General features: G+C 69.9%; 187 protein-coding genes, 3 tRNA genes and 4 pseudogenes (1 of these 194 running past the window's edge). 105 read left to right on the forward strand and 89 right to left on the reverse strand.

Annotated features, from left to right (window positions below):
* Nucleotides 1–770, forward strand: partial view of a DNA polymerase III subunit delta gene (gene holA, locus ACP2AD_RS05280; RefSeq protein ID WP_425229036.1) — the 3' portion only. It extends 232 nt beyond the left edge of the window; 770 of the gene's 1,002 nt are visible here — the last part of the coding sequence; its start codon lies beyond the left edge, outside the window; it ends in the stop codon at nucleotides 768–770.
* On the opposite strand, the gene ACP2AD_RS05285 is transcribed toward holA, so the two are convergent.
* The 10 genes from ACP2AD_RS05285 to hemE all read right to left on the reverse strand — a co-directional run bounded on the left by ACP2AD_RS05285 (nucleotide 767) and on the right by hemE (nucleotide 10,213).
* Nucleotides 767–1,645, reverse strand: a complete 879-nt coding sequence (locus ACP2AD_RS05285; protein ID WP_425229037.1) for a ParB/RepB/Spo0J family partition protein — start codon at nucleotides 1,643–1,645, stop codon at nucleotides 767–769. The two genes, holA and ACP2AD_RS05285, sit on opposite strands and share 4 nt — an antisense overlap.
* Nucleotides 1,642–2,424, reverse strand: coding sequence for a ParA family protein (locus ACP2AD_RS05290; protein WP_425229038.1), 783 nt, complete (start codon nucleotides 2,422–2,424; stop codon nucleotides 1,642–1,644). Before ACP2AD_RS05290 ends, ACP2AD_RS05285 begins: the two co-directional genes overlap by 4 nt.
* Nucleotides 2,421–3,047, reverse strand: a complete 627-nt coding sequence (locus ACP2AD_RS05295) for a 16S rRNA (guanine(527)-N(7))-methyltransferase RsmG (protein ID WP_425229039.1) — start codon at nucleotides 3,045–3,047, stop codon at nucleotides 2,421–2,423. The genes ACP2AD_RS05290 and ACP2AD_RS05295 overlap by 4 nt, the downstream gene beginning before the upstream one ends.
* Entirely contained in the window at nucleotides 3,044–4,876 is a 1,833-nt protein-coding gene (mnmG, locus tag ACP2AD_RS05300; RefSeq protein WP_425229040.1) for a tRNA uridine-5-carboxymethylaminomethyl(34) synthesis enzyme MnmG, read from the reverse strand. Before mnmG ends, ACP2AD_RS05295 begins: the two co-directional genes overlap by 4 nt.
* A 56-nt stretch (nucleotides 4,877–4,932) precedes the next feature.
* The gene (gene mnmE / locus ACP2AD_RS05305) at nucleotides 4,933–6,207 is read right to left on the reverse strand and encodes a tRNA uridine-5-carboxymethylaminomethyl(34) synthesis GTPase MnmE (RefSeq protein ID WP_425229041.1); all 1,275 of its coding nucleotides are present in this window, start codon (nucleotides 6,205–6,207) and stop codon (nucleotides 4,933–4,935) included.
* On the reverse strand, nucleotides 6,207–6,446 hold the full coding sequence (locus ACP2AD_RS05310; protein WP_425229042.1) for a DUF6489 family protein: 240 nt from the start codon (nucleotides 6,444–6,446) through the stop codon (nucleotides 6,207–6,209). Before ACP2AD_RS05310 ends, mnmE begins: the two co-directional genes overlap by 1 nt.
* An 86-nt stretch (nucleotides 6,447–6,532) precedes the next feature.
* On the reverse strand, nucleotides 6,533–7,183 hold the full coding sequence (locus tag ACP2AD_RS05315; protein WP_425229043.1) for a YjbE family putative metal transport protein: 651 nt from the start codon (nucleotides 7,181–7,183) through the stop codon (nucleotides 6,533–6,535).
* A 146-nt stretch (nucleotides 7,184–7,329) separates the two neighbouring features.
* Complete coding sequence (gene rho / locus ACP2AD_RS05320; RefSeq protein ID WP_425229044.1) at nucleotides 7,330–8,586, reverse strand: transcription termination factor Rho; 1,257 nt, start codon at nucleotides 8,584–8,586, stop codon at nucleotides 7,330–7,332.
* A gap of 140 nt (nucleotides 8,587–8,726) precedes the next feature.
* Nucleotides 8,727–9,179 carry a CopD family protein gene (locus ACP2AD_RS05325; RefSeq protein WP_425229045.1) on the reverse strand — a complete coding sequence of 151 codons (453 nt, stop codon included), beginning with the start codon at nucleotides 9,177–9,179 and terminating at the stop codon, nucleotides 8,727–8,729.
* Complete coding sequence (gene hemE, locus ACP2AD_RS05330; RefSeq protein WP_425229221.1) at nucleotides 9,176–10,213, reverse strand: uroporphyrinogen decarboxylase; 1,038 nt, start codon at nucleotides 10,211–10,213, stop codon at nucleotides 9,176–9,178. The genes ACP2AD_RS05325 and hemE overlap by 4 nt, the downstream gene beginning before the upstream one ends.
* A 296-nt stretch (nucleotides 10,214–10,509) precedes the next feature.
* Between hemE and ACP2AD_RS05335 the strand changes: the two genes are divergently transcribed.
* The 11 genes from ACP2AD_RS05335 (at nucleotide 10,510) to ACP2AD_RS05385 (ending at nucleotide 17,423) form a co-directional block, all read left to right on the forward strand.
* The gene (locus ACP2AD_RS05335) at nucleotides 10,510–11,337 is read left to right on the forward strand and encodes a pyruvate, water dikinase regulatory protein (protein ID WP_425229046.1); all 828 of its coding nucleotides are present in this window, start codon (nucleotides 10,510–10,512) and stop codon (nucleotides 11,335–11,337) included.
* A gap of 97 nt (nucleotides 11,338–11,434) precedes the next feature.
* On the forward strand, nucleotides 11,435–12,028 hold the full coding sequence (locus ACP2AD_RS05340; protein ID WP_425229047.1) for a Maf family protein: 594 nt from the start codon (nucleotides 11,435–11,437) through the stop codon (nucleotides 12,026–12,028).
* Nucleotides 12,029–12,082: 54 nt separating this feature from the next.
* The gene (locus ACP2AD_RS05345; protein ID WP_425229222.1) at nucleotides 12,083–12,910 is read left to right on the forward strand and encodes a shikimate dehydrogenase family protein; all 828 of its coding nucleotides are present in this window, start codon (nucleotides 12,083–12,085) and stop codon (nucleotides 12,908–12,910) included.
* Between the two features lie 35 nt (nucleotides 12,911–12,945).
* Complete coding sequence (gene coaE, locus ACP2AD_RS05350; protein WP_425229223.1) at nucleotides 12,946–13,506, forward strand: dephospho-CoA kinase; 561 nt, start codon at nucleotides 12,946–12,948, stop codon at nucleotides 13,504–13,506.
* A 7-nt stretch (nucleotides 13,507–13,513) separates the two neighbouring features.
* A complete protein-coding gene (gene dnaQ, locus ACP2AD_RS05355) occupies nucleotides 13,514–14,200 on the forward strand; it encodes a DNA polymerase III subunit epsilon (protein ID WP_425229048.1) in 687 nt (228 codons plus the stop codon).
* 75 nt (nucleotides 14,201–14,275) lie between these two features.
* Nucleotides 14,276–14,866, forward strand: a complete 591-nt coding sequence (hpf, locus tag ACP2AD_RS05360) for a ribosome hibernation-promoting factor, HPF/YfiA family (protein ID WP_425229224.1) — start codon at nucleotides 14,276–14,278, stop codon at nucleotides 14,864–14,866.
* Between the two features lie 81 nt (nucleotides 14,867–14,947).
* Nucleotides 14,948–15,415, forward strand: a complete 468-nt coding sequence (locus tag ACP2AD_RS05365) for a PTS sugar transporter subunit IIA (RefSeq protein WP_425229049.1) — start codon at nucleotides 14,948–14,950, stop codon at nucleotides 15,413–15,415.
* On the forward strand, nucleotides 15,405–15,854 hold the full coding sequence (locus ACP2AD_RS05370) for a PaaI family thioesterase (protein ID WP_425229050.1): 450 nt from the start codon (nucleotides 15,405–15,407) through the stop codon (nucleotides 15,852–15,854). The genes ACP2AD_RS05365 and ACP2AD_RS05370 overlap by 11 nt, the downstream gene beginning before the upstream one ends.
* Nucleotides 15,851–16,174, forward strand: coding sequence for a DUF1491 family protein (locus ACP2AD_RS05375; RefSeq protein WP_425229051.1), 324 nt, complete (start codon nucleotides 15,851–15,853; stop codon nucleotides 16,172–16,174). The genes ACP2AD_RS05370 and ACP2AD_RS05375 overlap by 4 nt, the downstream gene beginning before the upstream one ends.
* Nucleotides 16,175–16,326: 152 nt before the next feature.
* Nucleotides 16,327–16,893 (forward strand): cell wall hydrolase, encoded by a 567-nt coding sequence (locus ACP2AD_RS05380; RefSeq protein WP_425229052.1) that lies wholly within the window; start codon nucleotides 16,327–16,329, stop codon nucleotides 16,891–16,893.
* Between the two features lie 38 nt (nucleotides 16,894–16,931).
* On the forward strand, nucleotides 16,932–17,423 hold the full coding sequence (locus tag ACP2AD_RS05385) for an MmcB family DNA repair protein (RefSeq protein WP_425229053.1): 492 nt from the start codon (nucleotides 16,932–16,934) through the stop codon (nucleotides 17,421–17,423).
* 1 nt (nucleotide 17,424) lies between these two features.
* On the opposite strand, the gene ACP2AD_RS05390 is transcribed toward ACP2AD_RS05385, so the two are convergent.
* The gene (locus ACP2AD_RS05390; protein WP_425229054.1) at nucleotides 17,425–18,018 is read right to left on the reverse strand and encodes an ankyrin repeat domain-containing protein; all 594 of its coding nucleotides are present in this window, start codon (nucleotides 18,016–18,018) and stop codon (nucleotides 17,425–17,427) included.
* A gap of 70 nt (nucleotides 18,019–18,088) precedes the next feature.
* On the opposite strand from ACP2AD_RS05390, the gene ACP2AD_RS05395 reads away from it, so the two are divergent.
* The 3 genes from ACP2AD_RS05395 to ACP2AD_RS05405 are packed head-to-tail and all read left to right on the forward strand — an operon-like array spanning nucleotide 18,089 to nucleotide 19,771.
* The gene (locus ACP2AD_RS05395) at nucleotides 18,089–18,670 is read left to right on the forward strand and encodes an SCO family protein (RefSeq protein WP_425229055.1); all 582 of its coding nucleotides are present in this window, start codon (nucleotides 18,089–18,091) and stop codon (nucleotides 18,668–18,670) included.
* Nucleotides 18,667–19,092: a YcgN family cysteine cluster protein gene (locus ACP2AD_RS05400; protein ID WP_425229056.1), complete on the forward strand. Its 426-nt coding sequence runs from the start codon at nucleotides 18,667–18,669 to the stop codon at nucleotides 19,090–19,092. Before ACP2AD_RS05395 ends, ACP2AD_RS05400 begins: the two co-directional genes overlap by 4 nt.
* Nucleotides 19,082–19,771 (forward strand): M48 family metallopeptidase, encoded by a 690-nt coding sequence (locus tag ACP2AD_RS05405; protein WP_425229057.1) that lies wholly within the window; start codon nucleotides 19,082–19,084, stop codon nucleotides 19,769–19,771. The genes ACP2AD_RS05400 and ACP2AD_RS05405 overlap by 11 nt, the downstream gene beginning before the upstream one ends.
* On the opposite strand, the gene ACP2AD_RS05410 is transcribed toward ACP2AD_RS05405, so the two are convergent.
* The 8 genes from ACP2AD_RS05410 to ACP2AD_RS05445 all read right to left on the reverse strand — a co-directional run bounded on the left by ACP2AD_RS05410 (nucleotide 19,744) and on the right by ACP2AD_RS05445 (nucleotide 29,670).
* Nucleotides 19,744–21,837 (reverse strand): transglycosylase domain-containing protein, encoded by a 2,094-nt coding sequence (locus tag ACP2AD_RS05410; protein ID WP_425229058.1) that lies wholly within the window; start codon nucleotides 21,835–21,837, stop codon nucleotides 19,744–19,746. The genes ACP2AD_RS05405 and ACP2AD_RS05410 overlap by 28 nt on opposite strands.
* Before the next feature lie 41 nt (nucleotides 21,838–21,878).
* The gene (gene msrB / locus ACP2AD_RS05415; protein WP_425229059.1) at nucleotides 21,879–22,316 is read right to left on the reverse strand and encodes a peptide-methionine (R)-S-oxide reductase MsrB; all 438 of its coding nucleotides are present in this window, start codon (nucleotides 22,314–22,316) and stop codon (nucleotides 21,879–21,881) included.
* Between the two features lie 40 nt (nucleotides 22,317–22,356).
* Complete coding sequence (locus tag ACP2AD_RS05420; protein WP_425229060.1) at nucleotides 22,357–23,442, reverse strand: NAD(P)/FAD-dependent oxidoreductase; 1,086 nt, start codon at nucleotides 23,440–23,442, stop codon at nucleotides 22,357–22,359.
* Nucleotides 23,430–24,125 (reverse strand): methyltransferase domain-containing protein, encoded by a 696-nt coding sequence (locus tag ACP2AD_RS05425; protein ID WP_425229061.1) that lies wholly within the window; start codon nucleotides 24,123–24,125, stop codon nucleotides 23,430–23,432. The genes ACP2AD_RS05420 and ACP2AD_RS05425 overlap by 13 nt, the downstream gene beginning before the upstream one ends.
* On the reverse strand, nucleotides 24,122–25,183 hold the full coding sequence (locus tag ACP2AD_RS05430) for a type III polyketide synthase (RefSeq protein WP_425229062.1): 1,062 nt from the start codon (nucleotides 25,181–25,183) through the stop codon (nucleotides 24,122–24,124). Before ACP2AD_RS05430 ends, ACP2AD_RS05425 begins: the two co-directional genes overlap by 4 nt.
* 87 nt (nucleotides 25,184–25,270) lie before the next feature.
* On the reverse strand, nucleotides 25,271–25,810 hold the full coding sequence (locus tag ACP2AD_RS05435; RefSeq protein ID WP_425229063.1) for a SixA phosphatase family protein: 540 nt from the start codon (nucleotides 25,808–25,810) through the stop codon (nucleotides 25,271–25,273).
* A complete protein-coding gene (locus ACP2AD_RS05440) occupies nucleotides 25,807–28,530 on the reverse strand; it encodes an ATP-dependent DNA helicase (RefSeq protein ID WP_425229064.1) in 2,724 nt (907 codons plus the stop codon). The genes ACP2AD_RS05435 and ACP2AD_RS05440 overlap by 4 nt, the downstream gene beginning before the upstream one ends.
* A gap of 126 nt (nucleotides 28,531–28,656) precedes the next feature.
* Nucleotides 28,657–29,670, reverse strand: a complete 1,014-nt coding sequence (locus ACP2AD_RS05445; protein ID WP_425229065.1) for a hypothetical protein — start codon at nucleotides 29,668–29,670, stop codon at nucleotides 28,657–28,659.
* 117 nt (nucleotides 29,671–29,787) lie between these two features.
* Between ACP2AD_RS05445 and ACP2AD_RS05450 the strand changes: the two genes are divergently transcribed.
* The 5 genes from ACP2AD_RS05450 (at nucleotide 29,788) to ACP2AD_RS05470 (ending at nucleotide 35,661) form a co-directional block, all read left to right on the forward strand.
* The gene (locus ACP2AD_RS05450; protein ID WP_425229066.1) at nucleotides 29,788–31,470 is read left to right on the forward strand and encodes a DEAD/DEAH box helicase; all 1,683 of its coding nucleotides are present in this window, start codon (nucleotides 29,788–29,790) and stop codon (nucleotides 31,468–31,470) included.
* Nucleotides 31,467–31,928 carry a YaiI/YqxD family protein gene (locus ACP2AD_RS05455; RefSeq protein ID WP_425229067.1) on the forward strand — a complete coding sequence of 154 codons (462 nt, stop codon included), beginning with the start codon at nucleotides 31,467–31,469 and terminating at the stop codon, nucleotides 31,926–31,928. Before ACP2AD_RS05450 ends, ACP2AD_RS05455 begins: the two co-directional genes overlap by 4 nt.
* Nucleotides 31,929–32,008: 80 nt before the next feature.
* A complete protein-coding gene (locus ACP2AD_RS05460; protein WP_425229068.1) occupies nucleotides 32,009–33,319 on the forward strand; it encodes a tetratricopeptide repeat protein in 1,311 nt (436 codons plus the stop codon).
* 100 nt (nucleotides 33,320–33,419) lie between these two features.
* A complete protein-coding gene (locus ACP2AD_RS05465; RefSeq protein WP_425229069.1) occupies nucleotides 33,420–33,992 on the forward strand; it encodes a hypothetical protein in 573 nt (190 codons plus the stop codon).
* Nucleotides 33,993–34,074: 82 nt separating this feature from the next.
* Nucleotides 34,075–35,661, forward strand: a complete 1,587-nt coding sequence (locus ACP2AD_RS05470) for a lysine--tRNA ligase (RefSeq protein WP_425229070.1) — start codon at nucleotides 34,075–34,077, stop codon at nucleotides 35,659–35,661.
* Between the two features lie 38 nt (nucleotides 35,662–35,699).
* Here the strand turns inward: ACP2AD_RS05470 and ACP2AD_RS05475 are convergent, their stop codons facing one another.
* Nucleotides 35,700–36,359, reverse strand: coding sequence for an HAD family hydrolase (locus ACP2AD_RS05475; protein WP_425229071.1), 660 nt, complete (start codon nucleotides 36,357–36,359; stop codon nucleotides 35,700–35,702).
* Nucleotides 36,356–37,030 (reverse strand): YggS family pyridoxal phosphate-dependent enzyme, encoded by a 675-nt coding sequence (locus ACP2AD_RS05480; protein WP_425229072.1) that lies wholly within the window; start codon nucleotides 37,028–37,030, stop codon nucleotides 36,356–36,358. The genes ACP2AD_RS05475 and ACP2AD_RS05480 overlap by 4 nt, the downstream gene beginning before the upstream one ends.
* Nucleotides 37,031–37,051: 21 nt before the next feature.
* Here ACP2AD_RS05480 and ACP2AD_RS05485 point away from each other — a divergent pair, with 21 nt between their 5' ends.
* Nucleotides 37,052–37,600 carry a thiamine phosphate synthase gene (locus tag ACP2AD_RS05485; protein ID WP_425229073.1) on the forward strand — a complete coding sequence of 183 codons (549 nt, stop codon included), beginning with the start codon at nucleotides 37,052–37,054 and terminating at the stop codon, nucleotides 37,598–37,600.
* A 111-nt stretch (nucleotides 37,601–37,711) separates the two neighbouring features.
* On the opposite strand, the gene ACP2AD_RS05490 is transcribed toward ACP2AD_RS05485, so the two are convergent.
* A tRNA-Gly gene (locus ACP2AD_RS05490) sits at nucleotides 37,712–37,786 on the reverse strand.
* A 145-nt stretch (nucleotides 37,787–37,931) separates the two neighbouring features.
* On the opposite strand from ACP2AD_RS05490, the gene ACP2AD_RS05495 reads away from it, so the two are divergent.
* The 7 genes from ACP2AD_RS05495 (at nucleotide 37,932) to ACP2AD_RS05525 (ending at nucleotide 45,890) form a co-directional block, all read left to right on the forward strand.
* The gene (locus ACP2AD_RS05495; RefSeq protein WP_425229074.1) at nucleotides 37,932–38,690 is read left to right on the forward strand and encodes an ImuA family protein; all 759 of its coding nucleotides are present in this window, start codon (nucleotides 37,932–37,934) and stop codon (nucleotides 38,688–38,690) included.
* Complete coding sequence (locus ACP2AD_RS05500) at nucleotides 38,581–40,143, forward strand: Y-family DNA polymerase (protein WP_425229075.1); 1,563 nt, start codon at nucleotides 38,581–38,583, stop codon at nucleotides 40,141–40,143. Before ACP2AD_RS05495 ends, ACP2AD_RS05500 begins: the two co-directional genes overlap by 110 nt.
* Nucleotides 40,140–43,682: an error-prone DNA polymerase gene (locus ACP2AD_RS05505; RefSeq protein ID WP_425229076.1), complete on the forward strand. Its 3,543-nt coding sequence runs from the start codon at nucleotides 40,140–40,142 to the stop codon at nucleotides 43,680–43,682. Before ACP2AD_RS05500 ends, ACP2AD_RS05505 begins: the two co-directional genes overlap by 4 nt.
* An 84-nt stretch (nucleotides 43,683–43,766) precedes the next feature.
* Complete coding sequence (locus ACP2AD_RS05510) at nucleotides 43,767–44,663, forward strand: tetratricopeptide repeat protein (protein WP_425229225.1); 897 nt, start codon at nucleotides 43,767–43,769, stop codon at nucleotides 44,661–44,663.
* On the forward strand, nucleotides 44,660–45,319 hold the full coding sequence (locus ACP2AD_RS05515) for an LON peptidase substrate-binding domain-containing protein (protein WP_425229077.1): 660 nt from the start codon (nucleotides 44,660–44,662) through the stop codon (nucleotides 45,317–45,319). Before ACP2AD_RS05510 ends, ACP2AD_RS05515 begins: the two co-directional genes overlap by 4 nt.
* Nucleotides 45,316–45,498 carry a Trm112 family protein gene (locus ACP2AD_RS05520; RefSeq protein WP_425229078.1) on the forward strand — a complete coding sequence of 61 codons (183 nt, stop codon included), beginning with the start codon at nucleotides 45,316–45,318 and terminating at the stop codon, nucleotides 45,496–45,498. The genes ACP2AD_RS05515 and ACP2AD_RS05520 overlap by 4 nt, the downstream gene beginning before the upstream one ends.
* On the forward strand, nucleotides 45,495–45,890 hold the full coding sequence (locus ACP2AD_RS05525) for a hypothetical protein (RefSeq protein WP_425229079.1): 396 nt from the start codon (nucleotides 45,495–45,497) through the stop codon (nucleotides 45,888–45,890). Before ACP2AD_RS05520 ends, ACP2AD_RS05525 begins: the two co-directional genes overlap by 4 nt.
* A gap of 138 nt (nucleotides 45,891–46,028) precedes the next feature.
* Here ACP2AD_RS05525 and ACP2AD_RS05530 read toward each other — a convergent pair whose 3' ends face one another.
* Entirely contained in the window at nucleotides 46,029–47,243 is a 1,215-nt protein-coding gene (locus ACP2AD_RS05530) for a UbiH/UbiF/VisC/COQ6 family ubiquinone biosynthesis hydroxylase (protein ID WP_425229080.1), read from the reverse strand.
* 188 nt (nucleotides 47,244–47,431) lie between these two features.
* On the opposite strand from ACP2AD_RS05530, the gene ACP2AD_RS05535 reads away from it, so the two are divergent.
* Together ACP2AD_RS05535 and ACP2AD_RS05540 are read left to right on the forward strand one after the other, a co-directional pair.
* Nucleotides 47,432–49,714, forward strand: coding sequence for a DNA translocase FtsK 4TM domain-containing protein (locus tag ACP2AD_RS05535; protein WP_425229081.1), 2,283 nt, complete (start codon nucleotides 47,432–47,434; stop codon nucleotides 49,712–49,714).
* Nucleotides 49,711–50,502 (forward strand): DUF72 domain-containing protein, encoded by a 792-nt coding sequence (locus tag ACP2AD_RS05540; protein ID WP_425229082.1) that lies wholly within the window; start codon nucleotides 49,711–49,713, stop codon nucleotides 50,500–50,502. Before ACP2AD_RS05535 ends, ACP2AD_RS05540 begins: the two co-directional genes overlap by 4 nt.
* Here ACP2AD_RS05540 and ACP2AD_RS05545 read toward each other — a convergent pair.
* From ACP2AD_RS05545 to hemC, 3 genes are read right to left on the reverse strand one after another with little or no spacing between them, the layout of a single operon-like run.
* Entirely contained in the window at nucleotides 50,480–51,340 is an 861-nt protein-coding gene (locus tag ACP2AD_RS05545; RefSeq protein ID WP_425229083.1) for a hypothetical protein, read from the reverse strand. The genes ACP2AD_RS05540 and ACP2AD_RS05545 overlap by 23 nt on opposite strands.
* Nucleotides 51,337–52,032, reverse strand: coding sequence for a uroporphyrinogen-III synthase (locus ACP2AD_RS05550; protein WP_425229084.1), 696 nt, complete (start codon nucleotides 52,030–52,032; stop codon nucleotides 51,337–51,339). The genes ACP2AD_RS05545 and ACP2AD_RS05550 overlap by 4 nt, the downstream gene beginning before the upstream one ends.
* The gene (gene hemC, locus ACP2AD_RS05555; RefSeq protein WP_425229085.1) at nucleotides 52,029–52,961 is read right to left on the reverse strand and encodes a hydroxymethylbilane synthase; all 933 of its coding nucleotides are present in this window, start codon (nucleotides 52,959–52,961) and stop codon (nucleotides 52,029–52,031) included. The genes ACP2AD_RS05550 and hemC overlap by 4 nt, the downstream gene beginning before the upstream one ends.
* A gap of 193 nt (nucleotides 52,962–53,154) precedes the next feature.
* On the opposite strand from hemC, the gene tsaD reads away from it, so the two are divergent.
* From tsaD to ACP2AD_RS05570, 3 genes are read left to right on the forward strand one after another with little or no spacing between them, the layout of a single operon-like run.
* A complete protein-coding gene (gene tsaD, locus ACP2AD_RS05560; RefSeq protein WP_425229086.1) occupies nucleotides 53,155–54,180 on the forward strand; it encodes a tRNA (adenosine(37)-N6)-threonylcarbamoyltransferase complex transferase subunit TsaD in 1,026 nt (341 codons plus the stop codon).
* Nucleotides 54,177–54,836 (forward strand): transglycosylase domain-containing protein, encoded by a 660-nt coding sequence (locus ACP2AD_RS05565; RefSeq protein ID WP_425229087.1) that lies wholly within the window; start codon nucleotides 54,177–54,179, stop codon nucleotides 54,834–54,836. Before tsaD ends, ACP2AD_RS05565 begins: the two co-directional genes overlap by 4 nt.
* Nucleotides 54,833–55,807 (forward strand): NAD(P)H-dependent glycerol-3-phosphate dehydrogenase, encoded by a 975-nt coding sequence (locus ACP2AD_RS05570; RefSeq protein WP_425229088.1) that lies wholly within the window; start codon nucleotides 54,833–54,835, stop codon nucleotides 55,805–55,807. Before ACP2AD_RS05565 ends, ACP2AD_RS05570 begins: the two co-directional genes overlap by 4 nt.
* Before the next feature lie 7 nt (nucleotides 55,808–55,814).
* Here ACP2AD_RS05570 and ACP2AD_RS05575 read toward each other — a convergent pair whose 3' ends face one another.
* Entirely contained in the window at nucleotides 55,815–55,976 is a 162-nt protein-coding gene (locus tag ACP2AD_RS05575) for a DUF1674 domain-containing protein (protein WP_425229089.1), read from the reverse strand.
* A 43-nt stretch (nucleotides 55,977–56,019) separates the two neighbouring features.
* Between ACP2AD_RS05575 and ACP2AD_RS05580 the strand changes: the two genes are divergently transcribed.
* From ACP2AD_RS05580 to purH, 4 genes are all read left to right on the forward strand, one after another.
* On the forward strand, nucleotides 56,020–57,291 hold the full coding sequence (locus ACP2AD_RS05580; protein WP_425229090.1) for an RsmB/NOP family class I SAM-dependent RNA methyltransferase: 1,272 nt from the start codon (nucleotides 56,020–56,022) through the stop codon (nucleotides 57,289–57,291).
* A 31-nt stretch (nucleotides 57,292–57,322) separates the two neighbouring features.
* Complete coding sequence (gene rpe / locus ACP2AD_RS05585; protein ID WP_425229091.1) at nucleotides 57,323–57,985, forward strand: ribulose-phosphate 3-epimerase; 663 nt, start codon at nucleotides 57,323–57,325, stop codon at nucleotides 57,983–57,985.
* Nucleotides 57,982–59,766, forward strand: coding sequence for a heparinase II/III family protein (locus ACP2AD_RS05590; protein WP_425229092.1), 1,785 nt, complete (start codon nucleotides 57,982–57,984; stop codon nucleotides 59,764–59,766). Before rpe ends, ACP2AD_RS05590 begins: the two co-directional genes overlap by 4 nt.
* Nucleotides 59,767–59,886: 120 nt before the next feature.
* The gene (purH, locus tag ACP2AD_RS05595; RefSeq protein WP_425229093.1) at nucleotides 59,887–61,467 is read left to right on the forward strand and encodes a bifunctional phosphoribosylaminoimidazolecarboxamide formyltransferase/IMP cyclohydrolase; all 1,581 of its coding nucleotides are present in this window, start codon (nucleotides 59,887–59,889) and stop codon (nucleotides 61,465–61,467) included.
* 20 nt (nucleotides 61,468–61,487) lie between these two features.
* On the opposite strand, the gene ACP2AD_RS05600 is transcribed toward purH, so the two are convergent.
* From ACP2AD_RS05600 to ACP2AD_RS05610, 3 genes are all read right to left on the reverse strand, one after another.
* Nucleotides 61,488–63,044, reverse strand: coding sequence for a lipopolysaccharide biosynthesis protein (locus tag ACP2AD_RS05600; RefSeq protein WP_425229094.1), 1,557 nt, complete (start codon nucleotides 63,042–63,044; stop codon nucleotides 61,488–61,490).
* A gap of 130 nt (nucleotides 63,045–63,174) precedes the next feature.
* Nucleotides 63,175–65,928 (reverse strand): DNA polymerase I, encoded by a 2,754-nt coding sequence (polA, locus tag ACP2AD_RS05605; protein ID WP_425229095.1) that lies wholly within the window; start codon nucleotides 65,926–65,928, stop codon nucleotides 63,175–63,177.
* Nucleotides 65,929–65,974: 46 nt separating this feature from the next.
* A complete protein-coding gene (locus ACP2AD_RS05610; protein ID WP_425229096.1) occupies nucleotides 65,975–67,111 on the reverse strand; it encodes a serine hydrolase in 1,137 nt (378 codons plus the stop codon).
* A gap of 113 nt (nucleotides 67,112–67,224) precedes the next feature.
* Here ACP2AD_RS05610 and ACP2AD_RS05615 point away from each other — a divergent pair, with 113 nt between their 5' ends.
* Nucleotides 67,225–68,478, forward strand: a complete 1,254-nt coding sequence (locus tag ACP2AD_RS05615; RefSeq protein WP_425229097.1) for a cation:proton antiporter — start codon at nucleotides 67,225–67,227, stop codon at nucleotides 68,476–68,478.
* Here ACP2AD_RS05615 and nadB read toward each other — a convergent pair.
* On the reverse strand, nucleotides 68,430–70,034 hold the full coding sequence (nadB, locus tag ACP2AD_RS05620; RefSeq protein ID WP_425229098.1) for an L-aspartate oxidase: 1,605 nt from the start codon (nucleotides 70,032–70,034) through the stop codon (nucleotides 68,430–68,432). The two genes, ACP2AD_RS05615 and nadB, sit on opposite strands and share 49 nt — an antisense overlap.
* Before the next feature lie 162 nt (nucleotides 70,035–70,196).
* Here nadB and ACP2AD_RS05625 point away from each other — a divergent pair, with 162 nt between their 5' ends.
* Both ACP2AD_RS05625 and ACP2AD_RS05630 read left to right on the forward strand, forming a co-directional pair.
* On the forward strand, nucleotides 70,197–71,126 hold the full coding sequence (locus tag ACP2AD_RS05625) for an iron-containing redox enzyme family protein (RefSeq protein ID WP_425229099.1): 930 nt from the start codon (nucleotides 70,197–70,199) through the stop codon (nucleotides 71,124–71,126).
* Between the two features lie 81 nt (nucleotides 71,127–71,207).
* Nucleotides 71,208–71,693 (forward strand): TM2 domain-containing protein, encoded by a 486-nt coding sequence (locus ACP2AD_RS05630; RefSeq protein ID WP_425229100.1) that lies wholly within the window; start codon nucleotides 71,208–71,210, stop codon nucleotides 71,691–71,693.
* Here ACP2AD_RS05630 and ACP2AD_RS05635 read toward each other — a convergent pair.
* On the reverse strand, nucleotides 71,681–72,613 hold the full coding sequence (locus ACP2AD_RS05635) for an ABC transporter ATP-binding protein (protein ID WP_425229101.1): 933 nt from the start codon (nucleotides 72,611–72,613) through the stop codon (nucleotides 71,681–71,683). The genes ACP2AD_RS05630 and ACP2AD_RS05635 overlap by 13 nt on opposite strands.
* Before the next feature lie 62 nt (nucleotides 72,614–72,675).
* Here ACP2AD_RS05635 and ACP2AD_RS05640 point away from each other — a divergent pair, with 62 nt between their 5' ends.
* Genes ACP2AD_RS05640 through tldD form a run of 3 tightly spaced genes read left to right on the forward strand, consistent with a single transcriptional unit; the run spans nucleotide 72,676 to nucleotide 74,827 of the window.
* A complete protein-coding gene (locus ACP2AD_RS05640; protein WP_425229102.1) occupies nucleotides 72,676–72,906 on the forward strand; it encodes a zinc-finger domain-containing protein in 231 nt (76 codons plus the stop codon).
* Nucleotides 72,903–73,370, forward strand: a complete 468-nt coding sequence (locus tag ACP2AD_RS05645) for a DUF3224 domain-containing protein (RefSeq protein WP_425229103.1) — start codon at nucleotides 72,903–72,905, stop codon at nucleotides 73,368–73,370. The genes ACP2AD_RS05640 and ACP2AD_RS05645 overlap by 4 nt, the downstream gene beginning before the upstream one ends.
* 32 nt (nucleotides 73,371–73,402) lie before the next feature.
* Nucleotides 73,403–74,827 (forward strand): metalloprotease TldD, encoded by a 1,425-nt coding sequence (tldD, locus tag ACP2AD_RS05650; protein ID WP_425229104.1) that lies wholly within the window; start codon nucleotides 73,403–73,405, stop codon nucleotides 74,825–74,827.
* A gap of 4 nt (nucleotides 74,828–74,831) precedes the next feature.
* Here the strand turns inward: tldD and ACP2AD_RS05655 are convergent, their stop codons facing one another.
* Nucleotides 74,832–76,226: an ABC1 kinase family protein gene (locus ACP2AD_RS05655; RefSeq protein ID WP_425229105.1), complete on the reverse strand. Its 1,395-nt coding sequence runs from the start codon at nucleotides 76,224–76,226 to the stop codon at nucleotides 74,832–74,834.
* A 72-nt stretch (nucleotides 76,227–76,298) separates the two neighbouring features.
* Here ACP2AD_RS05655 and ACP2AD_RS05660 point away from each other — a divergent pair, with 72 nt between their 5' ends.
* The 4 genes from ACP2AD_RS05660 to ACP2AD_RS05675 are packed head-to-tail and all read left to right on the forward strand — an operon-like array spanning nucleotide 76,299 to nucleotide 79,153.
* Nucleotides 76,299–76,634: a hypothetical protein gene (locus ACP2AD_RS05660; protein ID WP_425229106.1), complete on the forward strand. Its 336-nt coding sequence runs from the start codon at nucleotides 76,299–76,301 to the stop codon at nucleotides 76,632–76,634.
* Between the two features lie 19 nt (nucleotides 76,635–76,653).
* Nucleotides 76,654–77,742, forward strand: coding sequence for a hypothetical protein (locus ACP2AD_RS05665; protein ID WP_425229107.1), 1,089 nt, complete (start codon nucleotides 76,654–76,656; stop codon nucleotides 77,740–77,742).
* Complete coding sequence (locus ACP2AD_RS05670) at nucleotides 77,739–78,743, forward strand: phosphotransferase family protein (protein ID WP_425229108.1); 1,005 nt, start codon at nucleotides 77,739–77,741, stop codon at nucleotides 78,741–78,743. Before ACP2AD_RS05665 ends, ACP2AD_RS05670 begins: the two co-directional genes overlap by 4 nt.
* Nucleotides 78,740–79,153: a hypothetical protein gene (locus ACP2AD_RS05675; RefSeq protein WP_425229109.1), complete on the forward strand. Its 414-nt coding sequence runs from the start codon at nucleotides 78,740–78,742 to the stop codon at nucleotides 79,151–79,153. The genes ACP2AD_RS05670 and ACP2AD_RS05675 overlap by 4 nt, the downstream gene beginning before the upstream one ends.
* Nucleotides 79,154–79,368: 215 nt before the next feature.
* Here ACP2AD_RS05675 and ACP2AD_RS05680 read toward each other — a convergent pair whose 3' ends face one another.
* Nucleotides 79,369–80,187, reverse strand: a complete 819-nt coding sequence (locus ACP2AD_RS05680; protein WP_425229110.1) for a flagellin — start codon at nucleotides 80,185–80,187, stop codon at nucleotides 79,369–79,371.
* A 247-nt stretch (nucleotides 80,188–80,434) separates the two neighbouring features.
* Between ACP2AD_RS05680 and ACP2AD_RS05685 the strand changes: the two genes are divergently transcribed.
* The 18 genes from ACP2AD_RS05685 to ACP2AD_RS05770 all read left to right on the forward strand — a co-directional run bounded on the left by ACP2AD_RS05685 (nucleotide 80,435) and on the right by ACP2AD_RS05770 (nucleotide 96,263).
* Nucleotides 80,435–81,757, forward strand: coding sequence for a sigma-54 interaction domain-containing protein (locus ACP2AD_RS05685; RefSeq protein WP_425229111.1), 1,323 nt, complete (start codon nucleotides 80,435–80,437; stop codon nucleotides 81,755–81,757).
* The gene (gene fliE, locus ACP2AD_RS05690) at nucleotides 81,754–82,122 is read left to right on the forward strand and encodes a flagellar hook-basal body complex protein FliE (RefSeq protein ID WP_425229112.1); all 369 of its coding nucleotides are present in this window, start codon (nucleotides 81,754–81,756) and stop codon (nucleotides 82,120–82,122) included. The genes ACP2AD_RS05685 and fliE overlap by 4 nt, the downstream gene beginning before the upstream one ends.
* Before the next feature lies 1 nt (nucleotide 82,123).
* Nucleotides 82,124–83,830 (forward strand): flagellar basal-body MS-ring/collar protein FliF, encoded by a 1,707-nt coding sequence (gene fliF, locus ACP2AD_RS05695; RefSeq protein ID WP_425229113.1) that lies wholly within the window; start codon nucleotides 82,124–82,126, stop codon nucleotides 83,828–83,830.
* Nucleotides 83,827–84,840: a flagellar motor switch protein FliG gene (gene fliG, locus ACP2AD_RS05700; protein WP_425229114.1), complete on the forward strand. Its 1,014-nt coding sequence runs from the start codon at nucleotides 83,827–83,829 to the stop codon at nucleotides 84,838–84,840. Before fliF ends, fliG begins: the two co-directional genes overlap by 4 nt.
* Nucleotides 84,833–85,552, forward strand: coding sequence for a FliH/SctL family protein (locus tag ACP2AD_RS05705; protein WP_425229115.1), 720 nt, complete (start codon nucleotides 84,833–84,835; stop codon nucleotides 85,550–85,552). The genes fliG and ACP2AD_RS05705 overlap by 8 nt, the downstream gene beginning before the upstream one ends.
* A complete protein-coding gene (locus ACP2AD_RS05710; RefSeq protein ID WP_425229116.1) occupies nucleotides 85,546–86,877 on the forward strand; it encodes a FliI/YscN family ATPase in 1,332 nt (443 codons plus the stop codon). Before ACP2AD_RS05705 ends, ACP2AD_RS05710 begins: the two co-directional genes overlap by 7 nt.
* Nucleotides 86,877–87,311: a hypothetical protein gene (locus ACP2AD_RS05715; protein ID WP_425229117.1), complete on the forward strand. Its 435-nt coding sequence runs from the start codon at nucleotides 86,877–86,879 to the stop codon at nucleotides 87,309–87,311. Before ACP2AD_RS05710 ends, ACP2AD_RS05715 begins: the two co-directional genes overlap by 1 nt.
* A complete protein-coding gene (locus ACP2AD_RS05720; protein WP_425229118.1) occupies nucleotides 87,298–89,043 on the forward strand; it encodes a flagellar hook-length control protein FliK in 1,746 nt (581 codons plus the stop codon). The genes ACP2AD_RS05715 and ACP2AD_RS05720 overlap by 14 nt, the downstream gene beginning before the upstream one ends.
* 15 nt (nucleotides 89,044–89,058) lie before the next feature.
* Entirely contained in the window at nucleotides 89,059–89,679 is a 621-nt protein-coding gene (locus tag ACP2AD_RS05725) for a flagellar basal body-associated FliL family protein (protein WP_425229119.1), read from the forward strand.
* A 3-nt stretch (nucleotides 89,680–89,682) separates the two neighbouring features.
* Nucleotides 89,683–90,642: a flagellar motor switch protein FliM gene (locus ACP2AD_RS05730; protein WP_425229120.1), complete on the forward strand. Its 960-nt coding sequence runs from the start codon at nucleotides 89,683–89,685 to the stop codon at nucleotides 90,640–90,642.
* A complete protein-coding gene (fliN, locus tag ACP2AD_RS05735; RefSeq protein WP_425229121.1) occupies nucleotides 90,639–90,956 on the forward strand; it encodes a flagellar motor switch protein FliN in 318 nt (105 codons plus the stop codon). The genes ACP2AD_RS05730 and fliN overlap by 4 nt, the downstream gene beginning before the upstream one ends.
* 6 nt (nucleotides 90,957–90,962) lie before the next feature.
* Nucleotides 90,963–91,226, forward strand: a complete 264-nt coding sequence (locus ACP2AD_RS05740; RefSeq protein WP_425229122.1) for a flagellar biosynthetic protein FliO — start codon at nucleotides 90,963–90,965, stop codon at nucleotides 91,224–91,226.
* 80 nt (nucleotides 91,227–91,306) lie between these two features.
* On the forward strand, nucleotides 91,307–92,104 hold the full coding sequence (fliP, locus tag ACP2AD_RS05745) for a flagellar type III secretion system pore protein FliP (RefSeq protein WP_425229226.1): 798 nt from the start codon (nucleotides 91,307–91,309) through the stop codon (nucleotides 92,102–92,104).
* A 42-nt stretch (nucleotides 92,105–92,146) separates the two neighbouring features.
* Entirely contained in the window at nucleotides 92,147–92,416 is a 270-nt protein-coding gene (gene fliQ, locus ACP2AD_RS05750) for a flagellar biosynthesis protein FliQ (RefSeq protein ID WP_425229123.1), read from the forward strand.
* Nucleotides 92,417–92,531: 115 nt separating this feature from the next.
* Complete coding sequence (fliR, locus tag ACP2AD_RS05755) at nucleotides 92,532–93,308, forward strand: flagellar biosynthetic protein FliR (protein WP_425229124.1); 777 nt, start codon at nucleotides 92,532–92,534, stop codon at nucleotides 93,306–93,308.
* A complete protein-coding gene (locus ACP2AD_RS05760) occupies nucleotides 93,305–94,426 on the forward strand; it encodes an EscU/YscU/HrcU family type III secretion system export apparatus switch protein (protein ID WP_425229125.1) in 1,122 nt (373 codons plus the stop codon). Before fliR ends, ACP2AD_RS05760 begins: the two co-directional genes overlap by 4 nt.
* A gap of 35 nt (nucleotides 94,427–94,461) precedes the next feature.
* Nucleotides 94,462–95,868: a flagellar filament capping protein FliD gene (gene fliD, locus ACP2AD_RS05765; protein WP_425229126.1), complete on the forward strand. Its 1,407-nt coding sequence runs from the start codon at nucleotides 94,462–94,464 to the stop codon at nucleotides 95,866–95,868.
* Nucleotides 95,868–96,263, forward strand: a complete 396-nt coding sequence (locus ACP2AD_RS05770) for a flagellar protein FliS (protein ID WP_425229127.1) — start codon at nucleotides 95,868–95,870, stop codon at nucleotides 96,261–96,263. The genes fliD and ACP2AD_RS05770 overlap by 1 nt, the downstream gene beginning before the upstream one ends.
* Here ACP2AD_RS05770 and ACP2AD_RS05775 read toward each other — a convergent pair.
* From ACP2AD_RS05775 to argH, 5 genes are read right to left on the reverse strand one after another with little or no spacing between them, the layout of a single operon-like run.
* Entirely contained in the window at nucleotides 96,260–97,213 is a 954-nt protein-coding gene (locus ACP2AD_RS05775; protein WP_425229128.1) for a zinc transporter ZntB, read from the reverse strand. The genes ACP2AD_RS05770 and ACP2AD_RS05775 overlap by 4 nt on opposite strands.
* Entirely contained in the window at nucleotides 97,210–98,037 is an 828-nt protein-coding gene (locus ACP2AD_RS05780) for an NAD(P)-dependent oxidoreductase (RefSeq protein ID WP_425229129.1), read from the reverse strand. The genes ACP2AD_RS05775 and ACP2AD_RS05780 overlap by 4 nt, the downstream gene beginning before the upstream one ends.
* A 13-nt stretch (nucleotides 98,038–98,050) precedes the next feature.
* Nucleotides 98,051–99,319, reverse strand: a complete 1,269-nt coding sequence (lysA, locus tag ACP2AD_RS05785; RefSeq protein ID WP_425229130.1) for a diaminopimelate decarboxylase — start codon at nucleotides 99,317–99,319, stop codon at nucleotides 98,051–98,053.
* A gap of 1 nt (nucleotide 99,320) precedes the next feature.
* Entirely contained in the window at nucleotides 99,321–99,608 is a 288-nt protein-coding gene (locus ACP2AD_RS05790; RefSeq protein ID WP_425229131.1) for a hypothetical protein, read from the reverse strand.
* Complete coding sequence (gene argH / locus ACP2AD_RS05795; protein WP_425229227.1) at nucleotides 99,605–100,972, reverse strand: argininosuccinate lyase; 1,368 nt, start codon at nucleotides 100,970–100,972, stop codon at nucleotides 99,605–99,607. The genes ACP2AD_RS05790 and argH overlap by 4 nt, the downstream gene beginning before the upstream one ends.
* A 172-nt stretch (nucleotides 100,973–101,144) precedes the next feature.
* On the opposite strand from argH, the gene ACP2AD_RS05800 reads away from it, so the two are divergent.
* Complete coding sequence (locus ACP2AD_RS05800) at nucleotides 101,145–101,573, forward strand: TlpA family protein disulfide reductase (protein WP_425229132.1); 429 nt, start codon at nucleotides 101,145–101,147, stop codon at nucleotides 101,571–101,573.
* A 37-nt stretch (nucleotides 101,574–101,610) separates the two neighbouring features.
* Here ACP2AD_RS05800 and ACP2AD_RS05805 read toward each other — a convergent pair whose 3' ends face one another.
* The gene (locus ACP2AD_RS05805) at nucleotides 101,611–102,696 is read right to left on the reverse strand and encodes an OmpA family protein (RefSeq protein ID WP_425229133.1); all 1,086 of its coding nucleotides are present in this window, start codon (nucleotides 102,694–102,696) and stop codon (nucleotides 101,611–101,613) included.
* Between the two features lie 138 nt (nucleotides 102,697–102,834).
* On the opposite strand from ACP2AD_RS05805, the gene ACP2AD_RS05810 reads away from it, so the two are divergent.
* A complete protein-coding gene (locus tag ACP2AD_RS05810; RefSeq protein ID WP_425229134.1) occupies nucleotides 102,835–106,224 on the forward strand; it encodes a glycosyltransferase in 3,390 nt (1,129 codons plus the stop codon).
* Nucleotides 106,225–106,264: 40 nt separating this feature from the next.
* Complete coding sequence (locus ACP2AD_RS05815) at nucleotides 106,265–107,251, forward strand: agmatine deiminase family protein (protein ID WP_425229135.1); 987 nt, start codon at nucleotides 106,265–106,267, stop codon at nucleotides 107,249–107,251.
* Here the strand turns inward: ACP2AD_RS05815 and ACP2AD_RS05820 are convergent.
* Entirely contained in the window at nucleotides 107,233–107,634 is a 402-nt protein-coding gene (locus ACP2AD_RS05820; protein ID WP_425229136.1) for a glyoxalase superfamily protein, read from the reverse strand. The two genes, ACP2AD_RS05815 and ACP2AD_RS05820, sit on opposite strands and share 19 nt — an antisense overlap.
* Nucleotides 107,635–107,696: 62 nt before the next feature.
* On the opposite strand from ACP2AD_RS05820, the gene aguB reads away from it, so the two are divergent.
* Nucleotides 107,697–108,542 carry an N-carbamoylputrescine amidase gene (gene aguB / locus ACP2AD_RS05825; protein ID WP_425229137.1) on the forward strand — a complete coding sequence of 282 codons (846 nt, stop codon included), beginning with the start codon at nucleotides 107,697–107,699 and terminating at the stop codon, nucleotides 108,540–108,542.
* A 6-nt stretch (nucleotides 108,543–108,548) separates the two neighbouring features.
* Here aguB and ACP2AD_RS05830 read toward each other — a convergent pair whose 3' ends face one another.
* Together ACP2AD_RS05830 and ACP2AD_RS05835 are read right to left on the reverse strand one after the other, a co-directional pair.
* The gene (locus tag ACP2AD_RS05830) at nucleotides 108,549–109,487 is read right to left on the reverse strand and encodes an alpha/beta fold hydrolase (protein WP_425229138.1); all 939 of its coding nucleotides are present in this window, start codon (nucleotides 109,485–109,487) and stop codon (nucleotides 108,549–108,551) included.
* Nucleotides 109,477–110,151, reverse strand: a complete 675-nt coding sequence (locus tag ACP2AD_RS05835) for a uracil-DNA glycosylase (RefSeq protein WP_425229139.1) — start codon at nucleotides 110,149–110,151, stop codon at nucleotides 109,477–109,479. Before ACP2AD_RS05835 ends, ACP2AD_RS05830 begins: the two co-directional genes overlap by 11 nt.
* Nucleotides 110,152–110,174: 23 nt before the next feature.
* Between ACP2AD_RS05835 and folK the strand changes: the two genes are divergently transcribed.
* The 3 genes and pseudogenes from folK to ACP2AD_RS05850 all read left to right on the forward strand — a co-directional run.
* Nucleotides 110,175–110,675 carry a 2-amino-4-hydroxy-6-hydroxymethyldihydropteridine diphosphokinase gene (folK, locus tag ACP2AD_RS05840; RefSeq protein ID WP_425229140.1) on the forward strand — a complete coding sequence of 167 codons (501 nt, stop codon included), beginning with the start codon at nucleotides 110,175–110,177 and terminating at the stop codon, nucleotides 110,673–110,675.
* Nucleotides 110,666–110,741, forward strand: a tRNA-Lys gene (locus ACP2AD_RS05845). Before folK ends, ACP2AD_RS05845 begins: the two co-directional genes overlap by 10 nt.
* 148 nt (nucleotides 110,742–110,889) lie before the next feature.
* A pseudogene (locus ACP2AD_RS05850) lies at nucleotides 110,890–111,096 on the forward strand (DUF1223 domain-containing protein); the annotation flags it as partial.
* 213 nt (nucleotides 111,097–111,309) lie between these two features.
* On the opposite strand, the gene ACP2AD_RS05855 reads toward ACP2AD_RS05850, so the two are convergent.
* From ACP2AD_RS05855 to ACP2AD_RS05880, 6 genes are all read right to left on the reverse strand, one after another.
* A complete protein-coding gene (locus tag ACP2AD_RS05855; protein WP_425229141.1) occupies nucleotides 111,310–111,555 on the reverse strand; it encodes a winged helix-turn-helix domain-containing protein in 246 nt (81 codons plus the stop codon).
* Entirely contained in the window at nucleotides 111,552–111,758 is a 207-nt protein-coding gene (locus ACP2AD_RS05860; protein WP_425229142.1) for a TOBE domain-containing protein, read from the reverse strand. Before ACP2AD_RS05860 ends, ACP2AD_RS05855 begins: the two co-directional genes overlap by 4 nt.
* Before the next feature lie 59 nt (nucleotides 111,759–111,817).
* Nucleotides 111,818–112,582: a molybdopterin-dependent oxidoreductase gene (locus ACP2AD_RS05865; protein WP_425229143.1), complete on the reverse strand. Its 765-nt coding sequence runs from the start codon at nucleotides 112,580–112,582 to the stop codon at nucleotides 111,818–111,820.
* Nucleotides 112,579–113,409, reverse strand: coding sequence for a cytochrome b/b6 domain-containing protein (locus tag ACP2AD_RS05870; protein WP_425229144.1), 831 nt, complete (start codon nucleotides 113,407–113,409; stop codon nucleotides 112,579–112,581). The genes ACP2AD_RS05865 and ACP2AD_RS05870 overlap by 4 nt, the downstream gene beginning before the upstream one ends.
* Nucleotides 113,410–113,430: 21 nt before the next feature.
* Nucleotides 113,431–113,952 (reverse strand): DUF4142 domain-containing protein, encoded by a 522-nt coding sequence (locus ACP2AD_RS05875; RefSeq protein WP_425229145.1) that lies wholly within the window; start codon nucleotides 113,950–113,952, stop codon nucleotides 113,431–113,433.
* Nucleotides 113,953–114,050: 98 nt separating this feature from the next.
* On the reverse strand, nucleotides 114,051–114,377 hold the full coding sequence (locus tag ACP2AD_RS05880; RefSeq protein WP_425229146.1) for a hypothetical protein: 327 nt from the start codon (nucleotides 114,375–114,377) through the stop codon (nucleotides 114,051–114,053).
* Between the two features lie 141 nt (nucleotides 114,378–114,518).
* On the opposite strand from ACP2AD_RS05880, the gene ACP2AD_RS05885 reads away from it, so the two are divergent.
* The 5 genes from ACP2AD_RS05885 (at nucleotide 114,519) to ACP2AD_RS05905 (ending at nucleotide 121,519) form a co-directional block, all read left to right on the forward strand.
* A complete protein-coding gene (locus tag ACP2AD_RS05885; protein ID WP_425229147.1) occupies nucleotides 114,519–116,144 on the forward strand; it encodes an FAD-dependent oxidoreductase in 1,626 nt (541 codons plus the stop codon).
* Between the two features lie 262 nt (nucleotides 116,145–116,406).
* Entirely contained in the window at nucleotides 116,407–117,156 is a 750-nt protein-coding gene (locus ACP2AD_RS05890) for a sulfite exporter TauE/SafE family protein (RefSeq protein WP_425229148.1), read from the forward strand.
* A gap of 49 nt (nucleotides 117,157–117,205) precedes the next feature.
* Nucleotides 117,206–118,447 (forward strand): class I SAM-dependent methyltransferase, encoded by a 1,242-nt coding sequence (locus ACP2AD_RS05895; protein WP_425229149.1) that lies wholly within the window; start codon nucleotides 117,206–117,208, stop codon nucleotides 118,445–118,447.
* Between the two features lie 11 nt (nucleotides 118,448–118,458).
* Nucleotides 118,459–119,676 (forward strand): argininosuccinate synthase, encoded by a 1,218-nt coding sequence (locus ACP2AD_RS05900; RefSeq protein WP_425229150.1) that lies wholly within the window; start codon nucleotides 118,459–118,461, stop codon nucleotides 119,674–119,676.
* Nucleotides 119,677–119,896: 220 nt separating this feature from the next.
* Nucleotides 119,897–121,519, forward strand: a complete 1,623-nt coding sequence (locus tag ACP2AD_RS05905; protein ID WP_425229151.1) for a hypothetical protein — start codon at nucleotides 119,897–119,899, stop codon at nucleotides 121,517–121,519.
* Here the strand turns inward: ACP2AD_RS05905 and ACP2AD_RS05910 are convergent.
* The 4 genes from ACP2AD_RS05910 to ACP2AD_RS05925 form a co-directional block, all read right to left on the reverse strand.
* Nucleotides 121,491–122,636 (reverse strand): GNAT family N-acetyltransferase, encoded by a 1,146-nt coding sequence (locus tag ACP2AD_RS05910; protein WP_425229152.1) that lies wholly within the window; start codon nucleotides 122,634–122,636, stop codon nucleotides 121,491–121,493. The two genes, ACP2AD_RS05905 and ACP2AD_RS05910, sit on opposite strands and share 29 nt — an antisense overlap.
* Before the next feature lie 113 nt (nucleotides 122,637–122,749).
* The gene (locus ACP2AD_RS05915; RefSeq protein WP_425229153.1) at nucleotides 122,750–123,223 is read right to left on the reverse strand and encodes a RidA family protein; all 474 of its coding nucleotides are present in this window, start codon (nucleotides 123,221–123,223) and stop codon (nucleotides 122,750–122,752) included.
* Nucleotides 123,220–123,861 carry an HAD family hydrolase gene (locus ACP2AD_RS05920; RefSeq protein ID WP_425229154.1) on the reverse strand — a complete coding sequence of 214 codons (642 nt, stop codon included), beginning with the start codon at nucleotides 123,859–123,861 and terminating at the stop codon, nucleotides 123,220–123,222. Before ACP2AD_RS05920 ends, ACP2AD_RS05915 begins: the two co-directional genes overlap by 4 nt.
* Nucleotides 123,858–124,130: a DUF3572 family protein gene (locus ACP2AD_RS05925; protein WP_425229155.1), complete on the reverse strand. Its 273-nt coding sequence runs from the start codon at nucleotides 124,128–124,130 to the stop codon at nucleotides 123,858–123,860. Before ACP2AD_RS05925 ends, ACP2AD_RS05920 begins: the two co-directional genes overlap by 4 nt.
* Before the next feature lie 45 nt (nucleotides 124,131–124,175).
* Here ACP2AD_RS05925 and ACP2AD_RS05930 point away from each other — a divergent pair, with 45 nt between their 5' ends.
* Nucleotides 124,176–124,538, forward strand: a complete 363-nt coding sequence (locus ACP2AD_RS05930; RefSeq protein ID WP_425229156.1) for a response regulator — start codon at nucleotides 124,176–124,178, stop codon at nucleotides 124,536–124,538.
* A 172-nt stretch (nucleotides 124,539–124,710) separates the two neighbouring features.
* Here ACP2AD_RS05930 and rpmG read toward each other — a convergent pair whose 3' ends face one another.
* Nucleotides 124,711–124,878: a 50S ribosomal protein L33 gene (rpmG, locus tag ACP2AD_RS05935; protein WP_425229157.1), complete on the reverse strand. Its 168-nt coding sequence runs from the start codon at nucleotides 124,876–124,878 to the stop codon at nucleotides 124,711–124,713.
* A gap of 169 nt (nucleotides 124,879–125,047) precedes the next feature.
* On the opposite strand from rpmG, the gene ACP2AD_RS05940 reads away from it, so the two are divergent.
* Together ACP2AD_RS05940 and ACP2AD_RS05945 are read left to right on the forward strand one after the other, a co-directional pair.
* Entirely contained in the window at nucleotides 125,048–125,359 is a 312-nt protein-coding gene (locus tag ACP2AD_RS05940) for a hypothetical protein (RefSeq protein ID WP_425229158.1), read from the forward strand.
* A gap of 12 nt (nucleotides 125,360–125,371) precedes the next feature.
* Nucleotides 125,372–125,926, forward strand: coding sequence for a TMEM165/GDT1 family protein (locus ACP2AD_RS05945; RefSeq protein WP_425229159.1), 555 nt, complete (start codon nucleotides 125,372–125,374; stop codon nucleotides 125,924–125,926).
* A 3-nt stretch (nucleotides 125,927–125,929) separates the two neighbouring features.
* On the opposite strand, the gene ACP2AD_RS05950 is transcribed toward ACP2AD_RS05945, so the two are convergent.
* The 3 genes from ACP2AD_RS05950 to ACP2AD_RS05960 form a co-directional block, all read right to left on the reverse strand.
* Nucleotides 125,930–127,171, reverse strand: a complete 1,242-nt coding sequence (locus ACP2AD_RS05950) for a dipeptidase (protein WP_425229160.1) — start codon at nucleotides 127,169–127,171, stop codon at nucleotides 125,930–125,932.
* A 119-nt stretch (nucleotides 127,172–127,290) separates the two neighbouring features.
* Nucleotides 127,291–127,878 carry an AAA family ATPase gene (locus ACP2AD_RS05955; protein WP_425229161.1) on the reverse strand — a complete coding sequence of 196 codons (588 nt, stop codon included), beginning with the start codon at nucleotides 127,876–127,878 and terminating at the stop codon, nucleotides 127,291–127,293.
* A 20-nt stretch (nucleotides 127,879–127,898) separates the two neighbouring features.
* The gene (locus tag ACP2AD_RS05960; protein WP_425229162.1) at nucleotides 127,899–129,827 is read right to left on the reverse strand and encodes an alpha/beta hydrolase family protein; all 1,929 of its coding nucleotides are present in this window, start codon (nucleotides 129,825–129,827) and stop codon (nucleotides 127,899–127,901) included.
* A gap of 134 nt (nucleotides 129,828–129,961) precedes the next feature.
* Here ACP2AD_RS05960 and ACP2AD_RS05965 point away from each other — a divergent pair, with 134 nt between their 5' ends.
* Entirely contained in the window at nucleotides 129,962–131,614 is a 1,653-nt protein-coding gene (locus tag ACP2AD_RS05965; protein WP_425229163.1) for a M28 family peptidase, read from the forward strand.
* Between the two features lie 12 nt (nucleotides 131,615–131,626).
* Here ACP2AD_RS05965 and ACP2AD_RS05970 read toward each other — a convergent pair.
* Nucleotides 131,627–131,700: transfer RNA gene (locus ACP2AD_RS05970), tRNA-Gln, on the reverse strand.
* Nucleotides 131,701–131,862: 162 nt separating this feature from the next.
* Between ACP2AD_RS05970 and ACP2AD_RS05975 the strand changes: the two genes are divergently transcribed.
* Both ACP2AD_RS05975 and ACP2AD_RS05980 read left to right on the forward strand, forming a co-directional pair.
* Complete coding sequence (locus tag ACP2AD_RS05975) at nucleotides 131,863–132,933, forward strand: Ppx/GppA phosphatase family protein (RefSeq protein ID WP_425229164.1); 1,071 nt, start codon at nucleotides 131,863–131,865, stop codon at nucleotides 132,931–132,933.
* Nucleotides 132,934–132,943: 10 nt separating this feature from the next.
* Nucleotides 132,944–133,648: an RlmE family RNA methyltransferase gene (locus tag ACP2AD_RS05980; RefSeq protein WP_425229165.1), complete on the forward strand. Its 705-nt coding sequence runs from the start codon at nucleotides 132,944–132,946 to the stop codon at nucleotides 133,646–133,648.
* Nucleotides 133,649–133,933: 285 nt separating this feature from the next.
* Here ACP2AD_RS05980 and rpoZ read toward each other — a convergent pair whose 3' ends face one another.
* Nucleotides 133,934–134,275 (reverse strand): DNA-directed RNA polymerase subunit omega, encoded by a 342-nt coding sequence (gene rpoZ / locus ACP2AD_RS05985; protein ID WP_425229166.1) that lies wholly within the window; start codon nucleotides 134,273–134,275, stop codon nucleotides 133,934–133,936.
* A 362-nt stretch (nucleotides 134,276–134,637) separates the two neighbouring features.
* Between rpoZ and ACP2AD_RS05990 the strand changes: the two are divergent.
* The 4 genes and pseudogenes from ACP2AD_RS05990 (at nucleotide 134,638) to ACP2AD_RS06005 (ending at nucleotide 138,047) form a co-directional block, all read left to right on the forward strand.
* Nucleotides 134,638–135,412, forward strand: a pseudogene (locus ACP2AD_RS05990) (IS5 family transposase).
* The gene (locus ACP2AD_RS05995; protein ID WP_425229167.1) at nucleotides 135,397–135,711 is read left to right on the forward strand and encodes a DUF6678 family protein; all 315 of its coding nucleotides are present in this window, start codon (nucleotides 135,397–135,399) and stop codon (nucleotides 135,709–135,711) included. Before ACP2AD_RS05990 ends, ACP2AD_RS05995 begins: the two are co-directional and overlap by 16 nt.
* 137 nt (nucleotides 135,712–135,848) lie before the next feature.
* The gene (locus tag ACP2AD_RS06000; RefSeq protein WP_425229168.1) at nucleotides 135,849–136,640 is read left to right on the forward strand and encodes a hypothetical protein; all 792 of its coding nucleotides are present in this window, start codon (nucleotides 135,849–135,851) and stop codon (nucleotides 136,638–136,640) included.
* Nucleotides 136,641–136,883: 243 nt separating this feature from the next.
* Complete coding sequence (locus tag ACP2AD_RS06005) at nucleotides 136,884–138,047, forward strand: phospholipase D-like domain-containing protein (protein ID WP_425229169.1); 1,164 nt, start codon at nucleotides 136,884–136,886, stop codon at nucleotides 138,045–138,047.
* A gap of 122 nt (nucleotides 138,048–138,169) precedes the next feature.
* On the opposite strand, the gene ACP2AD_RS06010 is transcribed toward ACP2AD_RS06005, so the two are convergent.
* Entirely contained in the window at nucleotides 138,170–138,784 is a 615-nt protein-coding gene (locus ACP2AD_RS06010) for a class I SAM-dependent methyltransferase (RefSeq protein WP_425229170.1), read from the reverse strand.
* A 224-nt stretch (nucleotides 138,785–139,008) separates the two neighbouring features.
* Between ACP2AD_RS06010 and ACP2AD_RS06015 the strand changes: the two genes are divergently transcribed.
* Both ACP2AD_RS06015 and ACP2AD_RS06020 read left to right on the forward strand, forming a co-directional pair.
* On the forward strand, nucleotides 139,009–140,283 hold the full coding sequence (locus ACP2AD_RS06015; RefSeq protein ID WP_425229228.1) for an MFS transporter: 1,275 nt from the start codon (nucleotides 139,009–139,011) through the stop codon (nucleotides 140,281–140,283).
* Nucleotides 140,283–140,987, forward strand: coding sequence for a TMEM175 family protein (locus ACP2AD_RS06020; RefSeq protein ID WP_425229171.1), 705 nt, complete (start codon nucleotides 140,283–140,285; stop codon nucleotides 140,985–140,987). Before ACP2AD_RS06015 ends, ACP2AD_RS06020 begins: the two co-directional genes overlap by 1 nt.
* Here ACP2AD_RS06020 and ACP2AD_RS06025 read toward each other — a convergent pair.
* Nucleotides 140,941–143,232, reverse strand: coding sequence for a CDC48 family AAA ATPase (locus tag ACP2AD_RS06025; RefSeq protein WP_425229172.1), 2,292 nt, complete (start codon nucleotides 143,230–143,232; stop codon nucleotides 140,941–140,943). The genes ACP2AD_RS06020 and ACP2AD_RS06025 overlap by 47 nt on opposite strands.
* A 325-nt stretch (nucleotides 143,233–143,557) precedes the next feature.
* Between ACP2AD_RS06025 and ACP2AD_RS06030 the strand changes: the two genes are divergently transcribed.
* On the forward strand, nucleotides 143,558–144,445 hold the full coding sequence (locus ACP2AD_RS06030; RefSeq protein ID WP_425229173.1) for a LysR substrate-binding domain-containing protein: 888 nt from the start codon (nucleotides 143,558–143,560) through the stop codon (nucleotides 144,443–144,445).
* A gap of 196 nt (nucleotides 144,446–144,641) precedes the next feature.
* Here the strand turns inward: ACP2AD_RS06030 and ACP2AD_RS06035 are convergent, their stop codons facing one another.
* Nucleotides 144,642–145,100, reverse strand: coding sequence for a peptidylprolyl isomerase (locus ACP2AD_RS06035; RefSeq protein WP_425229174.1), 459 nt, complete (start codon nucleotides 145,098–145,100; stop codon nucleotides 144,642–144,644).
* A gap of 180 nt (nucleotides 145,101–145,280) precedes the next feature.
* Between ACP2AD_RS06035 and mgtE the strand changes: the two genes are divergently transcribed.
* Both mgtE and ACP2AD_RS06045 read left to right on the forward strand, forming a co-directional pair.
* Nucleotides 145,281–146,687 carry a magnesium transporter gene (mgtE, locus tag ACP2AD_RS06040; protein ID WP_425229175.1) on the forward strand — a complete coding sequence of 469 codons (1,407 nt, stop codon included), beginning with the start codon at nucleotides 145,281–145,283 and terminating at the stop codon, nucleotides 146,685–146,687.
* Between the two features lie 43 nt (nucleotides 146,688–146,730).
* A complete protein-coding gene (locus ACP2AD_RS06045) occupies nucleotides 146,731–147,147 on the forward strand; it encodes a DUF1489 family protein (protein ID WP_425229176.1) in 417 nt (138 codons plus the stop codon).
* Nucleotides 147,148–147,154: 7 nt separating this feature from the next.
* On the opposite strand, the gene ACP2AD_RS06050 is transcribed toward ACP2AD_RS06045, so the two are convergent.
* The 6 genes from ACP2AD_RS06050 to ACP2AD_RS06075 form a co-directional block, all read right to left on the reverse strand.
* Nucleotides 147,155–147,877 carry a GIN domain-containing protein gene (locus tag ACP2AD_RS06050; protein WP_425229177.1) on the reverse strand — a complete coding sequence of 241 codons (723 nt, stop codon included), beginning with the start codon at nucleotides 147,875–147,877 and terminating at the stop codon, nucleotides 147,155–147,157.
* A 17-nt stretch (nucleotides 147,878–147,894) separates the two neighbouring features.
* Nucleotides 147,895–148,632 carry a head GIN domain-containing protein gene (locus tag ACP2AD_RS06055; protein ID WP_425229178.1) on the reverse strand — a complete coding sequence of 246 codons (738 nt, stop codon included), beginning with the start codon at nucleotides 148,630–148,632 and terminating at the stop codon, nucleotides 147,895–147,897.
* A gap of 282 nt (nucleotides 148,633–148,914) precedes the next feature.
* Entirely contained in the window at nucleotides 148,915–149,448 is a 534-nt protein-coding gene (locus ACP2AD_RS06060) for a CarD family transcriptional regulator (RefSeq protein ID WP_425229179.1), read from the reverse strand.
* A gap of 192 nt (nucleotides 149,449–149,640) precedes the next feature.
* Entirely contained in the window at nucleotides 149,641–149,982 is a 342-nt protein-coding gene (gene fdxA / locus ACP2AD_RS06065; RefSeq protein WP_425229180.1) for a ferredoxin FdxA, read from the reverse strand.
* 57 nt (nucleotides 149,983–150,039) lie between these two features.
* Nucleotides 150,040–150,381 (reverse strand): RNA-binding S4 domain-containing protein, encoded by a 342-nt coding sequence (locus tag ACP2AD_RS06070; protein ID WP_425229181.1) that lies wholly within the window; start codon nucleotides 150,379–150,381, stop codon nucleotides 150,040–150,042.
* Nucleotides 150,374–152,857 (reverse strand): helicase-related protein, encoded by a 2,484-nt coding sequence (locus tag ACP2AD_RS06075; protein WP_425229182.1) that lies wholly within the window; start codon nucleotides 152,855–152,857, stop codon nucleotides 150,374–150,376. Before ACP2AD_RS06075 ends, ACP2AD_RS06070 begins: the two co-directional genes overlap by 8 nt.
* 199 nt (nucleotides 152,858–153,056) lie before the next feature.
* Between ACP2AD_RS06075 and ACP2AD_RS06080 the strand changes: the two genes are divergently transcribed.
* The 4 genes from ACP2AD_RS06080 to era are packed head-to-tail and all read left to right on the forward strand — an operon-like array spanning nucleotide 153,057 to nucleotide 157,031.
* Nucleotides 153,057–154,547 carry a M23 family metallopeptidase gene (locus ACP2AD_RS06080; RefSeq protein WP_425229183.1) on the forward strand — a complete coding sequence of 497 codons (1,491 nt, stop codon included), beginning with the start codon at nucleotides 153,057–153,059 and terminating at the stop codon, nucleotides 154,545–154,547.
* Nucleotides 154,548–154,591: 44 nt separating this feature from the next.
* Entirely contained in the window at nucleotides 154,592–155,404 is an 813-nt protein-coding gene (gene lepB / locus ACP2AD_RS06085) for a signal peptidase I (protein WP_425229184.1), read from the forward strand.
* Entirely contained in the window at nucleotides 155,359–156,144 is a 786-nt protein-coding gene (gene rnc, locus ACP2AD_RS06090; RefSeq protein WP_425229229.1) for a ribonuclease III, read from the forward strand. Before lepB ends, rnc begins: the two co-directional genes overlap by 46 nt.
* Nucleotides 156,141–157,031: a GTPase Era gene (gene era / locus ACP2AD_RS06095; RefSeq protein WP_425229185.1), complete on the forward strand. Its 891-nt coding sequence runs from the start codon at nucleotides 156,141–156,143 to the stop codon at nucleotides 157,029–157,031. Before rnc ends, era begins: the two co-directional genes overlap by 4 nt.
* Nucleotides 157,032–157,037: 6 nt before the next feature.
* On the opposite strand, the gene ACP2AD_RS06100 is transcribed toward era, so the two are convergent.
* A complete protein-coding gene (locus ACP2AD_RS06100) occupies nucleotides 157,038–157,739 on the reverse strand; it encodes an NAD-dependent deacylase (RefSeq protein ID WP_425229186.1) in 702 nt (233 codons plus the stop codon).
* Between the two features lie 218 nt (nucleotides 157,740–157,957).
* Between ACP2AD_RS06100 and ACP2AD_RS06105 the strand changes: the two genes are divergently transcribed.
* Nucleotides 157,958–158,470: a MucR family transcriptional regulator gene (locus tag ACP2AD_RS06105; protein WP_425229187.1), complete on the forward strand. Its 513-nt coding sequence runs from the start codon at nucleotides 157,958–157,960 to the stop codon at nucleotides 158,468–158,470.
* A 33-nt stretch (nucleotides 158,471–158,503) separates the two neighbouring features.
* Here ACP2AD_RS06105 and ACP2AD_RS06110 read toward each other — a convergent pair whose 3' ends face one another.
* The 13 genes from ACP2AD_RS06110 to ACP2AD_RS06170 form a co-directional block, all read right to left on the reverse strand.
* A complete protein-coding gene (locus ACP2AD_RS06110; protein WP_425229188.1) occupies nucleotides 158,504–159,394 on the reverse strand; it encodes a flagellar motor protein MotB in 891 nt (296 codons plus the stop codon).
* Nucleotides 159,395–159,541: 147 nt separating this feature from the next.
* Nucleotides 159,542–160,405, reverse strand: coding sequence for a flagellar motor stator protein MotA (gene motA / locus ACP2AD_RS06115; protein ID WP_425229189.1), 864 nt, complete (start codon nucleotides 160,403–160,405; stop codon nucleotides 159,542–159,544).
* A 110-nt stretch (nucleotides 160,406–160,515) separates the two neighbouring features.
* Nucleotides 160,516–161,400 (reverse strand): flagellin, encoded by an 885-nt coding sequence (locus ACP2AD_RS06120; RefSeq protein ID WP_425229190.1) that lies wholly within the window; start codon nucleotides 161,398–161,400, stop codon nucleotides 160,516–160,518.
* A 12-nt stretch (nucleotides 161,401–161,412) separates the two neighbouring features.
* Entirely contained in the window at nucleotides 161,413–162,747 is a 1,335-nt protein-coding gene (flgK, locus tag ACP2AD_RS06125; RefSeq protein WP_425229191.1) for a flagellar hook-associated protein FlgK, read from the reverse strand.
* The gene (locus ACP2AD_RS06130) at nucleotides 162,744–163,085 is read right to left on the reverse strand and encodes a rod-binding protein (protein WP_425229192.1); all 342 of its coding nucleotides are present in this window, start codon (nucleotides 163,083–163,085) and stop codon (nucleotides 162,744–162,746) included. The genes flgK and ACP2AD_RS06130 overlap by 4 nt, the downstream gene beginning before the upstream one ends.
* Nucleotides 163,082–164,176, reverse strand: a complete 1,095-nt coding sequence (locus ACP2AD_RS06135) for a flagellar basal body P-ring protein FlgI (protein WP_425229193.1) — start codon at nucleotides 164,174–164,176, stop codon at nucleotides 163,082–163,084. Before ACP2AD_RS06135 ends, ACP2AD_RS06130 begins: the two co-directional genes overlap by 4 nt.
* A gap of 98 nt (nucleotides 164,177–164,274) precedes the next feature.
* Entirely contained in the window at nucleotides 164,275–164,991 is a 717-nt protein-coding gene (locus ACP2AD_RS06140; RefSeq protein ID WP_425229194.1) for a flagellar basal body L-ring protein FlgH, read from the reverse strand.
* Nucleotides 164,992–165,002: 11 nt separating this feature from the next.
* On the reverse strand, nucleotides 165,003–165,791 hold the full coding sequence (gene flgG, locus ACP2AD_RS06145; RefSeq protein WP_425229195.1) for a flagellar basal-body rod protein FlgG: 789 nt from the start codon (nucleotides 165,789–165,791) through the stop codon (nucleotides 165,003–165,005).
* 13 nt (nucleotides 165,792–165,804) lie between these two features.
* Nucleotides 165,805–166,551, reverse strand: a complete 747-nt coding sequence (gene flgF / locus ACP2AD_RS06150) for a flagellar basal-body rod protein FlgF (protein ID WP_425229196.1) — start codon at nucleotides 166,549–166,551, stop codon at nucleotides 165,805–165,807.
* A 26-nt stretch (nucleotides 166,552–166,577) separates the two neighbouring features.
* On the reverse strand, nucleotides 166,578–167,837 hold the full coding sequence (locus ACP2AD_RS06155) for a flagellar hook protein FlgE (protein WP_425229197.1): 1,260 nt from the start codon (nucleotides 167,835–167,837) through the stop codon (nucleotides 166,578–166,580).
* 23 nt (nucleotides 167,838–167,860) lie between these two features.
* On the reverse strand, nucleotides 167,861–168,547 hold the full coding sequence (locus tag ACP2AD_RS06160; protein WP_425229198.1) for a flagellar hook assembly protein FlgD: 687 nt from the start codon (nucleotides 168,545–168,547) through the stop codon (nucleotides 167,861–167,863).
* A 2-nt stretch (nucleotides 168,548–168,549) separates the two neighbouring features.
* Entirely contained in the window at nucleotides 168,550–168,963 is a 414-nt protein-coding gene (gene flgC / locus ACP2AD_RS06165) for a flagellar basal body rod protein FlgC (protein ID WP_425229199.1), read from the reverse strand.
* Nucleotides 168,964–168,966: 3 nt separating this feature from the next.
* Complete coding sequence (locus ACP2AD_RS06170) at nucleotides 168,967–169,308, reverse strand: flagellar basal body rod protein FlgB (protein WP_425229200.1); 342 nt, start codon at nucleotides 169,306–169,308, stop codon at nucleotides 168,967–168,969.
* 248 nt (nucleotides 169,309–169,556) lie between these two features.
* Between ACP2AD_RS06170 and ACP2AD_RS06175 the strand changes: the two genes are divergently transcribed.
* The 8 genes from ACP2AD_RS06175 (at nucleotide 169,557) to ACP2AD_RS06210 (ending at nucleotide 175,616) form a co-directional block, all read left to right on the forward strand.
* On the forward strand, nucleotides 169,557–170,210 hold the full coding sequence (locus ACP2AD_RS06175) for a MotA/TolQ/ExbB proton channel family protein (protein ID WP_425229201.1): 654 nt from the start codon (nucleotides 169,557–169,559) through the stop codon (nucleotides 170,208–170,210).
* Nucleotides 170,207–170,695: a hypothetical protein gene (locus ACP2AD_RS06180; protein ID WP_425229202.1), complete on the forward strand. Its 489-nt coding sequence runs from the start codon at nucleotides 170,207–170,209 to the stop codon at nucleotides 170,693–170,695. Before ACP2AD_RS06175 ends, ACP2AD_RS06180 begins: the two co-directional genes overlap by 4 nt.
* Nucleotides 170,692–171,216: a flagella basal body P-ring formation protein FlgA gene (locus ACP2AD_RS06185; protein WP_425229203.1), complete on the forward strand. Its 525-nt coding sequence runs from the start codon at nucleotides 170,692–170,694 to the stop codon at nucleotides 171,214–171,216. The genes ACP2AD_RS06180 and ACP2AD_RS06185 overlap by 4 nt, the downstream gene beginning before the upstream one ends.
* A 57-nt stretch (nucleotides 171,217–171,273) precedes the next feature.
* A complete protein-coding gene (flgM, locus tag ACP2AD_RS06190; RefSeq protein WP_425229204.1) occupies nucleotides 171,274–171,585 on the forward strand; it encodes a flagellar biosynthesis anti-sigma factor FlgM in 312 nt (103 codons plus the stop codon).
* The gene (locus ACP2AD_RS06195; protein ID WP_425229230.1) at nucleotides 171,575–171,901 is read left to right on the forward strand and encodes a flagellar protein FlgN; all 327 of its coding nucleotides are present in this window, start codon (nucleotides 171,575–171,577) and stop codon (nucleotides 171,899–171,901) included. The genes flgM and ACP2AD_RS06195 overlap by 11 nt, the downstream gene beginning before the upstream one ends.
* 62 nt (nucleotides 171,902–171,963) lie before the next feature.
* Nucleotides 171,964–172,821: a lytic transglycosylase domain-containing protein gene (locus tag ACP2AD_RS06200; RefSeq protein ID WP_425229205.1), complete on the forward strand. Its 858-nt coding sequence runs from the start codon at nucleotides 171,964–171,966 to the stop codon at nucleotides 172,819–172,821.
* Entirely contained in the window at nucleotides 172,822–174,885 is a 2,064-nt protein-coding gene (gene flhA / locus ACP2AD_RS06205) for a flagellar biosynthesis protein FlhA (RefSeq protein WP_425229206.1), read from the forward strand. It abuts the gene before it with no gap.
* Nucleotides 174,882–175,616 (forward strand): FliA/WhiG family RNA polymerase sigma factor, encoded by a 735-nt coding sequence (locus tag ACP2AD_RS06210; protein WP_425229207.1) that lies wholly within the window; start codon nucleotides 174,882–174,884, stop codon nucleotides 175,614–175,616. The genes flhA and ACP2AD_RS06210 overlap by 4 nt, the downstream gene beginning before the upstream one ends.
* Before the next feature lie 9 nt (nucleotides 175,617–175,625).
* Here the strand turns inward: ACP2AD_RS06210 and ACP2AD_RS06215 are convergent, their stop codons facing one another.
* The 7 genes and pseudogenes from ACP2AD_RS06215 to ACP2AD_RS06245 all read right to left on the reverse strand — a co-directional run.
* Complete coding sequence (locus ACP2AD_RS06215) at nucleotides 175,626–176,150, reverse strand: hypothetical protein (RefSeq protein ID WP_425229208.1); 525 nt, start codon at nucleotides 176,148–176,150, stop codon at nucleotides 175,626–175,628.
* A 68-nt stretch (nucleotides 176,151–176,218) separates the two neighbouring features.
* On the reverse strand, nucleotides 176,219–177,040 hold the full coding sequence (locus ACP2AD_RS06220) for an oxygenase MpaB family protein (protein WP_425229209.1): 822 nt from the start codon (nucleotides 177,038–177,040) through the stop codon (nucleotides 176,219–176,221).
* Nucleotides 177,041–177,064: 24 nt separating this feature from the next.
* Nucleotides 177,065–178,408: a pectate lyase family protein gene (locus ACP2AD_RS06225; protein ID WP_425229210.1), complete on the reverse strand. Its 1,344-nt coding sequence runs from the start codon at nucleotides 178,406–178,408 to the stop codon at nucleotides 177,065–177,067.
* Nucleotides 178,383–181,979, reverse strand: a complete 3,597-nt coding sequence (locus ACP2AD_RS06230; protein WP_425229211.1) for a TonB-dependent receptor domain-containing protein — start codon at nucleotides 181,977–181,979, stop codon at nucleotides 178,383–178,385. The genes ACP2AD_RS06225 and ACP2AD_RS06230 overlap by 26 nt, the downstream gene beginning before the upstream one ends.
* 96 nt (nucleotides 181,980–182,075) lie before the next feature.
* Entirely contained in the window at nucleotides 182,076–183,662 is a 1,587-nt protein-coding gene (locus tag ACP2AD_RS06235; protein ID WP_425229212.1) for a family 43 glycosylhydrolase, read from the reverse strand.
* Nucleotides 183,659–184,876: pseudogene (locus ACP2AD_RS06240) on the reverse strand (DUF885 family protein); the annotation flags it as partial. The pseudogene ACP2AD_RS06240 and the gene ACP2AD_RS06235, both read right to left, overlap by 4 nt.
* A pseudogene (locus ACP2AD_RS06245) lies at nucleotides 184,870–185,700 on the reverse strand (LamG-like jellyroll fold domain-containing protein); the annotation flags it as partial. The pseudogenes ACP2AD_RS06245 and ACP2AD_RS06240, both read right to left, overlap by 7 nt.

Below are 185,700 nucleotides of genomic sequence, written 5' to 3' on the forward strand. Positions count from 1 at the left end.
CACCGATCGGCGAAGAGAGCCTGGAAGCGCTACAGCTGCTTCTCGCCGCAGATCGCGGCGGCAGCCCGGTGATTGCGTTGGCTCCGTCCGTCAAGGCGACCGCCAAGGTGGTCAAACTCTCTCTCGATAGCCCGCGGGCGGTGGCCGTCGCCTGCTACCCACCTGGCGCCGCCGATGCGGAGAAGCTTGCCGCCGCCATGCTGGCCGCCGCCGGACTGCGGCCGGCGCCTCACGTCGCCCACCGGATCGCCGAGAGCGCGGGCATGGACCGCGCGGTGATGGCACGCGAAGTCGACAAGCTGGCGATTTATCTCGACGCGGCGCCCGACCGACCGCGCGACGCGGCGGGGGCGGACCTCGATGCGGTGGGCGCCAATCTGGGCGAAGGCGAACTGATGGCGGCGGTCGATGCGCTCGCCGACGGCAAGGCGGCCGATCTCGGCGCGGTGTTGGCCCGGCTGGATGAGGGCGGCGGCTCGCCGGTCCCCTGGCTCCGTGCGATGCAGCGCAAGCTGGTCACGCTTGCCGACATGCGGCTCGCGATTGATCGCGGTGAGCCGGTCGACGCGGTGATGAAGCGGAACCGAATATACCGGAGCGAGGTCGACCGCACCACGCGCCAGCTCCGCCGCTGGACGCCGCCGATGATCTCTCATGCACTTGGCCGCGTTCGACACGCCGAACTGGCGGCGATGAGCGCACATAATGCCGGCGCGGTTGCCGCCGAGCACGAACTCGTCGCACTCAGCCGTCGTCTGCAACGTCGCTAGATAGTCTCGCCGGTCAGCCGCTGACAGAGCATGTCGAGCTGGTCGAGCGTGGAATAGCTGAGCGTCAGGGTTCCTCCCGCCGGGCCATGCTGAACGCGCACCGCGACGCCCAGCAGGTCGGCAAGCTGCCGCTCCAGCGCGACGCTGTCCGCATCAGGTGTTGCGTCCGCGCGTTCACGCCGAGTCCGAGACGCGTCACCTTTGCCTTTTGCGGTACGCGCCAACGCCTCCGTCTCGCGCACAGACAGCCCGCGGGCGACGACATCCGCCGCCAGATCTTCGACGTTCGCCGCGCCGAGTAAGGCCCGAGCATGTCCCATCTGTAAACCGCCGGACACGACGAGCGTTTGCACCGTGGGGGGCAAATCAAGCAGCCGCAGCAGGTTGGCGATGTGGCTGCGCGATTTGTGGACGATCTGCGCCAGCGCTTCCTGCGTGTGGCCATAGTCCTGCGCGAGGCGCTGATAGGCTTGCGCTTCCTCAATCGCGTTAAGGTCCTGACGCTGGATATTCTCGACCAGCGCGATCTCCAGCGTCTCCGCTTCGTCGAAGTCGCGCACGACGACCGGTACTTCGTGAAGCTGCGCGCGTTGCGCCGCCCGCCACCGCCGTTCGCCCGCGACGATCTGATATCCGCGCCCATGCGGCCGAACGACGATCGGCTGGATGACGCCACGCGACCTGATCGAGGCTGCAAGCTCGTCGAGCAAGCCGTCGTCAAAATGACGCCGCGGCTGATGCGGATGGGGCTGGAGCGAGCCGGTCGGCAAAGTGCGGACACCGTGCGCGCCGCTGCCTTCCCCCACAGGCGTTTCGCGCGCGATCTCACCGAGCAGCGCGTTGAGCCCACGCCCCAGTCCGCGTTTCTCGATCATGCCGCTTTTGCTCCAACGGCCTGGGGCAAACGCCCGATCAACTCGCGCGCCAAGGCGATATACGCTTCGGACCCACTACACCGGTGGTCGTAGATCAGCGCAGGCAAGCCGTGGCTTGGCGCCTCCGACAGGCGCACGTTGCGTGGAATGACCGTGTCGAACACGACCTTACCCAGAACCGCCCGGACATCCGCGGCGACCTGATCGGTCAAGCGATTGCGGCGATCGTACATCGTCAGCGCCACGCCGATGATCGACAGCCCAGGGTTGAACCGCGCGCGAATACGTTCAACGGTCGAGAGGAGCTGCGACAAGCCTTCCAGCGCAAAGAACTCGCATTGCAGCGGCACCAGCAAGCGGTCGGCCGCAACCATTGCGTTGATCGTCAGCAGGCCGAGCGACGGCGGACAGTCGATCAGCACCACGTCCCACCTCGCCGAAGCGGTCTGCAGCGCCATATCGAGACGGTGGGTGCGCTGATCAAAGTCGACCAGCTCGATCTCCGCGCCGGAAAGGTCGACCGTCGCCGGCACGATGTCGAGCCGCGGAACCTTTGTTGCAACCACGGCAACGTCAACGCTCGCCGTTCCGATGAGTACCTCATAAGATGACCGCAGGCGGCTTGCCTGAGTGATACCCAGCCCCGTGGAGGCATTGCCTTGCGGATCAAGGTCGATCAGCAGCACGTGCTTCCCGGTGGCGGCTAGGGCGGTGGCGACGTTGATAGCGCTGGTGGTTTTGCCCACGCCCCCTTTCTGATTGGCGACAGCGATGATCATGACGGTTCGACGCTATGCCTGAAGCTCACCCCGTCAAGAATTAGAATCGAACTAAGTTCGTCGGTTATGCTTTGTTTCACGTGGAACTCTCCCGACCAGCGTCGGCCCAACGACCTCAGCTCGGCCGCACCTTGCCGCCCGCGAGGTAATAGCCATCGCGTTTCCATAGTGGCGCAGGCCGACGCTGCACACAAAAGCCTTTCAACCGGCGCAACGGCACGCGCGGATACGACTTTGGAGGGGTGTTGTAGATGCTCGATCTTGGATGTGACGATCTGCACATTTGTAATGCCCAGCACGCTGACCGCATGGCTCAGAAATGCGGCCCTAAGCCGCCGCGGTTCCACCAGCACGGTCGGCTCGGGTCGCAGAGCAGCGACGATCAGGCCCGGAAAGCCGGCTCCGGTGCCGACGTCCAGCCAGGTTCCATCTCGTGGCGCAAGCGACACCAGCTGCGCCGAGTCGACGATGTGACGAGCCCAGATTGATCCTATAGTCGAGGCCGCGATGAGATTCTGTTGTGCCGTTTCCCGCTGCACCAAAGTCGCAAATCTGCGCAGCCGGTCTCGCGATGCTGCGCCGAATCGCATCGCCACCCAATCCTGTGCTTCCTCCTCGTTCACGCTGCCAGGCGGCGCGCGTGGAGCAAGAGCGCAGCCAAAGCCGCGGGCGTCACACCGCGAATACGCGACGCGGCGCCCAACGTCCTGGGGCCCGCCAACGACAGGCGATCGACCATCTCCGTCGACAGCCCGGGTACTTCCGCAAAGCGGAGCGTTGACGGGAGCGCCACCTCTTCCTCGCTGCGCAACCGCTTCACCTCCGCCGCCTGACGTTCGATATACGGGGCGTAGCGGGCATCCTCGACGATCTCATCACGAACGTCGGCGGGAAATGCCATTGCGCCGTCAACCACATCCTCAAGATTCGCCCCGTCAACGCTCAACCATGTGAAAGCACTTCGCCTAGCTCTGTCCTGCGCGACCGACCCGCCCCGTGCGGTTATCTCGCCGGCAGTCAACTGCCGCTCCAGCGCTCCCTGCAGTAATTGGCGTTGCCGCGCGCGCTCTTCCTGGTGTTTCAGTCGCGTCGTTGACAAGCAACCTGCCCGCGCCGCCACCTCACCCAGCCGCGTCTCGGCATTGTCCGGACGCAGCGAAAGCCGGAATTCCGCACGGGCGGTGAGCATCCGGTACGGCTCCGTCACGCCCTGCAACGTAAGGTCGTCGATCATCACGCCGAGATAGCTTGAAGCACGATCCAGCCGCACTGGCGCGTTACCGAGCGCCTGCGCGGCGGCGTTGAGGCCGGCGATAAGGCCCTGCCCCGCGGCTTCTTCATAACCGGTCGTGCCATTGATCTGCCCGGCGCAGAACACGCCATGGATGGCGCGCAGCGCCAAAGCATCATCGAGGGAACGTGGATCCAGATAATCATACTCGACAGCGTAGCCCGACATCGTAATCCGCGCTCGTTCCAGCCCGGATATGGTTGCAAGGATCGCCTGCTGCACGTCCGTCGGCAATGAGGTGGACAGACCGTTAGGATAGACGGTCGGTTCACTCAGCCCCTCAGGTTCCAGGAATAGCTGATGCCCATCGCGGTCGCCAAATCGCTGTACCTTATCCTCGATCGACGGGCAGTAACGTGGCCCATTGGCTTCGATCGCGCCGGTGAACAGCGGCGATCGCGCGAAACTGTCGCGGATGATCGCGTGCGTGGCGTCGTTGGTCCGGGCGATCGAACAGGCAATCTGAGGTAGTCGACGCCGCGTCGCCATTGCGGACATATGCCAGACATCGCTATCACTGGGCTGCTCTTCGAGCTTGGCCCAATCGATACTGCGGCCGTCGAGCCTCGGCGGGGTGCCGGTCTTCAGCCGTCCCATTGGAAGCCCGGCGGCACGCAACTGTTCCGCCAGCGCAGTTGCCGGCCGCTCGTCGATCCTTCCGCCCCCTAGTCGCTCGTTGCCCCGAAAGAGCCTCGCTGCGAGAAACGTTCCAGTCGCAAGGACCACGGTCGTGGCATACACGACAGATGCATCGGCCAAAACGACCCCGGCGCACCGGTCGCCGTATAGGTGCAGGGCGGTTACCTCACCTTCGATCACGGTGAGTAATGGCTCACTTTTGAGCATCGTCTGGATCGCCATCGCGTAAAGTTCACGATCGGCTTGGATACGCGGCCCACGAACGGCCGCGCCTTTGCTTCGGTTGAGCATGCGATGGTGAATAGCCGCAGCATCGGCCGCGCGTGCGATCAGGCCGTCGAAGGCGTCGACCTCGCGAACGATATGGCCTTTGCCGACGCCACCAATTGAGGGATTGCAGCTCATCGCGCCGATACGCCGAGTGTCGAACGTCAGCAGCGCCACCTTTGCGCCGGCGCGAGCGGCAACGGCCGCAGCTTCGCAGCCGGCATGACCACCACCAACGACCGCGACGTCGAACATTTGCAAGCTCTAGAGCTGTCACCGCGGCTCGTCAAAACTGTTCCACGTGGAACAAGCTATTTGCCCAGGCAGAAGCGGCCGAAAAGGTTGTCGAGCATCGACTCTGTCGCGTCGAGCCCGACGATCCGAGCAAGAGAACGATGAGCGATCCGTAGCTGCTCGGCCGCAATGAGAAGGTCGTCCTCCAGATCTAGCGCGACAGCTGCAGCCTTACAGCTGACGCGTTGCGCAGCCTTGAGCGGCAGATCGTCGGCTTTGGGCAGGAGCGTCTCGCTGCAAATCAGCAAAGCACGCCAGACATGCTCGATCGCTTCCGGCATGTCATGACGGACCGCAAGATCGCGGCTAGCGGGTACTATCCGCCGCTCGGGAAGATCGGCGCGAGCATGCAGCCAGATTGCGTCAGCCCGGGGCGGGGGTTCATCACCCAGCCAAAGCACGACATCTGCCGTCTCGATCGCTTCCCAGGCACGGGCGACACCGATCTGCTCCACGACGTCGATCGCATCGTTCAGGCCGGCGCTGTCGATCAACAGCCATGCTCGCCCGCCATGGACGACCGGCGCCTCGATGCGGTCGCGCGTCGTACCCGCCTGCGGCGAGACGATCGCCGCATCTCGCGCGCTCAGCAGGTTGAACAAGGTCGACTTGCCGGCATTGGGGGGACCGGCGATGACAACGCGAATGCCGTCGCGCAGCCGCTCTACCGGCGGGGCAGCAAGCACCGCTTCTATTCGAGCGCGCAGCGCCGCCGCATCCGCCAGCGCGCTGTCTAACAGCCCCGCCTCGACCCCGGCATCCCCCTCTTCAGCATAATCAAGCAGCACTTCGATCTGTGCCGAAAGCCGCGCGCACTCGTTCATCCAACCGTGGATAACGCTGCTCAAACGTCCCTCGCTGGCGTATAGCGCCGCCCGACGCTGATCCTCCGTTTCTGCTTGGAGCAGGTCTGCCAGCCCTTCCGCTTGGGCGAGGTCGATGCGTCCATTGGTCAGCGCCCGTCGTGTGAACTCCCCCGGCTGTGCAAACCGCAAACCGGGGCGCTCAACCAGCGCAGCCATCACCGCCGCGACGACGGCACGTCCGCCGTGACAATGAAACTCGACAAGATCCTCTCCCGTGGCGCTGTCAGGCCCTGGAAAGACGAGCACCAGCGCGCGGTCTAGCAGGCCGCCATGGCTCCGGCGCAACGCACGCAGTGCTGCACGGCGCGGTGGCGGCAGCGCGCCTGCGAGCGCTCCGGCCGCGGCTACGGCCTCCGGTCCACTCACCCGCACGATCGCAATCGCGGCGGGCGGGCGGCCGCTAGACACTGCGACGATCGTATCCATCAGCCCTTCGGCTTCGCGGTCCCGCCCTCGAGCAACCGCCGCCACATCGCCAGCCCCGCCTCGCCCATTGGCGCCCAGCTCTTCATCAGCCCCTCCAGAACCTCCGGCTTCAGGGCATTGCCGGACATCGCATCGAGCAACAACTGGACATAGCGCTCATGGACGGGCGAGAGGTCCGGCAAGCCAATCGCGCGGCGCGCCTCTTCGGGGGTGAGGTCGATATCGACAGTGACCTTCATGCGCTTCTCCTTGGCCAAAGAGCGGAGCAGGATGCTGGCGACAAGGTGCCGTCGACTGCGCGCTGCTCACCACGAGGTAAGCTGACTCAGCCGAGCAGGCGCCCGATACCGACCTCCGGATCGACATAGCCGTCATAGATCATGTGCCCTGCCACATAGAGGATGACCACCAGTCCGATATAGGCGATCCAGCGGTGTCGCTCGATGAACCGCGCAATGATGTTCGCCGCCACCGCCATCAGCGTCACCGACAGGGCCAGCCCAAAGAACAGTACCGTCGGGTGATCGCGCGCCGCGCCTGCCACGGCGAGAACGTTGTCGAGGCTCATCGACAGGTCGGCCAGCGCGACCTGAATCGCCGCCTTGGCGAAACTCTTGGTCGGCGCGACACCTTCGATCTGCGGGGTAGCCGGATCGTCAACCGGCTTAGCATGTTGACCGCGAAGCTCGCGGAACAGCTTCCAAGCCACCCACAGCAGCAACAGCCCACCCGCGAAAAGCAGACCGATGACATGAAGTAGCTGCGTCGCAAAAAACGCGAACAGGACCAGGCAGGCGAGCGCGATGCCGACCCCCAGCCCCAGGACCCGCTTGCGATCCTTGGGCTCCAGCCCCGCCGCCAGCGTGCCCAGAACCACAACATTGTCACCCGCCAGCATCAGATCGATCATCAGCACCTGACCGAGCGCGGTCAGCCCGGCAGGAGAGAGGGCGTCGGCTAGGCTCAGCGTGGGCATCGGGTGCAGCCTAGCGCTTCAACGCAGCGAATGCGAGGCGCGGGGTGCGCCATGGCGTGTCCGCTGCGTCATCTGATGCCTGGAGCGGTGCTGCCGGTCTGGCCGGCAAGCGTGCCGTGTCCGACGCAGCTACGCTGCACGCCGCACTATTGATTCATGCTCTCGAAGAATGCCTCGTTGGACTTCGAATCCTTCATCTTGTCTAGCAGGAACTCCATCGCATCGGTGGTGCCCATCTGCATCAGGATACGGCGGAGCACCCACATCTTGGATAGCTTCGCCTTGTCGACCAGCAGCTCGTCCTTGCGCGTGCCGCTCTTGCCGACATCCAGCGCCGGGAAAATGCGCTTGTCCGCAACCTTGCGGTCGAGCACGATCTCCGAATTGCCGGTGCCCTTGAACTCCTCGAAGATGACCTCGTCCATCCGGCTGCCGGTGTCGATCAGCGCGGTGGCGATGATCGACAAGCTGCCGCCCTCCTCGATATTGCGCGCCGCGCCGAAGAAGCGCTTTGGCCGCTGCAGCGCGTTAGCATCGACGCCGCCGGTCAGCACCTTGCCCGAACTCGGCACGACGGTGTTGTAGGCGCGCCCCAGCCGCGTGATCGAGTCGAGCAGGATCACGACATCCTTCTTGTGCTCGACCAGCCGCTTGGCCTTTTCAATCACCATTTCAGCAACTTGCACGTGCCGGGTCGCCGGCTCGTCGAAGGTGGAGGAGACGACCTCACCCTTCACCGAGCGCTGCATGTCGGTGACCTCCTCCGGCCGCTCGTCGATCAGCAGCACGATCAGGAAAACCTCCGGATGATTCTCCGAAATCGCACGCGCGATGTTCTGGAGCATCACGGTCTTGCCGACCCGCGGCGGCGCGACAATAAGCGTACGCTGCCCCTTGCCCTGCGGGCTGACGATGTCGATCACCCGCGCCGACTTGTCCTTGATCGTCGGATCGAAGGTGTCGAGCGTCAGCTTTGCTTCGGGATAGAGCGGCGTCAGATTGTCGAAATTCACGCGGTGGCGCACGGCATCAGGATCGTCGAAATTGACCTGGGTCAGCCGGGTCAGCGCGAAATAGCGCTCGCCGTCCTTGGGCCCGCGAATCTCGCCCTCGACTGTATCGCCGGTGCGGAGACCATGCTTGCGGACCTGGTTGGGCGAGACATAGATGTCGTCGGGTCCGGCAAGATAATTGGCCTGCGGGCTGCGCAGGAAGCCGAAGCCGTCCTGCAACACCTCGATCGTGCCCTCGCCCATGATCTGGTCGCCATTGTCGGCCTGGACCTTGAGGATCGCGAACAGCAGGTCCTGCTTGCGGAGCGTCGATGCGCCCTCGACGCCGAGTTCCTCGGCCATGCTCACCAGATCGGCGGGCGTCTTCTTCTTCAAATCTTTGAGATGCATAGGTAATTCCGGTAGGCAAGCGGGCGCAGAAAAGGCGCGATGGACAGCAGGCTGACGCTGTGAAGAGCGGTCTCGGCAGGACGCCGGCCACTACGCTTGGGTTCGTGAGGTAAGAGCCGCGCCCATTCCCGTCAAGCGCGTTAGAAGGGGCGAACGATCACCAGCACGACGATCAGGACCGTGAACAGCGCCGGTACTTCGTTGACGAGCCGCAGCTGCCGCGCGGTCAGCCGAGCCTCGCCACGCCCCAGCCGCCGGGCATAGCCGACCGCCCAGCCATGGTAGCCGGACAGGATGACCACCAGCGCCAGCTTGGCCTGCAGCCAGCCCAGCCCCGCCTGCCCGTCGAACAGCCCCAGATTGGCCGCTAGCGCGATCCCTAGCAGCCATACCGCGATCATCGCCGGCGTGACGATGACGCGCCGCAGCCTGTTCTCGCGCTCGACCCAGCACGCTGCCTCGGGCGTACCGAGCGCGTCCTGATGATGAACCAGATAGCGAGGTAGGATGAACAGCCCCGCCATCCAGAAGATAACGAACACGACGTGCGCGGCTTTGACCCACAGATAGGCGCTGCCAAGCCAGCCGGTCATGATGTTGCTCCAACCCGCGCCAGCAGGGCCTCGACATGCGCTATCGGGGTATGCTGCCCGATGCCATGGCCAAGATTGAACACGTGCGGCCGCTCCGGAAAGGCGGCGAGCACCCGGTCGATCCCGCGCGCCAGCGTCTCGCCGCCGGTCAGCAGCGCCAGCGGATCCAGATTGCCCTGCACTGGCAGCCCGGCTGGCAAGGCTGCATCGGCCCAGACCGGATCGACCGTCTCGTCCAGACCGATCGCGTCGGGACGCACCCCGGAAACATAGGCGGTCAGCTTGGCGCCCGCCCCCTTGGGAAAGCCGATGATCGGCACCCCGGGACATCGGTCCCGCAGCGCCGCGACGATGCGGGCATTGGGCGCAATGACCCAGCGCTCGAACTGCTCCGGCGACAGGCTGCCGGCCCAGCTGTCGAACAGTTGCACCGCCTCTACTCCCGCCGCGATCTGCGCCGCCAGATAGTCGACGGTGAGCGCCGTGACGGCGTCGATGATCGCGTCGAACGCTTGGGGGTCGCGATAGGCGAATTGTCGCGTCTCGCCCTGGTCCTTGGACCCTTGCCCGGCAACCATGTAGGTCGCGACCGTCCAGGGCGAGCCTGCAAAGCCAAGGAAGGTCGTGGCCGGCGGCAGCGCTGCTGCGACGCGGCGCACGGTCTCATAGATCGGCTGCAGCCGCTCAGGTGCGGCGATCAGCATATCAAGCGCGGCGTCGACCAGCGCCGGCATCAGCCGCGGGCCCTCGCCTGCGCCGAAGGTCAGCTCCTGCCCGAGCGACCACGGCACCATCAGGATGTCGGAGAACAGGATCGCGCCATCGAAGCCGAACCGGCGGATCGGCTGCAGCGTCACCTCGGCAGCCGCTACCGGATCGGTCGCAAGCGCCAGGAAACCTCCCTTCTGCTCCCGCAGCGCACGGTATTCAGGCAGATACCGCCCCGCCTGACGCATCAGCCAGACCGGAGGCACCGCCTGCCGCTCACCCTTCAGCGTTGCAAGCAGTGGCTTGTGGACGGGACGATCGGGCAGGGCAATTCTACCTAAGAAGAAGAATCTTAAAGAGGATGTTGATGCTGTTGGCGCGTTGATCGCCGCCATGAACGGCCGTCCAGCTTTTGCCAACAGGTTGACCCAGCAAAGCCCCTCGCATGTACGTCGATTCAAGCGCTCATGCCCATTATTCACAGGTTGGGGATGGAACGCTGCGCCGTGCGTCGAATTGTGGATGGAACCGAACTCATCCACGCCGGCGGGCTCGCTTGGCGGGCAGGACCGGTTGCGCTAGCGATCGTCCGCATGTTGTCCACAGAGTCATACGGCGGCGGATGAAGCTTCATCTCCACCTCCTCTCGGACTCCACCGGCGAGACGCTGGAGAACATCGCCAAGGCGGCGCTTGCCCAATATGACGACGTCGACACCGTGCGCCATTTCTGGCCGATGGTGCGCACGGAAGCTCATCTCGAACGCATCCTGCAGGAGATCGCGCAGAACCCTGGACTGGTGATCTTCACCCTCGTCAATCCGGCCACGCGCCGCATCTTGGAGAGCCGCTGCCGCGAGCTTGGGCTGCCATCAGTGGCACCGCTCGATCCGGTCAACGACGCGCTGTCGGCGCTGCTCGGGCAGACTGCCAAGGCCCGCCCCGGCCGCCAGCACGCACTCGACGCCGCCTATTTTGCCCGGGTCGACGCGATCCAGTTCACCATCGCGCATGATGACGGCGTCGGCGCGGAGAACTGGGAAGCGGCCGACATCGTGCTCGCGGGCGTGTCGCGATCGTCCAAGACGCCGACGTCGATCTATCTCGCCAATCGCGGCTTCAAGACCGCCAACATCCCGATTGTGGTCGAAAGTCCGCCACCGCGCTCGCTATTTGCCTTGGAGCATCCCCTCGTCGTCGGGCTCACCACCAGCGCCGACCGGCTGATCGCGGTGCGCCGCAACCGCTTGCTGTCGCTCAATCAGGCGCCCGACACGAGCTATGTCGATGAGGAGGCGGTGACGCGCGAACTCGCCTATGCGCGGCGGATGTTCGCGGACAATGGCTGGCCCGTGATCGACGTCACGCGCCGCAGCATCGAGGAGACCGCGGCAGCGATCATTGCGCTGTGTCAGGAGCGTAGGGAAGGCGAAGCGCAAGAGACGAGATAGCTGCGCTATCTCGCACGCGAGCGAGATCGGCGGGCGGCCTGCGCCGTCCGACGAAGCACCTTTGCCGTGGCGGGCCGTGGAGGTAGGCTGCGATTGGATGATATCGCTGATCCTCGCCTCTCAATCGGCATCCCGCCGCGCGATGCTAGCCGCCGCCGGCGTTCCGTTCGTCGCGCAGGCAGCGGGGGTCGACGAGACTGCCGTCAAGGCGTCACTCGCGGATCTGGCCCCGCGCGACCTTGCCGATGCGCTCGCGGAACTGAAGGCGCTCAAGGTGTCGGCGTGCGCCCCCGCCGCGCTGGTGCTCGGTAGCGACTCGATCGTAGCGCTCGCCGACGGTTCGCTCCTCGACAAGCCCGAGAGCCGGGAAGAGGCCGCCGCGCACCTCGCCCGAATGAGCGGCGGCGTCCACGCGCTATGGAGCGCCGTGGTGGTCGCCGAGGGCGGCCGCGCGGTGTGGCGCCAGGTCGATCGCGCGACGCTGCACGTCAGGACGCTGTCCTACAGCTTCATCGAACGCTATCTTGACGCGGAATGGCCGGCGGTCGGTGGTTGCGTCGGGGTGTTCCGGATCGAGGGGATCGGCGTGCAGCTGTTCGACCGCATCGAGGGCAGTCACTTCACCGTGCTTGGCCTGCCGCTGCTACCGGTGCTCGGCTATCTGCGGACGCGCGGGCTGCTGGATGCGTGAGCAGCCGCTTTCACCGCACCAGTGTGACCCTGGTGTGACCTTTCACCCGTGATCGTGCCCTATGCCGAGGTGATCGGCGACCCGATCGCCCAGTCCAAGTCTCCGCGGATCCATCGCTTCTGGCTCGACGCGCTTGGGCTAGACGGCGAGTACGGCCGCACGCCCGTGACCACGGCCGACCTCCCCGCTTACATCGCCGAGCGTCGCGACGACCCTGCATGGCGGGGCTGCAACGTCACCATCCCGCACAAGATTGCGGTGATGGACCTGGTCGACGATCCGGGCGGGGTACGCAATTCGATCGGCGCGATGAACACGGTGCTGCGCCAGCCCGACGGGCCGGAAGGAGCAGGCAACCGCCTGATCGGCACCAACACCGACGCCGCCGGGTTCGCGGCGCCGATCGCCGATCTCGATCTGGCAGGGCAGCACGCGACCGTCGTCGGGGCGGGCGGTGCGGCGCGGGCGGTGCTGTGGGCACTGGCCAGACTCGGGGTGGAGCGGGTGACGCTGATGAACCGCTCGCCGCTCAAGGCCGCGGGCCTCATGTCACGGTTCGGGCTGAAGGGCGATGTGGTGCCGCTCGACGCGCCGCTCGCGCCGACCGTGGCGCTGCTCGTCAACGCCAGCCCGCTCGGGATGAGCGGCCAACCCCCGCTCGTGCTCGACCTGTCCCCCCTGTCCGAGGACGCGGTCGTCTACGACATCGTTTACGCGCCGCTGGAGACGCCGGTGCTGGCCGCCGCCCGTGCCCGCCATCTCGCCACCGTCGACGGGCTGGAGATGCTGATCGGCCAGGCCGCGCTCGCCTTCGAGCTGTTCTTCGGCAAGCCCCCGCCCCGCGACCAGGACGCGGCGTTGCGAGAGCATCTGAACGCGTGAGCCAGATCACGCTCGGCCTCACCGGCTCGATCGGCATGGGCAAGTCGACCGTCGCCGCAATGTTCGCCGACGCCGGTATCCCCGTGTTCGACGCCGACGCCGCGGTCCACCGGCTGCAGGGGCCTGGGGGACGCGTCGTCGCCGCGATCGAGGCGGCGTTCCCGGGGACGACCGGCGCGCAAGGCGTCGACCGGACCGCGTTGGCAGAGGCCGTGCTCGGCAATGCGGCGGCGATGAAACTGCTTGAAGCGATCGTCCATCCCGCCGTCGGCGAGGAACGCGCCGCCTTTCTGCGCGATCACGCGGATGCAGCGCTGATCGTGTTCGACGTGCCGTTGCTGTTCGAGACTGGCGGCGACCGAGCAGTCGACCAGGTTGCGGTGGTCAGCGCCGCTGCGGACGTGCAGCGCCCCCGTGTCCTGCAGCGGCCCGGCATGACCGAGCGCAAGCTCGACGCCATCCTCGCGCGCCAGCTCCCCGATGCCGAAAAGCGTGCGCTCGCGGACTTTGTGATCCCGACCGACATCCCGCTCGACCAGACGGGCGCGGCGGTCGCGCAGGTCATCGCTTGCCTGTCCGCGCCCACGGATTCATAGCGGCGCGATGCGCGAGATCGTCTTTGATACCGAAACCACCGGACTGAGCTTCCCGGGCGGCGACCGGCTGGTTGAGATCGGCTGTGTCGAGCTGTTCAACCGGGTCGAGACGGGGCAGGTCTACCATGCCTATTTCAACCCGGAGCGCGACATGCCCGAAGAGGCGGCGCGCATCCACGGCCTGCGCAACGATTTCCTTCGCGCCAAGCCGCGGTTCGCCGCCTTGGTGCACGAACTCATCGCTTTTATCGCCGACGCGCCGCTGGTCGCGCACAACGCCACCTTCGACTTCGGGTTCTTGAACGGCGAGCTGAGCCGTTGCGGCCATCCCGCGGTTTGCATGACGCGAATGGTCGACACGCTGCCGATCGCGCAGAAGCGGCATCCGGGCGCCAAGCACAACCTCGATGCGCTGTGCACCCGGTTCGGGATCGACCGCTCGCATCGCGTCCACCACGGCGCGCTGCTCGACGCGCAGCTGCTGGCGCAGGTCTATGTCGAGCTGATGGGCGGCCGTCAGATCGGCCTCGGCTTGCTGGCCGACACCAAGCCTGCCGCCGTCGCACCGCTCGCCGCCCGCGAACGGCCGGTCCGCTCTCCGCGCCTTTTCGCCGTTTCCGAGGGAGAAAGGGCCCGCCATCGCGCGTTTCTCCAAACCGTCACCGCACCGCTCTGGGGAGAGGCTGCCGGTTGACCCTGTCGCGGGCCGGTGAGGCTCGCCAACATCAGAGCGGGCCGTCCGTGTCCGCCGCAAAGGAGCGTGAGACGCATGGATATCCGGATCGCTGGTCATCAGGTCGCCACCGGCGACGCCCTCAACACTCATGTCCAGACCCGGCTCCAGGCCATCACCGACAAGTATTTCAGTCGAGCCATCGCCGCCCAGGTGACGTTCGGCAAAGGGCCGCACGACAACGGCTTCACCTGCGACATCGTCGTCAACGTCATGCGCGGGCTGGTGCTGAAGGGGCATCATGACGCCAACGGCGCGCACCCGGCTTTTGATGGTGCGGCGGAGAAGATCGACAAGCAGCTTCGCCGTTACATGCGTCGCCTGAAGGATCGTCATGCCGGCGAAACCGCGGCTGCGGCAGAGGCCGGCGGCTATGACAATGGTGCGGACAACGCGGGCTATACGCTGTTCCAGGAACAGCAGGGCGAGGACGTCAGCGAGGCGCCGCTGATCATCGCGGAAACGCGCGTCGACGTGCCGGATGCCAGCGTGTCGGACGCGGTGATGATGCTCGACCTTCGCAACACGGCGGCGCTGCTGTTCAGGAACGCAGGCACCGGCGCCTACAACATGGTATATCGCCGTGGCGACGGCACGATTGGTTGGGTCGAGCCTCAACGGGCCTGACCTCCGGCCTGCCTGGCGTGGCCCTTCCCTTGGCTCCGGCGCACGCCTATGGCGCACCGCCGGAGGAATTTGGCCAGCAGCATGACCGATCTGAGTGACCTGTTGCGGCCCGATGCGGTCCAGCTTGGCCTGCCTGTAACCGCCAAGAAGCCGCTGCTGGGACAGCTTGCCCACGCCTTGGCGCGGCAGAGCGGCGCGGACGCTTCGGTCATTGCCGACGCGCTTGGCGAGCGGGAAAAGCTCGGCTCGACCGGCTTTGGCGGCGGTGTCGCCATCCCGCACGCCAAGCTCGCCGGCCTGCCGCAGGTGATCGGCGTCTTCGCCCGGCTGGCGCACCCGATCGACTTCGACGCGGTCGACGGGCAGCCGGTCGACTTGGTGCTGGCGCTGCTCTCGCCCGCCAGCGCCGGGGCCGACCACCTCAAGGCACTGGCCCGCGTTTCGCGCCGCCTGCGCGACCGCGCCTTCCTCGCCAAGCTGCGCGGGGCGGCGTCGCCCGACGCGGTGTACGCGCTCTTCACCGCGGACAGGGCGCGTGATGCGGCCTGACGGCGAGGCGGCGCATTACCGCGCGCTTGAATCGCTCTATGAGCATGCCCCGATCAACCGCTTCTTCGACAGCCGACTAGCGATCGAAGCAGGCGGGGTTGCGCGCATCCACTTCACGATCGACGAGCGGCATTTCCACGCCGGGGGCGCGGCGCACGGGACCAGCTATTTCAAGATGCTGGACGACGCGGCCTTTTATGCGTGCAACAGCCTGGTCACCGATCGCTTCCTGTTGACGACCCAGTTCAATATCCTCCTCACCCGTCCACTGCGCGCCGGGCCGGTGACGGCGGAAGGCCGCTGGATCAGCGGCCGCCGCCGCGTGCTGGTCGCCGACGCCCGACTAATCGATGGGGCGGGCGAGGAGGCGGCGCGCGGCACCGGCACGTTCATGCGCTCGCGCATCCCGCTCGCCGATCTGCCGGGCTATCGGCGGTGACCGATCGCCTGCCGACGCGGCTGCTGGTCAGCGCCATGTTGCGCCGGGCAAATGATGCGGGCGGGTTCGGCGCGGTGCTCGCACGGGGCGATGCGCAGGCCGGTGCGGTGCTGGTCGTTGCGGTCGAGGCCGGCGTGTCGCGGCTGCTGGAGCGCGGGATCGGGCCGGACGGGCGGGTGACGCTGATCGACTCGACGCCGGCCGAGGACCTGGCGGCGTATTGGCAGCGCCGCCGTCAGCGTGACCCCGATCTGTGGGTCGTCGAGCTGGACATCGCAGACGCCGAACGCCTCGCCGCGGAAGCGCTCGCCGCCGATTGACCGCCGCGGCGCGCGTCATCAGGCCGACATGCGACAGCAAGCGCTGGGCCGGTGGCGGACAGGGACCGCTGCGGCGGCGCAGTCGGGGGGTAGCTCCGGGCGTCGGCGGGGGCCGGCCGCTCCGCGGTCCCACCGCATGACCGGGCGTTCTAATGACCTTCCTGCCGCGCGCCGCCGCCCTTCTCGCCATGCTGCTTGGCCTGAGCAGCCCCGCCTGGGCGAGCGACGTGCCCGCGACCGCCGTCCCTGCCTTTACCGTCACACTGCCGCAGCCCGCCTTGCCCGTGACCGCAGCGCCCGCTGCGCATGCCTTCGCCTCGCTCGCCGAAGCGGTCGCCGCGCAGGACGGCCTAGCGGAGGATGAGCATCTCCGCTGCCTTGCCGGCGCCGTCTATTTCGAATCGCAGGGTCAGCCGCTTGCCGGTCAGCTGGCGGTGGCACAGGTCATCCTCAACCGCATCCGGTCCGGCCGCTTCGCGTCCACCATCTGTGGCGTCGTCCTTCAGCCGCATCAGTTCGGCTTCGTCCGCAGCGGCGCGATCCCGCCCATTCCCGCCGGACGTGCCGCCTACCGCGTCGCGGTCGCGGTGGCCAAACTGGCGATGAGCGGCGGCTGGGCGCCCGTGATCGGTAACGCCCTTTCGTTTAACGGCATTCACGGCCCGCACGTCGGTGGGCGGCGCATTGCGGTGATCGGCGGGCAGGCCTTTTACCAATAAGCTTGCGCATCGTTCGCATGATGTTCTAGTCCGTAGGTGTGCTTGAGCTCGCGCCTCAGCCCTGCGTCGACGATCCCGGTTCGCCGTTATGCGCAGCGGAAGTGTGCCGGGGCGTCACCCGGCTGCTCTTCCGCCATGACCTGATGGCGATGGCGGAGGTGCCGCTGGACGGCGGCCGCCGCGCCGACCTGATGGCGGTTGATGCGCATGGGCGGCTCACCATCGTCGAGATCAAGGTATCGCGCGCCGACCTGCTGGGCGACGGCAAGTGGCCGGACTATCTCGACCACTGCGATCGCTTCTTCTGGGCGGTGCCCGCCGGCTTCGATCTGCAGCCGCTCGACACGCCTGCGTTTCTGCCCGCGCGGACGGGGGTAATCGTGGCCGATCGATACGATGCCGCGATCGTGCGGGAGGCGCACACCCAATCGCTGCCGCCGCACGTCCGCAAGCGTTGCACGCTCGCCTTTGCGCGCCGCGCCGCGCGCCGCCTGATCGGCCATCACGACCCGGAGCTGGCGGGCTATTGAGCTACAGCCGCGGTCCCGCCACCGGCGCGTGCGTCACCTGCGGCGCATCGGCGAACAGCCGGGCGATCGCCGACGCGCGCGGATCGCGCGTCGCATAGTCGCGTGCCGACATGCCGTTATAGTCGCGCTGATCGGGGTTGGCGTTGGCGGCGATCAGCGACCGCACCGTCTCGACCTGGCGGAGCTGGGTCGCAAGGATGATCGGCGTCACGCCCGACGAGCTGCCCAGATTGGGATTGGCGTGGCCCGCGACCAGCAGCGGCACCAGGTCGCCATGCCCCTCCTGGATCGCCGCCAGCATCGGCGTGATGCCGTGGCCGTCGCGGACATTGGCGTCCGCTCCCTTGGCGAGCAGAAAGCTGGTATAAGGCAGGTCGCCACGCCGGACGGTGATGTGCAGCGCCGTCTCGCCGGTCGAGCGATCGCGGGTGTTGACGATCACACTGCCCGGGCGGCTCAAGGCGGCGATGACGTCGTTGCTCTTCGCCTCGCGCACGGCCTGGAGAAACTTGTAGCCTTCCGACTGGAACTGCGCACCGGCAGGCGCGGCGAGCAGGAGGGCTGCGGCAAGGGCGAAAGAGCGGCGAAGCGGCATGGGCTGGTGATCCGGTGGCTTGGGGCAGAGCTTGCGCGTGCCGCTGATACCGATCAAGGCTGGCGTCAAGATGAACAGGCTGTCCGCCGCCCTTCTCCTCGCTGTTGTCGCGCCGGCCTGCACCCCGGCCGCTCCGCCCACGGCACCGCTTGCCGGCGCGCGGATCGGCGGGCCGTTCAGCCTGACGGATCAGGACGGCCGCCCCTTCACCGACCGCGACCTCGGCAGGCGCTACGCAATCGTCTATTTCGGTTACACCTTCTGCCCCGATGCGTGCCCCACCGACATGGGTGCGCTTGCCGCCGGTCTGAAGCAGGTCGAGCGCAGCGATCCGGCGACGGCGGCGAAGGTTCGGCTGGTGTTCGTCACCGTCGACCCGGCGCGCGACACGCCGCCGGTCCTCAAGACCTTCGTCCGCGCCTTTCACCCGCAGGCGATCGGGCTGACCGGCAGTCAGGCGGCGATCGACGCAACGGCACGGGCCTATGGCGTCGCGCACGGGATCGGCCCCAAGAGCCCGGGCGGCGGCTATCTGGTGGATCACAGCCGCGCCGCTTATCTGATGGGACCGGACGGCAGGCCGATCGCGCTCGCCGGGCAGGACGGCGGGCCGGCGGCGGTCGCGGCGACGATCAGGCAGTGGGTGAAATGACGTTCTGGGAGCAGCCGATCGAGACGCTCGACCGCGCGCAGTGGGAGGCGCTGTGCGACGGCTGCGGCAAATGCTGTCTTCACAAGCTGGAGGATGAGGAGACGGGCGATCTCCACGCCACCAATGTCGCCTGCCGCCTGCTGGATCGCCGCACCGGCTGGTGCAAGGATTACCGCAATCGCCGCGCCTACGTCCCAGAATGCGTTCGCCTGACCGCGCGCAATGTCCGCGGCATCGAGTGGCTGCCCTCCACCTGCGCCTATAAGCTGCGCGCGGCAGGGGCGCCGTTGCCCGCTTGGCATTATCTGATCAGCGGCGATCGTGAGGCTGTCCACCGCGCCGGTCAGTCGGTTAGCGGCTGGACGGTGAGCGAGGACGAGGTCGGCGACCTGGAACACCATCTGGTCGACCGTGACCTGTGACGTCCATGCCGAGTGGGACATCGTCCGCCACCCGCGTGCACGCTCGCTCAAGCTGTCGCTCGACCCGGTCACCGGCCGCGCCCGGCTGACGCTGCCACGGCGCGCGGCACTCGGTCCGGCGCTGACCTGGGCGGGAGGCAAGGCGGAATGGCTGGCGGCGCAGCGGGCGCAGCTGCCCGCGGCACGGCCGTTCGCCGACAGCGCGGTGCTGCCGGTTGCCGATGAGAGCCTGACGATCAGCTGGTCACCCGGCACCCGCCGCACGGTGATGCGCGACGGTGCGGTGCTGCGGGTGGAGGGGCCGCAGGAGACGGTTGCCCGCCGCGTCGAACGTTGGCTACGCGCTGCGGCGCTCGACCTGCTCAGCCGTGAAACAGGCGAGACCGCCACCAAGGCGGGCGTGAAGGTCACACAGGTAGCGGTCGGCGACCCGCGTGGCCGCTGGGGCAGTTGCGCGTCCAGCGGCGTGATCCGCTATAGCTGGCGGCTGATCCTCGCGCCCGGCTTCGTCCGTCGGGCCACCGTCGCCCATGAGGTCGCTCACCTGGTCCACATGCATCACGGTCCGGCCTTCCACACGCTGGCGGCCCGGCTGCTCGGCGAAGACCATTCTCCGGCACGGGCGTGGCTACGCCGCCACGGTGCCGGGCTTCACTGGTTCGGGCGATCGTCGTCCTGAGGATCGCGCTTGCCGTCGCGCGGCGGCGGGGCACGGCGATCCGCCCCGGGCTTCGGCCGGTCGTCGCGCCCATTCTGGTCGATCAGATCCTGGACCGTCGGCACATTGTCGTCGGGAGAGGCCGCGCCGCCGTCGTCGGAGCGTGACGGCGGTGCGGCCTGGAGCGGATTGCCGTCGGCATCGACCCCCGCGCTGTTGTCCGGCTGACCGAAATAGGCGTCCTCCTCGTTGCCGAGCGCCGCGTCGGGCAAGGTCACCGCGGTCTGGAACGCCTCGATCGGACGTCCACGCACCGCCGGGCCCATGAACGCCGCAAAGGCGCGGGCGGGGGCGGTGCCGCCGTGCAGGCCCGGGATCGTCCGGGCGTCGTCGCGTCCCATCCACACGCCCGTCGTCAGCCCGCTGGAAAAGCCCAGGAACCAGCCGTCCTTGTTCGACGTCGTCGTCCCCGTCTTGCCCGCCACCGGCCGCCCGATCTGGGCCGCGCGGCCGGTGCCGGTGTTGACCGCGGTCTGGAGCAGGTCGATCATCTCGGCGGCGACATTGGGCGCGATCAGCACATGGCTGCGGTCGATCTGATGAGTGTAGATGACCTGCCCGTCGGCTTCGACGCGGGTGATGCCGTAGGGTGTCACCGCCACGCCGTTCTGGCCGACGCTGGCAAAGGCGCGCGTCATGTCGATCAGGCGCACGTCTGACGTGCCCAGCACCATCGAGGGGTAGGTGCTGACCGGCGTGGTGATGCCGAAGCGCCGCGCCATGTCGGCCACGGTGGTGAATCCCACCTGCTGCCCCAGCTTCGCCGCGACGGTGTTGAGCGAGTAGGCGAAGGCGGTCCGCAGCGACACCGGCCCGGAATTGTGGCGGCTGTCGTTGCGCGGGCTCCAGCCGTTGATCGTCACCGGCTCATCGACCTCGATATCCTCGGGGCGCTTGCCGCTCTCCAGCGCCGCAAGGTAGACGAACAGCTTGAACGACGATCCCGGCTGCCGCACCGCCTGGGTCGCGCGATTGTAGATCGAGGTCACATAGTCCTTGCCGCCGACCATCGCGCGCACCGCGCCGTCGCGGTCGAGGCTGATCAGCGCGCCCTGCGCACCGTCGGGGGTGTTGAGCCGGATCGCCTCGTCGGCGCCGCGCTGCATCCCGAGATCGAGGGTGGTGAAGACATCGAGCGGCCGATCGCGTTCGTCGATCAGGGTGTCGAGCTGCGGCAGCGCCCAGTCGGTGAAATACCGCACCGAGTTCTGCTTGGGCGGCGGCTTCAGCTGCAACGCCTGCGGGTTCGCCGATGCGGCCTGCGCCGCGGTGATGACGCCCGCCTCCTGCATCGACTGAATCACCACGCCCGCGCGCCCGACCGCGGCCTCGGCGTCGGCGGTCGGCGAATAGTTGGACGGCGCCTTGACCAAGCCCGCGATCACCGCCGCCTCCGCCAGCGTCAGGTGGTCGGCACTATGCCCGAAGAACAGCCGGCTGGCGGCGTCGATGCCGTAGGCGCCGCCGCCATAATAGACCTTGTTCAGGTAGAGTTCGAGGATCTGGTCCTTGGTGAACTTGCGCTCCAGCGCCAGCGCCAGAATCCATTCGCGGAACTTGCGGCCGAATTTGCGCTCGTTGTTGAGGAAGACGTTGCGCGCGAGCTGCTGGGTGATGGTCGACCCACCCTGCGTCCAATGCCCCTCCTTCAGCCGCACCTCGACCGAGCGGGCGATGCCGATCGGATCGACGCCGATATGGCTGTGGAAGCGGCGGTCCTCGACCGAGACGGTGGCGTCGCGCATGATGCCCGGGATCTGATCGTAGGGCAGCCAGGTGCCGTTGTTCGGACCGAGGCGGAAGATGACGGCACCGTCCGCAGCATGGACGCGGATCATCTGCTGCCCGGAATGCGACGATTTCAGATCGTCGAAGCTCGGCAGCTCCGACTTGGTAACATAGACCGCGATCACCAGCGCGATCAGCGCTAGCAGGCCAAGCCCGGAAACGACCTGCAGCGTCCGGACGATCCGCCGCCGCCACGGCGAGCGCGGCTTGGGCGAGAGGGAACGGGTACGCGCGGCCATCCGGCCAAGGACCTACGCGGTCAGCGGCGCGGCAACAAGAGTCAGGCGGCGTCAGCCTTGCCGCCGTCTGCCTTGCCGTCGTCCTGACGCCGTGGGCGGAAGTCGAGCGCGACCGAGTTAATGCAATAGCGCAGGCCGGTCGGCGGCGGACCGTCGGGGAAGACATGGCCCTGATGACTGTCGCAACGGGCGCAGCGCGTCTCGGTGCGGTTCATGCCATGGCTGCGATCGCTGTGATCGGTCACCGCCGTCGGCACGATCGGCTGTGTAAAGGACGGCCAGCCCGACCCCGAATCGAACTTGTCCGCCGCATCGAACAGCTCGGTCTGGCAGGCGGCGCAGCGGTACACGCCCGCCGCCTTGTTGTCGGTCAGGGCACCCGCAAAGGCGCGTTCGGTCCCCGCCTCACGCAGCACGTGATATTGCTCGGGGGTCAGCCGCTTGCGCCACTCGGCTTCGGAAAGGTTGAGCTGGTCCATGGCAATTCCTGTCGGGCCGCCGAACGGGGGCGTCAACCCGTCATGCCGCGAGCCGGGTGAGGCGGGCGATAACCTCGATCAACGCCGCCGGGGCGGCCTGCACCGCGGCCGGGGCAAGCGGTCCTTCGCCCAGCCAGCGCGCCAGCCCGGCGACGGCGAGCGGCCGCCGCAACGTGCGGGCGAAGCGGCCCTGCCAGGCACCCATCGCCGTTGGGCCGCCTCGCGCATAGGTGGCCGCGGCGGCGATGCCGCTGGCGAGCGCGATACCCATGCCTTCGCCGGCCAGCGACGGGATGACCCCCGCCTGATCGCCCAGCCGCACGACCCCGGGCTCGGCCCGACGCGCACGCCAGCCATAGGGCACATTGGCGACCGCCTCGATCGGCGTGGCGGCGTCGGCGAAGGCCAGCCGCTCGCCCAGTGCTGGCAGCTCGCGCCCGAGCGCCGCGATCAGCGCCGCCGGGTCGCCCGCCGCCGTCAGCCGTGAGCGGTGGACTGCCAGGCAGAGATTGGCGCCGCCGTCCTCCTGCAGCGCCAGCCCGGCATAGCCGCCGGGAAACAAATGCAGCTCGATCGCGCCTGCGAGCAGCCGGGTCAGCCCCGGCCCCGGGGGCAGCCGCTGCCGCAGGCCCAGTGTCGGGTCGTCGCCTCGCGCGATCGCGGGGCGCGCCAGCCCCCTGACGTCATGTTTGCCGCTCGCCAGGAACAGCGTGCCGGCGGCCAGCATCGTACCATCGCCTAGCCGCGCCCGCGCACCGTCGACCGACCGCACCGTCATGCCGCGCTCGACCGCCGCGCCCGCTTCGACCGCGCGCGCGAGCAGCAGGGTGTCGAGCCGCCGCCGCGACACCGCCAGTGCCGGCCGCGGCAGGGCGGCGATGCGCACCCGCCCGCCCGCGAACAGCCGCACCTCGGTCAGCCGGTCGCGGTTGAGCGCATCGGCGTCGATTCCCAGCGCGGCCAGGCGGTCCAGCGTCCGCCAGCTGAGGAAGCCGCCGCACAGCGCATCGCCGGTCTCGGCCGTTCGCTCGATCAGCAGATGTGGCAGCCCCGCCCGCGCCAGCGTCAGCACGCACGCCGCCCCCGCCGGACCGCCCCCAACGATCAGCGCGCCTACCCCGCGCACAGCCGCTCGACGCACAGCCTGAACGGAAAAGCGCGCAACACCCGCGCGCCGCTCACCCCTGCTTCGGTCAGGAGCGGCGGCCACTCCGCCGGGCGATAGCTGCGCGCGACCGAGAGCTGCCCGTCATGCCGCACGATCGGATGCCAGCGGACGAGCGCGGCAAGCAGCGGGAAGCCGCGATAGGCGAAGCCGTGGCGATGCAGGTCGTTGACCAGCCAGCCGACGCCCGCGTTCGCCTCCATCCAGCGGAGAAAGGCGATCAGCTGCGCGTGCGTCATGTGATGCGCGACCAGGCTAGAGATGACGCAATCCCATGGTTCGTCCGCCAGGTCGGCATAGTCGCCCGTGACCCAGCGGATCGGCAGGTCCGGCGGGGTATGCGCCCGCGCCGCCGCCTTGCTGCGCGGATTGAGGTCGACGCCGGTCAGCGCGACCGCCAGCCCGCGCCGCGCCGCCCAGCGCGCGATCCGGCGCAGCATGTCGCCATCGCCGAACCCGACATCGAGGATGCGCAGCCGGTCATGGCCCTTTGCCGCGCGCGCAAGGAAGTTCAGTGTGGGCCGCGCGGCGAGCGTGACGACATTCACCCGGGCAAGGTCGCCGACCACCGCCGCATAATCCTGGGCCGACAGCTCAGGCGCGTCCATCAGCTCCTCGGCTTGTGCCCGTTCGGAGAGGTTCATGCCGACGTGAACCCGAAGCCTTCGGCCGCCAATCCGGGGCCGAACGCCAAAGCGACGCCATGACGCACCGGCGGTCCCGCCAGCAGCCCCGCCAGCACGAACATCAGCGTCGCCGACGACATGTTGCCAAAGTCGGCCAGTACCGCGCGCGAAGCGGCCAACGCCTCGGGCGGAAGCGCGAGCGCATGCTCGACCGCGTCGAGGATCGACCGCCCGCCGGCATGGACGGCCCAGCCGTCGACCTCGCCCGGCGCGAGGCCGCCCGTCACTATCGCGGCCAACGCCTTGTCCGCCAGCGCGCTCGCGATCCGACCCGGCACCTCGCCCGACAGCTGCATCGCGAAGCCGCGGTCGGTGATGTCCCAGCGGATCAACGCGTCCGAATCGGCCAGCGCGGCGGCGAACGGTCGCTCCAGCCTCAGGCCGCCGGGCGCCGCGGTCACCAGCGCCGCCGCGGCGCCGTCGCCGAACTGGAGCATCGCCAGCAGCGGCTCGATCGCGGTCGCGGGCTGCAGGTGGAGCGTCGACAGCTCGACGGTGACGACCAGCACCCGCGCCTGGGGCTGCGAGCGAACGATGTGGTAGGCCTGCCGCAGCGCTGCGACGGCCGCGTAGCAGCCCATGAAGCCGACCAGCAGCCGCTCGACCGACGCGCTCAGCCCCATCTGTGTGGCGATGATCTGATCGACCCCCGGCGCGACGAAGCCGGTGCAGCTCGCCACCACCAGATGGGTAATGCCGTCGAGCGACGCCTGGTCGCGTAGCCGTTCGATCGCGGTCGATGCAAGCGCTGGGGCGGCCTCGGCATAGACCTGCATCCGCGCGCCCGTGCCGGGATGCGGATCGCCATCGTAGAAGCCGCCCGCCGCTACCGGCGAACCGCCGCCCGGCGCCGCGGGGAGTACCGACCAACGGTGGCGGATGCCGCTCCGCGCCGCCATCCGCGCGAACAGCTTGGCCGACTGCGGCTCCACCTGCGCCTGCGCCCAGTCGATAAAGGCGCGGTGCACGTCATGACCGGGAACGGCCGTGCCTATCGCGTGGAGGTAAGCGGACAAGAGGAGCTTTCGTGGGCGGGAGCCCGATCAACGCGCGGACTCTGGAAATGGGGACAGGGTTGAAGAGAAGAACGTTCCCAGAGAGGCTTAGTCGAGGTCGGGTCCGAGCGTCGGATCAAGATCGCGGGGCCGCACGAAGCGCGCCAGCGTCGCGCCGCCCTCCCTCGCGTCGCGCCATCGCTGCACCGGGAAGCGCAGCTCGGCGACACTGGCGGTCGGGTATTTCTCCTCGACCGAATCACGCAAGCCTGCCTCGGCGTCGGGCACCAGCAGCAGCACGAGATCCTCCAGCCCCGGATTGTGTCCTGCCAGCAGCAGGGTCGTGCACCCCTCATCGGCTTCGCGGATCACGTCGAGCAGCGTCGCCGCGGAGGCGAGGTAGATCCGCCGGTCCCATTGGGGGTTCAGGTCACCGCCATAGCCGCTGCGCACCTCGTCCAGTGTCTGTTTCACCCGCACCGCGGGCGACGCGACGACCTGGTCGAACCGGAGCTCTTCGGCACGCAGATGGCGGCCGACGGCCTGCGCCGCGCGGCGGCCCTTGCCGTTCAGCGGCCGGTCGAAATCGCGCTGCACCGTGTCGTCCCAGCCCGACTTGGCATGGCGCAGCAGCGTCAGCGTCTTCATCCGGCCCTCTCCCCCCAGGCGAGCGCGTCATGCCCCAAGCGCTCGCCCGTGGAAAGCCGGGACGCGACGCGTGCGATCGCTTCGTCGAGGGTCACCCGCGCGACCCGGGTGCCGTGCGGGAAGGCGGTGAGGAGCCGCGACGGCATCGCGGCGGAGAGGAGGACAAAGGCGCCACAGTCGGCGCTGGTGCGGATCAGCCGCCCGAACGCCTGCGCCAGCCGCGCGCGCACCAGCCGGTCGTCGAAGGCGGTGCCACCCCCTGCGAGCTTGCGCGCGGCGTGGAGTACGGTCGGCTTGGGCCAGGGCACGCCCTCCATCACCACCAGTCGGAGCGAGTGTCCGGGCACATCGACTCCGTCGCGCAGCGCGTCGGTGCCGAGCAGGCTGGCGTTGGGATCGTCGCGGAAGATGTCGACCAGCGTGCCGGTGTCGATCGGGTCGACATGCTGGGCGTGGAGGGGCAGCCCGTCGCGGGCCAGCCGGTCGGCGATGCGGCCATGAACGGCGCGCAGCCGGCGGATCGCGGTGAACAGTCCTAATGTCCCGCCGCCCGCCGCCGCGATCAGCCGGGCGTAGGCGTTGGCGAGGCTGCCGATGTCACCACGCGGCACATCGGTGACGATCAGAACCTCCGCCTGCGTCGCATAGTCGAACGGGCTCGGCGCCTCGAACACCGTGGCAGGGCGGCCGAGATGCGGCACACCGGCCCGTGCTTCCGCAACCGGCCAATCGCCGCCCGCGGTCAGCGTCGCCGAGGTGATGAGCGCGCCGTGCGCGGGCTTGAGCACGATCTCGGCAAAAGGCCGCGTCGGGTCGAGCCAGCGGCGGTGGAGGCCGACATCATATTCACGCCCCTCCGCGCGGTCGACCGCCAGCCAGTCGACGAAGTCGGGGTCGGCGGGCCCGCCGATCCGCGCCAGCAGCGCCAGCCACGCTGCGACCGTCTCCGCGCGCCAGCCGATCGACGCGATCGCGCCCTCGATCCGCGCCCTCGCGGGCGCGTCCATCCAGTCGGGCGTTTCGGCCAGCACCGCCTCCAGCCGCCGCCCGAGCGCGGTAAGCGGCCTGACCAGCGCGTCGAGCGCCGCTGCGGCGGGGGCCGCCGCCTCGATCAGCGCGGGGGCCGGCTCGGCCAGTTCGGTCTCCAGCCCATAGCCCGCATCGCCGGGTTGCTCCGCCCGCGCGTAGGTCAGCCCGCGCACGGCGGCGAGCAGCGCCTCCAGCGGCCCGAACGGTGCGCCCTCCCCCAGTCGCGCGAGCCAGCCGTCGCTGGGCAGCGCCCGCGCGGCGTCCGCCGCGTCGCCGATCGCGCGGTTGCCCTCCGCATCGTAGCTGGCGACGTCCAGCAGCCGCGCCTGCAACCCGCGCCGCCGCCCGCGACCGCTCGCCTCCGGCCCCATGATCCAGCGGCGCAGCTCGATCATCTCAGCGCCCGTCAGCGCCACCCCGAACATCGCGTCGGCGGCGTCGAACAGGTGGTGGCCTTCGTCGAACACATAGCGGGTCGGCCGCGTCTGCAGCTCCCTGCCGCGGGCGGCGTTGACCATCACCAGCGCGTGGTTGGCGATGACGATGTCCGCCGCGGCCGAGCTGCGGGCGGCGCGCTCGATGAAGCATTTCCGGTAATGCGGGCAACCGGCATAGATGCACTCGCCGCGGCGGTCGGTGAGTGCGGTCGAGCCGTTGCGGCGGAACAGCGTCGGCAGCCAGCCGGGCAGGTCACCGCCGACCATGTCGCCGTCCGCCGAATAGGCCGCCCAGCGCGCGACCAGCTGCGCCAGTACCGCCGCACGGCCCGCGAACCCGCCCTGCAATGCGTCCTCCAGGTTGAGGAGGCAGAGATAGTTCTCGCGCCCCTTGCGCGTCGTCACCCGCGCGCGGCGTTCGGCGGGATCGGGGTGGAGGCGCGCGGTCTCGTGCGCGAGCTGGCGTTGCAGCGCCTTGGTGAAGGTCGACACCCATACCGCCCCGCCCGCCGCCTCCGCCCACTCCGCGGCGGGAGCGAGATAGCCGAGCGTCTTGCCGATGCCGGTGCCCGCCTGCGCCAGCACCAGATTGGGGGCGTCGCGGACGCTGCGCGGCTGGAACGCGGCGGTCGCGGCGGCGGCATAGGCGCGCTGGCCGGGGCGCTCCTCCGCGCCGTCGCCGGTCAGCATCGACAGGCGATCGGCGACCGCCGTCGCGGCCAGAGCAACGGTGCGCGGGGCGGGGCGGGGCGGCGCCTCCTCCCATTCGGGCAGACGGGCGAACAGCCAGCGTTCGGCGCGCGCGGGCTTGGCCAGCCGTTCCAGCACCGCGGGCGCCCAGGGCCAGCGCAGCCGCTGCAGCGACGCCGCTGCCAGCCACGCGCCCTCGCGCTCGGGCCAGTCGTCCGCCGCCCCGGCGAGCAACGCCGCCGCCGCCTCCAGCAGGAAGCTCGCCACCTCCTCGTCACGGTCAGGCGGCGACAGGTCGACCGCACGCGCCAGCCCGCCCGGCGTCGGGACCGCGAACCGAGCCGGGTGCAAGAAGGCGAACAGCTCCAGCAGATCGAGCCCCGACAGCTCCGCATAGCCCAGCCGCTGCCCGATCAGCGGCGCGTTGAGGACGACGACCGGCGTCTCCGCCGCGACCCGGATCGCCTCCGCCCGCCCGATCGCGCGGGTCTCCGCCCCTCCCGCGCTGGCGGTCGCCAGCCAGATGCCGGCATGGCTGGCGTGAAGCGCGGGGTGGGGCAGCACATCCCACCCTACCGCGGAACAGACGGGCAACGCCAGCGGAAGTAGAGGCTAAGTAGAGGCTCGTGCGTCGCGTTACTGCCTGCCGCCCCCCGGGCCGCGGGCTGCCGCGATCAGCGGAAGTAGAGGCTAAGTAGAGGCTGAAGCATCGCCAGCCGGCGCGTCCCCATCCTCCTCCTCGCCGTCCTTTGCGTCGCCCTCTTCCTCATCACCGAACAGGTCGCCGTCGTCCAGCAGAGCGTCCTCATCCTCCTCCGCCGCGGCCGCTTCCAGCCGGGCGCGCTCCTTTTCCGCCTGGACCCGACAGCTATAGCCGCTGTGCGGGTCACCTGGCGGGGGCACGGGCACATCGGCATCGAGGCCGAGCATGTAATCCTGCCGGTCTTCGCGTTGCTGGCGCAACGTCCGCTTGCGCGTGGCGCGCCGGCTGACGGCAGGGTGGGTGTCGGCCACCCGGCGGTGCTTGTAAGGCTGGCGGTCGCTCGGCTGGAACGACTCGTCATAGTCCTGCAGGATACGGGCGTTCTCGATCATGTCGTCGAGCCGTTCTGGCGTCGCCATCAGCTGCGGCGCCGGGGGCGTCACCGGTGCAAGCGACGTGACGACGACGGGCAACGGCACGGGCGGCGGCGGCGGCGGCTCGTCGGCGCGGCGCACATCCTGATGGGCATGGCGAAAGCGTTCGGGAAAATAGGCGCGCAGGATGAACATCGCCATGCGCGTGTTGTAGCGGCGCTTCGCGCCGGTACGGATGCCGTCACAGTCGAACACCGGCACCTCCTCGCCCTCGATCGCGTGTTCGAAGGCAATGTCGAGGACGCGCTCGGCGGCGTGGATCAGCACCTCGCGCCAGGCACGAGCAAATCCTTCGCCGCCGGGCGCGGTACGCAGCGCATAGGCGCTGCCGACCGACATACCCACCGCCTCGCAGGCGCGTTCGACGACGCCGGTGCGGGCGAGTTCCTCGATGAAGCGCTGCTGCACCTCCGGTGTCCAGCCGTCGCGGCGCGCGCGTCGCGGCACGGGACGCCATTCGAACTCGGCCGGATCGAAGCCGTTGGCGTCGAGGGTGCCGCCGAGGGTGGCAGGGGCGCGGCCGTCCATCGGGACGGGCGCGCGGTTGCGGTGATCATGGTTCGCCATCGGACAGCGTAGGGCACAGACGGACGCTTGTAGGACAGCGAAAAGCGCGAGCGCCGGAACGAGCCGCGCCGCGTTCGCCTTGCCCCGGACGCCGGGCGCGCCCATCTAAACCGCTTCATGTCCCTTCCCGATCTTCCGCCGCCGCTCGCCGAGGCGCTCGCCGCGCGTGGCTATGACACGCTCACCCCCGTCCAGACCGCGGTGCTCACGCCCGAGGCCGCGGGGCGCGACCTGATCGTCTCCGCGCGCACCGGGTCGGGCAAGACAGTGGCGTTCGGGCTAGGTTTCGCCGCGCAGCTGCTGGACGGCGACGCGCTGCCGCCGGCCGCGACGCCGCTCGCGCTGATCGTCGCGCCGACGCGCGAGCTGGCGCTGCAGGTCAGCCGCGAGCTGCATTGGCTCTACGCCCCGGCGCGGGCGCGAATCGCGACCTGTGTCGGTGGCATGGACGCGGCCAAGGAGCGGCGTGCGCTGGGCGGCGGCGCGCATATCGTCGTCGGCACGCCGGGGCGGCTGCGCGACCATCTGGAGCGTGGCAGCCTGGACCTGTCGGGCTTGCGCGTCGTCGTGCTCGACGAGGCGGACGAGATGCTCGATATGGGCTTCCGCGAGGATCTGGAAGAGATCCTGGACGCGACGCCCGCCCAACGGCGGACGCTGCTGTTCTCCGCCACCATGCCGCGGCCGATCGTGGCGTTGGCGAAGCGCTATCAACGCGACGGGCTGCGGCTGTCGACGTTGGATGAGGAGCGCGGGCATGGCGACATCACCTATCAGGCGGCCGCGGTCTCGCCTGCGGACATCGAGCATGCCGCGATCAACCTGCTGCGCCTGCACGAGGCGGAGACGGCGATGCTGTTCTGCGCGACCCGCGACAATGTCCGCCACCTCCATGCCAGCCTGATCGAGCGCGGCTTTGCGGCGGTGGCGCTGTCGGGCGAGCACAGTCAGAGCGAGCGCAACGCCGCGTTGCAGGCGTTGCGCGACGGCCGCGCCCGTGTCTGCGTCGCGACCGACGTCGCGGCGCGGGGCATCGACCTGCCGTCGCTCAGCCTCGTCGTCCATGTCGAGCTGCCGCGCGACGCGGAGACGCTGCAGCACCGGTCGGGACGGACGGGGCGCGCGGGCAACAAGGGCACGGCGGTGCTGATCGTCCCCTATCCGCGGCGGCGGCGGGTAGAGATGATGCTGAAGTCGGCGCGGATCGCCGCCGAATGGGTGGGCGTGCCGACCCCCGACGACATCCGCGCGCGCGACCGCGAGCGGCTGCTGGAGCGCCTCCTCGCGCCGGTCGAGATCGACGAGGAGGACCGCGCGCTGGGCGAGCGGCTGTTGGCCGAGAAGTCCCCGGCGGAGTTGGCGGCGCTGCTGATCCGCGCGCATCGCGGCGCGCTGCCCGATCCCGAGGAGCTGATCGAGGCTACGCCACGGGGCGGCCGGGCCGCAGGCGGGGCGGGCACGGATGGTGAGGCGCACCACCGGCCCGGTTTCGACGACACCGTCTGGTTCCGCATGGACATCGGCCGGCGGCAGCGCGCCGAGGCGCGCTGGGTTCTGCCGCTGCTCTGCCGCCGCGGTCACGTCACCCGCAACGAGGTCGGCGCGATCCGCGTCGGCGCGGGCGAGACCTGGTTCCAGGTGCCCCAGGGCGTCGCGGGCAAGTTCGCCGCCGCCGTGGCGCGCACCGCCAAGGCGGGCGGCGAGGACGAGAGCGGCATCCGCATCGAGCGCGCGCCGGCCGGGATGAGCCCGCCAGCGCCCCCGCGTGGCGGCATGTCACGACGTCCCCAGGATCGGTGAGCAGCGTCCATATCCTCGTCGACGCCGACGCCTGTCCGGTCAAGGATGAGATTTACCGCGTCGCGCTGCGCCGGTCGGTGGCGGTGACGATCGTCAGCAACAGCCGTCTGCACGTCCCCGACCACGCGCTGATCGCCCGGACCGTGGTCGGCGATGCGTTCGACGCCGCCGACGACTGGATCGCCGAACGGACCGATGCCGGGACGCTGGTCGTCACCGCCGACATCCTGCTCGCCGACCGCTGCCTCAAAGCGGGCGGGACGGTGCTGTCGCCGACCGGCAAGCCCTTCACCACCAGCTCGATCGGCGCCGCGATCGCGACCCGCGCGATCATGGCCGACCTGCGGGCGGGCGGGGACCAGTTGGGCGGCCCCGCGCCTTTCGCGAAGCAGGATCGCTCGCGCTTCCTGCAGGCGCTGGACACCGCGCTCGTCCGGCTGGCGCGGGAAGGCCGATAGCCGCTGACGGCGCGCCTTTCGATTTGTCTGGCCTGCCGCGTCGGGCTAGGCCGGATCGAACGAGCGCGGATGGCCTGCCTTTGACCGCTGACCGCATCGACGGCTGGAAGGAGATCGGCCGCCATTTCGGCCGCGACCGCTCGACGGTGATCCGCTGGGCGGCCGAGCGCGGGCTGCCGGTCCATGCCATTCCGGGCGGCAAGACGCGCACCGTCTATGCGTTCCGCGGCGAGCTGGACCACTGGGCGCAGCGGCTGGACGAGGCCATCGCGCCCTTGGCGCTGCCCGAAACCGTGGCCGTTCCGGACGGGCGGCAGGCCCGGCGGCGGCGCGGCGCGATCGTCGCCGCAGCGGCGGTGATGGCGGCGCTGGCCGGCGCGGCGGCCTGGCTGGCGCTGTTCCGCGCGCCCGCGGACGCCCGCGACGCGCTGCCGCAAGACCCCCGGGTAGCGGCGATTTTCGTCGCCGGGCGCGACGATTGGGCGCGCCGTACGCCCGCCAGCCTCGCCGCGTCGGTCACCCTCCTGCAGCGGGTCACGACGCTCGACCCCGGCTTCGCGCCGGCGTTCGCCGATCTCGCCGACGCGTATCTGCTTCAGCGGGAAGTGGGGTCGCTCGCCGATGCAGACGGCTTTTCGCGTGCCGGGCGTGCGGCGGCACGCGCCGAGGCGCTGGCGCCCGGGCTGCCCGCCGCCGACCGGGCGCTCGGCTTCATCGCCTATTGGCGCGACAGCGACCGCGTGCGGGCAGGGCGGATGTTCGCGGGCGCGCTGGCGCGCGACCCGGCGGATGCGCAGACGCATTTCTGGTTCGCGAACATTCTGGCCGACAATGGCCAGGACGCCGCCGCGATGCAGGCCTTCGACCGGGCGAGGCTGCTCGACCCGGGGTCGCGCGATATCGCGGCGGACCTTGCCTGGGCGAACTGGTCGGCAGGCCGGGACCAGACCGCCCTTGCTCAGCTGGACGCGGTGGTGGCCGCCGACCCGGCCAATGTCGAGGCGCGCGACTGCCGCAGCATCGTGCGGCTGGCGGGCGGAGACTATACCGGCTATCTCGCCGACCGCGAGGCCTGGGCGGCGCTGCGCGCGACCCCGGCGCTGGCGGCAGATGTCGCGCAGCAGCGCGCGGCCTGGGCACGCGGGGGCGCGCCGGCGCTGCTTGCGGCCTTGATCACGCATGCGCGCACCACGCCGGATCAGGCGCAGCTTGCCTTCGTCGCGGGGCTGGCGGCGGACCGGGAGACCGTAGCCACGACGCTGAGCGCGGCGGCGCGGCGGGGCGAGCAGTGGGGCGAGGCCGGCTACTTCCGCCGGATCGCCCTGCGGTGGAGAACCGATCCGGTCATTACGGCTGCCCTGCGCACGCTCCGGCCGCCCCCGCTGGGCTGAGGCATCGCCGCTTTAGCGCATTGCGACGCTTTGCGACGGATTGCGACTAGCACTGTCAGCCCCGGTCCGGTCACATCCGGCTGACCGCAGGAGTGAGACGATGGCAATCTGCCCCTATGCACAATTTGCGCAACACCGCGGCGGCGCCGCCGCCGCCTTTCCCGAAGGCGCGCCGTTCGGGATCACGCTGCATCGCACCCGGACGGGGTGGGGCCAAGCGCAGAAGTTCGTCACCTCGGGCAAATACCCGCACTTCATGGTCGGCACGGAGCCGTCGAGCGGGGTCCGCACCGCCGGCGGCACCACACCCTGGGGCGGGCTGATCCAATATGAGGACACCGCCTATCAGACCGCGCACCATCGCGGCGAGAATGCCAAATATATCGGCATCGAGTTCCAGTCCGCCGATGCCGAGGATTACAATGCGGTGCCGCTGTCGAACTATCAGCTTGCGATCGGCAACCTCTTGGTCGGCTGGATCTGCGACACGCATGGGATCGCGCGCAAGGGGCCGCCCTCGGTCAAGCAGGTCAACAAGATGGAGCGCAACGTCCACGGCATCATCAGTCATGCCGATATCCAGAAGGGCTGGAACCCGGGCGCGAAATCGAACCATGGCGACCGGCTGTCGGCGAGCGACTTCGCCGCGCTCGGGATCGCGCCCTGGAGCTGAGCTCTCCCCGGCGGGGGGCAGGGGAGCGGAGCGGGCGCGGCCGGGGTGACGCGCCCGCTCCTTGACGGTACGTGACGCGGCCATGTCCGACGATCGCCGCGCCGCCGCCCTTTCCTCCAAGGCCTGGCCGTTCGAGGAGGCGCGCAAGCTGCTGGCGCGGTATCCCGACGGCAAGCCCGCCCAGGACGGCAAGCCCGCGCCGATCCTGTTCGAGACCGGTTACGGCCCGTCGGGGCTGCCGCATATCGGCACGTTTCAGGAGGTGCTGCGCACGACGATGGTGCGCCATGCCTTTGCCGCACTGAGCGACCAGCCGACGCAACTGCTGGCGTTCAGCGACGACATGGACGGGCTGCGCAAGGTGCCTGACAATGTGCCCAACCAGGCGATGCTTGCCGCGCATCTGGGCAAGCCGCTGACCGCCATTCCCGATCCGTTCGGCACGCACGACAGCTTCGCCGCGCACAACAACGCGCGGCTGCGGGCGTTCCTCGACCAGTTCGGATTCGACTACCAGTTCGCCTCTTCGACCGACTATTATGCGAGCGGCCGGTTCGACGGCGCGCTGAAGGGCGTGCTGCGCCACTATGATGCGATCATGGCGGTGATGCTGCCGACGCTGGGGGTGGAGCGGCGCGCGACCTATTCGCCGGTGCTGCCGATCAGCCCGGCGACCGGGGCCGTGCTGCAGGTGCCGGTCGCGGTGGTCGACGCCGAGGCGGGGACGATCGCCTTTACCGACAGCGACGGCGCGCGGGTCGAACAGTCGGTGCTGGGCGGCCGCGCCAAACTGCAGTGGAAGCCCGATTGGGGGATGCGCTGGGCGGCACTGGGCGTCGATTACGAGATGCACGGCAAGGACCTGATCGATTCCGCGCAGCTGGGCGGGCGCATCTGCCAAATCCTGGGCGGGCGGAAGCCCGAGACGCTGGTCTATGAGCTGTTTCTCGATGAGCGCGGCGAGAAGATTTCCAAGTCGAAGGGCAACGGCCTGTCGATCGAGCAATGGCTGGCGATGGGGCCGGAAGAGAGCCTGGCCTATTACATCTATCGCGAGCCCAAGCGCGCCAAGCAGCTCCACCTGGGCGTGATCCCGCGCGCGGTCGACGATTACTGGAAGTCGGTTGCCGACTATGCCGCGCAACCGGTCGAGCAGCGGCTCGGCAACCCCGTCCACCACGTCCATGACGGCGCACCCCCGGCGCAGGTGCCGCCGGTCAGCTTCGGGTTGCTCCTCAACCTGGTCGGCGTGCTGGGCGCCGACGCCAGCGAAGAGCAGGTGCGCGGCTATCTTCGGCGATACCTGCCCGCCGGGCAGGCGGACGATCCGGCGCTGCTGGCGCTGGTCCCGTTTGCGATACGCTATCATGCGGCGGCGGTCGCGCCGACCCTGCACAAGCGCGCGCCCGAGCCGGGTGAGGCGGACGCGCTGCGGTTGCTCGACAAGGGGCTAGCGGCACTCCCCGCCGATGCGGCGGCGGACGATATCCAGACACTAGTCTATGAGACCGGCAAGACGGCATTCGGCAAGGAGGCGCTGCGCGACTGGTTCCGCACCCTCTACGAAACACTGCTCGGATCGAGCCAGGGGCCGCGGATGGGCAGCTTCGTCGCGTTGTACGGCATCGCGAACACCCGCGCGCTGATCGCGGACGCGCTTGCGCGCTGACGCCGCATCGCGACCGCGCTCGCGCGTTAAAACCGGGCTCAGGCGAGCAGCGCCGCGACCTCGTCGAAGCTCGTCGCCACCGCCGCCACGCCGATCGCGCGCAGCCGCTCGCCATGACCGGCGGCGCAGTGGCGGCCCGCGCACAGACCGACGACATAGCCGCCCGACGCCACCGCACCGGTCGCGCCGACCGGCGAGTCCTCGATGATGGCGCACCGTTCGATTGGCACGCCCAGCGCCCGCGCCGCGTACAAATACAGATCGGGCGCAGGCTTGCCGCGGACGACATGCTCCTTGCCACTGAAGATATGGGCAAAGGCGTCGCGCAGCCCGAGGTGCGACAGATGCGCCTCGATCCAGCTGGTCGAACTGGACGACACGATCGCGCGCGGCAGGGCGGCGGGCAGCCCACGCACAAAGGCGGCCGCGCCGGCGACCTCTGCAACGCCCTCGCGCAGCACGCGCTCGTCCTCCTCCAGGCGCGCCGCGGCGAAGGCATCGGGCAACGGCCCGCCGATATGCCGCTCCAGCGCGGCGACAAAGCTCGCGCCGCTCAGCCCCATGAACAGGTCCATCGACTGCTGCGTCGTCGTCGGGTGGCCGTTGGCTGACAGCCAGCCGGCGATCTGTTGGTTGCCCGCCCACTCGCTCTCGATGAGCACGCCGTCGAAATCGAACAGCAGTGCGTCGACCTTCATGCCGTTGGCTCCTCGCGCACACCGAACAGCGCTGAGCCGATGCGGACATGGGTCGCGCCCAGCATGACGGCGGTGTCGTAATCGTCCGACATGCCCATCGACAGCCCGGTCAGGCCGTGATCGCGCGCCAGCTTCGCGAGCAGCGCAAAATAGGGCGCGGGCTTCAGCCCGGCGGGCGGCAGGCACATCAGCCCGGCCAGCGGCAGGCTGGCGGCGCGCGCCTGTGCGATAAGTGCGGGCAGGTCGGCCAACGCGCAGCCGCCCTTCTGCGCCTCCTCGCCGATATTGACCTGCACGAAGCAGGCGGGACGTCGCCCGGCGCGGTCCATCGCCCGCGCCAGCGCCGCGACCAGCGACGGCCGGTCGACGCTGTGAATCGCATCCGCCAGCGCCACCGCCTCATCGGCCTTGTTCGACTGCAGCTGCCCGATCAGGTGCAGCGCCACATCGGGATAGCGGTCGCGCAGCGCGGGCCATTTGGCGGTCGCCTCCTGAACGCGGTTCTCGCCGAACGCGCGCTGGCCGGCGGCGAGCAACGGCTCGATCGCGCCGGCCGGTTGGGTTTTCGAGACGGCGATCAGCGTCACGGCGCCGGGCCTGCGCCCGGCCAGCGCCGCCGCGCGCGCGAGGCGGGTCCGGACGTCGGCGAGCGCGGGAGGGACGGGAGCCATGCGCGCCGCTATAGCCTCGGCGTGTCCGGCGGCTACCCTCTGCACTGGCCGTCGCGGTGGCTGATGACCGACGAGCGGATGGGCGACGGACTGTGGCGAGCGCTGCGGCTGCTGCCGCCGGGAGGCGGGGTGGTGTTCCGCCATTACGCAACGCCGGCGGCCGGGCGGCTGCGGGTGTTCGTGCAGGTACGGCGGCGGGCACGGGCGCGGCGCCAGCTGGTGCTGAGCGCAGGCGGGCTGCTGCCGGGGGCGGATGGGGTGCATGGACCAGTGCAGGGACCAGTGCGGGGACCGGTGTGGCGAGGGCGGCCGGTGAGCTGGGCGGCGCATGACCGGCGGCGGGCGCGGGCCGGGGTGCGAGCGCGCGCGCGGGTGCTGTTCATATCGCCGCTGTTCGCGACGCGGTCGCATCCGGGCGGCAGAGTGTTGACGGCGCGAGAGGCGGCGCGGATCGGGCGCGGGTTGCCGGTGGTGCGGATCGCGCTGGGCGGCATGGACGCGCGGCGGTGGCGACAGGTGCGTCGGCTGGGGTTCGACGGGTGGGCAGGGATCGATGCCTGGTTGAAATAGGGCCGCCGCGGCGGACCACGCCGTGACGTCGAACGGATTCGGCTGCCGCCGCCCCGCCGGCCGTGCTTGCGCATCTGCGATTGGCGGCCGCTAATCACATGCGCGCTGCGCTGGAGCGGGCGAAGGGATTCGAACCCTCGACCCCAACCTTGGCAAGGTTGTGCTCTACCCCTGAGCTACGCCCGCTCTGGCGCCGGGCCCGAGCGACGATGCGCTGCGGGCGGGTGAGGCGCGGCGTCTAGCAGCGACCCTTGTGCCCCGCAAGCCTGTTCGGACCGATGTTGAGTCGCAGGGTTGCCGACTCGATCAAAGGAACATTACAAGAACAGAAATGGCCGACTCAGCGCCCGCTCTCATCGCTCACCTGCGCGGTATCGCCGCCGGACAGGGCAATGCGCCACCCGCGGCGGCGACGGCGTGGATCGCCGACGGGCTGGCGCGGGCGCAGGTACATGAGCTGTTCGCGGCCGACAGCGACGATGCTGCGTCGGTTGCCGGCTTTGCGACCGCGCTGACGCTGGCGGCCAAGGCGATGCCGCTGCTGTGGATCAGGACGGAGGAAGCGCAACGGCGCGGCGGGAGGCTGCATGCGACCGGGCTGCGCGAGCTAGGGCTGGAGCCCGACATGCTGGTGCAGGTGCTGGCGCCCGACGAGGGCGCGCTGCTCCGCGCCGCCGCCGACGCCGCGCGCTGCGGGGGGCTGGGCGCGGTCATGGTGGAGAGCTGGGGCCGGGCACCGGGGCTGGACCTCACCGCCACAAGGCGGCTGCAGCTCGCCGCCGAGGCGTCGGGCGTCACCGTGCTGCTGCTGCGCGTCAACGGGCAGCCGGCGCCGAGCGCGGCGGCGACCCGCTGGGGCGTGGCGGGGCACCCGTCGACGGCGCTGGCGGCCGATGCGCCCGGCCGCCCCGCCTTTCTGATCGAATTGCAACGCCGGCGCGGCGGCCCATCCGGGCAGCGCTGGCGCGTGGAGTGGGACCGTGACACATTATCGTTCGACGCCGAGGCGCTATCTGGCACTGGTCTTTCCGTGGCTGCCGATCGAGCGCCTGCGCGCGACGCGCCCGCACCTCTTCGTGCATGGGGCTGACGCGCCGATCGCCTTTACGGAGACGGCCGGCAACGCGGTGCGGCTGACGGCGGTCGACCTTGCCGCCGCACAGGCCGGGCTGGAGGCCGGGCTGACGCTCGCCGATGCGCAGGCGCGCGTGCCGGCGCTGGCCATCTTCGCGCACGACCAGCATGCCGATCTGGCGTGGCTGGAACGGCTCGCGGACGGGTGCGTGCGCTACACGCCGACGGTGGCGATCGAACCGCCCGACGCCTTGGTGCTCGACATCGCCGGCTGTGTCCATGCCTTTGAAGGCGAACGCTTTCTTGCCGCCGATGTCGAGCGGCGCATGGCGCGGCGCGGCGTGCTGGCGCGGCAGGCGTTCGGCGACACCCCGGCCATCGCGCTGGCGCTCGCGCGGTTCGCCGGTGCGCCCGCGCCCGACGAAAAGGGCGCGGTGCGGCGTCTGCCGGTCGCTGCCCTCGGGCTCGACGAGGAGGCGAGCGCCGCGCTGGCCCGCGCCGGGCTGAAGACGGTCGGCGAGGTCATGGCCCGGCCGCTGTCGGGCATCGCGGCGCGGTTCGGCGAAGCGGCGGTGACCGCGATCCGCAGGCTGGCAGGCGAGGAGGCGGCCCCGGTCAGGGTCCGGGCGGCGGCGCCGCCGGTGTCGGTCGAGCGGCGCTTTGCCGAGCCGATCGCCCGCACCGATTATGCGCTGGAGGTGCTGGCCGAGCTGGCCGCCGATGCAGCGGCCACACTGGCAGAGCGGCATCAGGGCGGCCGCCGCTGGGAGGCGAGGCTGTTCCGGGCCGACGGCCAGATCCAGCGCCTGCGCGTCGAGACCGGCCGGCCCATCCGCGACGTGCCAATGCTGATGCGGCTGTTCCGCGAGCGCATCGACACGCTCGCCGATCCGCTCGATCCGGGGTTCGGTTACGACATGCTGCGCCTGGACGTCGCGCTGGCCGAGCGGCTGGACGCGGCGCAGCTGCGGCTGGAGGGCGGGCGCGTCCGCGGCGATGAGGTCCTGCAGCTGGTCGACCAGCTTTCCACGCGGCTCGGCCGCGCCCGGGTCCGTCGCTTTGCGCCGCGCGACAGTCATCAGCCCGAACAGGCCGAACTGACCCTGCCAGCCGGCGCCGTCGCGCCGCCCGCGGCGTGGCCGGCGCTCGAGTCCGGCGAACCGCCGCTCCGCCCCATCCACCTGTTCGATCCGCCGCAGCCGATCGAGGCGGTGATGGCCGAAGTGCCCGACGGCCCGCCGCACCGCTTCCGCTGGCGGCGGACGCTGTACGAGATCGCGCGTGCCGAAGGCCCGGAGCGGATCGCCGGCGAATGGTGGCGGCATGACGCCGCCGCTGCCGACCGCATGCGCGCCCGCGACTATTACCGCGTCGAGGACCGCCGCGGCCGCCGCTTCTGGATCTTCCGCCACGGCCTGTTCGGCGCGGCCGAAGCGCCGCGCTGGTTCGTCCACGGATTGTTCGCGTGAGCGTTGTCGCCTTTCCGGCTCAGCCGTCCGGCGGAGGAAAGACATACCCGTTACAGACAGCCTTCGCGGAACTGGCGACTGCAACCAGCTACTCGTTTCTGGACGGGACCAGCCAGCCCAAGGCAATGGTCGCGCGCGCCGTCGAGATCGGATTGGCGGGAATCGGGATTGCCGACCGGAACACGGTCGCGGGTGTTGTGCGTGCCTGGATCGCGTTGCGGGAAGCGAAACAAGGGCTGCTCGGCGCAAAACTGCCGCCGCTTGATTTCAAGCTGGCGGTCGGTGCGCGGCTGGTTTTCGCCGACGGCACGCCCGACATCATCGCCTATCCCGCTACCCGGCATGGCTGGGGCAGGCTCACCCGCCTGCTGACGGTTGGCAATCGCCGTGCCAAAAAAGGCGGCTGCCTGCTCGGGTTCGACGATCTGCTCGACCATCTGGACGAACTGCTGCTGATCGTGATGCCGGTCAGCAGCGCACGGCCTGCGACGGCCATGCCGGGTGTCGATGTTCCGCCGCCGCGTGAGGATGCCGGCCTGAATGCGACGCTGCGTCTGCTAGCGCGTCGTGCCCCTGGCGCGGTGTGGCTGGGCGTCGATATGCCGCGCCATGGTTGCGACCGCCGCCGCCTCGTTCGCCTCGCTGCGGTGGCCGATGCCGCAGGCGTTCCGCTGCTCGCCACCAACGACGCGCTGTATGCGACGGCGGACGTGCGCGACCTGCACGATGTCGTCACCTGCATCCGCGAGGGCGTGACCGTGCAGCAGGCAGGACGCCTGCTAGCGGCGAACGGTGACCGCCATCTGAAGGATGCCGCCGAGATGCGGCGTCTGTTCGATCGATGCCCGGACGCGGTAGCGCAAAGTCTGCAGCTGCTGGCGCGCATTCGGTTCGACCTAGCCGAGCTGCGCTATGAATATCCCAATGAGCCGGTGCCGACCGGGTGGGATGCGCACGACTGGCTAGAGTTGCTCGTCAATACAGCGGCACGCGATCGATACGGGCCGGTCATACCAAATCGCGTTGCGCGATCGCTTGAGGAAGAGTTCAGGCTCATTCGCGAGCGTCGCTACGCCAACTATTTCCTAACCGTCCACGATGTCGTCCGCTTTGCCCGTTCGCGCGGCATCTTGTGCCAGGGGCGCGGCTCGGCGGCCAATTCGGTGGTGTGCTACCTGCTCGGCGTCACCTCGGTCGATCCGATGCGCTACGACCTGCTGTTCTCCCGCTTCGTGTCGAGTGAGCGCGACGAGCCGCCCGACATTGACGTCGATTTCGAGCATGAACGCCGCGAAGAGGTGATGCAGTATATCTATGCCCGCTACGGCCGCGATCGCGCGGCGATCGCGGCCACCGTCATCCACTATCGCCCGCGCTCGACGGTGCGCGAGGTTGGCAAGGCGCTGGGCTTCACGGAGGATGTGACGCAGCGGTTGACGAGTACGGTCTGGGGAAGTTTTTCCGACCGGTTCGAGGATCGGCGTTTCGCCGAAACAGGGTTCGATCCTGCCCAGCCGGGACTGGCTCGGCTGGGTGATCTGGTGGGTCGCCTGCTTCAATATCCCCGTCATTTGTCGCAGCATGTCGGCGGCTTCGTGCTGACCCAGAACCGGCTCGACGAGACGGTGCCGATCCACAATGCGGCAATGCCCGACCGCACGTTCATCGAATGGGACAAGGACGATATCGACGCGCTCGGGCTGATGAAGGTCGATATTCTCGCGCTCGGGATGCTGACCTGCATCCGCAAGGCGTTCGATCTGCTGCGCGACGCCGGGCTCGCCGATCCGCAGCTCGACACCATCGCGACCGAGGAGGACGCACAGGTCTATCACATGCTGCAGGACGGCGATTCGATCGGTGTGTTCCAAGTCGAGAGCCGGGCGCAGATCAACATGCTGCCGCGCCTCAAGCCACGCGAGTTCTACGACCTGGTCGTGCAGGTCGCGATCGTCCGCCCCGGGCCGATCGAGGGCGACATGGTGCATCCCTATCTGCGGCGTCGCGCCGGCAAGGAGGTGGCAGAGTTTCCGTCGCCTTCGCCCCCGCACGATCCCAACGAGCTGCGCGATCTGCTCCGCTTCACCTATGGCGTGCCGCTGTTTCAGGAGCAGGCGATGAAGCTCGCCATCGTCGCGGCCGAGTTCACGCCGGACGAGGCCAACCAGCTGCGCAAGGCGATGGCGACCTTTCGCCATGTCGGCGGCATGGAGGATTTCAAGGCGAAGCTGGTCGGCGGGATGGTGCGACGCGGGTACGAAACGGCGTTCGCCGAGCGCTGCTACAGCCAGATCGAGGGCTTCGGGTCCTACGGCTTTCCCGAAAGCCATGCGCTCAGTTTCGCACGGCTGGTCTATGTCTCGTCCTGGCTGAAATGTTTCTACCCGGCGCTGTTCGGCTGCGCGATCCTCAATTCGCAGCCGATGGGCTTCTACGCGCCCGCGCAGCTGGTCGGCGACGCGCGTGAGCATGGCGTCGAGATCAAGCCGATCGACGTCAACGCCAGCGGCTGGGACAATGCGCTGGCGACGGTGACGCCTGGCTGGGCGAACAGGTCGACGCGGCCGCCCAATCCGGTGCGGGGCGGCAAGCAATGGGACCCCGGCGTGCGCCGAGATGGCGCTTTCGGGATTCGGCTCGGCCTGCGCCAGATCGACGGCTTTCGCGAAGAATGGGCCAGGGTGATCGCCGCGCACGCGCCGTTCGCCACGATCGAGGACATCGCGCGCCGCGTGGCGCCGCGGGCGCTGCGGCTGCTGGCCGACGCCGATGCGCTGGGCTCGCTCGGGCACAACCGGCGCGACGGCGGCTGGGAGGTGCGGCGGACGCCGCCCAGCCAGCTGCCGCTATTCGCCGCGACCGATGCCGTCGAGCTTGGCGCGGAGCCCGATGCGCAGCTGCCGGCGATGCCGTTGTCGGAGGAGGTGGTCGCCGATTATCAGACCACGCGGCTGTCGCTAAAGGACCATCCGATGCGCTTCCTGCGCCCGCTGTTCGCGCGCGAAGGCGTGCTGTCGGCCCGTCAGCTGCGCGACGCCCGCGACGGCCGCCGCGCCAAGGTCGCCGGCGTCGTGCTGGTCAGGCAGAGGCCGGGCAAGGGCAATGCCGTCTTCATCACGATCGAGGACGAAACGGGGGTCGCCAACGCGCTGATGTGGGCGCGCGATTTTGAGGCGAACCGACGCGCCGTGATGGCGTCGCGGCTGATCGTGCTGGAGGGCGTGATCCAGCGCAGCGAGGAAGGCGTCATACACCTGATGACGACCGGGGCCTATGACCGCACCGCCGAGCTGCGCCGCCTGTCCGAGGAGTCGCTCGCGCCCGAACTGGCGCGCGCCGACGTGGTGAAGTCGCCGCATTATGCCGCGCGCGATGCCGCCATTTGCCGCGCGCGCGACCTGCCGGTCTCCAGCCAGGCGGTGCCGCTCGCGCCGACCCGCGACCATGATCGCCGCGCCTCCAGGGAATCCGACCAGGCGCCGCGCCCGCACCACCCGCGCGACGTCCGCATCCTGCCCAAATCGCGCGACTTCCACTGATCCGCTACGGCCTTGGCGAGCGCGTCCCGCTGCCCCACATAGGGGCGACACCGACAGGAGCCCGTCTTGGCCAGCACGCTTGGAATGACCGCCGATCAGAAGACCGCCGTGGAAGCGTTCCGCCGCGACGTCGTCGAGCCGTCGATGACCAGCCTCGTCATTATCGACTTCTGGGCGGAATGGTGCGGACCGTGCAAGGCGCTGACGCCGGTGCTGGAGAAGGTCGCCGCCGCCTATGCCGACAAGGGCGTGGTGCTGGCCAAGGTCGATACCGACAAGAACCAGTTCATCGCTCAGCAATTCCAGATCAAGTCGATCCCGACCGTCTATGCGATGTTTCAGGGGCAGCTCGCCGCCGATTTGACCCCCTATCGCACCGAATCGCAGCTGCGCGCGGCGCTGGACCAGCTGCTTAAGCAGCTGCCGATCGAAAGCGACGCGACTGCGGCCGAAGCCGAACTGGCGCCGTTGATCGCGATGGGCGAGCAGGTGTTGGCCGAGGGCGATGCCGAGCGCGCCGCCGGTATCTTCCACCAGCTTGTCGAGATCGCCCCCGATCACCCGGAGGTCGCTTCCGGCATGGCGCGCGCGCTGTTGGCGACAGGTGACGCCGCAGGCGCACAGGCCGTGCTTGATGCGCTCCCCGAGGAGGCGGCCAAGACGCCGGAGGTGGAACGCGCCCGCGCCGCGCTGGCCCTGGCGCAGTCCGCACCCCCGGTCGACGACCTCGCGCCGCTGGTCGCCGCCGTCAACGCCGCGCCCGACGACCTGCAGGCGCGCTTCGATCTCGCCAATGCGCAGATGGCAGCGGGCGACCGCGACGCGGCGGCGGACGGCTTCCTCCACATTGTCCAGGCGGACAAGGCGTGGAACGAGGGCGCCGCGCGTGCACAGCTGGTGAAGCTGTTCGAGGTGGTCGGGCTAATGGACCCATGGGTCGCGCAGCAGCGGCGGCGGCTGTCGGCGGCGCTGTTCGGATGACCGAGGCGCCCCGGACGGTCGGCGCGACGACGCGGCTGTCGATCTTCCCCCTGCCCGGCGCGCTGCTGTTCCCCGGCATGCACCTGCCGCTGCACGTCTTCGAGCCGCGCTACCGGGCGCTGGTCGGCGACGCGATGGTGCGCGACCGGCGGATCGGGATGATCCAGCCGCGTCCGGTGTCGGTCAGGGACACGGGCCAGGACAACCGAGGGCCGCCGCTGTTCGACCTCGGCTGCGTCGGCAAGATCGCCGAGGTCGAAGCGCTCGACGACGGGCGCTACAATTTGATCCTGCAGGGCGTGGCGCTGTTCCGCCTGGTCCGCGAGCTGGATGTCGCGACCGCGTTCCGCCAGGTAGAAGCCGAGCTGCTGCCGGTCGCGGCCGACGAGGCGCTGTCGCTCGGCCGCCGGGCGTCGCTGGAGCAGGAATCGCGCCGCTTCGCCGAGGCGCAGGGCTATGCGGTCGACTGGGATCAGGTCGGGCGGCTCGACGACGAGAATCTGGTCAACGGCATCGCCCAGATCGCCCCGTTCGACGCCGCTGCCAAACAGGCGCTGCTGGAAGCGCCCGATCTGGAAGCGCGCGCCGAACTCATCATCCAGCTCCTCCATTTCTTCGGTCGCCATGATGGGGACGACCGGGTGACGTTGCAGTGATCGCGGGAGCAGGGGGGCTCGATCCTTGGCTGCTCGCCAAGCTCGTCTGCCCCATCACCCGTCAGCCGCTCCGCTATGATCCGGCGGCGGCGGAGCTGATCTCCGACGCCGCCGGGCTCGCCTATCCGGTTTGCGACGGGACGCCGGTGATGCTGGTAGAAGCTGCGCGCCGATTGTGAGCGGCCGCGATCTGACCGGGCGGTGGGACGGGATCTTCAGCTATCCGCGGCTGCTGCCGCCCAACGGCTTCGCAGCGACGCTGGCAGAGTGTGACGGCACGCTGACGGGTGAGGTCGAGGAGCGGAGCGATGACGCCGGCGACCCTGGCGCGGCCATCGCCGCGCTGATCGACGGCGAACGGATCGGGAGCACCGTCCGCTTCACCAAGCGGTATGACGCCGCCAACCGCGCCCACTATGCCGTCGGTTATGCCGGCACGCTTGCCGATGACGGTGACGAGATCACCGGCGAATGGACGATTCCCGGCCTGTGGTCCGGCAGCTTCATCATGATCCGCACGCCCGGTCCCTATGCCGTGGTCGAGCGCGAGGCGGCTGAAACGGTGCGTTAGCACTGGCAGGCGCCAAAGCGCTCGATCGCCGCGCGACCGAAGGTTTCGGCTTCCCGCCGTTCGGGGCGGACCGCGGGCAGGCCCACCCACCGGGTCCGCGCCGCCCCGAAAACCTCGTCGATATGCGCAGCCGCTCGGTCAGACCGGAACACCTTGCAGCAGCTTGGGCAGCGCGCCCGATTCGCCGCGGGCTTCGGCCATGAAGCGATTTTTGAGCGGCGGGATCGCGTTCACCGCGGCGATGCCGAAGCGGCGGACGGCGCTCGCGGTGCGGCCGGGAATGCCGAACAGGCGGGTCAGGCTGTCGGTCGCAAAGGCGACGGCGAAGGTGTCGAGCCCGCGCCAGCGCTCATAGCGGACAAGCAACTGTGCGTCGCCAAGGTCGAGACCCAGCCGCTTGCCCTCGACCAGCACCTCCGTCAGCGCAGCGACGTCGCGAAAGCCGAGATTGAGCCCCTGCCCCGCGATCGGGTGGATACCGTGGGCCGCATCGCCGACCAGCGCCAGCCGCTCGGCGGTGACGCGCGCGGCGTGATGGAAGCCGAGCGGATAGGTCGCGCGAGACGACGCGCCCGACAGGCGGCCGAGCAGCCCGCCCATCCGCTTCTCCGCCTCGTGCAGAAAGGCGCGGTCGGAGAGCTTGAGCATCGCCGGGCCGGCGTCCGCATCGACCGTCCAGACGATCGCCGAGCGGTGCCCGTCAGCATCGTCGAGCAGCGGCAGCAGCGCAAACGGACCGGCGGGGTAGAAGATCTCGAACGCCACCTGGCCGTGCGGGCGTTCGTGATGGAACGCGCCGACGATCGCGGCGTGGTCGTAGCGCCAGCGTGCGACGCGGATGCCCGCCGCCTCGCGTGTGGGCGAGTTGCGCCCCTCGGCGGCGATCAGCAGCGGGGCGCGGACGGTGGTGCCGTCGGTCAGCGTGGCGGTGACGCCGCCGGCCGTGCGCGCGACCGCCGTGGCGCGGGTCTTCATCCTGAGCGTCAATCCGGGCGCAGCACTCGCCGCCTCATGGAACGAGCGGCGGAGCACGCAGTTCTCGTACATCGTTCCCAGTGCGCCGTCGCTGGCATCGGGGACGAAGTCGAGCGCACCGGCGCGCAGCCCGTCGCTGACCCGGATTGCGTTGATCGGGCAGCCCAGCCCCTGCAGCCGGTCGCCCAGCCCGATCGCGTCGAGCATGCGGCCGCTGGCGCTCGCCACGGCGGAGGCGCGGCCGTCGAACCCGGGCGCGAGCGTCACCGCCGGGTCCGCCGGATCGACGACGCAGGCGGTCAGGCCATGTCTGACCAGCGCCAACGCGAGGGTCGCCCCGACCAGGCCGCCGCCCAGGATGATGACGTCGCTGTCCATGTCGACCGCTCTACCCGGCGGCGGCGGATGCGCCAACCCGGCCGTCTTGACGTCACGATCGCCACGCGCGATGGTTGCCGCCGTGCCCGCTTTCGGGTGGGCCGGCTGGACAGGGGTTGATCGCCGGGGGGCGGTCCTTCCCAGCTCTACTGAAACGTCAACGCGCCGTCGGTGCGGGGAGTAGGGCAATGGCGAGCCGGGCTGATCCGGGAATTTGGCGCGAGTCGGTGCGCGCCGGGGCGGTGCGATCGGGCGCGCTGACGGGCGCGGCGGTGCTGTTGACGCTGACGCTGGCGATGACGCTCGCGCTGATCAGCTTCGACGGGCGCGATGCCGCGATCGACACCGCCGCGGGTGCGGTGACGCACAATCTGATCGGCGCGCCGGGCGCGTGGTTTGCGGACCTGATGCTGCTGATGTTCGGGCCGGCGGTGGCGCTGTTGCTGCCGGTGCCCGCGACAGTTGGGCTGCGGCTGTGGCGAGACCTGCCGGCGGGCCCGCGGGTGCGGACGCTGCGCAATGCGGCGATCGGGGTCGTGCTGATGGGCGCGGCGCTGGCGCTGGTGTCGGGCGACGCGGTGTCGAAGCTGCCCGGCGGCTGGGGCGGGGCGATCGGCTTGCTCGCCGCGAACGGCGCGCGCGCGTTGCTGGCGCTGCCCGACAACCCGGCGCTGGCGCTGTGGGGCGCGCGGGGCGCGGCGCTGGCCGCGGGCGTGGCGGGCGCGGTGGTCTGGGCCAAGGCGCTGGAGATCGAGTGGGCGGACTGGCGCTGGCGCCGCGCGCCGCGGGAGGCGCTGTCCGCACCGGTGGTGGAGGACGACGAGCCGCTGACCCTGGTCCGCCGCCCGGTCGAACCGCGCGCGGTTGCTGAGCCTGATCGCCGCCCCGCGCCGCTGGTCGCCGAACGGCCCGCAGCGCCCTCGGCGGCGCGCCCCAAGCCGACCCAGGCACAACTCGACCTGGGGCACAGCTACAAGCTGCCGCAGCTCGCGCTGCTCACCCCCGCCCCGCCGGCGCCCAAGGGGCAGATCGACAAGAGCGCGCTGCAGCGCAATGCCCGCCTGCTCGAATCGGTGCTCGCCGAGTTCCGGGTCGAGGGCAAGATCCTGGAGGTCCGGCCCGGCCCGGTCGTCACCATGTACGAGCTGGAGCCCGGACCTGGCATCAAGGCGAGCCGCGTCGTCGCGCTGGCCGACGACATCGCGCGCAAGATGTCGGCGCTGTCGGCGCGCATCGCGGTGATCCCGGGCCGCAATGTCATCGGCATCGAGCTGCCCAACGCCAAGCGCGAGGCGGTCAGCCTGCACGAGCTGATCGGCAGCCAAGCCTATGAGGATCAGGCGCAGCAGCTGCCGCTGGTGCTGGGCAAGAACATCGCCGGCGATCCCGTCATCACCGACCTCGCGCCGATGCCGCACCTGCTGGTCGCGGGCACGACCGGGTCGGGCAAGTCGGTGGGGCTGAACTCGATGATCCTGTCGCTGCTCTACCGGCTGACGCCCGAACAGTGCCGGATGATCATGATCGACCCGAAGATGCTCGAACTGAGCATGTACGACGACATCCCGCACCTTCTTTCTCCGGTGGTGACCGATCCCGCCAAGGCGGTGCGCGCGCTGAAATGGGCGGTCGAGCAGATGGAGGACCGTTACCGCCAGATGTCGTCGGTCGGCGTCCGCAGCCTGGCCGGCTTCAACGACAAGGTCCGGGCGTCGCTGGCCAAGGGCCAGCCGCTCGGGCGGCGCGTGCAGATCGGTTACGAAGACGGCCGCCCGCTCTACGAGGAGGAACAGCTCAACTACGCGCCGCTGCCGCAGATCGTCGTCATCGTCGACGAACTCGCCGACCTGATGATGACCGCGGGCAAGGAGGTCGAGTTCCTGATCCAGCGGCTCGCGCAAAAGGCGCGCGCGGCGGGCATCCACCTGATCATGGCGACGCAGCGGCCATCGGTCGACGTCATCACCGGCGTCATCAAGGCCAATTTGCCGACGCGGATCAGTTTCCACGTCACGTCGAAGATCGACAGCCGCACGATCCTGGGCGAGCAGGGGGCCGAGCAGCTGCTGGGCAAGGGCGACATGCTCTACATGCCCGGCGGCAAGGGCATCGTCCGTGTCCACGGTCCCTTCGTGAGCGACGACGAGGTGCGCGGCGTCGCCGATCACTGGCGCGCGCAGGGGCAGCCCGACTACGTCTCTTCCGTCACGGAGGAGCCGGAGGACGGCTTCACGCTGGAGGGCGCGCCGACCGGCGAGGATTCGGCGGAGGATCAGCAGTATCGCGCCGCGATCCAGCTCGTCTGCGAATCGCGCAAGGCCTCGACCAGCTGGCTCCAGCGCCAGCTGCGGGTCGGCTACAATTCGGCGGCGCGGCTGATCGAGCGGATGGAGAAGGACGGCATCGTCGGGCGGCCCGACCATGTCGGCCGCCGCGAGGTCCTCCGCGATGCGGAGGGACATGCGGTGTGACGATCCGCGTCGGCATCGGCGGGTGGACGTATGAGCCGTGGCGGGACAATTTCTATCCCGCCAAATGGCCGCACAAGCGCGAGCTGGAGTTCGCCAGCCGCCAGGTGACGGCGATCGAGATCAACGGCACCTATTATTCGACCTTCAAGCCCGCGAGCTGGGCCGGGTGGCGCGACACCGTGCCCGACGACTTCGTCTTCGCGGTCAAGGCGTCGCGATTCTGCACGAATCGCAAGGTGCTGGCGGATGCGGGCGAATCGATCGCACGCTTTGTCGGGCAGGGTCTGACCGAACTCGGTCCCAAGCTTGGCCCGATCCTGTGGCAGTTCATGGCGACCAAGCGGTTCGATCCGGACGACATGCGCGCGTTCCTGGCGCTGCTGCCCGGCGCGGAGGCGGGCATCACGCTGCGTCATGCGATCCAGGTGCGACACGAGAGCTTCGCCGACGCCGCCTTTATCAAGATGGCGCGCGCGGCCGGGGTAGCGATCGTTTATGCGGATGCCGCGGATTACCCCGCCATTGCCGACCTGACCGGGCCGTACGTCTATGCCCGGCTGGAGCAGGCGGAGGAAGTCAATCCGCACGGCTATACCGACGCGGCGCTCGACGGCTGGGCGGCGACGGCGCGGACCTGGGCGGGGGGCGGGCGGCCCGACGGTCTGCCCTATGTTACCGACACGCCCCCGCCGGCGCAGGCGCGCGAGACGTTCGTGTTCTTCATCAACGGCGCGAAGGTGCGGGCGCCGGCAGGAGCGCAGGCGCTCATCGCGCGGCTGCGGGCATAGGTGCAGTTGTGGGGGGCGGCATCGTCAGTGCGGCGCTCTCCAGCGTATCGAGCGCGAGACGCGCGACGGTGTAGCGCCTTGCCGCGGCGAGCCACCCCGCCGCCTCATCAGCACCGGGCAGCTGCGCCACCTCCGCCCGCGCAGCCTCGACCTGCCCCGCGTCGAGCAGGCGACGCGCGCGCGCCAGGTGATCGGCAGGGCGCGGGCTGGGCGTGTCGACGCGACGGATGACCACCAATGTGCGGAGCTCGCGGCGCGCCGTCGCCCACCAGCCGTCGCCCAGGCTCGACGCCGCGGCGGGGCCGATCGACTCCAGCGCCTGACGCAGGTCCTCCAACGTGACCGGCTGCCGCGCCGCCTGCTCCAGCGCGCGAACGGCATTGGGCCGGACGGTGCCGAAGCGCGTCTGCAGCTGCGGCTCGAGCGCGCCGAGCGGCTGGCCGCGGTCGATCGCACGGCGTGCGGCGAGCGCGGTCAGCAGCGCCTCGGCGCGGGTCGCCTGGCCGCCCGCGGCATCGGCGCTGGCGGCCAGCGACGCGGTGCGCGCCTCCAGCGCCGCGAGCTGGCCCGACAGCACGGCCTCGCGGGCCGACAGCGAGCCGGGATCGGTGGCGACGGGCGTGGCGACTGGCACGGGCATGGGCGACGCCGCGGCGGGCACGGGCGCGGCAAGCGCGAGCGGCGGCGCCTGCGCGTCCTGCGCCATCCGCTTGCGCACCATCGCCCAGGCGACGAGCAGCCCGAGCAGAAAGGCGAGCAGTACCAGCACCGACACCAGCCCGACCCGCAGGCCCCGCGGGGTCGCCGTCGAAAAGGCGGGCAGGCGGACGTCGGTCATGCCCGCTTATCCGTCGCTCCCTGCGCCCGGTCAATCAGCGCGGCGGCGGCGGCAACCAGGGCGGCGTCGGTCGGGGTGGCCGCGCGCGTCACGGCTGACCACCCATCGCCCGCGGCCTCGGCGACCGCGGCGCTGAGCGCCGCGACCGCAATGGCGGCGCGGTCGACGCCGGCGCCCGCAACCAAGGCCGCGAAGCGACGCGCGGCGCGCGGCGAATGGAGCAGCGCAATCCGGCCGGTCCAGCTCGCCGCGACGCCTGCCGGATAGGCGATCGGCTCCGCCGCGTAGACAGTGCGCTGGTCGACGCCGGGCAGGGTCAGCCGGTTGCGGCCGGCGAGATGGAGCAGCCGGGTAAACCCTCGCGCAGCCGCGGCCGCGACCAGCGTCGCCGCGTCGCGGTCGCCGGTCAGCACGATGGTCAGCCCTGCGGCCTTGGCCGCCGCGGCGGTGGCGGAACCGACCGCGAGGACGGGCAGGCGGGCCAAGGTGCGCAGCCCCTCCCCGGCATGACGCGGCGCGTTGACGCTGGTCAGCAACAGCGCGTCGAACCGCCGTGGGTCCGGCGTCATCCAGGGGACAGCCGTCACGGCGAAGAGCGGGCAGCGGCGCACGTCGATACCCCGCGCGGTAAGCAGCGCCGCGGTGCGGGCGCTGCCCGGCTCGGGCCGCAGAACGACCGCGCCGCCGATCACCGCGCGGGCGGCGAGAACAGCCGCGCCACCGAGGGCGGCGCGCGGGCGAGCAGGTCCGCGGCCAACGTCGCGCCGAGCACCGCGTCGATCGCGCCCACCGCGGACCCGGTGACGTGCGCCGTCCCGTCCTCGTCGAGCAGTTCGGCGTCGAGCCGCAGCCCGCCCTGCTCGTCCTCGACCGCCAGCGCCGCGACGGGCGAGTGGCAGTTCGCCCCGAGCGCGGCGAGCAGGCCGCGTTCGGCGTGGACGCAGAAGTTGGTAATGACATCAGAGATCGCGTTCACCGCCAGGAACGCCTCGCGGTCGTCCGCGCGCACCTCGACGCCCACAGCACCCTGCGCCGGGGCCGGCAGCATGACGTCGAGGGCGATCGGCGCGCCGATCTCCGGGCGTTTCAACCGGTCCAGCCCAGCCGCCGCCAGCAGTGTCGCGTCCGCTTCCCCCGCTGCCAGCTTCGCCAGCCGGGTGTCGACATTGCCGCGGAACAGCACGATCCGGAGATCAGGCCGCAGGCGGAGCAGCTGCGCACGGCGGCGCGGCGAGCTGGTTCCGACCGTCGCGCCGGGCGGCAGCGCCGCGATCGAGGGCGCGCCGATCAGCCGGTCGCGGACGTCGGCGCGGGGCAGCATTGCGGCGATCGCGATGGCGGCGGGGCGCAGCGTTTCGACGTCCTTCATCGAATGGACGCAGGCGTCGACCTCTCCCACCAGCAGCGCGCGGTCGAGTTCCTTGGTCCACAGCGCCTTGCCACCGATCTCGGCCAGCGCGCGATCCTGCACCCGGTCGCCGGTGGTGCGCACGACGACCAGCGCGACGCGATCCAGCGGCCAGCCATGCCAGGCGCACAGCGCATCGCGCACCATCCCCGCCTGGACGAGCGCGAGCGGCGAGCCGCGCGTGCCGAGGCGGAAGCGTCCCGCCTCAGCCATCGCGGAAGTTGTCGAAGTTCACGCAACAATGGCAAATCTTCCGGGCGGTCGCCGACGGGCGTCGATCAGGCCAACGATCGGGGCGGCGGAGCGCGATCATGCCGCGCCCTATGGCACGGTCCGCGGCGTGTAGGACAGTCTTCCGTCGCGGCCGCGCTTCGCAAGCGCCGCACGCGCGCCTATGACCGGCCGCATGCTGATCCTCGGCCTCGAATCCTCGTGCGACGAGACCGCGGCGGCGCTGGTCACCGGAGACCGGCGGGTGCTGGCGCATCGGCTGCTCGGGCAGGAGGCGGCGCATGCGCCGTTCGGCGGCGTGGTGCCGGAGATCGCGGCGCGAGCGCATGTCGAGGCGCTGGAGCCGTTGGTGCGCGCGGCGCTGGACGAGTCAGGGGTCACGCTGGCGCAGGTCGACGCGATCGCCGCCACCGCCGGGCCGGGGCTGATCGGCGGCGTCATGGTCGGGCTCGTCACCGGCAAGGCGCTGGCGCATGCGGCGGGCAAGCCGCTGATCGCGGTCAACCATCTGGAGGGCCATGCGTTGAGCCCGCGGCTGAGCGACCCGGACCTGACCTTCCCCTATCTGCTCCTGCTGGTCTCGGGCGGGCATTGCCAGCTGCTGCTGGTCGAGGGGGTCGGCCGCTACCGGCGGCTGGCGACAACGATCGACGATGCGGCGGGGGAGGCGTTCGACAAGACCGCGAAGCTGCTGGGGCTGGGCTTTCCCGGCGGCCCGGCGGTGGAACGGGCGGCGGCGGCGGGCAACGCCGGGGCGGTGCCGTTGCCGCGGCCGTTGAAGGGGTCGGCCGAGCCGCATTTCTCCTTCGCGGGGCTGAAGGCGGCGGTCGCGCGCGTAGCGGGGCAGCACCCGCCCGAAGACATCGCGGCATCATTCCAGCAGGCGGTGGTCGACTGTCTGGTCGACCGCACCGCACAGGCGTTGACCCGGGCCGGCGAAGTGACCGCGCTGGTCGTTGCGGGCGGGGTCGCGGCCAACCGGGCGGTGCGGACGGCGATTGAGGCGCTGGCGGCGGCGCACGGGCTGCGCTGCGTGGCGCCGCCGCTATGGCTGTGTACCGACAATGCGGCGATGATCGCCTGGGCCGGCGCGGAGCGGTTCGCGGCCGGGCTGACCGACCCGCTCGACATGGCGGCGCGGGCGCGCTGGCCGCTCGATCCGGCGGCGGAAGCGGTGCGCGGGGCGGGGGTGAAGGCGTGAAGTACGCACTCCGGGGCGGGTCGGTGATCCTGGCCGCGATATTGTTGCTGATCGCGTATGAGGCGGTGCAGGTGCTCCGCGCGCGGGCGAACACGCCCGCGATCCTCGCCGCCCATGCGGACCGGTCAGTCCGGATCGCCGACCTGCCGCCGCGTCGGATCGCGATGTTGTTGCGGGTCGAGGATCCGGCGTTTCTGCATCATCACGGCATCGACTGGTCGACGCCCGGTGCAGGCGCAACGACGATCACGCAGGGATTGGTCAAACGGCTGTACTTCGATCGTTTCGACCCTGGCTTCGCCAAGATCGAGCAGAGCCTGATCGCATGGCTGGTCCTCGATCCCGCCGTCGGCAAGCGCGAGCAGGTCGACCTGCTGCTCAACTATGCGTGGATGGGTAATCAGGGGCGCCGCCCGGTCATCGGCTTTCCGGCGGCGGCGCTCGTTTATTTCGGCAAACCGCTCGCTCGGCTGGACGATCGGCAATTCCTCGGACTCGTGGCGATGCTGATGGCGCCGCGCGATCTCGATCCGCTGCGCCATACCGCCGCCAATGCCGAGCGGGTCCGGCGCATCGAGGCTCTGCTCGCCGGACGTTGTACGCCGCGCGATCACGGCGACGTGAAGCTCGTCGGCTGTGCGGGAATAAGCATATGATCGGGGTGATCGGTGGGGGCGCCTGGGGCACGGCGCTGGCGCAAGTGATGGCGGCGGGCGGTGCGCCGGTGCGGCTGTGGGCGCGCGAGCCGGAGGTGGTGAGCGGCATCAACGAAGCGGGAGAGAATGCGGTTTTCCTGCCGGGCGTGACGCTGTCGCCGTCGATCGCGGCGACGGGCGATCTGGCCGTGCTGGCGGACTGTACGCTGGTGCTGGTGGTCGCGCCCGCCCAGCATCTGGGCGCGGTGCTCGCCGGGCTGCCGCGAACCGACCGGCCGCTGCTGCTCTGCGCCAAGGGGATCGAGGCGGGAACGCACCGGCTGATGAGCGAGGTCGCGACCGCCGCGCATCCCGACGCGCCGATCGCGGTGCTGTCGGGACCGACTTTTGCAGCCGAGGTGGCGCGCGGGCTGCCGACGGCGGTGACGCTGGCGTGTGCGGACGAGGGCTGCGCGCCCGACCTCGCGCGCCAGATCGCGCGGCCGAGCTTTCGGCCCTACACCTCCACCGATGTCGTCGGCGCGGAGATCGGCGGCGCGGTCAAGAACGTCCTCGCCATCGCTTGCGGGGTCGCGGAGGGGGCGGGGCTGGGTCAGAATGCGCGCGCGGCGTTGATCGCGCGGGGCTTCGCGGAGATGACGCGCTTCGGGCTGGCGCGCGGCGCGCGGGCGGAGACGCTGGCGGGACTGTCGGGACTAGGTGATCTGGTGCTGACCTGCTCGTCGACCGCCAGCCGCAACTATTCGCTCGGCGTCGGGCTGGGGCGCGGCGAGGCCGCGGCGGCGCTGCTGGGCGACCGGCGGACGGTGGCGGAGGGGGCGTTCACCGCACCCGTGCTCGCCGAGGCGGCGGCGGCGGCCCGGGTCGACATGCCGGTGACGGCGGCGGTGTGCCGGCTGCTGGAGGGCGCGGGCGCGCGCGCGGTGATCGGTGAGCTGCTGGCGCGGCCGTTGCGGGCGGAGGGGGTCTAGCCGCGCCTCAGAAGTCGACAGCGACTCCCTTCAGCTCCCAGTCGCCATAGCGCGTGGGATCGCGGCCGAGCGGATCGTCGCCGCGCACCTTGACCGGCTGCGGCGCGGGGACCGGCGGATTGGGGGGCAGGTCGGCGGGCGGCTGCAGGTGAGCGGGGCGCTGGCCCATGCGTGGTTTCCCTTTGCGCGGTGGCAGCCCACATGGGGCAGCGATGCCGATTCGCCAACCGTCCGCCACTACCGTCGATCCGCCGGGCGTGCCCGCCCGCCGCGCGGCGCTGAAGCTGCTCGACGCGGTGCTGCGGCGGGGCGAGGCGCTGGAGGCGGCGCTGGCGGGCGCGACGCGCGGCGTGGCGGGCGCTGATCGCGGGCTGGCGCATGCGGTCGCGGCGGAGGCGCTGCGGCGGCTGCCCGACCTCGACGCGCTGATCGACGCACAGACCCGCCAGCGTTTGCCCGACGACGCGAAGGCGCGGTTCGCGCTCAGGATCGCGCTGGTGCAGGCGCTGGCGCTGGGCACGCCGCCGCACGCCGCGATCGCCACCGTGCTGCCGCTGGTCGACGGCGGACCCCGCAAGCTGGTGCACGGCGTGTTCGGGTCGGTGCTGCGTGCAGGCGCGCAGCTGCCGGCGATACCGACGCTGCCGCCCGAGACCGCGACGCGGTGGCGGGCGGCGTGGGGCGACGCGGCGGTCGCGGCGGCGGCACGAGCGCTGGCTGCGCCGCCACCGCTCGACCTGTCGCTGAAGGACGAAGGCGGGGCGGCAATGCTGGGCGGGCGGTCGCTTGCCCCGCTGCACCGGCGGCTCGATGATGCCGGTCCGGTGACGGCGCTGCCGGGCTTTGGCGAGGGCGGCTGGTGGGTGCAGGACCTGGCGGCGTCGCTGCCGGCACGGTTGATCGGCGCGGGGGCGGGCACTGTGCTCGATCTGTGCGCGGCACCTGGCGGCAAGACCTGCCAGCTCGCTGCGGCCGGGTGGCGGGTGACGGCGGTCGACGCGAGCGAAAGTCGTCTGGCGCGACTTCGCGACAATCTCATGCGGACCAGGCTCGTGGCGGACGTGGTCCGCGCCGACCTGCTCGATTGGGCGCCCCCCGCAGCCGCCGATGCGGTACTGCTCGATGCGCCGTGCAGCGCTTCGGGCATCTTCCGCCGCCATCCCGATGTGCTCCACCGCGTCCGTCCGGCGCAGATCGCGGAGATGGCGGACCTGCAGACCCGGCTGCTGGCGCGCGCGGCGGATTGGGTGCGGCCGGGCGGCACATTGGTCTATGCGACCTGCTCGCTGGAACCCGAGGAAGGGGAGGAACAGGCCGGGCGATTCATGGCCGCGCGGCTGGATTTCTCGCTGGCGCCGCCCGCGCAGGGTGAGCTGCCCGTCGCGGCCGCCGCGCAGGGGTGGGTGAGGACGCTGCCGGGGACGCTGGAAGCCGATGGCGGGTGTGACGGCTTCTTTATCGCACGGTTCAGACGAGACAGATGACGGCACGGTTACGCTAAGTTAGGGTCGGTCAATGCCCAACCCCGTCCGCATCGCGCCCTCCATCCTGTCGGCCGATTTCGCGCGGCTGGGCGAGGAGGTGCGCGCGGTCGATGCGGCGGGCGCGGACTGGATCCACCTCGACATCATGGACGGGCATTTCGTGCCCAACATCTCGATGGGGCCCGGCGTGGTGAAGGCGCTCAGGCCGCATACCGCCAAGCCGTTCGACGTCCACCTGATGATTTCGCCGGTCGACGCCTATCTCGACGCATTCGCCGACGCCGGCGCGGACACGCTGACCGTGCATGCCGAGGCCGGGCCGCACATCCACCGTTCGCTCCAGCACATCAAGACGCTAGGCAAGCGCGCGGGCGTGGTGATCAACCCGGGGACGCCGGCCAAGATGCTGGATTACCTGCTCGACCTGGTCGATCTGGTGCTGGTGATGAGCGTCAACCCGGGATTCGGCGGCCAGCATTTCATCGACGGGCAGCTCAAGAAGATCGCGGCGGTCCGCAAGATGATCGACGCGACCGGCCGCGCGATCGACCTGGAGGTCGACGGCGGCGTCGATGCGGCGCAGGCGCGGCGCTGCGTCGAGGCGGGCGCGGACGCGCTGGTAGCGGGAACGGCGGTGTTCCAGGGCGGGCCGGACCGCTACGCGGCCAATATCGCGGCGCTTAGAGGCGGGTGAGCACCGCCCCGCTCGATACGCTGCCCGATCCCGTTCCGGACATCACCCCGGACACGATCGACGAGGGCAAGCGGCTGGTGCGCCTGGGCGGCGACACCGGGCTGAGCCTTGCCGAGCGGTTGTCCGAGCGGTTCCAACGGCTGACCTGGCGGACGCCGCTCCACACGCTGCGGCTGCGCGGCCGCTATCCGCTCAAGCTGATCGCCGTGCCCGACGATCCGATTGCGGGCGATGTCGCGCGCGGGCGGGCGTTGCTCGACGGGCGGATGAGTTTTCGTGGCGAGACCCACGCGCTCGACGCGCTCGATTTCCGCCACCGCGACTGGGGTGCGCCGTTTGCAACCCATGTCCACAGCTTCGCCTGGCTGCGCGACCTGTCGACGGTGGCGACGCGGGCGGGCGGCGCGCCGATCGCGGAGGTGATCACCGCGCGCTGGCTTCATGCCTATGCCGAGACGGTCGACGCGCTCGCCTGGGCGCCGGACCTGTGGGGGCGGCGTGTCCTCTACTGGACCGCCCACGCGCCGCTGATCCTGTCGTCGACCGATCTCGTCTATCGTTCGTCGGTGCTGAACACGCTGGCGCGCGGCGCGCGTCACCTGGATCGCGGGGCGGACAAGGCACCGGCAGGGGTGAAGCGGATCGCCGCGTGGTGTGGCGTGGTCGCGGCGGGGCTGCTGATCCCCGGCGGCGACGGGCGGCGGGCGTTCGGCGAGGCGGGACTGGCGCGCGCGGTGGCGGGCGGGCTGCACGACGATGGCGGGGCGGTGTCGCGCTCGCCGGCGCAGCTGCTCGACACGGTCGACCTGCTGGCGATGCTGCGCGAGACCTATGCGGCGCGGCGGCTGGCGTTGCCGGGCCCGATAGCGGCCGCACTGGCGCGGGCGGTGCCGGCGCTGCTCGGGACGACGCACGCCGACCGCGGGCTGGCGAGCTGGCAGGGCGGCGGGCCGATCACGGCGGCGGCGGTCGCGGCAGTGGTCGATGCGACCGGCATCCGCACCCGCCCGCTCCGCCAGGCGCGCGACTGGGGTTACCAGCGGCTGGCGGCGGGCAGCGCGGTGCTGATCGTCGACGCCGCGCCGCCGCCGGTCGCGCGTGCGGTGGCGGCGGGCTGCGCCTCGACCCTCGCCTTTGAATTGTCGGACGGCCCGGCGCGGCTGGTGGTGAATTGCGGCGGCGCCCAGGCCGGCTCGGCGACGTTGCCGGGGGCGCTGACGGCGGCGCTGCGCACGACAGCGGCGCATTCGACGCTGGTGGTGGCGGACTCCAACTCGACCGCGATCAATGCGGACGGCACGCTGGGGCGCGGCGTCGGCGAGGTCGAGCTGAGCCGGCAGGAAAGCGAGGTCGCGAGCCGGCTGGAGGCGAGCCATGACGGCTATGCGCGGCGTTTTGGCTTCGTCCATCGCCGCCAGGTGCAGCTGGCGGGCGATGGGCGCGAACTGCGCGGCGAGGACGCGCTGTTGCCAGCCAGCCGTCTCCGAGGAGGCCGGCGGCGGCGGGGCTCGACGGCGTTCGTCGTGCGATTTCACCTTGGCCAAGGCGTGCAGGCGTCGCCGACCGCCGATGGGCAGGCGGCGCTGTTGCGGCTGCCTGGCCATGACCCGAGAGGAGGCGCGCTGTGGCAGTTCCGCTGCCGCGGCGGCGCCCTGGCGATCGACAGCAGCCTGTGGATCGATGCCGACGGCCGCGCCGTGCCGACCCAGCAGCTGGTCGTTACGGGCGAGGCGGCGGCGGGCGGGGCGAGCGTGAGCTGGGCGTTCAAGCGGGCGATCTGATCGCCGCCGCCTGCTTGCAGGAAGGGGGCGGGGGTGGGTAAGCGCGCGCAACCTGATCGGCCTTGATGCATCGAGGCACGCACCACCCCAAGCCCTCCCTCGCAGGGAGGGGGAGTCGCCATGACCACCCTTGCCATCAAACGCGCGCTGCTGTCCGTTTCGGACAAGGCGGGCATCGTCGATTTCGCGCAGGCGCTGCATGTGCGCGGCGTCGAGCTGGTGTCGACGGGTGGCACCGCCGGGGCGTTGCGCGACGCTGGGTTGCCGGTGCGCGATGTCGCCGACCTGACCGGCTTTCCCGAGATGATGGACGGGCGGGTCAAGACGCTCCACCCGGCGGTGCATGGCGGGCTGCTGGCGGTGCGCGACGACCCGGCCCACGCGGCGGCGATGGCGGCGCATGGCATCGGCGCGGTCGATCTGCTGGTCATCAATCTCTACCCGTTCGAGGCGAAGGTCGCCGCCGGCGCCGAGCGCGACGAGGTGATCGAGAACATCGACATCGGCGGCCCGGCGATGGTGCGTTCGGCGGCGAAGAACCATGCCCATGTCGTGGTGCTGACCGACCCCCTCGATTATGAAGCGGTGCTCTCAGCGCTCGACGTGGACGGCGGCACCGGAAGGGAGCTGCGCATGCGGCTGGCGGCGAAGGCGTTCGCGCTCACGGCCACGTATGACGCGATGATCGCGCGCTGGTTCGGCACGGTCGATCAGGGTGAGCGGTTCCCCGCGACGCTGCCGCTGATTCTAGAAGCGCCGCAGCTGCTCCGTTACGGCGAGAACCCGCATCAGCGGGCGGCGTTCTACGCGCATCGTGGCCCCGGCGCGCGCGGCATCGGTCAGGCGCGGCAGGTGCAGGGCAAGGCGCTGTCCTACAACAATCTCAACGACGCCGACGCGGCGCTGGAGCTGGCCGCCGAGTTCCGCGACGCCGCGCCGACCGTGGTGATCGTCAAGCACGCCAACCCCTGCGGCGTGGCGAGCGCGACGACACTGGCGGCGGCCTACGAAGGGGCGTTCGCATGTGACAGCGTGTCGGCGTTCGGCGGGATCATCGCGCTCAACCGGCCCATCGACGAGGCGACCGCGCGGGCGATCACCGCGATCTTCACCGAGGTGGTGATCGCGCCCGATGCCGACGAGGGCGCTCTGGCGGTATTCGCGGCCAAGAAGAACCTGCGGCTGCTGCTGACCGGCGACCTGCCCGATCCGGCGCGGGACGGGCTGATGGTCAAGTCGATCGCAGGCGGCTGGCTGGTGCAGGGGCGCGACAACGGGGCGTTGGGCGTGCTGAACGTGGTCACGCAGCGCCAGCCGACGGCGCAGGAACTGGCCGATTGCCGCTTCGCCTGGACGGTGGCGAAGCACGTCAAGTCGAACGCGATCGTCTATGCCAGGGACGGCGCGACCGCCGGCATCGGCGCGGGGCAGATGAACCGGCTGGAATCGGCGCGCATCGCGGCGTGGAAGGCGCGCGACGCGGCCGGCAAGGCGGGCTGGACCGAGCCGCGCACGGCCGGTTCCGCCGTGGCGTCGGACGCCTTCTTTCCCTTTGCCGACGGGCTGCTGGCGGCGGTCGAGGCGGGGGCGACCGCGGTCATCCAGCCGGGCGGCTCGATCCGCGACGACGAGGTGATTGCGGCGGCGGACCGGGCTGGGCTGGCGATGGTATTTACCGGGATCCGGCATTTCCGGCACTGATCGCGCGCGCGGCCCGCTGCCTAGGACGCAGTCGCCCCGACGTTGGGCAGCGTCGCTTCCTCGACGTTCGGTATCCTGCCGAACAGTGCCCGGTCCGACGGCGCAAAGGCGAAGCGCCACAGGATGCCCAGATAGGTCACGGCGATCGCCGGTATCCCCACCATCAGCTCGACCCATTCCAGGCGGCGCGGCAGCCAGACGAACGCGGCGCCGACCACGATCGCCGCCAGCGCCGCCCACACCAGCGGCCAGCGCCACGGCGAGACCGGCGCGCCGAGGAGGCGGCCGAGCAGGCGCGCCTTGACGATCGAGGTGAGCCCGAGGCTGATCATCAGCGCCACCGCCGGCCCCGCCGCCTGATAGTTGACCGGCCACGGATCGGCCCAGCCGGCGGGCCAGTGTCGTGCCCGCGCCCAGCGCATCAGCACCACCAGCCCGAAGCTCAGCAGCACCTGCACCGTCAGCATCGTCGCCGAGATCGCCAGATTGCGGTGCCGGGCCGTATAGACCAGCGCGGATTCGCACACCGCGCCGGTCGAGGCGAGCACCTCTGCGGTCAACAGGAAGGCGAGCGCCGCCGTCCCCGCGACGAATTGCGGCCCCAGCACGCCCATGATCGCCTCGCCGGGGATCGACCCGATCAGCGCGAGCCCGCCTTGCGCGGCCATGATCCAGAACGCGACCTGCCGGACCTGCGCGGCGATCGCCGCATAGTCCCGGTTGGCCAGGCTGCGGGTGATCACCGGCCCCAGCACGGGGTCGAAACTCGACTTCAGCTTGAGCGGCAGCGAGGAGACCTGCTGCGCCATATAGTAGATGCCGACGATCTTGGGGGCGAACAGCAGCCCCAAGATGAAGCGGTCGACGTTGCGCGTACCCCATTCCAGTGCGTCGGCGCCCGCCAGCGGGGCGTTGACACGGGCGAGGTGGACGAGCTTGTTCGGCTGCGGTGACCAGCCGTGCGGGAGGCCGTAGCTGCGCAGGAACGGCACCAGGCTGGCGATCAGCGCCGCGACCATCGAGGCGACGTAGGACAGGACGAGGCCGTCACGGGTGGTGACGAAGGAAAAGGCCCAGGCGGCGAGGCTGATCGTCCAGGGTTCGACGACGGCGCGCGCGGTCACCGCGGCCTTGACGTTAAGGCGATAGGCGAGCGCCGCGAGGCTGACGTCCGACAGCGCCGGGCCGAGCACGATCAGGCCGAGATAGCGGTCGAGGCCATGCACCGGCGAGTTCGGGTACATGATCTGCGGGAAACACCACAGCAATGCGCTGGCGAACAGCGACGCGATCAGCGCCACCGCCATCGCGTCCCAGACGACACAGACGTGCGGGCGATCAGCCGAGGCGAGCGCCTGCGCCAGCCCACGCTTGAGCCCCAGCGTCGCGATCAGCGCCGCCAGCTCGACCACGACTACGGCGATGGCGAAGCGGCCGACCAGCTCCGGCCCGTAGAGCCGCCCGGCGATAAACAGGAACGGGATGCGCGCCGCGAGGCGGAGGATGAACCCCGCGATGTTGGTGCGGCCGCCCTTGGCGAGGGTGTCGATGTCGGTGGGGGTGTAAGATGCCGTCATGCTGGACGTGTTTCAGCATCCAGCGGCGCGCGCCGCGGCAAAGCCGCGTCGCCGAACGGGTTCGGCTGCACCGGCCCGCCGGCCGCGCTGATGCGGGTCATCCGGTCGTGGCCGGCCACCGCGCTGCGCGTCAATGCGCGCTGCCCCAGCTGTCGCCGACGCCGATCTCGATGCCGAGCGGCACCGTCAGTTCCACGGCGGGCGCAGCGGCGTCGGCCATAACGCGTTCGATGACGGGCTTGGCGGCATCGACATCACCGGCCGGCAGCTCGAACACCAGTTCGTCATGGACCTGGAGCAGCATGCGGACGTCGCCCAGCCCCGCCGCCGCCAGTGCGGGCTCCATCCGGATCATCGCGCGCTTGATGATATCGGCGCTGGTCCCCTGGATCGGCGCGTTGATCGCGGCGCGCTCGGCGCCCTGGCGTTCGTGCTGCACCTTTGACTTGATCCGGGTGAACCACGTCTTTCGACCGAACAGCGTCTGCGTATAGCCGCGCTCGCGGACGCTGGTCAGCGTCTCCGCCATGTAGCGGTTGATGCCGGGGAACCGTTCGAAATAACGATCGATCATCCCCTGCGCCTCATCGGCCGTCACCTCCAGCCGGCCGGCCAGCCCCCAGCGGCTGATGCCGTAGAGGATCGCGAAGTTGATCGTCTTCGCGCGCGCCCGCGTGTCGCGGTTCACTTCCCCGAACAATTCGGTGGCAGTCAGGGAATGGATGTCGTCGCCGTTGGCGAAGGCTGCGCGCAGCTGCGGCACGTCGGCGATGTGCGCGGCGAGGCGCAGCTCGATCTGTGAGTAATCCGCCGCCAAGATGACGTTGCCCGGTTCGGCCACGAACGCGTCCCGGATCTGACGGCCTGTCTCGGTGCGGATCGGGATGTTCTGCAGGTTGGGTTCGGTAGAAGACAGCCGCCCGGTCTGCGCGCCGGTCAGGCTGTAGCTGGTGTGGACACGGCCCGTCGCCGGGTTGATCTCCTGCTGCAGCGCGTCGGTATAGGTGTTCTTCAGCTTGGTCAGCTGGCGCCATTCCAGCACCTTGTGCACCACCTCACTGCCCGGCCCCTTCTCACGCGCGAGCCGTTCCAGCTCGGTCACGTCCGTGGAATAGACGCCGGACTTGCCCTTGCGCCCGCCCTTCAGCCCCATCCGCTCGAACAGCACGTCGCCCAGCTGCTTGGGCGAACCGATCGTGAAGGGCCCGCCCGCCAGCGCGTGGACCTCCTGCTCGGCGACGGCGATCTGCTCCGAGAACTCGGCCGAGAGCGCCGCCAGCCGCTCGCGATCGACCTTGACGCCATGCCGCTCCATTCGCGCGATGACCGGGATCAACGGCCGGTCGACCATCTCATAGACCCGCGTCGCCGCCTCGCCGGGCAGCCGCGCGCGGAAGCGTCTCCACAGCCTCATCGTCACGTCCGCGTCTTCGGCGGCGTAGCGCGTGGCGCTCTTCAGATCGATTTCGGCAAAGCCGCGCTGAGACTTGCCGACGCCGACCACGTCCTTGAACGCGATGCAGCTGTGCGACAGGTGCGTCGCGGCGAGTTCGTCCATGCCGTGCCCGTGCCGCCCGGCGTCCAAGTCGAAGCTCATGACGATCGTGTCGTCATGCGGGCGCACATGAATGCCGCGCTCGCCGAGCACGATCATGTCGAACTTGATGTTGTGCCCGATCTTGAGGACGAACTCGTCCTCGAACAGCTCCTTCAACCTGGCGAGGCAGGGTTCGCAGTCGATCTGTTCGGGGTTCTCGGCGAGCAGATCGGTGCCGCCGTGCCTGAGCGGGACGTAACAGGCGCGATTGGGGGCGAGCGCCAGGCTGATCCCGATCAGCTCGGCGCGGGTGGCGTCGGTGCCGCTCGTCTCCGTGTCGATCGCGACATAGCCCTGCGCGCGCGCGTCCGCGATCCAGCGGTCGAGCGCGTCGAGGTCGATCACCGTCTCGTAGCCGTCATGGTCGCACGGCGGATCGTCCCGGATCGGCGCGGTCGGTATCACGACCGGCGCATCGGCGACCTGCTCCAGCTTGTTCAGCAGGGTGCGAAAGCCGTGATGTTCCAGAAACGCGCGCAGCGGCGCGTCGGGAATGCCCTTCAGCTCCAGCTCGTCGAGCGGATGTTCCAGCGGCACGTCGCATTTCAGCTTGACCAGCTCGCGGCTCATCCGCGCGGCGGCGGCATGCTCGCGCAGATTGTCGCGCAGCTTGCCCTTCTTGAACCCGTCGTCCGCCGCCGCGGCGAGCACGCCCTCGACATCGCCATGCGCCTGGATCAGCTGCGCCGCGGTCTTCGGCCCGACCCCCGGCACGCCCGGCACATTGTCGACGCTGTCGCCCATGAGCGCCAGCACCTCGCCCAGCTTGCCGGGTTCGACGCCGAACTTCTCGACGACATGCTCCGCGCCGAGCCGGCGGTTGTTCATCGTGTCGTAGAGGTCGAGGCCGGGCTCGATCAGCTGCATCAGGTCCTTGTCGGAGCTGACGATCGTCACCGACCAGCCCTGCGCCAGCGCCGCCTTGGCGTAGGAGGCGATCAGGTCGTCCGCCTCCAGCCCCTCCTCCTCGATGCACGGCATCGAAAAGGCGCGGGTCGCGTCGCGGATCATCGGGAACTGGGGGACCAGGTCTTCGGGCGGCGGCGGCCGATGCCCCTTGTACTGGTCGTACATCTCGTTGCGGAAGGTGTGGCTGCCCTTGTCGAAGATCACCGCCATGTGGGTGGGGCCCTCGGCCGCATGGACCTCGTCCGCCAGTTTCCACAACATGGTGGTGTAGCCATAGACGGCGCCGACCGGCTCGCCATGCCTGTTGGTGAGCGGCGGCAGGCGATGATAGGCGCGGAAGATATAGCCCGAGCCGTCGACGAGGTAGAGATGCGGCATACGCGGGGCTTAGCGGATGCGCCCGGTGGCGGCAAAGCCCCGCAGCTTACTCTCGCGTCGGCTGCTCCATCGGCGGCGCAGCACCGCCGCCGACATACCCTGCCACGGCCGCCGCTACCGACTGGATCAGGTGCTGGCGTTCCTGGATCGGCCGGGTGGTGTCGCCGATCATCACCGCCAGCGCGTAACGGTGGCCGTCGGGGGCGGTCAGCAGGCCGACATCGTTGAACCCGGCGTTGCGCCCGGCCAGATCCTGCCCCGTGCCGGTCTTGTGCGCGATCTGCCAGCCGCCGGGGACCGCCGCACGCAGCCGGGCGCGGCCGGTGACCGACTGGCCCATCGTCGACAGCAGCACGCTGGTCGAGGTTTCGCTCAGGAGTTCCCCGCGCGCGAGACGCGCAAGCGCATCGGCGATGGCGAGCGGCTGCGCGCCGTCGGGCGGGTTGGCGACATAGGCGTCGAGCGCCCGATCGCGCGCCTCGCGCGTCAGCCGCGCCCGCGCGATCTCAAAGCCGTTGTTGCCTGCCCAGTGCTGATCCCAGATCAGCCCCGCGGTCTGCGCCTGCAACTGCCGCTCGCCGGGGCCGAAGCGGATCGGGCCCAGCCGCTTCGCCTCGATCATCGCGCGCACCGCCGGCGGGCCGCCGCACAGCCACAGCAGCTTGTCGTTGGCGGTGTTGTCCGAGTGGGTCAGCGCGCGGGTCAGCAGGTCGCCGACGGTGGTCTGGAACCCGCCCGGCCGCACCGCGAGTGCTGCGATCGGCTCGTGGAACAGCGTCAGGTCGTCGGCGGTCACGGTGACGGGATCGTCCAGCCGCAGCCGTCCCTGATCGCGCAGATCGAGCACGGTGAGCGCGACCCACAGCTTCGACACCGACTGCTGAGGCAGATACTGCCGCCCGCCCGCTTCGACCGTCCAGCCGTCATCGACCGCGCGGACCGCGACTCCGGCGCGCCCGGCGAAGCTGCGTTGGATGCGGGTGATCTGATCGATCAGCGGAAAGGGTGCGGTGCGGCTGACCCGGGGCTGCGCGGACGGGATCGGGATCGAGACGAGCACCGGCGGCAGCGGTCGCGGGGCGCGTGCCGTGTGGCCGGGCCGCGCGGTCGAGCCGCATGCCGCCAGCACGCCCGCGGTCAGCGCCGCGATCGCCACCCATCGATACGCTTTACCCAGACTCATGCGATACCCGTCAGTGCGTTTGCTCTTGTTGTGCGGAGGCGTGGGGGGCAGAAACAAGGCGGACGATTCGGCCGTGCGACGAGCACCCCCTCCAGCACGACGAACGGAAGAGAATGCTGGCGCAAGGCTTTGATTTCCGGGTACTTGGCGCGCTGCTGATGATCGCGGCGCTGGTTGCGATCGTGTCACAACGCCTGCGCCTGCCCTACAGTGCCGGGCTAGTCGTCGCGGGCGGTGCGCTGTCGCTGGCGGCGCAAGGATTCACTCCGCCGCTGACGCGCGATCTGATCTTTCTCGGCTTCCTGCCACCCTTGGTGTTTGAGGCGGCGATCCAGATCCCCTGGCGGCGGCTGCGGCGCGAGCTGCCGCTGCTTGCCGCCCTGGTGACGCTGGGGATGGCGCTGGGGGTCGCGGTGGTGGCGGGGGGGATGCACTGGCTGGTCGGCTGGAGCTGGCTGGGCGCCGGGCTGTTCGGAGTGCTGATCGCGGCGACCGACCCGGTGTCGGTAATCGCGGCCTTCAAGCAGCTTCATGTCGCGCCGCGGCTGCACCTGCTGGTCGAGGCGGAGAGCCTGTTGAACGACGGCGTGGCGGCGGTCGGCTTCGCGATCCTGGCCGGGGTCGCGGCGGGCGGGGTGGCGACACCGGCCGGTGTGGCGCTCAACCTGGTCGCGACCGTGCTGGGCGGGATCGGCTGCGGCGTCGCGGTGACGGTGCCGCTGGTGCTGCTCGCCGGGCGGACGCAGGACCGCCTGGTCGAGATCGCGCTGTCGGCGATCATCGCCTATGGCTCGTTCCTGCTGGCCGAGGCGCTGGGGTGCTCGGGGGTGCTGGCGACGCTGACCGCGGGGCTGGTGGTCGGCAACTGGGGCTTCTCCTACGCGATCAGCGACAACGGGCATGAGGGGGTGCGCGGCTTTTGGGAAGTCGCGGCGTTCGCGATCAACTCGATGATCTTCCTGCTGATCGGCGGCCAAGGGGTGACGGTGCCGCTCGGGCTGGTGGTGGAGGCGGCGGCGGTCGCGGTGGCGCTGTCGCTGCTCGGCCGCGCGGCGACCGTATATCCCGTTGCCTTTGCCTTCGCGCGGACCCGGCTGAGGGTCGAGTGGCGCTATAAGCATGTGCTGTTCTGGGGCGGTCTGCGCGGGGCGCTCGCCCTGGCGCTGGCGCTGGCGCTGCCGGTTCAGGTGGCGGAGCGGCGGACGATCGTCGCGGTGGCGTTCGCCGTCGTCGCGTTCTCGATCCTGGTCCAAGGGCTGACGATGCCGTGGCTGGTGGGCAGCCTGGGCCTGCGCCGCGGGAACGGCCGGGCCGCGGGTCAGGGCACCAGCACCGTGTCGACCGCGACCGGCAGCGTCTCGGGATAGTCCAGTGTGTAGTGGAGGCCCCGGCTCTCATGGCGGTGCAGCGCGCTGCGGACGATCAGGTCGGCGGTCTGGAGCAGGTTGCGCAGCTCGATCAGGTCGGGGGTGACGCGGAACTGGCCGTAATAGTCGGCGACCTCCTCCGTCATCATGCGGATGCGGGTGCGCGCGCGTTCCAGCCGCTTGGTGGTGCGGACGATGCCGACGTAATTCCACATGAAGCGGCGGATCTCGGTCCAGTTCTGCTTGATGACGACCTCTTCGTCGGAGTCGGCGACGCGGCTTTCGTCCCACCCCCGGATCGCGGGCACAGGCGGCAGCGCGTCCCACTGCGCGGCGATGTGCGCGGCGGCGGCGTCGCCGAAGACGAAGCATTCGAGCAAGCTGTTGGACGCCAGCCGATTCGCCCCGTGCAGCCCCGACTGCGTGCACTCGCCCGCCGCGTACAGCCCGGGCAGGTCGGTGCGGCCGTCGCGGTCGACGACAATGCCGCCGCATGTGTAGTGCTGGGCGGGCACCACCGGGATCGGCTGGCGCGTGATGTCGATGCCCAGCCCGAGCAGCTTTTCGTAGATCGTCGGAAAGTGGCCGCGGACAAACTCGGGCGGCTGATGGCTGATGTCGAGATGGACATAGTCGAGCCCGTCGCGCTTGATCTCCGCATCGTTCGCCCGCGCGACGATGTCGCGCGGCGCCAGCTCGGCGCGCGGATCGAGGTCGGGCATGTAGCGGTGCCCGGTCCTGGGATTTAGCAGCCACCCGCCCTCGCCGCGCACCGCCTCCGTGATGAGGAAGTTCTTGACGTCGAGATTGTAGAGGCAGGTCGGGTGGAACTGCATGAACTCCATGTTGGAGACCCTGCACCCCGCCCGCCAGGCCATCGCGATGCCGTCGCCGGTCGCGCCGCGCGGCGCGGTGGAGAAGAGGTAGGTCCGCCCCGCCCCGCCGGTCGCCAGGATCGTCGCGCGGGCGGTGAAGAGGCCGACGTGGCCGCTGGTGCGATCGACGGCGTAGACACCCCACACGTTGCCCGCGCCCGAATAGCGCTCCTCGTGGCGTGAGGTGGCGAGGTCGATCGCGACCTGATCGGGAACGAGCCTAATGTTGGGGTGCGCGGCAGCGGCGCGGAGCAGCGCTTCCTGCACCGCCCAGCCGGTCGCGTCGGCGACATGGACGATACGGCGGTGCGAATGGCCGCCTTCGCGGGTGAGATGGAGGGCGCTCCCCTCGGTTGCGAAGGGAACGCCCAGCGCTTCGAGCCGATGGATCGCGGCGGGCGCACGCTCGACCACCATCTCGACGACGCCGCGGTCGTTGAGCCCCGCGCCCGCGATCATCGTGTCCTCGATATGCTGTTCGAAGGTGTCGCCCTCTTCCAGCACCGCGGCGATACCGCCCTGCGCCCAGGCGGTAGCACCCTCGTCGAGCCCGCCCTTGGCGAGCACCGTGACACGGAAACGCCCGGCGAGGTTGAGTGCGGCGGTCAGTCCGGCGGCGCCGGAACCGACGATGAGGACATCGCTGAGATGCGGGTCTGAGCTTTTGTGCAGGTCGGGCAAAAGCTTCTCCGTGGGCGCCGTCGTCGCGCACTATCGGGCCGCAGGCTGGCTGGACGCAAGCGGCGCGGCCAAGTTGATCTTTCGCAAGCACAATTCCGGGCCGGGCAGTGAACCGTCGCGGCGGTTCGGGGGTTTGCTGCGCACACCAACCCGGGATCATCCATGCTTCAGCTCGTTCACCCCGCCGCCGCCCCGGCGACGGATGACCTTCTATCCGACGACACGCAGCGACGATTGGCGCGGTGGAACCGCACCCGTCTGGCACCCGGCTTCCCGGCCGACGACTGGCGCGCGCAGCTCGATCGCGATGCCCGGATGCAGCGGCTGGAGGGCGAGTTCCTGGAGACGCTTCGGGCCGAGGTGGCCGGCGCAGCGTCGGCGGCCCCCACCGATGTCGACGGTTTCGTCGCCTGGTTCGAGGCCCTGGAGCCGCATGGCCCGGGGCAGCACGACGCGCTGTTCCCCTGGCTGGCGGAGGAAGCGACGCTGGACGAGTTCCGCTGGTTCTTCGAACAGGAAGCGGCGGGCGAGGCCGGGTTCGACGATCTGGTCGCGATGACGCAGGTCAAGCTGCCAGTCGCGCCCAAGCTGGAGCTGGCGCGCAACTATTGGGACGAGATGGGGCGCGGCAACCCCAATGGGATGCACGGGCCGATGCTCGATGCACTGGTCGAGACGCTGCAGGTCGACCCGGCGATCGACCGGACGGTGGCCGAAAGCCTGACGCTGGCAAACGCGATGACGGCGATGGCGGCGAACCGGCGCTATGCCTGGCATTCGGTCGGTGCGCTGGGCGTCATCGAGCTGACCGCGCCGGCGCGTGCGGCGCTGGTCGAACAAGGGCTGCGGCGGCTGGGCTTTTCGGGCAAGGAGCGGAAGTACTTCGCGCTCCATTCGGTGCTCGATATCAAGCATGCGGCCGACTGGATCCGCGAGGCGCTGCGCCCGGCGATGGCTGAGGACCCGAGCCGCGGCCGTGCGATGGCGGAGGGCGCGCTGATCCGGCTGAAATGCGGCGAGCGCTGCTTCGCACGCTATCGCGCCAACCTGTGGAACGCGCCGAAAGAAGAGAAACGAGCGTTCGCCTTCTGAAGCAGAGTGCCTGACCCCGGCAATACACCGTTGCGTCCGCCCGCCTCTTCGTGACAGAATGCGCCGGTCGGAGGGAAGGGCGTGCGCGGACAGATTCTCGGCGTGGATATGCGGACCGGCGAGGGCCAGCTCGCCGGCGAGGACGGGCGGCGGTACAGTTTCCGCCCCGATGACTGGGCGCATCGCGGCGAGCCGCAGATCGGCCTGCCGGTCGATTTCAACCCTGAAGCGGACCGTGCCCACAGCATCTTTCCCGTCCCCGTCGCACCGGCGGCGGCGGCCGTGCCCGCGACGGCCGCCCCGCCCGTCTATGCCGTCGCCTATCCCCCGGGCCGCTACGAGCCGACGACCGACCGCAACAAGATCGTTGCGGCGCTGCTCGCCTTTTTCCTGGGCGTGCTCGGCATCCACCGCTTCTATCTGGGGCGGACGGGGTCGGGGATCGTGATGCTGGTGCTGACGATCACGGTGGTCGGCATGCTGATCACCGGGCCCTGGGCGATCATCGACTGCATCCGCTACCTGGTGATGACCGACCGCGACTTCGCGCGGCGCTATGGGAGTTGAGCGGCGGAGCCGCGCACCAGGCTGAGGAACACATCCTCGAGGTCCGCCTCGCGGGTCGAGACGTCGACGATCCCCAGTCCGTCCGCCTGCACCGCGGCCAGCACTTCGCCCGCATTCACCCGGCTCTTGTCGTAGGTGATCTCCAGCACGCGGGCGGGCTTCAGCACGATCTTCTCGAAGCAGGGCGCCTGCGGGGCGGCGGCCAGGTCACGGTCGACGGTCACCGCCACCACCTTCTCCTGCGCGCGCGCGACCAGCGTGCGGGTCGGCTCGTTCGCCACCAGCCGGCCGTGGTTGATGATCGCGATGCGGTCGCAGAGCTGTTCGGCCTCCTCAAGATAATGGGTGGTCAGCACGACGGTGACGCCGCCAGCGTTGAGCGCGCGGACATAGGCCCAAAGCTGTTGTCTGAGCTCGATGTCGACACCCGCGGTCGGCTCGTCCAGCACCAGCACGGGGGGCGAGTGAACCATGGCCTTGGCGACCATCAGCCGCCGCTTCATGCCGCCCGACAGCGTGCGGGCATAGGCGTTGGCCTTGTCCTCCAGATGTACCGCGCGGAGCAGCTCGAGGCTGCGGCGCTGCGCCTTGGGCACGCCGTACAGCCCGGCCTGGATTTCCAGCGTCTCGACCGGCGTGAAGAAGGGGTCGAACAGGATCTCCTGATTGACGATGCCGATCGACGCCTTCGCGTTGCGCGGGTGCGCGTCGATGTCGAAGCCCCAGATCGACGCGGTCCCGCTCGTCTTGTTGACCAGCCCCGCTAGGATGTTGATGAGCGTCGACTTGCCCGCACCATTGGGCCCGAGCAGCCCGAAGATGCTGCCGCGCGGCACGTCGAAGCTGACCCCGTCGAGCGCCTGCTTGCCGCCCTGATAGGTCTTGCACAGCCGGTCGATGCTGATGGCGGCTTCGTTCATGGCGGCGGGGGATAGGCGCACGAGGATTGAAGGGCAACGTGACGCTTGCTACCGCGAGACCCATGACCCCGCCGCTCGAGATCACCCGTGTCAGCCAGCGCCGTGTCGCCTGTGACGGCGCATCCGACATTCCCGGCGGCGCGGCGTTGGGCCATCCGCGTGTATGGCTGCAGATCGACGAGCATGGCTATGTTGATTGTGGGTATTGCGACCGCCGCTTCGTCCTGATCGGCGGCGCAGCGGACGGCGCTGACCAAGCGGCGCTGCCGGACATCAGCGAAGGCGCAAGGTGAGGGCGCTCGCCCTGCTGCTGGCGGTCGCCACGCCCGCCGCAGCACAGGAAGCCCAGATGCACCACGCCACCGGCACGTTCCAGGTCACGATCACGACGGAGGCACAGGCCCCCGCGCCCGCCGGCGGGATGCCGACCGCACGGATGGCGATCGCCAAGACGTTCGGCGGCGATTTGGTCGCGACCGCGATCGGCACGATGCTGAGCGCGGGCGTCCCGCAGCCGGGCCACGCCGCCGCCTATGTTGCGATCGATCAGATCAACGGCACGCTTGCCGGGCGCAGCGGCGGCTTTCTGCTGCTGCATCAGGGAACGATGTCGCAGGCGGGCAGCGTGCTGACGGTGGTGATCGCGCCGGGCAGCGGCACGGGCGGGCTGACCGGGATCGCGGGCAGCCTGTCGATCGAGGTCCGCGACGGCGTGCACCATTACGACCTCGCCTATTCGCTGCCCGCCAGCCACTAGGCGGGAGCGCGCAGGCAGCTTATCTGCTGGGCATGACGTATCAGGACCCCCGCTCCTTTCTCTACCGTGACGACCTGTCGCCCGAAGCGGCGCTGGCGCTGACCGCGCAGGCGCTGGGCAAGGCCGACGACGGTGAGCTGTACCTGCAATATCGCCGCGCCGAGGCGTTCGGGTTTGATGACGGGCGTTTGAAGACCGCGAGCTATGACACGCATGCCGGGTTCGGGCTGCGCGCGGTGTCAGGCGAGATGACCGCCTTTGCGCATGCCAACGAACTCTCGGCGGCGGCGATCAAGCGCGCCGCGGCGACGATGGCGCTGATCGAGCCGGCGACCGGCCAGCGCCCGGGTCCGCCCAACGGCACCAACCGGCGGCTATATACCGACACCGACCCGCTCGACCTGGTGCCCTTCGCCGACAAGGTGAGCCTGTGCCAGGCGATCGACGCTGCGGCGCGCGCGCGTGATCCGCGGGTGGCGCAGGTCTCGGTCGGGCTTTCGGGCACGTGGACCGTGGTCGAGATCGTGCGGCCGGACGGCTTCGTCGCGACCGACGTGCGGCCGCTGGTGCGCTTGAACGTCCAGATTGTGGTCGAGCAGAACGGGCGGCGGGAGACGGGGACGTTCGGGATCGGCGGGCGCTATCTGTACGACCGGCTGCTTGCCGAGCCGGTCTGGACGCGCGCGATCGACGAGGCGCTGGCGCAGGCGCTGATCAATCTGGAGGCGGTGGATGCACCGGCGGGCGATATGACGGTGCTGCTCGGGCCGGGCTGGCCCGGCGTGCTGCTCCACGAAGCGGTCGGGCACGGGCTGGAAGGCGACTTCAACCGCAAGGGCACCAGCGCTTTTTCCGGGCGGATCGGCGAGCGCGTCGCCGCGCCGGGCGTGACGGTGGTCGACGACGGCACGATCGCCGACCGGCGCGGGTCGCTGTCGGTCGACGACGAGGGCACACCGACCGCCGAGACGGTGCTGATCGAGGACGGCATCCTGAAAGGCTATATGCAGGACCGGCTGAACGCGCGGCTGACTGGGGTCGCGCCCACGGGCAACGGCCGCCGCGAGAGCTTCGCGCATGCGCCGATGCCACGGATGACCAACACCTTCATGCTGGGCGGCCGCGACGATCCGGGCGAGCTGTTGTCGCGGGTCAAGCGCGGCATCTTTGCCAAGAGCTTCGGCGGCGGCTCGGTCGATATCACTTCGGGCAAGTTCGTCTTCTCGTGCACCGAGGCGTATCTGATCGAGGACGGCCGGATCGGCGCGCCGATCAAGGGCGCGACGCTGATTGGCGACGGCCCCACGGTGCTGACGCGAGTGACCGGCATCGGCAATGACTGGGCGCTGGACGAGGGCGTCGGCGTCTGCGGCAAGGCCGGGCAGAGCGTGCCGGCGGGGGTCGGGCAGCCGACGGTGCTGGTCGACGGGCTGACGGTCGGCGGAACGGCGGTTTAGGCCGTCACCCGCTGCCGGTCAGCACGTCCAGGGCGCCGATTGTTCGTCGGAAGTTGGGGTCAGCGTCAGCTCCATCCAGATCGGCGTCGATTGCCCCCGCCGCCAGCCCGCGCACGTTCACCTTCGCCTTCAACCGTGCCGCCAACAGCGCGGTGCCGCTGACCTTGCGCTGCACGAACAGCGTCTCCACCGGCGGCACGTGCCAGCTGTCGCGGTCGGCGAGCAGCGCCTTTGCTTCCTCGCGGACGACCGGCACGAAGGCGCGGTCGCCGAAGTCGAACGGGCCGTCGCGGTTGAGCGCTTCGTCGACCGCGGAAATGATGCGGTCGATCGCCGGGCTGTGCCGCGCCGCCGCGGCCGCACCCAGGAAGCCGGCGGCGACGGCTGTATCGCGGATACGGTCTCGATCGCGCGACAGACCCGCCTCGATCAGCGCCCGATAGGCGGCGGCGGTCGCGGGCGGCACCGGGCGCGTGGCGCCGAAATCCAGCAGCACCAGCCTGCGCGTCTCCGGCTGCCAGCGATAATTGGCGAAGTTGGGATCGGTCTGCATCTCGCCGAAGCGGAACAGCTCGGCGAGCACCAGCTCGATCAGCGCAGTCGCGGCCGCGTCGCGTTCGTCCGCCGGCGCGTCGCCCAGCGTCTCGATCGGGCGACCCTCGACGAAGCTCATCACGAGCACGCGTCCGGTGGTCAGCGCCGGCTCGGGCTCGGGCACGGCATAGCGCGGATCGCCCGCCAGCCGCTCGACGTAGCGCGCCATCGCCGCGCTTTCGCGCGCATAATCGGCTTCCTCCGCCAGCTGCCGCTTGGCCGCGTCGAGCAGCGGCCGGATGTCGAGGCCTGCGGGCAACAGCTGCGACACGCGCAGCAGCGTCGCGACATTGTCGACATCGGCGTCGATGCTGCCGGCGACGCCGGGATACCGGACCTTGACCGCCAGCCGCCGCCCATCGGGCAGCGTCGCGCGGTGAACCTGGCCGATCGAGGCGGCGGCGATCGGGGACGCCTCGAAATGGCGAAAGCGGCGGCGCCAATCGCTGCCCCATTCGGCGACCAGCACCTGCTGGAGCTGCTGCGGCGGCATGCGATAGGCCTGGTCGCGCAACCGCGCGAGGATCGCGGACAGCTCGGGCGGGAGCAGGTCGCCCGCATCCATCGAGATCATCTGCCCGAGCTTCATCGCCGCGCCGCGCAGGTGCGCCAGCCGATCGGCGACGCGTCGCGCGTTGGCGGGCGTCAGTATCAGATCGCCCATGCGCGGCCGCTCGCCCGCGGCAAGCTTGCGCGCGCCTTCCGCCAGCATGCCACCCGCCACACCGCCCGCGAGCCGGCCGAAACCCGCCAGCCGCGCGACGCGTCCGCTGGGCACCGCGCGATGTCTTTCGTCTTCTGCCATGCAGGATCAAGCATCCGGTCGCGCGCGAGTTCCCCCGGGGGCACCAGGTGATCGGCACGGCGTTGATGCAGGATGCCGGACGAGCCGCTGGTCACGCCGGACGGGCGCTACATCGTCGTGCGCGGCCGATTGTGGCGACGCGCCGACCCATCGCCGACCGAGGCGCGGCGGGCCGTGCTGGTCGGGGAGCTGATGACGGCACGCCGTGCGGCCGGCGCGGCGATGAGGACTGCCGACCTGGAGGCGCTGGCCACCGCGCGTGCCGCCGTGCACGCGGCAAAGGTGGCGCTGGGTGAGCGTGGGCAGGTGTGGTGGCGCGACGGTGCGCCCGACCAGAACCGGCGGCTGGCCCGCAACAGCAGCTATGCGGCGTGGTTCGCAACACAAGAGGCTTGCCCGCCCGCGTGATCCGGGCTTCACTCGCGCCATGCTGACCCAGGGTGACGATTATCCGCTGCATCAGACTGCAGAGCCCATCGCGTTCGCCGGAACCGACCGCAACTTCTACGATCGCTACTTCTTCAACGGCTACAGCCTGACGGCGGGCGACACGCGGATGCTGGCGGTGGCGTTCGGGGTCTATCCGCAACTCGACATCGTCGATGCGCATGTCTGCTGGATGGCGAACGGGCGGCAGGTCAACCTCCACGCCGCCGCGCGGGCTGGTGGCGAGCGGCTGCTAATGCAGGCAGGGCCGGTGCGGATCGAAGTGGTGGAGCCGCTCCGCACCCTGCGCATCACCGTCGATGCGCCCGACCAGGGTATTACGGCGGACCTCACCTTCACCGGCCGCAGCTTTCCGATCGAGGAGCCGCGCTTCACCCGCCGGATCGGGCCGCGGACGCTGCTCGACTATATGCGTCTGACGCAGAATGGCGGCTACGACGGTTGGGTCGAGGTGGACGGCGAGCGGCATGACGTCACCGGCTTCGCGGGCACGCGCGACCGCAGCTGGGGGGTCCGCCCGGTCGGCGCGCGCGACGTGCAGCCGCCGCCGGTGCTGCCGCAATTCTTCTGGCTGTGGAGCCCGTGCGTGTTCCCCGACCGCGACCTGTTCTGGCACAGCAACGACGATGAGCATGGCCGGCCGTGGAACCGGCGCGGAGTGGTGATGCCGGCCGGCGGTGCCCCCGCGGACGAGCGGGCTGTCGATGGGACGGCCGAGCTGGCCTGGCGCCCGGGCACGCGGGCAGCGACGGCGGCGACGCTGCGGATCGATGAGGGCGAGGTGATCTTCACGCCGGTCGCGGAGTTCATGATGCTGGGGCTCGGCTATGGTCACCCGCGCTGGGCGCACGGCACCGATCACGGGCCGCTGGCGACGGAGCGGGAGGATTTCGCCACCGCCGATCTCGACCGGAGCCAGCCGCAGCATTTTCACATCCAGGCGCTGTCCGAGGTGCGCTGGACCGACGCGGCGGGCACGGTGCGACAGGGTCGCGGCGTCCTGGAGCAGCTCGCGATCGGGGCGCATGCGCCATCCGGATTCACCGGTCTTGCCGACGTGACGCCATGACGCTGACGGACGATCTCGCTGCCTATCTCGGTCGACAATGGGGTGCGGCAGTGGCGGTCGAGGGGCTCGCGCGCATTCCCGGCGGGGCGAGCCGGGAAACGTGGCGGTTCGATGCGGTCGTGGGTAACGCGCGGCGGCCACTGATCCTGCGCCGCGATCCGGGCGATAGCCTGATCGAGACCGAGCGCCGCGTTGAGTTCGCGGCGCTGCAGACGGCGCAGGGGCGGGTGCCCGCGCCGGCGCCGCTGCTGTTGGAGGAAGGCGCGGCGGCGCTGGGCGCCCCCTTCTTCGTGATGGAGCGGATCGACGGCGGCAGCGTGGCTTCGCCCTTCTCGCCCGATCCCTACGGCGCGGCAGCAGCGACGCTGGGCGCGGCGTTCTTCACCGGACTGGGCAGGCTGGCGGCGACGCCGCTGGCGGGGACGCCGCTCGCCGGGGCCGTCGACGCGCCTGCGCCTGACGCGTGCTGGCGGGTGCAGCTCGATCACTGGGCGGGCGTGATCGATGCCGACGAGCAGCACCCGCAGCCGATCGTCCGCGCCGCGATCCGGCGGCTGCGCGCCCACCCGCCGCCGCCGCCGCCGTATGTTGCGGTCGTGCATGGCGACTATCGCTCCGGCAATGTCATGCACAATGGCGCGGGCGCGCTGCTCGCGGTGCTCGACTGGGAGATGGCGCATGGCGGCGATCCGCTGGAGGACCTTGCCTGGGCCATCGATCCGCTATGGGGCCATGATGACCCGGAGCGCGTCGCCGGACTGCTGCCGCGCGAGACAGCGCTGGCGGCATGGTCGGGGGCGAGCGGGATGGCGGTCGACGCGCGCGCGCTCGCCTGGTGGTCGTTGTTCGCGGCGGTGAAGGGGCAGGCGATCTGGACGTCGGCCGCCAAGGCCTGGGTCGATACCGGCATGGTCGATCCAGTGCTGGCGATTTCCGGCTGGTACACCGCGCGCCGACACGATCAGATCATCGCCGCGCAGCTGGAGCATTTCGCCGCATGACGCCGACGACCGCGACTATCCTGGCCGGCAATGCGCGCGTGATCGCATCGCTTGCGGGGGAAGAGGGCGGCGCGGACTATGCCGGCGCGAAGCTATCGGTCGTGGCGCTGCTGAGCGTGCTGGCGGCGCAGGAGGCCGAGGCGGGCGCGGCGGTGCGGCTGGCGGAGAATGCGGCGATCGCGGCGGTGCTGACGGCGGCTCGGCCGGACGATGACGGCGGGGCCGACCTGCCCGAGAGCGCCGAGCCGACGATCGCGGCGCTGGACGCGGTCAATGCCACGCTGCGGCGGCGGTTGATCGCATTGCATGAGGCGGTGGAGGCACGCGGCGACCGGGCGTGCGATGCCGCGATCCTGGCGCTGTATCGGCGGATGGCCGAAGGCAGGATGCTGGTGCTGCCGCCGCATTGATGGGGGGGTTGTTGAGGCGAGCCCGCCGCGGGAGTGAACCCCGCTCTTAGGACGGCGCAATCGCGCCGCCAACCGGGGGCGTTGAGCTCGCTTCGCCTGCTCGATCGCGGAAGAAGCCGACGTGCTTGCGCACGCCGGCTTCTCCGCTCACCCTCCGCCGGAGGGCCGGCGCCGACACCCGTCTTAGGGGGCGGTGCCGGCGCCGATCCGGGCCATTACTGGAGCAGCTTGAGCACGCCCTGCTGGCTCTGGTTCGCCTGGGCCAGCATCGCCGTGGACGCCTGGGTCAGGATCTGCGCCTTCGCCAGGTTCGCGGTTTCCGCCGAGAAGTCGGCATCCTCGATGCGGCTGCGCGCGTCCGTCAGGTTGGTGACGTTGCTGGTCAGGTTGTTGACCACCGACTGGAACCGGCTCTGCGCCGCACCCAGGTTGGCGCGCGCCGTGTTGATCGTGCCGAGCGCCGTATCGACCGTCCCCAGCGCCGTATTGGCGTGCGCCACCGTGTCGACGGCGGTTGCCGACGTCGAGTTGGTGATCGCCGTCAGGCTGAGGTTGACCGTGTCGCCCGCATTGGCACCGGTCTGGATCGCCACCACGCCCGACGCGCCCGCCGAGCCGTCGAACAGCTTGACGCCATTGAACTTGCTGTTGGTCAGGATGTCGGTGATCTGCGCGGTCAGCGCGGTGACTTCGGCGTTCAGGTTCACGCGGTCGGTCGCATCGCTATAGGTGCCCGAGGCCGACTGCACCGCCAGCTCGCGGATACGCTGCAGCATGTTGGTGACTTCGCCCAGCGCGCCTTCCGCGGTCTGCGCCATCGACATGCCGTCATTGGCGTTGCGGATCGCCTGGTTCATGCCGCGGACCTGCGAGGTCATCGACGCCGCGATCGCAAGGCCGGCAGCGTCGTCCTTCGCCGAATTGATGCGCTTGCCGGTCGACAGACGCTCCATCGCCATCGACAGCTGCATGTTGGCACTGGTCGACGCATTGCCCGCGCGCAGCGACGCGGTGTTGGTTCCGATCACGGTCATGTGAAAACTCCTCATTTGCCTGGCGCCTCCCCGCCGCCCCCTGAGCGGAAGGGCCGAGCCGCCGTCGGGGATAACGGCCGTAGCTGCTGGAGCTTTAGGGACATTTTCGGCGCGGCCTCCCTCGCGTGCGCGACGCGGGCCCGGCCGGACGCCGGCGGCGCGCCCGGAAAAACCTTGCCGGGCGGCAAGATGTTTAACCGGCAATTTACCACCTTTGCCGCACACCGGTACGGTCAAAGGGGTTTCAATGCGCACGATCTTCCCATCTGCCGCCATTCTCGCCCGCCGCTACGCCCTTGTTTCCGGGTTGCGCGCACAAGGTTTCGGCATCGGCTCGCTGGCCAACGCGGCGCCCACGGCCGGCGATCTGTTCCTGGTCGCCGACGGTGAGCGGGTGCCGGCGGCCGCGCGCACCGTCGTCATCGGCGAGGAAGGCCGCAGCGTCGTACCGTCACAGGGCGGCAACCCGGCGCGGATTGCGTTCGGCGCCGCCGACGCGCGGATCGGCTACGGCTTTGCCCGCGCGCTGATCGCCGGACCGGAACAGCCGACCGCGGCCGATCCGGAGAGCCTGGCGCTGCTGGCGCTGGCCGAGCGCGTCGCGGCCGCCGACATCACCGTGCTGATCAACGGCCCGACGGGCACCGGCAAGGAAGTGCTGGCCCGGGCGATCCATAATCAGTCGCTCCGCAAGAGCAGGCCGTTCATCGCGATCAACTGCGCCGCGCTGCCCGAGACGATGCTGGAAGCGCTGCTGTTCGGGCATCAGAAGGGCGCCTTCACCGGCGCGGCTGGGGCGAGCGAGGGCTTCTTCCGCGCAGCCGACGGCGGCACGCTGCTGCTCGACGAAATCGCCGAGATGCCGCTGTCGCTGCAGGCCAAGCTGCTGCGGGTGCTGCAGGAGCGGGAGGTGGTGCCGCTAGGCGCCAGCGTGCCGCAGCCGATCGACGTCCGCGTCATCGCCTGCGCCAATCGCGACCTGCAGGCCGAAGTCGCCGCGGGGCGGTTCCGGGCCGATCTCTATTACCGGCTCGCGGTGTTCCCGCTGGCGACCAAGCCGCTGGCCGAGCGGCCGGAGGATATTCCCGCGCTCGCCGCGACGATGATCCTGCGCCATGCCGGCGGGCGCGGCCTGGTGCCCTGGCCGACGCCCGAGGCGCTCGATCAGCTCCTCCGCCACGACTGGCCGGGCAATGTCCGCGAGCTGGAGAATGTGATCCAGCGCGCGCTGCTGTTCGCCGGCGGCGCCACGATCGAGGCCAGCCACATCGTCTTCGATCGCGCGATCTCCTTCACCTTCCAGCCGACCCCGGCCGCCGCCATGCCGCTGCGGCCGATCGCCGCTAACGAGGATGCGGGACAGCGCTCGCTGGGCAAGGTCGTCCAGATGAGCGAGTTCCAGGCGATCCGCGACACGCTGCGCGCCTGCAACGGCAGCCGTATCGAGACGGCGCGGCGGCTCGGCATCTCCGAACGCACGCTGCGTTACCGCCTCGCCAAGGCGCGCGAGCAGGGCGAGGATGTGTTCGGCTCCGGGGTCGCGCCGCATAGCTGGGCCGCTTCGGCATGAGCGCCCTGTCGGGCATCGGCGGCGCGCAGAGCGCGATGAGCGTCGACCGCGTGATGCAGCTCCGCGCCGAGATCCTGCAGCGCAACGAGGCGCTGGCGCGGGCCGGATCGACCGGCCCGGTCGCAGCACCCCAGCCCACGCAGCCCACCAGCTTCGCGGCGACGCTGGAAGGCGCGTTGCGCGACGTCAACGACGGCCAGAACCGCGCGTCGCAGCTCTCCGAAGCCTATGAGCGCGGGCAGGAGGTCGACATCGCCAAGGTGATGCTCGCTCGCCAGCAGGCGTCGGTCGGGTTCGAAGCGACCTTGCAGGTCAGGAACAAGATCCTGGCGGCGTACAAGGACATCATGAGCATGCCGGTCTGATATGAGCACCGCTCTCGCCACCACGCCGGGCACCCTGGGCGCGTCGGGCATGCCCGAGCGTTTCGCCAACCCGCTGACACAGATCAGGGGCATGCTCGCGCAGCCCGCCGTCCGCCGCTCGCTGCCGATGGCGCTGCTGGTCGGGCTGATCGCCGCGGCGGCGCTGGCCTGGATGACCTTCTCGACGCCGACGCAGCGGACGTTGTTCGCGGGTCTGCCCGACAGCGACAAGGCCGCGGTCACCGCGGCGCTGACGCAGGGCGGGATCGCCAGCCGCGTCGATGAGGGCACCGGCGCGCTGACCGTCGCCGATGAGGATTACAGCCGCGCCCGCATGCTGCTGGCGGGGCAGGGACTGCCCAAGGCGGCGCCCGGCGGTTACGCGATCCTCGACCAGCTGCCGATGGGGGTCAGCCGGGCGGTCGAGGGCGAACGGCTGCGCCAGGCGCGTGAAACCGAACTGGCGCGCTCGATCGAGGAGATCGATGCGGTCGCCGAGGCGCGCGTCCATCTCGCCATGCCGGAGACGAGCGTGTTCGTGCGCGACAACGCCGCGCCGTCCGCCAGTGTGGTGCTCAAGCTGCAGGGCGGCCGCTCGCTGTCCGAGGCGCAGGTGTCGTCGATCGTCAATCTGGTCGCCTCGTCGGTGCCGGGCATGAGGCCCGACGCGGTGACGCTGGTCGATCAGCTGGGCGCACTGCTCACCCATGCAGGCAGCAGCGATCCGGGCCGCGCCGCCAGCGACAGCCGCATCGACTTCCAGCGCCGGGTCGAGGACAAATACCGCCAGCAGCTCCAGCAGCTGCTCACTCCGCTGTTCGGCGCGGGCAATTTCACCACGGAGGTGCAGGCCGAGGTCAACCTCGACGCGACGCAGGCGACGCGCGAGACCTATGACCGCGCGGGCCAGGTCGTGCGCGCAGAGACCGGCAACTGGACCGGTAACCAGCGCGACGGCGCGCCGGGTGCGCCCGGCGGTATTCCCGGCGCGCTCAGCAACACACCGCCGCCCGCCTCCACCCTGTCGACCCCGCAGCCCGCGACGGGTGCCTCCGGCGCCGCCGCCGGTGCGCCCGCGACACCCGACCGCACCCCGGTCGCGGGCGGGCCCGGCGTCAATCCGGAAAAGCAGAGCGACACCTTTCAGCGCGCCTATGACAATGGCCGCGAGGTTTCGGTCACGCAGAATGCCCCAGGCGGCGTCAGGCGGCTGTCGGTCGCGGTGCTGCTCCGCGATCCAGAGCGCAACCGCCGGTCCGCGAACGAGATCCAGCAGATCACCGATCTGGTGAAGAGCGCGGTCGGCTTCGACGCGGCTCGCCAGGATCAGGTGACGGTGATCAGCCGCAAGTTTGCAGGCGCCGACACCGGCGCCGCGGCGGCGGGGCCGAAATGGTATGACAACAGCCTGGTGCCGATGCTGGCGCGCAACGGCACGGCGCTGATCATCGCGCTGCTGGTGCTGTTTCTCGGCGTGCGCCCGCTCGCCAAGGCGTTGATGAAGAAGCGTGAGGAGACGCCGGCGGGCGCGCAGATGCTCGCGATCGGCAAGGACGGAATGGCCGTCGCAGCGCCAGTCGGGCTGGACCAGCTGGCGGGCGCGCGCGCGATGGACGAGCGGCTGGGCGCAGTGCGCGGCTTCACCCGCGACAATCCGGCGCGCGCGGCGCTGGCGGTGCGCGACATGATCAAGGCGGACGGCAAGTGACCGCAACCGTGCAGCCGCGGAGCTATTCGGGCGTCGAACGCGCCGCGGTGCTGATGATGCTGGTCGGCGAGGAGGAGGCCGCCGCCATCCTCCAGAAGCTCGACCCCGAAGAGGTGCGCCAGCTCGGCAAGGCGATGTTCGCGGTGGCGGACGTCAGCGAGCAGGCGGTCGAGGACGTGCTCGATGACTTCGCGGCCAAGGCACGCGAGCGTTCGTCGATCCAGTTCGACCCGCGCCCGCGGATCGAGGCGGTGATGACCAAGGCGCTGGGCTCGACAAAAGCGGACAGCGTGCTGGCGCGGATCACGCCGGCCGAGGCGCAGTGCGAGCTGGAGATGCTGCAATGGCTCGACGCCGGTGAGATCGCGCAGCTGATCGAAAAGGAGCACCCGCAGATCGCGGCGGTGCTGATCGCGAATCTGGAGCCGCATGTGGCGGGCCAGGTGCTCGAACTGCTGCCCGATGCGGTGCAGCCCGACATCCTCCACCGCGTCGCACGGCTGGGGCCGATCGCGCCGGAGGCGGTCGAGACGCTGAAGACCGTACTCGCCAACCGCAACGCGCCCGCCGCACAGGCGGGGGTGACGCTGGGCGGCACGCGCGAGGCGGCGAAAATCCTGTCGGGCGCGCGCAAGGCCACCGAGCAGCGGGTGATGCCCAAGCTGTTCAAGATCGACAAGGAGATGGCGCGCGCGATCGAAGAGGCGATGTTCGTCTTCGACAACCTCCTGGAGATGGACGACAAGAATCTGGGCGCGCTGATCCGCAATGTCGATGGCGAGATTCTGGTCAAGGCGCTGAAGGGCGTCGACGAGGCCGCGCGCAGCCGCATTCTCGGCTGCATGTCGGCACGTGCCGCCGACGGCATCCGCGACGAGATGGAAGCGCGGGGCCCGACCAAGCTGGCCGACGTGATGGAGGCGCAGAAGGCGATGATCGCCATCGCGCGCGCGCTGGCCAAGGACGGCACCATCCAGATGGGCGGCGGCAGCGACGACGATTATGTCTGACGAGTTCCTGCCCGACCAGTTTCAGGCAGGCTTTGCGGCGCGGCACAGCGCGGCGGCGGCGCTGCTGCACCAGGCGTTTGCGCCCGAGTCCCGTCCGTTCGAGCCGCAGGCGCCGGGCAGCGCGCCGGGCGACCGGCCGCGCAGCTTCAGTCCCGCCGATCGCGCCGCCAATCCGACCGCGGGGTGGAACCCGCTCGACCCCAATGGCAGCGCGAGCGGCTATCTCGATCCGATCGCCACCGCCCACGCGGCGGGCTTCGCCGAGGGCGAGGCCGCCGCGCTGGCGTCGGTGACGGCCCGGGCGGCGGCTGATCAGGCGCTGCTGGAGACGCTGGCACATGCGCTGGCGCGGGGACGGCCGGTCGATCGCGACCTGCTTGCCCGGCGGCTGCGCCAGACGGTGCTCCACCTCGTCGCCAAGCTGATCGGCGAGGCGGGAGTGTCGGCCGAGCTGCTGCTGACCCGCGTCGGTGCAGCCACGGATCTGCTCGCCGATGCAGCGGAATCGGCGCTGCTGCGGCTCAACCCGGCCGATATGGCGCTGGTCGAAGGACGGCTGCCCGCGACGGTGTTCGCGGCAGGCGACGCGGCGGTGGCGCGCGGCAGCTTCGTGCTGGAGAGCGCGTCGACGGTGATCGAAGACGGACCCGATCTGTGGCTCGACCAGCTTGCGGCCGCGATCGATCGCGCGGCGGTGCCTCCGGCATGCTGAATCGCTTCGCCGGCGACTATCTCGACACGCTGGCGGCCGCCGACTTCGCTGCCCGGCCGCGGGTGTCGGGGCGGCTGTCTTCCTTTGACGGTCTATTGATGGAGGCGGTCGGGCTGCAGGTGCCGGTCGGCACCGTCTGCCGCGTCGGCGATGCGGTCGAGGCGGAGGTGATCGGCTTTCGCGGGCGCGCGACGCTGATGATGAACCTGGGCGGGCCCGCGGCGCTGCTGCCCGGTGCGCGGGTGCAGCCGACCGGGGTGGTCGGCGAGGCGGAGGTCGGCGCGGCGCTGCTGGGGCGCGTCGTCGACGGCGCGGGCAAGCCGATCGACGGGCTGGGACCGATCCGCGGCGCGGGCAGGGGGCCGCTCGCGGGCGTACACCAGTCGCCGCTCAACCGTGACCGTGTGCGTGCGCCGCTCGACGTGGGGGTCCGTGCGATCAACGGGCTGCTCACCATCGGCCAGGGCCAGCGCGTTGGGATCATGGCGGGGTCGGGGGTCGGCAAGTCGGTCCTGCTCGGCATGATCGTCCAGGCAGCCGCCGCTGATGTGGTGGTCATCGGCCTGATCGGCGAGCGCAGCCGGGAAGTCGCCGATTTCCTGGAAACCAAGGTCGCGGGGGCGGCGCGGGCGCGTTCGGTGGTCGTCGCGGTGCCCGCCAACCACTCGCCGGTGCTGCGCATCCGGGGTGCGCTAAGGACGCACGCCATCGCGGAAGGGTTCCGCGCCGAGGGCAAGCGCGTCCTGCTCATCATGGATTCGCTGACCCGCGTCGCACATGCCGGACGTGAGATCGGGCTGGCGCTGGGCGAGCCGGCGTCGGCACGCGGCTATCCGCCGTCGGCGATCGCCATGCTGCCAAATCTGATCGAGCGCGCGGGCGCCTGCGTTGCAAGCGGCGGTTCGATCACCGCAATCTACACGGTGCTGGCGGACGGCGACGACAATAGCGACCCCGTCGTCGACGCGGCGCGTTCGATCCTCGACGGCCATATCGTGCTCAGCCGCGCGCTGGCGGAGCGCGGCGTCTATCCCGCGATCGACGTCGGTCCCTCGGTGAGCCGGGTCATGACCGACATCGTGCCGGCCGAGCACGTCCGCGCCGCGCGCGCGCTGCGGCGGCATCTGGCGACCTATGAAGAAAATCGCGACCTGCTGCTGATGGGCGCGTATCGCCACGGCGCGGACCCGCAGATCGACGCCGCCGTGGCGAGCCACCCCGCGATCACCGCTTTCATCCGTCAGGACGCCGCCGAGGTCGTCAGCCTTGCCGATGCCGCCGCCGAACTGGTGGGCGTGTTTGGTCCGGACCCGACCGGCGCCTGATGGCGACCGCCAGTCAGCTCGCGCGGGTCGAGCGGGTGCGCGCGGTGCAGCTGTTGCTCGCCCGCACCGCGCAGGCCGATGCGGAGGCGCAGGTCGCGTCGGAGACAGCGCTGGCGGGGCGCGTCGCGGCACTGGCCGCCGGCATCGCGCCCGCACCGACGGCCGCCGTCGCTTTCTCGCTGTCGGCGGCGGCGCATTATCGCGAGCGGCTGCATCAATCATCATTTGCGGCGCAGGACCGCGTCGCCGAAGCCGCACGCCGTGCCGATGCGGCGGGTGACGCGGCACGCGATGCCGAGCGTGACCTGAAGGCCGTCGAGAAGCTGCAGGCACGTGCCGATGCCGCCGCTGCGCTGGCCGCGATTCGCGCGCTGGAGGGTGCGCCGGTGCCGACGCGCTTCGCGTCCGTGATGCTTCGGCATGATCCTTGCTGAACCGCCGTCGATGCCCGTGATCGCCGCCGCCTCACCCCTGCCGTCGCTCTTCAATCCGCCGTCCGTGAAACCGGGCGGCGGCAACGGGTTCGCGCCGGTGTTCACGACGTTGCTGGTGCCGGACGGCCAGCCTTCCGCGGCGCTACCTGCGCCGCTGCTCACCACCGCGCCGCCGGTAGCATCCGGCACCATCCTGCCGCCCGGCGGCAGTGCGGTGCCGAGTACCGTCACGCCGGTGCCGAGCGATAGCGCAACAGCGATCGACGTGCCGCGCGAAGATGTGGCGGCTGCGCCGATCCCGCTCCGTCGGGACACTGGTCGAGCCGCGCCGCCGTGTGAAGACGGCGGGCTGCAACCGGATTCGACACTGCGCATTGCCGGGCCAAGTCCGACGCCGATCAACGTCACCGCTCGCGGGCAGGATCAAGTCGCCGGATCGTCATCGCGCCCTGTCCGATTGAGCCCCCACGCCGATGCCGAGCGCGACGATGACCGGCCGGGCGACAAGGCGGGCGAACCCAGCGAACCTTCATCGGCGGCAACCGGGGCGGCCACCGCGACCCCCGCCGCCGATTCGACCGGGGCTCCGGCCGCGTGGTCGGCATCGACCCCGCCAACGATGCCGCCGGCGATGGACCGGCCTTCGGAAACTACGACGAACGTCGGCGCATCGGCAGGCCAAGCTGCGGCGGCCGGTACCCGCGCGGCCCCCGCCCAGGCGAGGACTTCGAGGCCCGCAACCGCGACTTCTCTGGCAGAACCGACCCAGCCTGCGCGTGCGCCGGCGCCATACCGTCAGCTTTCAGATGTGACTCCGGCCAGTTCCGCAGATGTCCCGTCCCCCGCCGGTATGGCTGATCGTGCCGCAGTTGCCGCATCGCCCAACCAGGCGTCCGAGGCGCTTTCCACGGTAGCGGGCGCGCCCGTAGTTCAACGTGCCGCCGCCGTTGCTGCGCTGCCGTTCGGCGCGGCCGTGCCGATGCCGCTCGCCCAGACGGTCCCCGCCAAGCTGACAATCGTCGCGGGGCCGCAGCCGCCGGAACCACGGCCAGTCGTGTTTGCGGTTGTCGCCGCCACGCCGTCGACCGCGCCGGTCGAGCGCCCGATTGAGACCGCGCCCGCGGTCCGTCCCATCCCGCTGGCCGGTCTTCAGCCCAGCGCCACGCCAGCCATGCTGCCTGCGGTGCAGGCATTCGGCGCGGCCTTGCACCGTGCGGTCGCGGCCGAGCGGCGGCTCGCGCCGCGTGCCGACAGCGCCGGCGCGCCGGGTATGACGGCCGGCATAGCGCCGTCCGCACCGGTCGTGGCGATCGCACCTACCGCGCCGCTCGACACCACGCAGCCGCATTGGCCCGAGGCGATGGTCGCGCGCATCGAGCAGCTGCGCGACGCGGCGAACGAGACCAGCACCCGCATTCGCCTTCACCCCGACGCGCTCGGTACGATCGACGTGGCGATGCGGCGCGAGGCCGATGCGGTGCATGTCCACTTCGCCGCCGCCGAGCCCGCGACGCAGACGCTGCTCGCCGATGCGCAGCCGCGCCTCACCGAGCTGGCGCAGGCGCGCGGCCTGCGGCTGACGCCCGGCAGTGCCGCGACCGCCGACGCCAGCACGCAGGGACAGGGCGATCGACGTCAACCGTCCACCCCGCTCGCCCGCCCAGCCTCGCCGCCGCGTGCAGCACGCTTCACCGACCCTGCGGACGCCCCGTCCGACACCCGTCTCGCCTGAACAGGAAGCTGAACCATGAGCGACGCCAAGACCGCCAAGGCCGATGCGGCCGACACCGCCGACGCGCCCAAGAAGAAGGGCAAGGGGAAGCTGATCGTCATGATCCTTGGGCTGCTGGTGCTGGTCGGCGGCGGCGTTGCGGGCAGCCTGTATTTCATGCACGGCAGCAGCGCCGCCGCCGCACCCGCCGGACCGCGCCTCGTCCCCAAGAGCGAGCAGCAGCATGCGCCGGCGGGCGAGGGAGCGGGCGGCCATGACAGCGAGGGCCATGCCGCGACCGGCGGCCAGCCGACCCCGCACGGCGCGGGCGGCGATCCCTATGCGTCGAACTATTACTCGCTCGACAAGGACTTCACCTCCAACCTGCGCGAGTCCGTCCACTTCGTCCAGGTCGGCGTCGCGGTGTCGACGCCATACGACCAGACGGTGATCGATCACCTCAAGACCAACGAAATCGCGGTCCGCTCGGCGATCCTGATGACGCTGGGCGACACGACCGAGGAACAGGTCTTCACCAGCCAGGGCAAGGAACAGCTCCAGCATCGCCTGGTCCAGGCGATCAACGCCACGCTCCGGCAAAAGGAGGGTTTCGGCGGCATCAGTAACGTTTACTTTACCAGTTTCGTTGTTCAGTGAGGCATGGTTAATGCCCGGGCAACGGATGGAGACGAGCGGCGCGAGCGCTTTCGCGCCGAGGCCGCGCCGTCCGCGCTGGGTACCCCCAAGCTCAACCCGTTCGGCGACCTGCATACGCTGCAGCATCTGTCGGCGCGGCTGGCGCGGGCGCTCAAGGCGGTGTGGGAGCCGCTGCTGCGGCAGGAAGTGCGCAGCTGGGCGGAGCCGCTCAGCGTCCAGCGCTTCGCCGACTATCGCGCGGAGCGTCCCGACCGGCTGACCGCGTGGCTGCCGATGACGATGAGGGGACCGGCCGGTCAGGCGGGCGCCGCGCTGCTGGTGTTCGACGGCGGCTTCGTCCTCGAAGTGCTCGACCTGTTCTTCGGCGGCACCGGCGCCACGCCCGGCCAGCTTCCGGCCGAGTTCTCGCCCGCGGCCGAGGCGCTGGTGGCGCGGCTGGGCACGATGCTGGCCGCGCCGCTCAAGACGGCGTGGGAGCCGCTCGCCGCGCAGGAGTTCGTCCCGCGCCGGGTCGAGGTCAACGCCGCGATGCTGGCCGGGATCGACGGCGACGACCCGTGCGTCGTCACTCGCTTCGGCCTCGCGACCAGCGCGGGGACGCCCGTGTTCGTCGACATCCTCTATCCCGTCGGCAGCCTGAAGCCGCATGCCGCGACGCTGACCGGCAAGGTGCTCGACAAGGCCGAACCGGATCCGGCCTGGCGGTCGGGCCTCGCGCGATCGGTGATGGCGGTCAAGTTCTCCGTCCGCTCCGTGCTCGCCGAACCGGTGGTGCCGCTCCAGACGCTGCTCGAGCTGAAGCTGGGCGACGTCATCCCGATCAGCGTCACCGCCGACGTGCCCGTCATCGTCGGGCGCGACCGTCTCGCCAGCGTGCTGGGCGCAGGCACCGTCGGCACGTCGAACGGCCGCGCCGCCATCCGCCTCACCCAGCTTGCCCGCATCGAAGGAATGAACGCATGAACGACATGACCGGCAGCTTTCCGCCGATCGGCCTCGGCGATGCGGCGCTCGCCGGCAATTTCCGGCTGCTCCAGGACGTCGACGTCAAGCTGACGGTGGAGATCGGCTCGACCGAGCTGACGCTGCGCGAGCTGCTGGCGCTGGGCGAAAGCTCGGTGATCGAGCTGGATCGCCAGGCCAACGAGCTGCTCGACGTGTTCGTCAACGGCACACTGATCGGCCGCGGCGAAGTCGTCACGGTGGGCGATCGCTTTGGCGTCAGGATGACCGAGCTGGTCAACCCCGACAAGGTTCAGTCCGGACGGGCCGGCTGACGCGCGATGCTGTGGACCTATATCCTCAAACTGGTCGTGCTGCTGCCGCTGGTGTGCGGGCTGATGATCGGCTGTCTGTATTTGTGGCGGCGGCTGGAGAGCCGGATGCCGGGCAAGCCGACGACGCGGCTGATCCAGGTCAAGGAAACGATGATGATCTCGCCGGGCCTGCGGCTTGCGGTGCTCGATTTCGAGGGCAGGCGCCTGCTCGTTTCGGTGGGACGCGGCGGCGTCCAGCTGGTCGACAAATCAAACGGCGCGGGCGCGTGAGCGTCACCGTCACGAGGCGCGGCCCCGGCCCGGCGCTGTTCCGCACCGGCACCGAGGCGCCGCGCACGACGTTGGCGCGGGTGGTGAAATGGGCGTTGATCGGCGTCGCACTGCTGATCGCCCTGCTGCTCGCCGCGCCCGCCTTCGCTCAGGCCGCGCCCGCCGCGCCGGGGGTCGGCCCCGGGGTTGGCGACGCGGTCGATCGCGCGCTGGGGCAGCTGGGCGGCAACGGTCAGGGTCAATCACAGGGATTGAGCCTTTCGCTGCAGGTCCTCATCATCATGGGGCTGCTGACGATCCTGCCCGGGCTCGTCCTGATGATGACCAGCTTCACGCGGATCATCATCGTCCTGTCGGTGCTGCGTCAGGCACTGGGGCTGCAACAGACCCCGCCCAACCAGGTGCTGATCGGGCTGTCCTTGTTCCTGTCGATCTTCGTAATGGGCCCGACGATCAGCGAGGTGAACCGCACTGCGATCCAGCCCTATGCCGCCGGGCAGCTGGGCGGCACCGCAATGATCGAGGCCGCGGGTAAGCCCTTTCACGTGTTCATGGCGAAGCAGACGCGGGTCAAGGACGTGACGCTGTTCGCGCAGATGGCGCATTCCGGCCCGTACCGCAGCGCCGACGACATCCCGTACACCGTGCTGCTGCCGGCGTTCGTCACCAGCGAATTGAAGACCGCGTTCCAGATCGGCTTCCTCGTCTTCCTGCCCTTCATCGTCATCGACCTGGTCGTCGCCACCGTGCTGATGAGCCTGGGCATGGCGATGATGAGCCCGACGATCATCTCGATGCCGTTCAAGCTGCTGCTGTTCGTGCTGGTCGACGGCTGGGCGCTGATGATGGGCAGCCTGGCGAACAGTTTCGTCACCTGAAGCGCCGTTGCACCTTCCTCTCCTCGCTCACGGACCAGCGCCATGGACGCCGATTACTTCCTGACCATCGCCAACCAGACGATGTGGGTGCTGGCGCTCGCGTCCGCGCCGATCCTGGTGCCCGCGCTGCTCGCCGGGCTGCTGCTCGGCATGGTGCAGGCGGCGACGTCGATCAACGAGCAGACGCTCAGCTTCATCCCCAAGCTGGTGGTGGTCGGCTTCTCGATCCTGATCTTCGGCAGCCTGATCCTGGGGCTGCTGACCGACTTCACGATCGGCATGTTCGAGCGCATCCCGGATCTCGTCAAGTAGTGCAGGGGAAGGGGCCCGCCGCGGCAAAGCCGCGTCGTCGAACGGGTCAGGCGGCGCCTGCTCGCCGGCCGGGCTGGCGCGAGGAGCGCGGGCGTGGCCGCGCGCGCGCTGCGCCATGCTAGGCTTCGGCCTTTCGATCGAGCCGCAGCTCTGGGCGCTGGTATTCGTGATGGTGCGGATCGGGGCAGCGTTCATCGTCGCGCCGGTGTTCGGCGCGGTCGGCGTGCCGCTACCCGCGCGGGTCGGGCTGACCGCGGCGATCGGCGTGCTGGTGCTGGGCGTCCATCCGGTCGCCGCGCCGCCGACGGTGTTCTCGCTTGCCACCTTCATGTCCGTTTTCGGGGAGGCGCTGGTCGGGTTGTCGCTCGGCTTCGTGCTGCAGATCGCCTTTGCCGGGCCGCTGGTCGCCTCCGAGGTGATCGGCAGCGCGATGGGGCTGAGCTTCGCGACGATGATCGATCCCCAGAACGGGCGGTCGACGCCGGCGCTGGGGCAGTTCTTCTCGATCATGCTGACGCTGCTGTTCCTGTCGATGGACGGCCACCTGGTGCTCGTCGACATGCTGGTGCGGAGCTATGACGTGCTGCCGCCGGGCGCGGCGTGGCTATCGGCGGACCGGATCAAGGGCGTGGCGCTGTTCGGCGGCTATGCCTTTCTGGCGGGACTGCTGCTGGCGCTGCCGGTCGGGTTTCTGCTGCTCTGCCTCAACATGGTGGTCGGCATGATGAGCCGCGCCGCGCCGTCGCTGAACCTGTTCGCGGTCGGGCTGCCTGCGAGCCTCGCGGTCGGGGTCGTTGCGCTCGCGATCGCCTTTCCGGCGATGGGTGACTACATGCAGGTCATCGTCCGCGAGGGCCTCGCCGCGACGCAATCGCTGGTGGTCGCGCGATGAGCGATATGGAGCGCACCCAGGCGCCAACCCCCAAACGCCTGAAGAAGGCGCGCGAGGACGGGCAGATCCTGCGCAGCCGCGACTTTGCCACCGCGCTGGTGGTGCTGGCGGGGGCGGTGTGGCTGTGGGCGTTCGGGCCGTCGCTGATGCGCGCGTGCAAGGCGGTGATGACGGCGTCGTTCCAGTTCAGCCATGCCGATGTCGAGGACTTCTCCCCGTGGCGGCCGCTGGCAGAGGCGGGGACGACGCTGCTGCCGTCGCTCCTCACGCTGTTTGCGATCAGCATCGCTGCGGCGGTGATGAGCCAGGTCGGGCTGGGCGCGCCGGGGATCAACGGCAAGCTGCTGCTGCCCAGGGCGTCGCGGCTCAACCCGGCATCGGGGCTGGCGCGCATCTTCGGCCCGGCGGGGTGGATCGAGCTGGGAAAGTCGGTCCTGAAGCTGGTGCTGCTCGGCGCGATCGGCTGGTTCATGCTGAAGCGCGTCGCGCAGGGCGTGCCGCAGCTGGCGCGCGAGGATCTGGGCGCGGCGCTGGGCCAGTTGGGGAGCACGTTCACCGGGCTTCTGTTCGCGATGGCGGCGGGATTGGTCGCGATCGCCGCGGTCGACGTGCCGGTGCAGCTGGTCCGCCTGCTCGCCAAGCTGAAGATGAGCAAGCAAGATATCAAAGACGAGCACAAGGAGAGCGAGGGTAACCCGGAGACCAAGGCGCAGCAGCGCGCCCGTGCGCGGGCGATGCTCGGCAAGGGCGCGCGCAAGGCAATCGCCGAGGCGCATGTCGTGCTGACCAACCCGACTCATTTCGCGATCGCGCTGCGCTATGACCGCGGCCGCGATCAGGTGCCGGTGGTGGTGGCGAAGGGCCGCGGCGCGACCGCGCTGGCGATCCGTGAACTGGCGGGCGAGGCGGCGGTGCCGGTGCTCGAATATCCGCAGCTCACCCGCGCGATCTATTACACCAGCCGCGAGGGGCAGGAGGTGCGCGACGACCTGTACCTCGCCATCGCGACCGTGCTGGCCTTCGTCTTCAACCTCAACGCCGCCGCCGGGGGGTCACCGCCGCCGGTCGAGGTGCCCAGGGCGGCGCGGTTCGACGAAAACGGCGTGGCGACCGCCTAAACCTGCCGCCGCCGCGGTCGTTTTGAGCAGCAGCCATGACGACCACCAGCACCACCGCGACCAGCAGCACGGCATCGATCGTCAAGACGCTCGGCTCCGGCTCCGGCCTCGACACCGCCGCGATCGTGGCGGCGCTGGTCGATGCGCAGTTCGCCGCCCGGAATGCGTCGCTGACCAAGCGTGCCGACACGCTGACCGCGCAGATTTCCGGGCTTAGCAAGCTGAAGAGCGGGATCAGCGGCTTCGACACCGCGCTGCGCACGCTGGTCAAGGGCGGCACGCTGCAGACCCAGCCAATCAGTTCGGCGGCCGGAGTGGCCGCGGTGACCGGCACCGGCGCGGGGGTCGCGGGCCTGGCGGCGACGCTGACCGTCAACCGGCTGGCGAGCGCGCAGGCGGCGACGACCAACACCGCCGTGTCGCGCACCGCACCGTTCCGGCAGGGCACGTTGGACGTGACGCTGGGCGGTACGACCACAACCCTGACGATCGGGGCGAGCGATGCGACGCTCGACGGCGTGGCGGCAAAGATCAATGCGGCGGGCCTCGGCCTGACCGCCACCGTCATCACCGACGGCGGCGGCGCGCGGCTGACGGTCAAGGGCGCGACGGGCGCCGCCAACGCGTTCACGATCACGGGCGGCGACGGCGATTCGGCGGCGGCCGGTATGAGCCTAGCCGATCTGTCGGTCGGCGGCAGCGCGACCGGCACGACGGCCGGCACGACCGCGGCCGATGCGGAGCTGGTGCTCGACGGCGCCACCTATCACCGCGCCACCAACAGCGTCGCCGATCTGCTGACCGGCGTCCGGCTCGATCTCAAGGCGACCGGCTCGACGGTGCTGGGCACGAGCGCGCCGACCGTCAGCATAAGCCAGGCGGTGAGCGACTTCGTCGAGACCTACAACCAGCTGCATGCCGAACTGGCGAGCGACCTCGATCCCAAGACCGGCGCGCTCCACAACGATCCCGCCGCGGGCGCGCTGCTGCGGCAGCTGGGCGCGATGACCACCACGGTGCTGGCGGCAAACCCAGCCGGTGCGCCCCGGACGCTGGGCGACATCGGGGTGAAGACCAACCGCGACGGCACGCTGACGGTCGATCCGACGCTGCTGACCCGCATGCTCACCAGCTACCCCGCAGCGGTCGAAGCGATGTTCGCCGATGGCGCCGGGGCCAGCAACGGCGGCCTTTCGGCCGCGCTGGGCGCGATCGCTACCCGCGCCGCCGACCGCACCTATGGTTTCGATGCGGAGACCAGCCGTGCGACGACGCAGCAAAGCGACGTCGCGACGCTGCAGGCCAAGGCCACCGACGCCGCCGCCGCAATGAGCGACCGGCTGACCAAGCAATTCGCGGCGATGGACACGCGCGTCGCCGCCTACAAGTCGACGCAGGACTTCATCAAGCAGCAGGTCGATGCCTGGAACAAGAGCAGCTGATGTACGCATCGGCACTGCTCCGCGATCCCGCCGCCACCTATCGTCAGGTCGACGTTGCGGGCCGTACCGCCACCGCGGACGGGCCAGCGCTGGTCCAGCTGCTGTACGAGGAACTGGTCGCGGCGCTGCGCGCAGCGGCGCATGCGGCCGAGCATCGCCAGTACCGAATCAAGAGCGACCGCGTAACGCGCGCGACCGCGATCCTGTTCGCGCTGGAGGCGGGGCTGGACTTCGACCGTGGCGCCGACGTGTCGGTCACGCTGGCGCGGCTCTATGCGGGCGCGCGGACGACGGTGCTGGACGCGGCGATGGGGGATGACCCCGCGCCGTTCCGCGACACGGCGACGACGCTGGCTGAGATTGCAGGCGCTTGGCGGCAGGCGAGGGCCGCCTAGCCGCGGAACCAGTGCCGCCGGACGAACCAGCCGGTGATGCCAAACGCGATCACCGCGCACCAGAAGGTGATCCATTCCGCGGCGTGCGGCGCGTCGGCGCCCGGCAGCCCCTTCACGTTCATGCCATAGAAGCCGGTGATGAAGGTCAGCGGCAGGAACACCATCGCCACCACCGCGATGATGAGGCTGCGCATGTCGAGCTGTTCGGCGCGCAGGTCGCTGAGTGTGTCGTGCATGACGCTGGAGCGTTCGCGGATACTCTCCAGTTCTTCCGCCATCCGCGCCGCGCGATCGGCGGCGGCGGCGAGGTGGAGGCGATCGTCATCCTCCAGCCAGTCGCCCGGCAGCGTGCCCAGCTTCTCCAGCGCCGCGCGTTGCGGCGCCAGGAAGCGGCGATAGCCGATCGCGGCGACGCGCACCCTGCTGACGTTGCGGCGCAGGTCGAAGATGGCGTCGGCGGACAGCTTCTCCTCGCAATCGTCGAGGCTGTCGCCAAGTTCGGCGACGACCGGATCGAGATCGCTGGTGATCGCGGTCGCAAAGGCGGCGATCAGGTCGCCCGGGTCTTTGACATCGCCGCGCCCCACCGCCGCCTCGACCGCATCGGTGGCGATCAGGTGCCGGTCCGACACGGAGATGACTCGTCCCTTGGTGCCCCACATCCGTACCGACGCGAGCGGGTCTGACGAGGACATCGCTTCGTTGGAGCGCCCCCGCAGATTGACCAGCGCGCCGTCGGGCAACGCTTCGCAGCGGGGCCGGGTCTCGGTGGCGGTGAGGGCGTCGACGACATAGCCGTCCAGCTCGGCTTCCTCACGCAGCCAGCTCTGCGCATGCTCGGTGGTGACATTGAGGTGAACCCAAGTCAGCTCCGCCGCCTTCGCCAACGCTGCCTTGACGGACAGCTTTTCGCCCTTGCCGCCGCTGATCGCATAGCCGAACCCGCTCATTCGTCGTCTCCCGCCCACGCCGCGGGCGCGATCCAGTCCAGATAGACACGAATGCCGGTGCTTTGGCCGTCCTGCTGCGGCATCGGCGCGGCGATGCGAACGGCGTCGGCGCGGGCGCGGTCGAGGATGGCGGCGGGCACGGCGGGATGATGAAACACCCGATCGGCATTGGCCAGTACCCGCGTCTGCCAGACGGTGAGCTGATCGGGATCGGCGCTGCTGATGGCGACCACCGCTTCCAGGCCCGCCGCAGGCCGCATCGGATCGGCGACCCATCGGTCGAGCTGTTCCTCATAGCCCTCCTCATCGCCTGAGAGGGGCGGCAGGAGCGGATCGAGACGGCCGCCGGGCCGGAAGGCGTCGGCGAGCGCGCGGCGGCGATCGGCGGGGTCGGGCAGCCGCGCGCGCACCGCGGCACGGCGGGCGAACAACCCGGCCGCCAGGGCGCCGAGCCGCGCGGGCAACAGATCCTCCAGCCGCTGGCGCAGCGCCGCCGCGAGCCCCGCGGACGCGCCGCCGGTGGCCACCGCGACCAGCACGGGCGCGCGATCGACGATCGCGGGCAGGGTGAAGTCGCACAGGAACGGCCGGTCCACCACGTTCACGAGGACGCCGCGTGCACGCAGGCGGGCGGCGGCGGCCTTTGCCTCGCCCTCGTCCTCGATCGCGACGATGCCGAGGCGGGCTTCGGGATGATCCTCGACGATCAGCGCCCCTGCCCGCTTCAGCAGGCGCCGCTTTGCGGCCGCGGCCTCGCCCGCGCCGAGCAGGATGACGGGACGACCCGCCACCTTCACCAGGATCGGCAGGCCGGGCCAGGTCATGGCGTGCGCGGCGCTAAAGCCATTCCGGTACGCGTTCCGCCGCGATCAGCGACTCCGGGCTGACGCGATCGGCGACCACGGCGAAGCGGCCGCCGTCGACCAGCACCTCCGGCACCAGCGCGCGGCTGTTGTAGGTCGACGCCATCGTTGCGCCGTAGGCACCGGCGGTGCGGAACACCCCTAGATCGCCGGACGCGACGGTGTCGATATCGCGGGCGAGCGCGAATGTGTCACCGGTCTCACAGACGGGACCGGCGATGTTCGCGACCATTCGCGTGCCGCTCGGGGCGACGGCGACGAAGTCATGCCACGCATCGTAAAGCGCCGGCCGAGCGAGGTCGTTCATTGCGGCGTCGACGATCACATAGGGATGATCCCCGCCCGGTTTGACCCAGATGACGCGGGTCAGGAGCACGCCCGCGTTACCCGCGATCACACGGCCCGGCTCGAACTGCAGCTCGACATCCCAGCCGCGGCAGGCGCGCGCGACCATCGCGCCGTAATCGGCGGGCGTCGGCAGGCGCTCGCCCTCGCGATAGGCAACGCCCAGGCCGCCGCCGAGGTCGACGCGGTCGACGCGGTGACCGGCGGCGCGGATCTGCGCCACCAGCGCACCGACGCGGCCGAACGCGGCTTCCAGCGGAGCAAGGTCGGCCAGCTGGCTGCCTATGTGAAGCGCGACGCCGCGTAGCGACAGGCCGGGCAGCAGCGACAGGCGCGCGTACATCGCAGCGGCCTGATCGATCGGCACGCCGAACTTGTTGCCCTTCTTGCCGGTCGATATCTTGGCGTGGGTGCCCGCATCGACATCGGGGTTGACGCGCAGCACGGCGGGAGCGGCGATGCCCCGCGCGGCGGCGAGGCGGGCGAGGACTTCGCCTTCCTCTTCCAGCTCCAGGTTGAACTGGCCGATGCCGGCTCCGTCCCCAACATCCAGCGCGGCCGCGAGCTCGGCCTCGGTCTTGCCGACGCCCGAGAAGACGATCGCCGCCGCGGGCATCCCTGCGGCGAGCGCGCGCTTCATCTCGCCCGCGGAGACGACGTCGGCGCCATAGCCCTCGTTCGCCATCAGGCGGAGGACGGCGAGGTTGGGATTGGCCTTGATCGCATAGGCCAGATGGACGCGTGGCAGGGCGCTCAGCGCCTCGCGGAAAACGCGCGCATGGCGGCGGAACGTCGCGGCCGAATAGACATAGACGGGCGTGCCGACCGCTTCCGCAATGGCAGGCAGCGGCACATCCTCGGCGTGCAGGACACCGTCACGATAGCTGAAATGATCCACCCTAGCTGCCGTTGCCCGTCATATTGGCGACTGCCGCATTGCCGGCGCCGCCCGCGTCGTCGGGTGGCAGGTCGAAATCATCCGAGCGGCGCTGTTCGGAGCTTTTAAGCAGTTCGTCGGAGCGTTGCGGACGCTGCTGCTGCGTCGGGGTGATGAGGTCGGTCGGGGCAGGAATAGCGCGCGCGCCATAAGGTGCGACCGGCAGCGGCGCGCCCGGCGCGGCCTTCAGCCCGACCGCGGAGCCGCAGGCAGCAAGCGGGAGGGGAAGCAGCAGCAGGAGACGCCTCATCCGATTTCCTTTCGCGCGACGGCGATCGCTGCGCGCACATTGGCGGGGGCGGTGCCGCCGTAGCTGGTCCGGCTCGCAACCGAGGCGTCGACGCTGAGGACGTCGTACACGCCGGGCGAAATCCGTGCGTCGATCGCGGTCAGCGTACCGAGCGGCAGCGCGGCGAGCGCGACGCCGGCCTCTTCCGCCGCGCGCACTGCGCGGCCGGTGATGTGGTGCGCCTCGCGGAACGGCACACCCGCCTCGCGCACCAGCCAGTCCGCCAGGTCGGTGGCGGTGGAGAAGCCGGCCTCGGCGACGGCGCGCATCCGCTCGGTGCGGAAGGCCGCGGTTGCCACCATCCCGGTCATCGCCGCCAGGCTGAGCCCAAGCAGGTCGTGCGCCTCGAAGACCGGCGGCTTGTCGTCCTGCATGTCCTTGGAATAGGCGAGCGGCAGCCCCTTCATCGTCACCGTCAGCGCGACCAGGCAGCCCGCGATCCGCCCGGCATGGCCGCGGACCAGCTCGGCGGCGTCGGGGTTGCGCTTCTGCGGCATGATGGAGCTGCCGGTCGACCATTGGTCCGACAGCGCGACGAAGCCGAACGGCTGCGACGCCCACAGCACGAACTCCTCGGCGAGGCGCGACAGGTGCAGCGCAGCCTGCGTCGCGGCGGCGAGATAGTCGAGCGCAAAGTCGCGATCGCTGACCGCGTCGAGGCTGTTGGCGGTCGGCCGGTCGAAGCCGAGCGCCGCCGCCGTCGCAGCGCGGTCGATCGGAAAACCGGTCCCCGCCAGCGCCGCCGAGCCGAGCGGGCACTCGTTGAGCCGCGCGCGCGCTGCGGCGAAGCGGCTGCGGTCGCGGCGCAGCATCTCGTGATAGGCCATCAGGTGATGGCCGAGCGTCACCGGTTGCGCGGACTGGAGATGCGTGAAGCCGGGCATGACGCTGGCGGCATGTTCGTCGGCGCGGGTCAGGAGCGCGCGCTGCAGCCCGGTCAGCGCGGCGTCGACCTCGTCGATCGCGTCGCGCACCCACAACTTGAAATCGGTCGCGACCTGGTCGTTGCGGCTGCGCGCGGTGTGGAGGCGGCCGGCGTCAGGGCCGATCGCGGTGGCCAGCCGCGCCTCGGTCAGCATGTGGATGTCCTCGAGCGCGAGGTCATCGGGCACACCGCCCTCGGCATAGCCCTGCTCGACCTCCACCAGCCCGGCGACGATCCGCGCGACGGCGTCGGCGTCGACGATCCCCTGCGCACCCAGCATCGCGGCATGGGCGCGGCTGCCGCGCAGATCCTGGCGCCACATCCGCTTGTCGAAGGGCAGGCTGGCGTTTATCTCACGCATCACCGCCGCCGGCCCTTCGGCGAAGCGGCCACCCCACATCTGGTTGGAGCCGGTCATGTCCTCTTTTCGGCTGGACGCTTGGTCGGGAGGCTCGTGGTCGGGGCGCGCGGCGATGGCGGGTCTCCTTCTCGTCGCCGCGGGCTGCTCTAGGCAAGCCGCCCCGGCGGAGCAAGCGAACCCGAGTGCGCCCGCCCCTGCCTCAGCCCAGCCGGTGGCGGGCGCGGTCGACCGCAGCCATCGCGGCGAGACGCTGCCCGCGGTGCGGCTGACCGACCTGGAGGGTCACGCCGTGTCGCGGGCGGGTGAAGCGGGCAAGCCGCTGCTGGTCAATCTGTGGGCGACGTGGTGCGCGCCGTGCGTGGCCGAGCTGCCCTCGCTCGACCGCGCCGCGGCGGGTCGCGTGGCGGTGGCGATCGATCAGGGCGAGGATGCCGCCAAGGTGCGGCCGTTCCTCGCCGCCAGGCATCTCGCCAACCTGCGCCCGCTACTCGACGGCGGCATGACGGTCAGCACCACGCTGCCCGCCAACCTGCCGACCACGATCCTCTACGACGCGGCGGGCAGGGAAGTGTGGCGGGTGGCGGGCGGACGCGACTGGTCGACGGCCGAGTCGGCGCGCCTGTTGGCGGAGGCGCGCTGACCCGTGCGTGCTGAGGCGGGCGCGTCGCCCGCGGCCGTCAGTTCCTGACGAGTTCGACCCGGCGGTTCTTCGCGCGGCCCTGGTCGGTCGTGTTGTCGGCGATCGGGCGCGCCTGGCCGATGCCATGCGCCTGCAGCCGCGCGGGGTCGATCCCTTGCGCGATCAGCATCCCCATCACCGCGTTCGCCCGGCCCTGCGACAGGGTCAGGTTGTGCGCGGGCGTGCCTGCATTGTCGGTATGGCCCTCGATGGTCAGCTTGAGCCCGGGATTCTGGTTCAGCAGTTGCACGACATTGGCGAGCAGCGGCTGCGATGCGGGCAGGACTGCGGTCCGGTCGGTATCGAAATTGACATACAGCGCGACATGCCCGGCGGTGTCGAGCGCCGCCTTCATCGCGGCGGCGGGCAGCAGTTGCGCGCTGACGTCGAGCGTCTTCTTCTCGACGATCGTCAGCCAGTAATTGTTCGGGTGCTCATCATTCGTGTTGTACACCTCCAGCCAGATTTCGCGGGTCGGCGTGCGGAGCATGTACACGCCCATCTTTTCCCACGGCAGTGATCCGTAGCGGTTGCGGTGACGGCGCTCGGCGAAGTCGAGATGGCGGTCGGCCATCGCCTGGCCCGGTCCCTCCCAGACGGTGACGCCGCCGAGATCGTGGATCAGCTTCTCGTAATTCTTCTGGGCCTCGAAGAAGGAGCGGCCGGTCCCGACTGCCTCCACCGTGCGCAGCCTGCCCTCGACCGTGATGAGCTTCGTCCCGTCGAAGAACTCGTAATGGTCGTAATTGGCGTTGATCTGATTGGGCCCGACGAAGCCGTCATGGTTGAGGTTGGTGTCATACGGCGCATAGCCCTGCAGCAGCCCGAAGAAGGGGAACGCGCCCGGCGGCTCCTGCCCGACCGGCGCGGTCGCCGGGCTGAAGCCCGCCGCCGCCGCAGCGGTGGTCGGCGAGGCGCTGGGGGCCGGCGTGGGGGTCGGAAAGACCGCGGCGGGCGCGTTTGCCAGCGCTTGCGCATTGTCGCCGCCGCTGTCGCGGCCGAACAGGTGGTTGATCCGCGAACAGCCGCTCGCGCCCATCGCCAGCGCGATCAGCGCCGCCATCGTCAGCTTGCCCCGTGTCATGATCATCCCCTGCCGCGACCTCTTCCTGTCGCCTAGACGGCATTGATGCCCGCCCCCGGCCAGCGCGCAAGCGAAATCGCGTTGCGCTGACGCGCTTGTCACTTGAGGCGGCGCGGCGGTTGCGGGAAGAGGGCGGCGGTGGCGGGGAACTCGGTCTTCTACGATGCGACGGGGCGGCGGCGGCGGCGGTTCCGCTGGGGCGTCGTCGCGTTCGTGCTGCTGCTCCTGCTCGCCGGGGTCGCCTTTGCGGCGACGGTGCTGGAGGTGACGCCGCAGCCGCAGCTGCCCTTCACGATCGGCCGCAGCGCACCGGCGGCGGTGCAGAACGATGTTCTCCACCATCCGCGACGGGCCTTGCGCCAGACGGTGCGAGGGCTAGGCCGCTTGTGGGACGGCGACAAGGCGGACCCCAATCGCCCGCTCGCGATCGCCTTTCACGCACCGTGGGACGACGCCAGCGCCGCGTCGTTGCAGCGGCATATCGAGGAGCTGGACTGGCTGATCCCCGGCTGGCTGTCGATCACCGGGCCGACCCACGTCGTCACGCCCTTCGCCGATCCGCGCGGCCACGCGATCATCGCGCATGCGCAGCACCGGCCGCTGATCCTGCCGATGATCCAGAACGCGCTGGAGGGAGAATGGGACGGGCCGGGAATGACCGCGCTGCTGCGCGATCCGCGGGCGCGCAAGGCGACGCTCGACCGGGTCGAAGCGCTGCTTGCCGCCAACCACGCCGACGGCGCGTTCTTCGATTTCGAGGAGCTGCCCGCGGCCGCACATCCCTTCTTCCGTCAGTTCCTGGCAGAGGCGCATGCGCGGTTTGCGCAGCGGCACTGGATCGTCGCGATCGCGGTGCCGGCGGATGACCCCGACTGGGACCTGGCCGCCTATGCGCGGGTCGCGGACAAGCTGTTCCTGATGGCCTATGACGAGCATTATCAGGGCGGCGAGCCGGGGCCGATCGCGTCGACGGCCTGGTTCGAACAGATGGTGGCGCACGCCCAGACGCTGGTGCCCCCCGACCGGCTGGTGGTGGCGGTCGGCTCCTATGCGTATAACTGGCGTAGCGGATCGACCGATACGGACGCGATGTCGGTCGACGAGGCGTGGCTCAACGCGCATGATTCAGAGGTCATGCCGCAATGGGACGCGGCCAGCGGCAACAGCCATTACAGCTATGACGAGGAGGGCGTGCACCACGACGTGTGGCTGGCCGACGCCGCCACCTTCCGCAACCAGGTCGCCTGGCTGCACACCCGCGGCATCCGCTCAATCGCGCTGTGGCGGCTGGGCAGCGAGGACCCGTCGCTGTGGAACCTGTTCGGCCGCGACAATCCGACGCTGCCGGCGGCCGCTACCGTGCAAACGATCCCGGGGGGCACCGACGTCGACATCGAGGGACAGGGCGAAATCCTGCGCATCGGTGCGCGCCCGACCGAGGGCCGCCGCACCATCCAGACGGACGCGCACGGCATCATCGTCGACGAGCGCTTCCTGAGCCTACCCAGCCCTTACGAGGTGCAGCGGACGGGGTTCCGGCCGGGGCTGGTGGCGCTGACCTTCGACGACGGGCCCGACGGCTATTGGACGCCGCGCATCCTCGACGTGCTGAAGCGCGAGGGCGTGTCGGCGACCTTCTTCATCGTCGGCGAGAATGCGCTGACCGAGCGCGGCCTCCTCAACCGCGAGCTGGCGGAGGGGCATGAGGTAGGGAGTCACACCTACACCCACCCCAATCTGGCGCGCAGCACCGAATCGCAGACGCGGCTGCAGCTAAATGCGACGCAGCGGTTGTTTCAGGCGTTCACCGGCCATTCGCTGCGCTTCTTCCGCGCCCCCTATTTCGGTGACGCGGAGCCGACCACGGCTGACGAAATCGATCCGGTCGCGGATGCGCAGGCGATGGGCTATCTGTCGGTCGGGCTGCATGTCGATCCGGGCGACTGGAAGCGGCCGGGCGTGCAGGCGATCGTCGACGAGACCGTGCAGTCGATCGTCAATGCGCCCGTGCATTGCGACCCGGACACCGCGGCGAACTGCAGCCGCAACATCGTGCTGCTCCACGATGCGGGCGGCGATCGGGCGCAGACGGTCGCGGCATTGCCGCTGCTGATCGAGGCGCTGAAGGCGCGCGGCTATCGCTTCGTGCCGGTATCGACGCTGGCTGGGTTGAAGACCGCGCAGGTCAATCCGATGCTGACCGCGGGCGACCTGCGCGCCGCGCGCTGGGATTTGGCGCTGTTCCTGACGCTCGGCTGGCTGACCGAGGCGCTGGGCTGGCTGTTCACGATTGCGATCTCGCTCGGCATCGCGCGCGCGGTGGTGCTGTCGGGGCTGGCGCTGCTCCAGGCACGACGCGAATCGCGCGAGCGGTTCCCGCCGATCGATCCCGCGACCAGGGTGACCGTGCTCATCCCCTGCTTCAACGAGGCGCGGGTGATCGACCGGGCGGTGCGCCGCGTGCTCGACAGCCGCACCGTCGCGGTGTCGGTGGTCGTGATCGACGACGGCTCCAAGGACGGCACCGCAGAGGTCGTCCGCGCCGCCTATGCGGACGAACCGCGAGTGCGGCTGGTGCAGCTGGAGAATGGCGGCAAGGCGCGCGCGCTCAACGCCGCGCTGGCCGAGGTCGAGGACGAGATCGTCATTGCGCTCGACGCCGACACGCAGTTCGAGACCACGACCATCGCGCGGCTCGCCCGCTGGTTCGCCGCCGACCCGCGGCTCGGCGCGGTGGCGGGCAACGCGAAGGTCGGCAACCGCGTGAACCTGGTCACCCGCTGGCAGGCGCTGGAATATGTCACCGCGCAAAATCTGGAACGGCGCGCGCTCGCCTGGCTCAACGCGATGACGGTGGTGCCGGGCGCGGTCGGGGCGTGGCGGACGCAGACGCTGCGCGCCGTCGGCGGCTATCCGGTCGACACGCTGGCCGAGGATCAGGATCTGACCATCGCCATCCAGCGCGCGGGGTGGGCCGTGCGCTACGATCAATATGCCGTTGCCTGGACGGAGGCACCGGAGAGCCTGCGCGGGCTTGCCAAGCAGCGGTTCCGCTGGGCGTTCGGGACACTGCAATGCCTGTGGAAGCACGCTGGCGCGCTGATCTTCGGCCGCCCGCGCGGGCTGGCGCTGGTCGGGCTGCCGCAGGCGATCGTGTTCCAGATCGCGCTCGCCGCGGTATCGCCGATCATCGACCTGGCGCTGATCCTCAGCATCATCGGCACCGTGCAGCGCGTGCAGGAGCATGGCTGGGCGCAGACGCAAACCGATGTCGGGCGGATGCTCGCCTTCTGGCTGTTGTTCACCGCAATCGACATGCTTGCCGGCGTGATCGCGTTTGCGCTGGAGCGGCGCGAGCGCTGGCGGCTGCTGTGGCTGCTGGTGCCGCAGCGGATCGCTTACCGGCAGGTGATGTACTACGTCGTGCTGAAGGCGCTGGTGCAGGCGATCCGGGGGCCCAGCGTCGGCTGGGGCAAGCTGGAGCGGACCGGCCGCGCCGTCGGTGGAGCGGCGCCTGCGAACGGCTGACCGCTTTTCGGCCGGTGCCGGAGCGGGTAGGACGCGAGCGATGACGCTCCCCCCTCCACCAGAATGGGCGCCGCACGCGGCCGTGTGGATCGGTTTTCCGAGCCACCCGGAGCTGTGGGGCGACGACCTGGAGCCGGCGCGCGCCGAGGTCACGGCGTTCGCGCGCGCGGTGCACGCGGGCGGCCGGGGCGAGGCGGTGCTGCTGGTCGCCGCCGACGCCGAGGCGGGGATCGCGGCGCAGCGGGCGGCGCCGTTCGCACAGGTGGTGGTCGAGCCGTTCGGCGACATCTGGCTGCGCGATACGGGGCCGATCGTCGGCGGCGACGGCGTGGCGCGGCTGTTCGGGTTCAACGGCTGGGGAGGGAAATACGATCTGCCCGACGACGACAGCGTCGGCGCGCGGCTGGCGCGGGCCCGCGGGCTGCCGGCGAGCGGCCACGACTGGGTGCTGGAGGGCGGCGCGCTTGACGGCGACGGCACGGGAACGGTGGTCACGACCGAGCAATGCCTGCTCAACCCCAACCGCAACGGCCTGATGCCGCAGGTCGAGATCGAGGCGCGGCTGCTGGCCGACCTAGGCTATGACCAGGTCGTCTGGCTGGGCGACGGGCTGCTCAACGACCATACCGATGGACATGTCGACAACCTTGCGCGGTTCGTCGCGCCGGGCGTGCTGGCGGTGCCGGCGGCGGCGGAGAACGATCCGAACTGGCAGGTCTATCAGCATGCGCGGCGCGACGCGGAAGCGGGCGGGCTGACGGTCGCGCCCGTGCCCTCGCCCGGCCGCGTGCTGCGCGACGAGGAGATCGTGCCGGCGAGCTATATGAACTTCTACATCGGCAACGCGGCGGTGGTGGTGCCTCTGTACGGCGCGGAGAACGATGCGGCGGCGGTGGCCGCGATCGGCGTGCTGTTTCCGGGGCGCGAGGCGGTCGGCCTGCGCGCAGACGCGATCCTGACCGGCGGGGGCAGCTTTCACTGCATCTCGCAGCAGCTGCCCGCCTCCGTTCAGCGTGCCGCGCGATAGGTGACGAACGACAGGCGGTTGCCGTCCGGGTCCTCGACCTGGATGTCGCGGCCGCCCCAGGGCTGGTCGGCGAGCGGCTGGATGATCGTCGCGCCGCGCCCGGCCAGCTCTGTCGCGAGCACGTCGACATCGTCCACGGCGATCGTCGCGAGGATGAGCGACGGCTCGCGCGCGGCGAGGTCGCCGAAGTTTGGCTTCCCGACATGGCGCAGATGGAGGCACGCCGCGCCGCGCGCTACCGCACCATAGAACGGCGGCTCGCCGTGGAGGAAGTCGATGGCGAAGCCGAGTTGGTCCCGGTAATGGCGGGCGGCGGTCGCAACGTCGCGCACGAACAGAATCGGCACCGCGGGCTGGAAGTGCAGGAGGGGCGGATCGGTCATGTGGCGGCTCCGGGTCGGCAAGACCCTGCCATAGCGGGCCGCCCGCCGCTATGGGGCGTTTCATGACCACCATCACCGTCGCCGCGCTCCAGCTCGGCTTTACGCCCGACATCGAGCGTAATATCGCCAACGTCTCTCGCCTCGTCCGCGAGGCGGCATCGCGCGGTGCGCAGGTGGTGCTGCCGCCGGAGCTGTTCGAGGGCGAATATTTCTGCCGGGTCGAGGACGAAGGGCTGTTCGCCAACGCGAAGCCGGTCGGCGAGCATCGGGCGGTGCTGGCGATGCAGGCGCTCGCCGCCGAGCTCAAAGTCACGATACCGACCAGCTTCTTCGAGGCGGACGGGCCGCATCACTACAATTCGCTGGCGATGGTCCGGCCCGACGGCGCGGTGCAGGGGGTCTATCGCAAGAGCCATATTCCCGACGGGCCGGGCTATGAGGAGAAGTTCTATTTCCGGCCGGGGAATACCGGCTTCAAGGTGTGGGATGGGCCCGCGAAGCTGGGCGTCGGCGTGTGCTGGGACCAATGGTATCCGGAGACCGCGCGCGCGATGATGCTGATGGGCGCGGAGGTGCTGTTCTATCCGACCGCGATCGGGTCCGAGCCGCACGACACCTCGCTCGACACCGCACGCCTGTGGCGGCGCGCGATGGTGGGGCACGCGGTCAGCAACGTCGTGCCGGTGGTCGCCGCGAATCGCGTCGGCACCGAACACGGCCAGACCTTTTACGGCACCAGCTTCATCATTGACGAACGCGGTGACATCCTGGCGGCGCTCGATCGCAAGGAAGAGGGCTTGATCACCGCGACGCTCGACCTCGACCGCGTCAAGCGCCATCGCGCCGCGTTCGGCTTCTTTCGCGACCGGCGGCCGGAGCTGTACGGGCGGCTGGTCGAGGATATCTGACGGGCGCTACGCCGCGTCTTTGATGAACTGCGCCGTCACGTCCGGCTGCGTCACCGGCAGCATGTGGCCGCCGTCGACAAGCTGCAGCGTCGCGCCCGGGATCGCGGCCGCGGTCTGCTCGCCATTCGGGCGATAGTCGAGGATGTTGTCCTCACGCGCGTAGAGGATCGACACCGGCAGGGTCAGCTCGCCGTAGCGCGCGGCCATGCCGCCGATCTCCTGCGCCGCGGCATGCATGTCGTAGATCGCGGCATAGATATTGCCCGGCCGCAGCGCCAGCGCGCCGCCGCCGCGCACCGCAAAGTCCTCGGGCGCCGGCTCGGGCGCGAACACCGCCTCCGTCGTCGCCGCCGCGGTCAGCGCGCCGAGCGGCACGGCGATCAGGTTCGCCATCACCGCCCGCCCCGCCTTCGACGCGCCCGCCGCGGCAATGCCGCGAAAGGCGGCGGGAACATCGTCCTGCGGCTGGGTCAGCGGCGCAATCAGCGCCAGGCCGCGGACCAGGCCGGGATGATCGAGCGCCAGCGCCAGCGCAATCGCGCCGCCCAGCGAATGGCCGACCAGCATCGGCTGGTCGAGGCCGAGCTGCCGGATCGCCGCCGCGATAAGGTCGGCTTGATCCCTCAACCCCGGCTCCACCCCGCCGGGAACGGTCGAATAGCCCGACCGCGGCCGGTCGATGGCAATCAGGCGGTGGCCGGGCAGGCGCTCGGTCAGCGCGTAGGTGAAATTGCGGAGCTGCCCGCCCAAGCCGTGGATCAGAACGATCGGTGGCCCCTCCCCGATCGCGACGTAATGAAGCCGTGCACCATCGACCTCGACGAAGTCGCCGTCGGGCGGCGCCAGCTGCTCGGCGCGGCGTCCCGCCCAATGCGAGAACAGCGCCAGCGCCCCGGTCGCGGCGGCGACCCCCGCCACTATGCCTGCCGTCCGCTTACGCGCCATTGTCCATTCCCTCGTACACTGCCAGCGCCCGCGCGAACACCGCGGCGAACATCGGCGCGGTCAGCTTGCCCGTATTCTGATTGTAACGCGAGCAATGGTAGCTATCGAGCAGCACCCGCCCGTGCGGCAGCGGGTGTTCCGCGAGATGACCGAAGCGCGCCGCGCTCAGCTTCAGCCCGAGTGCGCGCGCGGCCGATTCATGCGCGATTTGTCCCAGCGCGATCAGTACACGAACCCGCGGCAGCGCGGCGAGCGGCGCGTCGAGGAACGGGCGGCAGGTGCGGATCTCGGCCGGGGTCGGCCTGTTGGCGGGCGGCAGGCAGCGCACCGCGTTGACGATGACGGCGCCGCGGAGCGTCAGCCCGTCGGCCGGGTCAGCGGCGTAGGCGCCGGTGGCGAGGCCATGCTCCGACAGCGTTTCGAACAACAGTTCGCCCGCGAAATCGCCGGTGAAGGGGCGGCCGGTGCGGTTGGCGCCATGCTTGCCGGGCGCGAGCCCGACGATCGCAAGCCATGCCTGCGGATCACCCCAGGCCGGGACGGGCGCGTTCCACCAGCCGGGGTGCTCGCCGCGCAGTTCGTCGCGGAACGCGACCAGCCGCGGACAGCGCGGACAGTCGCGCGGCGGCTCGGTCGCGGGCAGCGGCGAGAGTGGGCTGAGCATCCGATTGCGGGTAAGCGGCGCGGGTGGCGGCGACAACCTATCTCATCGCGCTCGGCGGCAACCGGCGGAGCCGTTACGGCGACCCGCGCCGGACGGTCACGGTGGCGATCGCGGCGCTGCCCGGGGTGCGCGCCGCCTCGCCGGTGATCGCCAGCGCCCCGGTCGGGCCGTCGGCGCGGCGCTTCGCCAACGCGGCGGCGATGGTCGACAGCAGCCTCGATCCGCCTGCGATGCTGGCGGCGCTGAAGGCCATCGAGAAGGGCTGGGGGCGGCGGCGCGGGCGGCGCTGGGGCGCGCGGGTGATCGACCTCGACCTGATCCTGTGGTCGGGCGGCGGCTGGCGGTCGCCGGACCTGCGGCTGCCGCACGCCCGGTTTCGGGAACGCGCCTTCGTGCTCGGACCGCTCGCCGCGATCGCGCCGGGCTGGCGCGACCCGGTGACCGGGTTGTCGATGCGGCAGCTCCACGCGCGGTTGACCCGGCGGCGGCCGGTGCCTAGCTGCGGCCCGCTGATGGGTCCGTAGCTCAGTCGGTAGAGCAAGCGACTTTTAATCGAGAGGTCCCGGGTTCGAGCCCCGGCGGACCCACCAGCATGCGACCGCGGTGCGCCGCGCGATGTAACCAGCGGACGGCCGCAGCCGAACAGAGGCGAGCCGGCGTTTGCCCTTTCCGCCGGCCATTTCGCCGCGATCCGGCCCGCCCCCGGCCGATCGCCGCCCGTCGTCAACGGAGCCGCTCATGTCCCTGTTCAGGCTCATTCCTCCGCTCGCGCCCCTGCTCGGCGCCGTGCTGACGGGATGCGGGGCCGCCGATCCGCCCGCCGCCGCGCGAACCGCGCCGGTTGCGACCACCGGTGGGACCGCCGCACACCCCGTCCTGGTGGAGCTGTTCCAGAGCCAGGGCTGCTCCTCCTGCCCGCCCGCCAACGATAATGTGAACGCGATCGCCGACCGGCCCGACGGGCCTCTCGGCTGCTATATTCGGCCGTATACAGCCTCGCGCGAGCGGCGGAAGCGCCGGCGGGCGATCATTCCCCGGCGGTGGCGGGCGCGTCGCGCAGATGCGCCGCCAGGACCCGGTACGCCGCGCCGTCCGCCACCCGCGCCGTCCCGTCCTCCAGCGATCGGGAGGCGCCAAGCACCTGCCGCCCCACGCCGCTCAGCTTCGCCCGCGCTCGCGCCCGCCGCCGGGCTGCGTATCGACCAGCCGCTCGGTAAAGCAGCGGTTCATCTCGTTCACCAGCAGCCAGGCGCAGCGATAGCTCATCCCCAGCGCGCGGCCCGCCGCGGAAATCGACCCCTCGCGCCCGATCGCGTCGAGCAGGTCCGCCTTGCCCGGCCCGAGCGCGTAGCCGTTGCGGCACACCAGCTGCAGCTTGAGCCGCAGCGCGCCGACCCGCCTCACTTCCCGATCAGCACGTCGCTCGCCTTGACGATGATGGTCACCGCATCGCCGGGCGTGAGCGCCAGTTCGGCGATCGCCTCTTCCGTGATGCTGGCGGTGACATGGAGGCCGTTGCCGATGTCGACCTTGACCGTCCCGTTGACCGCGCCCGGCGTCACCGCCGCGACAATCCCGGGCAGCTGATTGCGCGCGCTGATCCTCATGCCCGTTCTCCTGCTGCAGGGCAGGATGGCACGGGCCGCGCGCCCATGCCAATCAGCCGCTACAGCCCCGCATACCATTCATATCCCGCCGCATCCTCCCAATAGCCGCCGCCGCCGCCGTAGATACCGGCAAGCGTGGTCACGGCCTGTATACGCTGGACGTATTTCGCCTGTTTGTAGCCGAGCTGGCGCTCGACCCGCAGGCGGAGCGGCGCGCCGTTGGGGACCGGCAGCAGGGCATCGTTGATCGCCCAGGCAAGGATCGTCTGCGGGTGGTAACCGTCGATCAGGTCAAAGCTCTCATAATACATCGTCCCGTTCGATTGCGGGTCGGCGCAGTGGAAGACCAGGAAGCGCGCCTGCGGGCTGACGCCGGCGCGGTCGAGCAGCAGCTTGACCGGGACGCCATGCCATTTGGCGATCGCGCTCCAGCCTTCGACGCAGTCGTGGCGGGTGATCTGGGTGCGCGCGGGCATCGCCTTGATCTCGGCGAGGCTGAACGCCTGCGGCCGCGCGACCGCGCCGTCGACCACCACCTGCCAGTTGGCGAAATCGGTCGCGACGTGCTGCGCATAGACGTCGCCGCTCGGCATCCGCGTGCCGTTGGCGCGGAAGATCGGCGACCGCTGGCTGGGCGCGAACTCCTCGGCGAGCGCCGTACGGTCCTGTAGCAGGCGCTGCAAAGCGTAGTTGCCGTGCTCGCCGGTCTTGAGCAGGCTGCGGAAATGCGGATCGTCGCCGATCCTGTCGCAGCCCGACAGCATCAGCCCGGCGCCTGTCGCCATACCACCGACCAGCGCGCGGCGGGACACATGGACGCTCATGCCGGTTCCTCCACCAACAGGGGCTCCGCCGCCGGCAACTTCTCGTCCGGATCGGGCGGAACCCGGTAGCTGCCCGTGATCATCGAGCGGATCTCGTTATAGGGCCCCGCCAGCACCACCAGCGTCAGGTGCAGCAGGATGAACCCGGCGATCAGGCCGGCGCAGATGAAGTGGATCGACCGCGCCGACGACCGCCCGCCGACCAGGTCGAGCGGCCAATGCAGCACCGCATTGAACCCCGGCGACAAGCTGAGCCCGGTCACGATCAGCAGCGGGATCAGCACGAACACGACGCCGATATAGGTGATCTTCTGCAGGACATTGTAGCTGAGCGACTCCTGCCCGGTAGGAAATTTGAGCCGGGCGTGGTCCTTGATGTCCTGCCACAGATGCGCGGGCGCCAGCTCATGGCGGGACAGCGTCAGGTCGCGCTGGAGGTGCCTGTTGATCAGGCTGACGACGAGGTGGCCGAGCAGCCCGAAGGCGAAGATCCAGGCGAAGAACAGGTGCCAGTGCCGCGCGAGCGACAGATTGTAGCCGGACGGGATCGTCGCCCAGCCGGGGAAATGCGGGGGGCTCCACCAAGGCTGGTCGAGATTGGCGCCATACTCCCCCCAATAAAGGTGCGGATGGGCGTTGGATATCATCATCCCGCTCATCAGCATGACGATGATGGTCACGGCGTTGGTCCAGTGCCACAGCCGCGTCGCCACGCGGTGGCGATAGACCAGCTCGCCGCCATGCACGGCGCGCGCGCCCGGCGGCGTCGCCGGGACCTCGAGGGGCGGCTCGGGGATAGTGTCGGCGACCGCAGGATCGTCGTGCATGGGGTGCTCCATTCAGCGAGGTCAGTACGGCTTCGGCCGCATCGGCAGCCGGTGCAGATGCGCTTCCTCCAGCGCCAGATCGGCGCCCGCTCGGGTCCGTAGCGCCGGATCGGCGCCGTCCGCGGCATAGCCCGCGTGCAGCGCCCAGGCGTGACGGTGCGCCTCGAGCGTCTGCCGGAGGTAGAGCGCGTCGAACCGGTCGGCGGGAACTGCGTCCAGCGCCTGCAATGCCCGTGCAAAGGGCATGCGCAGGGCGGGCGCAGCGGGGGCCCCGGCGGGACCGCGCGCGGCAAGCGCGCGGGCGTGATCGGCGCCCAGCATTGCGCTCAGGTCGCGGATCGGAGCCCGTTGCGCTCGGCGCCGTGCGATCTGCGCGGCGGCGACGGCATAGGCGTCGTTGTCGTGGCTGAGCGCGCGATAATCCGCCGTCGACAGCCGCATCATCGGCTCGATCCCGACCTCGGTCGCGCTCATTCTCCCGGCCGAGGGCGCCTGCAGCGTCTGCGCGACCGCGGCACCGGCAAGCAGAACGGCGATCAGCAAGGCTCTGCGCATGTCATCCCCGGCCCGTCATGGCGTTCCGGCGGAGCGTGCATCCGCAACCATCCGCCGCGCAAGGGCCGCCGGGTACATTTGGCGAATTAGATGATGAGCATGGACTTCCTCGCCGGGTGGGAGGGCATTATCGCAGCCTGGACGCGGTGCTGCCCCAGCTCGCGGCGGCGGGCGGACGGTTCGTCCCGGTAACGCCCGGGGTCGGCGGGCGCGCGGCGCTGATGGCGCGGCTGCCCGATCTCGGCGCCGATGCCGAGCTGTTGTGCGACGTTGATGGCGGGGTCGCGCTCGCGACCGGGCTCGCCTTCCGGCCAGGCGAGCATATCCTGCAGCGGTATCGCGAGGTCGGGCTCGATCTGACCGCGCTGTACGGCTCGTCCAGCGGGATCCTGCCGGTCCGCGACCTTCGTCATCGACCCGGACGCCGTGGTGCGGTTCGCCTTTGCCGATCCCGACTTCCGCCTTCGTGCCGAGCCGTCGGCGGTGATCGCCGCGGTGCGCGCGCTGGGCTAGGAGCCGACGGCGCGCGCGACTCGCGCCAGAGAGGCAGGATGATGGAAACGATCGGCGGCAATCTTCGCGAGATGCAGCGCGTGCCGCTCGCACCAGCGCATGTCGATGCGATCCGCGCGGCGGGTGCAGTCGTCGACTATCCGGCGGGCGCGTTCCTGGTCCGCCCCGGCGCCCCGGCCGATCGTTTCACCTATGTCGAGAGCGGGGAGATCGAGGTGGTCAACCCGTACACCGACGAGCGCCACCTGCCGTCGACGCTCGGGCCGACACAGTTCATGGGCGAGATCGCGTTTCTGAACGGCGGCGCCTGGTCGATGCCGATGCGGGCGGTCAGCGATACCCGCGTGGTCGAGGTGGCGCGAGAAGCGATGCTGACGCTGATGGCGCAGGTTCCGGAAATGTCGGACATCGTCATCACCGTGTTCTCGGCGCGGCGGCGGCGTCAGCTGGACGAGCATGACAGCTCGCTGGTGCTGATCGGCGAGGAGGTCGATCGCGACATTCGTGGCATCGCCGCGTTCGCCAGCCGCAACCGCATCCCCTATCTATCGCTGCCGCTCGGCAGCCCGGAGGCGGCGACGACGCTGACCAGCTGTGCAATCAGCGCGCCGCAGCCGGCGGTCATTTTCGGGCGTGACACGGTGATCTCCGACCCGACGCCTGCTACGGTCGCGCGGCTGCTGGGGCTGAGCCGCGAGATCGCCGACGACAAGGTCTTCGACGTGCTGATCGTCGGCGGCGGCCCGGCGGGGGTCGCGGCGGGCGTGTATGCGGGCGCTGAAGGCCTCTGCGCGCTGGTGTGTGAGGATGTCGCGATCGGCGGCCAGGCGGGAACGTCGAGCCGCATCGAGAATTATATGGGCTTCCCGACCGGCATTTCCGGCGCCGACCTGGTCTGGCGCGGCGAGGTGCAGGCGATGAAGTTCGGCACCCGCTTCGCGATGCCGCACCGGGTCGCGGCGCTCGACCGGCTGAACGACGCCAGCTTCTGCGCAACCTTCGACGACGGCAAGCAGGTGCGCGCGCGGGCGGTGGTGGTCGCCACCGGCGTCCAGTACCGCCGCCTGCCGATCGATCGCCTCGCCGCATTCGAGGGCGCCGGCGTTTACTATGCGGCCACGGAGATCGAGGCGCGCTATTGCAAGGGCACCGAAGCCGTGATCATTGGCGGCGGCAATTCGGCTGGGCAGGCGGCGATGTTCCTCAGCCGGTCGGCCGCGCGCGTCCGCCTGCTGGTGCGCGGCGCGTCGCTGGCGGCGTCGATGTCGAGCTATCTGTCGAGCCGGCTGGAGGCCGACCCGGCGATCACCATCGACTATGGCGCGGCGGTGACGGCGCTGCACGGCGGCGATCACCTGGAGGCGGTAACGATCCGCGACGCCGCGACCGGAGCGGCCCGCCGCGTCGACACGCGCGCCCTGTTCGTCATGGTTGGGGCGGCGCCCAACACGGATTGGCTGGCGCGACTGGTGACGCTCGACGACAAGGGGTTCGTCGTGACCGGCGTCGACGCGGGCGCGGCCTCGCCCTACGCCACCTCGCAGCCGGGTATCTTCGCGGTCGGGGACGTGCGGGCGGGCTCGGTCAAGCGGGTGGCGTCGTCGGTGGGCGAAGGGTCGGTTGTGATCTCGAAGGTTTGGGAATATCTGGAGACCGGCCGACGATGAGCGCTCAGGCCGCCGCGCCGCCCCGCAGCGGCCGCCGCGACGTGGGAGGGCTCGCCTTCCGGCTTGACGCCATGCACCTCGACGCAAATCCGCCGCCCGGTCTCGCGCATCAGAACGTCGCTGCCCGAAAGCGCATCGCAACCGCCCGACCGCACCAAGGAGGAGCAGTCGTTTCACCGCCGTATCGAACGAGCTGTTGCGCCCCGCGTTCCCGCTGGCACCGGCTAGCTATTTGCCGGTCGGCTCGGCTAACGCAGCGATGATGTCGCCACTTCCTCTTCCCTTTGCCGCCGGTATGATCGGCGGCGCGATGAACGCGCTGGCGGGCGGCGGGACCTTTGCGACGCTGCCCGCGCTGATCGCGCTGGGATTGCCTGCGAATGTCGCCAACGCGACCTCCAACGTCGCGCTGATGCCGGGCGCGGCGACCAGCGCCTGGGCTGTGCGTGATGAGCTGGGACCGGTCGGCGGGGTGGACTGGCGGCTGCTCGCGGGCGTCACCTTCGCCGCGGGACTGGTCGGCAGCGTGTTGCTCGTCGCGACGCCGACCCATGCCTTCGACCTCATCATCCCGTGGCTGCTGCTGTTTGCGTTCGTCGTGATCGCGTTCGGGAAGCGCGCCGCCGCGGCGCTGCACGCGCGGGTCGGCATCGGGCGGCGGACACTGGTCGTGGCGCAGGCGCTGCTCGGCATCTATGGCGGCTATTTCGGGGGAGGCGTCGGGTTGATGACCACCGCCGTCTACGGGTTGCTCGCAGGCGTCAGCCCGCGGGCGCTGTTCGCGCCGCGCGTGACGATGCTTGCAGTGGCCAACGCCGCAGCGGCGATCATCTTCGTCGCCTTTGGGCTGGTGCGCTGGGCGGCATGCCTGCCGATGCTCGCCGGGGCGGTGATCGGCGGCTGGGTAGGCGCGCGCCTGGGCAGGCGGCTTCCCGCGCCCGCAGTGCGCGGCTGGACGTTGTTCGTCACCGGCGCGACGACTGCCATCTTCTTCGCCCGCGCTTATGGCTGACCTGCCCAAACGCCTGTAACCTGTGCCGCATGGAAGCCGATACGACCGCATGGCCCTGATCGATTATTTCCTCGGCCGCGTCGTCCGCCGCGGCGAACTCACCCTTATTCATCCCGATGGCCGCCGCGTCGCCTTGGGTGCGCCCGACCCGGTGCTGAAGCCGGTGACGATGCGCTTTCGCGACGGTGGTGTCGGGCGCGGCATCGTTCGCGATCCGGGGCTGGGCGCGGGGGAGGCGTTCATGGACGGGCGGCTCGTGATCGAGCAGGGCGACATTCTCGACCTGCTGACGCTGGTCACGGCCAACGATCAATGGGAGTCGGGCCAGGCCAGGCTCGCGCCTTCGCTGCCTGCGCGCGCGTTTGGCGCAGTCAAATATCGGGTCGACCGTTTCAACATGGCGCGCGCGTCGAAGCGCAACGTCGCGCATCACTATGACCTCAATGACCGCCTGTACGATCTCTTCCTCGACCGCGACCGCCAGTACAGCTGTGCCTACTTCACCGATCCCGCGAACAGCCTGGAGCAGGCGCAGCAGGACAAGCTGGCGCATATCGCCGCCAAGCTGGCGATCGAGCCGGGCATGCGCGTGCTCGACATCGGCTGCGGCTGGGGCGGGATGGCGCTCTACCTCAACGCGAAGCTGGGCGCGGAGGTGCTGGGCGTCACCCTGTCGGAGGAACAGCTCAAGGTCGCCCGCCGCCGCGCCGCCGACGCGGGCGTCGCCGACCAGGTCCGCTTCGAGTTGATCGACTATCGCCACGTGGAGGGCCGGTTTGACCGCATCGTCTCGGTGGGCATGTTCGAGCATGTCGGTCCGGCGCATTACCGCGCCTTTTTCCGCCGCTGCCGGGACCTGCTGACCGACGACGGCGTGATGCTCCTTCACACCATCGGCCGGATGGGGGCGCCCGGCGTCACCGACGCGTTCACGGCGAAGTATATCTTCCCCGGCGGCTACAACCCGGCGCTGTCGGAGATCGTACGCGGCTATGAAGGGCTGCGGCTGGTGCCGACCGACATCGAGGTGCTGCGCCTCCACTACGCGATGACCTTGCGCGAGTGGTACGCCCGCACCGTCGCGCACCGAGCCGAGATCGAGGCGCTTTACGACGCTCGCTTCTTCCGGATGTGGACCTTCTACCTTGCCGGCGCGGTGTGCGCGTTCGAGCATGGCGGGATGTGCAATTATCAAATTCAGCTCGCGAAGGACCGGCACACGCTCCCGATCACGCGCGACTATTTGGGCGCGGCGGAGCGCGGGTTGCGCGAAACCGTCCCGACGCCGTAAGCGCGCGCGCCATGACCGACCATCCTACCCGCGTCGTCCTCGCCTATTCGGGCGGCCTCGACACCAGCGTCATCCTGCGGTGGCTGCAGACCGAGAAACGGTGTGAGGTCGTCACTTTCACCGCCGACTTGGGCCAGGGCGAGGAGCTGGAGCCGGTACGCGGCAAGGCGGAGCTGGCCGGCGTCAAACCCGAGCACATCTTCATCGATGACCTGCGCGAGGAGTTCGTCCGCGATTACGTCTTCCCGATGATGCGCGCGAACGCGCTGTACGAGGGACTGTACCTGCTCGGGACCTCGATCGCGCGGCCGCTGATCGCCAAGCGCCAGATCGAGATCGCGCGTCAGGTCGGTGCCGACGCGGTCAGCCACGGCGCCACCGGCAAGGGCAACGACCAAGTCCGCTTCGAGCTCGGCTATTACGCACTCAACCCCGACATCAAGGTCATTGCACCGTGGCGCGAATGGGACCTGACCAGCCGCACCCGGCTGATCGAATATGCCGAGGCGCACCAGATCCCGATCCCGCGCGACAAGCGCGGCGAAGCGCCCTTCTCCACCGACGCCAACATGCTCCACACCTCGTCCGAAGGCCGCGTGTTGGAGGACCCGTGGCAGGAGGTGCCCGACTATGTCTATTCACGCACCGTCAACCCGGAGGACGCGCCCGACCAGCCCGAGGTCATCACTATCGACTTCGAGCGCGGCGACGGGGTGGCGCTCAACGGCGAAGGCATGTCGCCGGCAACGCTGCTGAGCGCGCTCAACGATCTCGGCCGCAAGCACGGCATCGGCCGGCTCGACCTGGTCGAGAACCGCTTTGTCGGCATGAAGAGCCGCGGCATGTACGAGACCCCGGGTGGGACGATCTATCACCTCGCCCATCGCGGGATCGAGCAATTGACGCTCGACCGCGGCGCCGCGCACCTCAAGGACGAGCTGGCGCCGCGCTATGCCGAGCTGATCTACAACGGCTTCTGGTTCTCGCCCGAGCGCGAGATGCTGCAGGCGGCGATCGACCACAGCCAGGCCAAGGTCACCGGCACCGTCCGGCTGAAACTCTACAAGGGCGGTGTCATCGTGACCGGGCGGAAATCGCCAAACAGCCTATATTCCGAAAAGGTGGTCACCTTCGAAGACGATCAGGGCGCCTACGACCAGCGCGACGCCGAAGGGTTCATCAAGCTCAACGCACTGCGCCTTCGGCTGCTAGGTCGCCGGAATCGGTAAGGCCCGATTGTAGCTGAGATGCGAGGGACAGGCGGCGGCCAAGGGACTGATGGAGACAGCGGGATACGCCGTCATGCCCTTGCTTTGGGGTGCGGCGGTCGTCGCGGGCGCCGTGCCGCTCGCGCTCGCCTGGGCCAAGCGCGCTCCGCCCGCACCTGACGCGGATTTCATCTAGCGCCGCCTTGTCGGAGGCGCCGCCGGTCCGGTACAGCCGTAGTCCATGCAGGGGGAGCCGGTGCACTGGTGGCAGACGCGGGTCTTCGTGGCCGCGCTGGCGCTCGCCGCCTGTATTCCGCTGCTGTGGCCCGATATCCCTCCATTGGTCGATCTGCCCGGGCATATGGGGCGCTATCGCGTCGAGCTGGCGATGGCGTCGCATCCGGAGCTGGCGCAATGGTATGACTTCCGCTGGTCGCTGATCGGCAATCTCGGCATCGATCTGCTGATCCTGCCGCTTGCGCCGGTGTTCGGGCTGGAACTGGCGGTGAAGCTGATCGTCATCGCCATTCCGGTGCTGACCGTCGCCGGGCTGCTGTGGATCGCGCGTGAGGTCCACGGCCGCATCCCCGCCACCGCGCTGTTCGCGCTGCCGCTGGCGTACAGCTACCCCTTTCAGTTCGGCTTCGTGAACTACGCCCTGTCGATGGCGATCGCGCTCAACCTGTTCGCGCTGTGGCTGCGGCTGGCGCGGCTCGGGCGGCTGGAGCTGCGCGCAATCCTGTTCGTGCCGCTGTCCTGTGCGCTGTGGGTCTGCCATACCTTCGGCTGGGGCGTGCTCGGCGTGCTTGCCTTTTCGGCGGAGATGATCCGGCAGCACGACCGGCTCAAGGAAGGGCATAACGGCCATTGGCTGGAAAGCTGGGTGCGCGCCGGGCTCGGCTGCCTGCCGCTCGCCCTGCCGCTCGTGTTCATGGTGCTGTGGCGGTCGGGCGACCATGTCACGGGACAGACCGGCGACTGGTTCAACTGGGATGCGAAACTGGCCTGGGTCGAGATGGTGCTGCGCGACCGGTGGCAGACGTTCGACCTGCTGTCGGTGCTGGTGCTGTTCGCGATCCTAGTGGTGGGGCTTGCGGACCGGCGGGTCGAGTATTCGCGCCACCTGGCGCTGTCGGCGGCGTTCCTGGCGACGGTGTTCGTGCTGCTGCCACGTATCGTGTTCGGCTCGGCCTATGCCGACATGCGGCTGGCGCCGTTCGTTTTCGCGATCGCGCTGATCGCGATCCGGCCGCGGCCGGGACTCTCGTTGCGCAGCGCCGCGTTGTATGCGGCGTTGGGGCTGGCATTCTTCGCGGTGCGGCTTGCGGGGACGACCGCGAGCTACTGGCTCTACGACCGCAGTTACGATCGCGCGCTGACTGCACTCGACCACATTCCACCTGGTGCGCGGGTGGTGTCGTTCGTCGGGCGGCGCTGTCTTGACGACTGGGCCTATACGCGGCTCGAGCACGTTCCGGCGCTGCTGCTCGAGCGCAAGCTCGCTTTTTCGAATGACCAATGGTCGATGGCGGGCGCGCAGCAGCTGACCACCCGCTATCTTGCGGCAAAGGGCTTTGCACATGACCCGTCGCAGATCGTGACACAGGTGAAGTGCCGCGGCGAATGGTGGCGGCCGGTCGATCGCGCACTGGCCCGCTTCCCGCGCGATGCCTTTGATTATGTCTGGATGCTGGATCCGCCGCGCTATGATCCGCAGCTGGTCGCCGGGCTGACCCCGATCTGGCGCGACGGCGCGAACATCCTGTTCCGCGTCGACGACCGCCGCCAGCCCGAACCGGTCGAACCGCCGATGCCGCCCCAATTCACGACACCGCTCAGCAAGCCGCCCCATCCCCCCGCCTGAACGGGGTCAGCTCGCCCAGAAACACCTGTTCGTGGCGCACCGCCTCGCGCTCGCGCACCAGAAACTCGGCGACGGCACGGCGGAAACCCGGATCAGGCAAATAATGCGCCGACCAGGTGGGAGTCGGCAGATAGCCGCGCGCCAGCTTATGCTCGCCCTGTGCGCCCGCCTCGACCGTGCCCAACCTGCGCGCGATCGCGGCGTCGATCGCCTGGTAATAGCATAGCTCGAAATGGAGGAACGGCACCTCTTCCGTGCACCCCCAATAGCGGCCGTACAGCGTATCGTCGCCGATCAGGTTGAGCGCGCCCGCGATCGGGTGCCCGTCACGCTCCGCCAGGATCAGCAGCACACGCTCGCCGAGCGCTTCGCCCAGCAACGGAAAGAAAGCGCGCGTGAGATACGGCTGCCCCCATTTGCGGCTGCCGGTATCCTGGTAGAAACGCCAGAACGCCGCCCATTCGCGCGGCCCGATTTCGTCACCGACGAGGTGGCGGATCGTCAGACCCTCGACCGCCGCTGTACGCTCCTTGCGGATCGCCTTGCGCTTGCGGCTGGCGAGCCGGGCGAGGAAGTCGTCGAAGCTTGCATAGCCGTCGTTGCGCCAATGGAACTGCGTACCCTCGCGGATCAGCCACCCCGCCGCCTCGAACAGCGGCACCTGCTCGGGGGCGATGAAGGTGGCGTGCGCGGATGACAGGCCGTGCTGCTCGGTCACCGCCTCCAGCGCGGCGATCAGCGTCGGTGCCGCTGCCGGATCGCGAAGCAGCAGCCGCGGCCCGGGCACCGGCGAGAAGGGCGCAGCGATCTGCAGCTTTGGGTAATAGCTGCCCCCCGCCCGGGTCCAGGCGTCGGCCCAGCCATGGTCGAAGACATATTCGCCCTGGCTATGCGTCTTCAGGTAAGCCGGCGCGATCGCCGCGGGCGCATCGCCGTCGCCGTCAACCACTACCGGCACCGGCTGCCATCCCGTTCGCCCGCCGACGCTGCCCGACGCCTCCAGCGCGGCGAGAAAGGCATGGCCGACGAACGGATTGCCCGTCCCGGCACAGGCATCCCACTGCGCGGCGGAGACCGAGGAGACGCCTTGGGCAAGGCGCGCAGTGACCTGGCTCAAGTCACAACCACCTTCATCCGTTCGTGCCGAGCGCGTCCAACCACGCCCGCCATGTCGGGCGCGGGCTGCCCTTCGACAAGCTCAGGGCAAACGGAATCCTTGTGTCGCTCGTGTCAGCTCCGCACCGCGAACACCGCATCCACCTCCACCGCGGCGCCGCGCGGCAGCGCGGGCACGCCGACGGCGGCGCGCGCATGGCGGCCCGCCTCGCCGAAAACGTCCTGCATCAGCTCGGATGCGCCATTGGCGACCTCCGGCTGGCGGGTGAAGTCGGCAGCCGAGTTGATGAAGACGCCCAGCTTCACCACGCGCTCGACGCGGTCGAGGCCCACCGCCGCCTGCACCTGTGCGAGCAGCATCAGCCCGCATAGCCGCGCCGCCGCCTGGCCTGCTGCCAGATCGACGTCGTCGCCCAGCCGCCCCGTCACCACTTGCCCCTCGCGGAACGGCAGCTGGCCCGAGACGTGGAGCAACCCGCCCACGAGCACTGCCGGGACATAGGCCGCGACCGGCGCGGCCGCCTGCGGCAGGGTTATGCCGAGTTCTTCCAGGCGCCGGAGAACCTTGGCGTCGATATGCGTGGTCATGCAGTTTCCCTCTCACGGTCGGCGGGGGCTCCGGCGGCGAAGCGCGCGGCGATCCATCCCTGCGCCTCGCGCCAGTCGTCGATCCGGGCATGTGCGTCGGCCGCGGGCGGGATGGCACCCGCCAGTTCCGGTTCAGACACCATATGCAAGCGGTGGACCGCGGGGGCGTGCTTCGCGACCGACGTGTGGTGGATGGCCAGGTCGTCGACGAACACCGTCACCGGGTCGCCGAACTCCGCCACCAGTGCGGCGACCGGTGCGCCCTTGCCGCCTTGGTTGCAAACGACGCGGTGGCGGATACCGTGCGCGGCGAGCTGCGCCATTCGCGGCTCGCGGCATTCGTCGGCGAGGTTGGTGAGCACCACGATGTCCGCCGTCTCGCCCAGCGCGGCGAGCGCCTCGGCGGCGTGCGGCACCAGAGTCTGGCGCGCCATCTCACCTGGAAAGAAATCGCGGATCAGCCCCCACATCTCCTCAGCCGCCAGCGGACCGCTGCCATCGCGTTTGCGGATCGACTTCTGAAAATCGCCCGCGCCGATATTGAAGTCGATGTCGCGATGCTCGTCCAGCCAGTCGCGGAAGTGCTTCACCATGTGGAGCAGCACTTCGTCGCAGTCGGTGATGAGGAGCGGTCTCATATTTCGAGTTCCGCCGCGGCCCGCGCCAGCGCCGTCGGCGCGATGTCGAGCGAGTCGGCGCAGGCGACGAGGTCGCGCTCGCTCGCGAGCAGAAACTGAAGCGCCGCGCCCATCACCGCAGGATCGTCGACACGCGCGCGCAGACCGTCGGGCTCGATGCCGGTCACCGCCAGCAGCCGTTGCGCACGATCGGGCTCGGACAATGTCCAGACCAGCGCCCGCAGCGCCAGCGTCGCGGCATCGTCATGCACATCAGGTTGGCGGATCAAGTGTTTCGGCCTAGCGTTCGGAAGCAAAGGGAGTGCGACAAGCGCGTGGCAAAGAAGGTGCTCGTTGTCGAGGACAACGAACTCAATCTGAAGCTGTTCTGCGACCTGCTGCGCGTGCACGACTTCGCGGTCGAGCCGGTGCGCGACGGGCGTGAGGCGGTGGCGCGCGCGCAGGCCTTTGCCCCCGACCTGATCGTGATGGACATCCAGATGCCGTGGGTGACGGGTTATGAGCTGATCGTCGCGCTGAAGGCGGACGCGGCGCTGGCAGTTGTGCCGGTGATGGCGGTGACCGCCTATGCCGGCCGCGACGACGAGGAGCGCATCCGCGCGGCGGGCGCAGCGGCCTATGTGTCCAAGCCGATCAGCCTGGTGCGGTTCATGGAGACGGTGCGGGGGCTGGTCTAACCCCCTCCCGCCTGCGGGAGAGGGACAGGCGAGCGACGCGCGCCAGGGTGAGGGCTGAGTGCGATGCGCTCTCAAGGGCCCGCCGCGGCAAAGCCGCGTCGTCGGTCGTCAGCTGTGCAGACGCCGGTCGTAGTCGGTGCCGCGACGCGGATCAGCTTCGCTAATCCACCGACTATTTAATCTTCGCTTCCTTGAACGCGACGTGCTTGCGCGCGACCGGGTCGTACTTGTTGAAGCTCAGCTTCTCGGTCTTGGTCCGCGGATTCTTCTTGGTGACGTAGAAGAAGCCGGTGTCGGCGGAGCTGACGAGCTTGATCTTGACGGTGGTCGGCTTGGCCATGTCGATTCTCGGCTGAATGCAAAAGAGCGGCAGGCACACGCCGCCGCTCGGAACAGCCGCGGCGCATGGCGCAGGCACGCGCCCAAGTCAACCGCGCGGCGACAGCCGAGCCTTAACCGCGCCGTAACCTTTCCCGTGCAGCGTGTCCCCGACGGCGGTGGAGAGGCCAATGCGCGCGGACCTGGATTCGGTACGGCTGGAGCTGACGGCCAGGATTGCGGCGATCGACGTTCGTGCGCCATATCTGCGCACCGGCGAGATGGCGTTGGCGGTGGACGAGATCCGCCACATCGCCCGCGATGCGGGGTTCAATCCGGCGGTGACGGTCGCGCACTTCATCAACGCGGCGCTGGCGCGCGGTGAGCGGGTGCTGGTGCATGGCTGGCTGCAGATGCTGCGCGACGCGGTCGCGACCGAGCGGCAGGACGTCAACGCCTGCGCCGCCTTTGCGGCCGCCTGTTCGGTGCGACTCGCCGCCTAGATGGACGCGCTGATGGCCGCGCTGGTCGTGGCCGCGCTGTCCGGGGTCGGCGACCGGCCCGCCTGGCTCGCCGCGATCCTTGCCGACCGCTATCGCAGCGCGCTGCCGATCGTCATCGGCGCGTTCGCCGCGCTCGCGATGGCGAGCGGCGTCGCCGCCGCATTGGGCGCGGTGCTGGCGCCGCGGCTGACGCCGGAAGCGAAACAGCTGATGCTGGCCTGCGCGTTGCTGTTGCAGGGGGCGGGCAGCTTCTGGCCCGCGGGAACGCCCGAGCGGCTGACCGGCTGGCGGGCCGGGGCGCTGTTGACCGGGTTCGCCGGTCTGCTGACGCTGCTGTTAGGCGACGGGGTGCAGTTCGTCGTCCTCACGCTGGCGGCGCGGACGCCGGTGCCCGCACTTGCCGCGGCCGGCGCCACACTGGGCGCGCTGGCGCCCATTGCGGCGGCGGCGGTGCTGGGCGAAGCCGCGTGGCGCCGGCTGCCGCTCGTCCCTGCGCGCCGCATCATCGGCGCGATGTTCGTCCTCGCGGCGCTGTGGATCGGCCTCGGCGCGCTTCGGCTGCTCTGAAGCCTAGCGCGCGCCGACGTCGATCGCGTCGATCGGCGGCCGTCCGGCCTGGCCGGCCGCCACCGCCTCGACCCGCGCCATGACGCGCAGGAGGTTGCCGCCGGCCAGCTTCGCCAGGTCGTCATCACTCCAGCCGCGCCGCACCAGCTCGGCGAACAGCTGCGGATAGGCGTCGACGCCCGTCATCCCCGCCGGGCTGGTGCCGTTGATGCCGTCGAAATCACTGCCGAGCCCGACCGAATCATGCCCGGCCACCCGCGCCACATGCTCGACATGGTCCGCCACGGTCGCCACCGTCACGGGCGGCTGCGGATGCGTCGCCTCCCAAGCCACCAGCGGCGCCGGCGCCCGCGCGCCATAGACATCGGCCGGTACGCCAGCGGCCTTGGCCGCATCGGTCCGTGTCCGGTCCCAGGCGCGCCACGCGCTCGAGAGGAAAGCGGGGTAGAAATTGACCATCACCACGCCGCCATGCGCACCGATGCTCGCCAGCAGGTCGTCGGGAATGTTGCGCGGCGCGTCGGCCAGCGCGCGCGCCGACGAATGCGATGCCATTACCGGCGCCGCCGACATGGCCAGCACGTCGCGCATCGTCGCATCGGCGACATGGCTGACATCGACGATCATGCCGATGCGGTTCATCTCCGCCACCACCTGCCGCCCGAACGGCGACAGCCCGCCCGCACGTGCGGCATCGGTCGAGCTGTCGGCCCAGTCGAGGCTGCGGGTGTGAGTCAGCGTCATGTAAGCGACGCCCAGCGCCTTGTACTGGCGCAGCATCGACAGCCGCCCGTCGATCTGATGCCCGCCCTCCACCCCGATCAGCGACGCGATGCGTCCGCTTGCCGCGATCCGGCGGATGTCGGCGGCGCTGGCCGCGAGCGCGAAGCTGTCGGGATAGGCGGCGATCATGCGGCGCACGACGTCGATCTGCTCCAGCGTCATCTCGACCGCGCGCGGCCCCGCAGTGTCGGCAGGAATCCAAACCGACCAGAATTGCGCGCCGACATGGCCGCGGCGCAGCCGGGCGAGGTCGGTCTGCAGCGGAAAGGGCAGCGCGGCGGTGTCGCGGCGCAGATCGGTGGCCTCGATCGCGCCGCCCTGATGCTCGCGCAGCTCCCAGGCCAGGTCGTTATGGCCGTCGATCACCGGCTGACGCGCGAGCACGCGATCGACGCGCGCGGCGATCGCCGGATCGGCGCTGGCGGGCGTGGCTGCCTGGAGCAGCAGCAGGGGCAGGATCATCGGGTCCTCACGTGGTGGCCATGTTGTCCGTGTTGTCCGCTACAATGCTTGTCCGCGGGCGGGCGGGAATCGCCCTGCCGCCGGCATCGAAGCACAAGCGACGCGTGTAGGACAGCGGTTTAGAGCCGGTCGATCACGAACCGAACCCGGTCGGCGACCGCCACCCGCGGCAGATCGACCAGCGTGTAGCCGTACTCGGCATAGGTCCGACGCATCACCGCCTCCGTCGCCTGCGCCACGGCGGAGTCCTGCCGCCGCTCGGCGTCGTGCGTGTAGATGCCGGCCCAGAACGGCGCCAGGAACACGCGCGGATTGTATCGCGTTGCCGCGGCCGTGGCATCGAACGCGGGCGGCACCGTCAGCCCGGATACCCGCAGGAAGCCGATCACGTCGGGCACGCCGCGGTCGAGCACGGTGAGGGTCCCGCTCGCCAGCGCGGCCGCGTGCGCCGCAACTTCGCGCGGCAGCATCAGCTCGGCGAACGCGCGCTCGTCAGCCCAGGGCAGCGCGGTCCCGCCCGCCGCCACCTGCTCGCGGATGATGGCGCGGCCGACCTCCGCGCTGGCCGCCACGCCCGCCGCCGCCAGCGCCGCGATCAGCGTCGACTTGCCCGATCCGGGACCGCCCGTGATGACGTGGAGGCGTTCGGTGGGACATCGATCAATGAAGTCGCCCCTTGCCGTCGACGGATCACTGCCTCCGAGCATCATGCCCGAAGCCGCTGCGGCTATAGTCCAAGCTTTGCGCGGAGGAAGGTGTCGGACCGGGCCAGCAGTTCGGCGCGCGCGGCGGGATCGAGCAGATAGTGATCCAGCCCGCGAAACTCGACATAGTCGACGCTCCGCCCCGCCTCCCGCAGCCGGGCCGCCATCGCGCGCGACTCGCCGACGCCGACATTCACGTCGCGATCGCCGTGGAACAACAGCACCGGCGCCGTGATCGCGCGGGCGTTCTGCAAGGGCGAGCCGGCGCGGACATGCGCGCCGCTGCCGATGAACGTGTCGACCAGTGCATGATCGCTGAAGTCGCGCGATTCGCCGCGCAGCATCTCCAGATCGGTGACCGGCGCGACTGCGACGATCGCCTTGAACAGCGCCGGGTCGAGCACCGCCGACTGCAGCGCCGCGTAGCCGCCATAGGACCAACCCATGATCGCGAGCCTGCCCGGCGCCGCGATGCCCGCGCGCTGAAGATAGCGTCCCGCATCGTTGACGTCGCCGATCGCGACCTGCCACGACTGGAAGCCGTTCTTCTGGAACCAGCCCTCGCCATAGCCGGTCGAGCCGCGGAAATTGGGCTGGAGCACCGCGAACCCGCGCGCCGCATAGAATTGCGACAGCCAATCGAAGCCCCATTCGTCGCGTGCGCCGGGCCCGCCATGGGGCAGCACAATCGCGGGCAGATTGCGCCCGTCCGACCCCGGCGGCAGCGTCAGATAGGCGGGGATCGCCGTTCCGTCGGCGGCGGGGAAGGTGATCGCCCGCACCGGCGCCAGCGTCTGATGCGCCAGCTCCGGGCGGACCGGCAGCACTTCGGCAAGATGATGCGTCGCCTTGTCGAACAGATAATATCGGCCAGGATCCCGATCGCTGCCGATGAACAGCAGCAGCTTGCTTTCATCGGCACTCGCATCGACAAACGACACCAGCGGCGCGTCGGGCAATGCCCGGCCCAGCGCCGCCTGGAGGTGAGCGAGGTCCGGATCGAAGAACTGCGTCTGGCGGCGGTCGGTCGCAAAGCTGGCGCCGACGACACGCGCCTGGCGGCCAACCTCGACCAGGCCGTCGACATCGACGTCGGGCCGCTCGAGCACCAGCTCGCGCGTCATGGAGCCGTCGAGCATCACCCGGAACAGCGCCGCCCGTCCATCCTTGCGGTCGAAGCCATAGGCGACGTTGCGGTCGCGATCGACAGCATAGGGCTGAAACCCCGCGCCGCCGACGACCCGCGACAGCGGCTGCCAGCCATGGTCGTCGGGCTTGCGATAGAACCAGCTCACCGTGTCGCGATCGAGCCCCGTGCCGGTCGTCGCGCGCACCGCCATCAGCCGCACCGTGCCATGACCGTCGCTGATGTACGTGGCCGCGCCGCTGCGCGGCTGTTCGACGATCGACCGCGCGAGCGTGCGGGTATCGACGCGCTCCAAGCCCAGGCCGCGCCCGGCGGCGGCGAGCAGCGTGCCCGTGCTCTGTTCGGGCACGAAGTCGCGCATGATGAGCACGCCGCCATGATCGTCGGCCGCGAGATCGATGATCGCCCCGCCGCGCTGCGCGAAGCCCAGTGCGCCCTCGGCCTGGGCGGCGAGCACCTTTACATTGCCTCCGCTGCTGTCGAGCGCAATCAGGCGGGTATAGCCGAGCCGCTGGCTGAGGCCGGCATTTTCCGAGAGCAGGATGGCGCAGACCAGCCGGGTCGGTGTCGTCCAGTCGCAGCGCTGCAGGTGATCGGGGTCGCCCGAGCTCGACAGCACCGCGGTCAGCGCCCCGCCGCCGGTCAGGTCGCCGATCTCCAGCACTTCGCCGCGGCCGTGCGGCGCGATGACGGCGATATGGGTGCCGTCGGGTGACAGGCTGATCTGGCTGACCGCCTCCCGGGCGCCGAACGCCTGCGCGACGGGCTGAACGTCACCCGCGGCAAGCGCGAGCGCGGCAAGCATCAGAACATCGACAACCTCTTTGTTTGATCGCGATCCTAGCGGGCCGGTATCGACGCGCAAGCCGGTCGTTGCGCCGTCGCTTGCGCCCGCCGCGCCGCTGCGTCACATCCGCGTTCCCCGTATGGAGTGCTCGCATGATCCGTATCGCGCCCGCCCTGCTCCTTGCTCTGGTCGCCCCGGCGCTGGCCCAGTCGGCCGCCTCCCCAGCGATTTCGGTCGACACGCTGAAGGATGTCACCCGGGAGCTCTCCTCCGACGCCTATGAGGGCCGCGCGCCGACCGGGCCGGCGGAAGCCAGGACGGTCAGCTACATCGTGCGGCGGATGCAGGCCGCGGGGCTACGGCCGGGCAATCACGGCGCGTGGACGCAGGCGGTGCCGATGGTGGAGATCACCGCCCGCGACGTGCAGCCGTTCACCTTAACCGGCGGCCGCATACCGGTGACGATGGCTTACGGCGCCGAGATGGTCGCTGCGACCTATCGCGTGACGCCGCAGATCAGCCTCAGCAACTCGCCCGTCGTCTTCGTCGGCTACGGGATCACCGCGCCCGAAAAGGGCTGGGACGACTATGCCGGGATCGATGTCCGCGGCAAGACGGTCGTGATCTTGGTCAACGATCCCGACTGGCGCACCATGACGCGCGAAGGCCCGTTCGAGGGCCGGGCGATGACCTGGTACGGGCGCTGGCCGTACAAGTTCGAGAATGCCGCCCGCCACGGCGCGGCGGCGGCGATCATCGTCCACGACACCGAGCCCGCCGCCTATCCCTGGGCCGTGGTGCAGTCGAGCTGGACCGGTGCACAGCACGAGTTGGATCAGCCGGGCGGGCATCTGGACCAGAGCAGCGTCATCGGCTGGATGCAGCTCGCCAAGGCGCGCGAGCTGTTCGCCAGCGCCGGTCAGGACTTCGACCGGCTCAGCGCCGCGGCGGCGCAGCGCGGCTTCCGTGCCGTCCCGCTCGGGGTGCAGCTGTCGACCGGGTTCGGCAACACGATCCGGCGGTCGGTGTCGCAGAACGTGATCGGTGTGCTGCCCGGCACGACCACGCCCGACGACTATGTCCTCTACACCGCGCATTGGGACCATCTCGGCCACTGCCAGCCGGTCCCAGGGCCGCACGGGGTCGACGGCATCTGCAACGGCGCGCTGGACAATGCGAGCGGGGTCGCGGCGCTGATCGCGCTGGCGGAGGCGCACAGCCGCGCCGGACCCGCGCAGCGGTCGCTCCTGTTCATGGCGGTGACGGCGGAGGAGTCGGGGCTGCTCGGCTCGCGCTATTATGCCGAACATCCGCTCTACCCGCTCGGGCGCACCGTCGGCGGGGTCAACATGGACGGGCTGAACGTCATCGGCCGCGCCCGCGACTTCGTGGTGACGGGCGCGGGCAAGTCGGAGATCGAGGATCTGGCGCTGCCCTTCATCCGCGCACAGGGGCGGCGTGTCAGCCCCGAGCCCAACCCGGAGCGCGGCGGCTATTACCGTTCCGACCATTTTTCCTTCGCCAAGGCCGGCGTGCCGATGCTGGACGGCGGGTCGGGCGAAGACCTGGTCGCAGGCGGCGCAGCGGCGGGGCACGCAGCGGCGGAGGATTATGTCGCGCACCGCTATCACAAGCCTCAGGACGAGTACGACCCGCGGTGGGACTGGGCGGGCGCGGTCGAGGACCTGAACGTCTACTACCGGCTCGGCCGCCGGCTCGCCGACACGCCGGGGCTGTGGCCGAACTGGTATCCGGCCGCCGAGTTCAGGGCGGTGCGCGACCGCAGCCGGACGGCGGCACGCTAGTCAGTCAGAAGATGGATGCCCGACAAGGACTCGAACCTTGATTGACGGAGTCAGAGTCCGCTCTCTTACCATTAGAGGATCGGGCAATCAGGCGGGCGCAATTACGCCGGGCGGGCAATGCGGTCAACCCGTGCGCCGCGGCCTTGGCGGGGGCGGCTTGCCCCGCCGGGCGCGGCGGAGTAGCGATGGCGTCAAGCACCGGACGGGTCCGCCCGTGACGGAAGAACAGAACAAGGTTTGGACAGGTCATGGGGGACGTTGCCGTCCACGGGCCGCACCGGCAGGAGGTTCCTGACCGTCCGGCGGCGAACCGCCCCGTCCGGGGCCGTTGGGGGCACGCGCAGGCGTTCGCGGCGCTCGACCTCGGCACCAACAATTGCCGCCTGCTGATCGCGCGGCCGCAGCATGCGGACGGAGGCAATGCCAACGGCTTTGCGGTGATCGACGCCTTTTCGCGGATCGTCCGGCTGGGCGAGGGGCTGGCGGCGACCAACCGGCTGAGCGATGCGGCCATCGACCGGACGCTGGCGGCCTTGCGCATCTGCGCCGACAAGCTGCGCCGCCGCAACGTCACGCTCGCCCGCTCGGTCGCGACCGAAGCGTGCCGGCGCGCGGAGAACGGGGCCGAGTTCATCGCCCGCGCCTATGCCGAGACGGGCATCCACCTCGACATCATCTCGGCGGAGGAGGAGGCGCGGCTGGCGGTGCTGGGCTGCCACGTCCTGATCGAGCCCGGCGACGGCGCGGCGCTGGTGTTCGACATCGGCGGCGGCTCGACCGAGCTGGTGCTGGTCGACACGAGCGGAGCGCGGGACGGCAAGGCGCCGCAGGTGCTCGACTGGCATTCGACGCCGTGGGGGGTGGTGTCGCTGACCGAACATTCGACGGTGGGCGAAGGGCGCGCCGGGCGGATCGCCGCGTATGACCATATGCGCGCGCTGGTGACGGCCAGCTTCGCGCCGTTCGCCGCACGGCTGCCGGCCGGCATGCGCCGTGAACGGCTGCTCGGCACGTCGGGGACGGTGACGACGCTGGGGTCGGTGCATCTCGGCCTCGCCTGCTATGACCGGTCAGTGGTCGACGGGCTGATCGTACCCGCGGCGGCGATGCGGCGGATCAGCGGCGACCTGGCGGCGATGACGCTTGCCGAGCGGGCCGAACTCGCCTGTATCGGGACGGAGCGCGCCGACCTGGTGGTGGCGGGCTGCGCGATCCTGGAGGCGATCATGGATCTGTGGCCGGCCGCGCGGCTGGGCATCGCCGATCGCGGCATCCGCGAGGGCATTCTGCGGCGGCTGATGGGGGCCGCTCGCCCGTGAACCGCCGGGTATGAAGCCGCCGTCGAAGACCGTCGGGCATCAGCGCGTCAAGACCGCCCGCAAGCGTACCGCGCAGTCGACCCGCTGGCTGGAACGCCAGCTCAACGACCCCTATGTCCGCCGCGCCAAGGCGGAGGGTTACCGCAGCCGTGCCGCCTACAAGCTCATCGAGCTGGACGAGCGGTTCGCGGTCCTGAAGGGCGCAAGGCGGGTCGTCGACCTCGGCATCGCGCCTGGCGGCTGGACCCAGGTGGTACGCCGCCAGGTGCTGGGCAGCAGCGTCGTCGGCATCGACCTGCTGCCCGTCGATCCGATCGAGGGCGTGACAATCCTGGAGATGGATTTCATGGCCGACGCCGCGCTCGGCGCGATCCGCGCGGCGCTGGGCGGGCCCGCGGACCTGGTGCTGAGCGACATGGCGGCGAACACGGTCGGGCACGCGCAGACCGATGCGCTGAGGACGATGGCGCTGGTCGAGGCGGCGGCCGACTTCGCCTATGCGGTGCTGCGGCCGGGAGGGGCGTTCGTCGCCAAGGTGTTCGCGGGCGGCGCGGACGCGACGCTGGTCGCGGAGCTGAAGCGGCGCTTCACCACGGTGAAGCATGCCAAGCCGCCCGCGTCGCGCAAGGGCAGCGTCGAATGGTTCGTGGTGGCGCAAGGATTCAAGCGACACGGGGACGCCGACGGCGGGGGCGCGGAAGTAGAGGCTAAGTAGAGGGCCGGACGCGGTGGCTCGGCTCGCCGCGGCGGGTGGAAGTAGAGGCCAAGTAGAGGCTTGTGCGCAGAGTTGCGTACTGGGTTGATTGGGGATGGGAAAGAGCCGCGCCGTTGCCGACGCGGCTTTGCCGAAGCATGGTTGCGGGGGTGTAGGACAGGGGAAAAAGGCCGGAGGCGCCGCGGCGAAGCCGCGTCGTCGGCCGGTCAGCGCGAGAACAAGCTGGCGCTGCCGCCGGCCGGCGTGACGCTGGCCGCTCGATTAGCTTACGCTAACCTTGCGGCGTCACTCGTAATCCCCCCCCATATTCTGGTTGCGCGGCGGTGCGGCGGCGGTCAGGCGGAGCGCTTCGGCGGACGCCTGGAGCGAGCCGATCGCATCGACCTCGTCGTCGTCGTCGACCTGCACCTTTTGCAGGCCGCTGATGACTGACTCGGACAGGTGGTCGGGACGGACAGTCTCCTCCGCAATCTCGCGGAGCGCGACGACCGGGTTCTTGTCGCGATCCCGGTCGATCGTCAGCTCGGCGCCGCCCGAGATCTGCCGCGCGCGCTGGGCGGCGAACAGCACCAGGTCGAAGCGGTTGGGAATCTTGTCGACGCAATCCTCGACGGTGACGCGCGCCATGCCGTGTCCTTGAAACGCAGTGATGCAGGAAAGCACGGACACCTAGCCGCCGCCTGGGCCGAAGTCAACGAAATCGAGCGGCGGGCCGGGGTCGACAACGGTGTCACGTCATCACCGTCGTTCGGTGGATACTCAGAATCGCGAGCAAACGTGCCACTAACATTGACATGCCAGACAGCGCCATCCGCCACCGTTTGCGTGACGCTGCGCCCAGAACATTCGTCGGCAATTTGGCAGCCCGCCGCACCGGGTGGCCGGATGCAACTGATTAGGGTTCACCCCAATCAGCGGGTTGAGCCGGCACGCCTTTTTTGATTCATGAGGATCAAGGATCAAGGATCAAGGATCATGGGAGGTACGGGATGGCGCTATTCTGGTTGTCGGATGAGACGTGGGCGGCGATCGAGCCGCACCTGCCCAGGAACCAACCCGGCGCGCGGCGGGTCGATGACCGGCGGGTGATCTCCGATATTCTGCACGTGCTGAAAGTTGGCTGCCGCTGGTGCGACTGCCCAACCGACTATGGTCCCTTAAAGACGGTGTACAACCGCTTCAACCGCTGGTCGCTCCGGGGCTTTTGGCTCAAGCTGCTGGATGCGCTGGTGGACGTCGGTGCGGTGGCGAGGAGCACTGCCGTCGACAACACCGACGTCAAGGCGCAGGGTGCCGCGTTTGGCGCAAAAGGGGATGCTCGACGCAGGCGATCGGCCGCTCGCGCGGTGGTTGGACGACCAAGGTCCATGCGCTCATCGACGTCATCGGCCTTCCCTATGCGCTGATGCTGACCGCCGGAAACGTCAGCGACATGAAGGCCGCACCCGCGCTCCTCGAACGTGCCGGCCGCATGCGTTACCTGCTCGGCGACAAGGGATACGATGCCAATCACCTGCGCCGCGCAGCTCGCAACGCAGGAGCCATCCCGTCATCTCAGGCCGTCGCAACCGCAAGCGGGCCATTCGCTATGACCATCAGCGCTACCACGGTCGCCACCTCATCGAGAACGCCTTCTGTCGCTTGAAGGATTTCTGCCGTGTCGCCACCCGCTACGATAAGCTCGCAAGCAACTTCCTGTCTGCGGTAGCGCTGGCTACCATGATCTCGTTCTGGCTTGGAGGTCCGGCATGCTCAATCCGGTGATGAACAACACCAAGCGGGATGAGCTGCGGCTTGCGATGTACGCAATCACACCACCCCCGTCCTGGAGCACGCACTCCACAAACGGCTACCGCTCGTCACCAGATCGAGAGTGGTTCTACCACTTCAGGGATGGTGGGTACGAGTTGATCCTCTACGTAGACATCAATGTCGATAGTCTTATCCACCGGGAGCTTGTTCGTTCAGCCCTGAAGAAGGTGCATGTGCCCGGCGAGGAGTTGGCCGATGGCTTTCGGGTGTTCGGCTACCTCGAAGACGGCCGGGCCGGCGCCTTTCTATGACGCTGTGTCGATGCCTGATTGAGTCCGGACCCTAGCGCGCCGGCGTAGGAGAGGTGATCACATAAGTGCGAGCAGTATCGAACGCGCACGTCGCGATCAGCCCCGACCCATCATAGAAGAAGACAATCGCATAGCCGGTGCTGTCGGCGAACCGCCCGCTCTCGATCCTTCCATTTCGCCACGCAGACTTCTGCCCCGAAGCCAGCCGTGCAGCCTCAACGGTTTCTAAGGTTCCCGATGTCATCCGGGAAGGCATTCCGAGGACTGGGCAGCTTATGCGGTGGTGGAACAGCAGCGAAGCGTTCGGTGGACTTTTGCTGCTGCTGCTCGGGCTTATCGTATTCGCCGTGATGAAAGGCTGCGCTTCGGTCGGCGCGCCTGATGGCTATCGCTACCGGCTGACGGTGTATACCGGCAGTCAGGCTTACTCCACCGTCAGCGACGTCAGATATTCATCGGACTACAGTCTCGAGGGGTTCAAGAGCCAGCACGTCTACATGGGGGACCGGGAAGCCATACCGATCGTCCGGCCCGGACGATCGCTCACCTTCGCGCTACCCGCGTATGAGGTGCCCCCCGAGCAGGTCGCGGCTGAATTGGCTAGGCGGCGGCAGGGCCTGCCGGCAGATCAGAGAGACGGGCTGACCGTTTTGCGAGACGAGCAAGAATTGCCTCGCCAGCTGTTCAGTCGCGAAATCAGCGACAGCCCCTATCATCGTGACGACGTCGTCAGGGCATGGCCCGTTTTTGTGACCTTTACCGATCCCTCCGACCCGGCAACGCGGCGCGAAGTATCACCGGAAAGTGTAGGCGTGACCCGTGTCACCGTTCAACTCACGCAAGAGCCTGCCAGCCGCAGGATTTTCCGCGAATTTCCCAAGCTGATCCGTGCAGTGTCCGGCCAGCAGCCCGCTACGCTTCAGCGTTGACGTAAATGCAGCCAGTCCGGTTGAACGGCGTTGGCCCTTCAGCCCCGTTCAATCACGATCCGCCCAGCCTCGGCCAGTACGATGATATCCCCCCCCAGTCGTGCGCGCCTCGCACCGTCGAATGCTCTCCCGTTCAGTCCGCCCCGGCCGGATCGATCAGATCCACGGGTTGCGCCTGCAGCGCCGTTGCAGGTTCGAACGGAGTCGCCACGGGTCGGCTTGCTCCCCGCGAGCCGCTGCCCCATGCAGGCCGCGATGGCGGACGAGCCGACCTATACCGTCGACGGCAACCGGCTGACGCTGCTGATCAGCGGCCGGGCGCGGCTCGACGCGCTGCTCGCGCTGATCGACGGCGCCCAACGGACGCTGCGGCTGATCTATTACATCTATGCCGACGACGACACGGGGCGGCAGGTCAACGACGCGCTGATCCGCGCCGCCGCGCGCGGCGTGACGGTGGCGCTGGTGGTCGACGGGTTCGGCGCCGGGCTGGTCGCCGATCGCAGCTTCTTCACGCCGCTCGAAGCGGCCGGGGTGTCGGTCTGCTGGTTCAGCCCGCGCTGGGGCCGCCGCTATCTGCTGCGCAACCATCAGAAGCTCGCGCTTGCCGACGAGACGCGGATCATCGTCGGCGGGTTCAACATCGAGGACGACTATCTGGGCCAGGCAGACGAAAAGTGGAAGATCTGGCGCGATCTGGGTCTGCTGGTCGATGGGCCGGCCGTCGCATCGATGGCGGGCTATTTCGACGCGCTGCAGCGCTGGACGCACGATCCGAAGGCGACGCTGCGCGGGTTGAGCCGCGCGCTGCGCCACTGGAGCGGCGACGCTGGGAAGCTGCGCTGGCTGATCGGCGGGCCGATGCGGCGGCTGTCCCCCTGGGCGCGATGCCTGCGCGCCGACATGCGGATCGCGCGACGGATCGATATCATCGCCGGCTATTTCTCGCCAAGCCCGACCATCCTGCGCCGCCTCGACCGCGCGGGCAAGCGCCGCGCGGAGGTGCGGGTCGTCACCGCGGCGCTGTCGGATCATCCCAACGCCGTCGCTGCGGCCCGCTTCACCTATGCCGGGCTATTGCGCAAGCACGTGCGGATCTTCGAATACGCGCCGTCGAAGCTCCACACCAAGCTGTATCAGGTCGACGAGGTCGTCCATGTCGGCTCGGCCAATTTCGACATGCGCAGCCTGTTCCTCAACCTCGAGCTGATGCTGCGCGTCGAGGACGCGGCGTTCGCGGCGCGGGTGCGGGATTATGTCGACGGCGAGATCGCGAACTCGGAGGAGATCACCGCGGCGCTCTACAAGGCGCGCACCGGCTGGCTGCAGCGGGTGCGGCAGTTCGGCGCCTATGTCCTGCTGGCGGTGGTCGATCCGGCGGTGACGCGGCGGCTGAACCTGCGGTGAGGCGAAGCGACGACGGCAACGCCGCCGCCGGACGGATCGGCGTTGCCGCCCGCCGGCCGGCGGCGCGCTTACGCGGCCGCGCCGCGCATCGGGCGGCCGTCGCCGGCCCTAGCTGCGCCTCGTCAGTCCTTGTGCGCCCAGTATAACTGCGCCGGGGGCACGTTCCACCATTCCATATCGTGGTCGATCCGTTCGAAATGCGGGTCCAGATAGTCCTTCACCTTGGGCGAGAACTGATAGACCAGGAACGCGCCGCCCGGGCGCAGCACGCGGTGCGTCGCGTCGCCGATCGCCGGGCCGACCCCGGCGGGCAGCGTCGAGAAGGGCAGCCCCGACAGCACGTAATCGGCCGCATCGTGACCGTGGTCGCGCACGATCGTCTCCACATCCGCCGCCGAGCCGTTGACCGCGGCGAAACGCGGGTCGGTGATGGTGTGGCGCAGATAGCGGATGAAATCGGGGTTGGTGTCGATCGCGATCAGCTTCGCGTCGGGCGCCAGATGCTCCAGGATCGGGCGGCAGAAGGTGCCAACCCCCGGACCGTATTCGACGAACAGCTTCGTGTTTGCCCAGTCGACCGGGCCCAGCATCTTGCGGATCAGCCGGCCGGACGAGGGGATGATCGACCCGACCATCACCGGGTGCTTGAGGAAGCCCTGAAAGAACATGCCCCAGGGGGACGGCACGCCGGCGGGACGGGAACGGGCGCGTCGCGCGGCAGTGGTCGAGCTGGGCATGAAGGCTCCCTCTTGGGTCAACGGCGGCCGCCGTCGCAATTTGCGCGGCGGTAATCAAGCAGGTTGCCGGGGAAAACCCTCCGCACCGCGAAAGGGTTGCCTCGCGGCCACGCGCGCGCCACGCACGCCGCTATGCCCGCGCATTGCGAAACTTTTAGGTCGGCAGCGTGACCGGCGTGACCGCGGGGGCCGGCGCGCGGCGGGTCGACCGCACCTTCCCGCTGATGTTCCTGGTGATGCTGACGGTCGCGGCGGCGAACACCGCGCTGCAGTCGGTGCTGCCTGCGCTCGGCCGGTCGCTGGGGGTGCGCGATCAGGCGGTTGCGGCGGCCTTCTCCGCCTCCGCGCTGATCTGGGTGCTCGCCGCGCCGTTCTGGGCGAACCGGTCGGATCGGACCGGGCGGCGCGCGATGATCCTGCTCGGGGTCGGCGGGCTGATCGTGTCGCTGAGCGTCTGCGGAGTGTTTCTTTGCCTGGGGATCAACGGCGTGATTCCGGGCACGGCGGCGTTCGGGCTCTTCATCGTCGGCCGGCTGATCTACGGCAGCCTCGGCGCCGCCGCGCCGCCCGCGGTGCAGGCGCTGGTCGCGGGCGAGACGACGCGCGAGGAGCGGACCAAGGCGCTGACGCTGCTGGCGAGCGCCTTCGGGCTGGGCACGATCCTGGGCCCGGCGATTGCGCCCTATCTGATCCTCGGCAGCATCGGGCGGGTCGAGGTCGGGCTGGCCGGTCCCGCCTTTCTGTTCGCGCTGTTCGGGGCGGGCGTGTGGTTCACCGTCCGGGCGATGCTGCCCGACGACCGGCCCGGGTTGCATGCCGGGCCGCATCGGGGCGGCGCGCAGTCCGCCTATCCCTCGATCGGCGGCGCGCCGACCGGGGCGAGCGTCGCTGCGGCGACCGGGCTGCGCGGGGAGAGCGTCGGCTTCCTCGACCCGCGGGTGCGCGGCTGGATGATCGCCGGGCTGGTGATGGGACATGCGCAGGCCATGACCAGCCAGGCGATCGGTTTCCTGGTCATCGACCGGCTGCATGTCGCGCCGGGCCAGGCGCTGGAGCCCACGGGCATCGTGCTGATGATGGGCGCGGGCGCGTCGCTGCTCGCGCAATGGGGGATCATCCCGCTCCTCAACCTGTCGCCGCGGCGGCTGGTGCTGAGCGGGCTGGCAGTGGCGGCGGCGGGGACGGCGCTGACCGGGCTGGCGGGTTCGCTCTACGGCATCGCGACGGCGTATGCGCTGGCGAGCCTGGGGTTCGGCTTCACCCGGCCGGGCTTCACCGCCGGGTCGTCGCTGGCGGTCGGCGCGGAGGGGCAGGGCTCGATCGCGGGCAAGGTGACGAGCGTCAACGGTGCCAGCTTCGTGCTCGGCCCGAGCATCGGGGTGGGACTGTACGAGCTGCAGCATTCGCTGCCGTATCTGACCGCGGGGGCGGCATGCGTGGTGATGATCGGGTATGCGTGGGCGGCGTTGCGGGACCGCCCTGCGGTGGAGGAGGGTTGATGACGGACGCCGGCAGGCACGACGACGATCGGCACGCGCTGGCGGAGCTGGAGCGGCTGACCTTCTTCAGCGACGCGGTGTTCGCCATCGCCATGACGCTGCTGGTCGTCGACGTCCGGCTGCCGGCGCTCGCGCGCCCGACCAACAGCGCGCTGACCGATGCGCTGCTCGCGCTGGTCCCGCAATATATCGGGTTCGTCGTCAGCTTTCTCGTGATCGGCCGTTTCTGGGCCGCGCATCATGTCGTGTTCGGGATGTTGCGGCGCGCGGACGGACGGCTGGTCGGGGTCAACCTGCTGTTCCTGCTGTCGATCGCATTTATGCCGTTTCCGACGATGGTGCTCAGCGAACACCCCCAGCTGCGCGGGGCGCTGGTCTTCTACATCGCCTGGCTGTTCGTGATCGCGCTGCTCAACTGCTGGACCACGCAGACCGCGTTCCGGCGCGGGACGCTGGTCCGCCGCGGCGTCGGTGCCGTCACCGTCGCCAATCGCCTGCGCCACACGCTGATCCCGGTCGTCGTCGCGCTGATCGCCTGCGGGGCGAGCCTGATCGGCGCAGCCTACGGGCTCGCCGCGCTGACGATCGGCACGCCCGTGGTCGAATGGGCGGTGCGCCGGCTCGATCGGCCGGGCCCCCCCCGGCCGGCCGCCGGGCTCAGCCCGGCCCCTTCGGCCCGCGCGGCGTCAGCTGCCCCGGGGTGACGAAGCCCAGCGGCTGCACCGCGTGCGCGTCCTGCTTCAGCTGCGACGCCAGCCGTGCATAGTCCGCTTCGGCCTCGGGCGTGACGCTAGCGCGCGACTCGGTCAGCGCCGCTTCGAAGTCGGCCATCGTCACCTGCTGCGTCTCCAGCGACCGTCGCAGCGCCGACAGCCCGGCGCGGCGGACGACGTCCTCCAGGTCGGCGCCGGTGAAGCGTTCGGTGCGGCGCGCGACGGTGTCGAGGTCGACGTCGCCCGCCAGCGGCATCTTCGCGGTCTGGATGCCGAGGATGCGCCGACGCCCCGCCTGATCGGGCAGGCCGACATAGATCAGTTCGTCGAACCGCCCCGGTCTGAGCAGCGCCGGATCGACCAGATTGGGCCGGTTGGTGGCGCCGATCACGACCACCGCCTGCAGCTCCTCCAGCCCGTCCATCTCGGCGAGGATGGTGTTGACGACGCGCTCGGTCACCTGCGGCTCGCCCCCGCCACCCCCGCGCGCGGGGACCAGGCTGTCGAGTTCGTCGATGAAGATCACGGTCGGCGCGACCTGGCGCGCGCGCTGGAACAGCCGCGCGATCTGCTGTTCGCTCTCGCCGTACCATTTGCTCAGCAGGTCGGACGACTTGGTGGCGATGAAGTTCGCCTGCGCCTCGCGCGCGACCGCCTTGGCGAGCAGCGTCTTGCCGGTGCCGGGGGGGCCGTAGAGCAGGAAGCCCTTGGCCGGGCGGATGCCGAGCCGGCGGAAGGCGTCGGGGTCCTTCAGCGGCAGCTCGACGCCCTCCTTCAGCCGCGCCTGCGCGTCGTCGAGGCCGCCGACATCCTCCCAGCGCACCCGCGGCGCCTCCACCATCACCTCGCGCATCGCCGACGGCTGGACGCGCTTCAGCGCCTCCAGGAAATCGTCGCGGGTGACCGACAGCTGGTCGAGCACCTCGGGCGGGATCACCCGCTCCTCCAGGTTGAGCTTGGGCATGATCCGCCGCACCGCGTCGATCGCCGCTTCCCGCGTCAGGGCCGCGAGGTCCGCGCCGACAAAGCCATAGGTCGTCCCCGCCAGCTCGGCGAGATCGACCGCGGGATCGAGCGGCATGCCGCGGGTGTGGATACCCAGGATCTCGCGCCGCCCGCGCTCGTCGGGGACACCGACGACGATTTCGCGGTCGAAGCGGCCCGGCCGCCGGAGCGCCTCGTCGATCGCCTCCGGCCGGTTGGTGGCGGCGATCACGACGAGGTTGGCGCGCGCCTCCAGCCCGTCCATCAGCGTCAGCAGCTGCGCGACCAGCCGCTTCTCCGCCTCGCCGGTGACCTGGCCGCGCTTGGGCGCGATCGAATCGATCTCGTCGATGAAGACGATCGAGGGAGCGTTCTTCGCCGCCTCCTCGAACACCTCGCGCAGGCGCTTTTCGGATTCGCCATAGGCCGAGCCCATGATCTCCGGCCCGTTGATCAGGTAGAACTGGGCGTCGCTTTCGTTCGCGACCGCCCGCGCCAGCCGCGTCTTGCCGGTGCCGGGCGGGCCGTAGAGCAGCAGCCCGCGCGGGGGGTCGACACCGAGGCGCTGGAACAGCTCGGGATAGCGCAGCGGCAGCTCCACCATCTCGCGCAGCTGGTCGATCGTCTGCCCCATGCCGCCCAGATCGTCATAGGTGACGTCGGCGCGGCGCGCCTGCTCGGGCTCCTGATATTCGGGGCGCAGCTCGATCTCGGTGTTCTCGTCGATATGGACGATGCCCTTGGGCGCGCAGGCGACGACGAGCAGGCGGATTTCCTGCAGCGCATAGGCCGGTGCGTTCATGAACTGCTGAACGTTGGCGGGCATGTTGCCGACGCGTTGATGCCCGGCGGTGGCGACGATGTTCCCTGGCGCCAGCGGGCGGCCGTAAAAGGTGCGGCGCAGCGCGTTGGCCGACCCCTGCAATCGCAGGTTCGCCTGCGCGGGCGCGAACACGACGCGCGTCGCGGGCTTCGATTCGGCGCGCCGGATTTCGACAAAATCGCCCGAGCCGACGCCGGCATTGGCGCGCTGCAGCCCGTCGATGCGCAAGAGGTCCAGCCCCTCGTCCTCGGGATAAGGGGCGACGGCGCGCGCGGGCGTCGCCTGCTTGCCGACGATCTCGATCACGTCGCCTTCGACGATCCCCAGCGCCGCCATCACCGCGCGCGGCACATGCGCGAGGCCGCGGCCGGAATCCTCCGGCCGGCTGTTGGCAACCTGGATCTTACGCGTTGGGTCGGCGTCGGCCATCAATTCACTCCTGCGGGCGCACGGCCCAAGCGCGGGATGTGGGGAAGGGGTGCCGCGATCGGTAGGGGGTGTGCAGGTGCGCCCGCCGCGGGCAAGGCCGCGTCGCCGGACGGGAGCGCCGCGCTTCCCGCGCGCGCGCTGCGCATAAAAAAGAGGCCGGCTACTCCAGGGAGCGGCCGGCCTGCGAAAAGTTTTTTAGGAGAGGATGCCTGAAAGGCCTGCGCTATGTGCAGTGCAGCATTCGATGTTGCAAATGCGAAATGATCGTGCACGATTGCACTCGACGCAATCGCGCGGCACATCAGTGCGCGGGGGAGGGTGAGCCATGCGCAGGTTGCCGCCGCTGGGCGCGATCGAGGCGTTCGTGCAGGTCGCCAGGCTGGGATCGGTCAAGGCCGCGGCAGAGGAGCTGTCGCTGTCCGCGCCCGCGCTCAGCCGCCGGGTGCAGGCGCTGGAGCGGTTCGTCGGCAAGGAGCTGTTCGAGCGGCGGCACCAGGCGATCGTGCTCAACGCGGAAGGGGAGCGGCTGCTCGGCCATCTGGCGCCCGCGCTCGACCAGCTGTCCGATGCGGTGGAGGCGATGACCAGCGGCGCGGAACTGCTGCGGCTGCGGCTCGGCGTGCTGCCGCTCTACGCGTCGCAGCGGCTGTTCCCGCACCTGGGTGCGCTGCGGCGCGATCATCCCGAACTCCACCTCGACATCGACACAGCAGGGCATGGCGTGTCGCGGCTTGGCGAGGGGCTGGACGCCGCGATCGTGCTGGCGCGCGAGGTCGATCCGCAGCTTCATGCCGACCGGCTCGACCGCAACGCCGTTTATGTGATCGGTGCCAAGTCGCTGGTCGAGGGACCCGATCCGCTGGTGCGGCCCGAACAGCTGGCGGGGCAGACCGCGCTGCTTCACCGCGAGATGACCGAGGCGTTGGATGCCTGGCGTCAGAGCGCGGGCGTCACCGCGGTCGAGCCGCTGGCGATCGACTATTTCGATTCAGGTCCGCTGATGCTCGAAGCGGCGGCGCAGGGACTGGGAGTCGCGTTCATGCACGAATCGCACTTCGTCGATGCGGCGGATCCGCGGCTGGTGCGGCTGTTCGGGATCGCGGTGGAGAGCCCGTACAGCTATTGGTTCGTGTGCCGCCCGCGGGCGTTGCAGTCGAAGCCGGTGCGGATTTTCCGGGACTGGCTGATCTGGACGCTGGGCAGCGAAGACTGATTTCCCTTGGGCCTTCAGGGGCGCATCAGGTCGGTCCTGCCCCCGGCATGGCCTAAGCAGCACAGGCCGCTGTTTACCTGATGCGGGTGGCGAGGTCGGGAGCGGGGCCTCGCCACCGGCGAACCGCTTTGCGGAGGGACCCCTCTCCCCCCGCCGCCGCGCGGCCCCGCCCTCTCCCCTGAAGGCGAGAGGGAGATCAGGCGGCCACCGCCGTGACGATCTTGCCCGGCTGCCGCGGCGGTTCGCCGGCCGGCAGGGCGTCGACGAACTCCATGCCCGACTCGACCTGGCCCCACACCGTGTACTGCCGGTCGAGGAAGCGGGCGTCGTCGAAGCAGACGAAGAACTGCGCATTGGCGCTGTTCGGGTCGCTGGTCCGCGCCATCGAACAGGTGCCCCGCACGTGCGGCTCGGCCGAGAATTCCTGCGGCAGGTCGGGCTTGTCGGAGCCGCCGGTGCCGTCGCCGTTGCCGCCATCGCCGCCCTGCGCCATGAACCCCGGGATGACGCGATGGAACGCGACGCCGTTGTAGAAGCCCTCGTTCGCCAGCTCCGCGATCCGCGCGACATGCGCCGGCGCCAGGTCGGGACGCAGCCCGATGACGACCTCGCCGCCGCTGTCGAGGGTTAGGGTGAGCGTCTTGTAGTCGGCCATGTCGGCTCCTCTTGTCTCGTCATGCTGAACTTGTTTCAGCATCCATGCGAAGCATCAGCCGCGCGCCCGGCGCTAATGGGGTCGCGTGAATGCTGAAACAAGTTCAGCATGGCCGTGGGCGGGTAGAAATGCGCTGCTCGCAGCGATAGGGCGCGCTGACCCGGCGAGCAGGAGGCGAGCATGACCGACACTGATCTCGCCGCCGCCCTGGCCGAGGGCGATCGCGAACAGCTGGACCGCGACGACCGGCTGAAGCCCGCCTTCGTCGATGCGGTGCTCGACGCGGTCGAGGAGGGCGATGCGGAGGGCGCGCGGGCGCTGGTCGCCCCGCTGCACCCCGCCGACATCGCCGATCTGTTCGAGCTGACCCCGCACGACCGCCGCGACGCGCTTGCCGCCGCGCTCGCCGACCTGCTCGACGCCGACGTCTTCGCCGAAATGAACGATTACGTCCGCGAGGACCTGATCGACGACCTTTCGGCGCGGCAGGTCGCCGACATCGCCGCGGAACTCGACACCGACGACGCGGTCGCGATCATCGAGGACCTCGACGCCGACGAGCAGCGCGAGGTGCTGCGCGCGATGGAGCCCGACGATCGCGCCGCGATCGAGGAGGCGCTGTCCTATCCCGAGGAATCGGCCGGCCGCCTGATGCAGCGCGAGCTGATCGCGGTGCCCGAACACTGGACCGTCGGCGACACGATCGACTATCTGCGCGGGCATGACGACCTGACCACCGACTTCTGGGAGGTTTTTGTCGTCGACGGGCGGCACATGCCGGTCGGCACCTGCGCGCTCAGCTGGATCCTGCGGACGCCGCGCTCGGTCGCGGTCGCCGACGTGATGAAGCGCGAACAGACGCTGATCCCGGTCGACATGGATCAGGAGGAGGTGGCGCTCCGATTCCAGAAATATGCGCTGATCTCCGCCGCGGTGGTCGACGGCGGCGGGCGGCTGGTCGGGATGATCACCGTCGACGACGTTGTCCATATCATCCAGGAGGAGGCAGGCGAGGATACGCTGCGCCTGGCGCAGGCGGGCGACGGCGACATCAACGAGCCGATCCGGCTGACCGTGCGGACGCGCGTCGCCTGGCTGATCGTCAACCTCGGCGCGACGATGCTGTCGGCGTCGGTCGTGGGCATCTTCCAGGGCGAGATCGCGCGCTTCGCGCTGCTCGCGGCGCTGATGCCGATCGTTTCGGCGCTGGGCGGCAACGCGGGCACGCAGACGCTGGCGGTGGTGGTGCGTGCGCTGGCGACCAATCAGCTGACCAGCTCCAACACCGCCTGGATGCTGCTGCGCGAGTTCCGCATCGCGATCGCCAATGGCGTGGCGCTGGGCCTGGTCGGCGCGCTCGGCAGCTACGTCATCCTCGGCAATCCGCAATTGTCGCTGGTGTTCGCGCTGGCGATGGTGATCAACAGCCTGGTCGCGGGGCTGGTCGGCGTCATCGTGCCGGTCGCGCTCGACAAGGCGCGGGTCGACCCGGCGGTATCGTCCGCGGTGTTCGTGACGACGATGACCGACATCATGGGGTTCCTGAGTTTCCTCGGGCTGGCGACGCTGTGGAAGCTGGGCGGCTGACCCGGTGGCTTGACCGCCGCGCCGCGCACCCCAGATCGCGGCCATGCCGCTTCATCTGACCAAGGTCGCGTTCGGCGCCGCGGGCGTCGAGCACCTCGCCGAGCGGCTGCGCGAGCGCGGCGAGGCGGGTCCGGTGGCGCTGACCACCCGTTACCTGCCCAAGCGGCACGCCGAGGTAGCCGGGCCCAAGGAAGCGGGGGGCTCGCTGTTCTGGATCATCAAGCACCAGCTCGTCGCGCGGTCGCCGATCCTGCTCTTCGGCGAGGCGGAGGGCGGGCGCGTCGCGATCCACCTCGATCCGGTGCTGGTGCTGGTCCACGCGCGGCCCAAACGGGCGCATCAGGGCTGGCGGTATCTGGAGGAGGCCGATGCGCCGGCCGACCTGGCGGGGGATGCGACGGGAGTGGCGGCGATGCCGGCGGTGCTGGCCGGGCGGCTGGCGGAACTAGCGCTGATCTAGTGCGCGGTCAGCGGGCGGGCGCCCCCGCGCCGCAGGTCACCGGCCCGCCCGCCTGATTCTGCACCCGGCACTGCGGTGTCCCGGCAACCGCGATATGGCCAAGCCCGGCATTGAAGACCGCGGCGGTGTAGCGCGCCCGCGCCAGCGCCTCTCCCGGTCCATCGACGCGGACCGTCAGGTCGCCCGCTACGAGCGCGTCGGCGGCGATGCGTCCCGCGCCGCTGACCGACAGCCGCGCCCGCACCGCGCGTCCGGCCAGCGTCACCGCACCGTTGCCGACCACGGTCGCGTTCGCCTGATCGGTATCGACGCCGGTGAAAGCGATCGACCCGGCGCCCGCGACCGACAGGTCCAGCCGCGGCGTCCGCCCGCCGGCGATGGCCAGCGCGCCGCTGCCCAGCACCGCCGCGTTGCTCAGCGTCGGCGTCGTCAGCGTCACCACGACCGGCCCGGCCACCCCGCGCGCCGCGCCCGCTTCGCGCTGGACGCCGCGCACCACCAGCGTCGTGCCGTCGACCTGCACCTCGATCGCGTCGATCGCCTGCGCATCGCCGGTCAGCGTGCCGCCCGGCGAGCGGCCGGTCGTGACCGTCACCTGATAAGGTCCCTCCACCCTGATCCGCTCGAAACTGCTGAGATACAGCCGTCGCTCCGCAGCATGCGCAGTGGCGGGGATCAGCAGCAGGGCGCACAGGAGGACACGCATCCGCACCAGCGTCGCATCGGACACTCCCGTGCGCAAGGCGCCTAGCCGCCGCAGCGGATCGTGCCCGATCCCATCTTGGTCGCCTGGCACCGCGCCCTGGCGCCCAGATCGACATCGCCCGATCCCATCACCGACACGGTGGCGGGGCCGTCGACCAGCGCGCGCACGCTGCCCGACCCGGCGATCGAAACCTGCGCCTGCGCTGCGGTCAGCCCGCTCGCGTCGACATCGCCGGACCCGGCGATGCTGACCTTCAGCTGCTGCGCGGTGCCGCCAAGCCGGATCGCGCCCGATCCGGCGAGCGATAGTTCGGCGCGGCCGACCGCGATCTGGCCGACGCGAATATCGCCCGACCCCGCCCCCGATGCCCGGAAGGCCGCGCCGCCGACGCGGTCGATGGTCATGTCGCCCGAGCCGGCGACGCTGGCATCGGACAGGGCCGGCATCGTGATCGAAACCTTGGCGTGATTGCCGCTCCAGCTCCATCCGCTCGTCCGCGTCCGGCTGACCCGCAGCGTCTGGCCGACCCGGCTGATCTTGAGGTGATCGAGCAGCGCACTGTCGCCGTCGGCGCGCACAGAGAAGCCGGGCCCGACGCGGATGTCGACATCGTCGGCGCCGCGCAGGTCGACCGCGGTGAAATCGGTGGCGGCATAGGTGCGCGTGCCGCCGCTGCCCTGGGCGGCGATGCCCGGCGTTCCGTCATCGCCGCCGATGTCGTGGGTGATGTTGCACCCCGTCAGCGGCAACAGGGCGGCAGCGATCAGAAGCCCGCGCATGGTTCTCTCCCCGTGGTGTTTTGGAAGAGTAACACACATTGGGAAGGCTGCAAATGAAAAGGGGCAGGGCGCGGACCCGCAACGCACACGCTCCGTCATGCCGAACTCATTTCAGCATCCATGCGCGACGCAGTCGATCAAGGGGCGCCGATCCGGAAGACAGATCGCCGCGGCAAGGCCGCATCGCGACGTCGGACGGGTTCGGCTGACGCCGCCCCGCCGCCCGCCGCCCGCCGCGGCGAGTGCGCCGGATCGCCTGCGCGATCCAGGGCCGCCTGCACCCTATGCGGGTACTTTATCCTTGTTATAGATCGCCGCCGCCGCGCGCAGAATGTCGAGGATCTTCACCTGCGCCCCCGGCTCGTCGATCTGCTCCATCGCCGCCAGTTCGCGTGCCAGCCGGCTGCAGGCAGCCTCAAAAATCTGACGCTCCGAATAGCTCTGCTCGGGCTGATCCTCGGCGCGGAACAGGTCGCGGGTCACCTCGGCGATCGACACCAGGTCACCCGAGTTGATCTTCGCCTCATATTCCTGCGCCCGCCTGGACCACATGGTGCGCTTGACCTTGGGCTTGCCTTTCAGCGTATCCATCGCCTCGCGCATCGTCTTGTCCGACGACAGCTTGCGCATGCCCACGCTCTCGGCCTTGTTGGTCGGCACGCGGAGCGTCATGCGCTCCTTTTCGAAGCGCAGGACGTACAGCTCGAGCGAGGCGCCCGCGATCTCCTGCTTCTGCAGCTCGATGACGCGGCCGACGCCGTGCTTTGGATAGACCACATAATCGCCGACATCGAAAATGAGCGCCTTGGCAGCCATGCCGCACCTTTCTATGTCATCCACGTGCGACGGTCGGCGGCGCAAACGCCCCAGTGCACGGCCGCAGGGATGAGTTCGTGTTAATGCTACCGGGCGGGATCGCCCGTTGGCCGTGCATTAACACGCCTGAAACAAAATTGCCAGACTTTGAGTCAGTTTAGCTGGCCCATCGTCGTGGCGCGGTGCCCCGATCTAATCGCCGGCACCGGCTTCCGGCGTGAAATACTTGTCGTACTTGCCCTGCTCACCCTTGTGTTCGTCGGCATCGGCGGGGGTCTGATCGCCCTTGCGCGTCACATTGGGCCATTGGGCTGAGAAGGTGGAGTTGAGTTCCAGCCACTGTTCGAGCCCGTTCTCGGTGTCGGGCAGGATCGCTTCCGCCGGACATTCGGGCTCGCAGACGCCGCAGTCGATGCATTCGGAGGGGTTGATGACCAGCATCGTCTCGCCCTCATAGAAGCAGTCGACCGGACACACCTCGACGCAATCCATGTACTTGCAGCGGATGCAGGCGTCGGTGACGACATAGGTCATGGTGGCGCTCCCGAGCGGACGTGTCGCGCCGCTGCTAATCCGCCCCGCCAGCGCCCGTCAATCGCCCGGCGTTTGTTGCGAGACGTTCGCACGGCTGGGCCCGGCGTTCGTCCCAACGTTGGGCGCGGGGCCGGGCGTCAGCTCGTCGTAACAGCCCTGCGCCTCCGCCGCCGGGCCACGCCGCGCGGGCAGCGCGCCGACGCGGATGCCGCGGACGCGTGCGCCCGCGGCATAAGTCAGCACGTTGCCTACTCGCACCGCGGCATGGGCGCGATCGACGGCGCGGCCGTCGATGCGCAGGCGCCCGTCGGCGGCGATCGCCTGTGCGGCCGAACGCGTCTTCGCCAGCCGCGCCCACCACAGGAACCGATCGAGCCGCATCCGTTGGCCGTCAGCCATGCCGCGCCCAGTCCGCCAGCGCGGCAAAGGCGCTGTCCGGCCGCTGCACCGGCACCGGCGAAGCGACCGGCGGCCGCCCGCGCCATACCCAGCGGGTGTCCGCGCCCGCCACCGCGCGAAAGCCCAGTTCGGCCATCAGCCGGGCACTGGTCGCGGGCTCCAGCCCTATCGACGTGGCAAGTGCGGGGTCGGGCGCGAAGGGCCTGCGCCCCGCCCCGTCCGCGGTGCGGGCGTCGTGGGCGGCGCGGGCGATCCGTTCGACCAGGTCGACGCGGACAGCCTGCGCACCAAGCGGGCGGAACCCCGCGGCGAGTGTCGCACCCGCCGCGCCGCGCGGCAGGACGGACGCGCCCGGCGGCGGTGCGGGCGTGGCCTCGCCACGCAGCGCCAGCAACAGCCGCCGCCAGCGCGCCGTCTCGGGCTTGAGCAGCGCGGGCGCGAACAGGTCGAGCGTGCCGATCGTCATGCCGGTGGCGCGCAGCCGCTTGCGCTCGGGCGGCGGCAGCGCATCGAGCGCGCGGGCGAGCGGACGCCGTGGCGCGATCGCGCCCGCCGCCTCCAGCGCCCCGGCGACGACGCGCAGGTCGGCGCTGGCATCGCGGTCGCAGGCGAGCGTGACAAGCTTGACCAGCGCCGGGACGCGCCGGACGAGCTGATCGCCCACCCACCGCTCCAGCCGCGCCTTGATCGCGGCACGCGCAGGCGGCTCCAGCACGTCGAGCGACGGGTTCAGTTTCACCAGCGGGCGGGCAAGCGACGGGCCGGATGCAAGCTGCGCGATGAGGTGATCGGTCCAGCGAAGCGTGCCATCGTCGGCAAGCGCGAACGCCTCGTCGCCGGCGGCGGCCAGCGCCTTGGCCCGCCTGCTCCGCTCGCCGCCCAGCCGCTTCTCCGCTGCGGCGAGCAGCAGCCGCTTGTCGCTCGCGCGCGCGTCGGCGGCGACGGTAAAGCGGAAGCCGTCGAGGCGGCCGATCGCGTGCTCCTCGACTAGCACTTCGCCCTCGGCGCCGATCGTCACCGGCAGCGCCGCCGCGCCTGCGCCGATCTGGCGGATCAGCGCGGTGGTGCGCTTGTCGACGAAGCGCTGGGTCAGCCCGGCGTGGAGCGCGTCCGACAGCCGCTCCTCGATCGCGCGCGTCCGCTCCGCCCAATGCGCCGGGTCGACGAGCCAGTCGGCGCGGTTGGCGATATAGGCATAGGTGCGGACCGACGCGATCCGCCCCGAGAGCGTCTCGACGTCGCCGCCGACGATGTCGAGCCGTGCGATCTCGTCGGCGAACCACTGGTGCGGTATAGGGCCGTCGGCGATGTAGCGGAACAGCCGCTCGACGAAACGGGCGTGCGGATCGACGCCCACCTTGCGGAAGTCGGGCAGGCTCGCCGCCGCCCACAGCCGCGCCACGCCGGACGGGGTCCGCGCCCGCTCGCGCACCGCCGGCTCGTCCGCCAGCCGCTTGAGCACCGACAGGTCGACCGCCTGCGGCGCGGCGCGCAACGCCGAATGATCCGGGCGGCGCTCGAGGCTCGCGATCAGTGCGTCCAGGCTGGAGCGGTCGGGATCCCCGTCGCGCCAATAGAGGTGGTCGAGGCGCGGGAAGCGATGCTCCTCGATCGCCAGCACCTCCTCCGGCAGGAACGCGCCCGGCCCCTCCTCCGTCACCGCACCGAACGTGCCATCGCGCTGGTGCCGCCCGGCGCGCCCCGCGATCTGCGCCATCTCGGCGACGGTCAGCCGCCGCTGCCGCCGGCCGTCGAACTTGTGCAGGCTCGCGAACGCGACGTGGGCCACGTCCATGTTGAGCCCCATGCCGATCGCGTCGGTGGCGACGAGGTAGTCGACCTCGCCCGCCTGGAACATCGCGACCTGCGCGTTGCGGGTGCGCGGGGAGAGCGCGCCCATCACCACCGCCGCGCCGCCGCGCAGCCGCCGCAGCATCTCGGCGACGGCGTACACTTCCTCGGCGCTGAACGCGACGATCGCGGAGCGTTTGGGCAGGCGGCTGATCTTCTTCGCGCCCGCATAGGTCAGGGTGGAGAAGCGCGGCCGCGCGACGATCTCCGCGTCGGGAACCAGCGCCTTGAACATGGGCCGCAACGCTTCGGAGCCGAGGATCATCGTCTCCTCGCGCCCGCGGGCATGGAGCAGCCGGTCGGTGAAGACGTGCCCGCGCTCCGGATCAGCGCCGAGCTGCGCCTCGTCGAGCGCGACGAATGCGGCATCGTGGTCAGGCATGCTTTCCGCGGTGCACAGGAACCAGCGCGCGTCGCGGGGCACGATCTTCTCTTCGCCGGTGACCAACGCGACGCGGTCCCTGCCCTTCAGCGCGACAACGCGATCGTACACCTCGCGCGCCAGCAGGCGAAGCGGAAAGCCGATGACGCCGCTGGAATGCGCGCACATCCGCTCGATCGCGAGGTGGGTCTTGCCGGTGTTGGTGGGTCCCAGCACGGCGGTGACGGAGCCGGGGCGGGTCATGCGCCCAACATCGGGGCTAAGTCACGGCGGCGCAATCCTTTCGAGGAGATGTTCCGCACGCCGCGTTCGCCCAACGCCTCGTCGCAGCCGCCGCTGCAACGGGTTGCGGTTGATTTGACTTTAACATTTGCGGCCCACAACCCGCCAGACCGGCGCCGCTACAAGACGGCGCGTGTGAAGGGCGGGCGGCGCTACAGCTGTGTTCTTGCGGAATGATCTTGGGGCGGAAGGCGCCGGTGGGGGCGCACAGAGCCTTGGCGGTCGCGCGTTCGGCCGCGCCGTCGCGGTAGCAGCGCCGCCGCCGACCGTGTGGGAACAGCGCCGCGCGCGCATCGCCGCGGTCGACTGGGTGCCCGATCTCGGGTCCGCGATCGGCAGCCGCCAATGGTGGCGCGGGCTCGCGACCTGCCTGCTGCTCATTGCCGGCGCCTGCCGATTCCTCGCCCCCGATTTCGCGCCCCTCGCCGCCCCCGCCCCGGCGGCGCTCGCAGGCAGCCAGTGGGACGAGGCGCGGGCGCAGGGGATCAATCCGCTCGCGTTCGGCGGCACGACCGGCCGCCGCATGGCCGCCACCGACCTGGTCGTGCCGCTCGCCGAGGCGCCCGAACGTCCGCAGGTGGAACTGGCCGCGACATTGGGTGCGGGCGATGCCTTCAACCATGTGCTGGAGCGCGCCGGGGTCAGCCTGGACGATGCCGCCAAGGCCGCGGCCGAGGTGCAGCAGGCGGTCGCGCTGGGCGAGATTGCGCCCGGCACGCGATTGTCGCTGACGCTGGGGCGGCGCGCCACCAAGTCGGTGCCGCGCCCGCTGGAACGGCTCGACATGCGCGCCCGCTTCGATCTCGCGATCACGCTTACCCGCGCGGGTGGCGGGTTGGTGATGACGCGCCACCCGATCGCGATCGACCGCACCCCCTTGCGCATCCAGGGCGTCGTCGGCGGCAGCCTGTACCGCGCCGCGCGCGCGGCCGGCGCGCCCGCCAGGACGGTGGAGGGGTATATCCGCGCGATCGCCACCAAGCTGTCGATCGGCAGCGATCTGGGCAGCGCCGACAGCTTCGACATGGTCATCGATCGCGAGCGCGCCGCCACCGGCGAAACGCGGCTCGGCAATCTGCAGATGGCGGCGATCACCCATAACGGCCGGCCGTTGCAGCTCATCCGCTGGGCGGCCGACGGCGGCGACGAATGGTGGGACGCGAACGGTCAGAACGAGCGCCGCGGCTTCATGGGCATGCCCGTGCAGGGGCACGTCACGTCGACCTTCGGCTGGCGAATGCACCCGCTGCTCCATTTCGTCAGGCTGCATAAGGGCATGGACATCGGCGCACCTTGGGGCTCACCGGTCTATGCGGTGCTCGACGGCGTGGTGCAGATGGCGGGCCGCGCGGGCGGCTACGGCAATTTCCTGAAGTTGCAGCATGGTGGCGGGCTGCAGACCGGCTACGGCCACCTCAGCAGCTTCGCGGTATCCGCGGGCCAGCGCGTGCATCAGGGTCAGGTGATCGCCTATGTCGGCTCGACCGGCATGTCGACCGGTCCGCACCTCCATTGGGAGGTGTGGCGCAACGGCCAGGCGATCAACCCGCAGTCGATATCCTTCACCTCGGTCGCCGCCTTGTCGGGCGACGAGCTGCGCCGGTTCAAGGCGCGGGTGCAGGAACTCCTGGCGGTGAGAATCGGCGGCTGACCGCCGCTTGACCTCCCGCCGGGGCCGCGCCAACGCAAGCGGCGATGGCGAAGCGTGTACAGTCGGAAACCGAGCAGACGCTCCGCTTCGTCGCGAAACTGGCGCTGTTCGTGCTGATCCTGCGCTCGTTCATCGTCGCGCCGTTCAGCATCCCGTCGGAGTCGATGCTGCCGCGTCTGTACATCGGCGACTATCTGCTCGTCGCCAAATGGCCGTTCGGTTATTCACGCTGGTCGCTGCCGTTCGGCGTGCCGCTGCTCCCCGACCTGCACTGGGCGACGCCGCGGCGCGGTGACGTGGTCGTGTTCCGCAGCCCCGATCCCGCGTCCGGCGACACCGACCCGGCCCACGCGCCGCACGACGTCATCAAGCGCGTGATCGGCCTGCCCGGCGACACCATCCAGGTTCGCAACGGCCAGCTGATCCTCAACGGCCAGGCGGTGCCGCGCGACCGCATCGCGGATTTCGTGCTGCCGCTATCCCCCAATTTCGCCAACTGCCCGATCGGGCATCAGCAGGGGCCGCCCGGCGGCGCGGTGTGTCGCTACACGCGGTACCGTGAGACATTGCCCGGCGGACGAAGCTACACCGTCCTCGACACCGCCGACTTCCCTGATCGCGACAACACCGGATTGTACAGCGTGCCCGCGGGCGTCGTCTTCCTGATGGGCGACAACCGCGACGATTCCGCGGACAGCCGCTGGGCCGCGCCGCAGGGCATGGGGTATATTCCGATGAACCGGATCGAAGGCCGGGCCCTGGTCAGCGTCTTCTCCACCGACGGCTCGGCATCGTGGATCAGGCCGTGGACCTGGTTCACCGCCGCGCGCCCCGAGCGGATCGGGGAGGGGTTCTGACCGCGCTCGCCGCCTGGGTGGAGGCGACGTTCGGCCATATCCCGCAGGATCCGGCACTGTGGACCGCGGCGGTGACCCATTCCAGCCGCGAGGACGAACCCTCCTACGAGCGGCTGGAGTTTCTGGGCGATCGCGTGCTGGGGCTGGGGATCGCCGAGTGGCTCTACCGGCTGTTCCCCGAGGAGCCCGAAGGCAAGCTGACCCGGCGGCTCAACCTGCTCGTCTCGGGCGCGACCTGCGCCGAGGTGGCGCGCGAGGTCGGCGTGGCGGCGCATCTCAGGCTCAACAAGCAGGCGACGGACGACGGTGCCGGCGACAGCGATTATGTCCTTGGCGACGTGATCGAATCGCTGCTCGGCGCGCTCTATCTCGAAGCTGGGCTCGACGCCGCGCAGGCTTGGGTGCGGCGGCGCTGGGAGAGCCGGGTCAATGGCGACCAGGCGACCGCCAAACACCCCAAATCCGCACTGCAGGACTGGGGGCTGGCACGCAGCCGCGGCGCGCCGACCTACGCCGTGGTCGGCGAGGAGGGGCCACCCAACAACCGCCGCTTCACCGTCGCCGCGCGGCTGGGCGGCGAAGAGGCGCGCGCCGAGGGTGGCACCAAGCGCGAGGCGGAGACCGCGGCCGCGCGCCTGCTGCTCGCCGCGCTGGAGGCGGCGACGCCGGTCCGCCGCAAGCGTTCGCGGCCGCCGCGGACGATGCTGCCCAAGCGAATACCGCGGACGCTGGAGGCGTGACCCGCTGCGGGCTGATCGCGGTGGTCGGCGCGCCCAACGCCGGCAAGTCGACTTTGGTCAACCGGCTGGTCGGGCAGAAGGTCGCCGCGGTCAGCCCAAAGGCGCAGACGACGCGCGCCCGGCTGCTCGGCGTCGCGTTGGAGGGTGAGGCGCAGCTGCTGCTGGTCGACACGCCCGGTATCTTCGAACCCCGCCGCCGCTTCGACCGGGCGATGGTGGCGGCGGCCTGGGGCGGGGCGGAGGGCGCGGACCTGCTGTGCCTGGTCGTCGACGGCAAGGGCGGGCTGGGGCCGAAGGTGACCGCCATTGCGGAGGCGGTCGCGGCGCGGCCGGAGCCGAAATGGCTGATCCTCAACAAGGTCGACCTGGCGGCAAAGGAGAAGCTGCTGGTCCACGCCGAGAAGCTGCACGCGATCACGCCCTTCGCGGAGACCTGGTTCGTCAGCGCCGAGACCGGCGACGGCATCCCCGAGCTGAAGACGGCGATGGCGGCGGCAATGCCCGAAGGGCAGTGGCACTATCCCGAGGATCAGGTGTCGGACGCCAGCGAGCGCGCGCTGGCGGCCGAGATCACGCGCGAGCAGCTGTTCCGCCGTCTGCACGCCGAGCTGCCCTATGCCAGCCTGGTCGAAACCGAGCGGTACAGCGAGCGTGCCGACGGTTCGGTCGAGATCCACCAGCAGATTTTGGTCGAGCGACCGACCCAGCGCGCGATCGTGCTGGGCAAGGGCGGTCAGCAGCTGAAGGCGATCGGCGCCACGGCGCGTGCGGAACTGGCGGCGCTGATCGGCCGTCCGGTGCATTTGTACCTGCACGTCAAGGCCAAGCCGGGCTGGGACGAGGACCGGGAGAGTTACCGGGCGATCGGGTTGGACTGGGTCGAGTGACCGTGGTCAGCCGCCACCCAGCACCTCGTCGACCCACGCCGGCACCAGCGCCGTTGCCGGGCCGAGGCGGCTCTCGTCAAACCAGCTGCTGCCCGCCGAGCGCTCCAGGTTGAGTTCCAGCGTGCGCGCGCCCGCGCGGCCGGCGAGTTGGACGAAGCCGGCGGCGGGGTAGACCGCGCCCGAGGTGCCGATCGAAATGAACAGATCGCACGCCGCCACAGCCGGCTGAACGCGATCGATCGCGTAAGGCATCTCGCCGAAGAAGACGATGTCCGGGCGCAACGCGGGTGCGGCGCACGCCGGGCACGGCGCCTCGGGCGGCAGATCGCCGGCCCAGCCTTGCTGTTTTCCGCAACGAGCGCAAAGCGCGCTCAGCAGCTCGCCGTGCAGATGGACCAGCCGCGTCGCGCCCGCGCGTTCGTGCAGATCGTCGACATTCTGCGTCACGATCAGCAACTCGCCCGGCCAGTTCGCGTCGAGCCGCGCCAGTGCCCGATGGGCGGCGTTGGGCTCGACGGTCGCAAGCCCGGCGCGGCGGGCGTCGTAGAAGCGGTGAACCAGCGTCGCGTCGGCCGCCAGGGCGGCGGGCGTGCAGACATCCTCGACGCGATGCCCCTCCCACAGCCCGTCCGGCCCGCGAAAGGTCGCCAGCCCGCTTTCCGCCGACAGGCCGGCGCCGGTGAGGATGACGATGCTGCCGGTGGTCATGGCGCTGCGGTAAGATCAGATGGGCGCGCTGACCACTGCCAACCATGCAGACGTTCTCTCTACGGTCGATAAGCAATGCTGGAGAGCGACTTTTCCACCGCGGCGCCGAAAGCAAGTCCTGCCGAGTACAGACCAGCGGCGATTAAGCGTCAGCAACTAATCGGTTGACCACGATCTGTCCGACGCTAGGGCCGCTGCAGACAAGAGGAGCAGCCGACATGGCCGACGATACGACCGACCTGAACGCCGTCGAGCTAGCGGTGGAACTGACCATCGCTTGGCTCGGCAATCCAAACACTCGCAGCAATGCCGAGGATGTGCCGGCCTTTATCGGCAAGATGCACGACACGGTACAGCAGCTGATGGGCAGCTCCGTCGCGGAGACGGTAAGCGATCCCGTTGAGGAGCATCAGGGCAAGGTGTCGGCGCGCAAGAGCCTCGCTTCCAAGGATCACATCATCTCGATGATCGACGGCAAGCGTTACAAGACGTTGCGCCGCCATCTCTCGACCAACGGACTGACCCCCGAACAGTATCGCGAGCGCTACAAGCTCAAGTCGGATTATCCGATGGTCGCCGAGAACTATTCGGAAAGCCGCCGCGCGATGGCCAAGCAGATCGGGCTGGGACGCAAGCCCGGGCAGAAGCGCGGCGAGCAGGCCGCAGCGGCGGCGACACCCGCAAGCGGCGGCCGCGGGCGGAAGAAAGCTGTGCCCGAAACGGCGGCGTAGCGCTTACCATCTCCCGTCACGCGGGAGGTGGGTTCAGTGTCCGAACGTGCCCCGCCGGTACAGCAGCGTGATCGCCACCCGGCGGTTGCGCGGATCGGTGGGGTTGTTCGCGATCATCGGCTCGCGATCGGCGACGCCTTCGATGCGGTCGAACCGCGTTTCGGGAATGCCGCCTAGCGCCAGCCGCCGCCGTGTCGCCTCGGCGCGTCCCGAGGACAGCATCCAGTTGTTCATCGCGCGCGGATCGCCATAGGGCAGGCTGTCGGTGTGGCCGCGGATCATGATCGGGTTGGCCGAACCGCCGATCGTCGCCGCGATACGGCCGATCAACGCCGACGCCTCCGGCGCCAGCATCGTCGTGCCCAGCGCGAACATCGAATAATCGGCATTGTCGACCAGATCGATGCGCAGCCCTTCGGTGGTCATCACGAACTTGACCTGATTGGCAAGGCGGCGGAGGTCTGGATTGGCCTGCATCGCCGCCTCCAGCTCCTTCTTCATCCGCGCGAAATTCTGCTGGTCGGCGTTGCGCAGCGAGCCGCGATCGCCGGTGCCCGGCCGCGGCCCGCCCGCGCCGGTGACGGGCGTCGCCATCCCCGACTCGCTCGACCGCCCCGATTTCTCGCCGATCCGCTGATCGGACCGGGCGCTCTCGCCGCCGAACAGCCCCGCCCCGCCCATGCCGAGCGAGCGGGTGTCGATCAGCGTCGGCGCAAAATAATCGGCGATGCCCTTGCGCTGTTTTTCATTCGTCGCGCCGAGCAGCCACAGCAGCAGGAAGAACGCCATCATTGCGGTCACGAAATCGGCATAGGCGACCTTCCACGCGCCGCCGTGATGACCGCCATGCCCGCCATCGATGATCTTCTTGACGATGACGATCTTGGGCGGCTGATTCGAGCCATGGGGAGCGCGCGCAGGCATTGTTTGTCAGGCTCCCTGCAGTCGCGCCGCACCAGCCCGCACCCCCACCCGGTCTCCCATCAAGGATACACTGAGTGGGAGGCCGGGTGGGGGTGCGGGCTGGTGCGGCGCTTCGGCGCAAGCCGAAGTCTGACAAACAAGCGCCACTTACCTTCCCCGCAGGCCGTCGAAGACTTCGGCGAAGCCGGGCTGGTTCTTGTGCTGGATGCCCGAGCGTGCGGCCTCGATCACCAGCGGCTGCGGATGGCCGTGGAGCGAGGCGATGATGATCTGCTTGACGACATGATAGATCGCGCCGTCGGCGTCGATCACCTGTTTCAAGCGCGACGCGAGCGGGGAGACGATGCCATAGGCCAGCAGCACGCCCATGAAGGTGCCGACCAGCGCGGAGCCGATCATCGCGCCCAGGATCGACGGCGGCTTGTCGATCGACCCCATCGTCTTGACGATGCCGAGCACGGCCGCGACGATGCCCAGTGCGGGCAGCGCGTCGGCCAGCGACTGCAGCGTCGTATGCGGCCCCTCGACGTCGTGATGGTGCGTCTTGATGGCGTTATCCATCACCTCCTCGACCGCATGCACGTCGAGCGTGCCTGACGACACCACGACGAGACGCAGCGTGTCGGCGATGAGGCCGACCAGCGTATGGTCCTTCTGCAGCCTGGGATATTCGCTGAACAGCGCCGACGACTGCGGGTCCTCGACATGCGGCTCCAGCGCGATGGGGCCTTCGGTGCGGAGCATCTTCATCAGCTTGGAGACGAGGAAGATGACGTCCAGGTAATCCTGCTTCTTGTATTTCGGCCCCTTGAACACCTTGGCGAGGCCAGCACCCATCGCCTTCAGTTCCTTGCCGGAATTGCCGATGATGAGCGCGCCTGCCGCCGCGCCGCCGATGATGATCAGCTCGTGGGGGATCGCCTCCATGACCGGCCCCAGTGCGCCGCCGGTGAAGGCGAAGCCGCCGAACACCATCACGAGCAGGACGATCAGGCCGATGGCTGGGAACATGCTGTCACTCCGGCGCTTCCGGTGAAGCGCGTAAACCGTTCGGCTGCGTTAGCGTCCGAATGGTAAGCGGGCGGTTAAGTATCCGGCCGACGGCGCCGCGCCGCTGCCGATCAGCGCAGGTAATCGAATAGCGACAGGCCCTGCAGCTTGGTGAAGCTCGCCTGCGTCGCCGACAGGATCGTCATCGTCTTCTGCAGCTCGGTGATCGCTGCGGTGACGTCGGTATCCTCAAGCCCGGAGCGCAGCGCTTCGCGGTCGGCGCCGGTCTGTTTCAGCGCGGCCTGCTCCACCTCGACCCGCGCCGCGCGCGCGCCCAGTGACGCCTGGACGGTGGTGACACGGGTGGCGGCCGCCGCCAGATCGTCGACCGCCTGGGCGGACGCGGCGCCGCCGCCGTGGAGCGCCGCCGCCAGCCCGGCGACCGTCGCCAGCGCATTGTTGGCGCCGCTGCCGAACACGCGCACGGCGGTATCGCCGGGCTGCACGGTCTGGCCTTCGCCGATCGGGATGGCGCTCGGCAAGGTCGTCGCCAGGGTAAAGGTGCCGTCCGTATTCTTCGCCACCGCGGGACCGCCGTCGACGCCGCCGAACAACGGCTGCCCCCGTGGATCGCTACCGTTGCCCAGCGCGGTCAGCTGATCGACGATGGTGTCCAGTTCGGCCGCAATCGCCTCCCGCGCGGTCGCGTCGAGCGTGCCGCTGCGCGCCTGGATCGCAAGCTCGGACGCGCGCTGCAGCTGCGCGGTAATGCCGCTCAGCGTCGTGTCCGCCGTCGCCAGCGCCGATGCTGCTAGATCGAGGTTCTTGCCGTCGACGCTTGCATCAGCGGTCGCGCGCGCGATCGTCTGCAGCCGCGTGTAGGCGACCGAATCGTCGGACGCTTTCGCCAGGCGCTTGCCGGTCGCGATCTGCGTCTGCAGCAGGTCGGCACGCCCGGACAGCGTGGTCAGCGCGGTCGAGGAGCGATCGTAGAACAGGCTGGTGGCGACCTGCATCGGCGAGATACCTTACCTGATGTCCAGGATGGACTGCATCGTCTCGCGCGCGACCTGGATGACGCGGCTTGATGCCTGATAGGCCTGCTGGAATCGCAGCAGGTCGACGGCCTCATTGTCCAGATTGACGCCCGAAACGCTCGCCTGCGCGGCGACCGCGCCGTCGCGGATCGCAGTCTGCGCGTCGCCGACCAGATTGCGCTGTTCCAGCGCCGCGGCGTTGCCGCTGGTCAGCGCGGTCAGCCCCGCTTCCCAGCCCTGAGTCGTGCGCCGCGTCTCCAGCACCTGCAGGTTCGACGCATCGCGGACGCCGCCGCCGACCGCCGAGGCGGCGATGCCGCGCGGGTCGGTCAGCGTCACGGTCAGATCGGTCGGCGTCGTCCCCGTCGCGAACAGCGGCTGGCCCGGCAGGCCGTCGAGATCGCGCCCGCCCGCCTGGATCGCGTTGACCTGGGTCGTGAAGTCGCCCGCGAGCGCGTTCAACGATGCCCGCGCGTCGGCGAGGCGGCCGGCGCCCTCCGCGATTCCGGCCAGCGCGCCGCCGGTGGGGGTAAAGCTGTGCGTGCCGGTCGTGTCCTGAACGGTGAAAGCAAAGGCGCCGCCACTGCGCGTCGCGATCACGTGTCCCGCATTGTCGCCGCTGACGAGGGTCGGCCCGGCCGCGCCGAGCGTCACGGTGGCGCGGCCCAGCGCGTCCGTCGACATTGCGATATCGGCGACCGCGCTCATCTGTTCGAGCAGCTGATCGCGCTGATCGGCGAGCTGCGCGGCGCTCGTGCCGTTGGGCGCGGTCCGCGCCAGCCCGTCATTGACCTTGGTCAGCGACTGAGCGAGCGCGTTGAGCTTGGCGGTCGCCTGCGCGGCCGTGCTGTCGAGTTCGGTCATGCCCGCGTCGAGCTGATGCCCGGTGGCGGCGAAGGACTGCGCCAGCGCACCCGCCTGTTCCAGCGTCACCGCACGCTGCGGCACGGAGGTCGGGTCGGCCGTCAGCGTCCGCGCGCTGCCGAAGAAGGAAGTGAGGCGGTCGCCCAGCGCGCTGCCGGTCAGCGCGCCCTGAATGCGATCGAGCCAGACGCTGCCCGCCTGCGTGCGCGCCAGATCCGCGCCCGCATCGCGCACGGCGCTCGCCCGAAACGCGTCGGCGCTGCGCCCGACGCCGTTGATGGTCACCCCGATGCCGTCGACCAGGCGCCCATTGATGCCGTTGACGGACGCGACCTCGGCCAGGCTCGTGGTGCGCCGTGAGTAGCCGGCGGTGCCGGTGTTGGCGATATTGTCGCCGACCGTGGTCAGCGCGCTCTGATAGGCGCGGATGCCGCTGGCGCCGATGGCGAGAAGATCGCTCATGGCGCCGTCAAGCCCGCGCCCGCCGCCGTATCAGCCTGCGCATGCGCCTCGGCGCTGCGCAGGAAGTCGGTCATGGCCTTGCCGATGCCGACCGGTTGATGTTCGGCCATCGCCTGCGCGACCTGCGCGTCCTGCATCTCGCTGAAGGTGTCGATCGCCTTGGAGTCGAAGAGCGGATCGGCAAGTTTCGCCTGGCGCATCGACTTCAGCATCATGCCGGTGAACACCGCCTCGAACCGCTGGCCGGCGCGTTGCAGATTGTCCGCGGTCGCCGTGCGGCCGAGGCCCGAGGCGATGCCGGTCGTGCCGGAGATGCCGCTGTCGCTTCCCAGGCTCATAGCACGATCAGCTCCGCCTGCAGCGCGCCGGCTTCCTTGAGCGCCTCCAGGATCGCGACCAGGTCGGCCGGGCTGGCGCCGATCGCGTTCACGGCGCGGACGATGTCGGAGAGCCGTGGCCCGGGTGCGAGCAGGAACATCGGCCGGTGTTCCTCGTCGACCGACACGCCGGAATGCTGTTCGGTCGCGGTCTGGCCCTGGCTAAGCGGCGCGGGCTGAACGACACGCTGCTGCTCGTCGATCCGCACCGTCAGCTTGCCGTGGGTGACGGCGGCGGGGCCCACGCGGACCGCGGCATTGATGACGACAGTGCCGGTGCGCGCATTGACGATGACGCGCGCGGGCGGATCGGCCGCGACCGCGTCGAGGTTCTCGATCCGCGCCATCACCGCGGCGCGCGCCTCTGCGCCCACGGGCGCACGGACCGACACGGAGACGGCGTCGATCGCCTGCGCGGCGCCCGGTCCGAGCGCGCGGTTGATCGCACCCGCGACGTTCTGCGCGGTGGTGAAGTCCGCGCGCTGAAGGTTGAAGGTGAGCGTGGGTGTCTGCTCGAACCCGGTCGCGACCGCACGTTCGACGGTTGCGCCCTCCGGAATCCTGCCGGTGGTCGGAATGTTAATGACGATCCGCGAGCCGTCGGCCCCCTCCGCACCCAGCCCGCCGACCGCAAGGTTGCCCTGCGCCATCGCATAGATCTGGCCGTCGGCACCGTAGAGCGGGGTCAGGATCAGCGAGCCGCCGCGCAGCGACTTCGCCTTGCCCATCGAGGCAACAGTGATGTCCAGCCGCTGGCCGGGCCGCGCGAAGGGCGGCAGCTCGGCGGTGATCATCACCACTGCAGCGTTCTTCGCGCCCGGGTTGGCGGTCGCGGGGAGCTGCAGCCCGAAGCGGCTGGTCATCGCGCGCAGCGACTGCACCGTATATTCCAGATTGTCGTCGCCGGTGCCGGGCAGGCCGACGACGATGCCGTAGCCGGTCAGCTGGTTGGCCCGGATGCCTTGAAAAGCGCCGAGATCCTTGACGCGGGATGCGGTCGCCGGCGTCGCTAGCGTCAGGGCGGCGAGGAGCGTGAGGACAAGGCGATACATGGCGTCATGTCCTAGCGTGGAATGGTTACCGGGCTGCTAACCGCAATCGGATCAGGCGTGGAAGCGACGGTGCCGCCTCCGCTGAACAACAGCGAGGGTCAGAAGGGCGAGATCACGCCGAAAAAACGGCCCAGCCAGCCCTGGCGGCTGGCGCGCGCGACGTCGCCGCGGCCGGTGTAGCTGATGTCGGCGTCCGCCACCCGCGTCGACTCGACGCGGTTGAAGGCGTCGATGTCGACGGTGCGGACGATGCCGCGGATACGGACCCATTCGTCGCCGCGATTGAGCGTGACACGCTTCTGCCCCTGCACCAGCATGGTGCCGTTGGGATAGACGGCGGCGACGGTGACCGAGACCTCACCCGACAGCGAATTGGCCTGATCGGCGGTGCCGCCGCCGGCGAAGTTGCGGCTGCCCGACAGCGACGCGTCGGTCGGGTTGAACAGATGCAGCGGCCCGGTCGAGGGCGGGGTCAGCGACGCGCCGCCGCCCGAGCTGAGCTTCGAATTGGCGGACTTGGTCGCAGCGGTGCGCTCGACCAGTACGATAGTCAGCGGATCGCCGACGCGGCGCGCGCGGTTGCCCTCATACAGCGCGGCATAGCCGTCGCCGCTTTGAAAGATCGCGCCGGTCGCGGACACCGGGATGACGGGCGGCAGCGGCGGCGTCGCATCGAAGGCGGGCGGCGGCGGGCCGTGGCGGCGCGCGTCGGCAGGTGCCGGCGCAAAGGCCGCCGCGATGAGCGACGCGGCGAAGGCGGCGAGCGCCAGCTCGATCCAGCGGCCGGCGAACGGAGAGGGGGCGCGAGATGCCATTGCGGTGCCGATCAGACGTTCTGGTTGACGTATTTGAGCATGTCGTCGGTCGCCTGGATCATCTTGGAATTGACCTCATAGGCGCGCTGGGTCTCGATCATGTCGACCAGCTCCTCGACGACGTTGACGTTGCTCGCCTCCAGCATGCCCTGCCGGATGCGGCCGCGACCCTCGTCGCCCGGCGTGCCCAGATTGGCGGCGCCGCTGGCGGAGGTTTCGGTCAGGTAGTTGTCGCCGGTCGCCTGCAGCCCGGCGCCGTTGGGAAAGGTCGCGACCTGAAGCTGGCCGATCGACTGCGCCTCCGCCTGACCGGGTACGGTCGCCGAGACGGTGCCGTCCTGGCCGATCGTGATGCTGGTCGCGCCCTGCGGCACGGTGATGCCGGGCTGGACCTGATAGCCCTCCGCGGTGACGAGCAGCCCCTCGGGCGAGCGCGAGAAATTGCCGGCGCGGGTATAGCCGAGCTGCCCGCCGGGTAGCTGCACCTGGAAATAGCCGTCGCCGTCGAGCGCCATGTCGAGGCTGTTGCCGGTGGTCTGCATCGACCCCTGCGTGTCGATCCGCGCGGTGCCCTGAATGCGGACGCCGGTGCCGAGGTTGAGCCCGGTCGCGTAGCGGCTCTCCGCTGACGACGAGGCGCCGGGCGCGGTGACGAGCTGGTAGGCCAGCGTCTCAAACGCGGCGCGGTCCTTCTTGAACCCGGTCGTGTTGACGTTGGCGAGGTTGTTCGAGATCACGCGCATGCGCATGTCCTGGGCATCGAGCCCGGTGCGCGCGACGTGCATGGCGGCGGACGACATTCCTCGTTCCTTCCTAGGTAGGCAGGCGCATCAGCGATGCGCCGCTTTCGTCCATGTCCTTGGCGGACTTCATCAGGCTGGCGGTCATTTCATAGCTGCGCTGATTTTCGATCATGTCGACCAGCGCCTGCGTCATGTTGACGTTGGAGCCTTCGAGCGACCCGGCGGTTAGTTGTGCGTCGAGGTCGGCCGGCAGCGCGCCGCCGCCGCGGACGCGGAGCAGATTGTCCATGCCCTTGACGGTGTCCGAGCCGCGGGTGTTCGCGAGCTTCAGCCGGTCGACGACCTGCGGTTCGCCGCCTGCGGCGGGAACGATAGAGATCGTGCCGTCATTGGCGATCGATAGCGAGCGATAGGGCGGCAGCGTGATCGGCCCCGACTGGCCCATCACCAGAAAGCCGTCGCCGGTCTGGAGCGTACCCGATTCGGTGACCTGCAGGTCGCCGCGCCGCGTATAGGCTTCCGACCCGTCGGGCGCCTGCACCGCCAGCCATGCGTCGCGGCCGGTGATCGCCACGTCGAGCGGGCGGCCGGTCTGCTGCACCGCGCCCGGCGAACGGTCGGCGTCGGTCACCTCCTCGCTGGTCGGGCTGCGCGCGGCCAGCGCCGGCGTCGGGCCGCTCATGGTGATCTGGTCGAACACCACCCGGTCGGCGCGAAAGCCGGTGGTGGACGCGTTCGCCATGTTGTTCGCGATCGCCGCCTGCGCCGCCATGCGGGCGCGCAGGCCGGTCGCCGCGGTATAGACGAGCTTGTCCATCCTTTAGGGCTCCTGCGTCCGTCGGCTCAGCTGCGGATGTTGAAGATGGTCTGCGAGATCTGGCTCGCGGTATCGAGCGCCTTGGCGTTCGCCTGAAAGTCGCGCTGGGCGGCGATCAGGTCGACCAGCTCTTCGGTGATGTCCACGTTCGAACGCTCGATCGTACCCGACATGAGGTTGCCGAAGCTGCCGGTCCCCGCCGAACCGAGGTGCGCGTCGCCCGAAATGCCGGTCGACGACCAGTAGCTGTTGCCGAGCTGGCGCAGACCCGAGGGGTTGGAGAAGCCCGCCAGGATGACCTGGCCGATCGCCTGCGTGTCCCCGTTCGAGAAGCTCGCCTTGACGATGCCCTTCTCGTCGACCGTCACACCCTGGATCTGGCCGACCGCCTTGCCATCCTGGCTGCGCGCGCCGACGTTGAACGGCTGCGCCGTTTGCGTCGTGTCGGTGCCGAAGGTGAAGGAGAATTGCTGCGGCACCGTCGAGCCGGCGGTGGTGAAGGGTGAGAAATTGGTGGTGCCGGGTGCGGGGCTGGCCGCGCCGGTGCCGTCAAAGCTCAGCGTCATGTGATCGTTGCCGGCCGATGTCAGCTTCTGATCGCCCACGAAGGAGAAGACCGACCACTGGCTGCCCGATGCGGCGGCGGTGTCGCGGCGGAAATAGTTGGTCAGCGTCTGCGGATTGCCGCCGGCGTCATAGATCGTCGTCTGGGTCGACTGGTTGTAGCTGGTCGGATCGAACCGGTCGAATGTCGCCGTCGCCGGCACCGCCGAATTGGCGTTGAGGTTGGCCGACATCGTCACCGCGGTGGTCGCCTTCGCCGCGCCGCTGGTGGCGGGCAGGCGCAGGCTGGTGGCGGAGTCGATGCCAGTCGCGACCACCGAGCCCGACCCGTCGACCGGATAGACCTGCAGGTGCGCACCCTGGCCGTCGACGACGTAGCGGTCATTATCAACCATGAAACCGCCGTTGCGGGTGAAGTTGACCGCCGAGCCGTTCATGTCGGGCTTCACCGCGAAAAAGCCGTCGCCGGAGATGGCGAGGTCGAGCGTGTTGGCGCTCTGGATCAGATTGCCCTGGCCGAACTGCTGCCGGTTCGCCTTCACGACGGTGCCCGAGCCGACCATCTGCGTCGGCGACAGGCTGACCGACGAGGCGATCACGTCGGCGAACTCGGTGCGGCTCTTCTTGAAGCCGTTGGTGCCAACGTTTGCGAGGTTGTGCGCGATCGAGGACATCTCGGTCTGCGAGGCCTGGAGGCCGGAAAGGCTGGTGTAGAAGGACATGGGAGAACTCCTGTGGAGACGCTTCAGCCGATCTGGCGAACGGCAGTGACGGGAACCTGGCCGATGCCGGGCAGGGTGAGGACGGCGGCGCCGCTGCTGGTCGACACCGATTCGACGGGCGCCCAGACCAGATTGGTGGCGGCGACGGTGGAGGCGCCGTCGCGGGCATTGACGCTGACGGTGAAGGGGCCGGGACCGGCGTCCGCGCCGGTCGCGTCCTTGCCGTCCCAATCGTAGCTGACCGTGCCAGCGGCATGGGCGCCGAGCGACTGGCTGTTGAGGATCTGCCCGTTGGCGTTGCTGATCGTGACGGTGACGTCGGTCGCCGCCGCGCCCAGCTCGACCGCGCCGGCGACGCCGCCCGTGGTGCGGCCATAGGCGGTATCACCCGGCGTCAGGACCGTCTTGCCGATATAGGCCATTGCGTCGGTCGCGGAAGTCGCACCGAGCTTGGTGGCAATCGACTTCAGCGTCGTCGACATTTCGCTGATCCCCGCCAGTGAGGAGAACTGCGCCATCTGCGCGACCATCTGGGTGTTGTCGGTCGGGTTGAACGGATCCTGGTTCTGCATCTGCGCGGTCATCAGCTTCAGGAAGTCGGCTTGGCCCAGTGTCGTGCCCGAGCTTGAGGCGGGCGAAACGGTGACGCCGGTCGTGGCGCGGCTGATGCCGAGCCCCGCCAGCGTCGAATCGAATGCACTTGCGGTCATGGTCAGCGGCCCAGCTTGAGGGTGTCGATGACGAGCGACTTGGCGGTCTGCATCACCTCGACATTGTTTTGATAGGCGCGCGCGGTCTCCATCATGTCGACCAGCTCACGGGTCTCGTCGACCGCGGCTTCGTAGATGTTGCCATCACGGTCGGCGAGCGGGTTGGACGGGTCGTAGCGCCGCGTGGGCGCCTCGCCCGCCTGGACGATGCGTTCGACATCGACGGTCGCGAGCCCGGTCGCCTGATCGATATGGGTGCGGAACACCGGCTTCATCGTCCGGTACGCGCCCTCCGCCGTCGAGGCGGTGCCACCGGCGTTGGCGAGATTGGACGCCGTGGTGTTCATGCGGACGAGCTGCGCCGACATGGCGCGTCCGGCGACCTGGAAGATCGTCAGGGGCTGAGAGCCGGGCATGCCTTATTCTCCCTTCAGCGCGCGGGTGATCTGGTTGATGCGGCCGTTCAGGAAGGACAGCGTCGTCTGATACTGGACCGCGTTCTCGGCGAAGGCGGTCTGCTCCTGGCTCAGCTCGACCGTGTTGCCGTCCATCGAGGTCTGCGTCGGCACGCGGTACATCGTCGCCGCCGACAGGTCCGTGCCGCCGCTCTCCGCGCTGGCGAGCGCCGACTGGAAGTCGATGTCGCGCGCCTTGAACCCCGGGGTCGAGGCGTTGGCGATGTTGGACGCGAGCACGCCCATCCGCGCCGAGCGCACCTGCAGCGCGGCAGCATGGACGCCGAACAGCGATTCTGCGGGCATGGCCTCACTCCGACACGCCGGGATTGGCGCTCGAAGCACTGTCTGCAACCGCCGTGCCAAACGGGGGGGGCAGGGCGGGGTTGCCGGTCTCTGTCAGCTTTGATGGACGTGCGGCGGGGTGGACCGGCAACGGGTTGCCGGGAGCGGCAAGGATGTTGCCGCCATCGGGTGTCACGCTGCTTCGGCTTCAGCGCCGCGGCGCAGACGTGACACTGCACTTTGGCCCGGCCCTTGCTTCTGAACGGGCGATGCAGCTCGCGACCTTCTTCGATCCCACCGCCCTCGCCATCGTCGGTGGCGGTACGGCGCTGACGACCATCCTCCGTTCGCCGGTGCGCGATCTGATGCGCGCAGCGGCGGCGCTGACCGTGCTGCCGCGCCGCCGCTTCGCCGCCGAACCCCTGCTCCGCCAGCTCGCCGCACAGGCTTATCTGGCGGGCCGTCATGGCGTCATGCAGCTCGACCGCGCCGTCATCGCTGATCCTGACCTCGCTGCAGCGATCGACGCGATCGTCGACGGCGCGACGCCGGAGACCGTCGTGGCGCTTGCCGAACACTGCCGCCGTGCGCGGATCGAGCGGCACGCCGCCGCCGCCGACGTCTGGGCAGGCGCTGCGGACGCGGCGCCGGCGATGGGCATGGTGGGCACGCTCGTCGGCCTTGCCGCGATGTTTGCGACGATGGCCGACCCGGCCAAGATCGGCGGCGCGATGGCGGTGGCGCTGCTCGCCACGCTGTACGGCGCGCTGCTCGCCAATCTCGTCGCGCAGCCGATCGCGCATCGCCTGCGTGTCCGCGCCCGGATCGAGGCTTATGAGCGCAGCCGCCTATCGGCCCCCCTCGCAATCCTGGCGGCACGCGAAGCGCCGTCGAGCGGCACCGTGGCGAGAGTGGCGGCATGACGGCAAATGACGAGTCGCCCGGCGATCCGCTTTGCCCGTCGCCGGGCAGGCCACTCTGGCTGGTGACGCTTGCCGATCTGGCGCTGCTGCTCGTCGCGTTCCTTGTGCTGATGCAGGCGACGACCGACCGCCGCGCCGTCGCGCGCGGGTTGCAGAGTGCGTTCGGTGTCGACGCCGCGCCCCCGCCGATCCCCCTCGCCGCCGCCGCCACAACCTTCGCCCCGGGCTCGGCGACGCTGGCGGACCCGCGCCCCCTGGTCGCCTTTGCCCAAGACGCGCTGGCCGATCCGCGCACCGCGCTGACCGTCACCGGCAGCGATCCGACGGACGTGCTGCTCGCCGCCGACCGCGCCCGCGCCGTTCTGGCCGCGCTGATCGGCGCCGGCCTGCCGCCGCAGCGTCTTACCCTCGCCACCGCCCGCGGCCCCGCCCGCGCCACCTTGACGCTTGCCTTTATCGGCGAGCCCGATCGGAGCCGCCCATGATCCCGTTGCTGCTTATGGCCGCTGCCGCCTTTCAGGACACCGCCGCGCTCGACCGCGCCGTTGCCGCCTTCACCACCCAGCCGATCGGCGCCGAAGGCGGCGCCCGCGCGGTCATCGACGCGCGGCTGCGGCTGGCGCAATGCCCTACCGTCGCGCTGTCATGGCGTTCGGACGCGCACGACGCGGTCGTGGTGACCTGCGCGGGACCCGAGTGGCGTATCTTCGTGCCCGTCCTGCGCAGCGTTGCGCGGCTTCCCGCCGCCGCCGCGCCCGCAGCGATCACCGCCGTGACACCGCCCGCTGCGCCGGTGATCCGGCGCGGCGATCCGGTGCTGATCGAAGCCGGGACCGACGGCTTTCAGATCACGCGAGAGGGCATCGCCGCCGCCGATGCAGCGCCCGGCGCACGCGTCGCGATCCGCGTCGAGGGTTCGACCCAGGCCGTGCAAGGCGTCGCGATCGCGGCCGGCCGCGTTGCGCTGCCCGGCTTCGCCGCGAGCCCCACGGGAGAAAATCACTAAAGCCGCCGCGGGTTCTGCCGTTCTTGGGGTCGATATGGCGAGCGAAGGGGTCACGGCATGACCGATCCGATGGCGAGCAAGGGCGTGGACCGTGCAGTGGCGCGGGTCCTGTCCCAGGTCGCGGCTGCGGCGCCGGTGACGCCGGCGGCGCCGCCGACGCGCGTCGCCACCGGTACCGACGCCGTGGCGCTGAGCGGCGTCGCGCAGACCTTCGCCGCGCAGGCGTCGCTGGGCCCGCCGGTTGACGCCGACCGCATCCAGCAGATCAAGAAGGCGGTCGCCAACGGCACCTTCCCGATCCTGCCCGCGACGATCGCCGATCGGATGCTGGCGCTGCGTTACGACTGGCTGAGCCGTGATGCCCAATAACGGCAGGCGCGACGCGCTCGTCCGCGTCATCGATGCGCTTCATGCGGAGATCGCCGCGCTCAAGGCGAACGACGTCGCCGGGCTGGAGCGCGCCACGGCCGACAAGCTCGCGCATCTGGAGCAGGTCGCGGCGCAGGGCACCGGCCCGGCGGGACCCGAACTGCGCGAACTGGCCAATGAGGCGAGCCGCCTCAACGAGACCGCGCGCATCTATGTCAACCTGATGGCGGCAAATGTCCGCCGCCGCCTGCAAACGCTGACCGGCGAAGCCGGCAATGCGGGGTACCGGGCAGGGGTTGCATCGGCATATTGTTGATCCTCCCTTCTCCCGCTCGCGGGAGAGTGGCCAACTGGCACGACACTTGCTGATGCGGGGGCATGACGACCGTCAGCCCGATCGCCGCATCCCGTGTCCAGTCCGCCATCGCAGCCGCCGCGAACCGGACGGGCGTCGATTTCGCCTATCTGCTCGGCCAGGCGAAGCTGGAGAGCGGCCTCAACGCCTCAGCCCGCGCGGGCACCTCGTCCGCCAGCGGCCTTTACCAGTTCGTCGAGCAGAGCTGGCTGGCGGTGGTCAAGCGCCACGGCGCCGAGCACGGGCTCGGCTGGGCAGCGAACAGCATCGACCGGCTGCCTAACGGCCGCCTGAGCGTCGGCGATGCCGGTGCGCGCCAGGCGATCCTGGGCTTACGCAACGATCCGGAGGTCGCCAGCCTGATGGCGGCCGAACATGCCAGCGACAACAAGGCTTCGCTTGAAGGCGCGCTCGGCCGTACCGCGACTGGCACCGACCTCTACATGGCGCATTTCCTGGGTCTGGGGGGCGCCACCCGCTTTCTGCGCGCGATGGGCAGCGACCCGCGCGCCAGCGGCGCGGCGATGTTCCCCGATGCCGCCGGCGCCAACCGCAACGTCTTCTATTCCACCGATGGTCAGCCTCGCTCGTTGCAGGCGATCTATCAGCGGTTCACCGATCGGCTCGGCGCGGGCGCCGCCGCCGCATCCGGGCCCGCCGCAACGATCCAGCCGCTCGCCACCTACGCGGCGCAGGCGCTGGAGGTCGACGGCGGCACCGTGATCACCGGCGCCAACGAAAGCGTCACCGACGCGATCGCCTGGGCGCAGAACGCGACGGGCGGCGGCGGTACGACGACCGGCACGGCATCATTGTTCCGCCCGACGCCCGACACCGCGCGGCTCGCCTATCTGATGCTCGCGCAGATGGGCGGCCGCTAGATGGGCCGTATCCTGCCCAACGCGCGCGCGGCGGCGTTGCCGCTCGCCATCCTGCTGCTCGTGCTGGTGATGGTCGTTCCCATCCCCAAGCAGCTGCTCGACATCTTCTTCGTCGCCAACATCGCGATCAGCCTCGCCGTCCTGATGGTCGCGCTGAACGCGCGCAAGCCGCTCGACTTCTCCGCCTTTCCCACCGTGCTGCTGTTCGCGACGCTGTTCCGCCTCGGCCTCAACGTCGCGTCCACGCGGGTGGTGCTGGTGCACGGGCACGAAGGCGAAGGTGCGGCCGGGCACGTCATCGAGGCGTTCGGGACATTTCTGATCGGCGGTGACTATGTCGTCGGGTTGTTCGTGTTCGCGATCCTGATGATCATCAACCTGATCGTCGTCACCAAGGGCGCGGGCCGCGTCTCCGAAGTGTCGGCGCGCTTCACGCTCGACGCTTTGCCCGGCAAGCAGATGGCGATCGACGCCGATCTCAACGCCGGCCTCATTACCCCGGCCGAGGCCAAGGCGCGCCGCGTCGAGGTGGCGACCGAGGCCGATTTCTACGGCGCGATGGACGGTTCTTCCAAGTTCGTGAAGGGTGATGCGGTCGCGGCGCTGCTGATCCTGGCGGCGAACGTCGTCGGCGGGCTGATCCTCGGACCCGTCAGCCACGGCATGACCGTCGGCGGCGCTGCGCACAATTACATCCTGCTCGCGATCGGCGATGCGTTGGTCGCGCAGCTGCCCAGTCTCATGCTCTCTATCGCCGCCGCTGCGATCGTCACCCGCGTCGCGTCCGACAAGGATCTGGCGGGGCAAATCGGCACCCAGTTCGGCGCTTCGCGCACCTGGCTGCCGGTCGCAGGCATCCTGACCCTGCTCGGCGTGCTGCCGGGGATGCCGCACGTCGTCATCCTTTCCGCCGCCGCCATTGCCGGCTTTGCGGCGTGGAAGCTCAAGCAGATCGAGCGCCGTCCAGTCATCCTCGATGCACCCGCCGCCGAGCCCGTCGACCCGAGCCGGATCGGCTGGGACGAGGTGACCGACACGCAGCAGGTCAACATCGACATCGGTTACGGCCTCGTGCCGCTGGTCGACGAGCGCCGCGGCGGCCCGCTGATGGGCCGCATCACCGGCGTCCGGCGGCAGCTGTCCAAGGAATTGGGCTTCGTCGTGCCGCAGGCCCGCGTGCGCGACGACATCAATCTCGGGCCCTACGCCTACCGCATCCTGGTCAACGGCGTCGTCGTCGGCGAGGATCAGGTCTCGCCCGACGACATGCTGGCGCTCGATACGGGTCAGGCGGTCGGCTCGCTCGACGGTAAAAAGGCGAAGGACCCGACCTTCGGCCTCGACGCGACCTGGATCGCGAAGGGCGACGCCGACGCCGCCACCGGCATGGGCTTCCTGGTCGTCGATCCCGGTACGGTGATCGCGACCCACCTCAACCATCTGCTCGGCGCGTCTGCCGCCGATCTGCTCGGCCCCGACGAGGTGCAGGCGCTGCTCGACGGGTTGAAGGAGCGCGCGGGCCAGCTCGTCGCCAGCCTGACGCCGCAGCCGCTGGCGCTGACAACGCTGACGCAGGTGCTCAAGGGGCTGTTGGCGGAAGGCATTTCTCTCAAGGAGTTCCGCCGCATCGCCGGCGCGATCGCGATCGCGGCACAGCGGACGCAGGACGCCGACGACCTCCTTGAACTGGTCCGCCCGCAGCTCGGCGCGCTCATCATCCAAAAGCTATGCGGGGTGCGCGAGCCGCTGCGCGTGATGACGCTGGAAGGGCAGCTCGAAGGGCTGCTCGGCCAGGCGATGCGCGCCGACACCGGCCGTCGTCACGTCATCGAGCCCGACCTGGGCCGCCGCATCGTCGACGCGCTGCAACGCGCCGCCGCGCCGCTGATCGCGGAAGCCAAGCCCTTCGCGCTGGTCGTGCAGCCCGCGATCCGCGTCGCGATCAGGAAGCTGGTCCGCACCTGCCTCCCCGACACCCCGGTCCTGTCCTTCTTCGAGGTGCCCGAGGAAAAGGCGGTCGAGGTGGTCGCGGTCATCGGCGCGCCGCAGGCGCTGCCCGCATGACCGCGCAGCCGCTCTCCGCAGCGTTCGAGGATGCGCAGCCGCTCACCTATACGCCCGCCGGCCGCATCGACGCCGATGCGCTGGTCCGGCGTTACCTGCCCTTGGTGCGCAAGCTCGCCTGGCATGTCCACGGATCGATGAGCACGCTGATCGATGTCGAGGACCTGATCCAGGTCGGGCTTGTTGCGTTGGTCGAGGCGTCGGCGCAGGCCGCGGACCAGGGCGCGCAGTTCCGCGCCTATCTTGTCACGCGGCTGCGCGGCAGCATGATCGACGAACTGCGCCGCCAGGCCACCACCACCCGCGGCGCGATGCGCCGTCACCGCCACTACAAGGAGGCGGTCGCCTCCCTGACCCAGCAAACGGGCCGCCCCCCGGAGGAAGCCATGATCGCCGCACATCTGGGTGTCAGCATCGACAAGCTGCGCACCGACTATCTCGCCGCCGACGCGATCCGCTTCGACTCGATCGACGAGGTCTATGCCGACGACCTACCGTGGTTCGCCGACGACGCGCCGGGCGCGTTCGACCAGTTGGCCGAAGGCGAGTTGCGCGACCGCTTGATCGCCGCGATCGGCGGCCTGCCCGAGCGCGAGGCGCTGGTGGTGCAGCTCTATTATGTCGAGGAGCTCAACCTCGAGGAGATCGGCGAAGTAATCGGCGTCGGCGCTGCCCGTGTCTGTCAGATCAAGGCGGCGGCGCATGCGCGGCTGAAAAAGGCGCTCGCCTAGGATCGCAGACTAGGGGCGGTGTGCCGCTCGCAGCTCATCGATGATGGCCTGCCGATAGGTGCCCGAGCCTTCCTGCACGTCATGGACCCGCCAACCTGCGGCGGTCTTTTGCAGGATGAGGGTCCGGTCGTGACGAGCCGCCGGCGCGGATCGAAAGGTCTCGTTCCACGAAACCCGCGCCTGCACCCGACCGCCCGCCAACCCTGCCAGCCGGATCGCCGTGACCTGGAATGTGCCATAGTCCTGACAACTGCAGATCGGGTCGGCGCCGTTCGCCGCGGTCGCTTCGCCTTCGGGTGAGTCGCGCCTGATCAGCCGCTGCGTGTCGGGGGTAAACACGCTCAGCCATGCGATCGGTTCGGCGCATTGCCCTATTGGGTTCCGCGCCGCCGGACGCATCACACATTCGTGATAACTGCCATATACGCGCGTCAGCCAGGCGCGGATCGCTGCCGCATCGGCGGCGCCGGGTCCAGCCGGTGCGGCGGCGGCCAGCAGCGCTATCGCCGTCGCCATCGCCAACGCTGCGCGCATCGCACTCCTTCCCATGCCGCTATCTCACCCGGTCACGAGCGTCTGCGCAACCCCTGCCGCGACCGGCGCTATTGGCGCGGCGCCAGCGCCCAGCGCAGCACGCCCGCAGTCGCACCTGCGCCTAGTCTGATCCCCGGCCGGCGCAGCGCCGGCGTATCGCGGCCGTGGAGTCTCGCCGCCCAGGGATGCATCAGCTCGACGCCCGCGCCCAGCAGCATGTGCTGGATCGGCGCGGTCGCGGCGCTGGTGGTGGGCTGGTCCAGCAGCGCCGCCGCCACCGCGCGCGTTCTTTCGTCGAAGCGGAGCTGCGGGCGAACCGCGCGGAAATACGCTGCGACCGCGCGGCGGCTGTCCGGCACCTCCGTCGCGCCCAATCGCCGCGCCAGCGGGGCCATCTCGGCGAAATACCGGTCCTGCTTCGCGCCGGGGAGGTCGGGATCGCGATAGGCGAGGTAACCGCGCAGAAAGCTGTCGGCCTCGGCGACATGGACCCAGGTGAGCAGCGCCGGATCATTAGCATCGTATGGCGTTCCGTCGGGCAACGTGCCCGCCACCCGATCGTGGATCGCCCGCACCCGCGCGATCAGCGCCTCGGCCTGCGCGGTGCCGCCATAGCTGGTGCCCGCGACGAACTGCGCGGTGCGCCGCAACCGTCCGGCCGGGTTCTTCTCCCAGTCGCTATGGTCCCACACCCCGGCGAGCGCGCCCGGATGGAGCATCTGAGTCATCAGCGCCGCGACGCCGCCGATCATCATCGCGGAGAAGTCGCCGTGCACCGCCCAGGCGACCGAGCCAGGCCCGAACAGCCCGGGATCGTCGGCCGCCCGATCGAGCTTCATCTGTCCCGCGCCGACCAGCCGATGCACCTCGTCCCGGATCGTGTCGCGCATGCCAGCCATGCCGTGCAGATGGGGTCAGCGGGTGGGTGCCGCCAGTCCGTTCAGATATTCCTCCACGTTGGTGTAGCCGTCGCCGTCGCGGTCGGCGGCGCTGTCGTCATGGTGCGGGTCGAGGCCGTGGGCGGTCTCCCACGCATCGGGCATGCCGTCGTGGTCGCTATCCAGCGGGGCCGGCAGCGTGGCAAGCACGGGCCAGCCGCCGTCCTCGCTCTGGGTGTCGATCTGATGCCCCGTGCGGTCGCGCACGCCCGCGATCACCCGCAGGTCGACCGCATCGCGCACTCGCGACGCCCCGGCACTCGCCAGCACGCGCGTGAAGGCGCTCGCAGCAGGATCGGCGGCGACCGGCGGCATCGGCACCGGGGCGGTCAGCCGATAGCCCGGAGCGTCGTCACCGGTGACGAGCGACCAGGGATCGGCGGGGATCGCGCCGTTCATGCTGTTGCCTTCGAACCAGGCATGCGCGAGCGTGTTCGATTCCTGAAAGGCGACGGTGCCGTGCGACTGCGGCCCGGCAACATAGCTGTTATCGACGAAATTGTAGCGCGCGAGGCTGGCGGTGTCGGCATTGTAGCCGCTGTGACTGCCGCCCCAATTGTAGAAGACGTTGGAGCGGAAGTCGAAGAACGCGCCCTCCGGATCGACGGCCGCCGCGCTGTAGTTCCCCGGTCGCGGCATCCGCGCTTCGTGATTGGCCCACAGATCGTGATGGAAACTGATCCGCGCTCCGCGGCCGCCGCGGATCAGGCTGCCATAGCCGTGCTCTCCCTTGGCGTGCAGCGAGTGCGTCAGCGAGTCGGCGATGATCGACCACTGCACCGTCAGGTCGTAGAAGCCCTCGTTGGGTCGCGTGTAGTTGGCCGACGCCGACAAGGTCTCGTCGACAGACCAGCTGGCGGACACATGGTCCAGGATGATGCGGCGCCCGGCGAGCACCCAGATCGCGTCGGTCTCCACTCGAGATTCATCGCCCAGCCGCGAGCGGATGTAGCGGATCACGACGTCGTCGGCCGCGACCTCCAGCGGTTGATCGCGCAGCGTGATGCCATCGCCGGGCGCGGATTGTCCGGCGATGGTGACGCGGCCCTCGCGGATACGCAGCGGGCGGGTCAGGCGGATCGTCCCCGACACCGCGAAGACGATCGTGCGGGGGCCGCGCGTCTCCACCGCCGCACGCAGGCTGCCCGGCCCGGCGTCGGCAAGGCTGGTGACGATTATCACCTGTCCGCCGCGGCCGCCGGCCGCATGCGCACCGGCGCCCTCCGCGCCGGGAAAGGCGAGCGGATCGGCGAAGGAGGGCGCCGCCGCGGTGAGCAGCAGCGCCGCCGCCGCCCTAGAAGCGCAGCCGCGCGCCGACACGATAGATCCGTCCGGCGGCGGCGTACTGCGTCGCCACCGGCTGCGCCTGATAGGCGTAACGCTGGCTGGTCTGATTGGTCAGGTTCTGCGCTTCGGCCTCAACGCTGAACCAGCTGGTGAACTTGTACGAGGCCGATGCGTCGAGATTGAACGTTGAGCGCGAGAAGATGAAGTCGTTGACCAGCGGCGCCGAGCAATACCCGCCCGGCTGGTTGGCGGTGGCGCCGATCGTCGCGGGCGAGGCCGGCACGGGCGTCACGATGCCGGGCGAACAGGAACCCGCCGCGATCGGGAAGGTCGTCGAATAGCCTTTGCGATAGGCGCCGACGATGCGGGCACGAAAGCCGCTGGTCTCGTAATAGAGCGTTGCGTTGAACGATTGCGGCGACACGCCCAAGAACGGCGCCTTTGCCGTCGTCGGCGCCACCGCCGCCACCGTCGCCGACCGGATCGTACCGGGGTCGAGGATGTAGTTCAGCTCGCTCTTGATATAGGTGTAATTCAGGATCGCGCCGAAATTGCGCAGCGGCCCCGGCAGGAAGGTGAAGTCCTGCTGATAGCTGACCTCCACGCCGCGCAGATAGCCGCCCGGCGCGTCCTGATACTGGCGAACGTCGAACGGATAGTCGGCATCGATATAGGCGAGGCTGTTGGTGTTGGTGGTGCCGCCGCGGATCGCGGCGATTGCGTCCGGCTCCAGGATCTGGGTCAGCGGCACCGTCAGCACGATGGTCTGCGGAAACGAGCGGATGCTCTTGTTGAACGCCGCCAGCGACAACAGTCCACCGCGCCCGAAATAATATTCCAGGCTGACGTCCTCGTTGGTCGAGCGGAACGGCGACAGTCGCGGGTTGCCGACGGTCAGCCGCGCGCCTGAGTTGCTGCCGTCGGTCGGCACGGACAGGCCGCTCGTCACCGGCGACAGGTTGCCAAGCAGCGGCCGCGCCATGACGCTCGCCGCCGCCACGCGCACGATGAAGTTGTGCGTGACCTCGTAGTTGAGGTTCAGGCTGGGCAGATAGTCGGTGTAGTTGTTGGTGCCGGTGATCGGCCGGCCGTTCTGCGTGTTGCCCTGCGCCAGCACGCTGGTGAAGGCGACGCGCAGCCCCGAATTGCCGCGCAGCCGCCGCCCGAACAGCTCGACGTCGAAGTCGAGCTGGAGATAGGCGCTCTTGTCGTTCTCGGTGACCGAATACCGATTGGGCGCGCCCGACCGTTTGTTGGTCAGCGTCCAGTCGCCATATTTATTGACGCAGTTGCACTCGAAATCGAACAGCTGCTCGAACGCCTCGATCCGCGGCGCATAGAAGCTGGTCGCGGTGCCCGCAGGGGTGTTGAGACCTTGGCCGAACTGGATCACCTGGCCGGTCGCTGCGGTCGTGCTGCCCGCTTCGAGCAGCGTCGGATTGAGCGTGTCGGTGTTGCGTTCGAGCAGGTCGGTGAAGAAGCCGAAGCGCCGATAGCTGCCGCCGAACGCCAGGCTGTATTCGGGGCTGATCCGCCAGTCGAAATCGGCCTTCGCGGTGCGATAGGTGTTGCGGACGACGCGCTCGTAATGACGGATCGCGGAGAAGCCCTTGACGACCTGCCACTGACTGGGATCGGCCGCATCGAAGCCGAAGTCGATCCGCGGCATCGCGCCGCCGCCGCGCTCGTCATAGGTGAAGGTCGCTGGGCTATCCATCCGGTTGTATTCGACCAGCAGGCCCGTCGTGTTGTTGGTCGAGCGCGACTCGCCGTAGATCGCGTCCACCCGGAAATTGTCGGTGAACTCGTGCTGGAGGTTGATCGACCCCTGCCGGAACTCAGTCGTGTAGTAGCTGGCGTCAGCCGCCGAGCGGAAGTCGACGTTGCGCAGCTGCAGATAGTCGGCGACGCCGTTCTGGACGTCGGCATCCAGCACATCGACCGACGGCCGCCCGATCAGCTCGCCGCGAAACGCCAGCGCGTTGGTGCTGGGGATGTACCCGACCGAGTTGGGGTTGTTGTAATAATCATACGGGTCGAGGTTGAACGGATTGACCGAGAAGATGTTGGCGTTGGCCGGGCTGGTTGCGCCCGGCACCACCGCCGCGGTGCCCAGCACCGACGGCGACAGCACGCCCGCAGCGTTGAGAGCAGTCGCGAACGCGGGCGTCGTTCCGTACAGCGTGTTGCCACAATCCTGCGTCGGCGCCAGATCGCTGACGGCGGCCGGCGTGCAGATGCCGGGATACAGCCCGCGCGCCGTGTTCGGCGTCTGTCGCCCGACCGCGGTGTTGTAGGTCGCGTTGGTGTTGTTGCGGTTCAGCCCGACCGTCTGGATCTGGTAAAAGGTGCTTTCGTTGTGGAAGCGCGAATAGACGCCGTCGACGTTGATCAGCGTCCGCGGTCCGACCTGCCATTGAAACGAACCGGTCAGACCCAGGCGCTCGTTCTTGACGTTCTGCTGCTGGAGGGTCGCCAGCGTCGGGATGCGGACGATCGAATCGTCGAAGCGCCCGGGGGTGTTGTACGGGGCGCCGGGGTACAGCTTGGCATAGGCGGCCGGGTCTGACCCGGTCTGGAACGCGATCGCCTGCGGATTGGTGATGGCAGTGCCAAAATTGGTGCCGGTGGGCGCCGAGAAGCCCGCGCGCTGCGGGTTCTCGTTGCCCGTGAAATCGGAGGAGCGGTACAGGTAATCGGCCTGACCCGCCTGACGGCCATAGCTGTCGATCTCGTTGCGGGTGCGCGAATAGGCCCCGGAGAAGAGCAGGCCGAACCGGCCGTCCGCAGTCTTGGCGCTGATCAGGCCGGCGATGCGCGGCTGATGGTGCGAGCCGTTCTCGTTGTAATTGTCTTCGATCGAGATCGCGAGCGTTCGGCGGCCAAAGTCGAACGGGCGGCCCGTCGTCAGGTCAATCGTGGCGCCCAGCGATCCTTCGTCGGTCTCCGCCGAGGAGGATTTCTGCACCTTGAGGCTGGAGAACAGCTCGGAGGCAAAGGTATTATAGTCGAACGCCCGGCTGCGATTCGGTGTCGTGCCCGAGTCGTTCGACCCCGCGGTCGACAGTGCCTCCAGCCCGTTCAGCCGGGTACGGTTGAAGTCGCCCGACAAGCCGCGCACCGTGATCGAGCGGCCCTCGCCATTGTCGCGGTCGATCGATACGCCCGGCAGCCGCTGCAGCGATTCGGCGAGATTGGCGTCGGGGAAGTCGGCGATGTCCTGCGCGTTGATCGCATCGATCTGGACGTTGGAAGTGCGCTTGGCGTCGATCGAGTTGCGCAGGCTGGCGCGGAAGCCGGTGACGACCACGTCGTTGCCGCCGGGCCCGCTGTCGGCGCCGGTGCCCGTCACCTGATCGCCCACCGGCGGCGGTGCGCTCGACGTGGCGGGCGCGCTAGATGTGCTGTCGCTACCCTGCTGTCCGTTCGCGGCGGCGGCGGGCGCCGCAGCGGCGGATGCGGGTGCGGCAGGGCTGGGGGCGGCGGTGGGGGCCGCGCCGGGCACAACCTGAGCCATGGCGGGAACCGGTGTCATCGCGAGCGCCGCACCCGTCGCCGCGAGCGCCCGCCACGATGTTTCGCGCAGCGCATGAGCCTTGATCATCAGCAATCCCTCCCGAAACCGCCCATCGCTGCGGGCGTGTCGCCGTATCATAGCCCAACGATGTCCACCGGTGTCAATAGGCGTGATCGGCCGAAATCAGGACAGCGCCTCATAGCGGAAATCGCGAAACGTCGCGGTGCCCGCGCCCGCCGCATAGAGCGCCGGGCGCAGCATCAGGAACCCGCCCCGGACATTGTGGTGATAGCCGGACACCTCCATCCCGCGATCGAACCGCATCCAGCTGTGCCCGCCGTCACCGGACGTGTCGAATGTTACGATGTGGCGGTCATTGGTCAGCCGCATCACCATGCGGCTGCCGTGCGGGTTGGCGGGCCGTCCCCGCTCCGCGCCATATTGATGCGTGACAAAACGATGCTGGTCGAATCCGAGCCCGCAATACAGCCTGTCGTCGTAGAACAGCAGCAGCCCGGCGGTGGCGCCGTCCGCGAGTTCGATGTCGCAGGTGATGCGATAGGCCTGATCGCCCGCGACGGCGAGCAGTGGTGACGAGGTGGCGGGCGACGTCCCGGCCGCCTGCAGGACTAGTCTGCCGTCGCCACCGTGCGCCCGCGCAGCCTCATCGGGACGCGGGCGGAAGAAGCTCCACCGCGTCCCGAGCGCCAGCGGCGCGTCGAACCGGTCGGACAGCGCCGACCCATGCGGCCCGGGCATTCCGCCGCGCGGTTTCGGCAGCGGCTGCGACAGGTCGCCGCCTGTCATCCTGAACCAGCCATCGGCGGTCCATGAGATCGGATCGAGCAGCGCCTGCCGCCCCAGCGTCAGATACCCATTCTCATAGCCGTGATAGACCGCCCACCAGTCCCCCGCCGGTCCCTCGATCAGCGAGGCGTGGCCGCGCGACCACCAGCGTTCGCTGCGGTCGCGCGTGTGCACCAGCGGGTTGTGCGGACATTGATCCCACGGCCCGTGGATCGAGCGCGACCGGGCGGCGATCACCATATGCCCGGTCGGCGGCCCCGCCGTGCCGCCGACTGCGGTGACGAGGTAGAACCAGCCGGCGTGGCGGGCGATCTTCGGCCCCTCTGGCGAAAAGCCCTCCACCACCCAGCCGGGCGGATAACGCCACGGATCATAGACATGCTCCGGCTCGCCGATGCAGCTCAGCCCGTCCGCCGCCAGCCGCACCCGATCGCCGCCCGACAGGAACAGCCAGCGCGAGCCGTCCTCGCCGACCGCGTGGCACGGGTCGATGTGCGCGGGCAGATGCAGGTCGATCGGCGCCGACCAAGGGCCCTCGATGCGCTCGGCATGGATGACGAAGATCGAGTTGGGGCTGCTCTTGACCGGAATGTAGAGGAAGAAGCGGCTGTCATGCTTGGCGAGGCTGACCGCCCAGACGCTGCCCAGGTTGCGGTGGAGGGCGGGCCCGATCGGCCGCCAGTTGACCAGGTCGCGGCTGTGCCAGATGACGAGTCCGGGATAGGAATCGAAGCTCGAGAAGGTCATGTAATAGTCGGCGCCGTCCTTCAGGATGGCGGGATCGGGATGGTCGCCCGCGAGCAGTGGGTTGAGAAAACGGCCATCGCCGAGGTCGGGCCTGCGCTGGCCTTCGATCCCCCGGGCGGCGGCGGGCGGCGGTGCGGCGGCGGCGAATCCCGCAGTGCCGGTCAGCGCCAGCGCATCGCCGCCCAGCACGAGCGCGTCGCGGCGCGTGATCGTCACGGCAACTGCTCCAGACGCCTGCGCCCGCCGGCGAGAACGGCGCGGTGATAGCGGCCGCCGCGACCGCGCGCGCGATCGGCGATGCCGAGCCACGCCAGCGCCTCCGCGGCCCGCACCCCCGGCTCGACCGCAATGCGCGCCAGGTCGGTGTCGAAGGGCGCGAAATAGGCGGGCTCACCCACCACCGCGACCAGCTGCGCGCGCGCGCGGTCGAGCGTCCACCCGTGGCGATGGATGCCGAGATCGGCCTCCGCCCGGCACAGCCGGAACAGCAGCCAGTGAAGGTGGCCGAGCAGCGCGGGAGCATCGAACAGATCCCAACGCGCCGCCAGCGTCTCGGCATAAATGCCCCAGCCTTCGACAAAGGCGGTCGCATAGGTGACGCGCAGCGGGTGCGGCGGGGTGAGCGCTTCGACCGGCAGCTGCAGCAGATGCCCCGGCAGCAGCTCGTGCGCGACGACCGACGGCAGCGTCCAGCGCGGGCGGCGGCGCACCTCCTTCAGGTCGACGGCGTAGAAGCCGGGCTCGCCGCCTGTCGGCAGCTGACGAAAGCCGCCCTTGCCCTGCGCTATCTCCGCCGCGGTCAGGGCGCGGACGATGCAGGGGGGCGGCGCAAAGCCGCAGGCGGCGTCGACCCGTGGGCGCAGCGTTGCGAGCGTCGCGTTCATGTCGGCGACCGCCGCGGCGCGGCCGGCATCGTCATCGGGGTAGAGGAATCGTTCGTCGCGCCACAAGGCGCGGTAGCGATCGCCGGTCGTCCCGGCCGTCGTGCCCGGCGTGCCGAACAGCCGCCGCGCCGCCGCCTCGATACGCCGCCGCTCCGTTGCCAGCCTGCGTTCAGCCAAGTCGAGGGCGACGTCGTCGCCGAGCTGGCGCCTGAGCTCGAGCAGCAGATAGGTTCCGCCGTCGGGCAGCCCGCGCGCGCCGGGCGTGCCGCGATCACGCAGAGCGACCAATGCCGCGCGCTGTGCGGCGCGCGCTGGGAAACGCTGCGCCAGCGCCGCGTCGATCGCGAGGCCGCTGCGGGCGGCGGCCAGATCGAGCCGCTCGCCTGCCGTGCCGCCCTGAACGCCCGCCAGCCGCGCCAGCCCCACCGCGGGCGGCAGCGCCGCCGCCTCGTCGAGCGCCGGGCGCGCCGAGCCGCCAGCGCCGCGCACCGACGCCGCCGCGGCCGCCAGCCCGGCCAGCACCGCGCGACGGGTAGCGATCATCTGGGCGGCAGCGCGACGCTGTTGTTGAGCCGCGTCACCTCCGGCGCGTCGCGGGGCAGCGCCACCGCGACCGTCGCGGCACCGCGCGGCAGCGTCATGCCGACGCGCGTGATCCGCGGACGCAGATCGAGCGGCGCATCCAGTGGTGCGAGCGTCAGCCGGGCGAGCACCGCTCCATCTGCGCCAAGCACGCGCAGCTCACCGCCGCCGGTTAGCCGGGCGCCAAGGCTGTGCACCGCCACTTCCAGCCGGTTGCCGCGCACGGTCACATCATCGTGGCCGATGCCGAGATCGGCGCGCGCCTCGACCGGCTCGCCGGCCCGGACAAGGGTGAAATCAACCACATTCTCCCCGGGCGCGAAGGTGATCGGCACCGTCGCGCTCCGTTCCAGCTCGACGGCCGCAGCCGGCGCTCCGCTCTGGACCGTCATCCGCCACTGCCCGGCCGTAACGTTCCACGCGGTCATCATCGCCGCCTGGGCGCGGCCGCCCATGTTCCAGCCGATCACCCGGAAATGGGTGAGGGTTGCGCCGGGCAGCAGGATCGCGACCTGCTCCGCCGCGCCCGGCTCGGCGAAGCGCCACGACACGGTGTTGCCGGGCCAGCTCTGGTTGCGCTTGAGCGCGATGCCGCCCAGCCGCTCGCGCTGCAGCCAGTCGCTCGGCTGCTCGACACGGTCGGACCACCAATGCCCCTCGGTGTACATCCATTCGTGGCTGGTCTTATCGCGGATTGCATCCTCGTGCAGCGCCGTCAGCGCGCCGAGATCGCCGGTTTGCGACCAACGCCAATAGCGCGCCGCATCGCTATCGCCTTCCGCGCGAAC

The sequence above is a fragment of the Sphingomonas sp. genome, assembly GCF_965248875.1.
Taxonomy (GTDB): domain Bacteria; phylum Pseudomonadota; class Alphaproteobacteria; order Sphingomonadales; family Sphingomonadaceae; genus Sphingomonas.

What these genes read in the sequence shown, in the direction of transcription:
- ACP2AD_RS05285 (WP_425229037.1), bottom strand. Translation starts at nt 1,645, where the DNA reads ATGATCGAGAAACGCGGACTGGGGCGTGGGCTCAACGCGCTGCTCGGT.
- ACP2AD_RS05290 (WP_425229038.1), bottom strand. Translation starts at nt 2,424, where the DNA reads ATGATCATCGCTGTCGCCAATCAGAAAGGGGGCGTGGGCAAAACCACC.
- mnmG (WP_425229040.1), bottom strand. Translation starts at nt 4,876, where the DNA reads ATGTTCGACGTCGCGGTCGTTGGTGGTGGTCATGCCGGCTGCGAAGCT.
- mnmE (WP_425229041.1), bottom strand. Translation starts at nt 6,207, where the DNA reads ATGGATACGATCGTCGCAGTGTCTAGCGGCCGCCCGCCCGCCGCGATT.
- ACP2AD_RS05310 (WP_425229042.1), bottom strand. Translation starts at nt 6,446, where the DNA reads ATGAAGGTCACTGTCGATATCGACCTCACCCCCGAAGAGGCGCGCCGC.
- ACP2AD_RS05315 (WP_425229043.1), bottom strand. Translation starts at nt 7,183, where the DNA reads ATGCCCACGCTGAGCCTAGCCGACGCCCTCTCTCCTGCCGGGCTGACC.
- rho (WP_425229044.1), bottom strand. Translation starts at nt 8,586, where the DNA reads ATGCATCTCAAAGATTTGAAGAAGAAGACGCCCGCCGATCTGGTGAGC.
- ACP2AD_RS05325 (WP_425229045.1), bottom strand. Translation starts at nt 9,179, where the DNA reads ATGACCGGCTGGCTTGGCAGCGCCTATCTGTGGGTCAAAGCCGCGCAC.
- ACP2AD_RS05335 (WP_425229046.1), top strand. Translation starts at nt 10,510, where the DNA reads ATGAAGCTTCATCTCCACCTCCTCTCGGACTCCACCGGCGAGACGCTG.
- ACP2AD_RS05340 (WP_425229047.1), top strand. Translation starts at nt 11,435, where the DNA reads ATGATATCGCTGATCCTCGCCTCTCAATCGGCATCCCGCCGCGCGATG.
- coaE (WP_425229223.1), top strand. Translation starts at nt 12,946, where the DNA reads ATGGGCAAGTCGACCGTCGCCGCAATGTTCGCCGACGCCGGTATCCCC.
- dnaQ (WP_425229048.1), top strand. Translation starts at nt 13,514, where the DNA reads ATGCGCGAGATCGTCTTTGATACCGAAACCACCGGACTGAGCTTCCCG.
- hpf (WP_425229224.1), top strand. Translation starts at nt 14,276, where the DNA reads ATGGATATCCGGATCGCTGGTCATCAGGTCGCCACCGGCGACGCCCTC.
- ACP2AD_RS05365 (WP_425229049.1), top strand. Translation starts at nt 14,948, where the DNA reads ATGACCGATCTGAGTGACCTGTTGCGGCCCGATGCGGTCCAGCTTGGC.
- ACP2AD_RS05370 (WP_425229050.1), top strand. Translation starts at nt 15,405, where the DNA reads ATGCGGCCTGACGGCGAGGCGGCGCATTACCGCGCGCTTGAATCGCTC.
- ACP2AD_RS05380 (WP_425229052.1), top strand. Translation starts at nt 16,327, where the DNA reads ATGACCTTCCTGCCGCGCGCCGCCGCCCTTCTCGCCATGCTGCTTGGC.
- ACP2AD_RS05390 (WP_425229054.1), bottom strand. Translation starts at nt 18,018, where the DNA reads ATGCCGCTTCGCCGCTCTTTCGCCCTTGCCGCAGCCCTCCTGCTCGCC.
- ACP2AD_RS05395 (WP_425229055.1), top strand. Translation starts at nt 18,089, where the DNA reads ATGAACAGGCTGTCCGCCGCCCTTCTCCTCGCTGTTGTCGCGCCGGCC.
- ACP2AD_RS05400 (WP_425229056.1), top strand. Translation starts at nt 18,667, where the DNA reads ATGACGTTCTGGGAGCAGCCGATCGAGACGCTCGACCGCGCGCAGTGG.
- ACP2AD_RS05410 (WP_425229058.1), bottom strand. Translation starts at nt 21,837, where the DNA reads ATGGCCGCGCGTACCCGTTCCCTCTCGCCCAAGCCGCGCTCGCCGTGG.
- msrB (WP_425229059.1), bottom strand. Translation starts at nt 22,316, where the DNA reads ATGGACCAGCTCAACCTTTCCGAAGCCGAGTGGCGCAAGCGGCTGACC.
- ACP2AD_RS05425 (WP_425229061.1), bottom strand. Translation starts at nt 24,125, where the DNA reads ATGAACCTCTCCGAACGGGCACAAGCCGAGGAGCTGATGGACGCGCCT.
- ACP2AD_RS05435 (WP_425229063.1), bottom strand. Translation starts at nt 25,810, where the DNA reads ATGAAGACGCTGACGCTGCTGCGCCATGCCAAGTCGGGCTGGGACGAC.
- ACP2AD_RS05445 (WP_425229065.1), bottom strand. Translation starts at nt 29,670, where the DNA reads ATGGCGAACCATGATCACCGCAACCGCGCGCCCGTCCCGATGGACGGC.
- ACP2AD_RS05450 (WP_425229066.1), top strand. Translation starts at nt 29,788, where the DNA reads ATGTCCCTTCCCGATCTTCCGCCGCCGCTCGCCGAGGCGCTCGCCGCG.
- ACP2AD_RS05465 (WP_425229069.1), top strand. Translation starts at nt 33,420, where the DNA reads ATGGCAATCTGCCCCTATGCACAATTTGCGCAACACCGCGGCGGCGCC.
- ACP2AD_RS05470 (WP_425229070.1), top strand. Translation starts at nt 34,075, where the DNA reads ATGTCCGACGATCGCCGCGCCGCCGCCCTTTCCTCCAAGGCCTGGCCG.
- ACP2AD_RS05475 (WP_425229071.1), bottom strand. Translation starts at nt 36,359, where the DNA reads ATGAAGGTCGACGCACTGCTGTTCGATTTCGACGGCGTGCTCATCGAG.
- ACP2AD_RS05480 (WP_425229072.1), bottom strand. Translation starts at nt 37,030, where the DNA reads ATGGCTCCCGTCCCTCCCGCGCTCGCCGACGTCCGGACCCGCCTCGCG.
- ACP2AD_RS05495 (WP_425229074.1), top strand. Translation starts at nt 37,932, where the DNA reads ATGGCCGACTCAGCGCCCGCTCTCATCGCTCACCTGCGCGGTATCGCC.
- ACP2AD_RS05510 (WP_425229225.1), top strand. Translation starts at nt 43,767, where the DNA reads ATGACCGCCGATCAGAAGACCGCCGTGGAAGCGTTCCGCCGCGACGTC.
- ACP2AD_RS05515 (WP_425229077.1), top strand. Translation starts at nt 44,660, where the DNA reads ATGACCGAGGCGCCCCGGACGGTCGGCGCGACGACGCGGCTGTCGATC.
- ACP2AD_RS05530 (WP_425229080.1), bottom strand. Translation starts at nt 47,243, where the DNA reads ATGGACAGCGACGTCATCATCCTGGGCGGCGGCCTGGTCGGGGCGACC.
- ACP2AD_RS05535 (WP_425229081.1), top strand. Translation starts at nt 47,432, where the DNA reads ATGGCGAGCCGGGCTGATCCGGGAATTTGGCGCGAGTCGGTGCGCGCC.
- ACP2AD_RS05545 (WP_425229083.1), bottom strand. Translation starts at nt 51,340, where the DNA reads ATGACCGACGTCCGCCTGCCCGCCTTTTCGACGGCGACCCCGCGGGGC.
- hemC (WP_425229085.1), bottom strand. Translation starts at nt 52,961, where the DNA reads ATGGCTGAGGCGGGACGCTTCCGCCTCGGCACGCGCGGCTCGCCGCTC.
- tsaD (WP_425229086.1), top strand. Translation starts at nt 53,155, where the DNA reads ATGCTGATCCTCGGCCTCGAATCCTCGTGCGACGAGACCGCGGCGGCG.
- ACP2AD_RS05570 (WP_425229088.1), top strand. Translation starts at nt 54,833, where the DNA reads ATGATCGGGGTGATCGGTGGGGGCGCCTGGGGCACGGCGCTGGCGCAA.
- ACP2AD_RS05575 (WP_425229089.1), bottom strand. Translation starts at nt 55,976, where the DNA reads ATGGGCCAGCGCCCCGCTCACCTGCAGCCGCCCGCCGACCTGCCCCCC.
- ACP2AD_RS05580 (WP_425229090.1), top strand. Translation starts at nt 56,020, where the DNA reads ATGCCGATTCGCCAACCGTCCGCCACTACCGTCGATCCGCCGGGCGTG.
- rpe (WP_425229091.1), top strand. Translation starts at nt 57,323, where the DNA reads ATGCCCAACCCCGTCCGCATCGCGCCCTCCATCCTGTCGGCCGATTTC.
- purH (WP_425229093.1), top strand. Translation starts at nt 59,887, where the DNA reads ATGACCACCCTTGCCATCAAACGCGCGCTGCTGTCCGTTTCGGACAAG.
- ACP2AD_RS05600 (WP_425229094.1), bottom strand. Translation starts at nt 63,044, where the DNA reads ATGACGGCATCTTACACCCCCACCGACATCGACACCCTCGCCAAGGGC.
- polA (WP_425229095.1), bottom strand. Translation starts at nt 65,928, where the DNA reads ATGCCGCATCTCTACCTCGTCGACGGCTCGGGCTATATCTTCCGCGCC.
- ACP2AD_RS05610 (WP_425229096.1), bottom strand. Translation starts at nt 67,111, where the DNA reads ATGAGTCTGGGTAAAGCGTATCGATGGGTGGCGATCGCGGCGCTGACC.
- ACP2AD_RS05615 (WP_425229097.1), top strand. Translation starts at nt 67,225, where the DNA reads ATGCTGGCGCAAGGCTTTGATTTCCGGGTACTTGGCGCGCTGCTGATG.
- ACP2AD_RS05625 (WP_425229099.1), top strand. Translation starts at nt 70,197, where the DNA reads ATGCTTCAGCTCGTTCACCCCGCCGCCGCCCCGGCGACGGATGACCTT.
- ACP2AD_RS05635 (WP_425229101.1), bottom strand. Translation starts at nt 72,613, where the DNA reads ATGAACGAAGCCGCCATCAGCATCGACCGGCTGTGCAAGACCTATCAG.
- ACP2AD_RS05640 (WP_425229102.1), top strand. Translation starts at nt 72,676, where the DNA reads ATGACCCCGCCGCTCGAGATCACCCGTGTCAGCCAGCGCCGTGTCGCC.
- tldD (WP_425229104.1), top strand. Translation starts at nt 73,403, where the DNA reads ATGACGTATCAGGACCCCCGCTCCTTTCTCTACCGTGACGACCTGTCG.
- ACP2AD_RS05655 (WP_425229105.1), bottom strand. Translation starts at nt 76,226, where the DNA reads ATGGCAGAAGACGAAAGACATCGCGCGGTGCCCAGCGGACGCGTCGCG.
- ACP2AD_RS05660 (WP_425229106.1), top strand. Translation starts at nt 76,299, where the DNA reads ATGCCGGACGAGCCGCTGGTCACGCCGGACGGGCGCTACATCGTCGTG.
- ACP2AD_RS05665 (WP_425229107.1), top strand. Translation starts at nt 76,654, where the DNA reads ATGCTGACCCAGGGTGACGATTATCCGCTGCATCAGACTGCAGAGCCC.
- ACP2AD_RS05670 (WP_425229108.1), top strand. Translation starts at nt 77,739, where the DNA reads ATGACGCTGACGGACGATCTCGCTGCCTATCTCGGTCGACAATGGGGT.
- ACP2AD_RS05675 (WP_425229109.1), top strand. Translation starts at nt 78,740, where the DNA reads ATGACGCCGACGACCGCGACTATCCTGGCCGGCAATGCGCGCGTGATC.
- ACP2AD_RS05680 (WP_425229110.1), bottom strand. Translation starts at nt 80,187, where the DNA reads ATGACCGTGATCGGAACCAACACCGCGTCGCTGCGCGCGGGCAATGCG.
- ACP2AD_RS05685 (WP_425229111.1), top strand. Translation starts at nt 80,435, where the DNA reads ATGCGCACGATCTTCCCATCTGCCGCCATTCTCGCCCGCCGCTACGCC.
- fliE (WP_425229112.1), top strand. Translation starts at nt 81,754, where the DNA reads ATGAGCGCCCTGTCGGGCATCGGCGGCGCGCAGAGCGCGATGAGCGTC.
- fliF (WP_425229113.1), top strand. Translation starts at nt 82,124, where the DNA reads ATGAGCACCGCTCTCGCCACCACGCCGGGCACCCTGGGCGCGTCGGGC.
- ACP2AD_RS05705 (WP_425229115.1), top strand. Translation starts at nt 84,833, where the DNA reads ATGTCTGACGAGTTCCTGCCCGACCAGTTTCAGGCAGGCTTTGCGGCG.
- ACP2AD_RS05710 (WP_425229116.1), top strand. Translation starts at nt 85,546, where the DNA reads ATGCTGAATCGCTTCGCCGGCGACTATCTCGACACGCTGGCGGCCGCC.
- ACP2AD_RS05715 (WP_425229117.1), top strand. Translation starts at nt 86,877, where the DNA reads ATGGCGACCGCCAGTCAGCTCGCGCGGGTCGAGCGGGTGCGCGCGGTG.
- ACP2AD_RS05720 (WP_425229118.1), top strand. Translation starts at nt 87,298, where the DNA reads ATGATCCTTGCTGAACCGCCGTCGATGCCCGTGATCGCCGCCGCCTCA.
- ACP2AD_RS05725 (WP_425229119.1), top strand. Translation starts at nt 89,059, where the DNA reads ATGAGCGACGCCAAGACCGCCAAGGCCGATGCGGCCGACACCGCCGAC.
- ACP2AD_RS05730 (WP_425229120.1), top strand. Translation starts at nt 89,683, where the DNA reads ATGGTTAATGCCCGGGCAACGGATGGAGACGAGCGGCGCGAGCGCTTT.
- fliN (WP_425229121.1), top strand. Translation starts at nt 90,639, where the DNA reads ATGAACGACATGACCGGCAGCTTTCCGCCGATCGGCCTCGGCGATGCG.
- ACP2AD_RS05740 (WP_425229122.1), top strand. Translation starts at nt 90,963, where the DNA reads ATGCTGTGGACCTATATCCTCAAACTGGTCGTGCTGCTGCCGCTGGTG.
- fliQ (WP_425229123.1), top strand. Translation starts at nt 92,147, where the DNA reads ATGGACGCCGATTACTTCCTGACCATCGCCAACCAGACGATGTGGGTG.
- fliR (WP_425229124.1), top strand. Translation starts at nt 92,532, where the DNA reads ATGCTAGGCTTCGGCCTTTCGATCGAGCCGCAGCTCTGGGCGCTGGTA.
- ACP2AD_RS05760 (WP_425229125.1), top strand. Translation starts at nt 93,305, where the DNA reads ATGAGCGATATGGAGCGCACCCAGGCGCCAACCCCCAAACGCCTGAAG.
- fliD (WP_425229126.1), top strand. Translation starts at nt 94,462, where the DNA reads ATGACGACCACCAGCACCACCGCGACCAGCAGCACGGCATCGATCGTC.
- ACP2AD_RS05770 (WP_425229127.1), top strand. Translation starts at nt 95,868, where the DNA reads ATGTACGCATCGGCACTGCTCCGCGATCCCGCCGCCACCTATCGTCAG.
- ACP2AD_RS05775 (WP_425229128.1), bottom strand. Translation starts at nt 97,213, where the DNA reads ATGAGCGGGTTCGGCTATGCGATCAGCGGCGGCAAGGGCGAAAAGCTG.
- ACP2AD_RS05780 (WP_425229129.1), bottom strand. Translation starts at nt 98,037, where the DNA reads ATGACCTGGCCCGGCCTGCCGATCCTGGTGAAGGTGGCGGGTCGTCCC.
- ACP2AD_RS05790 (WP_425229131.1), bottom strand. Translation starts at nt 99,608, where the DNA reads ATGAGGCGTCTCCTGCTGCTGCTTCCCCTCCCGCTTGCTGCCTGCGGC.
- argH (WP_425229227.1), bottom strand. Translation starts at nt 100,972, where the DNA reads ATGTGGGGTGGCCGCTTCGCCGAAGGGCCGGCGGCGGTGATGCGTGAG.
- ACP2AD_RS05805 (WP_425229133.1), bottom strand. Translation starts at nt 102,696, where the DNA reads ATGACACGGGGCAAGCTGACGATGGCGGCGCTGATCGCGCTGGCGATG.
- ACP2AD_RS05815 (WP_425229135.1), top strand. Translation starts at nt 106,265, where the DNA reads ATGACGCTCCCCCCTCCACCAGAATGGGCGCCGCACGCGGCCGTGTGG.
- ACP2AD_RS05820 (WP_425229136.1), bottom strand. Translation starts at nt 107,634, where the DNA reads ATGACCGATCCGCCCCTCCTGCACTTCCAGCCCGCGGTGCCGATTCTG.
- aguB (WP_425229137.1), top strand. Translation starts at nt 107,697, where the DNA reads ATGACCACCATCACCGTCGCCGCGCTCCAGCTCGGCTTTACGCCCGAC.
- ACP2AD_RS05830 (WP_425229138.1), bottom strand. Translation starts at nt 109,487, where the DNA reads ATGGCGCGTAAGCGGACGGCAGGCATAGTGGCGGGGGTCGCCGCCGCG.
- ACP2AD_RS05835 (WP_425229139.1), bottom strand. Translation starts at nt 110,151, where the DNA reads ATGCTCAGCCCACTCTCGCCGCTGCCCGCGACCGAGCCGCCGCGCGAC.
- ACP2AD_RS05860 (WP_425229142.1), bottom strand. Translation starts at nt 111,758, where the DNA reads ATGAGGATCAGCGCGCGCAATCAGCTGCCCGGGATTGTCGCGGCGGTG.
- ACP2AD_RS05865 (WP_425229143.1), bottom strand. Translation starts at nt 112,582, where the DNA reads ATGAGCGTCCATGTGTCCCGCCGCGCGCTGGTCGGTGGTATGGCGACA.
- ACP2AD_RS05870 (WP_425229144.1), bottom strand. Translation starts at nt 113,409, where the DNA reads ATGCACGACGATCCTGCGGTCGCCGACACTATCCCCGAGCCGCCCCTC.
- ACP2AD_RS05880 (WP_425229146.1), bottom strand. Translation starts at nt 114,377, where the DNA reads ATGACGAAGGTCGCGGACCGGCAGGATCCCGCTGGACGAGCCGTACAG.
- ACP2AD_RS05885 (WP_425229147.1), top strand. Translation starts at nt 114,519, where the DNA reads ATGGAAACGATCGGCGGCAATCTTCGCGAGATGCAGCGCGTGCCGCTC.
- ACP2AD_RS05890 (WP_425229148.1), top strand. Translation starts at nt 116,407, where the DNA reads ATGTCGCCACTTCCTCTTCCCTTTGCCGCCGGTATGATCGGCGGCGCG.
- ACP2AD_RS05895 (WP_425229149.1), top strand. Translation starts at nt 117,206, where the DNA reads ATGGCCCTGATCGATTATTTCCTCGGCCGCGTCGTCCGCCGCGGCGAA.
- ACP2AD_RS05900 (WP_425229150.1), top strand. Translation starts at nt 118,459, where the DNA reads ATGACCGACCATCCTACCCGCGTCGTCCTCGCCTATTCGGGCGGCCTC.
- ACP2AD_RS05905 (WP_425229151.1), top strand. Translation starts at nt 119,897, where the DNA reads ATGCAGGGGGAGCCGGTGCACTGGTGGCAGACGCGGGTCTTCGTGGCC.
- ACP2AD_RS05915 (WP_425229153.1), bottom strand. Translation starts at nt 123,223, where the DNA reads ATGACCACGCATATCGACGCCAAGGTTCTCCGGCGCCTGGAAGAACTC.
- ACP2AD_RS05920 (WP_425229154.1), bottom strand. Translation starts at nt 123,861, where the DNA reads ATGAGACCGCTCCTCATCACCGACTGCGACGAAGTGCTGCTCCACATG.
- rpmG (WP_425229157.1), bottom strand. Translation starts at nt 124,878, where the DNA reads ATGGCCAAGCCGACCACCGTCAAGATCAAGCTCGTCAGCTCCGCCGAC.
- ACP2AD_RS05940 (WP_425229158.1), top strand. Translation starts at nt 125,048, where the DNA reads ATGCGCGCGGACCTGGATTCGGTACGGCTGGAGCTGACGGCCAGGATT.
- ACP2AD_RS05945 (WP_425229159.1), top strand. Translation starts at nt 125,372, where the DNA reads ATGGCCGCGCTGGTCGTGGCCGCGCTGTCCGGGGTCGGCGACCGGCCC.
- ACP2AD_RS05950 (WP_425229160.1), bottom strand. Translation starts at nt 127,171, where the DNA reads ATGATCCTGCCCCTGCTGCTGCTCCAGGCAGCCACGCCCGCCAGCGCC.
- ACP2AD_RS05955 (WP_425229161.1), bottom strand. Translation starts at nt 127,878, where the DNA reads ATGCTCGGAGGCAGTGATCCGTCGACGGCAAGGGGCGACTTCATTGAT.
- ACP2AD_RS05960 (WP_425229162.1), bottom strand. Translation starts at nt 129,827, where the DNA reads ATGCTTGCCGCGCTCGCGCTTGCCGCGGGTGACGTTCAGCCCGTCGCG.
- ACP2AD_RS05965 (WP_425229163.1), top strand. Translation starts at nt 129,962, where the DNA reads ATGATCCGTATCGCGCCCGCCCTGCTCCTTGCTCTGGTCGCCCCGGCG.
- ACP2AD_RS05975 (WP_425229164.1), top strand. Translation starts at nt 131,863, where the DNA reads ATGGGGGACGTTGCCGTCCACGGGCCGCACCGGCAGGAGGTTCCTGAC.
- ACP2AD_RS05980 (WP_425229165.1), top strand. Translation starts at nt 132,944, where the DNA reads ATGAAGCCGCCGTCGAAGACCGTCGGGCATCAGCGCGTCAAGACCGCC.
- rpoZ (WP_425229166.1), bottom strand. Translation starts at nt 134,275, where the DNA reads ATGGCGCGCGTCACCGTCGAGGATTGCGTCGACAAGATTCCCAACCGC.
- ACP2AD_RS05995 (WP_425229167.1), top strand. Translation starts at nt 135,397, where the DNA reads ATGCTCAATCCGGTGATGAACAACACCAAGCGGGATGAGCTGCGGCTT.
- ACP2AD_RS06005 (WP_425229169.1), top strand. Translation starts at nt 136,884, where the DNA reads ATGCAGGCCGCGATGGCGGACGAGCCGACCTATACCGTCGACGGCAAC.
- ACP2AD_RS06010 (WP_425229170.1), bottom strand. Translation starts at nt 138,784, where the DNA reads ATGCCCAGCTCGACCACTGCCGCGCGACGCGCCCGTTCCCGTCCCGCC.
- ACP2AD_RS06015 (WP_425229228.1), top strand. Translation starts at nt 139,009, where the DNA reads ATGTTCCTGGTGATGCTGACGGTCGCGGCGGCGAACACCGCGCTGCAG.
- ACP2AD_RS06020 (WP_425229171.1), top strand. Translation starts at nt 140,283, where the DNA reads ATGACGGACGCCGGCAGGCACGACGACGATCGGCACGCGCTGGCGGAG.
- ACP2AD_RS06025 (WP_425229172.1), bottom strand. Translation starts at nt 143,232, where the DNA reads ATGGCCGACGCCGACCCAACGCGTAAGATCCAGGTTGCCAACAGCCGG.
- ACP2AD_RS06030 (WP_425229173.1), top strand. Translation starts at nt 143,558, where the DNA reads ATGCGCAGGTTGCCGCCGCTGGGCGCGATCGAGGCGTTCGTGCAGGTC.
- ACP2AD_RS06035 (WP_425229174.1), bottom strand. Translation starts at nt 145,100, where the DNA reads ATGGCCGACTACAAGACGCTCACCCTAACCCTCGACAGCGGCGGCGAG.
- mgtE (WP_425229175.1), top strand. Translation starts at nt 145,281, where the DNA reads ATGACCGACACTGATCTCGCCGCCGCCCTGGCCGAGGGCGATCGCGAA.
- ACP2AD_RS06045 (WP_425229176.1), top strand. Translation starts at nt 146,731, where the DNA reads ATGCCGCTTCATCTGACCAAGGTCGCGTTCGGCGCCGCGGGCGTCGAG.
- ACP2AD_RS06055 (WP_425229178.1), bottom strand. Translation starts at nt 148,632, where the DNA reads ATGCGCGGGCTTCTGATCGCTGCCGCCCTGTTGCCGCTGACGGGGTGC.
- ACP2AD_RS06060 (WP_425229179.1), bottom strand. Translation starts at nt 149,448, where the DNA reads ATGGCTGCCAAGGCGCTCATTTTCGATGTCGGCGATTATGTGGTCTAT.
- fdxA (WP_425229180.1), bottom strand. Translation starts at nt 149,982, where the DNA reads ATGACCTATGTCGTCACCGACGCCTGCATCCGCTGCAAGTACATGGAT.
- ACP2AD_RS06070 (WP_425229181.1), bottom strand. Translation starts at nt 150,381, where the DNA reads ATGGCTGACGGCCAACGGATGCGGCTCGATCGGTTCCTGTGGTGGGCG.
- ACP2AD_RS06075 (WP_425229182.1), bottom strand. Translation starts at nt 152,857, where the DNA reads ATGACCCGCCCCGGCTCCGTCACCGCCGTGCTGGGACCCACCAACACC.
- lepB (WP_425229184.1), top strand. Translation starts at nt 154,592, where the DNA reads ATGGCGAAGCGTGTACAGTCGGAAACCGAGCAGACGCTCCGCTTCGTC.
- ACP2AD_RS06100 (WP_425229186.1), bottom strand. Translation starts at nt 157,739, where the DNA reads ATGACCACCGGCAGCATCGTCATCCTCACCGGCGCCGGCCTGTCGGCG.
- ACP2AD_RS06105 (WP_425229187.1), top strand. Translation starts at nt 157,958, where the DNA reads ATGGCCGACGATACGACCGACCTGAACGCCGTCGAGCTAGCGGTGGAA.
- ACP2AD_RS06110 (WP_425229188.1), bottom strand. Translation starts at nt 159,394, where the DNA reads ATGCCTGCGCGCGCTCCCCATGGCTCGAATCAGCCGCCCAAGATCGTC.
- motA (WP_425229189.1), bottom strand. Translation starts at nt 160,405, where the DNA reads ATGTTCCCAGCCATCGGCCTGATCGTCCTGCTCGTGATGGTGTTCGGC.
- ACP2AD_RS06120 (WP_425229190.1), bottom strand. Translation starts at nt 161,400, where the DNA reads ATGCAGGTCGCCACCAGCCTGTTCTACGATCGCTCCTCGACCGCGCTG.
- flgK (WP_425229191.1), bottom strand. Translation starts at nt 162,747, where the DNA reads ATGAGCGATCTTCTCGCCATCGGCGCCAGCGGCATCCGCGCCTATCAG.
- ACP2AD_RS06130 (WP_425229192.1), bottom strand. Translation starts at nt 163,085, where the DNA reads ATGAGCCTGGGAAGCGACAGCGGCATCTCCGGCACGACCGGCATCGCC.
- ACP2AD_RS06135 (WP_425229193.1), bottom strand. Translation starts at nt 164,176, where the DNA reads ATGTATCGCCTTGTCCTCACGCTCCTCGCCGCCCTGACGCTAGCGACG.
- ACP2AD_RS06140 (WP_425229194.1), bottom strand. Translation starts at nt 164,991, where the DNA reads ATGGCATCTCGCGCCCCCTCTCCGTTCGCCGGCCGCTGGATCGAGCTG.
- flgG (WP_425229195.1), bottom strand. Translation starts at nt 165,791, where the DNA reads ATGTCGTCCGCCGCCATGCACGTCGCGCGCACCGGGCTCGATGCCCAG.
- flgF (WP_425229196.1), bottom strand. Translation starts at nt 166,551, where the DNA reads ATGGACAAGCTCGTCTATACCGCGGCGACCGGCCTGCGCGCCCGCATG.
- ACP2AD_RS06155 (WP_425229197.1), bottom strand. Translation starts at nt 167,837, where the DNA reads ATGTCCTTCTACACCAGCCTTTCCGGCCTCCAGGCCTCGCAGACCGAG.
- ACP2AD_RS06160 (WP_425229198.1), bottom strand. Translation starts at nt 168,547, where the DNA reads ATGACCGCAAGTGCATTCGATTCGACGCTGGCGGGGCTCGGCATCAGC.
- flgC (WP_425229199.1), bottom strand. Translation starts at nt 168,963, where the DNA reads ATGCCCGGCTCTCAGCCCCTGACGATCTTCCAGGTCGCCGGACGCGCC.
- ACP2AD_RS06170 (WP_425229200.1), bottom strand. Translation starts at nt 169,308, where the DNA reads ATGCCCGCAGAATCGCTGTTCGGCGTCCATGCTGCCGCGCTGCAGGTG.
- ACP2AD_RS06175 (WP_425229201.1), top strand. Translation starts at nt 169,557, where the DNA reads ATGCAGCTCGCGACCTTCTTCGATCCCACCGCCCTCGCCATCGTCGGT.
- ACP2AD_RS06180 (WP_425229202.1), top strand. Translation starts at nt 170,207, where the DNA reads ATGACGGCAAATGACGAGTCGCCCGGCGATCCGCTTTGCCCGTCGCCG.
- ACP2AD_RS06185 (WP_425229203.1), top strand. Translation starts at nt 170,692, where the DNA reads ATGATCCCGTTGCTGCTTATGGCCGCTGCCGCCTTTCAGGACACCGCC.
- flgM (WP_425229204.1), top strand. Translation starts at nt 171,274, where the DNA reads ATGACCGATCCGATGGCGAGCAAGGGCGTGGACCGTGCAGTGGCGCGG.
- ACP2AD_RS06195 (WP_425229230.1), top strand. Translation starts at nt 171,575, where the DNA reads ATGCCCAATAACGGCAGGCGCGACGCGCTCGTCCGCGTCATCGATGCG.
- ACP2AD_RS06200 (WP_425229205.1), top strand. Translation starts at nt 171,964, where the DNA reads ATGACGACCGTCAGCCCGATCGCCGCATCCCGTGTCCAGTCCGCCATC.
- flhA (WP_425229206.1), top strand. Translation starts at nt 172,822, where the DNA reads ATGGGCCGTATCCTGCCCAACGCGCGCGCGGCGGCGTTGCCGCTCGCC.
- ACP2AD_RS06210 (WP_425229207.1), top strand. Translation starts at nt 174,882, where the DNA reads ATGACCGCGCAGCCGCTCTCCGCAGCGTTCGAGGATGCGCAGCCGCTC.
- ACP2AD_RS06215 (WP_425229208.1), bottom strand. Translation starts at nt 176,150, where the DNA reads ATGCGCGCAGCGTTGGCGATGGCGACGGCGATAGCGCTGCTGGCCGCC.
- ACP2AD_RS06220 (WP_425229209.1), bottom strand. Translation starts at nt 177,040, where the DNA reads ATGCGCGACACGATCCGGGACGAGGTGCATCGGCTGGTCGGCGCGGGA.
- ACP2AD_RS06230 (WP_425229211.1), bottom strand. Translation starts at nt 181,979, where the DNA reads ATGATCAAGGCTCATGCGCTGCGCGAAACATCGTGGCGGGCGCTCGCG.